General features: G+C 33.6%; 203 protein-coding genes, 2 tRNA genes and 3 pseudogenes (2 of these 208 only partly in view). 116 read left to right on the top strand and 92 right to left on the bottom strand.

From position 1 onward, the window contains the following. From LPB88_RS10005 to LPB88_RS10020, 4 genes are all read left to right on the top strand, one after another. Positions 1 to 1,200, top strand: partial view of a glycoside hydrolase family 3 C-terminal domain-containing protein gene (locus LPB88_RS10005; RefSeq protein WP_230715123.1) — the 3' portion only. It extends 1,050 nt beyond the left edge of the window; 1,200 of the gene's 2,250 nt are visible here — the last part of the coding sequence; the start codon falls outside the window, past its left edge; its stop codon occupies positions 1,198 to 1,200. 151 nt (positions 1,201 to 1,351) lie between these two features. Continuing rightward, positions 1,352 to 2,860 (top strand): cellulase family glycosylhydrolase, encoded by a 1,509-nt coding sequence (locus LPB88_RS10010; protein WP_230715125.1) that lies wholly within the window; start codon positions 1,352 to 1,354, stop codon positions 2,858 to 2,860. Between the two features lie 113 nt (positions 2,861 to 2,973). After that, entirely contained in the window at positions 2,974 to 4,923 is a 1,950-nt protein-coding gene (locus LPB88_RS10015) for a sialate O-acetylesterase (protein ID WP_230715126.1), read from the top strand. A gap of 154 nt (positions 4,924 to 5,077) precedes the next feature. Beyond that, positions 5,078 to 7,483 carry a glycoside hydrolase N-terminal domain-containing protein gene (locus LPB88_RS10020; RefSeq protein ID WP_230715127.1) on the top strand — a complete coding sequence of 802 codons (2,406 nt, stop codon included), beginning with the start codon at positions 5,078 to 5,080 and terminating at the stop codon, positions 7,481 to 7,483. 433 nt (positions 7,484 to 7,916) lie between these two features. On the opposite strand, the gene LPB88_RS10025 is transcribed toward LPB88_RS10020, so the two are convergent. Beyond that, positions 7,917 to 8,474 carry a CvpA family protein gene (locus tag LPB88_RS10025; protein ID WP_230715128.1) on the bottom strand — a complete coding sequence of 186 codons (558 nt, stop codon included), beginning with the start codon at positions 8,472 to 8,474 and terminating at the stop codon, positions 7,917 to 7,919. A gap of 309 nt (positions 8,475 to 8,783) precedes the next feature. Here LPB88_RS10025 and LPB88_RS10030 point away from each other — a divergent pair, with 309 nt between their 5' ends. From LPB88_RS10030 to LPB88_RS10045, 4 genes are all read left to right on the top strand, one after another. Next, a complete protein-coding gene (locus LPB88_RS10030) occupies positions 8,784 to 9,140 on the top strand; it encodes a hypothetical protein (RefSeq protein WP_078006785.1) in 357 nt (118 codons plus the stop codon). A 38-nt stretch (positions 9,141 to 9,178) separates the two neighbouring features. Further along, complete coding sequence (locus tag LPB88_RS10035; protein ID WP_230715129.1) at positions 9,179 to 9,706, top strand: hypothetical protein; 528 nt, start codon at positions 9,179 to 9,181, stop codon at positions 9,704 to 9,706. A gap of 99 nt (positions 9,707 to 9,805) precedes the next feature. Next, positions 9,806 to 10,825: a phenylalanine--tRNA ligase subunit alpha gene (pheS, locus tag LPB88_RS10040; RefSeq protein ID WP_140511485.1), complete on the top strand. Its 1,020-nt coding sequence runs from the start codon at positions 9,806 to 9,808 to the stop codon at positions 10,823 to 10,825. Between the two features lie 77 nt (positions 10,826 to 10,902). Beyond that, positions 10,903 to 11,310, top strand: coding sequence for a hypothetical protein (locus tag LPB88_RS10045; RefSeq protein WP_230715130.1), 408 nt, complete (start codon positions 10,903 to 10,905; stop codon positions 11,308 to 11,310). A 211-nt stretch (positions 11,311 to 11,521) separates the two neighbouring features. Here the strand turns inward: LPB88_RS10045 and LPB88_RS10050 are convergent, their stop codons facing one another. From LPB88_RS10050 to LPB88_RS10060, 3 genes are all read right to left on the bottom strand, one after another. Further along, positions 11,522 to 12,517, bottom strand: a complete 996-nt coding sequence (locus LPB88_RS10050; protein WP_230715131.1) for an NAD(P)H-dependent glycerol-3-phosphate dehydrogenase — start codon at positions 12,515 to 12,517, stop codon at positions 11,522 to 11,524. 409 nt (positions 12,518 to 12,926) lie between these two features. Then, positions 12,927 to 14,084 (bottom strand): iron-containing alcohol dehydrogenase, encoded by a 1,158-nt coding sequence (locus LPB88_RS10055; protein WP_230715132.1) that lies wholly within the window; start codon positions 14,082 to 14,084, stop codon positions 12,927 to 12,929. 226 nt (positions 14,085 to 14,310) lie between these two features. Then, positions 14,311 to 15,072, bottom strand: a complete 762-nt coding sequence (locus LPB88_RS10060; RefSeq protein WP_230715134.1) for a type 1 glutamine amidotransferase domain-containing protein — start codon at positions 15,070 to 15,072, stop codon at positions 14,311 to 14,313. Between the two features lie 85 nt (positions 15,073 to 15,157). On the opposite strand from LPB88_RS10060, the gene LPB88_RS10065 reads away from it, so the two are divergent. The 15 genes and pseudogenes from LPB88_RS10065 (at position 15,158) to LPB88_RS10140 (ending at position 27,840) form a co-directional block, all read left to right on the top strand. Then, positions 15,158 to 16,063: a LysR family transcriptional regulator gene (locus LPB88_RS10065; RefSeq protein ID WP_230715136.1), complete on the top strand. Its 906-nt coding sequence runs from the start codon at positions 15,158 to 15,160 to the stop codon at positions 16,061 to 16,063. A 117-nt stretch (positions 16,064 to 16,180) separates the two neighbouring features. Next, positions 16,181 to 16,873 (top strand): NUDIX domain-containing protein, encoded by a 693-nt coding sequence (locus tag LPB88_RS10070; protein ID WP_230715137.1) that lies wholly within the window; start codon positions 16,181 to 16,183, stop codon positions 16,871 to 16,873. A 74-nt stretch (positions 16,874 to 16,947) separates the two neighbouring features. Further along, positions 16,948 to 17,781 carry a ribose-phosphate diphosphokinase gene (prs, locus tag LPB88_RS10075; RefSeq protein WP_230715139.1) on the top strand — a complete coding sequence of 278 codons (834 nt, stop codon included), beginning with the start codon at positions 16,948 to 16,950 and terminating at the stop codon, positions 17,779 to 17,781. 165 nt (positions 17,782 to 17,946) lie between these two features. Continuing rightward, positions 17,947 to 18,282, top strand: a complete 336-nt coding sequence (locus LPB88_RS10080; RefSeq protein ID WP_230715140.1) for a hypothetical protein — start codon at positions 17,947 to 17,949, stop codon at positions 18,280 to 18,282. A gap of 2 nt (positions 18,283 to 18,284) precedes the next feature. Next, positions 18,285 to 19,154, top strand: coding sequence for a hypothetical protein (locus tag LPB88_RS10085; protein ID WP_230715141.1), 870 nt, complete (start codon positions 18,285 to 18,287; stop codon positions 19,152 to 19,154). Positions 19,155 to 19,321: 167 nt separating this feature from the next. Further along, entirely contained in the window at positions 19,322 to 20,404 is a 1,083-nt protein-coding gene (locus LPB88_RS10090; protein WP_230715142.1) for an adenylosuccinate synthetase, read from the top strand. A gap of 9 nt (positions 20,405 to 20,413) precedes the next feature. Next, the gene (locus tag LPB88_RS10095) at positions 20,414 to 20,941 is read left to right on the top strand and encodes an NADAR family protein (protein ID WP_230715143.1); all 528 of its coding nucleotides are present in this window, start codon (positions 20,414 to 20,416) and stop codon (positions 20,939 to 20,941) included. A 6-nt stretch (positions 20,942 to 20,947) separates the two neighbouring features. Continuing rightward, positions 20,948 to 22,408: an O-acetyl-ADP-ribose deacetylase gene (locus LPB88_RS23855; protein ID WP_370635829.1), complete on the top strand. Its 1,461-nt coding sequence runs from the start codon at positions 20,948 to 20,950 to the stop codon at positions 22,406 to 22,408. Positions 22,409 to 22,560: 152 nt separating this feature from the next. Beyond that, a pseudogene (locus LPB88_RS10110) lies at positions 22,561 to 23,030 on the top strand (macro domain-containing protein). A 58-nt stretch (positions 23,031 to 23,088) separates the two neighbouring features. Next, positions 23,089 to 23,736, top strand: a complete 648-nt coding sequence (locus tag LPB88_RS10115; protein WP_230715145.1) for a DUF4291 domain-containing protein — start codon at positions 23,089 to 23,091, stop codon at positions 23,734 to 23,736. Further along, on the top strand, positions 23,729 to 24,283 hold the full coding sequence (locus LPB88_RS10120; protein ID WP_230715146.1) for an RNA 2'-phosphotransferase: 555 nt from the start codon (positions 23,729 to 23,731) through the stop codon (positions 24,281 to 24,283). The genes LPB88_RS10115 and LPB88_RS10120 overlap by 8 nt, the downstream gene beginning before the upstream one ends. Before the next feature lie 39 nt (positions 24,284 to 24,322). Beyond that, the gene (locus LPB88_RS10125) at positions 24,323 to 25,162 is read left to right on the top strand and encodes an ADP-ribosylglycohydrolase family protein (protein WP_230715147.1); all 840 of its coding nucleotides are present in this window, start codon (positions 24,323 to 24,325) and stop codon (positions 25,160 to 25,162) included. 13 nt (positions 25,163 to 25,175) lie between these two features. Next, complete coding sequence (locus LPB88_RS10130) at positions 25,176 to 25,907, top strand: metallophosphoesterase family protein (protein ID WP_230715148.1); 732 nt, start codon at positions 25,176 to 25,178, stop codon at positions 25,905 to 25,907. Between the two features lie 4 nt (positions 25,908 to 25,911). Beyond that, a pseudogene (locus tag LPB88_RS23805) lies at positions 25,912 to 26,259 on the top strand (nucleoside 2-deoxyribosyltransferase domain-containing protein); the annotation flags it as partial. Positions 26,260 to 26,370: 111 nt separating this feature from the next. Then, positions 26,371 to 27,840, top strand: a complete 1,470-nt coding sequence (locus tag LPB88_RS10140) for a nicotinate phosphoribosyltransferase (protein ID WP_230715546.1) — start codon at positions 26,371 to 26,373, stop codon at positions 27,838 to 27,840. A gap of 272 nt (positions 27,841 to 28,112) precedes the next feature. On the opposite strand, the gene nadD is transcribed toward LPB88_RS10140, so the two are convergent. The 4 genes from nadD to LPB88_RS10160 form a co-directional block, all read right to left on the bottom strand. Beyond that, positions 28,113 to 28,694 (bottom strand): nicotinate (nicotinamide) nucleotide adenylyltransferase, encoded by a 582-nt coding sequence (gene nadD, locus LPB88_RS10145; RefSeq protein WP_230715149.1) that lies wholly within the window; start codon positions 28,692 to 28,694, stop codon positions 28,113 to 28,115. A 109-nt stretch (positions 28,695 to 28,803) separates the two neighbouring features. Then, the gene (gene gmk, locus LPB88_RS10150; RefSeq protein ID WP_230715150.1) at positions 28,804 to 29,376 is read right to left on the bottom strand and encodes a guanylate kinase; all 573 of its coding nucleotides are present in this window, start codon (positions 29,374 to 29,376) and stop codon (positions 28,804 to 28,806) included. A 91-nt stretch (positions 29,377 to 29,467) separates the two neighbouring features. Beyond that, positions 29,468 to 30,328 carry a YicC/YloC family endoribonuclease gene (locus LPB88_RS10155; RefSeq protein WP_089352238.1) on the bottom strand — a complete coding sequence of 287 codons (861 nt, stop codon included), beginning with the start codon at positions 30,326 to 30,328 and terminating at the stop codon, positions 29,468 to 29,470. Positions 30,329 to 30,689: 361 nt separating this feature from the next. After that, the gene (locus tag LPB88_RS10160; protein ID WP_230715151.1) at positions 30,690 to 31,043 is read right to left on the bottom strand and encodes an arsenate reductase family protein; all 354 of its coding nucleotides are present in this window, start codon (positions 31,041 to 31,043) and stop codon (positions 30,690 to 30,692) included. Between the two features lie 77 nt (positions 31,044 to 31,120). On the opposite strand from LPB88_RS10160, the gene LPB88_RS10165 reads away from it, so the two are divergent. Continuing rightward, positions 31,121 to 31,576, top strand: coding sequence for a DinB family protein (locus LPB88_RS10165; protein ID WP_230715152.1), 456 nt, complete (start codon positions 31,121 to 31,123; stop codon positions 31,574 to 31,576). Positions 31,577 to 31,614: 38 nt separating this feature from the next. Here LPB88_RS10165 and LPB88_RS10170 read toward each other — a convergent pair whose 3' ends face one another. From LPB88_RS10170 to LPB88_RS10190, 5 genes are all read right to left on the bottom strand, one after another. After that, a complete protein-coding gene (locus LPB88_RS10170) occupies positions 31,615 to 32,106 on the bottom strand; it encodes a septal ring lytic transglycosylase RlpA family protein (protein WP_230715154.1) in 492 nt (163 codons plus the stop codon). Positions 32,107 to 32,197: 91 nt separating this feature from the next. Then, positions 32,198 to 32,620 carry a hypothetical protein gene (locus tag LPB88_RS10175; protein WP_230715156.1) on the bottom strand — a complete coding sequence of 141 codons (423 nt, stop codon included), beginning with the start codon at positions 32,618 to 32,620 and terminating at the stop codon, positions 32,198 to 32,200. 105 nt (positions 32,621 to 32,725) lie between these two features. Continuing rightward, positions 32,726 to 35,515, bottom strand: a complete 2,790-nt coding sequence (locus LPB88_RS10180; RefSeq protein ID WP_370635830.1) for a TonB-dependent receptor — start codon at positions 35,513 to 35,515, stop codon at positions 32,726 to 32,728. Between the two features lie 333 nt (positions 35,516 to 35,848). Next, positions 35,849 to 37,492, bottom strand: coding sequence for a glucose-6-phosphate isomerase (gene pgi, locus LPB88_RS10185; protein WP_230715160.1), 1,644 nt, complete (start codon positions 37,490 to 37,492; stop codon positions 35,849 to 35,851). Between the two features lie 199 nt (positions 37,493 to 37,691). Continuing rightward, on the bottom strand, positions 37,692 to 38,063 hold the full coding sequence (locus tag LPB88_RS10190; protein WP_230715162.1) for a DoxX family protein: 372 nt from the start codon (positions 38,061 to 38,063) through the stop codon (positions 37,692 to 37,694). 91 nt (positions 38,064 to 38,154) lie between these two features. On the opposite strand from LPB88_RS10190, the gene LPB88_RS10195 reads away from it, so the two are divergent. Further along, positions 38,155 to 38,511, top strand: a complete 357-nt coding sequence (locus tag LPB88_RS10195) for a helix-turn-helix domain-containing protein (protein WP_230715163.1) — start codon at positions 38,155 to 38,157, stop codon at positions 38,509 to 38,511. Positions 38,512 to 38,580: 69 nt separating this feature from the next. On the opposite strand, the gene LPB88_RS10200 is transcribed toward LPB88_RS10195, so the two are convergent. Together LPB88_RS10200 and LPB88_RS10205 are read right to left on the bottom strand one after the other, a co-directional pair. After that, positions 38,581 to 39,084, bottom strand: coding sequence for a lipocalin-like domain-containing protein (locus tag LPB88_RS10200; RefSeq protein ID WP_230715164.1), 504 nt, complete (start codon positions 39,082 to 39,084; stop codon positions 38,581 to 38,583). 13 nt (positions 39,085 to 39,097) lie between these two features. Then, positions 39,098 to 39,658, bottom strand: coding sequence for a short chain dehydrogenase (locus tag LPB88_RS10205; protein WP_230715165.1), 561 nt, complete (start codon positions 39,656 to 39,658; stop codon positions 39,098 to 39,100). 93 nt (positions 39,659 to 39,751) lie between these two features. On the opposite strand from LPB88_RS10205, the gene LPB88_RS10210 reads away from it, so the two are divergent. After that, positions 39,752 to 40,597 carry an AraC family transcriptional regulator gene (locus LPB88_RS10210; protein ID WP_230715166.1) on the top strand — a complete coding sequence of 282 codons (846 nt, stop codon included), beginning with the start codon at positions 39,752 to 39,754 and terminating at the stop codon, positions 40,595 to 40,597. A 14-nt stretch (positions 40,598 to 40,611) separates the two neighbouring features. On the opposite strand, the gene LPB88_RS10215 is transcribed toward LPB88_RS10210, so the two are convergent. The 10 genes from LPB88_RS10215 to uvrC form a co-directional block, all read right to left on the bottom strand. After that, a complete protein-coding gene (locus tag LPB88_RS10215) occupies positions 40,612 to 41,232 on the bottom strand; it encodes a hypothetical protein (RefSeq protein ID WP_230715167.1) in 621 nt (206 codons plus the stop codon). A 46-nt stretch (positions 41,233 to 41,278) separates the two neighbouring features. Continuing rightward, complete coding sequence (locus tag LPB88_RS10220) at positions 41,279 to 41,950, bottom strand: hypothetical protein (RefSeq protein ID WP_230715169.1); 672 nt, start codon at positions 41,948 to 41,950, stop codon at positions 41,279 to 41,281. Between the two features lie 33 nt (positions 41,951 to 41,983). Next, positions 41,984 to 43,204, bottom strand: a complete 1,221-nt coding sequence (locus tag LPB88_RS10225) for a peptidoglycan DD-metalloendopeptidase family protein (RefSeq protein ID WP_230715171.1) — start codon at positions 43,202 to 43,204, stop codon at positions 41,984 to 41,986. 21 nt (positions 43,205 to 43,225) lie between these two features. Then, positions 43,226 to 44,167, bottom strand: coding sequence for a tryptophan 2,3-dioxygenase family protein (locus LPB88_RS10230; protein WP_230715172.1), 942 nt, complete (start codon positions 44,165 to 44,167; stop codon positions 43,226 to 43,228). Next, positions 44,167 to 44,937, bottom strand: coding sequence for a DUF3108 domain-containing protein (locus tag LPB88_RS10235; protein WP_230715173.1), 771 nt, complete (start codon positions 44,935 to 44,937; stop codon positions 44,167 to 44,169). The genes LPB88_RS10230 and LPB88_RS10235 overlap by 1 nt, the downstream gene beginning before the upstream one ends. A 299-nt stretch (positions 44,938 to 45,236) precedes the next feature. Further along, positions 45,237 to 46,397 carry a 4-hydroxyphenylpyruvate dioxygenase gene (hppD, locus tag LPB88_RS10240; protein ID WP_230715548.1) on the bottom strand — a complete coding sequence of 387 codons (1,161 nt, stop codon included), beginning with the start codon at positions 46,395 to 46,397 and terminating at the stop codon, positions 45,237 to 45,239. Positions 46,398 to 46,475: 78 nt separating this feature from the next. After that, positions 46,476 to 46,847, bottom strand: coding sequence for a four helix bundle protein (locus LPB88_RS10245; protein ID WP_230715174.1), 372 nt, complete (start codon positions 46,845 to 46,847; stop codon positions 46,476 to 46,478). Between the two features lie 164 nt (positions 46,848 to 47,011). After that, positions 47,012 to 48,169: a homogentisate 1,2-dioxygenase gene (locus LPB88_RS10250; RefSeq protein ID WP_230715175.1), complete on the bottom strand. Its 1,158-nt coding sequence runs from the start codon at positions 48,167 to 48,169 to the stop codon at positions 47,012 to 47,014. Positions 48,170 to 48,487: 318 nt separating this feature from the next. Continuing rightward, a complete protein-coding gene (locus LPB88_RS10255) occupies positions 48,488 to 50,845 on the bottom strand; it encodes a patatin-like phospholipase family protein (protein ID WP_230715176.1) in 2,358 nt (785 codons plus the stop codon). An 8-nt stretch (positions 50,846 to 50,853) separates the two neighbouring features. Beyond that, positions 50,854 to 52,647: an excinuclease ABC subunit UvrC gene (gene uvrC / locus LPB88_RS10260; RefSeq protein ID WP_230715177.1), complete on the bottom strand. Its 1,794-nt coding sequence runs from the start codon at positions 52,645 to 52,647 to the stop codon at positions 50,854 to 50,856. Positions 52,648 to 52,784: 137 nt separating this feature from the next. Here uvrC and LPB88_RS10265 point away from each other — a divergent pair, with 137 nt between their 5' ends. From LPB88_RS10265 to LPB88_RS10275, 3 genes and pseudogenes are all read left to right on the top strand, one after another. Then, positions 52,785 to 53,765, top strand: a complete 981-nt coding sequence (locus tag LPB88_RS10265) for a succinylglutamate desuccinylase/aspartoacylase family protein (RefSeq protein WP_230715178.1) — start codon at positions 52,785 to 52,787, stop codon at positions 53,763 to 53,765. Then, positions 53,752 to 54,321 (top strand): 5-formyltetrahydrofolate cyclo-ligase, encoded by a 570-nt coding sequence (locus LPB88_RS10270; protein WP_230715179.1) that lies wholly within the window; start codon positions 53,752 to 53,754, stop codon positions 54,319 to 54,321. Before LPB88_RS10265 ends, LPB88_RS10270 begins: the two co-directional genes overlap by 14 nt. A gap of 416 nt (positions 54,322 to 54,737) precedes the next feature. Continuing rightward, positions 54,738 to 56,114 (top strand): annotated as a pseudogene (locus tag LPB88_RS10275) (von Willebrand factor type A domain-containing protein); the annotation flags it as partial. 84 nt (positions 56,115 to 56,198) lie between these two features. Here LPB88_RS10275 and LPB88_RS10280 read toward each other — a convergent pair. The 8 genes from LPB88_RS10280 to LPB88_RS10315 all read right to left on the bottom strand — a co-directional run bounded on the left by LPB88_RS10280 (position 56,199) and on the right by LPB88_RS10315 (position 65,747). Next, complete coding sequence (locus LPB88_RS10280; protein ID WP_230715181.1) at positions 56,199 to 56,945, bottom strand: tetratricopeptide repeat protein; 747 nt, start codon at positions 56,943 to 56,945, stop codon at positions 56,199 to 56,201. 134 nt (positions 56,946 to 57,079) lie between these two features. After that, the gene (locus LPB88_RS10285) at positions 57,080 to 58,834 is read right to left on the bottom strand and encodes a BatD family protein (protein ID WP_230715184.1); all 1,755 of its coding nucleotides are present in this window, start codon (positions 58,832 to 58,834) and stop codon (positions 57,080 to 57,082) included. A gap of 119 nt (positions 58,835 to 58,953) precedes the next feature. Further along, entirely contained in the window at positions 58,954 to 59,724 is a 771-nt protein-coding gene (locus LPB88_RS10290; protein ID WP_230715186.1) for a tetratricopeptide repeat protein, read from the bottom strand. Between the two features lie 134 nt (positions 59,725 to 59,858). Continuing rightward, entirely contained in the window at positions 59,859 to 60,893 is a 1,035-nt protein-coding gene (locus LPB88_RS10295) for a VWA domain-containing protein (RefSeq protein WP_230715189.1), read from the bottom strand. Positions 60,894 to 61,046: 153 nt separating this feature from the next. Next, complete coding sequence (locus LPB88_RS10300; RefSeq protein ID WP_230715191.1) at positions 61,047 to 62,048, bottom strand: VWA domain-containing protein; 1,002 nt, start codon at positions 62,046 to 62,048, stop codon at positions 61,047 to 61,049. Further along, complete coding sequence (locus LPB88_RS10305; protein ID WP_230715193.1) at positions 62,048 to 63,682, bottom strand: hypothetical protein; 1,635 nt, start codon at positions 63,680 to 63,682, stop codon at positions 62,048 to 62,050. Before LPB88_RS10305 ends, LPB88_RS10300 begins: the two co-directional genes overlap by 1 nt. Before the next feature lie 116 nt (positions 63,683 to 63,798). Continuing rightward, the gene (locus tag LPB88_RS10310; RefSeq protein WP_230715195.1) at positions 63,799 to 64,662 is read right to left on the bottom strand and encodes a DUF58 domain-containing protein; all 864 of its coding nucleotides are present in this window, start codon (positions 64,660 to 64,662) and stop codon (positions 63,799 to 63,801) included. Between the two features lie 80 nt (positions 64,663 to 64,742). Then, positions 64,743 to 65,747 carry a MoxR family ATPase gene (locus tag LPB88_RS10315; RefSeq protein ID WP_230715197.1) on the bottom strand — a complete coding sequence of 335 codons (1,005 nt, stop codon included), beginning with the start codon at positions 65,745 to 65,747 and terminating at the stop codon, positions 64,743 to 64,745. A gap of 223 nt (positions 65,748 to 65,970) precedes the next feature. Between LPB88_RS10315 and LPB88_RS10320 the strand changes: the two genes are divergently transcribed. After that, complete coding sequence (locus LPB88_RS10320; protein WP_230715199.1) at positions 65,971 to 66,846, top strand: aldo/keto reductase family oxidoreductase; 876 nt, start codon at positions 65,971 to 65,973, stop codon at positions 66,844 to 66,846. A gap of 81 nt (positions 66,847 to 66,927) precedes the next feature. Here LPB88_RS10320 and LPB88_RS10325 read toward each other — a convergent pair whose 3' ends face one another. Continuing rightward, the gene (locus LPB88_RS10325; RefSeq protein ID WP_230715201.1) at positions 66,928 to 67,734 is read right to left on the bottom strand and encodes a DUF4382 domain-containing protein; all 807 of its coding nucleotides are present in this window, start codon (positions 67,732 to 67,734) and stop codon (positions 66,928 to 66,930) included. Positions 67,735 to 67,874: 140 nt separating this feature from the next. Between LPB88_RS10325 and LPB88_RS10330 the strand changes: the two genes are divergently transcribed. Together LPB88_RS10330 and LPB88_RS10335 are read left to right on the top strand one after the other, a co-directional pair. Continuing rightward, entirely contained in the window at positions 67,875 to 68,630 is a 756-nt protein-coding gene (locus tag LPB88_RS10330; RefSeq protein WP_230715204.1) for an SDR family NAD(P)-dependent oxidoreductase, read from the top strand. A gap of 110 nt (positions 68,631 to 68,740) precedes the next feature. Further along, positions 68,741 to 69,898, top strand: a complete 1,158-nt coding sequence (locus tag LPB88_RS10335) for an ATP-binding protein (RefSeq protein ID WP_230715206.1) — start codon at positions 68,741 to 68,743, stop codon at positions 69,896 to 69,898. 129 nt (positions 69,899 to 70,027) lie between these two features. Here LPB88_RS10335 and LPB88_RS10340 read toward each other — a convergent pair whose 3' ends face one another. Beyond that, a complete protein-coding gene (locus tag LPB88_RS10340; RefSeq protein ID WP_230715208.1) occupies positions 70,028 to 70,771 on the bottom strand; it encodes a DUF3298 and DUF4163 domain-containing protein in 744 nt (247 codons plus the stop codon). Between the two features lie 105 nt (positions 70,772 to 70,876). Between LPB88_RS10340 and LPB88_RS10345 the strand changes: the two genes are divergently transcribed. Beyond that, positions 70,877 to 72,019, top strand: a complete 1,143-nt coding sequence (locus tag LPB88_RS10345) for a cystathionine gamma-synthase (RefSeq protein WP_230715210.1) — start codon at positions 70,877 to 70,879, stop codon at positions 72,017 to 72,019. 84 nt (positions 72,020 to 72,103) lie between these two features. On the opposite strand, the gene LPB88_RS10350 is transcribed toward LPB88_RS10345, so the two are convergent. Further along, entirely contained in the window at positions 72,104 to 72,898 is a 795-nt protein-coding gene (locus LPB88_RS10350) for a glutamate dehydrogenase (protein WP_230715212.1), read from the bottom strand. A gap of 300 nt (positions 72,899 to 73,198) precedes the next feature. Here LPB88_RS10350 and gdhA point away from each other — a divergent pair, with 300 nt between their 5' ends. From gdhA to LPB88_RS10385, 7 genes are all read left to right on the top strand, one after another. Continuing rightward, on the top strand, positions 73,199 to 74,542 hold the full coding sequence (gene gdhA / locus LPB88_RS10355) for an NADP-specific glutamate dehydrogenase (protein ID WP_230715213.1): 1,344 nt from the start codon (positions 73,199 to 73,201) through the stop codon (positions 74,540 to 74,542). 179 nt (positions 74,543 to 74,721) lie between these two features. Further along, positions 74,722 to 77,004, top strand: a complete 2,283-nt coding sequence (locus LPB88_RS10360) for a T9SS type A sorting domain-containing protein (RefSeq protein WP_230715216.1) — start codon at positions 74,722 to 74,724, stop codon at positions 77,002 to 77,004. Between the two features lie 101 nt (positions 77,005 to 77,105). Further along, entirely contained in the window at positions 77,106 to 77,819 is a 714-nt protein-coding gene (gene recO / locus LPB88_RS10365; protein WP_230715218.1) for a DNA repair protein RecO, read from the top strand. Positions 77,820 to 77,937: 118 nt separating this feature from the next. Beyond that, positions 77,938 to 79,830, top strand: coding sequence for a PQQ-binding-like beta-propeller repeat protein (locus tag LPB88_RS10370; RefSeq protein ID WP_230715219.1), 1,893 nt, complete (start codon positions 77,938 to 77,940; stop codon positions 79,828 to 79,830). 55 nt (positions 79,831 to 79,885) lie between these two features. Next, entirely contained in the window at positions 79,886 to 81,805 is a 1,920-nt protein-coding gene (locus LPB88_RS10375; protein ID WP_230715221.1) for an Atg14 domain-containing protein, read from the top strand. Positions 81,806 to 82,008: 203 nt separating this feature from the next. Next, positions 82,009 to 85,410, top strand: coding sequence for an isoleucine--tRNA ligase (gene ileS / locus LPB88_RS10380; RefSeq protein ID WP_230715223.1), 3,402 nt, complete (start codon positions 82,009 to 82,011; stop codon positions 85,408 to 85,410). 10 nt (positions 85,411 to 85,420) lie between these two features. Beyond that, entirely contained in the window at positions 85,421 to 85,801 is a 381-nt protein-coding gene (locus tag LPB88_RS10385) for a TraR/DksA C4-type zinc finger protein (protein ID WP_089352199.1), read from the top strand. A gap of 245 nt (positions 85,802 to 86,046) precedes the next feature. Here LPB88_RS10385 and LPB88_RS10390 read toward each other — a convergent pair whose 3' ends face one another. Further along, complete coding sequence (locus tag LPB88_RS10390; protein ID WP_230715225.1) at positions 86,047 to 86,427, bottom strand: hypothetical protein; 381 nt, start codon at positions 86,425 to 86,427, stop codon at positions 86,047 to 86,049. Between the two features lie 34 nt (positions 86,428 to 86,461). Then, positions 86,462 to 86,818 (bottom strand): roadblock/LC7 domain-containing protein, encoded by a 357-nt coding sequence (locus LPB88_RS10395; protein WP_230715227.1) that lies wholly within the window; start codon positions 86,816 to 86,818, stop codon positions 86,462 to 86,464. Positions 86,819 to 86,999: 181 nt separating this feature from the next. Between LPB88_RS10395 and LPB88_RS10400 the strand changes: the two genes are divergently transcribed. From LPB88_RS10400 to LPB88_RS10430, 7 genes are all read left to right on the top strand, one after another. Beyond that, positions 87,000 to 87,215, top strand: a complete 216-nt coding sequence (locus LPB88_RS10400; protein ID WP_230715229.1) for a hypothetical protein — start codon at positions 87,000 to 87,002, stop codon at positions 87,213 to 87,215. A 120-nt stretch (positions 87,216 to 87,335) separates the two neighbouring features. Next, a complete protein-coding gene (locus tag LPB88_RS10405; RefSeq protein WP_230715231.1) occupies positions 87,336 to 87,935 on the top strand; it encodes a lipoprotein signal peptidase in 600 nt (199 codons plus the stop codon). Positions 87,936 to 88,120: 185 nt separating this feature from the next. After that, the gene (locus LPB88_RS10410; protein ID WP_230715233.1) at positions 88,121 to 91,276 is read left to right on the top strand and encodes an exodeoxyribonuclease V subunit beta; all 3,156 of its coding nucleotides are present in this window, start codon (positions 88,121 to 88,123) and stop codon (positions 91,274 to 91,276) included. An 81-nt stretch (positions 91,277 to 91,357) separates the two neighbouring features. Beyond that, on the top strand, positions 91,358 to 92,551 hold the full coding sequence (kbl, locus tag LPB88_RS10415) for a glycine C-acetyltransferase (RefSeq protein ID WP_230715235.1): 1,194 nt from the start codon (positions 91,358 to 91,360) through the stop codon (positions 92,549 to 92,551). A gap of 113 nt (positions 92,552 to 92,664) precedes the next feature. Further along, positions 92,665 to 94,116 carry an OmpA family protein gene (locus LPB88_RS10420; protein WP_230715237.1) on the top strand — a complete coding sequence of 484 codons (1,452 nt, stop codon included), beginning with the start codon at positions 92,665 to 92,667 and terminating at the stop codon, positions 94,114 to 94,116. Between the two features lie 63 nt (positions 94,117 to 94,179). Then, a complete protein-coding gene (locus LPB88_RS10425; RefSeq protein WP_230715239.1) occupies positions 94,180 to 96,945 on the top strand; it encodes a PD-(D/E)XK nuclease family protein in 2,766 nt (921 codons plus the stop codon). 292 nt (positions 96,946 to 97,237) lie between these two features. Continuing rightward, positions 97,238 to 97,912, top strand: a complete 675-nt coding sequence (locus LPB88_RS10430; protein WP_230715241.1) for an ATP-binding cassette domain-containing protein — start codon at positions 97,238 to 97,240, stop codon at positions 97,910 to 97,912. 415 nt (positions 97,913 to 98,327) lie between these two features. Here LPB88_RS10430 and LPB88_RS10435 read toward each other — a convergent pair whose 3' ends face one another. The 3 genes from LPB88_RS10435 to LPB88_RS10445 form a co-directional block, all read right to left on the bottom strand. After that, positions 98,328 to 99,104 carry an alpha/beta fold hydrolase gene (locus LPB88_RS10435; protein WP_230715243.1) on the bottom strand — a complete coding sequence of 259 codons (777 nt, stop codon included), beginning with the start codon at positions 99,102 to 99,104 and terminating at the stop codon, positions 98,328 to 98,330. A 165-nt stretch (positions 99,105 to 99,269) separates the two neighbouring features. After that, positions 99,270 to 100,169, bottom strand: a complete 900-nt coding sequence (locus tag LPB88_RS10440) for an alpha/beta fold hydrolase (protein WP_230715245.1) — start codon at positions 100,167 to 100,169, stop codon at positions 99,270 to 99,272. Between the two features lie 7 nt (positions 100,170 to 100,176). Beyond that, a complete protein-coding gene (locus LPB88_RS10445; RefSeq protein ID WP_230715247.1) occupies positions 100,177 to 101,469 on the bottom strand; it encodes an aminopeptidase P family protein in 1,293 nt (430 codons plus the stop codon). A 543-nt stretch (positions 101,470 to 102,012) separates the two neighbouring features. Here LPB88_RS10445 and LPB88_RS10450 point away from each other — a divergent pair. From LPB88_RS10450 to LPB88_RS10495, 10 genes are all read left to right on the top strand, one after another. Continuing rightward, a complete protein-coding gene (locus LPB88_RS10450; RefSeq protein WP_230715249.1) occupies positions 102,013 to 103,197 on the top strand; it encodes a DUF5018 domain-containing protein in 1,185 nt (394 codons plus the stop codon). Between the two features lie 174 nt (positions 103,198 to 103,371). Continuing rightward, on the top strand, positions 103,372 to 103,836 hold the full coding sequence (locus LPB88_RS10455) for a GNAT family N-acetyltransferase (protein WP_230715251.1): 465 nt from the start codon (positions 103,372 to 103,374) through the stop codon (positions 103,834 to 103,836). A gap of 33 nt (positions 103,837 to 103,869) precedes the next feature. Then, entirely contained in the window at positions 103,870 to 104,451 is a 582-nt protein-coding gene (locus LPB88_RS10460) for a hypothetical protein (protein WP_230715253.1), read from the top strand. 10 nt (positions 104,452 to 104,461) lie between these two features. Beyond that, the gene (locus LPB88_RS10465) at positions 104,462 to 105,808 is read left to right on the top strand and encodes a polymer-forming cytoskeletal protein (protein ID WP_230715255.1); all 1,347 of its coding nucleotides are present in this window, start codon (positions 104,462 to 104,464) and stop codon (positions 105,806 to 105,808) included. A gap of 8 nt (positions 105,809 to 105,816) precedes the next feature. Next, positions 105,817 to 106,428 carry a hypothetical protein gene (locus LPB88_RS10470; RefSeq protein ID WP_230715257.1) on the top strand — a complete coding sequence of 204 codons (612 nt, stop codon included), beginning with the start codon at positions 105,817 to 105,819 and terminating at the stop codon, positions 106,426 to 106,428. Positions 106,429 to 106,434: 6 nt separating this feature from the next. Continuing rightward, the gene (locus tag LPB88_RS10475) at positions 106,435 to 106,872 is read left to right on the top strand and encodes a GNAT family N-acetyltransferase (protein WP_230715259.1); all 438 of its coding nucleotides are present in this window, start codon (positions 106,435 to 106,437) and stop codon (positions 106,870 to 106,872) included. A 3-nt stretch (positions 106,873 to 106,875) separates the two neighbouring features. Continuing rightward, positions 106,876 to 107,616: a LytTR family DNA-binding domain-containing protein gene (locus tag LPB88_RS10480; RefSeq protein WP_230715261.1), complete on the top strand. Its 741-nt coding sequence runs from the start codon at positions 106,876 to 106,878 to the stop codon at positions 107,614 to 107,616. A gap of 101 nt (positions 107,617 to 107,717) precedes the next feature. Continuing rightward, entirely contained in the window at positions 107,718 to 108,272 is a 555-nt protein-coding gene (locus tag LPB88_RS10485; RefSeq protein ID WP_230715263.1) for a hypothetical protein, read from the top strand. 61 nt (positions 108,273 to 108,333) lie between these two features. Beyond that, positions 108,334 to 109,176: a lipopolysaccharide assembly protein LapB gene (locus LPB88_RS10490; protein ID WP_230715264.1), complete on the top strand. Its 843-nt coding sequence runs from the start codon at positions 108,334 to 108,336 to the stop codon at positions 109,174 to 109,176. Positions 109,177 to 109,189: 13 nt separating this feature from the next. Further along, entirely contained in the window at positions 109,190 to 109,561 is a 372-nt protein-coding gene (locus LPB88_RS10495) for a hypothetical protein (RefSeq protein ID WP_230715266.1), read from the top strand. A gap of 481 nt (positions 109,562 to 110,042) precedes the next feature. On the opposite strand, the gene LPB88_RS10505 is transcribed toward LPB88_RS10495, so the two are convergent. Beyond that, a complete protein-coding gene (locus LPB88_RS10505) occupies positions 110,043 to 111,404 on the bottom strand; it encodes a hydroxymethylglutaryl-CoA synthase family protein (protein ID WP_230715268.1) in 1,362 nt (453 codons plus the stop codon). Positions 111,405 to 111,725: 321 nt separating this feature from the next. On the opposite strand from LPB88_RS10505, the gene LPB88_RS10510 reads away from it, so the two are divergent. Genes LPB88_RS10510 through LPB88_RS10520 form a run of 3 tightly spaced genes read left to right on the top strand, consistent with a single transcriptional unit; the run spans position 111,726 to position 115,197 of the window. After that, entirely contained in the window at positions 111,726 to 112,391 is a 666-nt protein-coding gene (locus LPB88_RS10510; RefSeq protein WP_230715270.1) for a succinate dehydrogenase cytochrome b subunit, read from the top strand. A gap of 11 nt (positions 112,392 to 112,402) precedes the next feature. After that, positions 112,403 to 114,403: a fumarate reductase/succinate dehydrogenase flavoprotein subunit gene (locus LPB88_RS10515; RefSeq protein ID WP_230715272.1), complete on the top strand. Its 2,001-nt coding sequence runs from the start codon at positions 112,403 to 112,405 to the stop codon at positions 114,401 to 114,403. 47 nt (positions 114,404 to 114,450) lie between these two features. Beyond that, positions 114,451 to 115,197, top strand: a complete 747-nt coding sequence (locus tag LPB88_RS10520) for a succinate dehydrogenase/fumarate reductase iron-sulfur subunit (RefSeq protein ID WP_230715274.1) — start codon at positions 114,451 to 114,453, stop codon at positions 115,195 to 115,197. A gap of 69 nt (positions 115,198 to 115,266) precedes the next feature. On the opposite strand, the gene LPB88_RS10525 is transcribed toward LPB88_RS10520, so the two are convergent. Beyond that, positions 115,267 to 117,570: a family 20 glycosylhydrolase gene (locus tag LPB88_RS10525; RefSeq protein ID WP_230715276.1), complete on the bottom strand. Its 2,304-nt coding sequence runs from the start codon at positions 117,568 to 117,570 to the stop codon at positions 115,267 to 115,269. Positions 117,571 to 117,759: 189 nt separating this feature from the next. On the opposite strand from LPB88_RS10525, the gene LPB88_RS10530 reads away from it, so the two are divergent. Continuing rightward, positions 117,760 to 118,539, top strand: a complete 780-nt coding sequence (locus tag LPB88_RS10530) for a DeoR/GlpR family DNA-binding transcription regulator (protein ID WP_230715278.1) — start codon at positions 117,760 to 117,762, stop codon at positions 118,537 to 118,539. Here the strand turns inward: LPB88_RS10530 and LPB88_RS10535 are convergent. The 8 genes from LPB88_RS10535 to LPB88_RS10570 all read right to left on the bottom strand — a co-directional run bounded on the left by LPB88_RS10535 (position 118,536) and on the right by LPB88_RS10570 (position 129,326). After that, positions 118,536 to 119,606 carry a dipeptidase gene (locus tag LPB88_RS10535; RefSeq protein WP_230715280.1) on the bottom strand — a complete coding sequence of 357 codons (1,071 nt, stop codon included), beginning with the start codon at positions 119,604 to 119,606 and terminating at the stop codon, positions 118,536 to 118,538. The two genes, LPB88_RS10530 and LPB88_RS10535, sit on opposite strands and share 4 nt — an antisense overlap. Positions 119,607 to 119,734: 128 nt before the next feature. After that, positions 119,735 to 120,850, bottom strand: a complete 1,116-nt coding sequence (locus LPB88_RS10540; RefSeq protein WP_230715282.1) for a D-TA family PLP-dependent enzyme — start codon at positions 120,848 to 120,850, stop codon at positions 119,735 to 119,737. A 3-nt stretch (positions 120,851 to 120,853) separates the two neighbouring features. Next, on the bottom strand, positions 120,854 to 121,501 hold the full coding sequence (locus tag LPB88_RS10545; RefSeq protein ID WP_230715284.1) for a bifunctional 4-hydroxy-2-oxoglutarate aldolase/2-dehydro-3-deoxy-phosphogluconate aldolase: 648 nt from the start codon (positions 121,499 to 121,501) through the stop codon (positions 120,854 to 120,856). A gap of 9 nt (positions 121,502 to 121,510) precedes the next feature. Then, positions 121,511 to 122,542, bottom strand: a complete 1,032-nt coding sequence (locus LPB88_RS10550; protein WP_230715286.1) for a sugar kinase — start codon at positions 122,540 to 122,542, stop codon at positions 121,511 to 121,513. 179 nt (positions 122,543 to 122,721) lie between these two features. Further along, the gene (locus LPB88_RS10555) at positions 122,722 to 123,189 is read right to left on the bottom strand and encodes a RidA family protein (RefSeq protein ID WP_035653162.1); all 468 of its coding nucleotides are present in this window, start codon (positions 123,187 to 123,189) and stop codon (positions 122,722 to 122,724) included. Positions 123,190 to 123,193: 4 nt separating this feature from the next. Beyond that, complete coding sequence (locus tag LPB88_RS10560; protein WP_230715288.1) at positions 123,194 to 124,513, bottom strand: GntP family permease; 1,320 nt, start codon at positions 124,511 to 124,513, stop codon at positions 123,194 to 123,196. Positions 124,514 to 124,609: 96 nt separating this feature from the next. Next, complete coding sequence (locus LPB88_RS10565; RefSeq protein WP_230715290.1) at positions 124,610 to 126,139, bottom strand: SusD/RagB family nutrient-binding outer membrane lipoprotein; 1,530 nt, start codon at positions 126,137 to 126,139, stop codon at positions 124,610 to 124,612. Positions 126,140 to 126,170: 31 nt separating this feature from the next. Beyond that, the gene (locus tag LPB88_RS10570; protein WP_230715292.1) at positions 126,171 to 129,326 is read right to left on the bottom strand and encodes a SusC/RagA family TonB-linked outer membrane protein; all 3,156 of its coding nucleotides are present in this window, start codon (positions 129,324 to 129,326) and stop codon (positions 126,171 to 126,173) included. 233 nt (positions 129,327 to 129,559) lie between these two features. On the opposite strand from LPB88_RS10570, the gene LPB88_RS10575 reads away from it, so the two are divergent. After that, on the top strand, positions 129,560 to 130,327 hold the full coding sequence (locus tag LPB88_RS10575) for an amidohydrolase (protein ID WP_230715294.1): 768 nt from the start codon (positions 129,560 to 129,562) through the stop codon (positions 130,325 to 130,327). Between the two features lie 19 nt (positions 130,328 to 130,346). On the opposite strand, the gene LPB88_RS10580 is transcribed toward LPB88_RS10575, so the two are convergent. After that, positions 130,347 to 130,784 (bottom strand): cytochrome c oxidase assembly factor Coa1 family protein, encoded by a 438-nt coding sequence (locus LPB88_RS10580; protein ID WP_230715296.1) that lies wholly within the window; start codon positions 130,782 to 130,784, stop codon positions 130,347 to 130,349. 26 nt (positions 130,785 to 130,810) lie between these two features. Next, positions 130,811 to 132,499 carry an Ig-like domain-containing protein gene (locus LPB88_RS10585; RefSeq protein ID WP_230715298.1) on the bottom strand — a complete coding sequence of 563 codons (1,689 nt, stop codon included), beginning with the start codon at positions 132,497 to 132,499 and terminating at the stop codon, positions 130,811 to 130,813. Positions 132,500 to 132,669: 170 nt separating this feature from the next. Between LPB88_RS10585 and LPB88_RS10590 the strand changes: the two genes are divergently transcribed. The 5 genes from LPB88_RS10590 to LPB88_RS10610 all read left to right on the top strand — a co-directional run bounded on the left by LPB88_RS10590 (position 132,670) and on the right by LPB88_RS10610 (position 137,090). Beyond that, positions 132,670 to 133,674: a hypothetical protein gene (locus tag LPB88_RS10590; protein ID WP_230715300.1), complete on the top strand. Its 1,005-nt coding sequence runs from the start codon at positions 132,670 to 132,672 to the stop codon at positions 133,672 to 133,674. Further along, positions 133,634 to 136,009, top strand: a complete 2,376-nt coding sequence (locus LPB88_RS10595; RefSeq protein ID WP_230715303.1) for a hypothetical protein — start codon at positions 133,634 to 133,636, stop codon at positions 136,007 to 136,009. The genes LPB88_RS10590 and LPB88_RS10595 overlap by 41 nt, the downstream gene beginning before the upstream one ends. A gap of 37 nt (positions 136,010 to 136,046) precedes the next feature. Next, entirely contained in the window at positions 136,047 to 136,451 is a 405-nt protein-coding gene (gene mce / locus LPB88_RS10600; protein ID WP_230715305.1) for a methylmalonyl-CoA epimerase, read from the top strand. Positions 136,452 to 136,599: 148 nt separating this feature from the next. Then, positions 136,600 to 136,673, top strand: a tRNA-Ile gene (locus LPB88_RS10605). Positions 136,674 to 136,844: 171 nt separating this feature from the next. Then, positions 136,845 to 137,090: a hypothetical protein gene (locus LPB88_RS10610; RefSeq protein ID WP_230715307.1), complete on the top strand. Its 246-nt coding sequence runs from the start codon at positions 136,845 to 136,847 to the stop codon at positions 137,088 to 137,090. Positions 137,091 to 137,127: 37 nt separating this feature from the next. On the opposite strand, the gene LPB88_RS10615 is transcribed toward LPB88_RS10610, so the two are convergent. Then, a complete protein-coding gene (locus tag LPB88_RS10615; protein WP_230715309.1) occupies positions 137,128 to 137,718 on the bottom strand; it encodes a riboflavin synthase in 591 nt (196 codons plus the stop codon). Positions 137,719 to 137,775: 57 nt separating this feature from the next. Here LPB88_RS10615 and pdxA point away from each other — a divergent pair, with 57 nt between their 5' ends. From pdxA to LPB88_RS10675, 12 genes are all read left to right on the top strand, one after another. Continuing rightward, on the top strand, positions 137,776 to 138,825 hold the full coding sequence (gene pdxA / locus LPB88_RS10620; RefSeq protein WP_230715311.1) for a 4-hydroxythreonine-4-phosphate dehydrogenase PdxA: 1,050 nt from the start codon (positions 137,776 to 137,778) through the stop codon (positions 138,823 to 138,825). Between the two features lie 106 nt (positions 138,826 to 138,931). Continuing rightward, positions 138,932 to 139,474, top strand: coding sequence for a DUF177 domain-containing protein (locus tag LPB88_RS10625; RefSeq protein WP_230715313.1), 543 nt, complete (start codon positions 138,932 to 138,934; stop codon positions 139,472 to 139,474). A gap of 9 nt (positions 139,475 to 139,483) precedes the next feature. After that, a complete protein-coding gene (gene rpmF, locus LPB88_RS10630) occupies positions 139,484 to 139,678 on the top strand; it encodes a 50S ribosomal protein L32 (RefSeq protein ID WP_007137315.1) in 195 nt (64 codons plus the stop codon). Between the two features lie 172 nt (positions 139,679 to 139,850). Next, on the top strand, positions 139,851 to 140,849 hold the full coding sequence (locus tag LPB88_RS10635; protein WP_230715315.1) for a beta-ketoacyl-ACP synthase III: 999 nt from the start codon (positions 139,851 to 139,853) through the stop codon (positions 140,847 to 140,849). Between the two features lie 23 nt (positions 140,850 to 140,872). Beyond that, positions 140,873 to 141,361 carry an acetyl-CoA carboxylase biotin carboxyl carrier protein gene (gene accB / locus LPB88_RS10640; protein ID WP_230715317.1) on the top strand — a complete coding sequence of 163 codons (489 nt, stop codon included), beginning with the start codon at positions 140,873 to 140,875 and terminating at the stop codon, positions 141,359 to 141,361. A gap of 110 nt (positions 141,362 to 141,471) precedes the next feature. Then, on the top strand, positions 141,472 to 142,818 hold the full coding sequence (accC, locus tag LPB88_RS10645) for an acetyl-CoA carboxylase biotin carboxylase subunit (protein ID WP_026983588.1): 1,347 nt from the start codon (positions 141,472 to 141,474) through the stop codon (positions 142,816 to 142,818). A 282-nt stretch (positions 142,819 to 143,100) separates the two neighbouring features. Beyond that, positions 143,101 to 143,397, top strand: a complete 297-nt coding sequence (locus LPB88_RS10650; protein WP_230715319.1) for a hypothetical protein — start codon at positions 143,101 to 143,103, stop codon at positions 143,395 to 143,397. 72 nt (positions 143,398 to 143,469) lie between these two features. Further along, positions 143,470 to 143,766 (top strand): hypothetical protein, encoded by a 297-nt coding sequence (locus LPB88_RS10655; RefSeq protein ID WP_230715321.1) that lies wholly within the window; start codon positions 143,470 to 143,472, stop codon positions 143,764 to 143,766. Positions 143,767 to 143,807: 41 nt separating this feature from the next. Beyond that, positions 143,808 to 144,098: a hypothetical protein gene (locus LPB88_RS10660; RefSeq protein ID WP_230715323.1), complete on the top strand. Its 291-nt coding sequence runs from the start codon at positions 143,808 to 143,810 to the stop codon at positions 144,096 to 144,098. A gap of 28 nt (positions 144,099 to 144,126) precedes the next feature. Continuing rightward, on the top strand, positions 144,127 to 144,423 hold the full coding sequence (locus LPB88_RS10665) for a hypothetical protein (RefSeq protein WP_230715324.1): 297 nt from the start codon (positions 144,127 to 144,129) through the stop codon (positions 144,421 to 144,423). A gap of 15 nt (positions 144,424 to 144,438) precedes the next feature. Further along, complete coding sequence (locus LPB88_RS10670) at positions 144,439 to 144,735, top strand: PepSY-like domain-containing protein (protein ID WP_230715326.1); 297 nt, start codon at positions 144,439 to 144,441, stop codon at positions 144,733 to 144,735. A 128-nt stretch (positions 144,736 to 144,863) separates the two neighbouring features. Continuing rightward, positions 144,864 to 146,210 (top strand): sigma-54 dependent transcriptional regulator, encoded by a 1,347-nt coding sequence (locus LPB88_RS10675; protein WP_230715327.1) that lies wholly within the window; start codon positions 144,864 to 144,866, stop codon positions 146,208 to 146,210. On the opposite strand, the gene LPB88_RS10680 is transcribed toward LPB88_RS10675, so the two are convergent. Continuing rightward, complete coding sequence (locus tag LPB88_RS10680; RefSeq protein ID WP_230715328.1) at positions 146,207 to 148,648, bottom strand: hybrid sensor histidine kinase/response regulator; 2,442 nt, start codon at positions 148,646 to 148,648, stop codon at positions 146,207 to 146,209. The two genes, LPB88_RS10675 and LPB88_RS10680, sit on opposite strands and share 4 nt — an antisense overlap. A gap of 180 nt (positions 148,649 to 148,828) precedes the next feature. Further along, on the bottom strand, positions 148,829 to 150,730 hold the full coding sequence (locus LPB88_RS10685) for a S9 family peptidase (RefSeq protein ID WP_230715329.1): 1,902 nt from the start codon (positions 150,728 to 150,730) through the stop codon (positions 148,829 to 148,831). A 328-nt stretch (positions 150,731 to 151,058) separates the two neighbouring features. On the opposite strand from LPB88_RS10685, the gene LPB88_RS10690 reads away from it, so the two are divergent. From LPB88_RS10690 to LPB88_RS10705, 4 genes are all read left to right on the top strand, one after another. Next, positions 151,059 to 152,171: an FAD-binding oxidoreductase gene (locus tag LPB88_RS10690; RefSeq protein WP_230715330.1), complete on the top strand. Its 1,113-nt coding sequence runs from the start codon at positions 151,059 to 151,061 to the stop codon at positions 152,169 to 152,171. Then, entirely contained in the window at positions 152,171 to 152,944 is a 774-nt protein-coding gene (gene mtgA / locus LPB88_RS10695) for a monofunctional biosynthetic peptidoglycan transglycosylase (protein ID WP_230715331.1), read from the top strand. The genes LPB88_RS10690 and mtgA overlap by 1 nt, the downstream gene beginning before the upstream one ends. Next, positions 152,934 to 153,893, top strand: a complete 960-nt coding sequence (locus tag LPB88_RS10700; RefSeq protein WP_230715332.1) for a lipid A deacylase LpxR family protein — start codon at positions 152,934 to 152,936, stop codon at positions 153,891 to 153,893. The genes mtgA and LPB88_RS10700 overlap by 11 nt, the downstream gene beginning before the upstream one ends. A gap of 268 nt (positions 153,894 to 154,161) precedes the next feature. After that, positions 154,162 to 154,338, top strand: a complete 177-nt coding sequence (locus LPB88_RS10705) for a hypothetical protein (RefSeq protein ID WP_230715334.1) — start codon at positions 154,162 to 154,164, stop codon at positions 154,336 to 154,338. Positions 154,339 to 154,947: 609 nt separating this feature from the next. On the opposite strand, the gene LPB88_RS10710 is transcribed toward LPB88_RS10705, so the two are convergent. From LPB88_RS10710 to LPB88_RS10730, 5 genes are all read right to left on the bottom strand, one after another. Next, on the bottom strand, positions 154,948 to 155,322 hold the full coding sequence (locus LPB88_RS10710; protein WP_230715335.1) for a hypothetical protein: 375 nt from the start codon (positions 155,320 to 155,322) through the stop codon (positions 154,948 to 154,950). A gap of 457 nt (positions 155,323 to 155,779) precedes the next feature. Continuing rightward, the gene (locus tag LPB88_RS10715) at positions 155,780 to 158,050 is read right to left on the bottom strand and encodes a cation:proton antiporter (RefSeq protein ID WP_230715337.1); all 2,271 of its coding nucleotides are present in this window, start codon (positions 158,048 to 158,050) and stop codon (positions 155,780 to 155,782) included. Between the two features lie 114 nt (positions 158,051 to 158,164). Continuing rightward, positions 158,165 to 158,884, bottom strand: a complete 720-nt coding sequence (locus tag LPB88_RS10720) for a LytTR family DNA-binding domain-containing protein (protein WP_230715339.1) — start codon at positions 158,882 to 158,884, stop codon at positions 158,165 to 158,167. Next, complete coding sequence (locus LPB88_RS10725; protein ID WP_230715341.1) at positions 158,847 to 159,608, bottom strand: sensor histidine kinase; 762 nt, start codon at positions 159,606 to 159,608, stop codon at positions 158,847 to 158,849. Before LPB88_RS10725 ends, LPB88_RS10720 begins: the two co-directional genes overlap by 38 nt. A gap of 347 nt (positions 159,609 to 159,955) precedes the next feature. Next, positions 159,956 to 160,285, bottom strand: a complete 330-nt coding sequence (locus LPB88_RS10730; RefSeq protein WP_089353252.1) for a multidrug efflux SMR transporter — start codon at positions 160,283 to 160,285, stop codon at positions 159,956 to 159,958. 178 nt (positions 160,286 to 160,463) lie between these two features. Between LPB88_RS10730 and LPB88_RS10735 the strand changes: the two genes are divergently transcribed. The 3 genes from LPB88_RS10735 to rpoN all read left to right on the top strand — a co-directional run bounded on the left by LPB88_RS10735 (position 160,464) and on the right by rpoN (position 166,197). Next, positions 160,464 to 162,830 (top strand): RND family transporter, encoded by a 2,367-nt coding sequence (locus tag LPB88_RS10735; protein WP_230715342.1) that lies wholly within the window; start codon positions 160,464 to 160,466, stop codon positions 162,828 to 162,830. A gap of 363 nt (positions 162,831 to 163,193) precedes the next feature. Continuing rightward, a complete protein-coding gene (asnS, locus tag LPB88_RS10740) occupies positions 163,194 to 164,639 on the top strand; it encodes an asparagine--tRNA ligase (RefSeq protein WP_230715343.1) in 1,446 nt (481 codons plus the stop codon). Between the two features lie 97 nt (positions 164,640 to 164,736). Then, entirely contained in the window at positions 164,737 to 166,197 is a 1,461-nt protein-coding gene (gene rpoN / locus LPB88_RS10745; protein ID WP_089353249.1) for an RNA polymerase factor sigma-54, read from the top strand. Positions 166,198 to 166,387: 190 nt separating this feature from the next. Here the strand turns inward: rpoN and LPB88_RS10750 are convergent, their stop codons facing one another. Further along, positions 166,388 to 166,816 (bottom strand): hypothetical protein, encoded by a 429-nt coding sequence (locus LPB88_RS10750; RefSeq protein WP_230715344.1) that lies wholly within the window; start codon positions 166,814 to 166,816, stop codon positions 166,388 to 166,390. A gap of 33 nt (positions 166,817 to 166,849) precedes the next feature. Continuing rightward, on the bottom strand, positions 166,850 to 167,440 hold the full coding sequence (locus LPB88_RS10755; protein ID WP_230715550.1) for a thymidine kinase: 591 nt from the start codon (positions 167,438 to 167,440) through the stop codon (positions 166,850 to 166,852). Positions 167,441 to 167,676: 236 nt separating this feature from the next. On the opposite strand from LPB88_RS10755, the gene LPB88_RS10760 reads away from it, so the two are divergent. The 9 genes from LPB88_RS10760 to LPB88_RS10800 all read left to right on the top strand — a co-directional run bounded on the left by LPB88_RS10760 (position 167,677) and on the right by LPB88_RS10800 (position 176,157). Further along, positions 167,677 to 168,720, top strand: coding sequence for a hypothetical protein (locus tag LPB88_RS10760; RefSeq protein WP_230715345.1), 1,044 nt, complete (start codon positions 167,677 to 167,679; stop codon positions 168,718 to 168,720). A gap of 125 nt (positions 168,721 to 168,845) precedes the next feature. Further along, positions 168,846 to 169,565 (top strand): 16S rRNA (cytidine(1402)-2'-O)-methyltransferase, encoded by a 720-nt coding sequence (gene rsmI, locus LPB88_RS10765; protein ID WP_230715346.1) that lies wholly within the window; start codon positions 168,846 to 168,848, stop codon positions 169,563 to 169,565. Positions 169,566 to 169,569: 4 nt separating this feature from the next. Further along, on the top strand, positions 169,570 to 169,971 hold the full coding sequence (locus tag LPB88_RS10770) for a hypothetical protein (protein WP_230715348.1): 402 nt from the start codon (positions 169,570 to 169,572) through the stop codon (positions 169,969 to 169,971). Positions 169,972 to 169,985: 14 nt separating this feature from the next. Beyond that, on the top strand, positions 169,986 to 170,330 hold the full coding sequence (locus tag LPB88_RS10775) for a HopJ type III effector protein (RefSeq protein WP_230715349.1): 345 nt from the start codon (positions 169,986 to 169,988) through the stop codon (positions 170,328 to 170,330). Between the two features lie 118 nt (positions 170,331 to 170,448). After that, positions 170,449 to 172,149 carry a single-stranded-DNA-specific exonuclease RecJ gene (gene recJ, locus LPB88_RS10780; protein WP_230715350.1) on the top strand — a complete coding sequence of 567 codons (1,701 nt, stop codon included), beginning with the start codon at positions 170,449 to 170,451 and terminating at the stop codon, positions 172,147 to 172,149. After that, on the top strand, positions 172,139 to 173,419 hold the full coding sequence (locus LPB88_RS10785; protein WP_230715351.1) for an MFS transporter: 1,281 nt from the start codon (positions 172,139 to 172,141) through the stop codon (positions 173,417 to 173,419). Before recJ ends, LPB88_RS10785 begins: the two co-directional genes overlap by 11 nt. After that, positions 173,419 to 174,339 (top strand): alpha/beta fold hydrolase, encoded by a 921-nt coding sequence (locus tag LPB88_RS10790; protein ID WP_230715352.1) that lies wholly within the window; start codon positions 173,419 to 173,421, stop codon positions 174,337 to 174,339. The genes LPB88_RS10785 and LPB88_RS10790 overlap by 1 nt, the downstream gene beginning before the upstream one ends. 166 nt (positions 174,340 to 174,505) lie before the next feature. Then, a complete protein-coding gene (locus LPB88_RS10795) occupies positions 174,506 to 174,862 on the top strand; it encodes a hypothetical protein (protein ID WP_230715353.1) in 357 nt (118 codons plus the stop codon). A gap of 83 nt (positions 174,863 to 174,945) precedes the next feature. After that, positions 174,946 to 176,157, top strand: coding sequence for a cytochrome c3 family protein (locus LPB88_RS10800; protein WP_230715355.1), 1,212 nt, complete (start codon positions 174,946 to 174,948; stop codon positions 176,155 to 176,157). Here the strand turns inward: LPB88_RS10800 and LPB88_RS10805 are convergent, their stop codons facing one another. The 4 genes from LPB88_RS10805 to LPB88_RS10820 all read right to left on the bottom strand — a co-directional run bounded on the left by LPB88_RS10805 (position 176,158) and on the right by LPB88_RS10820 (position 178,461). Next, entirely contained in the window at positions 176,158 to 176,901 is a 744-nt protein-coding gene (locus LPB88_RS10805) for a UDP-2,3-diacylglucosamine diphosphatase (RefSeq protein WP_230715357.1), read from the bottom strand. Between the two features lie 95 nt (positions 176,902 to 176,996). After that, positions 176,997 to 177,449 carry a 6-carboxytetrahydropterin synthase gene (locus LPB88_RS10810; RefSeq protein WP_230715359.1) on the bottom strand — a complete coding sequence of 151 codons (453 nt, stop codon included), beginning with the start codon at positions 177,447 to 177,449 and terminating at the stop codon, positions 176,997 to 176,999. A 31-nt stretch (positions 177,450 to 177,480) separates the two neighbouring features. Then, complete coding sequence (locus LPB88_RS10815; RefSeq protein WP_230715361.1) at positions 177,481 to 177,657, bottom strand: hypothetical protein; 177 nt, start codon at positions 177,655 to 177,657, stop codon at positions 177,481 to 177,483. Between the two features lie 39 nt (positions 177,658 to 177,696). After that, complete coding sequence (locus tag LPB88_RS10820) at positions 177,697 to 178,461, bottom strand: enoyl-CoA hydratase/isomerase family protein (protein ID WP_230715363.1); 765 nt, start codon at positions 178,459 to 178,461, stop codon at positions 177,697 to 177,699. Between the two features lie 192 nt (positions 178,462 to 178,653). Here LPB88_RS10820 and LPB88_RS10825 point away from each other — a divergent pair. Continuing rightward, positions 178,654 to 178,727 (top strand) — tRNA-Ala (locus tag LPB88_RS10825). Between the two features lie 99 nt (positions 178,728 to 178,826). Here the strand turns inward: LPB88_RS10825 and LPB88_RS10830 are convergent. The 3 genes from LPB88_RS10830 to pyrH all read right to left on the bottom strand — a co-directional run bounded on the left by LPB88_RS10830 (position 178,827) and on the right by pyrH (position 182,867). Beyond that, entirely contained in the window at positions 178,827 to 181,322 is a 2,496-nt protein-coding gene (locus tag LPB88_RS10830) for a DUF5686 family protein (RefSeq protein ID WP_230715365.1), read from the bottom strand. Positions 181,323 to 181,441: 119 nt separating this feature from the next. Next, positions 181,442 to 182,005 carry a ribosome recycling factor gene (gene frr, locus LPB88_RS10835; RefSeq protein WP_230715366.1) on the bottom strand — a complete coding sequence of 188 codons (564 nt, stop codon included), beginning with the start codon at positions 182,003 to 182,005 and terminating at the stop codon, positions 181,442 to 181,444. A 154-nt stretch (positions 182,006 to 182,159) separates the two neighbouring features. Continuing rightward, positions 182,160 to 182,867: a UMP kinase gene (gene pyrH, locus LPB88_RS10840; protein WP_026983543.1), complete on the bottom strand. Its 708-nt coding sequence runs from the start codon at positions 182,865 to 182,867 to the stop codon at positions 182,160 to 182,162. Positions 182,868 to 183,058: 191 nt separating this feature from the next. Here pyrH and LPB88_RS10845 point away from each other — a divergent pair, with 191 nt between their 5' ends. Then, positions 183,059 to 183,676 carry a thioredoxin family protein gene (locus tag LPB88_RS10845; RefSeq protein WP_230715368.1) on the top strand — a complete coding sequence of 206 codons (618 nt, stop codon included), beginning with the start codon at positions 183,059 to 183,061 and terminating at the stop codon, positions 183,674 to 183,676. Positions 183,677 to 184,081: 405 nt separating this feature from the next. Here the strand turns inward: LPB88_RS10845 and LPB88_RS10850 are convergent, their stop codons facing one another. From LPB88_RS10850 to LPB88_RS10880, 7 genes are all read right to left on the bottom strand, one after another. After that, positions 184,082 to 184,612 carry a hypothetical protein gene (locus LPB88_RS10850; protein ID WP_230715370.1) on the bottom strand — a complete coding sequence of 177 codons (531 nt, stop codon included), beginning with the start codon at positions 184,610 to 184,612 and terminating at the stop codon, positions 184,082 to 184,084. A 13-nt stretch (positions 184,613 to 184,625) separates the two neighbouring features. Further along, a complete protein-coding gene (truB, locus tag LPB88_RS10855) occupies positions 184,626 to 185,315 on the bottom strand; it encodes a tRNA pseudouridine(55) synthase TruB (RefSeq protein WP_230715372.1) in 690 nt (229 codons plus the stop codon). After that, positions 185,315 to 186,112: an undecaprenyl-diphosphate phosphatase gene (locus LPB88_RS10860; protein ID WP_230715374.1), complete on the bottom strand. Its 798-nt coding sequence runs from the start codon at positions 186,110 to 186,112 to the stop codon at positions 185,315 to 185,317. The genes truB and LPB88_RS10860 overlap by 1 nt, the downstream gene beginning before the upstream one ends. Positions 186,113 to 186,220: 108 nt before the next feature. Further along, positions 186,221 to 186,472 carry a DUF3098 domain-containing protein gene (locus LPB88_RS10865; RefSeq protein ID WP_230715375.1) on the bottom strand — a complete coding sequence of 84 codons (252 nt, stop codon included), beginning with the start codon at positions 186,470 to 186,472 and terminating at the stop codon, positions 186,221 to 186,223. Between the two features lie 61 nt (positions 186,473 to 186,533). After that, positions 186,534 to 187,409, bottom strand: coding sequence for an ABC transporter permease (locus LPB88_RS10870; RefSeq protein WP_230715377.1), 876 nt, complete (start codon positions 187,407 to 187,409; stop codon positions 186,534 to 186,536). Positions 187,410 to 187,804: 395 nt separating this feature from the next. Continuing rightward, positions 187,805 to 190,360, bottom strand: a complete 2,556-nt coding sequence (locus tag LPB88_RS10875) for a TonB-dependent receptor (RefSeq protein WP_230715379.1) — start codon at positions 190,358 to 190,360, stop codon at positions 187,805 to 187,807. Positions 190,361 to 190,457: 97 nt separating this feature from the next. Then, positions 190,458 to 190,805, bottom strand: coding sequence for a winged helix-turn-helix domain-containing protein (locus LPB88_RS10880; protein WP_230715381.1), 348 nt, complete (start codon positions 190,803 to 190,805; stop codon positions 190,458 to 190,460). A gap of 341 nt (positions 190,806 to 191,146) precedes the next feature. Between LPB88_RS10880 and LPB88_RS10885 the strand changes: the two genes are divergently transcribed. The 4 genes from LPB88_RS10885 to LPB88_RS10900 all read left to right on the top strand — a co-directional run bounded on the left by LPB88_RS10885 (position 191,147) and on the right by LPB88_RS10900 (position 196,542). Beyond that, the gene (locus LPB88_RS10885) at positions 191,147 to 194,242 is read left to right on the top strand and encodes a leucine--tRNA ligase (protein WP_230715383.1); all 3,096 of its coding nucleotides are present in this window, start codon (positions 191,147 to 191,149) and stop codon (positions 194,240 to 194,242) included. Between the two features lie 392 nt (positions 194,243 to 194,634). Then, positions 194,635 to 195,483, top strand: coding sequence for an alpha/beta fold hydrolase (locus tag LPB88_RS10890; RefSeq protein WP_230715385.1), 849 nt, complete (start codon positions 194,635 to 194,637; stop codon positions 195,481 to 195,483). Between the two features lie 2 nt (positions 195,484 to 195,485). Beyond that, the gene (locus LPB88_RS10895) at positions 195,486 to 195,959 is read left to right on the top strand and encodes an RNA polymerase sigma factor (protein WP_110836938.1); all 474 of its coding nucleotides are present in this window, start codon (positions 195,486 to 195,488) and stop codon (positions 195,957 to 195,959) included. Beyond that, positions 195,946 to 196,542: a hypothetical protein gene (locus tag LPB88_RS10900; protein WP_230715387.1), complete on the top strand. Its 597-nt coding sequence runs from the start codon at positions 195,946 to 195,948 to the stop codon at positions 196,540 to 196,542. Before LPB88_RS10895 ends, LPB88_RS10900 begins: the two co-directional genes overlap by 14 nt. A gap of 62 nt (positions 196,543 to 196,604) precedes the next feature. On the opposite strand, the gene LPB88_RS10905 is transcribed toward LPB88_RS10900, so the two are convergent. Beyond that, positions 196,605 to 197,000 (bottom strand): MmpS family transport accessory protein, encoded by a 396-nt coding sequence (locus LPB88_RS10905; RefSeq protein ID WP_230715389.1) that lies wholly within the window; start codon positions 196,998 to 197,000, stop codon positions 196,605 to 196,607. A 165-nt stretch (positions 197,001 to 197,165) separates the two neighbouring features. On the opposite strand from LPB88_RS10905, the gene LPB88_RS10910 reads away from it, so the two are divergent. The 3 genes from LPB88_RS10910 to LPB88_RS10920 all read left to right on the top strand — a co-directional run bounded on the left by LPB88_RS10910 (position 197,166) and on the right by LPB88_RS10920 (position 200,581). Then, the gene (locus tag LPB88_RS10910) at positions 197,166 to 199,160 is read left to right on the top strand and encodes a sensor histidine kinase (RefSeq protein WP_230715391.1); all 1,995 of its coding nucleotides are present in this window, start codon (positions 197,166 to 197,168) and stop codon (positions 199,158 to 199,160) included. A 1-nt stretch (position 199,161) separates the two neighbouring features. Continuing rightward, complete coding sequence (locus tag LPB88_RS10915; protein WP_230715394.1) at positions 199,162 to 199,797, top strand: response regulator transcription factor; 636 nt, start codon at positions 199,162 to 199,164, stop codon at positions 199,795 to 199,797. A 97-nt stretch (positions 199,798 to 199,894) separates the two neighbouring features. Then, on the top strand, positions 199,895 to 200,581 hold the full coding sequence (locus LPB88_RS10920; protein WP_230715396.1) for a zinc metallopeptidase: 687 nt from the start codon (positions 199,895 to 199,897) through the stop codon (positions 200,579 to 200,581). A 153-nt stretch (positions 200,582 to 200,734) separates the two neighbouring features. Here LPB88_RS10920 and LPB88_RS10925 read toward each other — a convergent pair whose 3' ends face one another. From LPB88_RS10925 to LPB88_RS10935, 3 genes are all read right to left on the bottom strand, one after another. Continuing rightward, positions 200,735 to 201,205 (bottom strand): Lrp/AsnC family transcriptional regulator, encoded by a 471-nt coding sequence (locus LPB88_RS10925; protein WP_007811264.1) that lies wholly within the window; start codon positions 201,203 to 201,205, stop codon positions 200,735 to 200,737. A gap of 312 nt (positions 201,206 to 201,517) precedes the next feature. Further along, a complete protein-coding gene (locus LPB88_RS10930) occupies positions 201,518 to 202,267 on the bottom strand; it encodes a uroporphyrinogen-III synthase (protein ID WP_230715397.1) in 750 nt (249 codons plus the stop codon). Between the two features lie 14 nt (positions 202,268 to 202,281). Next, positions 202,282 to 202,974 (bottom strand): DUF4271 domain-containing protein, encoded by a 693-nt coding sequence (locus tag LPB88_RS10935; RefSeq protein WP_230715552.1) that lies wholly within the window; start codon positions 202,972 to 202,974, stop codon positions 202,282 to 202,284. A 106-nt stretch (positions 202,975 to 203,080) separates the two neighbouring features. Between LPB88_RS10935 and LPB88_RS10940 the strand changes: the two genes are divergently transcribed. Genes LPB88_RS10940 through LPB88_RS10950 form a run of 3 tightly spaced genes read left to right on the top strand, consistent with a single transcriptional unit; the run spans position 203,081 to position 205,642 of the window. Continuing rightward, positions 203,081 to 203,806, top strand: a complete 726-nt coding sequence (locus LPB88_RS10940) for a polyprenol monophosphomannose synthase (protein ID WP_230715399.1) — start codon at positions 203,081 to 203,083, stop codon at positions 203,804 to 203,806. Between the two features lie 9 nt (positions 203,807 to 203,815). Beyond that, positions 203,816 to 205,156: a dihydroorotase gene (locus tag LPB88_RS10945; RefSeq protein ID WP_230715402.1), complete on the top strand. Its 1,341-nt coding sequence runs from the start codon at positions 203,816 to 203,818 to the stop codon at positions 205,154 to 205,156. Positions 205,157 to 205,165: 9 nt separating this feature from the next. Next, positions 205,166 to 205,642, top strand: a complete 477-nt coding sequence (locus LPB88_RS10950) for a DUF4296 domain-containing protein (RefSeq protein ID WP_230715404.1) — start codon at positions 205,166 to 205,168, stop codon at positions 205,640 to 205,642. A 2-nt stretch (positions 205,643 to 205,644) separates the two neighbouring features. On the opposite strand, the gene LPB88_RS10955 is transcribed toward LPB88_RS10950, so the two are convergent. Beyond that, on the bottom strand, positions 205,645 to 206,646 hold the full coding sequence (locus tag LPB88_RS10955; protein WP_230715406.1) for an NAD-dependent epimerase/dehydratase family protein: 1,002 nt from the start codon (positions 206,644 to 206,646) through the stop codon (positions 205,645 to 205,647). Positions 206,647 to 206,910: 264 nt separating this feature from the next. Here LPB88_RS10955 and tyrS point away from each other — a divergent pair, with 264 nt between their 5' ends. Together tyrS and LPB88_RS10965 are read left to right on the top strand one after the other, a co-directional pair. After that, entirely contained in the window at positions 206,911 to 208,206 is a 1,296-nt protein-coding gene (gene tyrS, locus LPB88_RS10960; RefSeq protein ID WP_230715408.1) for a tyrosine--tRNA ligase, read from the top strand. 192 nt (positions 208,207 to 208,398) lie between these two features. Continuing rightward, the gene (locus LPB88_RS10965; RefSeq protein ID WP_230715410.1) at positions 208,399 to 208,743 is read left to right on the top strand and encodes a hypothetical protein; all 345 of its coding nucleotides are present in this window, start codon (positions 208,399 to 208,401) and stop codon (positions 208,741 to 208,743) included. A 41-nt stretch (positions 208,744 to 208,784) separates the two neighbouring features. Here the strand turns inward: LPB88_RS10965 and LPB88_RS10970 are convergent, their stop codons facing one another. The 5 genes from LPB88_RS10970 to LPB88_RS10990 all read right to left on the bottom strand — a co-directional run bounded on the left by LPB88_RS10970 (position 208,785) and on the right by LPB88_RS10990 (position 216,558). Then, the gene (locus LPB88_RS10970) at positions 208,785 to 209,765 is read right to left on the bottom strand and encodes an acyl transferase (protein ID WP_230715412.1); all 981 of its coding nucleotides are present in this window, start codon (positions 209,763 to 209,765) and stop codon (positions 208,785 to 208,787) included. Between the two features lie 142 nt (positions 209,766 to 209,907). Further along, complete coding sequence (locus tag LPB88_RS10975) at positions 209,908 to 210,246, bottom strand: T9SS type A sorting domain-containing protein (RefSeq protein WP_230715414.1); 339 nt, start codon at positions 210,244 to 210,246, stop codon at positions 209,908 to 209,910. 117 nt (positions 210,247 to 210,363) lie between these two features. Beyond that, a complete protein-coding gene (locus LPB88_RS10980) occupies positions 210,364 to 211,560 on the bottom strand; it encodes a hypothetical protein (protein ID WP_230715416.1) in 1,197 nt (398 codons plus the stop codon). 198 nt (positions 211,561 to 211,758) lie between these two features. Continuing rightward, positions 211,759 to 213,555 (bottom strand): T9SS type A sorting domain-containing protein, encoded by a 1,797-nt coding sequence (locus tag LPB88_RS10985; RefSeq protein ID WP_230715417.1) that lies wholly within the window; start codon positions 213,553 to 213,555, stop codon positions 211,759 to 211,761. Between the two features lie 189 nt (positions 213,556 to 213,744). Continuing rightward, positions 213,745 to 216,558 carry a TonB-dependent receptor gene (locus tag LPB88_RS10990; protein ID WP_230715419.1) on the bottom strand — a complete coding sequence of 938 codons (2,814 nt, stop codon included), beginning with the start codon at positions 216,556 to 216,558 and terminating at the stop codon, positions 213,745 to 213,747. Between the two features lie 233 nt (positions 216,559 to 216,791). Between LPB88_RS10990 and LPB88_RS10995 the strand changes: the two genes are divergently transcribed. The 3 genes from LPB88_RS10995 to LPB88_RS11005 all read left to right on the top strand — a co-directional run bounded on the left by LPB88_RS10995 (position 216,792) and on the right by LPB88_RS11005 (position 220,255). After that, a complete protein-coding gene (locus tag LPB88_RS10995) occupies positions 216,792 to 217,475 on the top strand; it encodes a response regulator transcription factor (RefSeq protein ID WP_041518469.1) in 684 nt (227 codons plus the stop codon). Positions 217,476 to 217,711: 236 nt separating this feature from the next. Further along, positions 217,712 to 218,791 carry a cell wall metabolism sensor histidine kinase WalK gene (locus tag LPB88_RS11000; protein WP_230715424.1) on the top strand — a complete coding sequence of 360 codons (1,080 nt, stop codon included), beginning with the start codon at positions 217,712 to 217,714 and terminating at the stop codon, positions 218,789 to 218,791. Positions 218,792 to 218,959: 168 nt separating this feature from the next. Then, complete coding sequence (locus LPB88_RS11005) at positions 218,960 to 220,255, top strand: porin (protein WP_230715425.1); 1,296 nt, start codon at positions 218,960 to 218,962, stop codon at positions 220,253 to 220,255. A 134-nt stretch (positions 220,256 to 220,389) separates the two neighbouring features. Here the strand turns inward: LPB88_RS11005 and LPB88_RS11010 are convergent, their stop codons facing one another. The 3 genes from LPB88_RS11010 to LPB88_RS11020 all read right to left on the bottom strand — a co-directional run bounded on the left by LPB88_RS11010 (position 220,390) and on the right by LPB88_RS11020 (position 225,852). After that, positions 220,390 to 221,469, bottom strand: a complete 1,080-nt coding sequence (locus tag LPB88_RS11010) for a glycosyltransferase (protein WP_230715426.1) — start codon at positions 221,467 to 221,469, stop codon at positions 220,390 to 220,392. Positions 221,470 to 221,715: 246 nt separating this feature from the next. Then, positions 221,716 to 222,357 carry a hypothetical protein gene (locus LPB88_RS11015; RefSeq protein WP_230715428.1) on the bottom strand — a complete coding sequence of 214 codons (642 nt, stop codon included), beginning with the start codon at positions 222,355 to 222,357 and terminating at the stop codon, positions 221,716 to 221,718. Between the two features lie 63 nt (positions 222,358 to 222,420). Then, positions 222,421 to 225,852: a hypothetical protein gene (locus LPB88_RS11020; RefSeq protein WP_230715433.1), complete on the bottom strand. Its 3,432-nt coding sequence runs from the start codon at positions 225,850 to 225,852 to the stop codon at positions 222,421 to 222,423. 371 nt (positions 225,853 to 226,223) lie between these two features. Here LPB88_RS11020 and LPB88_RS11025 point away from each other — a divergent pair, with 371 nt between their 5' ends. After that, positions 226,224 to 227,279, top strand: a complete 1,056-nt coding sequence (locus LPB88_RS11025) for an AraC family transcriptional regulator (protein ID WP_230715435.1) — start codon at positions 226,224 to 226,226, stop codon at positions 227,277 to 227,279. 118 nt (positions 227,280 to 227,397) lie between these two features. Continuing rightward, positions 227,398 to 229,575: an outer membrane beta-barrel family protein gene (locus LPB88_RS11030; RefSeq protein WP_230715437.1), complete on the top strand. Its 2,178-nt coding sequence runs from the start codon at positions 227,398 to 227,400 to the stop codon at positions 229,573 to 229,575. A gap of 25 nt (positions 229,576 to 229,600) precedes the next feature. On the opposite strand, the gene LPB88_RS11035 is transcribed toward LPB88_RS11030, so the two are convergent. Both LPB88_RS11035 and LPB88_RS23860 read right to left on the bottom strand, forming a co-directional pair. Beyond that, entirely contained in the window at positions 229,601 to 229,834 is a 234-nt protein-coding gene (locus LPB88_RS11035; protein ID WP_230715438.1) for a DUF2007 domain-containing protein, read from the bottom strand. Further along, positions 229,831 to 230,115 (bottom strand): DUF5808 domain-containing protein, encoded by a 285-nt coding sequence (locus tag LPB88_RS23860; RefSeq protein WP_370635831.1) that lies wholly within the window; start codon positions 230,113 to 230,115, stop codon positions 229,831 to 229,833. The genes LPB88_RS11035 and LPB88_RS23860 overlap by 4 nt, the downstream gene beginning before the upstream one ends. On the opposite strand from LPB88_RS23860, the gene LPB88_RS11045 reads away from it, so the two are divergent. Continuing rightward, on the top strand, positions 230,084 to 230,422 hold the full coding sequence (locus tag LPB88_RS11045; protein WP_230715440.1) for a helix-turn-helix domain-containing protein: 339 nt from the start codon (positions 230,084 to 230,086) through the stop codon (positions 230,420 to 230,422). The genes LPB88_RS23860 and LPB88_RS11045 overlap by 32 nt on opposite strands. A gap of 222 nt (positions 230,423 to 230,644) precedes the next feature. Continuing rightward, positions 230,645 to 230,686, top strand: the start of a protein-coding gene (locus tag LPB88_RS11050; RefSeq protein WP_230715442.1) for a T9SS type A sorting domain-containing protein. The gene runs 2,382 nt beyond the window's last position; 42 of the gene's 2,424 nt are visible here — the first part of the coding sequence; its start codon is at positions 230,645 to 230,647; its stop codon lies off the right edge, out of view.

A 230,686-nucleotide genomic window follows, 5' to 3' on the forward strand; every position in this document is an offset into this window, starting at 1 on the left:
CGTGTAAAAGGAAGTATTTCGACAGAAGCACATTATCAGGACGCTTACAAAATTGCGGCGGAAGATATCGTTTTATTGAAAAATGAAAACAATGCATTGCCATTAAAACTGGACGGAGTAAAATCTATCGCCGTAATTGGAAATAATGCTACGAAGAAAAATGCTCTTGGTGGATTTGGTGCAGGTGTAAAAACAAAAAGAGAAATTACGCCGCTTGAAGGTTTAAAAAACAGATTACCATCATCCATAAAAATCAATTATGCCGAAGGATATTTAGAGCGTTATGATGTAAAAAATAAAGGGAAATTAGGAGATATTACTTTAAATGGTCCTGTAACAATCGATCAATTAGATCCTGCAAAAGTATTGGAAGCAGTAGAAGCAGCTAAAAAATCTGATGTGGCGATTATTTTCGCGGGTTCAAACCGTGATTACGAAACAGAAGCTTCTGATCGTAGAAACTTAAAATTACCATTTGGTCAAGAAGAATTGATTCAGAAAGTACAGGCAGTAAATCCAAGAACAATTGTTGTTATGATTGCCGGAGCGCCTTTTGATATTGATGCAGTTAGCAAAAAAACTTCGGCATTAGTATGGAGTTGGTTTAACGGTTCTGAAGGTGGAAACGCTTTGGCTGATGTAATTTTAGGAAAAGTAAATCCGTCTGGAAAATTACCTTGGACAATGCCTAAAAACATTATGGATTCTCCTGCACATGCAACAAACAGTTTCCCTGGCGGAAAAACAGTAAATTATGCTGAAGGAATTTTAATTGGATACCGTTGGTTTGATACTAAAAATATTGCACCATTATATCCTTTCGGATACGGATTATCATACACGACTTTTGCTTTTGATAATGCTAAAGCTGATAAAACTTCTTATGCGCAAAACGAAACAATCTCAGTTTCTGTAGACGTTAAAAACACAGGAAAAGTTGACGGTAAAGAAGTTGTTCAATTGTACACTTCAAAATCAGATTCAAAAATTACCCGTGCTGCACAAGAACTAAAAGGATTCCAAAAAACATTAGTAAAAGCAGGAAGTTCAAATACAGTAACGATCAAAATTCCGGTAAAAGAATTGGCATATTATGATGTAGTAGCTAAAAAATGGACTGTAGAACCAGGAAAATATACTTTGAAATTAGGAAATTCTTCAAGAGATATCAAAAAAGAAATCTCGATTACCATTAAATAAATTTTTACAGATAAATACCTGTTCCTCTTTAAACAAAATTAAAGAGGAACAGCGTATACAATAATTGTTGTGTTTTTATAATAAGTTGAATAAAGATTGCGGCCATCTGAAAGAAGTAGCCATAATAAATTAATTTTTTAAATTATATAAAATGAAAAAAACAATATACAATTACATAGCAATTCTATTGGTATGTACGGCTTTTTTTGAAGTTTTGGCCTGCACTGCAGACAAAGAAACACCACAGAATCTAACGGTAAAAGAACTTACTACAGATAAAACAGCTATTAACTTTGAAAGTATAGAGAATACTGTAGATCTTACCGTAAAAAGTGAAGCGGTAGCCTGGCTAATGAAAAGTTCAGACGCAAGCTGGATAAAAATTAGTGAAACCAGCGGAACATTAGGAACTAAAATTGTTCAGATAAAAGCATTAGAAAACCCAAGTTCTTCAACAAGAACAGCGACAATAACGTTAAGTTCAAACGAATCTCAATCCGTACAAATTTCTGTTTCTCAGGCAGGTGCAAATCCGCTTAAAATATCATATCCAAATTATAATACAAATCCAATTGCGGCAGATAATTCAGGAATGAGCAGCACTGCAGCACAATTAGCCGCAAAAATAAAACTAGGCTGGAACATTGGAAACACAATGGAAGCAACAGGCGGGGAAACTGCCTGGGGAAATCCAAAAGTTACAAAAGCATTAATTGATGCAGTAAAAGCAAATGGGTTTAATGCTATTAGAATTCCTTGTTCATGGAACCAATATGTAGAAAATTCGGCTACAGCCAAGATTAAAGCTGATTGGTTAAACAGAGTTAAAGAAGTCGTGCAATATTGTGTAGATAACGATATGTATGTTCTGGTAAATATTCACTGGGACGGTGGCTGGTTGGAAAACAACATTACCGAAGCTAAAAAAGCAGAAAACAATGCGAAACAAAAAGCTTTTTGGGAACAAATTGCAACACAATTACGCGGTTTTGATGAACATTTACTTTTTGCAAGTGCAAATGAACCAGCGGTTGAAGATGCGACACAAATGGCAGTTTTAACTTCTTACCATCAAACTTTTATAAATGCAGTTCGTTCTACCGGAGGAAAAAACGCTTATCGTACTTTAGTAGTTCAAGGGCCATCGACAGACATTGAGAAAACAAATAAACTAATGTTGACTTTACCGACAGATTCAGCGACAAGCCGAATGATGGTTGAAGTACATTATTATTCCCCTTGGAATTTTGCCGGTTTAACCAAAGACGAAACCTGGGGAAAAATGTTCTATTATTGGGGAGCAAATTATCACTCAACAACAGATACAGAACGAAATGCAAATTGGGGAGAAGAAGCAGATTTGGAGAAAAACTTCAAATTAATGAAATCTCAATTTGTCGATAAAGGAATTCCGGTTTTGTTAGGAGAATTTGGCGCCATTCGTCGTACAACTTTAACTGGCGATGCCTTAACTTTACATTTGGCATCAAGAGCTTATTATTTGAAAACGGTGGTACAAAAAGCAAAAGCAAATGGTTTATTACCTTTTTATTGGGATGAAGGAAGTCTTGGTGACAAAGGTTTCGGAATCTTTGACAGAAGCAATAATACTGTTTTTGATACTCAGGCATTAACCGCTTTGAAAGAAGGATTACAATAAAAAAACATCTTTTTATTATATAAGTGATATAAGTAAAAATAAGTTAAGAAATGGCAAAAACTTAAGTTTACTTATATCACTTATATGGTTTAAAACAATTTAAAACAGGCAAAATGAAAAAATATATAATATTTATTTTTCTGATATTCAGTATAATGGCAAGTGCAAATGTGCGAATGCCATTGCTGTTTTCTGACGGAATGGTATTGCAGCGCAACAAAGAAATTCCGGTTTGGGGTTGGGCAGATGCCAATGAAAAAGTTGAGGTTCATTTTAACAAACAAACCAAAACCATTCAAGCCGATAAAAACGGAAAGTGGATGATTAAACTGTCTGCTGAAAAAGCCGGTGGACCATTTGAATTAAGCATTACAGGAAAAAATAAAATCATCATAAAAGATGTTTTGGTTGGAGAAGTTTGGATTTGCAGCGGACAATCAAACATGGAATTTCAGGTTTTAAAAACTAAGAACTCCGAAAAAGAAATAGCCGATTCTAATTACCCAATGATTCGTCATTTTGGAGTAGCACAAGATTTAAGCGGCTTGCCAAAAGAAGATTTAAAAGCAGGAAAATGGTTAGTTTCTAACAAAGAAAATGTTGGAAATTTTACCGCTGTGGGTTATTATTTTGCCAAGAAATTATATGCGGAATTAAAAATCCCAATCGGAATTATCAATACATCCTGGGGCGGAACAAATGTAGAAACCTGGACAAGTCGCGAAGCATTCGAAAAAAGCAATGACTTTAAAGACATGATCGCCGATGTTCCTCAAGTTGATATGGATGCCGTTTTTGAAGTTTATAAAAAATCGGTTTTAGATAATATAAAGAAAGTTCAGGGTTTTGATGTTTCGATGGAAAATGAAAACCAATTTGCAGCATTCAGTTTCGATGATAAAAATTGGCCGGAAATAAAAGTACCATCATTATGGGAAAACCAACAAATAGGCAATATTGATGGTGTGGTCTGGATGCGAAAAACAATTACTTTAACTGCTGAACAAGCAAAAAGCGAAGCCGTTTTGCATCTTGCAAAAGTTGACGACGAAGATATTACATACGTAAATGGAGTTGAGGTTGGAACCAATAAAATTTGGGAAGCCTTAAGAGTTTATAAAATTCCCGCAGGAACATTAAAAGAAGGAAAAAATGTAATCTCAGTTCGAATTGCAGATTACTCGGGCGGCGGTGGAATTTACGGCGATCCAGCCGATCTGAAAATTCAGTTTAAAGACAACAATATTCCTCTCGAAGGACTTTGGAAATTTAATGTAGTGCAAGTAAAAATTGCAGTTTCACCAAACAGTTATCCATCGTTATTATACAATGCAATGGTAAATCCGTTGGTTCCGTATGCATTTCAGGGCGTTTTATGGTATCAGGGAGAAGCCAATGTTTGGAGAGCGAAACAATACAAAAAAGCATTTCCGTTAATGATCACAGATTGGCGAACAAAATGGAAACAAGGCGATTTTCCTTTTTACTTCGTGCAATTATCAACTTTCAATGAATTCAGCGGAAACAGTAAAGTAGGAAGCCGTTGGGCGGAACTTCGTGAAGCACAAACCGAAACTTTAAAATTACCAAACACCGGAATGGCAGTAACAACTGATATTGGTAACGCAAAAGACATTCATCCAACAAACAAACAAGACGTTGGATTACGTTTGGCAGCAATTGCATTGAATAATGTTTACGGAAAAAAGCAAGTTTACAGCGGACCAACTTATAAATCTCAGGAAATAAAAGGAAACCAAATCATTCTGACATTCAATAATATCGGTTCCGGATTATCAACTTCGGACAATTCAGGAAACGTAAAAGGATTTGAAATTGCCGGTGCTGACAAAGTTTTTCATTCCGCGAAAGCGATAATAAAAGACAACAAAATAATCGTTACCAGCGATGAAGTAAAAAATCCCGTTGCCATCCATTACGGTTGGGCAGACGACGATACAGAAATTAATCTTTTCAACAAAGAAAAATTTCCTGCGTCACCTTTCAGGACTGACAATTGGGAAATGATTACGGCAAATGAAGTTTATAAGGTTAGTAAATAATTTTAATTTGTAAAAAGTAAAAGGTAAATTGTGAAAAATATTGGGATTACACTAAAAATGTTCCGCTAGGAACAATTGGTTGGTAACTAAGAACTAACACCCGTAATAATGTTCCATAGGAACATCTGAACGTTAAAATTAAAACACACCAAAAATGAATCAAAACCTCATAAGAACATTTTTCATTTTACTCATCACTTCTTTCTGTACAAACATTTCGGCACAATCCAATCATGTTTTGTGGTACAATCAACCTGCCGAATATTTTGAAGAAAGCTTAGTTTTAGGAAACGGAAAAATGGGAGCAACCGTTTTTGGCGGTGCCAATTCAGATAAAATTTATTTGAACGATGCGACGCTTTGGTCAGGGGAACCCGTAAACTCTAAAATGAATCCGGAAGCTTACAAAAACATTCCCACCATTCGTGAAGCACTCAAAAACGAAAACTATAAACTGGCTGAAGAATTAAATAAAAAAATAGAAGGTAAAAACTCCGAATCATTTGCTCCTTTAGGAACGTTAGAAATTAATAATTCCGAAAAAGGGAAAGCGGTAAATTACCATCGCGAACTGGATATTTCGAATGCAATATCAAAAGTAAGTTACGAAATGGCTGGTATAAAATATACCCGTGAATATTTTGTTTCGGCTCCGGATCAAATTATGGTCATCAAATTGACAAGCGATCATAAAGGGGCTTTAAATTTTGATATTAATTTAAGGAGCTTACTAAAATCAAATGTTGAAGTAAGAAATAATATTTTGGGAATGACTGGTTCTGCGCCAATTCATGAAAATCCGGGATATACTGTTTTACCAAAATATCTTGACATAAAAGAAAGAGGAACAAGATTTACCACTTTAGTCCAAATCAAAAAAACGGACGGAAAAATTACAAGTTTCGGACAAACATTAACCTTAAAAGATGCGACAGAAGCTATTATTTATGTTTCTGTTGCAACAAGCTTTAATGGTTTTGACAAAAATCCAGCAACAGAAGGCTTAGACGACGTAGCAATTGCATTGCAAAACCTGAACAAGTCATTTGCAAAACCATTCGATCAATTAAAAGAATCTCATATTGCCGATTATCAAAAATTCTACAATCGTGTTACTTTAGATTTAGGCAAAACAACCGCACCGGATTTACCAACAAATGAACGTTTACTAAGATATGCTGACGGTAAAGAAGATAAAAACTTAGAAATCTTATACTTCAATTTCGGGCGTTATTTGCTGATAAGCAGTTCCAGAACAATGGGCGTTCCGGCAAATTTACAAGGAATTTGGAATCCGTATCTAAATCCGCCATGGAGTAGTAATTACACGATGAATATCAATCTGGAAGAAAACTATTGGCTGGCAGAAAACACCAATCTTTCAGAAATGCATTTGCCGCTTTTATCTTTTATTAAAAATCTTTCAGTAACGGGAAAAGTTACAGCAAAGACTTTTTACGGAGTCAATGAAGGTTGGGCATCAGCACATAATTCTGATATTTGGGCAATGACAAATCCGGTTGGACAATTTGGAAAAGAAGATCCAAGTTGGGCTTGCTGGCCATTATCCGGAGCTTGGTTAAGCACGCATATTTGGGAGCATTATGTTTTTAGCCAAGACAAAAATTATCTGAAAAATGAAGGATATCCAATTATGAAAGGAGCTTCGCAATTCTTTTTAGGATGGATGATTTTAGATAAAAACGGAAATTTAATTACATCGCCATCAACTTCACCAGAGAATAAATATATTGCACCGGACGGTTTTATTGGAGCAACAATGTATGGCGGAACCGCAGATTTGGCAATGATTAGAGAATGTTTTGAGAAGACGATCAAAGCCTCAGAAGTTTTGAATATCGATGCTGATTTCAGAGGAAAACTTCAAGCGGCACTTTCTAAATTTCATCCGTATCAAATAGGTAAAAAAGGAAATTTACAGGAATGGTATTTCGACTGGAATGACGAAGATCCAAAACACCGTCACCAATCGCATTTATTTGGGCTTTTTCCAGGCGATCATATTGCACCATTACAAACGCTGGATTTAGCCGAAGCAGCTAAGAAAACACTCGAAATAAAAGGGGATGAAACAACTGGATGGTCAAAAGGATGGAGAATTAATCTTTGGGCAAGACTTTGGGATGGAAATCGCGCTTATAAAATGTTCCGTGAATTATTAAGATATGTCGATCCTGACGGAAAGAAAACCGAAAAACCAAGAAGAGGTGGAGGAACATATCCGAATTTATTCGACGCACATCCTCCGTTTCAAATCGATGGAAACTTTGGAGGAGCCGCAGCCGTTGCCGAAATGTTGGTACAATCTGACGAAAACGAAATCAGATTATTACCTGCCTTACCAGACGCTTGGGAAACCGGAACTGTAAAAGGAATCTGCGCTCGTGGCGGATTTGAAATCGCAATGAATTGGGAGAATAAAACTTTAAAGAAAGTGACTATTTTTTCAAAACTTGGCGGAAAAACAATCTTGATTAACGGAGATAAAAAACAAAATGTAACCTTGAAAAAAGGCGAAAGTTTAGAAATAAACTGGTAATTCTTTTGAAAACTAATGTCACCCTGAGCGTCCCGACGCTTTGGGCAATGTCATTAAGTTAAGGGAGAGTATATAGTGTTATGGCGAATAAATCTCGCAAAGACGCAAAATCGCAAAGATTTTGTCATTTCGACGAAGGAGAAATCCTCGTAAGTAACTCCGCAACGAAAACCCAATCTTTGTCGAGCTTCTCGCGAGGATTTCTCCTTCGTCGAAATGACAATATTGTGTTTAAGCTTTGCGGTTTTGCGAGATTAAATTTTAGTTTATGAAAGCTTAGCTTAATGACATTGCCCAAAGTGTCGGGATAAAATTTGTCGAATTTATTATTTTTAAGCTCCATAGGAGCGACATATTATATTTTACCTCGCTGGGATTTTATGTTGGTACATTTATAAATTTTCTATAAATATGTTGTCCCGCTGGGACTTAATTATTCGTTTTCTGAAGCTTCTTCCTTTTTAGTTTCCTCTTTAGGTTTATCTGCTTGGCTTTCTTTAAATTCCTCATACCATTTTTCGATTGAAGGATAAATAAAAGCGGCCACTTTTTTGACCGGATTATAGAAAATAGATTTGTCTAAAGTTTCTTTTTTGGCAAAAGTTTCATTGAAGTTTATTTTTTCAAAAAGGGCAATAAAAATACTTAGGATCAGGATTGTTTTTAAGATTCTGAAAAAACCTCCGCCCAGTTTATTCGCCCATCCCAGAAAAGCAAAATCGGCAATTCCGGTAAGGATTTTGGCTAAGAAATAAACACCAATAACCACTAAAATAAAAGTCAGAATAAAAGCCGTAACCTGAATCGTGTTTGGATTCCAGGAAACATGTTTCATGATGATTTCTTTCATGAAAGACGAAAATTTAATGGCAATATAAATTCCCAACAATAAAGAAATAAAAGAAGCCACTTCTACAAAAAGGCCATTTTTAATTCCCTTATATAAACTGTAAGCCAAAAGTGCTCCAAAAAGCATGTCTAAAAAATTCATATTTTCCTTGATTTTATTGAGGCGCAAATATAAAAGAATTATCTGTTTTTTAAGGTTCAGAGATGCAATCCCGAAGTTTCGGGACTAAGGTTTTAATTTCAGATGTTTATTATTGTTCAAAACCAATACATATATAAAAAATAACCAGCGACAATCTGTTAAAACCCGCTTAATCCGTGGGCAATTTCTTCAATATAACAAGGCAAATCTTTAATTTTAGGTCTTTGGATTTGAAGTCCGTATCTTTGCAAACTAAATTTTATGTTTTTTGAACTTATAATTCATAACTCATAATTCACAATTATAAAAATGTCCAGAGATACACAACTAAAAGAGCGATGGGAAAAGCTCGTCGATATACTATCTAATCAATTTTCGCAAGGAGAAGACTTAGATTTAGATGCCATAATTTACCTAATTGGAGTTCAGGAACTCGGAAAAGTACACCGCGAATTCAAGAAAGATGAAAAATTAAACCTGATGCACATCGCTATTTGCCGATTATTGGAACCTTATGGGTTTTATGAATTCGATTTTTTTGATGCTGAAGGATGGCCACATTATAAAGTAAAAGAAGAATTACCGGCACTAAAAGCAGGAGAACAATCGGTTTTAATGAAAGAAGCGATTGTGAATTATTTTTTAGAAAGAGAACTTATTGAGTAAGTATTTTTAGATTTCTAAAAAAATAAAACAGGAAAGAAATGTGTAGATATGCAATGGTCGCTTATAAACCTCATTATGCTTGTTTTAATTGTCGCAAAACATTCAAGAGAAGGTTTATAAATGATATAAAAAGAGGAAGTCAATCCGTTCAGGAAGCAAAATGTCCTGAATGTTCAGAATTGATGGCGAGCATGGGACTTGATTTTGAATCACCAAAAAAGGATGATTTGAAAAAATGGGAACATTTGAAAAGTTTATATTCCGTTGGAATTACTTTTCATTCCTGCGGTTGCAGCGGTCCGGGATATATTCCTAATTCTAAAGAAAAAATGATTCAATATTTCGAGGATTTAAAAACAAACTATCTTAAAAATATTGATTTTTGGAGAACCAGAATAGAACCTGTGACCAAAGTAGAACACGACAAAGACAATCAGAGAAACTGGGGGAAATTAAATGCTATTTCGGCAAACTTTAAAAAAGAGATTGTTAAAAATCAGGATGGAATAGATTTTTGGCTCAAAAAAGTGCAGGAAATAGAAAGCAAAAAAAGTCTGATAAAATAGTTGTGAAGGAATATCACAGCTTGCAAAGGAAACTTTAAATTTTAGACTTTAAACTTGAAACAAATTATGTAAATTTGTATTCTCAATTATTGAAGGAAAATGATAGACAAGATAAAACAGCATATAGAGGAAGCCAAAGCCTTTAATGATAAAAATAAAGAATCCTTAGAGCAATTCCGTATTAAATATTTAGGTAGTAAAGGATTGTTGAAAGATCTTTTTACAGAGTTCAAAAACATTCCAAACGATCAGAAAAAAGACTTTGGACAGGTCATAAATACTTTAAAAGCTGTTGCTGAAGAAAAAGTAAGAGTTATTCAGGAAGAACTGGAAAGTAAAGAAGAAATAAAAGGAGTTTTTGGTGATTTAACTCGTGCGGCAGAACCGGTTATTATTGGTTCTCGTCATCCGATTTCGATAGTTAAAAATCAAATTATAGATATTTTTGCTAATATTGGTTTCAATGTTTCCGAAGGTCCGGAAATCGAAGACGACTGGCATAATTTTACCGCATTGAACTTACCGGAATACCATCCGGCTCGTGATATGCAGGATACATTTTTCATTCAGACCAATCCTGATGTGTTGTTGCGTACGCATACATCATCTGTTCAGGTGCGTTACATGGAAAATCACAAACCGCCAATTCGTACTATTTCTCCGGGACGTGTGTTTCGTAACGAAGCTATTTCGTCACGTTCGCACTGTATTTTCCATCAGGTGGAAGGATTGTACATTGACAAAGACGTTTCGTTTGCCGATTTGAAACAAACATTACTTTATTTTACTAAAGAAATGTTCGGAAAATCGAAGATTCGTTTACGTCCGTCATACTTTCCTTTTACAGAACCAAGTGCCGAAATAGATATTTATTGGGGTTTAAAAACCGAAACCGATTACCGTATCACAAAAGGAACTGGTTGGTTAGAAATTGGAGGTTGCGGAATGGTTGATCCAAATGTTCTTAAAAACTGCGACATCAATCCAGACGAATACAACGGTTTTGCTTTCGGAATGGGAGTAGAGCGTATTGCGATGTTATTGTATCAAATTGGTGATATTCGTATGTTCTACGAAAATGATGTTCGTTTCTTAGAGCAATTTAAAGCAAATATATAATTTAAGTCGAATGTTAAAAGTCGAAAGTCTCAAAGTTTGGGACTTTCGACTTTTCGACTTTATAACTTTTGACACATATGAAAAAAGATATAACAATCCTAGAAGTAGAAAACGTATTTCTTGCCGCTGTTCAGGAATGGAGCGACGATTTTATGGAAAAAGTGTGGTACGCCTATCTTGTAAATGATAGCGACTTTAATCTGGATAGCGTTATGGTAGTTTCAAAAGCATTTGGAACTATTGATGGCGAAATGAAAAAAACATCAGTTTTACGTCATGCCTTTGTTGAAGTTCCGGCAGTTTCAGTAGTGAAAATCGAAATGATCGAAAAAAGTCTTTTGGTTTTGAATAACGAATTCATGGTGACATTCTTCATTGGAAACACTTTATACGACAAGAAATTCATCTTTAAATCAAACCTAATCAACGAAAGCGATACTGAAGAAGTGCCGATTCTTTTTGTTGAGGGCGTAATGGTGAAGTAGTATTTAGATGCAAGATTTTTAGAAGCAAGAAGCAAGATGTTAGATATAAGACTGAATGCTTGAATAAAATATAGAGTTTTGTTTATGATATATAAAAAGAGCCAAGACTAATTGTTGTTAGATCTTGGCTCTTTTTATATTCTCTTATTTATTCTTCTACATCCAGTCTTGCTTCTTGTATCTAACATCTTGCTTCTTGCTCGAAAACAAATTAATCCAATGACTCAGTAAGTTTTTTAAATACAGATTTCGCGTCTTTTCCTTCGTATAAAATCGCGTAAACAGCGTCAATAATTGGCGTTTTGGCACCATAACCCTGATTTAGTTTATAAGCACTTTTAGTAGCATAATAACCTTCGGCAACCATACTCATTTCCATCATCGCACTTTTTACCGTGTACCCTTTTCCAATCATATTTCCGAACATTCTGTTTCTTGAGAATACAGAATATCCTGTAACTAATAAATCGCCCAAATAAGCCGAATCATTGATGTTCCGTTTCATTTTGTGAACCTTTCTAATGAATTTTTTCATCTCGCGGATACCATTACTCATCATAACCGATTGAAAGTTATCTCCATAACCTAAACCGTGAGCAATTCCGGCTGCGATTGCGTAAATGTTTTTAAGCATTGCAGCATATTCAGTACCAATAATATCGTCAGAAATTTTGGCTTTGATATAATTTCCAGAAAGTGTTTTGGCAACAATACGTGCCTTGTCGGGATCACCACATGCAATTGTCAAGTAAGAAAGTCTTTCTAGTGCAACTTCTTCAGCGTGACATGGACCTGTGATAACACCAATATTGTAGTATGGAATATCGTATTGAATGTGAAAATGTTCTCCAACAATTAAACTTGTTTCAGGAACAATACCTTTAATGGCGGAGAAAATGATTTTATCTGCCAATGAAACCGTCATATTTTTTAATTCGGCATCAAGAAAAGCTGATGGAATAGCAAAAATTACATAATCGGCATATTCAATCGCTTCGTTTATATTGTTGGTTAATTTAAGTTTTTTGGTGTCAAATTCAACTGAACTTAAATAGTTTGGATTGTGTTTGTATTTCTGAATGTGCTCGATTGCAGCATCATTACGCATATACCAGGCAATTTCGGATAGATTCACGCATAACATCTTTGCAATTGCCGTAGCCCAGCTTCCTCCTCCAATTACTGCAAATTTTAAATTTTCACTCATTATATTAATAATTTAAAACAAAAGTACTTAATAATGTAGTAATAATACAAAATCTCATTTAAGAAATTTATAAAAGACCTTTAATTACAATGGTTTTCAGGGGTTTTTAAAATAATAAAAAAATATTTTACTATTTACACAATAACGATTGCGTTATTACGTTGTAACTGATTATAAATTAGAATTTTAATGAGTTTAATAAAAATTGAGTTAGTTAGTTTTGTTTTAGTATTTTAAAAAGGCGTTCCTAAAATTTTAAGAACGCCTTTTTTCGTAAATCCCAATTTTTATAAATCCCAAATTCCAATTGCTTGACATTAAGTTTAAATTCCAAAAAAGAAATTCCAAATTCCAATAACACAGTTAAGAGCATTGGAATTTGGAATTTAAAAAATTGGAATTTTATTTATTAGTAGCTTAATTCGACAATCGATTTTACTTTATCTAAAGTTACCAATTGATTTTCGCCTAAACCTTTCCAGCCTCTTTCGTCGAAACGATTCACGATAAAATCAGCGGTTTTGCTGTAATCATCTGTGTATTGCGAAAGTTTAGTATCCATTCCCATAGTATGGAAAAATTCGACCGTTTTGTTGATTGCTTCTTTAGCAACTTCGTCATCAGAACCTTTTAAGTCAAAAATTCTTCTTCCGTATTGTGCCAGTTTTCCTTTTTTAGTTTCAAACATCACATTGTATAAACTTGGTCCTATAATCGCCAAAGTTCTTGCGTGATCAATTCCATACATAGCCGTTAATTCGTGACCAATCATGTGAGTTGCCCAATCAGAAGGAACACCTTTTTGAATTAATCCGTTTAAAGCCATTGTACAACTCCACATAAAATTTGAAGCCAAAGCATAATCTGTTGGATCTTCTACCACTTTTGGACCAACTTCAATTAAGGTTTGTAAAATACCTTCGGCAATTCGGTCTTGTAAATAACCTTCATGCGGATACGTTAAATATTGCTCCATTACGTGTGTGTAAGCATCTACAACACCATTTTGAATTTGTCTTTTTGGCAATGATTGAATAACCGTAGGATCACAAATAGAGAATTTTGGGAATAATGTGCTTCCGCCAAAAGCTAGTTTTTCCTGAGTAGATTTAATCGTAACAACAGAGCCAGAATTCATTTCACTTCCCGTTGCAGGCAAAGTTAAAACAGTTCCAAAAGGCACCGCATTTTCTTTAATCAGGATTCGCTTTTGCAAAATATCAATCGGATTTCCGTTAAAGTTGACAGCTGCCGAAATAAATTTCACACCATCAATAACAGATCCGCCGCCAACAGCCAAAATAAAATCAATTTTTTCAGCTTTAATAACTTCAACAGCTTTCATTAAAGTTTCAAAATGAGGATTTGGTTCAATTCCGCCAAATTCAACAATATCAAAACCTTTTAGATTATTGATTACTTGTTCGTGAACTCCATTTTTAAAAATACTTCCACCACCATAAGCCAATAGAATTTTAGCATCTTTTGGTACTAAAGTCGAAAGTTTTTCAATTTGTCCTTTTCCGAAGATTAAGTTCGTCGGATTGTATAATTCAAAGTTTAGCATTTTTTTTATTTTTAAGGTTCTTAGCCACTAAGGCACTAAGTCGCTAAGTTTTTTTTAAGTTTCTGAGATACTAAGTTGCTAAGGTTCTAAGTTTTTTAATCCTGGCAACTCGATATCTTTTTTATTAATTTTTTTTAAGGTTCTGAGGCGTTAAGGGACTAAGGGTCTAAGTTTTTTTAAAAAGGCGTTAACCTTAGCAACTTAGAACCTTAGCACCTTAGTATCTTTAATTCAATTTTTGCAATAATTTACCTGCTACCAATTTAGACGAAGCTGGGTTTTGTCCTGTAATTAAAAGTCCGTCTTCAACGGCATAAGGTTGCCAGTTTGGACCTTTAGAGAATTTAGCACCATTTTGTATTAAAGTATCTTCCAGTAAAAACGGAACAACTTTAGTTAAACCTACCGCTTCTTCCTCTTCATTTGTAAATCCGGTTACTTTTTTGCCTTTTACTAAAAATTCACCATTAACTTTTACGTTTTTCAAAACTGCCGGAGCATGACAAACAAAAGCTACCGGTTTTTTGTGCGTGTAGAAAGATTCAATTAAAGCTATTGAATTTTTATCTTCGACTAAATCCCAAAGTGGACCGTGACCTCCCGGATAAAAAACTGCGTCATAATCTTTTTGATTAATAGTCGAAAGTTTATGAGTGTTTTTTAATTTTTCCTGTAATGTTTTATCAGCATCAAAACGTTTTGTGTCTTCAGTTGCTGATGCCGGATCATTACTTTTTGGATCAATTGGTGGCTGACCTCCAAGTGGCGATGCAATGGTAATTTCGATTCCCTGATCTAATAGTTCATAATAAGGTGCAGCAAATTCTTCTGACCAAAATCCCGTTTTTTCTCCTGTATTGCCCAGCTTATCGTTACTGGTTACAACAAATAATACTTTTTTCATACCTTTTTTTGTTGATTTTTGAGCTATAGCTGATGTGCTAAAAGCTGAGAATGCTATAATCGTAAGTAATGCTATTTTTTTCATAAGTTTAAATTTTCATCAAATTTACGCCTAAAGTGATATCAGTAAAAATAAAATAAACTATGTTTGTTATAAATATATTTATGTCATGGTAAATCTCGAATGGTACAGAACATTTAAGGCGGTTTATAAAAACAGAAATTTTTCAGTAGCTGCCAAAGAGTTATTTATGAGCCAGCCTGCTGTAAGTCAGCAGATATCAATGCTGGAAGCTCATGTTGGGAATAAATTATTTAATCGAAAGTCAAAAGGCGTAGAACCAACAGAATACGCTAAGTTACTCAATAATTTAATTATTGATGCATTGGATCGACTGGAGAATGTCGAAAGCACTTTTAGGGCAAAGACTCAGGATTCTAATCGTTTAATATCCGTTGGAATTTCAAAAAATCTCTTCGCCAGTGTCGGGAGTGTTTTAATCTCTAAGTTTGATTTTATCGATTTTACTTTTGCAGACAGCGATTCACTTTTTGCTTTGGTCGATGCCAAAAAACTCGATTTTGCGATTGTCACCAAACGATTTGACACGTTTGATACGATCTATGAAATTGTCGGAAAAATTAAATTGGTAATGGTTGCGCCAATGAATTTAGACGCAACAGAATTCCGTCAGAAATTGAAAGCAGATAATTTTGTTGAAGTTGAACAATGGCTAAACGAGCAAAAATGGTATTGTCATGATGCCAGGATTTCGCATAATAAAATATTTTGGCTGCATGCTTTCAATAAAAAGCGACCATCGATGGTGCCTAATTATATTATCCCATCTGAATCTGAAATGCTCGAATTGCTTTCTAAAAATTCCGGAGTTGCTATAACATGGAATTGTAATGCACGAAAATATATTAAAGAGAATAAATTGCAATTATTATGGAACAGTTTTCATGTACCGGAGGAATTTGTATATTTATTAACGGCTAAAAACAACAATCTAAGTTCCTTTTTTGATAGTATTTCTAAAGAGTTGAAGTTGTTTTTAGGGAATAGATTATAATTTTTTTGTTGCGATTTTTTTCGCCATGAATTCCACAAATTTTCACTAATTATACATTTCGCTGAGCAAAAAAATTCGTGCTAATTCGTGAAATTCGTGGCAAACCCTTTTTTTACTATGGAAAATTTTCAAAATATAAGAATCGCTGTTGATGCTATTGTTTTTGGTTATAAAAACAATAGTTTGTACGTGCTTTTAATAGAACAGCAATTTGGCTCAGCCGATAAATATTGGGCTTTGCCGGGCGGTTTAGTGAAAAATGACGAATCTTTAAGCGATGCGGTTATAAGAGAGTTGCACGAAGAAACCAATGTGCAGTTGACTTTTATGGAACAGCTTTACACTTTTGGCGATGATATTTACAGAGATTCAAGAAACCGCGTAATTTCGATTGCGTATTATGCTTTAGTCGACGCTTCAAATTTGGAGATAAAAGCAGATACTGATGCCGAAAGAGTACAATGGTGTAAAATTGATGAAATTCCTTCTTTGGCATTCGATCATAATTTAATCCTTGAAAAAGCAATCTTAAGACTAAAAGCAAAACTCACTTATGAACCTATCGGATTCGATTTGCTTCCGGAAGAATTCTTATTTTCTGATCTCGAAAATCTTTATTGTACCATTTTAGAGAAAGAAATTGACAGACGAAATTTTAGAAAAAAAATTCTCAGTTATGGATTTTTAGAAGAAACTGAAAAATTTTCACCTATAAAAAGTGGACGTCCAGCTAAATTATTTCGATTTAATAAACTGAAATACAGTGAATTAATTGAAAAAGGCTTTCATTTTGAAATAAAGTTTGCGTAATTTTTACACAAAATAAGTTGTTTATTTAAAATTTAATTCTACATTTGCGTATAATTAACGCAAACTATAAAACTATGATACTTAACCTAGACCCAAAATTCGCTCCTTTTCAAAATCAGGAACAAATCAATTTTCAAAGTTTTACTTTCTCTGGCGGAGAACCACACATTAAAATCGATCCAAACTTTGATCACAATGAGAAAGTAACCATCACACACCGTTTAAATTCATTCAATGATTTGGGTTTATTGTGTATCACGGTAGATGCTTTACGCAGAATGGATGTTAAAGTAATCGATCTTTTTATTCCGTATTTCCCGGCAGCAAGACAAGATCGTGTGATGATTAAAGGAGAATCTCTTTCTGTAAAAGTATATGCAGATATCATCAACGGACTTCAATTAAATAAAGTTTTTGTTTTTGATGCACATTCTGAGGTTACTCCGGCTTTAGTTAATAATTGTGAGGTGATTCCGAATCATACTTTTATTCAAGAAGTTTTAAAAGTAATTGGCGAAAACGTAAAATTGATTTCTCCGGATGGTGGTGCTCTTAAAAAAATCTACAAAGTTTCTGAGTTTTTAGGCGGAGTTGAAGTGGTAGAATGCAGCAAAAGCCGCGATGTAAAAACAGGAAGATTATCTGGTTTTAAAGTTTATGAAGAAGATTTAAACGGAATGGATTGTTTAATTGTAGATGACATTTGCGACGGTGGCGGAACTTTTGTCGGTCTAGCCGAAGAATTAAAAAAGAAAAATGCCGGAAAATTATACTTAGCTGTTAGCCACGGAATTTTCAATAAAGGTTTTGAAGTTTTGAACTGTTTCGATAAAATTTTCACAACCAATTCTGTAAAAGATTTTGAAGGCGAAAGCGTTCAAGTAATCAGCTTAGATAAATTAGTTTAAAGTTTCAGGTTTCACGTTGTTACAGAGAACGTGAAACCTGAAACAAAGAAAAACTGAAACAAAAAACAAAAGCTATTAATCTTTTCAAGTTTAAGATTCCAAGTTTCAAGTTCAGTGTGCAACTTGAAACTTGAAACAAAGAAAACCTGAAACAAAAACTAAAAAATGATGAGTGATTTAAAACCAAGATTTATTGAATCTTTAAAAAGAAACAATGATCAGATTAGAGAAGACAGAGCCAAAACAATTGGTGAAGATTCTGAATTAATTTATAGACGTCGAGTTGAAGATATCGAACTTAAAATAAAAAGACTCGAAAGAGAGCAGGAAGGCCTTATCGATATTAGTCCGCTCGACAAAAATAGTTTGACTTTTGCTGACTTTCAACCGGAAGCATTTGTACAAAAAGATATGGAATTATCATTAACAATCAGAAATTTAAATATTCAGTTTGAAGTGACAAAAAAGAGATTCGAATATTTATTTGGTAAAACATTTTAGTTATGGGAGGTACAAGATATGACTTAGGCGCTCGTTTGAGCAGAGCAAAAGAAGCAGGTTACGGATTTAAATCTGCAAGTGAGATTTTCATGCAAAACCAATTAGGAATGGCACATGAATCTATGAATCCAAACGGTATTACATTTCGTGAAGCCAGAGATTCTGAAGTTCACCCAAATACAGTTCCGATTATTTTAGGATTGGATGTTACGGGAAGTATGGGACATATTCCGCATGAATTGATCAAAGACGGATTACCAAAATTAATGGGCGGAATTATTCAAGGTGGTGTTCCCGATCCGGCACTTTTATTTTTAGGAATTGGAGATCACGAATGCGACAGATTTCCACTTCAGGTTGGACAATTTGAATCTGGCGATGAAGAACTGGATATGTGGTTAACCAGAACTTATATTGAAGGCGGAGGCGGAGGAAACGCTGGAGAAAGTTATCTTTTGGCGTGGTATTTTGCCGCTTTTCATACCAAAACCGATGCTTTCGAAAAAAGAGGTCAAAAAGGATTATTGTTTACCGTTGGTGACGAACCTAATTTGCCAACACTTCCGGCATCTGCCATAAAAGAAATTATGGGTTCAGGACAGCAAACGTATACGCATCTTGAATTATTAAAAGAGGCCCAAAAACGTTACGAAGTGTATCATATCAGCGTATTACATTCTGATCAGGCGGTAAGAGCAAATGTGGCCTGGAAAGAATTATTAGGACAAAATTGTTTATCTATCGAAGATCACAGAGAAATCCCGAATGTGATCAAGAAAATCATCTGTGATAAACATAAAAGTTCTGGTTTAGGAACAATACCAGTTTCTGATACAAACGATACAGGTTTAGATAATATACAAATGCTTTAAATTAAACACATAGAAACATAGGTTTTTGTCTGTGAATAAAAGAAAACAAAAAGAAACTAGTTTCTAACACATAGTTACTATGTGAATTTAAAATAGTGAAACGCCTTTTTTAAGCTTCGGAAGTCTATGATTCTATGTGTTTAAAATAATTGCACAACAGTAAAAAAATGAAAACAGCTCAAATAGTTATAGGTTTAGGATTTGGTGATGAAGGAAAAGGAATTACAACAGATTTTCTGGCGAAGCAAAATCCTGAATCTATAGTTATTCGGTTTTCAGGAGGGCAGCAAGCGGCACATACCGTAATGATAGAGGATAAAAAACACATTCATTCGAGTTTTGCCAGCGGAGCACTTCGCGGTTTGCCTTCTTACTTTAGTGAACATTGCGCAATTCATCCCGTTTTTTTATTTAATGAAAAAGAAGAACTGGAAGCAAAAGGCGGAAATGTTGAACTTCATATTCATCCGTTAGCCAAAATAACCACTCCGTTTGATGTTTGGCAAAACCGAAATAATGTTAGAAACCTGGATCACGGAACTTGCGGAAAAGGTGTTGGAGCCACAATGAAACGTAACGAAGGTCAATACAAACTTTACGCCATAGATTTGATCGCACCTAGACAAATGCTCTTGGCAAAACTGGAAAAGATAGCCTATTACTACGGTTTTTTGAATGAAAGTGAAATCGATGCAGAAGTAGATCATTACTTAGAAATCATTGATAAAATAAAATGGAACATCAGCGATTACAGCTTTTTAGAAAAGTATTCGAACCTGATTTTTGAAGGTAGTCAGGGAATTTTACTCGACATGGATCATGGTGTTTTCCCGAATGTAACCTATGCGAATACAACTTCAAAAAATGCGTATGAAATATGTCAGAAATTAAAAATAGAAGATGTAGAAGTCTATTACGTTACCAGAAGTTATTCAACCCGACATGGAAGTGGATGGATGAGTAATGAAAGAGAATTAAAATTAAAAAATAACGAAGAAGAAACCTGTGTTTTCAACGATTTTCAGAAAGAGTTACGAACCGGTGATTTAGATTATGATCTTTTAAATTATAGTTTAAAGTTGGATGCAGCTTACAGTTTAAACGCAAAAAGAAATTTGGTTGTAACCTGCATGGATCAGATCGAAAAAGAGTATGAATTTGAACATTTAACAACAGAATTCAGAGAAGTCTACGGATCATTTTCACCCGATTCGAAAGATTTTAAACAGATAACTTCTTTGTTTCAATAAATAGAAAAAATGAAATATACGATACAAAATATAGCCTCAGAAAGTAAGTTTTTGTTTTTCTGGGGACATCAGCCCAATAAAGACGGAAGCATTTCTAAAACCTGTTTTAGTCAATGGTGGTTAAGCTCTTTTGAAGTTGATAATGTACTTTACAAAACTGCCGAACATTGGATGATGGCGAAAAAAGCCGAATTATTTAAAGATGATGTTGTTTTAGCAAAAATCCTCAAAGCCAATTCTCCCGCCGAAGCCAAAAAGTTAGGAAGAGAAGTAAAGCATTATAATGAAACGCTTTGGTTGGCTGCCAGATTTGACATTGTAAAAGAAGGTAATTATCATAAGTTCAGTCAGAATCCGGAGTTAAAAACTTTTTTACTAAATACAAATGACAGAGTTATAGTAGAAGCAAGTCCTGTAGATGCAATTTGGGGAATAGGAATGGCTGGTGATCATAAAGATGTTTTGAATCCTGCGAAGTGGAAAGGTTTAAATCTTTTGGGTTTTGCTTTGATGGAAGTTAGGGATGAATTGAAGTAATAGGTTATGAAAATAGAAATTCTCAAAGCCGATATAACAGAAATCCAGGTCGATGCGATTGTAAATGCAGCCAATACTTCTTTACTTGGCGGAGGTGGAGTTGATGGCGCTATTCACAGAAAAGGAGGAAAAGCAATTTTAGACGAATGCATCCAGATTCGAAACAAACAAGGTGGATGCAAAGTTGGAGAAGCAGTCATTACAACAGCAGGTAATTTACTTCCTAAATATGTGATTCATACTGTTGGTCCGGTTTGGAATGGAGATAAAGAAGAAAAAAAGAATTTGCTTGCAGCTTGTTATCAGAACAGTTTAGAACTGGCTGTTGAAAATAACATTAAAACGATAGCTTTTCCAGGTATTAGCACAGGAATTTATCATTTCCCAAAAGATAAAGCAGCAGAAATTGCAATTAAATCAGTTCAAAATTTCGATAAAATTTCAGAAATAGAAAAAGTAATATTTGTTTGTTATGATGATGAAAATTTCAAAATTTATAATGATTTAATAGAAAACGTTTTTGAGTATAAAGTTAAATCAGGATTATTTGGCTTGGCTGTTGGAGATGCTTTGGGTGTTCCTGTAGAGTTTGAGTCAAGATCTTATCTCAAGAAAAATCCTGTTTGTGAAATGATTGGCTTTGGAACACATCATCAGTCAGCGGGAACATGGAGCGATGATAGTTCGCTTGCTTTTTGTTTAGCAGAAAGTTTGAGTAATGGTTATGATTTAAAGGATATAGCGAGGAATTTTGTAAAATGGTATAGCACAGAATTATGGACGCCACATGGACAAGTTTTTGATATTGGAATAGCGACGAGACATGCAATTCAAAATATAGCAAAAGGATATGAGCCTCATTTATGTGGTGGTTTTTATGAAGAAGACAACGGAAATGGTTCTTTGATGAGAATTCTGCCTTTAGTTTTTTATCTGCAAGAAGAAAAGGATATCGAAGTTATTTATAAGAAAGTAAAAGAAGTGTCCTCTATTACTCACGCACATTTTAGATCAGTATTTGCTTGTTTTATTTATGTTGTTTATTGCTTAGAAATTTTAAATAACATTGATAAAATTGAGGCATATAAGAATATGCAAAAGATAGTTTCTGATTTTTTAAGTGATAAGGAATTTAATGCTGTTGAAATCCAATTGTTTGATAGAATCCTGAAAAACAATATAGCTGAATATCCTGAAAATGAAATTCACTCATCCGGCTATGTTCTTCATAGTTTAGAAGCCAGTTTATGGTGTTTTTTGAATTGGAATACTTATGAAGCAACTGTTTTAAAAGCCGTGAATTTAGGAGGAGATACTGATACAACTGCAGCAATTACCGGAGGCTTGGCAGGAATGTATTACGGAATTGACAATATTCCGCAAAAGTGGATTAATGCTTTAGCAAGAAAAAATGATATTGATGATTTGTGCGAAAGACTGTCTTTAAAATTAAAAAAAATGAAATAGACAGTTTATAATTTTTAGAAAGAATAGATCGGAAATAAGAAAGTGTAAACACGAGTTTTTGCTGTTCCATAGGAACATCTCATCGGTAGAAAAATAATTGTCGTGTTGTATTTACGTTCCGTAGGAACGTTTGATTAAAATAAATGAAACACATGAAAGATATTCAATATACAAAAGGAGATGCAACATCTCCTCGATCAGAGATAATAAAGTAATTGTGCATATCTGTAATGATATTGGAGGTTGAGGAAAAGGATTTGTTATGGCCATTTCTAAAAGATGGAAAAAACCAGAAAATCAATATAGAGAATGGTTTAAATCAAAGGATGGTTTTGAATTGGGTAAAGTTCAGTTTGTTCAGGTAGAAGAAGATCTTTGGGTAGCAAATTTAATTGGTCAGCATAAAATCAATAAAGATGAAAACGGAAATGCTCCAATACGATATGATGCCATTGAAGATGGCTTGAAAGAAGTGTCTTCATTCGCAAAAGTAAATAATGCCAGCGTTCATATGCCAAGAATTGGCTGTGGTTTAGCTGGCGGAAAGTGGGAGATGATAGAGCCTATTATTCTCAAAACACTTTCTGAAAATAATATAGAAGTAACAGTTTATGATTTTTAGATAAATCAACTGTTTAAAATTAAAAATAACACAATGAAGATATTGTGTACAATACAAAATGAAAATAGAATTAAAAAAATACGATGAGCAAATTGTAGAATGGCCAAAATCTGGCTATCATATAATGGCTCAACATGACGAGGAAGAAATAATAGTGTATCAATCCTACCGAAAAGAAATAGGCGAATTTGCTGCGAAAAATCAATATTTTGGCGGAGCATTTAGCCTGGACAGAATGACGTGGATCAAACCAAATTTTCTGTGGATGATGTACAGAAACGGTTGGGGAACAAAAGAAGGACAGGAAACGGTACTGGCAATTCACCTTAAAATTTCGGCATTCAATAAATATTTACAAAATGCGGTTTATTCCTCTTATAGTTCTTCGCTCGAAATGAGCCACGAAGAATGGCAAACACAAGTTAAAACATCCTCAGTAAGATTACAATGGGATCCAGATCATGATCCGTATGGGAATAAATTAGAACGAAGAGCTATTCAGATTGGTTTAAGAGATGATTTTATAAAGTCTTTTGCAAAAGAAGACATAGTACTAATCGAAGATATTTCAGAATTTGTAAAAGAACAATATGAATTTGTTCAGAATAAACAATTAGAAAAGCTGATGATTCCTGCTGAAAAACCTTTCCTTTTTAAGGATGAAGAATTGAATAAGAAACTTAAAATCTCAGGAAATCATGGATGAAAAAATAGCAAAAAGCGTAAGCAAGTTTCTGAGTTTGGTTCTCAGACATTCGCCGGAAACCATCGGACTAAAATTAGACGAAAACGGTTGGACAGATGTTGATGAATTAATTGAAAAATGCAATAAAAAGGGAAGTCAAAATCAAATGACTGCTGAACTTTTAGATTACGTTGTAGAAAATAATGATAAAAAACGTTTTGCTTTTAATGAAGATAAAACGAAAATTAGAGCAAGTCAAGGACATTCGATTTCAGTTGAATTAGACCTGGACGAAGCAGAACCTTCGGAGTTTTTATATCACGGAACTGTTGGAAAGTTTTTGGATAGCATTAAAAAAGAAGGTTTACAAAAAATGAGCCGTCAGCATGTGCATCTTTCCAAAGATCTGGAAACGGCAATAAAAGTAGGAAGTAGAAGAGGAGCTGCTCAAATTTTAACTGTTAGAAGTGGTGCAATGCATCGAGATGGATTTAAATTTTATTTGTCGGAGAATAATGTTTGGTTGACAGATAATGTTCCGACAAAATACATAGAGTTTAAATCTTAAAAGAATTCCCACCCAAATTAACAACCAAAAACAACAGTTATGATACTAGAAGCAGCAATAGGCGATGCATACGGTGCAGGTTTTGAATTTCGAGATTTAGATTTTATTTCTCAAAATAACGATCTGACTCAATATCATAAACACGGACTTTATACCGAGATTTATAAAAGATATACAGACGATACTCAAATGGCAATTGCGATTTCCGAATTGTTATTAGAAGATGAAAATTGGAATGAAGTTAAAGTTGCCGATAAGTTTGTTGAAGTATTTCACAGAGATAAAAGGCGTGGATATTCAGATAGAGTTTATAATGCTTTAGACGCCAGTAAAAATGGAGCTGATTTTATCAAAATAATCGATAACGGCAGTAACGGAAACGGTTCTGCAATGCGAGCATATTCTATTGGATATTTAAAAAATATAGACCAATTGATGGAGTTTTGCGAAATTCAGGCAAGGACTTCTCATCTTACCATTGAAGGAATTAGTTGTGCGAAACGTATCGCTTTGGCAGTTCATTATTTTAAATATAATTTGGGTGATGGATCAACTTTGATTCCGTTTTTAAATGAAACGCTGAAGGAAAATGAGAATTATAGAATTACTTCTCCAATTGACATGCACGGTTATCCAACGACACAAGCCGTTATAAAAATTGTATCTGAAGCAACATCAATGAAAGATTGTTTGAAAACAAGTATTGATTATGGCGGAGATACAGATACTGTTGCTGCTTTGTGCATGGCGATTTTAAGTCACAAACAAAATTGTGATAAAGCGTTGCCTTCGTTTTTGTATGAAGAGTTAGAAAACGATAAATTTGGGAAAGACTTTTTGACTAAATTAGATTTAGACTTATCGAATAAGTTTCAATAATTAAGCGAATATCATGAAACGAACATTGGTTATTGGAGATATTCACGGCGGTTTAAAAGCTTTAATTCAATTATTGGATCGAGTTGAAATTAACGAAGATAATCGACTTGTTTTTCTTGGAGATTACGTTGACGGCTGGAGTGAATCCCGACAAGTAATTGATTTTCTTATCGAATTATCTCAAAAACAGGAATGTATTTTTATAAGAGGAAATCATGATGTTTGGTGCCATGAATGGTTGAAGAATGATGACATAAATGATATTTGGTTTTTGCACGGAGGAAAATCTACCATAGAGAGTTATCATGATATTGATCTTTTACAAAAAGAGAAACATCTTCAGTTTTTTGAAAACATGCAGGATTACTTTGTAGATGAAGATAATAATTTGTTTATTCACGCTGGTTTTTCGTCAATGCATGGTCCCGAAAAAGAACATTATGCAAGCAATTTTTCCTGGGACAGAACACTTTGGGAAATGGCTTTGACGATGGATAAAAGAATTCAAAAAGATTCTCTTTCATATCCAAAAAGATTATTGCTTTTTAATGAGATTTACATTGGTCATACGCCAACACTTCATTACAATGTTGAAATTCCAATGCAAGGTTGTAATGTCTGGAATATAGATACCGGAGCGGGTTTTTATGGAAAACTAACTTGTATTGATGTTGAAACAAAAGAGTTTTGGCAAAGTGAGGCAGTGCAAAGTTTTTATCCAAATGAAAAAGGAAGAAATAAATAGAAAGATGAAGAAAATTTTTAGAGCTCCAGAAGAAATTCCTTTACAAAGTGATTTAAAAACAATCTTTTTGGCTGGATCTATAGAAATGGATACGGCGATAAATTGGCAAAAACATTGCGAAGAACTATTGAAAGACAATTATATTATCTTTAACCCAAGAAGAGATCAATGGGACAATAGTTGGTCACAAACAATCGAAAATGAAAATTTTAAAGATCAAGTTGATTGGGAGCTTAACGTATTAGAACAAGCAGACATTATAATTATGTATTTTGCAGGAAATACAATGTCACCAATATCTTTGCTTGAGTTTGGGCTTTATGCTCAATCCAAGAAGATGAAAGTTGTTGTCGAAGAAGATTTTTGGCGCAAAGGTAATATCGACATTGTGTGCGACAGATATACAATAGAACAATTTAAAACACTAGAAGAGTTAATCCTAAATTTACTAAAAATAAAAAATATGAACCCATTATTATTAACAGACGGTTACAAAGTTGACCATAGAAGACAATATCCAGATAAAACTACATTAGTGTATTCGAACTGGACACCAAGAAAATCAAGAATTGAAAGTCTTGATGAAGTTGTGTTTTTTGGATTGCAATATTTCATCAAAAAATATATTATTCATGATTTTGATGCCGATTTTTTCAAGCAGCCAAAAGAAGAAGTCGTTAAAAAATACGCACGCCGAATCAATAATTATTTGGGTGAAAACCAAGTTGGGACAAAACATATCGAAGATTTACATGATTTAGGATATATTCCGATGGTTTTTAAAGCCTTGCCAGAAGGAGTAAGTGTGCCTTTGAGAGTTCCAATGTTTACAATGTACAATACACTTCCGGAATTTTTCTGGTTGACGAATTATTTCGAAACATTACTTTCTGCGGTTATTTGGCTTCCTTGTAATTCGGCTACAATAGCAAAAGAGTACAGAAAAGTTTTAGATAAATATGCTGAAGAAACTTCATCTGTTCCTGATTTTGTAAACTGGCAAGGGCACGATTTTTCAATGAGAGGAATGGGCGGAATCGAAGCAGCAATAACTTCTGCAGCCGGACATTTATTGAGTTTTACAGGTTCAGATACGATTCCCGCAATTGATTTCTTCGAAGAATATTATAACGCCAATTCAGATACGGAATTAATCGCAGGTTCAGTTGCCGCAACAGAGCATTCTGTAATGTGTATGGGAACTACAGAAGGTGAATGTGAAACTTTCAAAAGATTAATTACTGAAGTGTATCCAAAAGGAATTGTTTCTATCGTTTCTGATACCTGGGATTTATGGAAAGTTTTAACGGATTATTTACCTCGCTTAAAAGAAGATATTGTTGCTAGAGAAGGTAAAGTAGTAATTCGTCCTGATAGCGGTGATCCGGTTGATATTATCTGCGGAAATCCGAATGGAAAAACACAAGAAGAGAAAAAAGGTGTAATTGAGCTTCTTTGGGATGTTTTTGGAGGTGATGTTAATGCAAAAGGATATAAAGAGCTTATTCTTCAAATTGGAGCTATTTACGGTGATAGTATCACGGTAGCAAGAGCAACTCAAATTGCAGAAAGATTAAAAGAAAAAGGTTTTGCGTCTACAAACGTTGTTTTAGGAATCGGTTCTTTTACATACCAGTACAATACGCGTGATACTTTTGGTTTTGCCATGAAAGCAACATACGGGGAAGTTGACGGAGAAGGAAGAGCTATCTTCAAAGATCCAATTACGGATGACGGAACTAAAAAATCAGCTAAAGGTTTAATGAAAATTGATTTAGTTGATGGAGTATATCATTTAACCGATAATGTTTCTTGGGAAGAAGAAAAACAAGGAGAATTGAAAGAAGTTTTCAGAGACGGAAAACTTTTAATTGATCAATCGCTAAGTGAGATTAGAGTAAGAGTTAAAAGCCAGATAAACGTTGAAGCATAAAAACAAGAAAGCCTGAATTTTTTAATTCAGGCTTTCTTTTGCTCTATTTTTCATTCCGACGAAAGAAGAATTTTTATAAACAACAATATTTTATATTCCGTAGGAATATCTCATCGGTAGAAAAAAATGTATTGTTTTGCGTTGTGTCCTGTAGGGACACCTGTTTTTAGGGGAATAAAATATCTGCACCATTAACCAAACGTTCCTACGGAACGTATAATCATAATTAAAATTTAGTTCTACCGATCAGACATTCCTACGGAATGATTTTTTTATTTCTTATAAAAATTATTGTGATCAATATATTCCCAAACCTTTGGTGGCAAAAGCGGTTGAATGTTTTTGCCTTCTTTAATACTGTTTCGGATAAAAGTCGATGAAATCTCAACAATTGGTGCGTCAATAACATGAACTTTCGGATGTGATTTTAATTCGATATTTTCCTCTTCGTCTGAAATTCTTGGGTAAACATAAATATCATAATGATCTAAAATCACTTCGTAGTTTTTCCATTTATGAAGCGTTTTAAGGTTGTCTTCGCCCATAATTAATGAAAAGTCATGAGTTGGATATTTTTCATGCAAATGAACCAAAGTATTTACCGTGTAATTAGGCTGAGGTAATTTAAACTCAATATCCGAAGGTTTAATTTTCGGGTAATCTTCTGTTGCCAGAAAAACCATTTCCAAACGTTGATGATCATCTAACAAAGTAGCTTTCTTTTTAAGCGGATTGTGTGGCGTAACGACCATCCAAATCTGATCTAAATCGGCAAACTCTGCCATGTGATTGGCAATAATTAAGTGACCAACATGAATTGGATTATATGTTCCGAAATAAAGACCTATTTTCATTTTTGGTTTGTTTCGCAGAGATTCGCTGAGTTTTCGCAAAGATTCTCAAAGTTATTTTAAAACTTTGTGCAACTCTGCGCTTTTACTTTGTGTAACTCTGTGTAATAACTTATTTATTTACAAAATCCTTTACCAATTGATATGCTTCTTCTTTTGCCGTATCTAAATCGTAATTTTTGATGATGGTGTCAAATTGTGGAGCAGTCGCCAGTTCAACAGAAGCTTTTGCAATACGCATGTTTATTTTGTCATCAGTTTCAGTAGAACGTTGCTTTAGTCGGCGTTTTAGTTCGTCAACACTTGGTGGTTTTACAAAAACAGCTAAAGTTTGTTCCGGAAATTTGTGTTTGATACGTAATCCGCCTGCAACATCAATATCAAAAATTACGTTTTTTCCTAAAGCCCAGATTCTTTCGATTTCGGCTTTCAAAGTACCGTAAAAATTGTCACGATAGACTTCTTCCCATTCCAGGAATTCTTCTGCTTTAATGTGTTTTTTGAATTCTTCCAACGAAATAAAATAATAATCTTTTCCGTGTTCTTCTTCTCCGCGTGGGTCGCGTGAAGCCGCTGAGATCGAAAATTCTAAATTTAAATCTTCTTTCCCAAGTAAATGTCTTACTATAGTTGTTTTTCCCGATCCCGAAGGTGCAGAGAAAACAATTAATTTTCCTTTGTTCATTAATTTATGCTTTAGGCTTTAGGCGGTACGCTTTAAGCTCTCTTACTTTATGTTTTTTTTGCTTATAGCCTATAGCTTAAAGCGTATGCGTTTACAACACATTCAAAACCTGTTCCTTAATCTTCTCTAATTCATCTTTCATCATCACCACTAATTTCTGCATTTGGGCGTGATTCGATTTTGAACCCATTGTATTGATCTCACGACCCATTTCCTGAGTAATAAAACCTAATTTACGACCATTAGCTTCGGTACCTTTTATGGTTTCTAAGAAATAGTCTAGATGGTTTGTCAAGCGAACCTTTTCTTCAGTAATATCCAGTTTTTCTAAATAATAAATCAATTCTTGTTCAAAACGATTTTCATCAACATTAACCTGTAATTCCGAAATTGCAGTTTGCAAACGGTCTTTTATAGCCTGAACACGTTCTGGATCAAGTGCCAAAGCATCGTTCATATACTGACGAATATTTCCAATTCTTAAGTTGAATTCTTTCTCAAGAGATTCTCCCTCGTCTTTTCTAAAAGTTAAGATGTTTTGAAGCGCTTCCTCAATGATAACCTGAATTTGTTCCCAATCGTTTTCATCGATTTCCTCACGCTCCGTTTTTAGCGTATCTGGCATACGAACGGCCATTTTCATCAATTCAGTTTCATCGGCATCAGGATAAACTTCTTTAAGCTGAGCGATGTAGTTTTTTACAACAGGTACATTTACTTTAGTCGAAGTTTGTTCAGAAGTACTTTCAATGTAAATCCCGAAATCAATTTTTCCTCTTTCAAGCTTTGTAGAGATCTGAGTTCTTAAACCTAATTCCATTTCGCGATAAAGCGACGGCATTCTTACGTTTAAATCCAAACCTTTACTATTTAAGGATTTTACTTCAACGGTAATTTTTTTTGTAGGCAATTGCAAAGAAGCTTTGCCAAACCCTGTCATAGATTGTATCATATAATTGAGTATAAAGGCGCAAAGATAAATAAAAGTTTGCTGTGTTTAGATGTAAAATGTCTAATCTGTTCAGAGTAAACGGTTTTAAAGTTTTTTGCCACGAATTTCACAAATTTATGCTAATAAGAATATTAATTCGTGAAAATTTGTGCAATTTGTGGCTAACTTTTTTCAGCGCCAGGATTTTAGTTTTTTAGGCGTTTCCTCCGGCCGGGCTATCCGCTTCCAATCTTTTTTTGAGCTGAAAAAGCTCAAAAAAAGGATTTCCGCTTCAAACGTAGTTCACTGAACACTAATAAAAAACAGAATTGTAGTGAAGTAATCCCTAACGCAACCCCGCATTCATTAGAATTTTCAGGTATTACTTTTCCAAAGCTTTCATGACTTGTAAGGTAACAGGTTGGGTATTACCAATGAAAATCTTATTATCAATAATGAAAACCGGACGACTGATAAAAGTATAATGTTCTAAAATATATTTCTTATAATCATCTTCCGTCAACGACTTGTTTTTTAAATCCATAGACTTGTACAATTGCGCTTTTTTGCTGAATAAAGCTTCGTAACTGCCTGCAAGCTGATACATTTCTTCAAGTTCAGCTTCCGTAATGGGATTTTGTTTAATATCGTGAAAAACCAGATTATTGTCTTTTGGCAGACTTTTGATGATTTTTCGACAAGTATCGCAAGAAGCTAAGTAATATATTTTGTTCATAATTTTTAATTTAAGAGACTACAAAGAAAATTCATTTAAAACTTAAAAATGCCTAATTTTAGAAAAAAAATAAAATTATGAATTCAGTTTTTGAAGTACAAAAAACCATTAGAGAAGTTCTTTTGAAGGTTTTAGATAATCATTCATTAGAACAATTGAACAAAATCCCAGAAGGATTTACTAATAATTTAATTTGGAATATTGCACATTGCGTGGCTTCGCACCAAGTTTTAATCTATAAATTGTCAGGTTTGCCAATGATGGTTTCAGAAGATTTTGTAGCTAAATATAAAAAAGGAACCAAACCAGAAGGCAATGTCTCACAGGCCGAAGTTGACGAAATCAGAGTCTTAGTTTCTTCGACTTTAGATCAGGTTCAGAAAGATTTTGCTAATAAGATCTTTGTTACTTATACGGAATATCCAACGAGTTTAGGTTTTATACTCAAAAACATTGACGGAGCTTTGAGCTTTAATAATTACCATGAAGGAATTCATACCGGAATAGTAATGAGCATCAGAAAGTTTGTTTAAAAGAAAATCCCGTCCAGAAACTTCTGGACGGGATTTTTTTATTCTACTATAGTTTCAATTGTCACTTTCATGGCACCACTTCCTTTGCTTTTGGTGATTTCCATAAAGGCTCTTTTCGATAAGTCTAATTCTCTTGTTTTAACAAACGGACCACGATCAGTAATTTTTACAATTACGAATTTTCCGTTAGCTTCATTTGTTACTTTTATTCGTGTTCCAAATGGAAGCTTTTTGTGTGCAGCGGTATAGGCGCTATTGCTAAATCTGCTTCCGTTTGCTGTTTTTTTACCATTAAAACGATCAGCGTAGTAGGAGGCGTGTGCGTTTTTTTTATATGGTTTAAGTTTTAAGCCTTTATCCGTAAAAACCGAATCAGTAGGTATTGCGATTAAATTAGGTCTTATGGTTTTTACTGTATCCTGAGGTGGTTTAGATTCGGTTACTGGTTTTGTCTGACTTATGACATAAGTAAAACAACTTAAAAAGGTTATAGTAAGTGTTGTGAGTATAATGTGTTTTTTATTTCTCATTTTTTATTTTTTTTCAGACTTGGGGAGTTTGTACAAATAATATGCCGAGATAAAAAAAGCCCTAGAATTTTAGGGCTTTAATTGGTTTTTTTTAGAACCATAGGTTCCACGGGATTCTACTTAATATAAGTAATAATCCTAATCCGTAAAAAATAGCAAAAGTTTTAAATTTAGCTTCGCTATTGATTAATTTTTTATGTTTTGACCATCCAATGGTTATCAAAATGATTGCTATAATATTAATAAGTGGGTGCTCTAATGACGTTAATCTTAGTTCTGCATTAGACATTTGTCCAAAAGCTGCTTTTCCTAACGGAGAGACGAAATAAAGGATTAAACCAATTAATAATTGAGTGTGTGTGCCTATTAAAGCAAATAAAGCAATTTTGCGATCTTTAGCTGTGAATTCTTTTTTAGAAGTTAATCCAAGGATAGCATTTACAACTGCAATTAGTAAAAGTAATAAAGCTAAATAAGCCCAACCCGAATGGAATTTTTGTAAAAAATGGTACATAAATTAGATTTTTTGTTAAAACAAATATAGCAAAAAAGGGCATAAAAAAACGGCATTAAACTAAAAGTCAATGCCGTTTTTATTATTTATTTAGATTCTAAATTCTTAGAAATCGTAACGTAAGCTAAAGTTCCAAGTTCTTCCGTAACCGAAGTAAACTTTGTTTGCAGTAGCAACTCCGTTGTAAAGTTGTCCATTAGAAGCATAAGTTCCTTTTGAGCCAGCTGGTTGTCCAGTTGCAACAGGAAGATTATCATCTGCAAAAATATTTGTGAATGATTCGTTGATGAAGATTTTATCAAAAACGTTGTTCACGTTAAGTCTAAAGTTTAATGCACCTAATTTTGGAGCAATATTCCATTTGTAAGATACACCAGCATCTGTAGTTGCAAAACCAGGTAATTCCATAGCACCTTTGTTGTCTACAGCAGCAAATTTAGATACATCGATATTTCCGTATAATTTTTCTGAGTAGTTAAGGTTTGCATCAACATTAAGACCGTTTAAGATTTCGTAAGCTGCTCCAACCGCCATTGTAGTTTGAGCATTGTTTCCAACTTTTACACCATCAAGGTATAAAGGTTGATCTCCGCTAATTGGATTATTACTAACATCAAAACGACTACTTGTAGCATTACCTTTATATGTCCAGTCACCAACAGAGATCATCCCGTTTAATTTTAACTTGTCAATTGGTTTAGCTGTAACATCTAACTCAATACCTTTGTGTATTTCATTAACACCTTGGAAAGTGTAATATCCGCTAGGATTAGTTGCTGCTTGATCAAGTGCAGTTGTAAATCTGTCATCCCAAGTAGTATAATAAGCATTTAAGTTAGCATTGAAGATTCCTGAACGGAAGCCATAACCAAGTTCGATTGCTTTTATTTTTTCGTTTGTAAGATTCGGGTTTACTATTGAAGCATTGTTTGGGTATACTGCATTGAAAAACGGTTGTTTTGAGTAATAACCAGCGTTTACAAATACATTATGGTGGTCATTAATGTTGTAGTTTGCTCCAGCTTTAACATCTCCACCTGTAATGTTTTCAAAGTCAGTATCAGAAAGAGGATCTGAAGCAAGATACTTCATGTGGTCAATTCTTTTGTATTGTTGTTGAGATACAGCTCCTTGTAAGAAAGCAGTCAAGTTACCAATACTGTACTCTAATTGAGTAAAAGCTCCGTAGTAGTTTACTTTACTGTCATTCCAGTAGTTAATTCTGTCTTGGTAATCTGTACTAATAAATGGGTTTCCACTTGGTCTTGCAGCATAAGTTGTGCTGAAATATTCAGGGTTATTGTTTTTGTTAGCAGTGTTTTTGTAAACATCAGCTCCAAATAAATCAATTAAGTTTTGAAAGTGAATACCTTGGTACATTCTTCCTTCAACTCCAAAATCTAAAGTTAAGTTATCAGTAAGTTTTTTATCTAAGTTGATAACAGTTCCGTACCAGTTGTGAGAGTTTACAGAAGCAATTTGAGAAATACCTGCTGTGTTATTGATAACTGTTGCGCCATTAACTCTGTTACTTCCAGTATCAGCACTATTTTCGTACTGACCATTTACAGGAACTCTTGTTCCTAAAGTTGTTGCTTGACCTGTGTTCCAATTTTGAATTAAATCAAAATTAACAAGACCATCAGCTGTTCTTAACTTGTTGTTAGTAGAGTATGGATTGTCACCTCTAATACCACCATTTGATGAAGTTCCTCCTCCACGTCCCCATGAAGCGTAAACTACTGTAGATAATTTCGTAGTCTCGTTGATGTTATAATCCCAGTTAAGAGACATTACAGGTTTATGGTAATAATTTGTTCTTAAATTATATTCCTCACCATTTTTCATTCCCCAATCAGAGTTGTATTTGACATTTGGTGTTTTACCGTCACTTCCGTATTTTAAGAAATCACTTAAAAGAGGAGAAGTAGTTCTTTGATCGTGCCATTGAGGCGCTCCTGTAAATGTAAATTCTAAACTATGTTTGTCATTGATTTTGTATCCAAAAGCCATGAAATAGTTGTATCCTTCAAATTTAGTTCCGTCAACATATCCGTCTCCTTCAGTTCTGCTAAATAATACAGAAGCAGAAAGTCCGTTTTTCATTAATCCAGTACTGTAAGAAGCTTGCGCTTTTAAGTAGTTGTTATTACCAAAACTAGAAGAAATTGAACCACCTTCTTTTACATCAGAAGATTTTGTAACAATGTTGATAGTTCCTCCAACAGAAGAAATAGCCAATTTTGAAGCTCCTAAACCTCTTTGTACTTGCATTGCAGAAGTTACATCAGAGATACCAGCCCAGTTACTCCAGAATACAGCACTGTTTTCCATGTCGTTAATCGGCACACCGTTAACCATAACAGCAATGTTTTTTTGGTCAAATCCACGAATAGCAATTCTTGAATCTCCGTATCCACCACCTGCTTTTGAAGCATACACAGAAGGTGTACTTTTTAAGATCTCTGGAAACTCCTGAGAACCTAATTTTTCTTGAATTTCAGCAGCTTTAATTGTAGAAACTGCAACAGGAGTTTTTCTGTCTTTTGCAATATCCACTACGCTACTTTTAACCACAATTTCACTTAATTCGTTAGAATTAGATACTAAAACTATCTTTCCTAAATTTGTAGTTGCACCTTTTGATGCTGTAAATTTGATAGTTTGATTTTCGTAACCTAAGTAAGAAATAACGATTTCTCCTGTGCTAGTTGTAGCATCGATAGTAAATTTACCATCAAAATCTGTAGAAGTAGCAACCGAGGATCCTTTGATCGCAACGTTTGCTCCCGGTAGTGAAGCCACACCGTCGGTAATAATACCGGAAATTTTTCCTTGAGAAAATGCGGTCGAAACTATCATGAACAACAGTCCAGTAAGTAACCAATTTTTCATTGTCTTCATTTGTTATTTAGTTTATTGTTTTTGGCAAAATTATAACATTAAAATCAGATAATGTTATCAAAATGTTAAGAAAAACTAGTTTTGTCTATTGTGTTGCGTATTAAAATGGTTTCTTCTATTTTAAGTAAAAAAAATAATCTTTTTTTGAATTTTAAGATGTGTTTTTTGTTAAAATCGTAATAATATAACCTGTGTTGTAGGTCTAAACTGGCAATTATGGGTGTTTTAGATAATTGAAATGGTGTATTTATACGAAAAAAACGCCTTAATTTGCGTTAAATTAAGGCGTTTCAGTTTGTTAAGAAAACGTTCTTGCGAAAGTTTTTATTTGTGTTTTAAAAAGTGATTTAGTAAAAATGAAGTCGAACTGTCATGATTCTTAACCGTTTTTGTGTTTATTTCGTCCAGAATAGAGTTTGCAAGTTGTTTTCCTAATTCAACTCCCCATTGATCAAAACTAAAAATGTTCCAAATAACACCCTGAACAAAAATCTTATGTTCGTATAAAGCAATTAGAGAACCTAAACTTTTTGGAGTCAGTTTTTGAATCAAAATTGTGTTTGTTGGCTTGTTTCCTGTAAAAACTTTAAAGGGCAATAAATAAGATGCTTTTTCTGCAGAAAGTCCTTGTTTGTCAAATTCTGCCTGAACTTGTGCCGCAGTTTTTCCATTCATTAAAGCTTCAGTCTGAGCAAAAAAGTTAGACATCAATTTATCATGATGATCTTCGTTTCCGTATAAAGGTTTTACGAATCCAATAAAATCAGTCGGGATTAATTTTGTTCCTTGGTGAATCAATTGAAAAAAGGCATGTTGCGAATTTGTTCCTGGTTCTCCCCAAATAATAGTTCCAGTTTGGTAGTTTACTGGTTTTCCGTCACGACCAACACTTTTTCCGTTACTTTCCATAGTTGCTTGTTGCAAATATGGAGCTAGTTTTTGTAGATATTGTGTGTAAGGGATCAAAGCTTCACTTTCGGCACCAAAGAAATTGTTATACCAAACGCTTAATAAAGCCAGGATTACTGGAATATTTTCATCAAATTCAGCCGATTTGAAATGTTCGTCCATTTCATTTGCACCTTTCAATAATTCATTATAATTATCAAAACCAATAGCTAAACTAATGCTTAATCCAACAGCGCTCCACAAAGAGAATCTTCCTCCAACCCAGTCCCACATTGGGAAAACATTGTCCGGATTAATTCCGAATTCTGTTACTTTCTGGATATTTGTCGAAACCGCCACAAAATGTTTTGCAATATCTTCTTGAGAAGCTGATTTCAAGAACCATTCTTTTATAGTTTCAGAATTTGATAAAGTTTCCTGAGTCGTAAAAGTTTTAGAAACAATCAAGAAAAGAGTCGTTTCAGGATTCAATTTTTTGATTACTTCGTTAACGTGATCACCATCAACATTAGAAACAAAATGTAAGTTTAATTGATTTTTGTAGAATTGCAAAGCTTCAACAGCCATAACAGGTCCAAGATCTGAACCACCAATTCCGATATTTACAACATCAGTAAAAGCTTTTCCGGTGAAACCTTTTCTTTCTCCGGAAATAACTTCACTGCTGAATTTTTTGATTTTGTTTTTTACTTCGTAAACTTCTGGAATTACATTTTCACCATCAACTTTTATAACTGCCGATTCCGGTGCACGCAAAGCCGTGTGTAAAACAGCTCTGTTTTCTGTTTGGTTGATGATTTCTCCACCAAAATATTGCGCTATCGCATCTTTTAATCCAATTGAATTGGCTAATTCTAATAAAAGAGAGATGGTTTCCTGGCTAACATTGTTTTTAGAATAGTCTACTAAAAAGTCATTCCATTGTAAATTGAATTTTTCAACACGAGCATTATCTTGTTGAAACAATTCTTGTATCGTAGTTTCGTGAATTGCGTTATAGTGGTTTTGCAGATTTTTCCACGCTTCAGTCCCGGTTGGGTTTGTTGTGTTTAAAGCCATTTTTTATTTTAATTGAAAATTTGGTTATTAAAACACAAAAATACTGAAATAACTTTTAATAGCTTTAAGCTTCACAATTATATAACAATTAGTTACGAAAACGTTTTTTGTGATTTAGAACTGAATATCTTCATCGACAATTATATAGATTTTGATGATTTGACTTTTTTACTTTGATAAACAAATTGAAGCTGAATTTTTATAGTATTATTCTAAAAGATTTATCTGTTGCTAATACAACGACTGTTAAAATGCACACAATTAAAGAATGGTAAAAATGATTGTATTCCTGATGCGCCATGTGTGTAGTGAATGCTCCAATTGCAAATGGTAGTAGAAATAAGATTCCGGCATTTTTATATTGCGGTTGAAAGATTCCAATTACGATAAGTATAACGCCAAATAATTCTAAAACGCCTATTATAATTGTCCACGTTTTGTTAAATCCTAAAGAAAGCATGCTTTGCATCATAGAATTTTTTTGAAAGACTTTAAAGAGTGAAGCATATCCGAATATGTACAGGTAATATGCATAACTTAACCAATGAATTGCTGTTTTAATTGTTTCCATTTTTCTAATTTTTTATTATAACAAAGATATTTGTTAACTTGCAATAATATAGATACATACATAATTGTATGGTACAAACAAAATAGTAAGTATGGATATTAGAAAGGAAAATTCGACAAATAGTCTAAATGAGATTTATTGGAAAGAAAACTGCGGGATTGCATTTACTTTAGCAATGATTGGTGGAAGATGGAAAATAAATATTCTAACGTTTCTTTTAAATGAAGAGAAGCTTAGATATAGTGAGTTAAAAAACAGACTTGTTGGAGTTTCTGAACGAATGCTTATTGCAAAATTGAAGGAGTTGGAAAAAGATAATTTGGTGAATCGGATAGTGCACCATCAGGTTCCTCCAAAAGTTGAATATGAATTAACAGATCTTGGTCGTTCTCTTAAAGAAATTTTATTTTTGATGGATTCGTGGGGAGAAACGAATGTTGCAAAGTGATTTTGTTTTAAATCTCACCAAATTTTCGATCAAAAAGTACAAAAACCAGTTTTTCAACTGGTTTTGTGATTATAGTTTTTTCCAGACAACTTTTGCCGTAACAGATTTTCCGCCTTGTGTGGTATTAACAACAACATATTCTAATAGATTGTTGATGTACGTATAGGAGCGTTTTTGTTCTGTCTGTTCCCAATTTGGAAATGATGCCGTTTCTATTTTGAAAATAATAGTTTTGTCAATATCATTAATTTCATATTTGCCAAAATGCGAATTACTTCCCTGCACGATCGCTGCATTTTCTTCAGGAGTGCATTTGTTTTTATCTCCCGAAACTATTTTGGCTCTTTCATTCTTATAAATCTGAATGGCATAATTGCCCTTTTCGTCAAAAAATAAAGTACCTCTTGGATTTGTTGCGTATGGAAATGTTTTGGTACCATTTGAATCTGTATTTTCAACAGAAACTAGAGTCCAGGAACCTAAAAATTCTGTTTTCATTGTCTGTTTTGGCTTTTGAGCAATAGCTGAATTAACAACTAAAAGCAAGAATAGAATAGCAGTTGAATTTTTCATTTTTTTTTAAATTTTAATAGTTTACTTTAATAATTTCTCCATTTATTGGTTCATTGATACTTTTTGAATAAGCGTTAATTAAGACTTCAAAAGGAATGTCTGAAACTTTTCCGGGACTAATAGCATTTATTCTAATTCCTCTTTCTAATTCAAGAGAAGCCGAAAGCACAAAACTGTTAATTCCGCCATTTACAATTGCTTTTGCGGTATTATTCTTTACCGGTTTATCTCCCATTTTACCAGAAGTTAGTGTAAATGATCCATTGTCGTTTAAGTATTTTTGCCCAATTAGAACCAGATTTATTTGTCCAAGCAATTTATTTTTAATGCCAATGTTTATTTTTTCTTCGTCAAGCGAAAGTAAATCTCCCGTGTAGCAATCTCCGGCAACACAGATACAAGCGTCAATGTTTTTAATTTCTTTGAATAATTTTTCTATCGAATTTGAATCCGATAAATCGATTCTAAAATCGCCGCTGTTTCTTCCGGCCGAAATAATTTCATGATTTTTTGCCAAATCTGGCTCGAGTATTTTGCCAATTGTTCCGTTTGCACCAATTAATAATATTTTCATTTTGTAATTTTTAGTTGTTATCTGAAACAAAATTAGGAGATTAGCTTTCGCTTAAAATTGTACTAATTGGTACTAAAATTGTATTTTAGCAGTATGACAAATAATAATTTATATCATCCTTTTGAAGTTGATTTTAAGGAATTGGAACAGTTTCCGAAAACAAATCGGAGAAACAATTTCTTTGAATTGATTTATATTGTCGACGGAACCGGAACTCAGATTATAAACAATAATAAATTTCAGTACCGAAAAGGGAATCTGTTTCTGGTAACACCGCAAGATGTTCATTCGTTTGAAATTTCAACGCCAACGAAATTCTTTTTTCTGCGGTTTAACGAATATTATATCAAGGCAAATTCTCAAAACGGACAAAGTGAAACGGTGTTGCGAATGGAATATATTCTTCAAAATGCAAGTCATCGTCCGGGATGTATTCTCAAAAATAGAATTGACAAACCTTTAATTGGATCACTTGTTGAAAGTATTATTAACGAACAAAGCAATCAGCAGATTTACCACCAAAAAATTACGGAGCAAATTGTTAATGCAATTATTACTGTCGTTGCAAGAAATATTGCTTTAAAACTTCCGAAGAATATTAAAGAAACAACCGGAGAGATGGTTCTTGAAATATTGCATTATATTCAGGAGAATATTTATGATCCAAAGCAGTTGAAAGCGAATGTAATAAGTGAACATTTTAATATTTCACTTCATTATTTAGGGAAGTATTTTAAGAAACAAACTGGCGAAACACTTCAGGAATACATTTCAAATTATAAATTAAGATTAATCGAAGCCAGACTTTTAAACAGTGATATGCGTATCAATGAAATTGCAGATGAATTGCATTTTTCAGACGAAAGTCATTTGAATAAAGTATTTAGAAAACATAAAGGAATCAATCCGTCAGAATTTAGGAAGCAGTATTCTAAATGATGATGTTTTAAAAATTACCAAATTTTCCACCAGGGTTTTTTGTTGATTTCGATTTTTTTCTCAGCTTTATTGATTTCAATTCTTTTTGGTTCTTCCGTTTTTATAGTTGAATCATCAAAAAATAGTTCACCAATCTCATTCATTCCAAGTGGAAGCTTTGTTCTTTCTTTCCAATCTTCAGTTTGCAATTCCGGGATTAAGACCGAATCGATTTTATCAATAAATTTTCGTCTGGCTTTTTCTGTGATTTCTTCTTCAAGATTTGAAGTGGAGTTTTTAAAAAGCGGAAGCGAATTTCCGGGTATGTTTAGAAGGAAAATCTGTGTCTTGTTTTTAATTTTCTGAATGTCTAATACTTTAAAAAAGGAATTGTCATCCAAAAGTGAATGTCCATTTTTGACTGAATTAGGATTAAATTTAGATAAATCCCGAGCTTCAGAACTTGCAATTAAATATCTCAAATTTCCAGAAAGACCTCCGCCAATATAACTCATATCAGTAAAGCCTCTTTCTTTAATTATTTGCCCAATTTTGTAATGTGTAATTAAATCTTCAGGAAGATTAGTGTCTCTGTAAAATAGTTTTAAGTCTGAAAAAGTTTCATCAAGAATATCTTTAATGCGCGTGTTTTTCATGTTTTACAGATTGTTTAATTATATTATTTTCTTGTTCTGAAAAGTTTTAGGAGTCTAATATTCCTGTATTAAATAAAAATTTTAATATAAATGTCAATGGAAAAACAATAATACTAATTAAAAATATTCTTAGTCCATTTTTTCTGTCTTCAGCATTATAAGAATAAACTCTTTCTCCATTTGGAAGTGTTTTTTTTGATCTCCATAAAGAATATCCAATGACAATTCCAATTCCGCCGCCTAAAAGTGCAAATGTATATCCGGCAATAATCCAGGGTTTTTGGTTTTCTTCTGGTTTGGCTAAGATTTTTAAGCGTTCCTTTTTTAAAGAAGTCAGCATTTCTGAATCGATAGTTTTTCCTCTATCCGTTAAAAGTTTTTGCGCCAGTTTATAATCAAAAACATTCCATTCGTCAGAATTTAAAAGAATTTCATATAATTCTTCATTTGTGAAACTCAGTAAATAATAATCTCTGTCTATTGTGTCAAGAAGATTTTCAGTATCTTTTTCAAGAATCGCTTGAGCATTTTCAAAATCTAATGGATCAATTTTTATTTCATATTGATTTTGTAAAGTGCTTCCGGAGAAATTTACATCAAGAGGAGGAATATTATCGCCTAAAACGGTTTTAATATTGTTTTTATTTAATAATAATTGAAGCTCTTTGGCCTGATTTAATGTTGGGAAACTTCGGAAAGCAATAAAATTTTCAATCATAGATTTATTATTGATTTTTTGGATAAAATGATTCTATAAATTCCCAATACTATCCAATTCTCTTTTTAAAGGTTCCATTTGTTTTAAGAAACGGGTTCTGTCAGATCCGGTTAAAGATTCTCCAGTTGGTAAGTTAAGTCGAAGCGCATCAACCTGAATGCCATTTTTCCAGAAACGGTAACAAACGTGAGGCCCGGTTGCAAGTCCGGTGCTGCCCACTAATCCAATAGTTTGTCCTTGAGTTACACGTTGTCCGCGGCGAACCAAAATTCTGGACATGTGTAAATATTGAGTAGAGTAGGTTCCGTTGTGTTTTACTTTTACAAAGTTTCCGTTTCCTGCCGTATATCCGGTTGCTTCTACAATTCCTGAAGCAGTTGTTGAAATTGGAGTTCCGGTTGGAGCAGCATAATCAGTTCCTTTGTGTGCTTTCCAGGTATGTTGTACCGGGTGAAATCTGTTTGCTGTAAATCTTGATGTGATTCGGCTGAACTTGATAGGTGTTTTTAAGAAAAAGTTTTTCAGCGTTTTTCCTTCATCATCATAATATTCTATTTTTCCCGAAGTAGTATCTTTTTCAAACGGAAAGGCATAAACGATTTTTCCTTTATATTCAAAAAATGCAGCTTCAAGATCTTCAACACCATCATAAGTTTTGCCGTTGATAAAACGTTCGGTAAAAATTAATCCGTAACGATCTCCTTTTTTAAGTTTAAAGAAGTCAATTGACCAAGAGAATACTTTAGTAATTCGGCTAGCGAGTGCTGTTTCTACATCTTCATCTCCTAATGTTTCGGATAGTGAGGTTTTTAATACGCCACCAATAATTTTGCGCTTTAATGTAACCGGTTTTATTTTTTTGTAAGCTTTTGCAATACTATCTCTAAGGTCAACTACATAATACGATAACGCATCTGGTTGGTAAATAAAAACCTGTATTTTGTTTGTTTTATTTTTAGAACGAAGAATTGTGTAAGGTTTGTTGTATCGAATTGATCTAACATCAAAAGAATCTTTTACCTGCTCAACAATATCATAGACTTTTTTGTCTCCAATATTTTGACCCTGTATGATAGAACCAAAAGAGTCTCCTTTTTTTATAGTATCATTTACAATATTAAAGTCAGCGTAATTAAAGCCAAATTCTACTTTTTTAGTCTTTGGTTTACTAATTTTAGTTTCTACTTTTTCCTCGGTTTTATTGCACGAAAATATGGAGAATATTAAGATTATAAATACGAATGCTTTTTTCAAACTTTTAAATTTTTTGGGAAATTAATCGGTTGTTTCATTTCCCCAATTGGACAATTCTTCTTCGGTCCACAATTTAGGAAAAAAGATGCGTCTTTGGTATTTTGGATGCATATATTTTTGCCAATCGCTGCCACCAGTAGCTTCGCCATTACCTTTTCCGCTTTCTAAGATGTATTTTCTTGCAGTATTAAGGTGTTGCATTACCCAGGTAATGTTTACAGTTTTGTCATAATGACGCATTGCTTCAATTAGTGCAGCATTTTTTTGATCTTCTTGTGGTAATTGAGTAAATTTTTGCCAGATGTTTTTGGTTTTAAAAGTAGTTATTTGTCGTAGGAACTGATCTTTATATTTGTTTTCAAATTCCTTTAGTAAATATGATTTTTCTCCTGTTTGATAGTCTTTTCCGGCAGCCTGCCAGTATAAATGTTCAAAGCTGGTTTCCAGATCCGTATTTTCGTCAAAGTTTGCTTTGTATCTGCGATCTGTTAAGTTGATCACATCTGTCGAAGCAAATTCTATTAATCTATATTGTGCGCTCTGAAAACCACTTGCCGGAGTCAGAGTATTTCTGAATTTCATGTATTGATCTACTTCCATTCCGTTTTCCATAATGCTGAACGAATTGGTAAGCATGTCAAAATAACGAGTGATTCTTGATAATCTTTCGCTGAAAAAATCAACCTGTATGTTTTGTGTATCAGCAATTTGATCAATTTCCCACAAAATCATTTTAAAGATTAATTCATTTACCTGATGATACATGATAAAAACCATTTCGTCAGGAAGTGTAGTGCGTTGTATCTGTAAATTTAAAAGTGCGTCAGTTTGAATGTAATCCCAATACGTAATTGGTTTTGACCAAAGTAAACCTTCTAAGTGAACATCAGTTTTTTGATTTATAGCTTGAAATTTAAGGTCAAGTTCTTTTAAAATTGATTCAGAATTATCTGTGGGATTCATTATTTTTTTACTTTAAATGGATTTTTTAATCCTTTATATTCATCAAGATCTGCTTTAAGTGATCCTACCGCAAGATCTGCCTTGATTCTAATAGGTACTTTGTTGTCGTCGTCAGTTATCCAGAGCGTTACGCTTTCTTTTTCTTTAAAGACTCTTCCGGTTTGTACAAGTGGTTTAAAGATCATCGTAGAAACGGTGCCAAATTTAGTTGTAATATCTTGACGGCCTACATATTTTAACTTAAATTTTGTGATTTCTTCATCAAAAAACATGTCAATTGTAATCGATTCGCCTGATTTCAGTTTGTCAATATTAGGATGATTTCGCAAATAATAAAATGAAGAAATAATATCTTGTACATTATCTGTAAGAAAAATCGTTTTTTCGGTTTTACGTTTGTAATCTTTTACTAAAACTCTTTTTTCGCTTTGATTAAAAAAACCTTCCTGGTTTTTTGTATAACCTCCTTCATCTATTTTTCTAACATAGCGGTAAGGGTTTCCGTTTTCTTTGTCAAAGTAACTTTCGTATAAATCTTCAACTTTAAAAAAGAACTTCGACATTCCGGTTGTGTAACCTTTGCCCACAGCATGAAAAACTTTTTTGTTGTTTATAGTCGCATCTTTTATTTCGAGAGTAGCATATCCGGCGTTAATAATTCCGTAATGAATTCTGAATTTGAAGTATTCGCCCGTGTCAAAAGCATCTTCTTTTTGAGTGTCGAAAGCAAGTGTCGTGAGAACTAATATAAGTAGAACTAGTTTTTTCATAGTACAATTTTTACATTTCATTATAAAGATAAATAAATGCAAATTCTATTCCAAATGTACCAAAACAAAAAAACTCAGTCAAGAAATGACTGAGTTTTTATGCTATTAACTAACCAAAAAACTATAAATTATGAAATTTATATCAATTCAGAAGGAAACCACCCCTTCTTGATTTGCGAGTGCAAAGATATACAGAAAGTTCAATAAAGAAATGGCAAAAGGCAAGTTTAACATAACATTTGCATAAAAACCATCATTTTACAGAGAATTCTTCTGTATAATGTAATTATTTTGCTTTTTTACAATGTTCCTCTCAATTCTTGCTCTCTCTCAATTGACTCAAAAAGGGCTTTAAAGTTCCCTGCACCGAATCCTTTTGCTCCCATTCGTTGAATAATTTCGAAAAATAGTGTTGGTCTGTCCTGAACTGGCTTTGTAAATATCTGTAATAAATATCCATCTTCGTCGGCATCGACCATGATGGCAAGTTTTTCAATTTCGTTTAAATCTTCCTTCATCATATCCATGTGAACACCTAATCTTTCTGGTATTGCTTGGTAATAAGTGTGTGGTGGAGCTGATAAAAATTCGACACCTCTTGCTTTTAATTGAGATACTGTTTTGATAATATCATCAGTTGCAATGGCAATATGCTGAATTCCAGGTCCGCCATAGAAATCTAAATACTCTTCGATTTGTGATTTTTTCTTTCCTTCAGCTGGTTCGTTGATTGGGAATTTAATTCTTCCGTTTCCGTTAGACATTACTTTACTCATCAAAGCCGAATATTCAGTGTTGATTTGTTTGTCGTCGAATGATAGGAAATTCACAAATCCCATAACGTCTTCGTAGAATTTTACCCAAGTATTCATTTCATTCCAACCTACATTTCCAACCATGTGGTCAATATATTTTAATCCGGTTGGTTCTGGATTATAGTCAGATTTCCATTCTTTATACCCTGGTAAGAAAACTCCATTGTAGTTTTTTCTTTCTACAAATATGTGAACCGTTTCTCCGTAAGTATAGATTCCGGAACGAACAACTTCTCCAAATTCATCTGATTCTACGGTTGGTTCCATAAAGGAGCGTGCGCCACGTTTCATGGTCTCTTCATAAGCACTTCTTGCATCTTCAACCCAAAGTGCGGCAACTTTTACACCGTCGCCATGTTTTTGAAGATGTGCATGAATTGGAGAATCCTGCGTTAAAGGAGTTGTCAAAACAATTCTGATTTTGTCTTGTTTCAAAACATAAGATGCTTTATCTCTAACTCCAGTTTCTAATCCGGCGTAAGCCAATGACTGATATCCAAAAGCTGTTTTGTAATAATGTGCTGATTGTTTTGCATTTCCTACGTAGAATTCTACATAATCTGTTCCTAATAATGGAAGGAAATCTTGTGCTCCTTCAAAGATTTTCTCTAATCCGTATTCTACTGATTTTACTTCTTTCATAATGAGATAATTTGAGAATGAGATAATGAGATAATTCCTGAAATGAACTTAATTAGAATAATTTTCTAATTGACACATTTACTAATTATCTAATTTTCCCATTTTTGATGTTGATATTATTTTATTTAATATTTTTAAAATTTCTGATAGATCATTTAATAGACGTTTACAATTTGGATACTCTTTGTGAGCTTCACATAAAAACAACCAATATTCCGTTTCGTCTGCTTCTTTAATTGCTATTTTTAATTTATGTATGAAATCTGCTTTACTTTCTGCATTTTGAGATTCTTTTGAATTTGCTCCAATTGATGTTCCGCTTTTTAATAATTGATTTGCAATTACAAATTTTTTCTGTTCTTGAAGTGCACTTGTATAATCAATTATATTTAGAGCAAAATCGAATGTTTTTATTAAAAGAGCGTTGTCCTTGTATTTTTCGTTGAAAGTCATTTCTTGAATTAGTTAATTAGAAAATTTGATAATGAGATAATTATTATATTGTAGGTTTAAGTTTACAAATTAATAAGTGAAATCTGATTATGAAATGACGTATTTCTAATTTATGCAGCATCAAGAACATTATCTAATTATCAAATTGCCACATTATCTAATTCTTACTCCGTCCAAGATTTGTAATACTGACCGTCATCTAATCCCATAGCTTCTTCAGTTACCATTAATGGTCTGAAAGTATCAACCATAACGGCTAATTCCTGGGTTTCTTTATGACCAATACTGCGTTCCATCGCGCCTGGCGCTGGACCATGCGGAATTCCTTTTGGGTGTAAAGTGATATGACCTTGCTCTATATTGTTACGGCTCATGAAATCACCATCTACATAATATAGTACTTCGTCTGAATCTATATTGCTGTGGTTGTATGGCGCCGGAATTGCTTTCGGGTGATAATCGTAAAGTCTAGGGCAGAATGAACAAACGACAAAAGTAGCCGTTTCGAAAGTTTGATGTACCGGAGGCGGTTGGTGGACACGTCCCGTTATTGGTTCGAAATTATGAATCGAGAATCCGTATGGGAAATTGTAGCCATCCCAACCCACAACGTCAAAAGGATGTGTGGCGTAAACTACCTCGTGAATCATTCCTTCTTTTTTGATTTTAATTAAAAAATCCCCTTTTTCGTCATGTGTTTCCAACTCGTTTGGCAAAATAAAATCACGTTCGCAAAATGGCGAATGTTCTAAATGCTGTCCTGATTGGTTTTTATAACGTTTTGGAGTATAAAAAGGAGAGTAAGATTCAACATAAAAAAGTCGGTTTTCTTCAGTCTCAAATTCTATTTGATAAATAATACCTCTTGGAATAATTAAGTAATCGCCATATTCAAAAGGAATATTTCCTAACATGGTTCTTAATTTCCCTTTTCCTTTATGGATGAAAAGCATTTCATCGGCATCGGCATTTTTGTAGAAATAATTTCTAAGAGATTCTTTTGGTGCTGCCAATCCAATGATGCAGTCTTTGTTGACTAACATTGGTTTGCGGCTATCTAAAAAGTCGTTTTCAGGTTTTAATTCAAAACCTTTAAAAAGTAATGATTTTATGTTTTTTCCGATTGCAATTTTTGGTTCAACCGAATATGATTTTAGTATTTCTTTTACCTGAGTTGGTCTGTGAACATGATAAGACAATGACGAATGCCCGTGAAAACCTTCGGTACCAAATAATTGTTCGTAGTAGAAACCTCCGTTTGGTTTTTCGAATTGGGTGTGTCTTTTTTGAGGGAAATCTCCAAGTTTATGATATAATGGCATGGCTTTTCTATTAGATAATTTGTAAATTAGATAATTCGAAAAATTTGAATTGTGTGAACAGATAATTAGCTCAATATTGTGTAATTGACTAATTATCTCAATTCGGTAGTTTTATTCAGGATTTCTCTTGATAAGGAATTGAAGATACTCTAATAAACCTGTCCATTTTGTTTTCATTATAACAAATGTCGTAATTTTTATCGAGTAAAATTATAAATTATATCATTTATAAACCTAAAATATTTTAATTTTTTTTGATATAAATTTTACACAGTATAAAAATAGTGAGTTTTTATTGCACTATTAGTTAATAGAGTATTAAAATGAAAACCCGATGCTAAACCAGGTAAAGCTTTTTGAAAGTTCCGGAGACCATGATTGTTTTACTTCGATTGGACCAATAATGGTTTCTAATCCGTAACCTACAGCATAACCGGAATATTTAGGCATTGAAACCCAATCTACAGTGGTGAAAATATCATCACCTAAGTTGGCAAAATTGGCTGAAAGATTAATGTGATTCTTTTTGATAATTTCATAATCAAGGGTAATGTCAGTTTTTATGTAGCTGTTTCCTGCTATACTTAAAAAGTCATATCCGTAAAAATAGTTGAAATTATTGATTTTGTTGTAGCCATAACCACCCAGTATAAAATCAAAAAAAGGTACGCTGTCGCTGCCAATATTAAATCCGGCATCTGCTCCAATTTTAACTGTTGCTTTTCTGAATAATGTTTTGGCAAAAGCAACTTCGGCCTTTGCGATTGAGAAAGGTTTAAATTTAGTGGTGTAATCTGATGATGCTAAATAGGTTTGCAAATCTGTAGAGAAATACAATCCCGAATGTGGGTAATTTTTATTGTCAAAAGAATCATATTTTAAATATCCGAAGAGACTTAGATAACTGCTTTTGTCAATAATGTTTTCTGTGTTTGAAAGGGTTGGCGAGTTTATTTTTAAATACTTGTACTCGGCACCACCACCCATTAAAAATTTCTGCACAAATATGGTTTGAAAATATGCCTGATTGGTCAAATCCAGAAAATCAACATTTATTAGATTTATGTTTGGGTTTGCACCAGTTAAGTTACTTATACTGGTGGTGACATTTCGGTTAAATTGATTTAATCTGGATCGGAATCCAAAGCTGATATTAAAACCGTTTTCGACATAATAATTTAAATCGTATCTAAAATTATCTCCTAAAATAATGTCAAGTGAAGTAACGTCGTTTTTAAGGAATGTTTTTTTATGGGTTAGATTCAGTAAAATTCCGCTTTTATAAAGTCCGTCATAATGCAATCCAAGTTTCAAAAAAGTCTGCGTTGGGTTTTCTTTCAGTACAAGATCAAGATCGTCTGCATTGCCGTCCGGCTGCAAACAGTATGAAATTGTACTAAAGTTTTGAGTTGCATTTATATTATTGATTCCGGCTTTTAAATCATCATAAGTTATAGTGCTTCCGGGCTTGAAACGTAATTTACCATTGATATATTCTTTGGTGTAATTGTCTAATTTGGTGCTGTTTATTTTGTTAATTTCAATTGTGTCAGAGCTAATTTTTAGTTTTGGTTTTTTATAGAAGGTTTCTTCATTTGTTAGTGATTTTATCTTTTCGTAAACCGCAAAAGCAGCTTCTTCACCTTTTCTGATGATTTCTTCGCCTTTATCAAATGAAATTACACCATAATCTCTAATATCTGGTTTGATGTAGATATCGGTGTCTTTTATTTTGTTTTTCATTTTATCAATCGACTGTAGATTGGTAATCTGAACCAATATTCTAGTGGCGTTTTTTAGGTTTTTACGATTCATTAAATCGTCCTGAACATCAACCCCAATAATAATGTCAGCGCCAAGATTACGCACTTCTTTTATGGGATAATTGTTGACAACACCTCCGTCTACTAATAAATTTCCGTCAATTTCTACCGGAGTAAATAGGGAAGGAAACGCAGCACTCGCCATCATTGCCTGAACTAGATTTCCTTTATTCAGCAAAACTTCCTCGCCGGTTTCGATATTGGTACCAATACATAAAAAAGGAGTTGGTAGTTTGCTGAAATCACGCACATGACGTACATTTCGAGTTAAACTGCTCAATAAATTATAATTGTACATTCCTTTTGAAAGTGCCTCCGGAATTCCGACTCTGAAATTACTGAACGGTAAAACTATGGCATATAATTCGTCATTTTTTTTACCGTAAAAATTTTTAGACGAACGCGGAATATAATCGTTTATTAAGTCGTCGAAATTGGTTTTCTTGAAAATAGAATCAATTTGTGTGGCGTTGTAGCCAGAAGCATAAAGTCCGCCAATTACAGATCCCATACTGGTTCCGCCAATATAATCGATTTTGATTCCGGCTTCTTCCAGAACTTTTAGAACTCCAATATGAGCAAATCCTTTGGCGCCACCGCCGCTTAAAACCAAACCAATTTTTGGACGTTTGATGCTGTCTTGCTTTTTATCTTGTGAAAATGTTTTTTGTGAACTGAATACTAAAAGTGTCAAAAAAACGGCTGTCACGCCCCAGATGGAAATGGAAAACTGCGAGAGACAAAACGATATTTTTTCCTGCAAAAAAAGAGCGACTTTAGAAGTTCCTTTTTTTGAAGTAGAAAAAAATCGTTTTGACCGAGTGTTTGTAATGGACAGCTGGATTAGGCGCATATAAATAGCTAGTTGGTTTTGTAAAAGTCGACAATTTTTTTGGCTTTTGATACTCCAATCACATCCGAAATTTCTTTTTCTGATGCTAGTTTCAATCTTTTAACACTTTTGAAATGTTGTATTAACGTTAGCATGGTTTTCTCGCCAATACCCGGAATACTTTCTACAGACGAGTTCAATGCAGCTTTGCTACGTTTGTCACGATGAAAAGTGATTCCAAAACGGTGTGCCTCATTTCGCAATTGCTGAATGACTTTTAAAGTTTCTGATTTTTTATCGAGGTATAACGGAATAGAATCTCCGGGATAAAAAAGCTCTTCAAGTCGTTTTGCAATCCCGATAATTGCAATTTTTCCTCTTAAACCCAGTTCATCTATACTTTTTAAGGCGGCAGATAATTGTCCTTTTCCACCGTCAATAATAATTAGTTGCGGCAAAGGTTCTTTTTCGTCTAATAATCTTTTGTAACGGCGATAGACAATCTCAGTCATCGACGCAAAATCGTCAGGACCTTCGACGGTTTTTACATTAAAATGGCGGTAATCTTTTTTACTTGCCTTTCCGTCTTTAAAAACTACGCAGGCCGCAACCGGATTTGTTCCCTGAATGTTCGAGTTATCAAAACATTCGATATGTCGGGGTTCAACCGGTAAGCGTAAATCTTTTTGCATTTGTGCCATGATGCGATTGGTGTGTCGATCCGGATCTACAATTTGCAATTGTTTCAATTGTTCGATTCGGTAAAACTTTGCATTTCGAATCGATAAATCTAATATTTGCTTTTTATCACCAAGCTGCGGAACGGTTGTTTTGATGTTTTCGCCCAAATCAATTTCAAACGGAACAATGATTTCTTTTGATAATAACTGAAAGCGTTCACGAAGTTCAATAATCGCCAATTCTAATAATTCTTCGTCTGTTTCGTCCAGCTTTTTCTTTATTTCTAAAGTATGAGAACGAATAATTGATCCGTGTGATATTTGCAAAAAGTTGACATAAGCCGCACTTTCGTCAGAGACAATTGAGAAAACGTCGATATTGGTAATCTTCGGATTTACAATTGTAGATCGTGATTGATAATTTTCGAGAACTTCGATTTTTTCTTTTATTTTTTGTGCTTCTTCAAAACGTAAATCCTGTGCATATTGCGTCATCAAACGTTTAAAATCTTTCATGCTTTCTTTGAAATTTCCTTTCAGAATTTCGCGAATCGCATCAACTTGTCTTTGATAATCCTCGAGAGGTTCCAAGCCTTCGCATGGACCTTTGCAATTGCCAATATGATATTCCAGGCAAACTTTAAATTTTCCGGAATCGATATTCGATTTGCTTAAATCGAAATTACAGGTTCGCAACGGGTATAATTCTTTGATCAGATCCAGAATTGTGTGTACAGTTTTGAAACTTGTATAGGGACCAAAATATTCCGACCCGTCTTTGACCATTCGTCTGGTCGAAAATATTCTCGAAAAAGGTTCTTTTTTAATACAAATCCAAGGGTAACTTTTGTCGTCACGCAACAGTACATTATAGCGTGGCTGCAGGGTTTTAATCAAATTGTTTTCTAACAAAAGTGCATCGGTTTCTGTGGGAACGACAATGTGTTTTATCGTTACAATTTTTTTGACCAAGACATTCGTTTTGGCAGTATCGTGGATTTTATTGAAATACGAGGAAACTCTTTTTTTAAGATTTTTGGCTTTCCCAACATACAAGATCTTCCCGTCTTTATCGTAATATTGATACACGCCAGGATTGTCCGGCAAGGTTTGGATTTGGAGATCTAAGGACGGTTTTTGCATTCTGTTTTGTTTCTGAAGATAACTGATATGCTTTTTCAAAAACCATTCCGATTTCTATAAAAAAGCTTAACATTGATTTAGTTTCAAATTTACGAAATCAAAAGAATAATTTCTATATTTAGATTTTATAATTCTATATGAAAAATAATACGCCCCTGGTTATTTTTGATGAAGCGGTTTTGCCTGGAGAAAGCAAAACGATAAACGTCGAAATTGCTCGTTTGCATACCACTACAAAACTTAATATTCCGGTTATTGTGCGCCGTTCAAAGATTGAAGGTCCGGTAGTTTTGTTCTCCGCAGGAATTCATGGTGATGAAATTAACGGTGTCGAAATCGTTAGACAGATCATCAGTAAAAAAATTAATCGCCCCGCGAGAGGAACTATTATTTGTATTCCGATTATCAATATGTACGGTTTTGTCAATAAATCTCGTGAGTTTCCTGATGGGAGAGATTTAAATCGTGTTTTCCCCGGAAGCAAAAAAGGCTCTTTGGCAAGTAGATTTGCTTATCATATCGTAGCACAAGTTTTGCCAATTATTGATTATGCGGTCGACTTTCATGCCGGAGGCGCAAGCCGTTTTAATGCTCCGCAAATAAGGGTGACAGAAAATAATCCCGAATTGAAGCTTCTGGCTGATGTTTTTAATGCGCCGTTTACGCTTTATTCTAAAAATATTAGTGGCTCTTTTAGAAATACCTGTGAGAAAGCAAATGTAAAAATGCTTCTTTTTGAAGGTGGAAAATCATTAGATATTAATGATTCGATAGCGAATGAAGGTGTAATGGGAGTGAAGCGTTTACTGGATTATCTAAAAATGCTTGACCCAAAACATATTGTTGAAGAAGCTGAAGATCCTTCAATTTATATCAAAAACTCGGTTTGGCTGCGTGCAAAATGTTCTGGTTTATTGCACGATTATAACAGAATTGGACGTTTTGTGACCAAAGGAACTATTCTGGCAATTATAACAGATCCTTTTGGTAAATTTGAACAAAAAGTAAAAGCGCCTCACGATGGTTTTGTAATCAACGCCAATCATTCGCCAATTGTGTATGAAGGCGACGCAATTTACCACATGTCTAAAAATAGCCCTGATAATGCCGACGAATAAAAAAGAATTACGATTACACTATAAAAGTCTTCGAAAAGAATTTACTGAAGATGATATCGAAGAAAAGAGTTTGGCTATAGCCAATAATTTAATTGGTTTGCCTATTTGGGATAAAACCTATTATCATGTTTTTCTGCCTATCGAAGAACAAAAAGAAGTAAATACCGAATATATTCTACACTTACTTTCAGGAAAAGATAAAGAAATCGTGGTTTCGAAAAGTGATTTTGACACTCGCGGAATGTCTCATTTTTTATTGACGGATAATACCAAAATCAAAAAGAACGAATATAATATTCCAGAACCTGTAAATGGTTTGCCTGTTCCATCAGAAACTATCGATGTGGTTTTTGTGCCGCTTCTGGCTTTTGATGTTTTTGGGAATAGAGTTGGCTACGGAAAAGGTTTTTATGATAAATTTCTATCCGAATGCAAACCTGAAACCATCAAAATAGGTCTCTCTTTTTTTGAAGCCGAAAATCAAATCGAAGATATCTTTGAATCTGATATAAAATTAGATTATTGCGTGACGCCTTTAAAAATCTACACTTTTTAGATTTAAACCATATAAGTGATATAAGTAAATATAAGTTATGCGCGCATTTAAGCTAAAATGAACTTATATCACTTATATGGTAAAAATAGCCCACTGTTAAAATATTATTTTAGTAATAGAATATTTATCAAATTTTTTGGCATCAAATTTGGATTGCCGAAAATCACAGATAATCTTCACTAGTACATCCGGAATGCTGGTCGTTATTTGAGAGTAAATCATTCACTAATTTCTAAAACTTATTTTAAATGAAAAATAAAGCTTTTTATTTGATGGCATTCCTTGTACTTGTTTTGTTTAGCTGTAAAAAAGGGAATGTAGATTATGCTACTGAAGCAATGGATACTGCGGTTGTTTCGACCGATGAACTTCCAGAAGAAAATATTTCAGATCCCAATACTGAAAGTTATGCCGGACTCGAAGAAAATCCTTTCGAGTCTCCACAAAAATCACCTCTTTCTACTTTTTCTATCGATGTTGATAATGCATCTTATACCAATATCAGACGATTTATTAATGAAGGGCAAAAAGTTCCTAAAGACGCTGTTCGTGTTGAAGAAATGATGAATTTCTTTAAATACAATTATCCACAGCCAGAAGGACAGCATCCGTTTTCGATTAATACCGAATTAAGTGATAGTCCGTGGAATAAAAACTGTCAATTGTTGAAAATTGGTCTACAGGGAAAAAATGTTCCGATGACTAATTTACCAGCTTCAAATCTTGTTTTTTTAATTGATGTTTCTGGTTCAATGGATGAAGCTAATAAACTTCCATTATTAAAGGAATCGATGAAGATTTTGGTAAAAGAGCTTCGTCCGCAGGATAAAGTTTCAATTGTGGTTTATGCAGGCTCAGCCGGCGTTGTTTTAGAGCCAACTTCGGGAGATGAAAAAGAAACAATTATGGATGCTTTTGATGATTTAAGTGCGGGCGGAAGTACAGCTGGAGGAGAAGGAATAGAATTGGCTTATAAACTTGCTGAGCAAAACTTTATAAAAGAAGGAAATAATAGGGTTATAATTGCGACAGACGGTGATTTTAATGTAGGTGCTTCATCTGATGATGATGTGGAGAAACTGATCGAAGAGAAAAGAAAATCAGGTGTTTTCTTAACGGTTTTAGGATATGGAATGGGGAATTTCAAGGATAGTAAAATGGAAATCCTGGCCGATAAAGGAAACGGAAATTATGCTTATATCGATAACATTCAGGAAGCCAATCGTTTTTTAGGAAAGGAATTTAAAGGTTCGATGTTTGCTATCGCGAAAGATGTAAAAATTCAAATCGAATTTAATCCAAAGCACGTTCAGGCTTACCGATTAATTGGTTATGAAAACAGAAAATTAAATGCTGAAGATTTTAAAAATGATAAAATTGATGCCGGAGAATTAGGAAGTGGGCACACGGTTACGGCCTTGTATGAAATTATTCCAACTGGTGTCGAAAGTGATTATCTGGCTTCGGATTTAAAATACACAAAAGTAAATAAGAATGATTCTGAAAATAGTGATGAATTGGCGACGATTAAATTTAGATATAAAAAACCTGACGGAGATAAAAGTATCGAAATGGTTAGTACAATCGACAATAAAAAAGTTACTTTAGATCAGAGTTCTTCCGACTTTAAATTCACAACCGCTGTTGCCTGGTTTGGATTAAAATTAAGAGATTCAAAATTTATAACAAGCAGTTCCAGTTCTGATATAAAGAAATTAGCAAAATCTGGTTTATCAAACGACGAAGATGGTTACAAAGCAGAGTTTATTAGATTGGTTGATGCTGTAAACTAGAAGAAAAAACAAAATGAAAAATCCCAAATTCCAATCATTATTAAGTTGGAATTTGGGATTTATTTTATTTTAAATTTAGAAAGTTTATTTCACTTCTTTAATTGTTGTGCCGTCGATCCAACCTTCGGTTCCATCAGTTAGTTCGATTTTTTTCCATTTTCCAAGAGTTTCCATAACGTAAACTTTTGAACCTTCATGCAATAAGAAAATTGCTGCACCGGCTTTTTGTGGTTCGCTTCTAACTTCGCTTAATTCTGAAAAAACAATTGCTGGGCGATCGTTATCAAAATGGCTTTTCTCAGACATTCCGGCGAAAACGCTTAATAATAAAGCAACCAAGAGAACAAACATTCCGATGAAATAGATTCTTTTTGTAAGCGAAAGCTGTGAAAAATAATACCCAATAAAAGTCAATAGAAATACAAAGGCGATTCCAATAGAGATTTTTGCCCAGGTATTGTAACCAAAAATGCCAGTAAAGTTCTGAATCAGTTTTGCAAAACCTACTTTCGGAACTTCTTTAATCTCGTCGATTGTTAGTTTTTTGGCAAATTTTAAATTGTTCAAAGTCTCCGCATCATTAGGTTTTAAAACTAAAGCCTTCTCGTAATTATAAATCGAAGGTGCTACGTTATTTAACTTGTAATAACTATTTGCCAGGTTAAAGTACAATTCTGCAGATTGTTGTTTGTCTTCTTTAATAATACTTTCATAAACATCTACAGCTTGCTGATATTGTGCTTTTTGGTACAATGCATTTCCTTTTTCAAAGCTGCTTTGAGCAAAGAAAACCTGTGTGATTAATAAAAAAAGATATACTATATGTTTCATTTTATTTTCTTTAAACCCAACAGGTTTTTAAAACCTGTTGGATTTGATTCTTTAAACTTTGTGAACTTAAAATCTACACAATCTAAATCACTTTTCTTAGCGCACTTTGCGGTAAAATAAATTGCGGTTAAAATTTAAACTATTTGTTTTTCCAGTTCAGAAATTATCAAAACAGCTTTGTCATAATCCTGCTGAATCGAAGCGCTTGATGCCGGAGCATAACGTGCAAACTCACAGTTTTCGGTCAAATTAATGAAATTTTGAACTGTTTCTGGATTTGAATTTCTTGACAACAACAATTCGCGAATATTGTCTTTGCTCATTTCTGAAGTTTCTAGATGTAATTTTGCTTTTAAGAAATTGTGCATTGCTTTCTCCAAAGCGATATAGAAAGGCTCTTTGTTGCTAAGTTGTTTCTTGGCTTCAGATAAATATTTCTTCGCCAGTTTGTTGTTCATTCTAATACGGTTTCCGGTAACGTCGCCATCAATTGCTTCTTTTCGTTTCTTACCTAAAACAATAATTGGTAAAATTACAAACGGTAAAAACAACAGTATATAATACAAATTAGAACCATAAAAATCATTTTTAGCAATTGCTGTTAATGTTGTTTTTGGTTTGATGTATTTGAATTGTTCTGTTTTTGAAATCACATTTTTAGCAGCTGTTGCATTTGTTTCTGCCTGCATAGGTCCGTCCAGAACATCCACCATGATTTCTGGTGAAGTTATGGTTTTATAAGAACCTGTACTCAAATCAAAATAAGAGAATACCATAGGTTTTATAGCGTACTTCCCTTTGTATTGCGGAATAATAGTGTATTTGTCTGTGATTTTTCCTGACATTCCAGACAGTGAAGTTGTCACTTTTTCATCATGAACCGGATCATACATTTCTAACGCATTAGGTACAACAGGTTTTGGTAAAGTAAACAATTTCATGTTTCCGTTTCCTGACGCACTAACAATTAAATCAAGACTTTCTCCACTTTTTAAAGTCGTTTTAGAAGGAGTAACCGTAAAATTAAATTTACCAACAGCACCGCCAAAACCTTCTGGTTTAGTAGCTTCCGGAAGAGGTCTTACATTGATTGTTTTTGCACCGGCCGAAACAACCTTGTTGCCATCGGTTACAATCATTTGACCAAACATATCACGACGATTCGATGGCAATTGTACACCAATATCTAACGAAAGCGGTTCAATAGTAAGTCTGCCTGATTTTTGAGGATATAGAATAGTTTTCTTTAAGATTACATAATAACATCTTTGACCTTGATAAGTTCCTTGTTCAACGGCCAATTGTTTAATGTCTATATTCTGATTCCAGAAGTCGTTATATTTTGGCTTAGCCAATTCTTTAAAGCCAGTAACATTGATATAATTGAAGTACAGCTTGTAAACCACTGTAATAGGTTCATTCAGATACGGATTTGTTTTTGAAATCTCGGCAACAAGATTCAGCATTTCATCTCCGGTAGAAGATCCTTGAGGTCTGCTGTTGTCATTAGGGTCTCTTTCTTGCGCGACGGCATTTGTAACAACGATTTTTATAGGCGATGTTTTGTAAATCTGACCGTTGTATTCAATCGCAGCCTGTTTAATATAAACCGTTCCTTTTTGGTTGGGTTGTAAGATGTAAGAGTATATTTTTTGAAAAGAACTTCTTCCGTTTACCCAGGATTGACTTATTTGCTGACTTGGACCGCCTACAATTCTAAAACCTTCAAATGCAGGTTGGTCAAAGTTGTCTCCATCAACGTTCATGATAAAGTCAACACGTAATCTTTCGTTCAGTCCGAGCGTGTTTTTGCTTACTCTGGCCTCAAATTGAACTTGAGCCAGAAGCCCTTGAAAAGTGAATAGTAATAGAATTAAATATCTTTTCATTAAATTGTTTTCAGTTTTTGTTTAACTGTTGTATGGTTAATTTGTTTAATCGGTTTTTTTACAGTTTTATTGTTTATTCGAACTAACAGTTAAACGAACAAACGATTAAACTAAAAGTTTTACCAGTCTTTTTCGGTTTTTTTAGGAGATCCTTTTACTTTTTGAGCGTTTACTTTATCCTGAACTTTCTTTTCTTCATTGTTTACGGCATCTAATAAATTCTGAACTCGCTCTTTAGAAATTCCACCAGGCTGTGGCTTTGACTCCCCGTTATTGTCTGATTTATCATCTTTCTTCGGATCGTTTTTACCATCTTTTTTATCCTTGTCTTTATCGCCCTTGTCGTCTTTCTTATCTTTATCCTTGTCTTTGTCCTTATTTTTATCTTTGTCCTTGTCCTTATCTTTGTTTTTATCCTTATCCTTGTCCTTGTTTTTATCTTTATTCTTATCGTTTTTCGGAGGATTTTCTTTTAGTTTTTGTTTTGCATAAGCATAATTGTAACGTGTTTCATCATCCGTTGGATCGTTACGTAAAGCTTCTTTATAAGCCTCAACCGCTTGCGTATAATCTTTCTCTTTCATTAAAACATTTCCTAAATTGTGAAATGCTTTATGTTTCTCAGGTCTTGTTTTGGCATTTTTTATCGCTTTCGCGTAAGCAAATTTAGCTTCCGAAACCTGGTTTTGTTTATAAATAGTATTTCCTAAATTATATGGAGCAGTCGCGCGCTTTGGAAATTTTGATTCTGAAATTCTATAATTAGCTTCAGCATCAACAAATTTATTCTGCTTATATTCTTCATTGGCATCAGGCAATGTTTTATCCTTTTCCTGAGCTGAAACAGCTAAAGAAAACGTTAGTAAAATATAAAGAAGCAAATTTTTCATTCTAATTTTTTATGTTTTTTAGTTTGCCACGAATTACACCAATTATCACTAATTAATTCTTTGTGTTTGAATTTTACGAATAGAGTTTAAATACTTTTATTCGTGATAATTGGTGTAATTTGTGGCTAACTTTATTATTTCTTTTCGTTAAATAAATTCAACTCTTTTATCCAATTTGTTTTTCTTTCTAAAAGGAAAATATCAACAAACAATAATAAGAAAGCAAAGCCAATGAACCATTGAAATTGCGATTGAAAATCGGCCATTTGAGTGGCTTCAAATTCAGTTTTCTGAATGTTGTTTAAGGCGTTTTTGATATATTCTAAAACCTCCTTAGTATTTCCGCCATATACATAACCGCCTTTTGTAGCTTTTGCAATGGTTTTTAAACCTTCCTGATTTAGTTTTGTAATAACAGTTTGTCCGTTTTGATCTTGTTGATAGCTTTTTACTACGCCATTTTCTTTTAACGGAATTGTACCTCCTTTTTCTGTTCCGATACCAATCGTAATGATTTTCATTCCCATTTTATTGGCTTCTTCGGCAGCAGCAGAGGCGCCTTCAGAATGATCTTCTCCATCAGAAATCAGAATCAAAAGTTTACTTGTTTTGCTTTTTTCGTCAAAATAAGTTGATGACATTCTGATCGCTTCATCGAGCGATGTTCCTTGTGATGAAACCATATCCGGAGTCATACTTTGCAGGAACATTTTAGCAACGCTGTAATCAGATGTAATTGGCAAAACCGGGAAAGCACTTCCCGCATACGCTACAATTCCAATACGGTCATTCCCTAAGTTGTTGATGATTTGCGAAACCAGTTGTTTACTTTTCTCTAAACGGCTTGGCGCAACATCTTCGGCAAGCATACTTTTAGAAACGTCAACCGCAAAAACAATATCAATTCCTTCGCGTTTTACCGTTTCCATTTTTGTTCCAATCTTCGGATTCACCAATCCGATAATTAAACAGGCAAGTGCCAAAAGTAATACCGATAATTTTAATACAGGTTTAAAAACAGATCGCTCCGGACTCAGTCTTTTTACCATTTCAAGATCACCAAATTCGCGTTGTTTTTTTCTTTTCCAATACATGTTGAAAAGGAAAATACACACCACAATTGGGAGCAATAATAAAAGATATAAATATTTTTTTTCGTCTAATTCCATATAATTTTTAAAATTCCAATCTCAAACCGTAGAGATAAATTCCAAATTCCAATTCTGTTGCAAATTCCAATCTTTTAAATTCCAAATTCCAATTTGTCATTTGGAATTTTACCCGAGCTATCGGGTTTTTGGAATTTTTTAATTTTGAAAAAATTAAATAAAGCTTCTATAAACCGTATTTCTTAAACCTACTTCCAATAATAATAAAAAGGCTGCTAATAAAACAAAAACTCTGTATTTTTCATCGTAATCATAGAATTTTAATTCCTGGATTTCAGTAGTTTCTAATTTATTAATCGCGTTGTATATTTCGGCTAATCTGTCATTGCTTGTTGCTCTAAAATAAGTTCCATCAGTTTTGCGAGCAATACTTTTCATTAATTGTTCGTCGATTTCAACTTTTTGCATTTTATATAAAAATCCTCCATTTGGTGCATAAGCATAAGGAGATTCTGCCATTCCGTTAGTACCAATTCCAATGGTGTAAACTTTTATTCCGTATTGTTTAGCAATATCAGACGCAGTTTCCGGCTCGATAAATCCGGCATTATTAACACCATCGGTCATTAAAATCACCACTCGGCTTTTTGCTTTACTGTCTTTAAGACGGTTTACAGCAGTTGCCAATCCCATTCCAATTCCGGTTCCGTCTTGTAAAACCGTATCATATTTAATTCCTTTTATCGCTTCTAAGATAATAGCTTTGTCACTTGTAACCGGAGTTTTTGTATAAGCTTCTGAGGCGTATAAAACCAGTCCAACCCTGTCATTAGGTCTCTCTCCAACAAAATCTGCGGCTACTCTTTTTAAAGCTTCCATACGGTTTGGCTTTAAATCTTTTGCCAGCATACTTCCTGAAACGTCAATTGCAAGAACAATATCAATTCCTTTTGTGGTTTTAGTCTGACTGCTAATATCAACTGTTCTTGGTCTAGCCAAAGCAATAATTAACGAACATAAGGCTATAATTCTAAAAACGTATAAACAAGGTTTTAATTTCGTCAACAGCGATTCGCTATTTTTGAAACCTTGCGTCGAACTCATTTTTAAAGTAGGTGACTGTTGATTTCGTTTCCAAAAGAACCAAGCGATCGCAATAGGAATCAATAGAAACAACCAAAAAAATTCTGGGTTTAAAAAAGTTATCTTATCCATTAGTTGCTCGCTTTTTGAAGTTCAACAGAATTTAAAATTCGGTCTGTAATATCATTTGCATAAGTATCACCTTCCTGATGTAAGATCACAATTTGCTGTAATCCCTGATCTTGTTTGAAAAGCAAAATTTCATAATATGCTTTTGAACTTGTTTTGTCAACCGGATTTAAAACTGTCATTGTTCCGTATCCTTTTAATCCCTGAATACCTTGATTGGTTTGAAAATCTTCTTGTTTAACAATAATATTTTGTCCGCCCTGAGCTTCAATTACTTTTAGAGATCCTTCTAAAGCTTTTGCTAAATCAAGTTCCACAGGATTTTTGAATTTACTTGTTGAAACTGCAATATAAAAGTTGTCAATCATACTTCCGTAAACAAAAAGCTGCATTTCTTTAATTAGCGCCATTGTTTCTTTTGGTAAGAATTTTTGAGTATCCATTCGTTTTAAAACTTTGGGAGTTTCAATAAGAACAGCAGGATTTCCGTAAGCACTTTTTACCCATTCTCCTTCTAATAATTCTTTAGACGGATGTCCAATAACGTTGTCTTTTACGTAATTGAAACCTTTGGTAGCAATAAAGAATGTTGTTGTAGCAAATATTAAGAATACAACAGTTCCTATAGCAATTGCAATACGTTTGTTGCGTTTTTTTAGCAGTTGTTGTTTGATTTGTTTTTGTCTCTGAGCTTCGTTTAATAATTGGTCCTCTTCTTCAGTCTCAACTTCAGTTGGAATTGCATTATCAAGCGTCAGAATTACTCTTTGAATTTTATTTCTGTCTTCGGTAATTTCAAATTCTAAAGGTTTAGATTTTGCGAATTTTACCAAATCCGCCTGACGTAAAACACGCTCCAGATTCTCAACCGTTTCAGGAGTCAGCGTCATTTTCTTTTTGGTAGAAGCCGTTCTGATCGCCTGAATCAATTCAGATGTTGTGCTTTCCATTGCCGGAATATGAATTGCTTCTTCAATATAATTACGGGCAATATCAGTCAGTTCACTATAATATTCTTTGATTTCACCTTTTTGAACCAATTCTTTTTGCTCCAGATTGTTTAGCAAACTTGTCGCTTTTTCGATAGGAGTTTTATAAACTTCTTCTTCGATTTTTTTCAATTGACGTTTTTTAACGTACCAATATACAAAAGCTCCAATGGCAAGAATAACGATAAAAATCAAAAGATAAATCCACCAATTTCCCATTCCGCTGTCAGCAGCAGTAATGTCTTTGATATCGTACATCTTTTGTTGTAACGTATCGACTTTTACATTGGCAACTTCAACACGAATAGAATCTGATAAATATGGCTGTTTGTCAATTAAAATCTTAATACTCGGAATGGTATATTTTCCGGAATCAAATTGTGTTAAACCATATTTTTTGATTAATTCGTAAGTGTCGTTTTTCTTCACTGTATCAATTGGATACGACTGAATTACTTCAAGTTGTCCAATAGTTTTTAGTTTAGGAAAAACAACTTTCGACTTTGAACTGACAACCGTTTTAAGCGTTAACTTAAACTCGGCTCCAATTTTATTTTTTGTAGTATCAATACTGGTCTCCACTTGTTTTTGCTGGGCAAAAATAGAGGAGGAGAGTAAAAATAGAAATATGTAAAATTTTAATTTCATTTGATTTTTGATTCAGATTTTAGTCTAAAACGACTGCTTAAAATGGCACGCGGATGACGCGGATTTAAGCAGATTTTATTTTTGGATATTTATTTTAAAATCTAATACTCTAAATATTAACGTGATTTAAAGTAACCTAATAATTTTGTTACGTAATTTTCGTCAACTCTTGTATTTACAACACCTGCACCCGATTTACTAAAAATATCTTTGAAATAATTTACTCTTTCATGATAGTGTTTTTCATAATTCATTCGCACTGTTTTTGAACCTGTATCAACCAATTGAATTTTTCCGGTTTCGGCATCAAGCATGGATACCATTCCTAAATTCGGAATTTTTTCTTCACGAATATCATACACACGAACTCCTGTAATATCATGTTTTTTAGACGCGATTTTTAAAGTATGCTCATAATCTTCAGACATGAAATCGGAAATCATAAAAACGATAGCTTTCTTTTTCTGAGTTCCGGATAAAAACTTCAAGGCTTGTGCAATATCGGTTTTGTGGCTTTTTGGTTCGAATTCGATTAATTCACGAATGATTCTCAAAACATGCGAACGACCTTTTTTGGGCGGAATATACAACTCTACATTGTCAGAGAATAATATTAAACCAATTTTGTCATTATTTTGTGTAGCCGAAAAAGCCATCGTTGCCGCAATTTCGGTGACGATGTCTTTTTTAAATTGACTTTTTGAGCCAAAACCTTCAGAACCAGAAATGTCAACCATTAAAACCATGGTCAACTCTCTTTCTTCTTCAAAAACTTTTACGTGGGCTTCATTGTAGCGTGCAGTTACATTCCAATCGATGTTACGAATGTCGTCGCCATATTGGTATTGACGTACTTCACTAAAAGTCATCCCGCGTCCTTTAAATGAAGAGTGGTATTCTCCCGAAAAGATGTGATTACTCAATCTTTTGGTTTTGATTTCTATTTTCCGTACTTTTTTTAAAAGCTCTTTTGTATCCATTTTATTTGTTTAAAGTTTAAAAGTTTCAAGTTTCAAGTTGGCTTTACAGCAACCTGAAACTTGAAACATTAAACAAATTTTTAAGGTACTTCAATCTCGTTTACGATTTTGTTGATAATGTCTACAGAAGTAATGTTTTCGGCTTCAGCTTCATACGTTATTCCAACTCTGTGACGTAAAACATCATGTACAACTGCGCGAACATCTTCTGGAATTACATATCCACGACGTTTGATAAAAGCGTAACATTTTGCTGCATTAGCTAAATTGATACTTCCACGTGGTGATGCTCCAAAACTAATAAGAGGTTTTAAGTCTGCAAGTTTGTACTTCTCTGGATAACGAGTAGCAAAGATGATATCTAGAATATATTTTTCGATTTTTTCGTCCATGTATACTTCACGGACAGCTTCTTGTGCACGTAAAATTTGTTCTACAGAAACTACTGGATTTACTTTTTCGTAAGATCCTTTTAAGTTTTGGCGAATTACAAAACGCTCTTCGTCAATTTTTGGGTAATCAATTACGGTTTTAAGCATAAAACGGTCAACTTGCGCTTCCGGAAGTTGGTATGTTCCTTCTTGCTCAACAGGGTTTTGAGTTGCAAGTACTAAAAACGGACGATCAAGTTTGAAAGTCGTGTCGCCAATAGTTACTTGTTTTTCCTGCATCGCCTCCAAAAGTGCTGACTGAACCTTTGCCGGAGCACGGTTAATCTCATCGGCAAGGACGAAATTAGCGAAGATTGGCCCTTTTTTAATTGAGAACTCGTTTGCTTTGATGTTATAAATCATCGTTCCAATAACATCGGCAGGTAATAAGTCGGGAGTAAACTGAATACGACTGAATGAACCCTGAATCGCTTGTGACAAAGTATTTATTGCTAAAGTTTTTGCCAATCCGGGAACACCTTCAAGCAAAATATGCCCTTGTCCTAAAAGTCCAATTAGTAAACGTTCGACCATATGTTTCTGGCCCACAATAACTTTGTTCATCTCCATTGTAAGAAGGTCTATAAAAGCACTTTCTCTTTCAATTTTCTCATTTATCGCTCTAATGTCTAAAGTCGTTGTATTTTCTTCCATATAAATATTTTTAAAACCTTTTTAAAACGTTGATTTTTATGCCTTACTTTTGAGAGTGCAAATTGAATATTTTTTGAGAAGTAAGATGTTAAAGAATGGTTAAAACTTCGACCAAAGACCTAATTTTAAGGACGAATTGGGAATCTATTTTTATATTTTTAAGAACTTTGATGATTATGCTTTAGAAAAGCATATTTATTACCAAAAATAACGCAATAAAACCATGAGTAAAACAGCATTATCGCCTATAATTTCGGGCACTATGAATTGGGGTGTTTGGGATAAAAACCTTACACTTAAGGAAATGGAAAACATGATACAAATTTGTATCGAAAACAAAATTACAACTTTTGATCACGCCGACATTTACGGAGCTTATACCACCGAAGCTGATTTTGGAAAAGCATTTCATGCCAGCAAAATTGCGCGCGAAAAATTACAATTAATTACCAAATGCGGTATTCAGATGATTGCTGAAAATCGCTCGGAGAACAAAATCAAACATTACGATTATTCTAAAGAATATATTATTTGGTCTGTTGAAGAATCTTTAAAGAAGCTGAAAACAGATTATGTTGATGTTTTTTTATTGCACAGACCTAGTCCGTTGATGCAGGCAGATGAAATTGCAGAAGCAGTTGAGAAATTAAAATCTGAAGGGAAAATTATTGACTTTGGACTTTCAAATTTCACCAGTTCTCAAACCGAATTGATTCGTCAGAAAACAGAAGTTAGTTATAATCAGGTGCAATTTTCAGCTACTCATTTTGAAGCGATGACCGATGGAAGTTTAGATTATATGCAAACGCACGGAATTCGCCCGTTGTCATGGAATCCGCTTGGAACAGTTTTTAGAGAAGACACTAAGAAAACACGTCGTTTGAAAAAACTATTTGCCGAATTGGTTCAAAAATATGGTTTTGGGTCTGATACCCTTTTGTTGGCCTGGATTTTAAAACATCCGGCAGGAGTAATTCCGATTGCGGGAACTGTAAATATTGCCAGAATTCAGTCGCTGATGAAAGCCGTTGAGTTAGAAATGGAGAAAGAAGACTGGTTCGCCATCTGGACAGAAAGTATGGGCGATGATGTACCTTAATCTATAAAGTTATATTGATAAAAAAACAGCTATACTTAATATTTAGGTATAGCTGTTTTTTTTTATATCTGAATAAATTATTTATTGTAAAGTCAGAGTATTCATGTTTGTAATTTGCCCGTTGACAACCACTACATTTGGAACTACTAAAGGCGGTAATGCCGAGCTCACGTCTGGTGTGATGGTTACCGTATAAGTTCCTGCTGGAATTCCGTTTAGCTGAAAAGCACCCAATTCATTTGTATAAGCTGATACTGTTGCATCGCCAACCTGAACTGATACTAAAGACTGAACAGCAATTGGGTTTACAATTCCTTTGATTGCGCCAGATGTAGCTGTCGTAGAAACTCTGATTACGGGATGTAAGTTGTAATTGCCAGAGCCGCCAGCCTGAACGACAACAGAATGTTCTACATCAAAATCTAATAAAAAATCATAAGTTGCACCTGATACAAGTGTTTGATTAACTTGTAGTTTTAAACCTGATTGTTGAGCACTTGGAGTTTTTAAAGGATAAGTTGTACCATCTTTAACAACCGTATTATGCTCGCCAAGAACCAATCTTATTTGACCTAAAAATCCTGAAGGAACTTGATTATCTGCTAAAAGAACATTTACACCGCCTGTTAAATCAAGCAAATTGTAGATACCTGGGGTTATATTTCCGATGCTAACCCATCCGTCCTCATCGGTTTCTGCATTGCTTTTAATTTTAACATCTAATACTTCAACGTTTACTTCGTCGTAATCGCCTGGAGCATCACTCATTCTTACGCTAACTTTTGAAGTTTGAGCGTTGTTGTCATCATTACTGTTACAACTTGTAAGAAATAAGCAAAGCAACAATGTCAGGAGAAGTATTTCTAAATTAAGTTTTACTTTTTTCATGACTTTCTTTTTTTTAAATTAGTAAATTAATAACGCAGAATAAAATTCATTTAGTGTATTTATGCTGTAGTTTTGTAGATATTTTAATCGAATTTTAAGGAAAAAGTTTGATTATCTCTTAAAAGTAGGAAATTTAAACCATGAAAAAAACTGTATTAATAACTGGAGCCACAAGCGGAATTGGAAAAGCAACTGCACAAATATTGGCTAAGAATAACTATAAAATTGTCCTTTGCGGAAGACGTATCGATCGTTTAACGGAATTAGAAAAAGAACTTTCGGCTTTTACAGAAGTGCATTCTTTGTCTTTTGATGTTCGTGATAAAAATGCGGCTTTTGATAGTATTAATAATTTACCTGAGGAGTTTTCTTCAATTGATGTTTTAATTAATAATGCTGGAAATGCGCACGGTTTAGACCCAATCCAGAACGGAGATGTTGACGATTGGGATGCTATGATTGATATTAATGTAAAAGGTCTTTTGTATGTTTCGAAAGCGGTAATGCCAAAAATGATCGAAAAAAAATCGGGTCATATTATCAATATTGGATCAACGGCTGCAAAAGAAGTTTATCCAAACGGAAATGTATATTGTGCCTCAAAACATGCAGTTGATGCCATTACACAAGGAATGCGAATTGACTTGAATCCGTACGGAATTAGAGTTGGAGGAATTCATCCCGGAATGGTTGCTACCGAATTTAGTGAAGTCCGTTTTAAAGGTGATGTCGAAAGAGCTTCAAATGTGTACAAAGGATTTGATCCGCTACAGGCAGAAGATATTGCCGATATTATTCATTTTGTAATTTCAAGACCGTATCACGTAAATATTGCCGATTTGGTTGTGATGAGTACAGCGCAAGCGTCTTCGACGATTGTTAAAAAGAATATTTAAAATTAGATTGTTAGACTTCTTAGAAAGTTAGATCTTTAGATTAATTTAGAATCTGAAAATCAAATAGTCCAACAATCTAAGAAGTCTAAAAATCTAAGAAGTCTAAAAAGATGATCAACAAGCGCCTTTTAATAAAAAATCTCCTGGCTCATAATGATGAGAGCAGTTTTTATGACAAAAAAAGGCAGTTGAATTTACATTCGCGTGAAGGAAAAGGGAAATTTCTGAAACACATTTGTGCGTTGTCAAATTCAAATCCAACCAATAATTCTTATATCGTTGTTGGGGTAGAAGATCAGGATAACGAAATTGTAGGCGACGATTTCTTCGACGATAGCAGAATTCAGAATCTTGTCAACGCTTTTCTGGAAAATCCGCCTAAGATTCAATATGAAAATGTGCCGTTCCCGAATCTTCCGAAAGATAAAGTTGTGGGATTGGTTACAATTAAACCCAAAAGCAAAATATCGTATTTCAAAAAAGGAATTCATACAACTCCGGCCAATAGTATTTTTATTAGACGAGGAAGTAATTCGATTCCTTTAGAAATTACTGAAGAAGTTGAAAAAAATTATCAAAATACAGAAACGGTAATCGATATCGAAAATAGTTCGCGAAATAGTATCCAATATACACTTGACGGCGTTATCGATTTTATGAATTTCAGACACAAAGACATGTCGCCTAAATATCATGTTTTTAAAGAATTGTTTGTGATTTGCTGGGCGGGAGTTCCTAAAAAATCCCGAGATAAAACATTCTTGTCCCGAGTTGATATTGAGCTGATAAACGAACAAATTAAACTTTTTTACTCGGCTCAGGATGTTGTTACGATAGTTTTTGACGACGATAGTTTTACCATTACAGAATATGTTCCGCTAGGTTTGAATGACAAAACGAGTTATTATCCTTTAGAGAAACAAACGATTCATTTTTTCGACAACGGATATTATAAAATTGATCGCGAAATGCTTTTTCAACCTCCGGAATTCAATCGGAAAATGCTGTACCATATTTATAATTCGAATATGTCATTGCTTCAAAAACTCCAAAAAGGAATTCCTTTATCAGAACGTGAATTAAAAGATCTGGAAAATCTTCCGTCAACTTTTATGATTTGTTATTTGAACGGTTTTGATGATGCGAAACAAAAACTGATCGACGCAAAATTACTTCTGAAACCTTTTGGGAATATCTATTTGTCTTTTAAAGAAGCATTGAGGATTTTGAGAAAGATGAAGTATGATTTTCAGGAAGGTTCAAAGTAGCAGAGGTTCAGAGGGGCAAAGGTTTTCTGTAGAGACGCACAGCAGTATGTCTAACTCAAAGTTTTTTTTTGAATAGTTTATAATTAGCCAATGTAAATCGGCTTTAGCCAAATTATTTTTCAAACAAAACTATTGATATTTCAAAAACTTATTCACTTTCTCATAAGGAAATAAAAGTTCTTTCGGACCATCGGCATACGAAGCTGCTTCATAAGAGTTATAATATAAAAGCAAACCTTCATCGGTATAAAAAATATTTTGTGGCAATTGAAATTTGTCGTTTTCGAACATTAAGCCAGTTGCATTAATGTTGGCTTTGGTTGGGATATTGTATTTGGCTCTGAATTCCTTTTCGGCGAAAGTCTTAAATTCTTTTTCATTTTTAAACAATTGATTGGTAAAAATTGCTTTTCCGGTTTTGGGATTAAACAGCAAAGAGCGGAAACCCTGATAGCCATGAGCGCCACCGGTAAACGTATAATGGTCAATTTTTATATTTAAAATCTGATCTGAATTAAATTCGATATCACCTTTTATTTTTCCTTCCCAGCCAAAAGTTTCGCTTGGAAATTTTTTATGCATTTCTTCATAAGAAGCAATAAAAGATTCGGCCAATGTTGTGTAATCATTCACTTTTAATGGAGCTTCTCCAAAATAAACAATTTCTTTTATTACAGCAAAAACCTTTTTATTGATGCTGTCTTTTACTATCGGGATGTTTTTTGCGACAGGAATATCTATAGTGATTTTTGGGCAATCGTTTTTGCAAGGAATGGCAGATTCTTTTTCAAATGTTTCATTTTCAAATGAAAGCCCTTTGCTGCAACTTGTCAAGATTAAAAACAAAAAGACTAAAATAGTTAAGTGTTTCATATCAAAAAGTGTTAATTATATACAAAGGTAAGAAGTTGTATCAGGATTAAAATAAATTAAACGGTAAATTTGTACCACAATTAAGCATTAAAAATTTATAACTATATGAAATTCAATACTAAAGTAATACATGGCGGTCAGCATCATGACCCAAGTACAGGGGCCGTTATGCCTCCGGTGTATCAAACTTCAACATTTATTCAGACAAGTCCGGGAAAACCTTTGGCGGATTATGAATACAGCAGAGCGTCGAATCCAACTCGTACAGCTTTAGAAAATGCTTTGGCAAGTATTGAGAATGGTACGCGCGGATTGGCTTTTTCATCTGGTTTGGCAGCAACAGATTGTATTCTAAGATCGTTTAAAGCGGGTGATGAAATCATTGCTATGGATGATTTATATGGTGGAACTTATAGAATGTTCTCTAGAATTTATAAAGATTCAGGGATTAAATTTCATTTTGTTGATATGACTGATATCGCAAAATTGAAATCTTTAATTAATGAAAACACAAAATTGGTTTGGGTAGAAACACCAACAAACCCGTTAATGAAATTGGCAGATATCGAAGAAGTGGCAAAAATCACTAAAGCGAATAATATTTTGTTTGCTGTAGACAATACTTTTGCAACACCATATTTGCAAAAACCTCTTGATTTAGGAGCGGATATCGTTATGCACTCTGCTACAAAATATCTTGGCGGACATTCTGATGTTATTGCCGGAGCTTTAATTGTAAAAGATGAGGCTTTAGGAGATCAATTGCATTTTCAGCAATTTGCAACCGGAGCGACACTTGGACCAATGGATAGTTTCTTGGTTTTAAGAGGAATCAAAACACTTTCATTAAGAGTACAAAGACATTGTGAAAACGGAGAAAAAGTGGTGGAATATTTGACTAAACATCCAAAAATAAATACGGTTTATTATCCGGGTTTAAAAAGTCATCCATTTCATGAAATTGCTAAAAAGCAAATGAAAGCTTTTGGCGGAATGGTTTCGTTTACTTTTAAATCAGGAAAGAAAGAAGATTCAATTGCATTTTTAGAGAAACTAAAAGTTTTTACTTTGGCAGAATCTCTTGGAGGAGTTGAGTCATTGGCAAATCATCCTGCTTTAATGACGCACGCTTCTATTCCGGCTGATAAAAGAGCAGAAGTTGGTATTACTGACGATTTGGTTCGATTGAGCGTTGGTATTGAAGATGCCGAAGATTTAATCGCAGATTTAGAACAAGCTTTAGCTTAAAAATTAAATCTCACAATAAAAAAATCCCAAATTCCAATCTTAATGATTTTGGAATTTGGGATTTTTTTTATTTTTGGAATTTCTTTAATATTCTAGGTACATAATGTATCCTACGTTAAACCAAACTTGGGAATCGTTTGATTTGTTTTCTTTATAAAGATCTTTATTAGGATTTAAACCATCAACCCAATCAGAACTAAATCCTTGATAACGGGCTTCGAACATCAGATCACTCATTGTGGTCAGTTTGTAATGAATTCCGACACCTGCTGTTACTGATGCTACTATTCCCGATTCACTGGAAAATCCATATGGACGACCGTCTGAAGGAGTTAAGTATTTGTAGAAAGTAGTTTGTGGAAGTCCTAAAGTACCTATTCTTGAATCAATTTTGGTAGAGTAATAACTAACCTGAAAACCTAAACTCACGTAAGGGCTAACGCCGCCAATTGTGTTTTCGAAAGCATGAATTTTCATAAACGGAGAATATTCTAATTGAGCTCCAAGATTGACTAAAGTAGAAGTGCCGTGCATCGCTCTAAGATGTTGCACAAGGTTCTTGACTTTTTCTCTTTCTACCCATTCTCCAAAATGTTCTAATTTGGTTGTGTTGAAAGACAACTCAGATCTTACTTTGAAATGTTCTGTAAAAAAATTTTCTCTGTTGTTATTGGCTGAAAAATTTAAAAAGTGTACAACTCCAACGCCAAATCCGACGTTTCCGACATTTGTGTCAAAGTCGTTTCTTTGACCGTAATCAGATTGAAAAACTACAGGTCCTAATATTATTCCTACTTCTTGTGCTAAATCGGACTGTGCAGATACAATAGTAGATATGCCAAATATGGCAAATAGAGTGGTAATTACTGGTTTAAGCATAGTTTTGGGCTTTCTAATCTAGGCAAATATATAAAAAACATGGTCGATTCAAAATATTAAATTATGCTATTAGAAAATAAGTAATAAAATACTTAATTTACTAACTTTAACTATGTTAATTTGATGTAAACTTAGAAGTGTAAATGTTATTTTAATCAATGTTTGAAAAATAAACAAATCTACTGCCTAGATGTGAAAAAATAACAATTTACTGTATCTTTGTGTGTTATTACGAAAACGTTTTCTCTAAACGTTATCGTATATATAGTTGAGCAGAAAAATAAAATAATTTATTTCAAAATGGAACAAAAAATAAATGAGTTTATGGCTCTTGTAGAGTCAAAGAATCCAAACGAGCCTGAGTTTCTTCAAGCCGTAAGAGAGTTTGCAGAAACGGTAATTCCATTTATTGCAGAAAGAAAAAAATACGACGGTAAGAATTTGCTTCTTAGAATAGCTGAACCAGAACGTTCTATAATATTTAGAGTTCCGTGGGTGGACGACCAAGGAGAGATAATTGTAAACAGAGGTTTTAGAATTCAGATGAATTCTGCAATTGGACCGTACAAAGGTGGAATTAGATTTCATCATTCGGTAAATCTATCAGTTTTAAAATTTTTAGCTTTCGAACAAGTTTTTAAGAATAGTCTTACAACACTTCCTATGGGTGGTGGAAAAGGAGGTTCTGATTTTGATCCGGAAGGAAAATCTGATGGAGAAATAATGCGTTTTTGTCAATCGTTTATGACTGAGTTATGTCGTCATATCGGGCCTGACTTAGATGTTCCTGCTGGAGATATTGGTGTTGGAGCCAGAGAGATCGGATATTTATTTGGTCAATACAAAAGAATCAGAAACGAATTTACAGGTGTTTTAACCGGTAAAGGAATTGCTTACGGAGGATCGTTAATACGTCCTGAGGCTACAGGATACGGAGTTGTTTATTTTACTGATCAAATGTTGCGTACTATCGGACATGAAATTAAAGGTAAGAGAGTGGCAATTTCAGGATTTGGAAATGTGGCTTGGGGTGTTGCTTTAAAAATAAATGAACTAGGAGGAAAAGTAGTTACTATTTCTGGACCTGATGGTTATATTTATGATGAAGAAGGTATCTCTGGAGAGAAAATCGAACACATGGTAGAAATGAGAGCAACTGGTGATAACAGAGCTGAAGTTTATACTCATAAATATCCAAACGCTATTTTCCATAAAGGAAAAAGCCCATGGGAAGTAAAAGTTGATATTGCTATTCCATGTGCAACTCAAAATGAGTTAACAGGAGAGGATGCAAAAAAACTTATTGATAATGGTGTTTTGTGTGTAACTGAAGCTGCAAATATGCCATCTACTCTTGATGCAATTAAATTATTCCTGGACAATAAAGTATTATTTGCTCCTGGAAAAGCTGCAAACGCAGGTGGAGTTGCTGCATCTGGATTAGAAATGACTCAAAACTCAATTCGTCTAAACTGGACAAGTGAAGAAGTTGATTTAAGATTAAAAGATATCATGGTTGGAATTCACAACCAATGTAAAAAATACGGTGCTGGTGAAGATGGTTATGTTAACTACGTTAAAGGAGCTAACATTGCCGGATTTGTTAAAGTTGCCGATGCTATGCTTGCACAAGGTGTAGTATAATAATAAATCAAAATTTAAGAAGCCTTCATCTATCGGAAACGAAAGATGAGGGCTTTTTTGTTTTTCGCCACGAATTCCTGGCGAATCTATATAGAAAGAAAATGATTTTTATTTTAAAGAAGAACAAAAATCAAATACTTTCGTTTGTAGTATATTTGTCTATCCGAATACATTAAATAATGAAGAGAAGCTTTCTGTATATTTTATTTTTATTGTTGTTTCAATTTAGTTTTGCGCAAAGTAAATTGTCTTGGCAAGGTTATTTTTCGTTTAACGAAATAAAAGATATTTCAGAATCTTCGACCACGGTTTTTGCTGCTTCAGAGAATGCTTTATTCACTAAAAATGCAGCTACAAATGTTGTTAAAACAACTACTACAGTCGACGGACTTTCTGGTCAGACTATTTCGGCAGTTTATTATAGTGAAGCATTCAAAAAAACTATTGTAGGTTACGAAAACGGTTTGATTATCGTTGTCAATGAAACCGATGGGAGTATGCTAAAAGTAGTTGATATCATTAATAAACAACTACCTGCAAATCTTAAAAAAGTGAATCATTTTATGGAGCACAATGGTTTGCTTTATGTTTCTTGCGATTTCGGAATCGTGCAATTTAATTTGACGACTTCGAAATTTGGAGATACTTATTTTATTGGAGACAATGGCGCGGAAATCAGCGTAAAACAAACCACTTTTTTTAACGGATTTATTTACGCCGCAACTTCAAGCGGTATTAGAAAAGCCGATAGTACAAATGCAAATCTGATTGATTATAAACAATGGACTATTGTAAATCCGGGAGATTGGTCAAGTGTCGAAACTTTAGATACAGAACTTATAGCTATAAATTCAAGCGGTTATATTCATCGTTTTAACTCCAGTACATTTATTGGGTTTTTACAGCTTCCACAGCCTTCTACAGATATGAGAGCCAAAAATCATAATTTGTTTATTACCATACCAAATTCGGTTTACGTCTATAACAATCAAATGGTTTTGAGTCGTCAAATTACAAATACGCAGGTTTTGAGCAATAATTTAAATTTTACCTGTACAACGGCTGTTGGCGATTTAATTTATATTGGAACAAAAGAAAAAGGATTATTCTCCTCGACGCTTGCAGGAATTTCGGCTTTTACAGAAAATACACCAACGGGGCCAATCCGAAATAATGTTTTCTCATTAGATGTTACTCCAAATGCGCTTTGGGCAGTTTATGGAGATTATGATACCTATTATAATCCATATCCATTAGACAGTTATGGCGTTAGTAAATACAATACATCAGGTTGGTTGAATATTCCGTATTCAGAAGTTTATGATGCACAGTCGATAACCCGGGTTATTGTGAATCCTGCCAATGAAAAACAAGTTTATGCCAGTTCTTTTTTTTCAGGACTATTAAAAATAGAAGATGATGTTCCGAATTTTTTATACAATCAAAAAAATAGCGGATTAGAGTCTATAGCCTACGAAGGGCCAAATTATATAGATGTTCGTATTAACGGAACTGCTTTTGATAAATCTGGTAATTTATGGGTAACCAATAGCCGAATTAAGAACGGTTTGAAGGTTTTAAAAGCAAATGGTCAATGGGGAAGTTATGCCACAAGTTTAATTCTTAATAATGCAGAAACGACGAGTTATGCCAATATTGTTATTGATAAAAATAACACAAAATGGATTTCAACGAGCAATGATGGAGTAATTGGTTTTAATGAAAGTACAAATACATTCAAAAAAATGACTTTTGGTGCAGATTTAGGGAATTTACCAATTGCCGATGTGAGATCTGTGGCGCTTGATACTAAAAATCAGCTTTGGATAGGAACAACAAAAGGATTAAGAGTTTTATCTAATGTTGGAAGTTTTCAAACAGAAAGCCAGTTAAAAGCAAATCCTATTATTATAATGGAAGATAATTTGCCTCAGGAATTATTGTACGAGCAGTTTATTACTTCAATCGCAGTCGACGGATCAAACAACAAATGGATTGGTACGGCTGATTCCGGAATTTTTATGGTATCGCCAAACGGTCAGGAAACAAAATATCATTTTACGATAAGCAATTCTCCGTTGCCAAGTAATGCCATAAACGATGTTAAAATTAATAGTGCAACGGGCGAAGTTTTTATTGCAACAACAAAAGGAATGATTTCTTTTAAAGGAATTGCAACAGGCGCCAACGAAGATTTGAATAACGTATATATTTATCCAAATCCCGTTCGTCCAAACTTTTCGGGAACAGTAAAAGTGGCCGGATTAATTGATAAAGCCAATGTAAAAATCACAGATATCGAAGGTAATTTAGTTTACGAAACCACTTCGACAGGAGGAACGATAGAATGGGATACAACTGCTTTTGGCAGATATAAAGTAGCTTCGGGAGTTTATATGGTTTTTATCTCTGCCGAAGATGGCAGCGAAACCAAAGTTAAAAAAGTAATGATAATTAGGTAATTAGATAATGTGGCAATTGAGATAATTAGATAATTGTTGTAGTCTGAATAATCTAAGTGAATTTATATAGTCAAAAGTCTAACAATCTAATAATCTAAATAGTGCTTGTCAAAACCAAAGCAATAGTAATTTCGTCATTAAAATTTCAGGAAAAAAGTCTGATCGTTAAGTGTTTTACGCTTTCAAATGGCTTGAAATCTTATTTTGTGCGCGATGCTTTTTCGAGTCGAAAGGCAAGTCAGAAAATTGCTTACTTCCAACCCTTGTCTATTCTTGAAATTGAAGCGGTTCATAAAAATAAAGGCACTCTGGAAAACTTTAAAGAAATTAAAGTTGCTGTTCCTTTTCAGAGTATTCATACTGATCTGGTCAAAAGTACGATGGTAATGTTTCTGTCCGAAATGTTGCATTATTCCATTCAGGAAGAAGAAAAAAACGAATCCCTTTTTGTTTTTCTAGAAACCGCTTTGACATGGCTTGACCATCATGATGAAATTTCTAATTTTCATTTAATATTACTTTTAGAAGCTACCAAATATTTAGGATTTTATCCGGACGATTCAGAGATTAATTTGCCTTATTTTGAAATGATAGAAGGTATTTTTACACCTTTTCACGGCTTAAGTGCACTTACAGAACACGAAACAAACCTGTTTAAAAAGTTAATAGATTTGAAATTCGACAACGCTCATAAAGTCTTTAATGTGGTCGAAAGACAGGCTTTATTAAAGATTCTGATTGATTATTACAGCTTCCATTTAGACGGTTTCAAAAAGCCAAAATCCTTAGACGTTTTGAGGGAAATATTTTCTTAAAATCGAATCCTATTTTTATATATTTGTGCAGTGAATTTTTATTAAATTATTTTTTAATAAGTTAATTCCATAAAAAGATCCCCAGCCTAATTATTAAAATTTTAAAGAAAAAACTACCATGAAGAAAATTACGTTTTCGATTATTTTACTTTTATTAGTCAGCGTTTCGGCTATTTCCCAAAGGAAATATGACGAAATAGTTAAGACAGAGAATGCTGTACAAGATATGGTACAAAATGGAATTACAGGAATTGTTGTTTTTAATGAAGGAGGAACGATTAAAGGTTTAGATCCTGAAACTAAAAAAGTTGTATGGACTTTGACCAAAGATGATTTTGGAGGTAAATCAGCATTGACTATCATAGGCGATACTGATCTTACAAAGCTTTTTGATGATAAAAGTGCTTTAACTAGCGTTGCCGGAAGCCCTTATGTTGAAGCTTACATTAATAATAAGTACATTATCATTAATACTGATACTGGTAAAGTGGTTTATAACTCATCAAAAGAATCTTTTTGGGTAACGCAATCAGATTTTATTCCTGAGACAAATGAGTATTTGCTTACTTTGAAAAAAGATGGCGACATGGCAATTGCATTATTGGATATGACGACTGGCGAATTAAAATGGAATACTACTGTAGATAAAGCGAAGTCATTATTTAGCTTCTCTTTTAGAGAGTCAGTAAATACAAACGTTGCTACAGTACACGGATCTGTAATTTACTATTTATTGTACGGAAAATTATATTCGTTTGATAGAGCTACCGGAAAGTTAAACTGGAAAGGAGAAGAAGATTATTCAAAATTCTTTTTAACTCAAAATGATAAAAATATTGTTGTAGTGAATAACACTGGAACTTTTTCGAATAAACAATATTTGAATGTTTTGAATACAGAAACAGGAAAAAGTATCTGGAAAGAATCAATCAAAACAAAAAGAGTTGTTTATCTTGAAGATTGGGGAACAAAAATATTAGTAGCTCATTATAGTGGGTTTAACTTTTTTGACCTAAAAACAGGTGAAAAAATCTGGAAAAAAGATGCACGTGGAGATGGTTTGAAAAGAGTAATTCCAATCGATCAGGATTTCTTATATGTTGCTGAAAACGAAATGATGTTGATCAACAAAGACGGAGAGAAACTTTGGAAAAAATTCATCGAAATTTCTGATGATAAAGAAGATCCAATTTACTACTTAGGAAAAGTTGGTGAAAAAGTAATGTACCTTACAGGAACTTACGGAAACATGGTTGACTACAAAACTGGAGCTAAACTTTGGAAACGTAATATTCAATTTGATAAAGACCGTCCGGTTTTACCAACTTATGACGAAGCTACAAATTCTTACTTAGTATATAATGACGAGAAATTATACAAATTTGATCCAAGCATTAGTGATAAGCCAGAGCCATTTGCTAAAGTAAATATCAAAAAAGAAAAAGAATTAAACAGTATCGAATTATTCCCTTGGGGAGTTGTGCTTTCAGGACCACTTGAAGTAATGGGAGTTAATATGGATGGAACAATCAAATATCACCTTACTTATACACAACCTGGAGAAGGAACAAGACGTCTTATAAAAAGTGCTGCCATTGTTGGAAGTATCGGTTTAGGAGTTGCTTCAGGAGTAAGCGACGTTAAAGGTTCAGAAGTAACAATGACTTACCGTGATTCTGATGGAAATATGAGAACTTCAGTTTTGAAGAAAGAAGATCAAACGAATAAAGATCAGGCAAACGCTTATGCAGCCGGATCTGTAGCTCTTGGTATTGTCGCAGCTAAATTTAATTCTCGTTTTAATGCAATGAAGCAAAACAGAGATTACTCTTATATTTTTGCAAAAGCAGAGACTGGAGAAAAAATTCTTGTAAAAGTGAGTAAAGTAGACGGAGTTGAGGTTGATAAAATTATTTTTACAAACAATAAACCGGTTTATGAAGTAGATCCTGCAACACAAAACATTTTTTATGTTTCGGATAAATCTATTCAGATCTTTAATAAAAAATAAGAACAATAAAACCCCAAAGCCATCAGGATTTATTTCTGATGGCTTTTTTTTGCCTATGAAAAAAATACTACTCTTAATTGCTTTGCTTGTAATTGGTTCGATTCAGGCACAAGAAAAAATAAATTCAAAAACAAAGAAATTTAAAATTCCGGTAATTAGATATTCAGAGTTTCCAGCACTTGATAACGTATTAACGCAAACGGCTTTTTACCAAATGGATAAATCGCTGCAGGAAGAAGAAACTAATTTAAAGAAGGATTTTTTTAATATTGATGGATTTATAAAAGATCCGGTAAACGGAAAGCTTAAGCTTTATTTGACCTTTGCTATGCCCAGATATACAGACACTCAAATTGATAGTGTGTATGATAAGGATAAAAATCGTTGGACTTATAATGCGCATTCTAACTATATAAATAATGTAAAACTGGATGTTAAGTATGGCGATAAAATTATATTGACTAAGGATTTTGGAGGTTCAGATTCCTATTCAGTAAGTGTGGGAAATAGTTTGGGCGCTTTGAAAATTGCAGCCTCAGAGCATGACAAAAAAGTAAAGGCAGCGGTTAAGGACTCAGATTACAGTGATGTGGGACTTGGGTTTGATAATGTTGTCTACAAAGCAGCAATAAGAATCCAGGATTTTTTAAATTATAAATTTGGGTATTCAACTGATGTAGTAAAGGAAAAATTTGAGTTTGTAACTTCAAAAGGACATTCAGAATACAAACAAATGCTTGCCTTTGAGACTGAAATTACAGCTCAGATGGAGAAAGTAACTCTTGAGAAAGGTTTAGACGAGAAATTACTAACACCACATTTGCAGTATTTAGAAAGCTTGTTGGTTAAATACCCGCTTTCTCCGGCAAATGAAGATATTCGTTTTATAGTTACCAACAATTTGGCTGAAATTTATTTTTTACTTGAAAACAAAGAAAAAGCTTTGCAGTATGCCAATTTATTAATTGAAAATGACAAACAAGATTCGAGAGGATCTACAATTATCGAAAGAGTTAATCAAGGCTTTTTTGCAGATAAAAAAATAAGAAGCCATACACCTCGTTTTGCAGAGCTTAAAAAATTAGGTTTAAAAATTGCCGAAGAAAAAGAAGAATTAAGATTAGCTTTTTTTGAGAAAATTGACCGTCAGGAAGCTGATTGGAATCTTGAAAAAGAAAATAGAGCTGCAGCCTTAGAAAAAAGTAAAATTCAAAGAGAGAATATGCTTGACTCTATTGCCTATCAATCTAATCCGGATTTGTTAGCGAAAATCATTGCCAATTTAGGAGGAAGTGATGTTTTGAAAAAAGTAGAGAAAACGCATTTGATCTCTAAGCTTACTTTAGAAGATAGCAATATACCTCACACAGAAGAAAGATGGGCAACGACATCAAATTATCTTTTGAAGAAGAAAATGCCGGAAACCTATTATGAAATCGTAAATGGGCCAGAAGCATGGAGTCATAGTGATCGCGAAAGCGGAGTGGAAGCCAAATGGGCAAAATTGCCAACATACACGTACAGTAATCTTTCGGCAAATTTGGATCCGGTCAATTTTTTAACTGCTTTTAGACTTGATTTATGGAATAAGCTAGAGCTGTTGCAAGACGAAATGGTTGACGGAAAATTGTGTTATCATTTTAATTATTTCGAAAAAACCTTAAACACAAGCAATAGAACCATTCCTAAAACAGATTATCATCTTTTTGTTGATAAAGAGGATTTCTCGATTGTTGCAACAGAAAGAACAGAATTTGATGACGGGAATAAAAGTTTTTTTGAGCGAAAGCTTTTCAAAGATTATCGCCCTGTAGCAACTTTAAATTCAGGAAAAATTCCGCATAAAATTAATTATGAAATAGAAGATTTTTACGGAGATACTTCCTATCAGGAAAATCGTGAAAAAGTCGAAGTAAATGCTGTTTTTGGAAATAGAATTTTCATGAAAGAAGTTTATTTCGGAAGTTTTAAATAGTCTTTTACATTCTAAAAAAAGAATAACAAGAATTGATTGGTTTTTGGATTATTAACTCAAAATTTTGAGATTAGTACCAGAAACTAATCAATTCTTTTGTTTTTGTATCTATTATCTCAACAAAAGTTTGTGAAATTTCAATAAATTGATGGTCAATAATCCAAAATTCCTTACTTTCGCACCTCGTTTAAGAAAAGGATAAAATGAGCACAAAATTTACTGAATACAAAGGACTTGACTTGCCAACAGTAGCGTCAGAAGTACTTGATTTTTGGAAGAAAGAAAATATATTTGAAAAGAGTGTAACTACTCGCGAAGGAGCAGAGCCTTTCGTATTTTTTGAAGGTCCGCCTTCAGCAAACGGATTACCGGGAATTCACCACGTGATGGCACGTGCGATTAAAGATATTTTTTGCAGATATAAAACTCAAAAAGGTTTTCAGGTAAAAAGAAAAGCGGGTTGGGATACTCACGGATTGCCTGTAGAATTGGGTACCGAAAAAGAACTTGGAATTACAAAAGAAGATATTGGTAAAACAATTTCGATCGAAGAATATAACGAAGCGTGTAAAAAAACCGTAATGCGTTATACTGACGTATGGAATGATTTGACCGAAAAAATGGGATATTGGGTAGATATGGAAGATCCGTATGTAACTTATAAACCAAAATATATGGAGTCTGTTTGGTGGCTTTTGAAACAAATCTATGATAAAGGTTTGTTATACAAAGGATACACGATTCAACCATATTCTCCAAAAGCAGGAACAGGATTGTCTTCTCACGAAGTAAATCAGCCAGGAGCTTATAGAGATGTTACGGATACTACGATTGTAGCACAATTTAAAACTTTGCCGGTAACATTGCCAAGCTTTTTACAAGGTTTTGGTGATATTCATATCTTGGCTTGGACGACAACTCCTTGGACATTGCCGTCAAATACAGCTTTGACAGTTGGACCTAGAATCGATTACGTTTTAGTAAAAACTTTCAATCAATATACTTTTGAGCCAATCAATGTTGTTTTAGCTAAAAATTTAGTTGGAAAACAATTCGGAAAAGGATTTTTTGCAAGTGAAGATGATGCTGATTTTGACAAAGTAAAAAATGGCGACAAACAACTTCCGTATAAAATTTTAGCGGAAGCGAAAGGAATTGATTTAGTAGAAATTCGTTACGAACAATTATTGCCATACGTATTACCTTATCAAAATCCGGAAAATGCATTTAGAGTAATTGCCGGAGATTTCGTTACGACAGAAGACGGAACAGGAGTTGTGCATACCGCTCCAACTTTTGGTGCAGATGATGCTAAAGTAGCAAAAGAAGCTAAGCCGGAAGTGCCGCCAATGTTGGTTTTGGACGAAAGTGGAACACCAGTTCCTTTAGTAGATTTACAAGGAAGATTTACTTCACATATGGGTGATCTTGCCGGAAAATATGTGAAAAATGAATATTATGATGCAGGTCAGGCGCCAGAGCGTTCTGTAGATGTTGAAATTGCTATTCGATTAAAAGAAGAAAATAAAGCCTTTAAGGTAGAAAAATACGTACATAGTTATCCACACAGCTGGAGAACTGATGAGCCGTTATTATATTATCCACTAGACTCTTGGTTCATTAAAGTAACCGATGTAAAAGATAGAATGTTCGACCTGAACGAAACTATCAATTGGAAACCTAAGTCTACTGGTGAAGGACGTTTTGGAAATTGGTTGAAAAATGCCAACGACTGGAATTTATCTCGTTCTAGATATTGGGGTATTCCGTTGCCAATTTGGAGAACAGAAGATAAAAAAGAAGAAGTTCTTATTGGTTCTGTTGAAGAATTGTACAATGCGATCGAAAAATCTATCGAAGCAGGTTTTCAAAAAGAAAATCCGTTTAAAGGTTTTGAAATCGGAAATATGTCTGAATCTAATTATGATTTAATCGATTTGCATAAAAATGTAGTCGATCAAATAACTTTAGTTTCGGCTTCAGGCCAACCAATGAAGCGCGAAAGTGATTTAATTGATGTTTGGTTTGATTCAGGAGCAATGCCTTACGCCCAATGGCATTATCCTTTTGAGAATAAAGATAAAATTGACGAGAATAAAGATTTCCCTGCAAATTTCATTGCAGAAGGTGTCGATCAGACTCGTGGATGGTTTTATACGTTACACGCAATCGGAACTTTGGTTTTTGATAAAGTAGCTTATAAGAATGTAGTTTCGAATGGTTTAGTTTTAGATAAAGACGGAATAAAAATGTCTAAGAGTAAAGGGAATACTATAGACCCTTTTAAAACTATTGAACAATATGGTCCTGATGCCACACGTTGGTATATGATTATGAACGCAAATCCTTGGGACAATTTAAAATTTGATCTTGAAGGAATTGCTGAGGTTCGTCGTAAATTCTTCGGAACACTATATAATACTTATTCATTCTTCTCGTTATATGCCAATATTGACGGTTTTAAATACGCTGAAGCGGAAATTCCGTTAAACGAAAGACCGGAGATTGATCAATGGATCATGTCTGAATTACATACATTAATAAAATTTGTTGATGAATGTTATCAGGATTATGAGCCTACGAAAGCAGCAAGGGCTATTTCTGACTTTGTTCAGGAGAATTTGAGTAACTGGTACGTTCGTTTATGTCGTCGTCGCTTCTGGAAAGGAGAATATGCACACGATAAAATTGCAGCTTATCAAACGCTTTATACTTGTTTATTGACAATAAGTAAATTAAGCGCGCCGATCGCTCCTTTTTTCATGGATAAACTGTACCGCGATTTAACGATTTCGACACAAACCGAGCAATACACCAGTGTTCACTTGGCTGAGTTCCCAAAATTTGTCGAAAACTTTGTTAATAAAACGTTAGAAAGCAAAATGCAGAAAGCGCAAACCATCTCGTCTTTGGTTTTATCGCTTCGTAAGAAAGAAATGATTAAAGTACGTCAACCGTTGCAAAAGGTAATGATTCCGGTACTTGACGAAAATCAGAGAGCTGAAATTGAAGCTATTTCTGAGCTTGTAAAAGCAGAAGTAAACGTTAAAGAAATCATACTTTTAGATGACGATTCTGGTATCTTGGTAAAACAAATTAAGCCTAATTTCAAGGCATTAGGACCACGTTTTGGAAAAGATATGGGTCTGATTTCCAAAGAAATACAGTCTTTTTCGGCGGATCAGATTAACCAGTTAGACAAGCAAGGCACGCTAGATATTGTTATTGCTGGAAATAATGTAACTTTATCATTAGAAGATGTCGAAATAACATCTCAGGATATTGAAGGTTGGTTGGTTGCAAACTCAAACGGAATAACAGTTGCGCTTGATATTACAATCTCTGAAGAATTGAAAAACGAAGGTATCGCAAGAGAATTAGTAAACAGGATTCAAAATATCCGTAAAGATTCTGGATTTGAAGTTACTGATAAAATAAAAATTCAAATAAAAAGAAGCGGTATCTTAGAAGAAGCAATTCTGAAAAATGAAGACTATATTAAGTCTGAGACATTAACAGAAGATTTGGTTTTTGTTGACGCTTTAGAAAACGGCACAGAAATTGAATTTGATGATATTAAAACATTGATATTAATTTCAAAATAATATAAATACCATGATAGATGAAATTACAAGATACTCTGATGCTGATTTAGCAGAGTTCAAAGAAATAATTCAAGTTAAAATACAAAAAGCACAAGCCGATCTGGATTTAATAAAAAGTGCTTACATGAACGATTTGAATAACGGAACAGATGATACTTCTCCAACTTTTAAGGCATTTGAAGAAGGAAGCGAAACAATGTCTAAAGAAGCTAACTCACAGTTAGCAATCAGACAAGAGAAGTTTATACGCGACCTAAAAAACGCCTTATTCCGTGTTGAAAACAAAACGTATGGTATTTGCAAAGTAACAGGTAAATTAATTGGCAAAGAAAGGCTTAAAATCGTTCCTCATGCTACAATGAGTATCGAAGCTAAAAATTTGCAACGATAATATATCTTTAAATTAAAATAAGCGCTCCTTTTAGGGGCGTTTTTTTTGTTTAATCTTTTGCGAGGCTGTTTAAAGATTGAGCTTTTTATTTTTGAGAGAAATTGTTTATAATTATTCAAAATAAGCGAAATTATCAGGTGCTTTTTTTGTAAGAAGAGTAAAAAACAGGAGAATTGAAGTTTGAATGTTATATTTTAATTAGAACTGTCCATAATCTGAACAGTTCTAATTAATGAAAACAGAGATTAAGCTAAGTTTTTCTCTAGTTCTAATTTGTGTTTTCTTAAAATAGCTCTTGTCATTCCTAAATTTGCTTTAGTAGAGTCTGCCGCAAGATAAATCATGAATTTTTTGTTTGGCGAAATGTCGATAATGTGAATTTGATTAGAAAGTGTAATCAAAATATCTTCAATTTCCTGGTTTAAATTTAACGCTTTAACGGCGCTTAATTTTGCCTTTACAACTTCTAGATTGTAAGCTGCTGCAAGTTCAGGGTCAAAACCAGGTTCTACTGTTAAGTTACCAAAGCTTAATCCTGATTCAATTTCGGTTACAGCTACTGCTATAAAACCGTTTACGTTAGTTTTCATCTCATTTAAAAACACGTTTAAGAAGTCGTTGCTCATAATTTAGTGGGTTTGTTGGGTTAATAGATTTATGTTATTTTAATAGGGAATTCTTACTTAATTCGGTTGCTACTTCATCGGTTGATCGCATTAATAAACCAAGATTGCTTCCGTCTTTAGAAAAAGCAATTATAAAATTTGTACCACTTATTTTATTTCCAATAACAACACCTTCAGAGGTTCTTAAAAAAAGTTGTTTTAACGCGCCTTTGTCTAAATCGATTAAAAATTTTTCGCTCATAGATAAAATTGCTGCACTCATTGCTGCAATGCTGTCTCCGTAATCGAGATGAAGAGATGTGATTAGTTTTCCTTTTCCATTTAGAATTAATGCAGCGCTAGCTTTTGTGTTAACTAAAAAAGCGTTTAAGGTAGTAGTGATTTCATTCATATATTTTGTAGGATTTAGGAGAGTTGTTGAAAATAATTCATTATCGTGTCTTATGAGTGATAAATATAGCTTTTTTAGCTAAACAAGTGTTAATTTTTATTAACAAATATAAATTAAATTATGTATCATTGTAATACCAAAACATTAATAATTTTATTATTTACTATAAACAACTTGTACTATGGCTAAAGTATTGAAATTTAAAGAGGTTAGTTCTGATGTTGAGCATAGAATGAAAGAATTTGAAAAGATTCGTATTAAATTCAAGGCTGATGTAAAAAAGGCTGAGGCCAAAAAAGCTGTCGCAGGAAAAGAGGGTAAAGGATTGCTTAAGTCGATATCAGATTTCTTTGCTGATAGCCCAAAAACACCAGCTAAACCAGTTGTAAAGAAATAGGCTTATCGGGAATTAAAACTAAGCTAAACCCAGTTTGATTTTATTACAAAAGAATTAACGCTCTACTAGGGGCGTTTTTTTTGATTAAATTGTTATTTTTGCGCATCAAAAATTCATGAAATGTCATTACGAAAAGCGTATTTCCTTATATTCTTAGTTTTAATTGTTGATCAACTTTCGAAAATCTATGTAAAAACAAACTTTGTTTTAGGTGAAGAAGTTGTAATTGCAGATTGGTTTAGAATTCATTTTATTGAAAATGAAGGAATGGCTTGGGGAACTAAGATTCCGGGAGAGTACGGGAAATTGATTTTGACTGTTTTTAGAATCTTTGCTGTTTTCGGAATTGGATATTGGTTATCTGATACTATAAAAAAGCGTCAGTCTACTTATTTAATTGTTGCTATTGCATTGATTTTTGCCGGTGCTGCCGGAAATATTATTGATTCGGTGTTTTACGGAGTAATTTTCGATGACAGTACGCATAACCTGGCAACATTTTTTTCGCCAACTCCATACGGGTCATGGTTTCATGGTTTAGTTGTAGATATGTTTTATTTCCCTATTTGGGAAGGAAACCTTCCAACTTGGTTACCATTTTTTGGAGGTAAACATTTTGCATTCTTTAATGCTATTTTTAATGTAGCCGATATGGCGATTTCCACAGGAGTTGGAATCTTACTGATTTTCAATAAAAGAGCGTTCCCAAAAACGACATAAATTAAAAAACTCCAATAATATAAAATTCCAAATTCCAATATCTGCAGCAATAAACGCTTCAAATATTGGAATTTGGAATTTTATATTATTGGGGATTTGTATTTACTGCACGCAGATATTGGAATTTTTCATTATTGGGATTTAACATTTATTATGTTATTTTTACCGTACGAAAAACCAAACCTATGCAAAGTCCGTCTTTCTCTATATATGATGCATCGGCAGGCTCAGGAAAAACCTATACTTTGGTTAAAGAATATCTTAAAATTATTCTTTCTTCTCCAAAAAACGATGCTTATCGAAATATTCTGGCAATAACTTTTACCAATAAAGCGGTTCACGAAATGAAAAGCCGTATTGTTGGGAGTTTGTCTGAATTTGCAAAAGACGAACCTTCTGTAAAAGCGGTCGATTTAATGGAGGATTTGTCTCGTGATACGGGGCTTTCGATAATTAAAATCAAAACAAAATCTCAAAGTATCATCAAGCATCTAATTCATAATTATGCTGCTTTTGATATTTCTACAATCGATAAATTTACGCACAAAGTAATTCGTGCTTTTGCGCACGACTTAAATTTGCCAATGACTTTTGAAGTTACATTGGATACTGAAAATTTATTGATTGAGGCTGTTGATGCAATTATCGCTCAAGCGGGGCAAGATGAAACTTTGACAAAATTGCTAATTGATTTCACGATGGAGAAAACCGACGACGATAAAAGTTGGGACGTTTCGCGTGAAATTCTGGAAACCGGCAGATTGGTTTTGAATGAAAATAATCGAAATGAGATTTTGCATTTTCAGGACAAATCGATTGAAGAGTTTGTTGAGATAAAAAAGAAAATGCTGGTTTTGTGTAAGGATCTGGAATCTGAAAATGAAAATTTTGCCACAGAAGCACTTTCTTTAATTGATAAAAATGGCATTGATTTAAAATCATTTTCAAGGGGAACTTTTCCGAATCACTTAGAAAGTATTCGTGATGGGAAGTTTAATCCTAGAAATAAAACATTTCATGAATTTGATGATATTGCCATTAATAAAACGGCCAAAGACAGGGCTTTAATTGAAAATATAATTCCGGAGCTTCTTCAGACTTTGGAAAAAATCTATAAAAAATTCGAAAAGAGAGATTTTTACAAAGCCTTTCTAAAAAATATAACGCCACTTTCGCTCCTTAATACAGTAAGTAATGAGTTGGCTAAGATTCAATCTGAACAAAACATTTTATCAATATCTGAATTTAATGTGATCATTCATCGTGAAATCCAGAATCAGCCTGCGCCTTTTATTTATGAGCGTTTGGGTGAACGTTACCGTCATTTTTTTATAGATGAATTTCAGGATACTTCAGAGATGCAATGGCAGAACTTGATTCCGTTAATTGATAATTCGCTTTCCGGATTAGATGATTACGGAAATAAAGGAACTTTAATGATTGTTGGGGATCCTAAACAATCTATTTATCGTTGGCGCGGAGGGAAAGCAGAACAATTTATCGAGTTAAGTAAAGATGTAAATCCGTTCAATAATCCCGATAAAGAAATTAGGCATTTAGATACAAATTATAGAAGTTATAGCGAAGTTATTGATTTTAATAATGCTTTTTTTAAACTGCTTTCAACTGAATTTACAAATGAAGATTATAAAGATTTGTATGAAAATCATAGTTTTCAGAACTCAAATTCAAAAAAAGGCGGTTATGTAAATATTTCTTTTCTTCCGATAATTGAGAAAAGTGATGCCGATGAAGAAGAAGTTGTCGAGAAGTCAGATCTTTATGTTGTGGCAACTCTCAATACAATTCAAAAAGTAATTCGTGAAGGTTTTGAATATAAAGACATTGTAATTTTGACTCGAAAACGAGATCAGGGAATTGCGATTGCAAATTATTTGACACAACAGAATATTCCGCTTTTGTCTTCAGAAACCTTGATGATTCAAAATGCGACAGAAGTTCGATTGATTGTTTATTTGCTGAAGTACCTAAATAATAGTGCCGATTTAGAATCGAAAGCTAATTTTTTGCATTTCCTGGCAACTCATAAAGAAACAAATATGCCAATCCATGATTTTATTGCAATGGGAATGGCAAAAAGACTTGAAACTGATTTTGAAAAATGGCTTTTAACTTTTGATGTTTCGCTTTCTTTTGAAAATGTTCGTAAAAAGTCATTGTACGAAGCGGTTGAAATTATCATTTCGAAGTTTGTGCTTCCGGAAGAAGGGAATGGATATATTCAGTTTTTCCTTGATATTGTTTTAGAAAGAGATATTAGGAATCAAGCCGGAATCGCTGATTTTCTATATTTTTGGGATAAAAACGGTGAACGATTTAGTATTCCGTCTCCGGAAGGAAACAATGCAGTGAGAATTATGACTATTCATAAGTCAAAAGGTTTGGAGTTTCCAGTGGTTATTATGCCTTTTGCAGAAGAAGATTATAATCGAAAGCCAAAAGATAAATTATGGCTCGATACAGAAGATGTTGATTTAGATGTTCCGAAGGCTTTAATTGATAATAGTAGTGCGGTTGAAGGTTTTGGAGAAAATGCTTCGGTTGTTTTTAATTTGAAAAAGCAGGAAGAGCTACTTGATAATATAAATGTTCTGTATGTGGCGTTAACTCGTGCAGAAGAACAGTTGTATGTCATTTCTCAATCGTTAAAAGAACGAAAAGATGGGGAGTTTCCAAATAATATGGCTTCTTTTTTTATTAAATATTTAATTAGTCAGGGGATTTATGATCCTGAAAAACTAGAATATGATTTTGGGAATAAAACAAGGCTTTCGATTTCGGGTAAATCTGTTGATTTGGTAAAACCGATTCCTGTAGTTTCAGAGGTTTTGAATCCAAAAAATATAAAAATTGCTCAGCGAGAAGCTTTAATGTGGGGAACACATCAGCAAGAAGCAATATCTTATGGTAATGTTGTACATGAGATTTTAGCTTTTGTTAAAGATAAATCAGATGTTGATTTGGCAGTTATAAAAGCTCTTGAGAATGGTTTGATTAAAGTTGATCAGGTTGATCAGGTTTTAAAGACATTAAAAGAAATTGTAAATCATTCTGAATTGAGTTTTTGCTTTGATGGAAATTATTCAATTTTAAACGAGCAAACAATTGTTCAAAAAGAAGGAAAGATTTTGAAACCGGACCGAATTGTGATCTCTAAAAATAATGAGGCTTACCTTTTGGATTATAAAACTGGAGCGGCTAATTCTAAATACACACAGCAGCTTCAGGAATATCAGGATGCTATTGAAGATTTAGGTTATAAAGTGTTAAAAAAAGCTCTCGTCTATATAGGAACAGAAATCGATGTAGTAAATTTGTGAAAAAATTAATCAGATGTTAAAGGATTAACGTAGCTTAAGTTTTGCTAAGTAGTTAATTTTTAACGTTTTAAATATGTAAAAATGTACGGTAAAATTAAAGAACATTTGCAAAGTGAGTTGCAAACGATTGAAGAAAATGGAATTTTTAAAAAAGAACGTATCATAACATCTGCGCAAGATGCTGAGATAACGATTTCTACAGGAGAAAAGGTTTTGAACTTTTGTGCAAACAATTATTTAGGACTTTCTTCTCATCCGGAAGTGATTCAGGCTGCGAAAGATGCTATGGATACACATGGTTTCGGAATGTCATCAGTTCGTTTTATTTGCGGAACACAAGATATTCATAAAACTCTGGAGAAAAAGATTGCTGATTTTTATGGTACAGAAGATACTATTCTTTATGCAGCGGCCTTTGATGCAAATGGTGGAGTTTTCGAACCTTTATTAGGAGAGAATGATGCTATAATTTCAGACAGTTTAAATCATGCTTCTATTATAGATGGTGTTCGTTTGTGTAAAGCGGCTCGTTATCGTTATGAAAACAGCAACATGGAAGACTTGGAACAACAATTAATAAAAGCTAATGAAGCTGGAGCACGTTTTAAATTAATTGTTACAGATGGGGTTTTCTCTATGGATGGTCTTGTGGCGCCTTTAGACAAAATTTGTGATTTGGCTGATAAATATGATGCAATGGTTATGGTTGACGAATGTCATGCTGCTGGATTTATTGGAGCTACTGGTAAAGGTACACTTGAAGCAAAAGGTGTGATGGGAAGAGTTGATATTATAACAGGAACATTGGGTAAAGCCTTAGGAGGTGCAATGGGAGGTTATACAACAGCAAAAAAAGAGATTGTTGAGTTGTTGCGTCAACGTTCAAGACCATATTTGTTTTCGAACTCACTTGCACCAGCAATTGTAGGTGCTTCTATTAAGGTATTTGAGCTTTTAGAGAAAGATACTACATTAAGAGATAAGCTAGAGTGGAATACAAACTACTTTAAGGAAGGAATGAAAAAAGCCGGATTTGACATTATTGATGGTGACTCGGCAATTGTTCCGGTTATGTTATATGATGCAAAATTGTCGCAAACGATGGCAAATGAACTTTTGAAGCAAGGAATTTATGTTATTGGATTCTTTTTTCCGGTTGTTCCAAAAGAAAAGGCAAGAATTAGAGTTCAATTGTCAGCGGCGCACACAAAAGAGCATTTAGACAAGGCTATAAATGCCTTTATATCAGTGGGACAAATGTTAAAAGTTATATAATTCCCACTTTGGTGAAATTTTTGTAGGTTTTTTTTAACATTTCATTTTGTATTTAAAAAATTTGGTGTTACTTTTGCTTGTAATTAACTAAATTGTAATTAAAAAAATTAAGTATGAAACATCTTAACAAACTTTTAGTTGCTGTGATGATGGTGATGGGTTTAAGTTCTCACGCACAAGACAGTAACAATCCATGGGCTATCTCATTTGGAGTTAATGCAGTTGATACAAGAACCAGTTCCAATGCAGGAAGCGGTTTCTTTGATCAACACTTTTCTCAGCCATTCGCTGTAAAAGACAACTGGAACATCCTTCCTTCATTATCTTACATTGGTGTAAATAGATATGTTGGACATGGTTTTTCTGTTGGTTTACAAGGGTCTGTAAACAAAATTGATAAATTGGTTACTTTTGCTCCAACTGCTCCAGGGCATGATGGAAGAGGTAATGTTGTAACTAATCCTGGAGATTTGATGTATTATGGAATTGATGCTACAGTAAAATATAGCTTCCAAGAATTAATCAAATCTAAAATCATTGATCCTTCGTTATCTGTAGGTGGAGGTTATACTTTCTTCGGAGATAACAGTTTTGGAACTGTTAACCCAGGTGCTGGTATTACTTTCTGGTTTACAGATGCTATTGGTCTTGAACTTGCTACAAAATACAAATGGGCTGTAGCTGCTAATGATGATAAACCTCTTGACAGATCTGTTTTCCAACACACTGCAGGTTTAGTTTTCAAATTCGGAGGTAAAGATACTGATGGAGACGGAATCTACGATAAAGATGATGCTTGTCCAGATGTTGCTGGTTTAAAACAATTCAACGGATGTCCTGATACTGACGGAGACGGAATCGTTGACGCTAGTGATGCTTGTCCAGATGTATTTGGTTTAGCTGCATTAAACGGATGTCCTGATACTGACGGAGACGGAATTGCTGATAAAGATGATGCTTGTCCAGATGTTGCTGGTTTAGCTGCTTTAAAAGGTTGTCCTGATACTGACGGTGATGGTATCGCTGATAAAGATGACAAATGTCCTACAGTTGCTGGTCCTAAAGAAAATGGTGGTTGTCCTTTCTTAGACGCTGACAAAGACGGTGTTGCTGATAAAGATGATGATTGTCCTACAGTTTACGGTCCTGCTTCTAACAGAGGTTGTCCTGAAGTAACTACTGAAGCTTTAGAAGATCTTAAAGTTCAAGCTAGAGCGGTTTACTTTAACTCAGGTAAAGCTACTTTCAAAACAGGAGACAAAGAAACTCCAGCTAGATTAGATGCAATTAAAGAAATCCTTAAAAACTATCCAAACGCGAAATTCTCTGTTGAAGGACACACTGATAGTACAGGTTCTGCTAAATTGAATCAAAAACTTTCTGAAGACAGAGCTGCTGCTGTAATGAATGCATTAATTGAAAGAGGAGTTAATCCAGAGAACTTAGTTTCTAAAGGATTTGGTTCTTCTCAACCAATTGGAAGCAACAAAACTGCTGCTGGTAAAGCACAAAACAGAAGAACAGAAATTAGACACATTGGTTCTAAATACCAAGGTAAAATCTAATTTACTTTCTAAATAAATACTAAAAGCCATTCTTAATTGAATGGCTTTTTTTATTTTTATCAAATGATAAATACTTCTTTTCTAGAAAAAATTGCTGCTGTCGTAATTCAGGATTATTCGGCTAAACTTGCTGATACAACTATTATTTTACCGAATAAAAGAGCTAAAGTTTTTTTGATAGAAGCATTGAAAAATGAAACTAAAAAAACGATTCTTGCTCCTGAGATTGTTAGTATTGAGGATTTTGTGCAAGATGTAGCATCAATTAGATCAGTAGATTCGATTGAACTTTTGTTTGAGTTCTACGAAGTTTACTTATCTGTTACCGAAAAACAGCATCAACAATCATTTGAATTGTTTGCAAATTGGGCCAAAACCCTTCTGCAGGATTTTAATGAAATTGATCGTTATCTTTTAGAACCTTCACATGTTTTGTCTTATTTGAAAGATATAGAAGATATTAAAAAGTGGGGTATTGAAGTCGAAGATAAAACCAAGCTTTTGGAAAATTATATAGACTTCTGGAAACTTTTGCCTTTGTATTACGATTCGTTATATAACCATTTGCTAAATAAAGCAATTGGATATCAAGGATTGATTTATAGAGAAGCTGTAAATAATTTGAATCACTTTTCGAATACCATTTCAAACAGAACTTTTGTTTTTGCAGGATTTAATGCTTTAAATGCTGCTGAAGAAAGAATTGTACAACATCTTTTGGCATTGGACCAGGCAAAGATTTACTGGGATGTTGATCAAACCTTTCTAAACGATCCCTATCATGATGCGGGGCTTTTTGTTCGTCGTTTTAAAGAAAGTTGGAAACATTATAAATCGAATCCTTTTGAGTGGATTGTGGATGATTTTTCGCAGTCTAAAAACATTCAGGTTATAGGAACTCCAAAAACCATTGGTCAGGCAAAATTAGCCGGAAGTATTATTGAAAATATAATCAATAATAATCCATCAACATCGCTGGATAAAGTGGCTATTGTACTTGGAGAAGAAAATTTATTGATGCCAATTTTGTATTCATTACCGGCTTCGGTTGGAGCATTGAATATAACAATGGGATATTCAGGAAAAAATAATCCTTCGCAAATATTGATTGCAAAATTATTTAAGATGCATACTAATGCGCTTTCTCGAAAAGGCGATAGCTATGTTTTTTATTATAAAGATGTTTTAGATATTTTGACACATCCTTTGGTAGAGCCTTACGCAAATGCAGGCAATTTGGTAAAGATTATCAAAGAGAACAACTATACATTTATTACTCATAATAGAATTCTTGAACTTAATTCGGGGTCTTCGACTTTATTTGGTTTATTATTCCTGAAATGGGAGAATGGATCTATGGCGGTTTTAGAAAATATTTCTGCGATTTTACTTTTGATAAAAGAAAACTTCAGCAATGATAATGAAGAAGAGAAAATTGCAAAAGCTTTTGTTTTTTCTGTTTTTAAAGTTATTAATAAACTGATTAATTATTATTCGCAGCATCATTATATTGATAATATTGATACATTGCATGCTATTTACAAACAGATTGTCGATGTAGCCGAAGTCTCGTTTGAAGGTGAACCTTTGCATGGATTACAGATTATGGGAGTTCTGGAAAGTCGTGTTCTTGACTTTGATACTGTTATTGTTACTTCTATGAATGAAGGGAAATTTCCGGCCGGAAAATCTCAAAATTCATTTATTCCTTATGATGTAAAACGCGAATTAGGTTTGCCAACTTTCAAAGAAAAAGATGCTATTTATACCTATCACTTTTATCATTTATTACAAAGAGCTAAGAATATTTATCTGATTTATAATACCGAAAATGATGGATTAGATGCGGGTGAACGAAGTCGTTTTATCACGCAACTTGAAGTCGAAAAGCAAAAAAAGCATAATCTTACTTTTGATATTTACAATCCGGTTTTGCCAACAACGGCATATCAACCCATGATAGTCCCAAAGTCAGAAGCGGTGATGGAACGGTTGAAAGAAATTGCTGTTGCTGGTTTTTCACCTTCGGCATTGACAAGTTATATTAGGAATCCGATTGATTTTTATTTTCAAAAAATACTTCGAATTCGAGAAGTAGAAGAGGTTGAAGAAAATATTGCGCTAAACACTTTGGGGACTATAATTCACGAAACTTTAAAAGCTTTGTATGATCCTTTTGTTGGTAAGTTTATTTCTGAAACAGACATTTCCAATTGTTTTAAATTGTTAGATGATGAAGTTCTGAAGCAGTTTAAATTGGTTTATAAAGAAGGTGAAATCAAGAAAGGGAGGAATCTTTTGGCTTTTGAAGTAGCAAAACGTAATGTTTCTAATTTCTTAAAAATGGAATTGGAGGAAATTAAGAATGGAGATGCAATTCAAATTATTGCTTTAGAAAAAACTTTCGAAAGGGAACTAAAACATCCAAATTTGCCATTCCCTGTTCTTATAAAAGGAAATGTCGATAGAATCGAGTTACGTAACGGAAAAATAAGAATCATCGATTATAAGACCGGTAAAGTAGAAAAGACGAATGTAATATTGAAATCTTGGAACGGATTAACTCAGGAAATTAAAAACGATAAAATAATTCAGGTCCTGGCGTATGCTTTTATGTTTGAAAAAGAAGCGGGTGATGTTCCCGTAGAAGTTGGAATTATTTCGTTTAAAAACCTAAAGTCCGGATTTTTGCCTTTTGGATTTAAAGAAGAAAAAGAGCTTGACTTGATAGTTGGAAAAGAAATCCTGAACAATTATTTGGAAGAAATCGTTGTATTGTTAAAGGAGATTTTTGATGTGAATATTCCTTTTGAAGAAAAAATAGACTGATGATCAGAAAAGTAAATAACATATTTGAGTTTTTTAAATCCACATTAGTAATTAATTTGGTCGTTTGTAGTATTGTTGTTTTGCTGAGTGGTTTTGATTATTTTTTTATACTATTTCTAAGTTTTGGCTTTTTGGTAAGTATTGGATTCAAAGAATTGTATCGAAAAAATGAGTACTTATTTTATTCAAACAATGGTATAGCAAAGATTCCTCTTTTGCTGCTTAGTTATTTTTTGACCTTTTGTACGGCAGTTTTCTTGGGACTTGTTGTGTTTTTAATAAAGAAATTATTTTGAAAAAACATATTCTTGAAGTTGACGGAATCCAGAAAAGATTTGGTGAAAAAGTAGTGCTTTCTGATGTTTATTTGAAATGTGAAACTTCGGATATTATTGGTTTGTTTGGTCGAAACGGTTCTGGAAAATCAACATTATTGAAGATTATTTTTGGAATTGTTTCAGCCCCTGGAAAATGTATAAGAATTGATGGTGTTTCAAAAAACAATTCAAATAATTTATTAAATGAAATTAGTTATTTGCATCAGGAACAGTATATTCCGAATCACTTATTGGTAAAAAGAGCGATTGCGTTATCTATCGATAAACAAAATAGAGATAGGTTTTGTGAAGATAAATTTATTCAACCTCTTTTAGATAAAAAAATCAGTCATTTATCAAGTGGGGAACTCCGTTATCTGGAAATTAAAGTTGTACTTTTTAATCCTGCAAAATTCATTTTACTTGACGAACCGTACAATGGATTGTCTCCTGTAATGGTCGATGTGGTAAATGAAATGATAAAGGTAAATTCGCTTAGAAAAGGAATTATTATTACAGATCATAATTATCAAAGCGTAATCAAAATTGCGACACAACTAGTCTTGATTAAAGATGGCAAGACTTTTATTTTGAAGGAAAAAACCGATCTTATCAATAAAGGCTATCTTACAAGCTCCTCTTTTTTGTAAAATGCGAAGAAAATAATTTAATTATCTGAATTAGATTGTTATTTTTTTTGGATAAATCTTCTTTTTTGTTAAGATTTATTGTGTTATTTATTTTAAATACAAGGAAATATTAGGGTGTAAATAAAAGTAACTCAAGTGGTTAGGTTTGGCCTTTTTTTTAACAAGTATTTATTGGACAATTATAGTATTTAAAAATACCTTTGTCGCTCTCAAAAAATAAATATAGAAAACAATGATATCTTAATTATATTAGCACAGATCAAATGTATGTTTTCGACGTTTTTGAAGATGTAAACTGTTTATTTGGCTAAATTAAAAAAAAGATACTAACGATAAATTTTGCCCCCACAAATGAGAAAAAGGCTGTTTCAAAATTATTTTGAAATGGCCTTTTTTGATTTCAATATTTTTTGTTTTACTGAAAAAAGTCCAGTAAAACAGTTTTTAATTCTTCTTTGTTTTCAATGTGACTCATGTGTCCATCTTCAAAAGAAACAAGTTCGGCAGTTGTATCTTCGATTTGAGAGACGCTTTCGTCATAATTTAAAACAGGATCTTTTTTTCCTAAAATTAATAAAACAGGAAATAGATTTTTATGTAAAAGCGCTTCTCTGTCTTTTCTGATTTTCATTCCTTCAAGCGAAGCAACGATTCCTTGCAGAGGAGTTTTTAAAGCCTGAATTTTTACTTTTTCGATTTCGTCTGCCAGTCGGGTTCTGTTGTTTTCGCTGAACAAATTGCCAATTGCTAAGCTTACAAAGTTTATATAGTTTTGTTTAACGGCTTTAATGGCGCGAGTTCGGTTTAATTTCTTTTCGGCGCTGTCTTCTTTAGATGTAGAATTCAATAAAACTAATTTCTGAATGTTGTTTGGGAATAATTCGGCGAAAGCCAAACCAACATATCCGCCCATAGAATGTCCAAGAATAGTTGCTTTTTCAATTTTTAGATGCTCCAGAACTTCATGAACTACATTTGCATTATCTTCCATTGCATGCACATATCCCAAACAATCAGATTCGCCGTGACCCAATAAATCAATTGTAATTACACGATGTTTTTCTGAAAATAAGGTAACGTAGTCCTGCCACATTTTTTTGTTTTCCAGAAAGCCATGAAGCAGTACAATTGCAGTTCCTGAACCTGAATCAGTATAAGAGATTTTTGTGTTTTTATATAGAAGTGTTTTCAAAATGGTGTTTTAATTTATAAAATGCAAAGATAAGAAAGCATAAACCATATAAGAAAGACTGTAGGGTTTTAAGCATTTCTTTAACGATTTTAAGACTTAAAGAGCTTACATTATAGGTTTTATAATGAAAAACGGCCTCCATTTCTGAAAGCCGTTTTGTTTTTGTTATGATTTTAAAAAGGAATTAACATCTGCAAAGTACTTTTCTTTCGCATCAAGCCATCCATAATGCCTACAATTTTCAAGCAAAATTAGTTTTGAATTAGGAAATGTTTTATTTGCCAATTCTCCAATTTGATTGCTAATAACATCTTCTTTTCCCTGAATAATCAGAACAGGATTTTTAAAGGTTTTCAGTTTTTCTTTGCAATCAAAATTGATTTTTTGCATATCGCCCCAAAGCAATCCGTTTATTTTCGAATCCCCCTGTGTTAATCGTTCCGCAATAATCGGGACATATTTTTTATCGTAAACATAAGCCGGTGCCATCGCCCTTCCTCGTGCTAAACGTGCGGAGTGAGTTGTGTCGCCTTTTTCGATTTTATCATTCCAGTAATTCATTGAATCTTTCTCGACTTTAGTCAAGTTTCTTTCAATAAGATTTTCGGTTTTCAGTAAAGTCAAATCAATTCCGCCAGACGACGACAGAACTAATTTATTGATGCTGTTTGGATAAACCGTAGCATAATACGAAGCCAACATTCCTCCAAAAGAATGCCCCAGAATATTCCATTTTTTAATTTTCAGATGTTTTCTTAGAGACTCAATATCATCGGCCATTACTTTCATCGAAATGGTTTCTGAATTCAGCTCCTTCAATTTAGATTTTCCGGTTCCGCGTTGATCATAAATAATAGTTTCCTGACTTTCGGCCAATGTTTTAGCGATGCTTTCAAAGCCATTACTATTCATTCCCGGGCCACCATTAATAATCAAAAGCGGTTCGCCTTTACCAAATGTTTTATAATAGGTTTTGCTCGAATCATTGTTGGTCGAAAAACCTTCTGTTTGAGCAAAAGCGTTTCCTAAAACCATCAGAAAAACAAATAGAAAAATCTTTTTCATTATGGAATTATGAGTTCATTAAACTTTCGATTTCATCCACTTCAATCGGAATGTTACGCATCAGGTTAAAAGGTTCTCCTTTTTCCTGAACCACAACGTTATCTTCCAAACGAATCCCGAAACCTTCAGCAGGGATATAAATTCCAGGTTCAACCGTAAAAACCATATTAGCTTTCATAGGCTCATGAAGTAATCCATAATCGTGCGTATTTAATCCCAAATGATGAGAAGTTCCGTGCATGAAATATTTTTTGTATGCTGGCCATTCCGGATTTTCGTTCTGAACATCGGCTTTGTCAATTAAACCTAAACCAAGTAATTCCGAAGTCATAACTTTACCAACTTCAATATGATATTGTTTCCAAAGTGTTCCCGGAGTCAACATTTTGGTAGCTTCATTTTTTACTTTCAAAACCGCATTGTAAACCGCTTTTTGTCTTTCAGAGAATTTTCCCGAAACCGGAATTGTTCTCGTCATATCGCTCGAATAATTAGCATATTCAGCCGCAACATCCAATAAAATCAGATCTCCGGCTTTACATTGCTGATTGTTTTCGATATAATGTAAAACATTTGCATTGTTTCCCGAAGCAATAATTGGCGTGTAAGCGAAACCTTTAGAGCGATTACGGATAAATTCGTGAATCAATTCGGCTTCGATTTCATATTCCGTAACATTTGGTTTTACAAACGGCAATAATCTGCGGAAACCTTTCTCAGTAATATCACAAGCGTGTTGAAGCAAATCGATTTCTTCGCTTTCTTTTATAGAACGAATGCGTTGCAAAATTGGGTTGCTTTTTGCCACATTGTGTGCAGGATAGTTTTCTTTCCACCATTTTACAAAACGAGCTTCACGAGTTTCAGTCTCAACGACTGCACGGTAATGTTCGTTAGTGTTAATATACATTGTGTCTGCATAAGTCATCATTTCGTTCAAGACTTTATGAAAATCCTGTAACCAATAAACAGTTCTAATTCCCGAAACCTGAAAAGCACGTTCCTTAGTCAGTTTTTCACCTTCCCAAATCGCAATGTGTTCGCTGGTTTCTTTCAGAAAAAGAATTTCTTTTTGGCTCTCATAAGGTGCATCAGGATACAAAAGCAAAATACTTTCTTCCTGATCAACTCCACTTAGATAAAAAATATCCCGGTGTTGTTCAAACGGCAAAGTACTGTCGGCACTAATTGGATAAATGTCATTTGAGTTAAAAACGGCAACACTGTTAGGTTTCATTTCTGCCGTGAATTTTCTGCGATTCTTTACAAAAAGAGCGCTGTTTATTTGATGATATTTCATAATAATGTGAGTTTTGAACTTCGAATTTCAAAATTAGTGATTTTTGAAGACGTAGAACAAAATAGGATTATTAAAGTTTTCTTATTTGTTTGATGTTTTTTTGCGTAATCAGTGTCATTTCTACAGAAGATAAATCTTAGAAACTTAGCAACTCAGAACCTTAGAATCTTAATAATGGCGTGCCCCTCCGGGTCGGGCTTTCGGCTATATCTTTTATTCCGTCCCGATAGCTATCGGGACAAATAAAGGGATACCGCCTTAATCCCTCACGCAAACTCGGTTTTATAAGAAGTTTATTGTTCATATAAAAGATAGTTTGTTTGATTTTTATTTTATCTAGAAAATAATTTTTGGATGAATACGGTTTCCCGTAAAGAAATTAATTCATAAATGCCAATATTTGTATTAAATTAATTATCATTTTGTTATATCAAATTTAATTAGAAAAACCATTGATTGACTCGGATTTTTTTAATCACAAATTGAGAAAACTTATATTAATCCGTTTTTAGTCTATAATAATTTACAACCCAAAACCTAACTATGAAAACAAAAATTTATCGATTTGCAACTTTTCTAATCGCTTCTTTACTCATGATTTCTTGTGTCTCTGAAGAAATTAAAGTGCCAGCAAGTAAAAAAAATGAGATTTTATCATTCGTTATAAAAAAAGGAGATATTTCTAAACCGCTTGATATTTTAGAAAACACAATAAGTGGTACAGTAGACAGTAGTTTCGATTTGAATGATATAACTTTAGAAGTTTTAATATCTGACGGAGCGACGATTAGCCCTGATCCTGCTTCAATCAAGTCTATCAATGGTCCGTTAACTTTTGTAGTTACAGCTGTAAATGGTAAAGAGAGAACATATAATGTGTTGGTAAGTAAAACTCAAAGCTCAGATAATAGTATTTTAGAGTTTAATATTACTACACCCTATTTTTTGACAAGTGCTAAAATTGATCAACAAACCGGATCAATAACCAAAAGACTTCCTTCGTTTGTTGATTTGGCAAATTTAAGTGTTGATTTAAAATATGCGGATAATGCGACTATTTCTCCAGATCCGAAAACAATTACTGATTATTCATCTCCCGTAGATTTTATAGTTAAGTCTGAATCTGGGATAGAAAAAACGTATCAGGTTAAATTAGAACATATGAATATAAATATGTCTGAATCATGTACTGATTCAAATGCTAATAAATGGTTTGGAGGAGATAACAGAACGGATGCGCCCGATATTTTACCGTTTGACAGAAATATTGGGACAGGTCAAACAGTTTTGTTGAGTAAAGATTTGACTCCTTCGGTTTTTAGCATTCATCTTCTAGAAGGTTTTGCTTACGCTCAAACGTATGATCCGTATAGGGGAGATGTAATATTAAAATTAATTATTAGAGATGAAAAACAAAAAATTATAGCATCTACAGAAACTACCGTCCCGGGAAATTTTAATGGAGGTTTTGTTCCTTTTGATTTGCAAAATCTGCATCTTTTCTTAGAAGCAGGAAAAGAATATGTTTTCTATTGGTACTTGGTGGATGGTGCAGCTTTAGGAATTATGTCAGGTAGTTCCGCAAACAAAAGTAGTGGCTCTGGATTTTGTTTTCAAACCGGTTATTCAGGTTCTTCTAAAGTTAGCACTGGGACTACTCTGGAAGATTTAAGTGTTTGGTACAAACATACATGGCATTTCAATATGCAGCTAGAAGGAAAAGAATAAAAATAAATTATGTAAGTTATAAGTAAAAACCGAAGCAGTCACGCTTCGGTTTTTCTATAAATATATATCTTTTGAATAAATTATTTCTTGCTTAATAATTTTTCATACTATTGTTGATTTCGAATGTAGAATTGTATAATTTTAAAATAGTATGCTTATAAAGCAATATAAATTATGACCATACAAAAAGCAAATCCAAACGACCACGAAATCTTAACCCAAATAACCAAAAAGTCAAAAGCATATTGGGGATATTCTGATGAGCAAATTGAAAATTGGTCGCAATTCTTAACCGTTTCAAAAGAATATATCGAAACCAATTCAGCCTACAATTTAATTGTTGAGGGTCAAATTATTGGATATTATTCCTTCTTCCACGAAAGTGAAAATAGTATTAAACTGGATAATTTGTTTGTCTTGCCTGATTTTATTGGCAAAGGATTCGGGAAAGTATTAATGAATGATTTTCTGATTCGTTTAAAAGATATTACTGTTCAAAAATTAGTTCTCAATTCAGAACCAAACGCTGAGGATTTTTATTCAAAATTCGGATTTGTAAAAGTAGGGCAAATAGAAACGTCTATCAAAGATCGATATATGCCAATAATGGAGCTATTAATAGAAAAGAATAACCGATAAAAGATTTTAGAATAAATTTTATAGTTATTAAAGATGAAACTAAATACAGAAGTTAAGTATTTAACCCATAAACAAAGTGCCATTTTTTTGTTGATTTCGCTATCTCTTATCTGGGTTTGGATGTTTATTACATCCATAATCGACAGAGGAAACGATCGCGGATTGATGACTAGTTTTGGTACCGTAATAATTTTGACTTTTATATTGGTACAATTCTTTGCAAAAGTAAAATCAGGAGAATATTTGGCAACATTCTTTTATCTTATTTTTGGGAGTTTTCTAAGTTTTATTATAACGATGACAATCGGGCTCCTTATTTCGGCAGTTATCAAATCGGGTTGGGCATGGAGTATAGTTCCGTTAATGACAATCGGGTTTTTGTTATTTTTTATTCTTAGACGTTTGTTTTCTTTTCCAGATAATTTTGTTGCATTTTGGGTATTGTTTTCATTACCAATCCTGACATTCATAACATTGGAAGTGTTGCCTTTTATTGTAAATATTGATAAGCACGGATTAGGAATAGGGTTTCCAATTGCGATTTATTTAAGTTTTGTTTTTGTCGCAATTGCAATGCTTTGCAGAGAGAGCCAAAAAGAAATAATAGAAGAATAAAAAAAATAAAATGCAGAATTCAGTTTTTAAATTAATTACGATCAAAGACATTAAATCGCAATATCCATTTCTTTTGGATCATGAAGGATTTGATTATTTTGAAGAATGGAACGATCAGGATTTCTTTTTGGTGGCAAATGAAGATGTTTCTTTTGAAGGTAATTTCTATTTAGATCTTTATGAGGATAAAGAGAAAAAATGGCTTTCGAATCTATTAAATGTGTCATTAAAAGAAATCGAGAAAATAAGAATCGAAGGCGTTTTAATAAACGGAAATCTCTCCACAAACGGAACTATCATAAATGCCGAAGGAGATTATGGTCCGTATGTTTTTATAAACGGAAATGTTACTTGCCAAAGTATGTTATTGGGAGGTTCGTATATTGAAATAAACGGGAATGCCAACGCTAAAGAAGTTGTGATGACATCGTATAATCATGGTAATTTTAAATGTTCGGGTACTATTGAAGCACCGGTTTTTATAGTCGAAGATCATTACACCACTTTTGCAGCGCGAAAAAATGATTTGTTCTATTACAATGATCGCGGAAATGATTTTGACGCTAAAAATAGTTGCGAGTCTGATGATGAAAGCGAAGAAGAAATTATCTCAAATGAATTACGGAAACATCTTGATAATCCGTTAATCGAAACTTTTGAAGAATTAAAACGTGAATTAGAAAACGGCGAACTAGTTTTAAAACAAAATAATCCTCCGACCAAAACATATCAATATTGGCAAAATAGAATAAAGTTAAATTATAGAGATTTAAAATTGGTTCCGCCTCAGCATAAAACCAAAGAATTGTGTGAGTTGGCTTTGAATATTTCATTTCATGTGCTGCCATTTGTCAATCCGGAATTTATTACGCCCGAACTCTGCGAAAAATTAGTCGAAAAAGATGGTTTTGCGATTCAGAAAATTCCAAGTCAGTTTATTACGAAAGAACTTTGTTTGAAAGCGGCTCAAAGCGGAACATTAATTTCGCTTATTCCACATGAATTTTATTCGGAAGAATTGATTTTGACTACTTTTAAAAATGGTAAACATGAACCGAATATTACTGATGTTCCTTCTGAATTTATTACGGATTATTTGCTTGAAGAATATGTGAAAATTGGCAAGGGATTATGGCTTGATAAAGTTTGCAAAGAAAATGGAAAAGATAAATTAACAATTTTAAAACAAGTAATAGATTCGGGGGTACAATATCTGGAAACTATTTTTGCAAATCATTTTAGTAAAGAAACGGTCGAGTATGCTTTTTCTGTTTATAAAAATCAAGAAGATTTGAATAAGTATATTCAGAAATATAAAGTGAAATTTGAACGTATTGGGTTGAGTGAATATTTGTAATTTGAAAAATGGATAATGAAAAAATAAAAATATTAAGGAATAAGTTTTCGATTCCTTTAGATGCAGCTATTAGACTTCTTAAAAAGAATAATGGCGATGTATTATTATGTGAAAAAGAATTTCATGACAATAATATTGAGCAAATTTGTAAAAAGACAGAAAGTGATTATGAAGCGGCAAAAGAGAATTATGAAATTTGTAACTATGATATAAGAAAGGCCATTGAAAGAATTAACCAAAAGCAGGTTATAATTACAACGGGAAATAATCCTAATACAAAAATTGGCTTTATTTTATGGCCAGAAAATGCTGCTGGGGAGTTCTATAAAACAGATAAACGTAATGATGTTTTTATTTCGGCAGAAGACTTTGATGTTGTTTTGAAAGACTTTAAATCTGTTTTTTCTCTGTTGGATGTTTCTAATGATTTTGAACAGGAAAGTTTTGATGTTTTAGGGAATAACTTTTTTGATAACAAAACATGCAGGCAGATCGTAGAGCAAATAAGTCAAATAGAAAGTAATGATAAGCAAGTTCAAAATTTTTTGACAGAATTAATTAATTGGTTAAATGATAAATTGACTTATGCTGATTATATTGTAGTTTATGGTAATTTATAATTAAATATGAAGATAAAAATTCAAATCAGAAAAATAGAACCGCAAGATCTGGATTTTGTGTACAAAGCAATTTGCGAACTTGAAAATGAAGAATTAGATTTTGAAGTATTTGCGGCAATATTCCATGAAAACATTTCGAATAAAAATAATCTGTACTTATTGGCAGAAAATGAAAATGAAGGCTTAGGGTTTATTAGTTTTCACACACAAAACCTTTTGCATCATTGCGGATTAGTTGGCGAGATTCAGGAATTTTTCATTCATCAAAATCATCGCGGAAAAGGAATTGGAAGACAATTGATAAATGAGATTATGCAATATGCAGATCAAAATAACCTGAAAAGTATTGAAGTCACAACAAATCGCCGAAGAGTTGAGAACGTGTTGATTTATGAAAATCTCGGTTTTAATCTATCGCATAATAAGTTTACGATTTATAAATAATTAATGAAAAAGCTAAATACATCCATAAAACACAATCTAATAGTAGGTTTGCTTATTGCATTATGGTTATTTGTTTTTGCTTTCATCATAAAACCTTTTGATGACGGAACTATAAATTTAAAAGCCTGGTTTTTAATAAGTTTTGGCTTTAGTTTTACGGCATTTTTGTGTTATGGTATTCTTGCCGTTCTTCAAAAAAAGGTTTTCGAAAAAATATCAAAATGGAATCTCTGTTTAGAAACTGAATTTCTTACCTTCTTTTATATTATCTATTTAATTGGAATTTATGCCTATTATAAAAGTCCGATTTTAAATGGAGGTTATAGTTTTACTGAGTTTTTCTCTACGATTTTTGTCAAAGTTGCCTTGATTTTAACTCCGGTAATTATTTTGGCGAGGAGATATTTAATTAAGCTGATTCCGCAAAAAGATGATTTTTTAATTATTAGAGGCGAGAATAAGTTAGATGTTCTAAAAATCAAAAAAGCCGATTTGGTTTGTATTTCAAATGCTCAGAATTATGTAGAGATTTTTTATCTTGAAAACGCAAAACTTCATTCCAAGATAATTCGGTCTTCACTCAAAAAAGTTCAGGAAGAATTTTCTTTTTTAGTTCAAATTCATCGATCGCATTTAATAAATCCATCTCATTTTAAGTCCTGGAGAAATCAAAATACCGTTATTCTGACTCAAATAGAACTTCCGGTTTCTAAAAATTATAAAGAAACTTTATTGGCATTATAATTTCGTACCTAAAACAATAGGTTTTGTACCAAAGCCAATAAAATCAGAGTTTGCGAGAGATTCTCTTATTAGTTTTGTCTCATCAATTTAAAACATTAATTATGACAACAAGACAACTTTGCCTTCTCGGATTATTATTTTTTCTGATCAGTTATTTATTATTTTCTAAAGTTTTACCCAGCTTTCAAAAACCAATCGATTTTGCGCATTGGTTTAATTTAATTGGCGCTTGTTTACTATTATCATTTAATAATGTCTTCCCTAAAAACAGATTAAATTCTGTTGCTTCTGTTGTCACAACTTTAGGAATTATTGCTCATATTGGTCTCTGTACGATTGATTTAATTATGTCTAGTTTTGGCAATGATGATCTTGCCAGAGCAGAATTAAGCATTCAAATTAGTAATACGCCCGCGATTTTGTATCCTTTTGTAATTGTTGGTCCGTCATTGCTTTTTATTGGACTTTCATTGCATGCTTTAAATTTTATCAAAATAAAAACAATAAGTGCTTTAATGGTTATTGTTGCTTCATTTGCAATTGGTTTTTCTTTTTTTATATTGAAAAACGGAGTTTATATGTTGTTGAGTTGTGTAATTTTTACTTTGGGATTGGGATTGCTTCTTTGTAAGAATGATAGTAGAGAAGTCCGTTGAAATCTATATATTTGAATTTGAAAAGGGCTGTTTCGTTAGTTGCCAATCGATAATTTTAAATATGAATAAAATTTTTACTCTGCTTGTTTTAGTTGTTTCGTTAAATATTTGTGCTCAAAATAGTCTTCAGTTTGATAAGAGATTTGTGCAAAGTGAAGATAAGTGGGTAGCGTTTCCTGCAGATAGTACGGGGGCTTATCCTTACGGATTTATATACATAGATGCTCAGGCAGGATTAACGCTTGATTATGAAGGAACATTTAAACTTGATGGAGCGGGGAAATTTATTCCTAAGAAAAGAGAAGTCGTGGGGCAAGTGAAATATCGATTACAACCTAATAATAATGTGATAGCATTTCTTCCTGAATCTAAATTTGCAGAGCTGAATATTGAAAAAATTCCGGATTGGCTTAAAAATTATAAAACAGACGAAGGTTCAGTAGCACGACTTTATCAGTGGGGTTTTATGTATAATGGTTGGGATGAGTGCGAAAAGGCGCTGGAATATCTTGAGAAAGCTCAAAAATTAGACGCTGAATATAAAGGACTTCGAACAGAACTGGCTTTTTCTTATAATTGTTTAAAGGAATATCAAAAAGCCGTTGATATTTTGAAGTTGGCTTTAAAAAAAGATCCGCTTAACGCTTATACAAATAAGGAGTTGATTTATGCAGAAACCAAAAATGGTAATTTAGAAGATGCCGAAAATATTTGCCGTAAAGTGTTTAAGGAAGTCGCAGATAAGACTTATAATGCTGAAAATGCGTATAATGTTTTGCAAGCCTATTACATTAAAAAAGATATTAAAAACTTTAATAGATGGTTCGCAGAAGCTAATTCCTATTTGATGAGTGATCAGAAAATTAAATCTTTGGCAGAACAAATGAAGGCAGAACTAAAATAGTAAAAATTGCAAATTGAATAAACATCTAAAATATCTAATCTCACTCTTTCTGGCTTTTGTCGTGATTGTGAGTGATGGTACTTTAGTTTCTCAATCAAAATCTGCCGATTATTATCAATCTTCTTATGTAATTCTAAAGACAGAATTAGATTTTAAAAAGGCCCGTTTATATACCTTTAAGCGTTTTGTTTCTCAAGCTAAGATCTCATTTTTAGTTCCTGTAAAATTTCTTCAATTTGCAGCGATTTTTACTCTTCAAATTCGAGTTTTTCTGAAAATGCAAATACTTCTTCATCAAAAAATAAATTCATTTTTACAGGAATCAGTTTTTGTAAATGAAATAATCACTTCAAGCAATTATTATAAAAGTTTATACAGTGCTTAGTTTTTTCTAAGCTTTTATGCGCTTCGACGCATACGATGATAAAATAATGTCTAATCATTTATCATTTTCAAAATGTATAAACACAAAAATAAAACACGCTTAGAGTAATCTAAGCGACCACTTCTGTATTGGATAAAAAGAAAATTAATTTTAATAATGACCGCTTTTATGCTCGGAATGTCAAACGGAATGAATGTACATGATCAAGCTCTTAAAGGAAATCAGAATTACACAGAACAGCATAAAAAGGATTGATTTTTTTTTATTTAACCACGCTTTTTGTCATTTCGACGAAGGAGAAATCCTCACAAGTAACTCCGCAACTATAAATCCAATCTTTGTCGAGCTTTTCGCGAGGATTTCTCCTTCGTCGAAATGACAAACTCCGCGCTAATAAACGCAAAAACCGAAGCAAAAAGGCTTCGGTTTTTTTATTGGAATTTAATCCCGAAGTCTCGGGATTAAAAAAATTGAAATTTAATTATTCAATCCATTTATAATATCTCGCTCCAATTAAATTAGGGATTTCTTTCTCGATTCGATCTAAAACCCATTCGTTTTTAGGAGTTCTAATGCTTTGTTTTTGTTCTTTTTTGTGAAGACTTTCATAAGTTTCAAAACCAATTTCGATACTTTCTTCTAAGTTTTCAAAAAGTTTGACTTTGGCTAAAGCCGATTGCCATTCCGGTTGAATAGTTCCTCCAAAAACTTTCGATTTTGATCCGCTTCCGTAAGCCAGGAATCCGAATTTAGTTCCGGCAACTTCATGCTTTGTGTCGTAATAATGCGCCAAAGTAGATAATAATCCCATGAAAATGGAACCTGTATAAAGATTTCCAATTAAAGACGAAGCCAATTCTGCAGGTTGTAATTTCTCAGTTACAAACTTTTTGTATTCATCAGATTTTGCAACTTCCTTAATTTTATTCTGATAGTCTGCAGGTTCGATATTTTCTGAAATGATTTTATCGGCACTATCTAAAGCATAAATTTCAGATAGCATTCTTCTGCCTTGAAAAGAATAGGGAAGGTGCATGATAATACTGTTCCAGGAATTGTATAAAGTTTCAGTCGTGTTTTTTAGTTTCTTGAATGAGAAGTAAGCATTTCGCGTACGATCCATATAACATTGATTCGAATATTGTCCGTCAAAAACTGGTTGGTCTTTGTGAACTTCGATTTCAGCTTCTAAATTGTCAAGCCACGGATCGTTACTTTCGTTTTGGGTAATCGCCTCTTTTGAGATAGTTCTGTAAGGTTTGAAAAAATCAAAAACACCTTTTGTACTTGTTGCCCAATTTTCATCAAAAGCAATAATTTTTGGGTTCGAAGTCACTAGCATTGCAAGTGCTCCGGCGCCTTGTGTATATTCTCCGGTAGAATTTAAATCATATTTAGCAAAATCGGTAGTAACGACAATTGCTTTTTTGGTTGGATTTAGTTTTACAAAATCAATACAGTTTTGCAAAGCGTCAACTCCTCCGATACAGGCAAAAGTAAAATCAACAACATCACATTCGGCAAGAGAATCTTCTCCGAATTTTTGTTCCATTAAACTAATTAAAAAAGAACTTATTGGTTTCGAGCTGTCTATTGCGCTTTCGGTTCCAACGTAAATCCGGCTGATTTCACTTAGGTTTATTTCGTTTTCAAGAATAAGTTTGGTCAAAGCATTGGCTCCAAAAACTACTGCATCCTGATGAACGTCAGGCAAAGTCATTTTAATTAATCCAAGACCTTTCTCTAATTTTTCTGGTTCTATATTTCTGGCAATTGCCAAAGTTTTTATTGGTAAATGTATGTTGGCAACATCAAAAGATATAGCGTCGATTCCTGTTTTCATTCTGATTTTTTTTGAAGCCGATAAAGGTAAAATTATGCTATTAAAATCCACTTGTTTTGGCTCAATAAAATTGATGATGACTTTATTTTTGAGGAAAATAAGTCAAAACGGGGAGAAAAGTAGCAATTTGGTAATTATATAAAAAGCAGGATTTAGTTAAAATGACTTGCAAAAGATTTCTATTTTATTGTTTTTAAATAATTTGCAATAAAATTAACGAAAGCTCTTTAAAATCATTATAAATAACAACGAAATGGTTGTAGTTCATGTCTAATTGCTTTATTTTTGTCTAATTTTTTAAAACAAACTACTTAAACACTTATGGCACAATCTGCACTATTGAATGCTTCCATCTTAAAGAAAGTGGCTATGGCTCTTTCGGGAATATTCTTAATCACGTTTTTAGCGCTGCATGTTTCCTTAAATTTCATTTCTATTATTAGTGAAGATGTTTTTAACGAAGCTTCTCACTTTATGGGATACAATCCGCTGATTCAATATGTAATGCAACCTGTTTTAGCAATCGGAGTAATTTTCCATTTCGTAATGGGATTTGTATTGACTGCTCAAAATAGCGCTGCTAGACCAATTGCTTATGCAAAATACAATGGAGCGGCTAATGCTTCTTGGAGCTCAAGAAATATGATTATTTCTGGGTTGGTTATTTTGGCTTTCTTAGGATTGCATTTCTATGATTTTTGGTTTCCTGAAGTTACCTATAAATATATTGCAGGTACTGCACCAGATGCTACAAGGTATTATGGAGAGTTAGTTCATAAGTTTCACGATCCAATTCGTACAGGATTATATTGTGTGGCTTTTGTGTTATTAGGATTTCACCTTTGGCACGGATTCGGTTCTTCTCTTCAATCAGTAGGGATGAACAATAAATATTCTCGTTTTTTAAATAAAATCGGTTATGGTTTTGCGGTTCTTGTACCTGCACTTTTCATCATAATTGCATTATTTCATCATTTCAATAATTAATATAAATTATAATGGCATTAGATTCAAAAATTCCACACGGCCCAATATCGGACAAATGGACAGATTATAAAGATCATATTAATTTAGTAAACCCTGCAAACAAACGTAATTTAGATATTATCATTGTTGGTACAGGTTTGGCTGGAGGTTCGGCTGCGGCTACTTTGGCTGAGCAGGGATATAACGTAAAAGCATTTTGTTTTCAGGATTCACCTCGTCGTGCGCACTCTATTGCAGCACAAGGAGGTATCAATGCTGCAAAAAATTATAAAGGTGACGGTGACTCCGTTTACAGATTATTCTATGATACTGTAAAAGGTGGTGACTACCGTGCACGTGAGGCAAACGTTCACCGTTTGGCTGAAGTTTCTGCTAATATTATTGACCAATGTGTGGCTCAAGGAGTGCCATTGGCTCGTGAATATGGTGGGTTATTAGATAACCGTTCTTTTGGAGGAACTTTGGTTTCTCGTACTTTTTACGCACAAGGACAAACAGGACAACAATTATTGTTAGGAGCATATTCTGCAATGAACCGTCAGATTGGTCGTGGAAAAGTAAAAATGTACAACCGTCACGAAATGCTTGACATTGTTATCGTGAACGGAAAAGCAAGAGGTATTATCGCTCGTAACTTGGTTACAGGAGAAATAGAAAGACATTCTGCTCACGCAGTAGTAGTTGGTTCTGGAGGATACGGAAACGTATTTTTCCTTTCAACAAATGCTATGGGAAGTAACGCAACAGCAGCTTGGAAAATTCATAAAAAAGGAGCGTTTTTCGCAAATCCTTGTTACACACAAATTCACCCAACATGTATTCCGGTTTCAGGAGATCACCAGTCTAAACTGACTTTGATGTCTGAATCATTACGTAATGACGGTCGTATTTGGGTTCCTGCAAAACAAGAAGATGCAAAAGCAATCCGTGAAGGAAAGAAAAAAGCAACTGATTTATCTGAAGCTGAGAGAGATTATTTCTTAGAAAGAAGATATCCTGCTTTTGGTAACTTAGTACCTCGTGATGTAGCGTCTCGTGCTGCAAAAGAAAGATGTGATGCTGGTTTTGGTGTTAACAAAACTGGAGAAGCTGTTTACTTAGATTTCGCAGCAGCGATCAAACGTTACGGAACTGAAGAAGCTTTTGTAAAAGGTTTGGATGCTAATGATGCTGCTTTGGTAACTAAATTAGGAGCTGAAATCGTGAAAAGTAAATACGGAAACTTGTTCCAAATGTATTACAAAATTGTTGACGAAGATCCTTATACAACACCAATGATGATTTACCCTGCGGTTCACTACACAATGGGTGGAACTTGGGTTGATTATAACTTAATGACTACAATTCCGGGATGTTTCTCAATTGGAGAATCTAACTTCTCTGATCACGGAGCAAACAGACTTGGAGCTTCTGCTTTGATGCAAGGTTTAGCTGATGGATATTTCGTGTTACCTTATACTATTGGAGATTATTTAGCTCCGGATATTAAAATGGGACCAATTTCTACAGATTTACCAGAATTCGTAGCAGCAGAAAAAGAAGTAAAAGATCAAATCGACAGATTTATCAATAATAAAGGAACTCATTCTGTAGATTATTTCCACAAGAAATTAGGAAAAATCATGTGGGATAAAGTTGGTATGGCTCGTAATGCTAAAGGTTTGGCTGAAGCTATCGAAGAAATTGCCGCTTTACGTGAAGAGTTTTATAAAGATGTAAAAGTTCCTGGAAGCGCAAACGAATTTAATCAGGAATTAGAGAAAGCGACTCGTGTTGCCGATTTCTTAGAGTTAGGAGAATTGTTCGCGAAAGATGCATTACACCGTAATGAGTCTTGTGGAGGTCACTTCCGTGAAGAATACCAAACAGAAGAAGGAGAAGCACTTCGTGATGATGAAAACTTTGCATACGTTGCAGCTTGGGAATACAAAGGAAAACCAAGTGATGCTGTATTACACAAAGAACCTCTGGTTTACGAAAACATTAAATTAGTTCAAAGAAGCTACAAATAGTATTTAAGAAAGTTCAGATACTTTTTGATACTTAAAACTTATACAAAATGAAACTTACATTAAAAATATGGCGTCAGAAAAACGCTCAAGATAAAGGGGGAATCGTTGATTATCCAATTGACGGAATCGAACCAGATATGTCTTTCCTTGAAATGCTTGATGTTCTTAACGAACAATTAATCAATAAAGGAGAAGAGCCTGTAGCATTTGACCACGATTGTCGTGAAGGAATTTGCGGAATGTGTTCTTTATTCATCAACGGAGAAGCGCACGGACCAGACAGAGGAGTAACTACTTGTCAGTTACACATGCGTATGTTTAAAGATGGTGATACGATTTTTATCGAGCCATTTAGAGCAAAAGCTTTCCCGGTAATTAAAGATTTAGTGGTTGACAGAAGTTCTTTTGAAAGAATTCAACATGCAGGAGGGTTTATCTCTGTAAATACTTCAGGAAATACAATTGATGCAAATACAATTCCGATAAACAAACATGATGCAGATAAATCATTTGATGCTGCTGCTTGTATTGGTTGTGGAGCTTGTGTTGCAACTTGTAAAAACTCATCTGCAATGTTATTCGTTGCTGCAAAAGTATCTCAATACGCTTTATTGCCGCAAGGACAAGTTGAAGCTGTTGATCGTGTTTTAAACATGGTACACCAAATGGATCACGAAGGTTTTGGTAACTGTACCAATACTGGAGCTTGTGAAGTAGAATGTCCTAAAGGAATTTCTCTTGAAAATATTGCACGTATGAACCGTGAATATTTATCAGCAAGCTTAAAAGGATAATCTAAAAACACTTTTAGTTTTAAATAATAAAAAACGCATCAGCCGCGGCTGATGCGTTTTTTTATGCTCTTATTCGTAATACAATTGTGAAGCACTAATTTCTTGTTTTTCTTTTCCTTCCTGCTGAATAAAACACGTTAAAGTAGTTCCTCCAATTTGGTCAAAATAACTGATGTTGATTTTGTGAAAACCTTTTTCAAGTTTTGTAACTCCGTATGTTTCGTTTAGCCAATGAATACCGTCATTATTAACTACTAATTCATTGTCAATAAAAAGGTTCGATCCGTCGTCTGAAAGCGTCGAAATGGTATAATTTGCTGTTTCTGCAATATAGATGTATCCATAGAATTTTAAGCCAATATAGCGCTCTGTTTTAGTTTTCCATTTTTCACTGCTTATTGCACCTTCAAAAATACCTGAATTAACTGGTTTTGCTAATTCTAAATCTTGGACTTGCTGAAATAATGTTCCGGTGAAATAATCAAACTTCAAACCTTTTTTGGTTGGTTTTATGGCTAATGCCGATTTTAACTCTGGATTTCGAACCAGTATTTTATTGATAGAACTTTTTCTTCCGATTGGACTAATCTGAACTGTTTTTATGATTCTAAATTCTCCTTTTGGGATATTTATAGTTACAGGTTTTTCATAAAGTTCTGCTGTTTCATCCGGATTATAACCGTCAATGGTATAGAAAATCTGTCCGTTTTTGATGGTTGGTTTCAGATCTAAAACATATTTTGATGTAATTAAGGCTGTTTCATTTGCGCCAAAAGGCGTTGGAACTTTATATAATCTTTTTTGCGCTTCCAGTTTTTCTAAATGATGCGGTATTCTGTCTAAAACAAAATTGTTATAGTTTTTGTTTTGAGGTTCTGTCCAAGCAATTTCTGCCAAAGCAAACATTCGAGGATAAAGCTGATAATTTAATTTCGCAGGACTTGTCAAATATTCTGACCAAAGATTCGACTGAACGCCCATAATATATTTTTGTTCATCAACCGTTAAACTATCAACCGGAGTGGGGTTGTAATTGTAGATTTTGTCAACCGTAACTAATCTTCCAACTGTTAAAGGTTCATTTGGCGAATATCCCTGATTGTAATCTAAATACAAAACCTGTTCAGGATTCATGATTACAAAATGTTTCTGTTTGGCAGCGCTAATTCCGCCGGATTCTCCACGCCATGACATTACCGCTGCGTTTGGAGCAAGTCCGCCTTCAAGCATTTCGTCCCAACCAAGAATTTGTCTTCCGTTTGCATTTAGGAATTTCTCAATTCTTGTTGTCAGATAACTTTGTAATTCATGTTCGTTTTTCAATCCTAACTCCTTGATTTTTTTCTGGCAATTCGGACATTCTTTCCATCTTGCTTTTGGACATTCGTCTCCGCCAATATGAATATATTTACTTGGGAACAAATCCATAACTTCTGTCAAAACATCTTCAAGAAAAGTGTAGGTTTCTTCTTTTCCTGCGCAGAAAATATCTTCAAAAACGCCCCATGATTCTATTACTTTATACGGACGATCGGGAAAACAAGATAAATTTGGATAAGCAGTTACAGCCGCAGTTGCATGACCCGGCATTTCGATTTCCGGAATAATGTTTACATAATGTTCTTCGGCAAATTTTACGATGTCTTTGATTTCTTCCTGAGTATAAAATCCGCCGTATGGATTTCCGTCAAAAAAATAAGGGAATCTTTCGAATTTATTCCCCACTAAAGTCTGTGCTCTTTTTGAACCAACTTCGGTTAGTTTTGGATACTTTTTGATCTCAATTCTCCATCCCTGATCGTCTGTTAGATGCCAATGGAAGTTGTTTAGCTTATAACTAGCCATTTGTGCTATAAAATCTTTTATAACATCGACAGAGAAAAAATGACGGCAAACATCCAGGTGAAGCCCACGGTAGCTGTATCTGGGCTCATCTTCGATAGTAACACAAGGCAATTTTATATCCTGATTTTTAAATTTGTTCGGCAAAAGCTGTATCAAACTCTGAACTCCATAAAATAATCCTTCTTCACTTCCGGTAACGGTTATCTTTTTTGCCGTAATATTAATTTTATAGGCTTCTTTTTTTAATGAAGTTGATGGGTTTTTGGTAATAAACAAAACTTCAATATTGCTTTTTTTATTTGAGGTATTTGAGTTTATAGCTGACTCAAAAATGTTGGCAGTTTTTTGTTCTTTGGCGCTGAATTTATTCTTTTCAAAAACAACTTTTATTTGTCCGTCTAAACGAATGCTGTCTCCGGTTGCTTTGTACGAATTTGGTTGTGGAATAATCGAATTATTTGTGATGGAAGTTTGAGCATTTCCAAAAGAATAACAGAATATCAAAAGGAGGATTATACTTTTTTGCATGGTTGCTTTCTTGGTTCGTTAAACAAATTTAGGTTTTGTAATTGAGTTTGCATTTTTTTTGCAAAACTTATTTTGGTATAAAAGTCTTTAAAATAGCCGAGTTAACTTTTTAATTACACTGTGTTATAATTTGTTTCGCAATAATATTGCATTTATTGATTACATTTGTCTTACTAAAAATGAATTTGCATGAATAATGATAATGAAGTGGTTAATTACACCAAGGAAGAACGTAAAAATCTTATTTTAAAAGAGATTAACTTACATACTCGTGTGAGTTTTGAAACGCTTTCGGCTAAATTATTTGTTTCAGAAGATACAGTGAGACGTGATATTAATGAACTTGAATCTGAATCTTTATTGATTAAAGTTAAGGGTGGTGCGATGACAAAAGCCTATCACCATTCATCAACTAATAATCAAACTTATGCAGGCGAATCTAAACAAATTATTGCACAGAAAACTTTAGGTTTACTTCATGATGGTATGGTTTTGTTAATTGGCGGCGGAACTACAATTCGTGAATTTATCCGATTGATTCCTGATGATTTGAATCTGACTATTTTTACGGTTACCGTTTTATCAGCGGTGGAACTTCTGGATAAACCCAATGTTAAAATTATCATGATTGGCGGCAGCATTTCGTCTTACAGCCAAATGTGTGTGAGCGGCGATGTCTATAACCAATTGGCAAATATTAAAGTCGATTTATTAATATTAGGAACCAATGCTCTTGATATCGAAGGTGGTTTCTCAGATTCTGATTGGGAAACTGTTCAGGTTAAAAAAGCAATGATTCAGGCTTCTGAAAAAACAGCAATTTTGACTATTTCTGAAAAACTCGATACGGTTCTGAAAATGAAAATTGCCAACTTATCCGAGGTTGATTATGTTGTGACAGAAGTTGATCCCAGCGACGAAAAATTACAGTCGTATAAGAAGGCAGTTCCCAGTTTAGTTTTTATTTAATCCCAATTTTTTATTAAGAAATTGATCCAGTTCTTGTGAAAGATTTTGTCCAAATCTTCATCAGAATATCCATTGTTTTTAAAGATTAAAACCAATTTTTGCAAATCGGCAATCGTGTCTAAATCATACGGACCTTGTTCTGTGCCAAAAGCACCGTCAAGATCTGAACCTATGCCAATATGATTAGCATTTCCGGCCAATTGGCAAATGTGATCCATGTGTTTGAAAACAGTTTCAAGATTGCAACTTGTGCCTTGCGGAGTCGAAACGCCTCTTTCCCAATTTGGAACTAACATCCACGCGTCTAAAGCGCCACCAATAACTGCTCCTCTTGAAATTAAAGCTTTAATCATTTCGTCGCTATATTGACGATTGTGATCCACCAGACTTCTGCAATTATTATGACTTGCCCAAACTGGTCCGTGATAATGATCTAAAGCTTGCCAGAAAGCATCATCGCACAAATGGGTTGCGTCCAGAATAATATTCAAACGTTCCATTTCTTTTAATAAATCCAGACCGTTTTGATTCATTTTTCCCGTAGCGTCTGTTCCGTTTGCGTAACGTCCGGGACCGTAATGTGCAGGACCAATCGCGCGTAATCCGTAATTGTATGCTTTTTCTAAATATGAAACATCAATAATAGAATCGGCACCTTCAAGACTCAAAATATAACCAATTGGTTTTTTATCGTTTGGCGTTCCGTCATTCCATAAATCAATTTGTTTTAGCAATGATTTTTTATCTGTGATTGCTGTAATTTCACCGGCTTCTTCCATTGCTTTGTACCAAGTCAATTGTCCTTGAGTTTGCGCCCAGGCTTGTTCAGGAGAATTCCAACCCGGAATAATACTGTCCGGTTTTACAAATCTTGCAATTTGAGTGGCAACAACAATTCCGATATTGCCGCGTCGCAAATCAGGAAAAGATACCGTTGCGCGTTCGCGATCTGGTTTGTCTGTCATTCCTTTTTCGAGATGGCGCAAAGTGGGTACATCATTTCTTAAATCTCTGTTCCATTCCATCGCATTCATACTCAGGTCTAAATGGGCGTCTATTATAAACATAGTATTTTTTTTAAGGCACAAAGGTCCAAAGGCTCAGAGGTTATCTAGACAAGTGTTATTATGAGGTCTATTCTCTTTGTTCTTCGCTCTATTTTCTATTTTTTTTCTTTATTCTCCTTTTTCTGCTGCTAGATATTAATTTTTCTGCTGCGGGCAACAACTTGCCATTGATCGCAAATCTGATGTTCATTATTTACAACCTGAACCGAATCGTAAAGTGCACAAGTTGGGCAAACATGATAAGGCTGGGCATAAATCGTGTCGCCAATAGCATACTCGTTTTTTCCTTGGTTTTCTATAATTAAATGTTCTTCTGAATGTGCGATCGGAATTAGATTTTCGTCATTTAAGATCACCAATCTTTTATCAATCGGATTTTCAGAAGCTACGGCTTTATATCCTATATCAATACAAAAAGTAGAAGGCGTTGGTTTTGAAATTATGGTTCCAACAATAACCAAAGCGGGTTCGAAATTTTGTTCCGGTAAATGAATTTGATAATTGGAATCCCAGAAAACAAAAGTTCCCGGGCTGCATTCTACATTTTTTTGAGTCGCATAAAACGGAAATGTATTCGATCCTCCTGCGACAATTTTTAATTCGTAGCCCAGTTTTTTCTGAATGTTTCCAATTTCTTCATTTATGCTAAAAAATAAATTTGATGCAATTGCAGTTCTGTGTTCGACATCGCCTTTTAAATGACCGTCGTAAATATGAATCCCCGCAAAATGAAGGTTTTTTAGCTTAACAATTTCATCAATTAAGGCAATCCAATTTTTGTGAATCGAAATTCCGGTTCTGTTCATTCCCGTATTCAAATCCGGATAAACCGTAAGTTTCAAATTGCTTTTTTTGGCACTTTCATCTAAGGCTTTCGCCGATTTAAGATCGTCAACAATTGTCGAAAAAGCAACATTCGGATATTTCTGAATTAAGGAAATCCATCTTTCTTTTTTTACCCCAACAGGTTGATAGGCGAGAAGTATGTCTGGAATTTCGTGTATGGCAGCAAGTTCAGCTTCGGCAATCGTAGCACATTTTACCTTATTGATGTTGTAGGTTTTAAATAAATCGAGAATCTCACCAATTTTATGCGTCTTTATGTGTGGTCTCAATTTTTGAGTATCACCATTTACAGCTTCAATCAGACGCTCGATGTTCAGCTGAATACGATCTTCGTAAACGGCTAAAAATGGTGTGTCAATGCGGATTTCGGAATTAATTTTCCACCAATTGTTTTGCATAACTTACTTTCTTGTTTTTTCTACCACTTCAATTAAATTTTGAAAAGCTTGCAGAGATTCTTCATAACTTAAATTCAAAAACATTTCTTTCGAAAATAAATTAGAACCAATTCCCACGCAAACAACTCCGGATTTAAACCAGGATTTCAAGTTGTTTTCTTCTAAAGTCACGCCTCCGGTTGGCATAATTTTCAAATTTGGAAACGGGGCTCTAATTGCTTTTACATATCCGGGACCACCAATTTTGTCGGCTGGAAAAAGCTTTACAATTTCGGCACCTAATTTATTGGCTTGAAGAATTTCGTTTAATGTAGCCGCTCCTGGAATCCAGTAAATGTTGTTTTTAAAACAGTAATTTCCAATTTCCAAATCGGTGTGAGGGCAAACAATACAATCTGCACCCAAAAGATGAAACGCTTCCGCATCATCGACACTTAGAATCGATCCAACAGCTATTTTAACATTCAGATTATTCGCTTTTTTGAAGGCAATCATTTGACTAAAAACTTCTTTAGCATCATCTGCACGAGCAGCAAACTCGATAATTTTTATGCCAGCATCAGCCGCTGATTGCAAGACTATTTGGGCTGTTTCAATGTTGATTTGTGTTACTAACGGAAGTACACCTTGCGTTTTTAATATGCTGTACATTTTCTTATTTTATCTATTAATTCTATTACTTGAGCCGTTTTTAATAAAATGACTTATTTCGTCGAGAGTGCTTATCGCAAAATCTCCGTGGATACTTTGTTTGATTACACCACAGGCAGTTGCCCATTCGATACATTCCTGTCCGGATAATTTATTCGATAATCCGTATAATAATCCTGCGTTGAAAGCATCTCCGGAACCAATTTGGTCTGTTACAACGTGTATTTTGTGTTCCTGTGTTTGATAAAAATTACCTTCGTGAAGCAGCAATCCTTTGTATAAATGTGCTGGTCCGTCTGATTTTCTAAAACTCATCGCTAAGGTTTTTAGAAAAGGCATTTTTACTTTTAATAATTCGAATGTTTTCTGAAAACGATTTTCATCAGATTCTTTTAGATCTGTTTTTATTCCGAAATAAATTTCAATGGCATCTAAATCTGCAACTGTGATTGTGCTGTATTGAAGTAAATCGGGCATAATTTCGGAAGGATGTTTTCCGTATTGCCATAATTTTGATCGAAAGTTAAAATCAGAAGAAATCGGTAAACCTTTTTGATGTGCAGTCAGGATTGCTTCTTTGCAAGCCAAACCTGCTTCAAGTGAAACTCCCGGACTTATTCCCGACCAATGAAAATGGGTAACATCGGCGAAAGCCAAATCCCAATTAATCTGATCTTTCTGAATTGTTGCAAACGAAGAATTACTTCGGTCATAAATAACCTGCGATTGTCGGATTTGATTTCCGGCTTCGACAAAATACAATCCTAAACGTTCGCCGCCATAAACACATTTTGAAGTATTGACTTTGTATTTCTGAAGTTCGTTTAGAGCCAATTGCGCCAAATCATTTTTTGGTAATCGGGTAATATAATCGGTTTGAATTCCGAGTTGAGAAAGTAAAACACAAACATTTGCTTCGGCACCGCCAACGTGTATTTTTATTTCATTGGCTTGCGTAAATCGGTTTCCGTCAGCAACATTCATCCGAAGTAATAATTCTCCGAAAGTTGCAATTCTAGTTTGTGGTGTATTTGTATTCATGGTTGTTGTTTTTTTGCCACAGATTACGCGGATTAAAATGATTTATTAACGTTGTGGTTAAATTTTTTCAGCCACGAATTCACGAATTTTTAATTTATTCCCGTAGAGATGAAATTCGTGAATTCGTGGCGAAAAAAAATCCGTTTAATCTGTAAAACCCGTGGGCTAAATTCTTTAATCTAATATAATTCGAAAACAGCTTCAACTTCAACTGGAATATTATCTGGTAAAGATCCCATTCCTACGGCACTTCTTACGCCAATTCCGTTTTCTTGTCCCCAAACTTCTGCGAACAATTCACTGCAGCCGTTTATTACGTACGGATGTCTTAGGAATTCTCCATTGCAATTCACCATTCCAAGTACTTTTATAACACGTTTTACTTTGTTCAGGCTTCCAAAATTGGTTACAATTGTAGAAAGCATTGTTAGTCCGACTTGTCTTGCTGCTAATTTTCCTTCTTCAATATCCATATCATCGCCAATACGTCCAATGATTAAGGATTTGTCGTCTCTAACAGGCCCGTGACCTGAAAGGTATAAATATTTACCATCAACTAAATAGGGTTTGTATATACCAAGCGGCTGTGGTGCCGGCGGTAAGGATAAACCTAATGTTTCAAATTTTTCTTGTGGTAATAAATTCATGATATTAATGTATTATAGAGTTTAAAATAAAAACGAAAATGATTCCTAAAACAGATACTAAAGATTCCATGACGGTCCATGATTTGAAAGTGTCTTTCAGGCTGATATTAAAATATTCTTTGAACATCCAAAAGCTTGGATCGTTTACGTGTGAGCACATTAAACTTCCGGCTCCAACAGATAAAACTAAAAGGTTAGGATCAAGTCCGGTAGTTTGTAACAAAGGTAGTAAAACGCTGGCAGTCATTAATCCTGCCGCTGTTGCTGAACCTACACAAACGCGTATGATTGCCGCCATTGTCCATGCCAATAAATATGGATGAATGTTTGTTTGTGTTAATGAGGCTACAATAGTTTCGTTTACACCGCTTACGATCATAACTTCTTTTAATCCTCCGGCGCCACCAACAATCAGGACAATAAGTGCAACATCTTTTATCGCAGTGGCATAATCGTCCATTACTGATGTGATGCTTCTGTTCATTCTGATTCCTAAAGTGTAGGTGCAAATCAATAAAGAAATTAGCATAATCATGCTTGGTTCTCCAACGGTTTTGCAAATGCTTATTAAAGTTTCATTCTTAGAAATCATTGGTAATATCGAAGTCAGCGTTAATCCGAAAACGGGAAATAAGGCAGAGAATAAACTCAGTGCAAAACTGGGTTGTTTTCCTTCGTTTATAACTTCTTCGACATTTAGAATTTCATGATCTGATTCGGTTTTGATGTTTTTTAATAAATTCGAAAACAATAATCCCGCAATAAAAATAGTCGGAATAGCGATTATAATTCCATAAACTAAAACGAGTCCAATATCAGCTTTTAAAATACTGCTTAAAGCCATTGGAGACGGATGTGGAGGCAAAAAACCGTGTGCTACTGAAAGCGATGCCAGCATTGGAATACCGAGATATACTTTTGAAAGCTTAAATTGATGGGCTACTGAAAAGATTAATGGAACTAACAAAACAAATCCTACGCTATAAAATAGAGGTATCCCAACAATAAATCCGGTAATCATTAAGCCAAGGCGAACGTATTTTTTGCCCGTCCATCCCATAACTGTTTTGGCAATGACATTGGCGGCGCCTGATGAAACGGTAAGTTTACCAATACAGGTTCCGAAAACAATAATCAAAGTGATAGATCCTAACATTTCGCCCAAACCTTTTTGAACAGTTTGTGACAAAGTATCTATTGGCAGGCCTAAAAATAGACCTGCTAATAAAGCTGTTATGATAAAGGCTAAAAACGGATTGATTTTAAACCAAGCTATCTGTAGGATTAAAAACGCAATACATGCCGTAAGAATTAAAATACTCATTTATTCTTTATAATTAAAAATTGAGAATTAAAAATTAAAAATCTTTGAAACTATGTCTCTATGTGTTTAAATTAATTATGCGAACGGTTATTATTTTTATTTATCCCACCAGATTTTTGTTGTGAAAGTGTCTTCGCCCTGGCGTTTAATCGCTTCAGCTAAGTTAGTTGAATTCACTGAATATTCACTGGTTGAGTATTTCAAACGTCTTGGAATTGTGCCGTTTGTAACGTTACCAGGAAAGTTTACAGGTACTAAAGCAGGATATCCTGTTCTTCTCCAGTTGGCATAAATTTCTTGTTCGTCTACAAACAAAGCAACATAAACCTGAGTATGAATTTGGTTCATTTTTGCTTCTGTTGAACCTGCTGCATTGTATGGATTTAGTGTTAAATATGGCGTTGCATCTACAATTGCATACGGAGCACCGTAAATTCCCATGTTTAAGAAAGATGCTTTAACTCCTTTTTCATATAAATCTTTATCGGTTTCGCCCGTATACCATCCTCTTACTGCAGCTTCGGCTAAATATAAATTAGTTTCGGCATTGCTTAAAAGTACCAATGGCGCATCATATTTAAAAATCGTATTTTGGTTAGGTTCCGAATAAGTTGCCTGTTCAACCGGTGTTGGAGCAGTTTTGATTCCGTTAGGGAAACCTTTTTGAGCTGCAAGAGTGGTGTTTTGAACAGTTCCCTGCCAAACTCCTGCGTAAACACTAATTCTTGGATCGGAAGTATTTTTTAATAAATCGATGAATGTTTTGGCTAATTTTCCACCTTCAACATTTTTCTGACCGTAAGAACCTGCTGTAAAATCTTGTCTTCTGGCGTCAAAACCAACCGGGTTTCTATTGAAATCATTTGGTCCATCTGTGTATTTCATGATTGCATTATCAATTCCGTTAAGGATAACTCCGCCCGCAATAGCTTTGGTTACCCATGTTTTTGATAAAGCCGGATCAACTTTACTTAATCTTAATCCTAAGCGGAGCATTAAAGAATAAGAGAATTTTTTCCATTTTACAACATCACCATCGTAGATAAAATCGGCTTTGCCAAAACTTGGTTTAGCTGGATCTAATGCTGTTGCTGCTTCGTCTAATTCTTTTAATAAATCTTTGTATATGAATTCCTGAGTATCATATTTTGGAAGAAATATTTGTGTGCTATTTGCTTTTGCTGCTTCAGAATACGGAATGTCTCCGTATAAATCTGTAATTCTATGATACAAATATGCTTTCCAGATTCTGGCAATATTGAGTTTATTACTATCGTTTGCATTGTCTTTTACGGCATCGATTACAATTTCTGTTTCATTTAATGCAGTTGGATATACTTGATTAAAATAAGCAGAATAATATACTTCGTTGTTTAAATATTTATCTCCTACACCAGATGCTTCTTTGTATGTAGCATAATGTTGCAACATTCCTCCGCATTCCAGAATATTGGTAAAAAAGTAATTATTGTTTAAACCATCTAATTGTGCTCTGCTGAAAAGAAAATTAGGATTTGGTTTTTCAACAACATTAGGGTTTGTATTGATTTCTTCGAAATCTTTTGTACAGGCTGTCATACTTCCTAACAGTATGCCTGATATGTATAATAAGGTTATCTTTTTCATGTCTTTTAATTTAAAAATTAATTAAGTGAGTTTAAAATTTTACATTTAAACTTAAACCGAAACTTCTGGTTTTTGGCACTCCAAATTGTTCTACACCTTGTGCATTTCCTGCACTAAATACAGATTCCGGATCTACGTTTGGTGTTTTCTTATAAAGAATGAATAAGTTTCTTGCAACAAATGAAATAGAAGCTCCCTGAAGTCTGGATAAACCTTTTATTTTTTCAAGTGGTAATTGGTAGCCAAGAATTACTTGTCTTAATTTTATGAAACTTGCATCGTAAACAAAAGTTGATGAAATGTTTCTTAAACCGTCATAATACGTTCTAAGGTTTTCCGGAGCAATAACCATATCAACCGGATTTCCGTTGGTGTCAACACCTTTAATTGGTAAGCCAGATTCACGGCCATCAAGAGTTAATTTTGTTAAACCCATACGAGTTCCGTACAAATCAGTACCAGAGTATAAACTACCTCCAAATTTACCATCGATCAAAAAGCTGAATGAGATATTTTTGTATTTGAATTCATTGCTGATACCCGCAGCCCAAGGATGAACTCCCTGACCTAATTCTTCAAGCGGACCTCTTGCAATAGTTGCTGAACCTCCACTTACGTTGTAAACGGTATTTCCGTTAGCATCTTTAAGCGGTTTGTATCCTTTTATGATACTGTAAGGACGACCAACATCACTAGTAATTGTAACATATCCGTTTACAGAAGTTGCCATAGTAATTGAGCTTAACTGATCTGTAAGTGCTTCAACAGTATTTTTGTTATAAGATCCGTTGAAACTTGCATCCCAAGAGAAATTTTCTGAAGTAATGATTTTTCCGCTAAGTAAAACTTCGACTCCTTCGTTTCTCATTTTACCAAGGTTTAATAAAGCAGTGTTTGCTCCTGAAGCATTTGAAATTGTAGTTTCGACAATATCATTTGTAGTAGCACGATTGTACCATGCAAAATCAAGATTTAAGCGATTGTTGAAAAATCCTAAATCAGTACCAACTTCAAATGTTGTTGAAGTTAGCGGGCTTAAAGTTGAATTAGGAACTCTTGTACCGGTTGGAGTTTGTAATTGTTGACCATTATGCCCGCCCTGAACCATTGAATAGGATTGGTTTAATGCATAAGGATCTGGCGTTGCACCACCAACTTGTGCCCAAGAAGATCTAAGCTTAGCAAATGAAACGAATTCCGGCATTTTTATAATATCCGAAACTATTACACTTGTTCCAACAGACGGATAAAATACAGTATTGTTGTCTTTTGAAAGCGTCGAAAACCAATCCTGACGTCCTGTGAAGTTTAAAAATACGATGTTTTTATAGTCTAAATCTACAGCTCCATAAACTGAATTTGTTTTTGTTTTTCCGTAAGGATAGCTATAAGTTAGCGTAGATAAATTGCTCAAAGCATAAAAATCATCCAATACAAAACCTGAACCTTCTACTCTTGTTTCATCTCTTAAAGTAGTACGAGAGTTTACACCAAGTAAAGCGTTTAAAGAGAAATCTCCGTAGATATTTTTCTTAGTATAATTAAGAATTGCCTCAGAGTTCAGGTTAGATAATTTAACTCTTGAACCTTGCGCATACCCAATCGGGTTGTTTAAAGTTGTTTTTGGGATGTATCCAAAGAAATCATAATCTGTAAAATCTTGTCCAATTCTACCCTGAAGGAATAAATTAGGAGTAAAGTTCAATTTTACGTTCAACATTCCGATAAAACGGTTTTTAGTATCGCTGTTTTTAATTTTATTTACTACAAAATAAGGGTTTGTAGCCACCGCAACCGGGTTCCAAGCTTCCTCAACTCCGTTTGCATCATAACCTGGGGCAAGATTTCTAATGTCAACAGTGTTGGCAATCATGTAAGTTCCCCAGTTTGGGTTTGCCTCAGCATCTGAAACGGTAACTCTATTATTTGATTTTTCTAAATTATATTGTGCGACAACATCAAATTTTAACCAATCAGTTAAGTTTACATTACTGGCAATGTTTACACTTTTACGATTAAAATCATTATTTGGCACAACACCTTGATTGTCTGTATTCGAGAATGAAAGACGTCCTGTGGCTTTTTCAGTTCCGCCAGACAAAGCGATAGAGTTTATAAATGTTGTTCCGGTTTCGTAGAAATTCTTGATATTATTTTTTTGCGCAACATAAGGTCTTGCAACACCGTCAAACTGAATTACATCTGTTCCGTCCATTTTTGCTCCCCAAGACCAGCGTCCATCAGCGACAGCTTCGGCCTGAGTAGTTGGCTTTTTACCGTTTGCTCCAGAACCATATTCATACTGCCAATCTGGTATGATCGATGGCGTTTCAAAAGTAAATGAAGTATTGTATTCAACTCCAATTCCTTTTTGAGCAGTTCCTCTTTTTGTTTGAATTAAAATTACACCATTTGCAGCGTTAGCACCATAAAGCGCGGCAGCAGTTCCTCCTTTTAAAACGGTGATGGTTTTAATATCATCAGGATTTATAACTGATGTTCCGTCACCACGGTCAACGTTGATTCTTGTTGATCCCGGACCGTTTCCAATACCCGGTAGGTTAAGCTGAGTATTGTCAATTGGTAAATCATTTACAACATACATTGGCTGGTTGTTTCCGTTTAGGGAACCATTACCACGAATTACAACTCTGGTAGAACCGTTTGGTCCTGTTGCGGTACTGCTTACATTAACACCGGCAATTTTTCCAACTAATGCATTGGCGATATTGGTTTCTTTCGCCTTTGTAAACTCAGTTCCTTTAAGTTCAGTTACAGCGTATGCAATTGATTTGCTGCTTTTTTTAACTCCAAGTGCCGTTACCACCACCTGATCCAGAACATTTTCTGCCGGTTTTAATCTAATGGTCAAACTTGTGGTTTTAATTAAAGCAAATGATAAGGTTTCGTAACCCATGTATGATACAATAACGTGAACTTCGTTTTCGGGAACATTTAGTTTAAATTTTCCGTTTTCATCAGATATTGTTGCTATTTTATTATCGCTTTCTGCATAAATAGTAGCTCCGGCAATTGGCATTCCGTCATCCTGGCCTAATATCTGGCCTGAAATTTCAACTTGACTGCTTCTTTGTTCAAAAAGGTGCTTTTTAATCGCAACCTCTTTTGCGTTTGCTGAGAGAATCATTCCCCCAATGAACACTAATGAAATAAGCTTTGTTTTCATAATACTTTGGTTTTCATGTTTTTTTTGGTTTTTATTGGCGATCAAATATATATATTTATTTCAAACGTCTGCATATTTTTTGCATAAAATGCATATTTTTTGCAATATTTTTTCCTGAAGCATTTTTATAATCTAAAAGAGATGCCGTTTCTAAGGGTGTTTTGAGAATTTTTTGCAGAATATGCTTTTTAATTGTAAAATAAAATTTGGCTGAAAATTCGTATTTTTGAAAGATGAAAATCGCACTTATTCAATCAGATCTTTATTGGGAAGACGCTTCCAAAAACAAAAAAAGCTTCGAATCGATTATAAATGAAATCGATTCAAGCATAAATTTGATTGTTCTTCCTGAAATGTTTTCAACCGGATTTACCATGAACGCTTCAGAAGTTGCCGAAACCATGGAGGGAGAAACAGTTCGCTGGATGCAGTCATTAGCAAAACAGAAAAACTGTGCCATAACAGGAAGCTTGATCATTACTGAAAACGGAAATTATTACAACCGAATGTTATTTGTTTTTCCGTCAGGTGAAATGCAGCATTATGACAAACGTCATTTGTTTTCACTCGCGGGTGAAGATAAATTTTATACAGGCGGAACTCAAAAAGTAATTGTTGATTATCTGGGTTGGAAGATTTGTCTACAGATTTGTTACGATTTAAGATTTCCGGTTTTTGCCAGAAATGTCGAAAATTACGATCTGCTTTTATATGTTGCCAATTGGCCAAAAGTGCGAACAAATGCCTGGGATTCTTTACTAAAAGCCCGCGCAATCGAAAACTTAAGTTATGTAGTTGGAGTAAATAGAATAGGTTTGGATACCAATAATTACGAACATATTGGACATTCGCAAGTAGTTGATTTTTTAGGAAATTACATTCTTGAGCCACAAGAAACCGAAAATGTTTTTGTGGTTGAATTAGATAAAAATGTAATGTTGGAAACCCGAAAAAAACTTGATTTTTTAAGTGATAAAGATTTGTTTAGAATTGACTTTTAATAACGGTTTGATAGATTTTTTAAAGTTTTTCTGAGATCACAATTTCGTTATTGGGGTTTTTAGTGCGTATGGAAATTTTTTGGTATTCCCATTCAGCTCCTTTTCTTGTGGCGAAAATGTCTAGTTTCCCTTTCTTTTTCGTTCCGTTGATTCTTATGGATGCGTTAACGGTATTATGATTGTTTGAGTAAACAATGTTTCCTTCTAAAATTGCTAATTTATCGATTGGCTCAATTTTTCCGATATCTTCTAGCGTTTTAGAATCTTCATTCGCTTTTTTAATTGCTTCTTCAAAAAGTAAATTATCTGCATAAGCTTGCGTAAAATCGATTATACTCTCTTTAGAAGTTGAGGTAAGTAAAAGTGCAATTAGAAGTATAGAAAATAGAGTAGAAGGTAAAAACCATTTCCAATTTCTTGTAAGCCAGTTTTCTTTTTCAATCAGACTATTTTCCATATTTCTTTGTTATATAAGATTAAGGTTTAGAAAGCTTTTCGCTTTTTCTCTTCCTCTTTTTTCTTTTTAGCATCATGTTTTTTCTCGACTTCAGGGTTGTATTGAATGTTTAAGTCAACGGTTTCTTCACGATCCCAATTTGCACGAACATCAAATTCTGCCTGATAATAGAATACTTCCTCGGCATACACTTTCTTTAAAAAGTTTCCGGCATCGTAAACTTTGTTTTTATTATCGTCATAAACAACACGAACCGTAAACGAATTTGGTTCAACAAGATCAAATGCAAGTCTGGTTTCGCCTTCAGAATATTGACTTGCAAGAACCACGTCGCCTTTTTTGTTTGTTAGCTCAACAATTATAGGGAAGCGTTTTATATTTTTTAAATTCAAAACGATATTTCCGTAATCTTCATGTTCTTTAGTTACTAACTTATACGATAAAGTATCATTTGACTTGTCGTAAAAATCCGTTAAAGCGCCTGGTAAAAACTGAAAATGATATTTCTCCAAAGGTTCTTTCTTGAAATCTACATATAGTTTTTGATCGAACTCATCATATTCTGTAGTAAAATCAACAGCCACAGAATCTTTATTGATCAATTTGATTTTTGATTTGTCAAATTTCACTAACGGAGTAGCGGTCTCTAATGTAAATCGGTCTCTAAAATGAATCGTTCCGTTTTGTAATGCCGTAATATTTAATGTGTCTTTTTTCTGATCCTTAATTTTAAAAGAAAACTTCTTATTATAATTTGGTGCAGTAACTTCCAGATTTAGAGAGTCAACTTTAATAGGTTTATACCAAACCTGCAAAGAGTCTTTTTTTGGAAATTGCGTTACAATAGATTCGAGAACCTCATTGTTGTTTCTTAAAATAATTTTAGGTTTTATTAATTTGAAATTCTGTTTTCCTTCATAAGGAAGATAAAGTCTGTTGCCTGAAGCCTGTATTGGTTTTAGTGTTTTTAACGGAAGTGTTTCCTTGAATAATTCTAATTCAAAAACAGTGTCGTTTGGCACTGTAATAAAGTGTTTAATAAAACCTATTTTGTCATCTTTAGGATTAAATTTATTGTTCCCGCCTTTATCTTTCATGGCAACCAATAGATATTTTCCGGCCTTTAAATTTTCTAATTTAAAAAGGCGTGTACTATCCAAAGTGTTTGTAATGTATCTTGGAAGTTCCTTGTATACTACAGAATCCTTGTATTTGTCATTTGCTTCATAAAGCATTACTGATACAAAATTGTCTACATCTTTATTGTAAGCATCTTTGATTTTTCCGCTAAGCGAAAGAGAATCAATATAAGGACCCGTTGAGAAAACATACTTAAATTGATTTAATGGATTCCCCTCGTTATTGTCCGCAATACTTTGACCAAAGTTAAAACTGTAAGTAGTATTTGGCTGTAAAGTATCTTTGATTTTTACGGTTATAATTTTACTTACAGAGGTTGGCGTAATAAGCGGCTCTTGTTTCATTGGAGGTGAAATGATTAGCTGTTTGTTTACGTTTTTAAGTTTTACAAATTCATCAAATGTCAAAACAAATTGGTCGCCTTTAAAGTCCGTGGTGTAGTTTTTAGGCATGCTGGCTCTTAGAACAGGTGGTAAAGTATCTTTTAATCCACCAGTGATACTGCCTCTTTTGGCGCAGCTTATCATTAAAAATAGCAATAAAAATGGGATATATTTAAAGTTGTTTTTCAACATAATTGTTTTGAATTTGATTGCACAAAATAACGATTATATTTGCTTTAATTGAAACTTTTTATCCATTTATTAGGATATTTAGCTGTTGAGTTTAGCTGTTTTTTTGAATTTGAAATCGTCAGGATGATATAATTTCTTACTTTTGAGCTTAAATTTAATTTCTCTTAGTTTTGATAAAAAGGTTTTTGTGGTCTTTATTGGTTTTTTTACTGATAAGTTGCGGTAAAAGTGAAAAACCAGTAGTCGCCTTTTATTATTGGAAAACCATCTTTAAATTATCTCAAAAAGAAACAGAAGCTTTAAAGGATAATGATGTCAGTAAACTTTATGTTCGCTATTTTGACATTGGCTTACATCCCGAGAATCAGCAGCCTATTCCTGTAAGTCCGATACGTTTTCAGCAAAGCGTGAATAATTTTACTATTGTTCCGGTTGTCTTTATACAAAATAAAGTCATGTTGTTGCCTGATTTGGATATTGATGATCTGGCTCAAAAGACATTTTCTTTTATTGAAGAAATAAATGCTAAGAATAAAATTCAGTGCAATGAAATTCAAATTGATTGTGACTGGACTTTAAAAAGCAAAGAAAACTATCTGAAATTTATTGAACGATTTAAAAAATTTTCGCACAAGAAACTTTCAGCAACAATTCGATTACATCAGGTAAAATATTTCAAAAAGACAAAAATTCCAAATGTTGATTCCGGAGTTTTGATGTATTACAATATGGGAACAATTGCTACGGATTCTTTGAATTCTATATACAATCAAAAAATTGCAGAACGTTATCTCAAAAGTTTAAAAAAATATCCGTTGCATCTGGATTTGGCATTGCCAATATATTCTTGGGGAGTTCACATCAGGAATCAAAAGGTAATTGGTTTACGTTCGAAGATAAACGTAAGTGAACTTAAAAAAAATCAAAATTTCGAGCAGGTAAACGCTCTGTTTTTCAAAGTAAAGCAATCTAATTATAAAAATGGTGTTTTTTATGAAGAGAATGATTTACTGAAAATAGAAGCAATTTCTTCTGAAGATCTGTTGGAAATGGCAGATGAATTAGACGATAATTTAGCTCAAAAACCAAAAGAAATTATATTTTACGATTTAGACGAATTCAATTTAAACAACTATGAAAAGAATATTTTTAAGCAAGTTATTTCTTGTTTCTAGCTTTACGTTACTTTCTATTTACGGAATAATCTATGCTTGCGCCGATGGTGACGATTGGGATTATTTTGGGTATAATTCGAATTTTACACCAGAAACATTTGCTGATAAATCGTATTCACCACTTTTTTTGTCAGGCGCTATTTTTTACGGAATTGGTTTTGATAGAGAGCATAATTCCAGATTTAATGAAGATATAAAATCGGATTGGGAAAATTACCTGAAAGGGAAAGTCGATGCGACAACGGTAAGTCATTTCTTGATTGGAGACGAACCGACAAACCCTTATGCTGAAAAAGACAAAGTTTCGGCAAACAAAACCGAAATCACGCAGCTTCATGTTTATTACAAAAACAAAAAAGAGAATCAGACTTCTCTAAAATGGGGAAAGAAAATAAGTTTGAAAGATGCTAAAGTGAAAAGTTTTATAGAGTTTTTGTATTTGGCTCAAAAGATAGAAACAGTTTCGATAGGCGATGAGTATTGGAGTTATGATCCCGTTGTGGCAAAAACTTTCAAAGATTTAAAAATGATTCAGTCTATTGAGAATGTTTACAATACAACCTCAGATTCATTCCTGAAAAACAGATATTGGTTTCTAACTATGAAAGCTTATTTTTATAGTAGTAATAAACCTAAAGCAATTTTGTTTTTTAATAAAACAGAAGCTTCTGTTGCTAAAAACACTTTATATTATCGTGCATTGGCGTATGTAGCAGGAATTAATTATCAGCAAAAAAAATATGCAACGTCTAATTATTTGTATGCTTTGGTTTTTGATAAATGTCCGGAAATGAGAATTGTTACAGCATATAGTTTTCATCCAAAAAACGAAGCCGATTGGACTAAGTCTTTAGCAATGGCAAAAAACAATAAAGAGAAAGCCGCACTTTGGGCAATTCATGGATATTATAAAGATGAAAGACAAGCGATTGAAAAAATCTACGAATTAGATCCTAAAAGTGAACATCTGAATTATTTGCTGACAAGGCTGATCAATAAGCAAGAGCAAAATATAAATAATTCATTTGCGGTGAAAACAAATCCGGATGATTATAGCGCGCCTTCGGTAGCACAAACAGTTGCCGAGAACAAAGCTGAAAATCAAGCTAAATTTGATAAAAAAGCATTTGATTTAGTTTCGAAAATTGCAGCTGCCGGAAATACAGAAAAGCCATATTTATGGGATATTTCATTAGGATATCTTCAAACTTTAAAAGGAGATTTCGCCAACGCAGATATTAATTTGAATAAAGCCGAGAAAACTTTGCCTAAAACAGAATTGGCAGGATATCAATTAAGATTGCTTCGTTTTGTAAATAATATGAGCAAAATTGATAAACTGACAGATAAAAACGAGAAAACAATTCTTGCAGATTTAAATTGGCTGTATTACGAACTTCCAAAAACATATAAAGACCAGGAGTTTCGTTATCAAAATGCCGTTTCGTGGAGCAAGAATTATTTGGCAGCGCTCTATAAAGCAAAAGGAAATCCAGTTATGGTGGAATTGTTTGGCGGAGATTCGCATTCAAATCCATATTATTGGAGTGGAGGAAATTCGTTTTATGACAATGAAAAGGATTTACTGGATATGAAAACTTTTTTGGCTAAGCCAAATAAAACCGAAATAGAGAAAATCGCTTTCGGAATTTACAGTTTAAAATTGAAAGATATTAATAATTTCCAAGCAGTTCAGGCAACTTTCAAAAACAAGATTCCTGAAGCAATTGCTTTTATTCAACAAACAGATTCTGTTCAGGATTATCAGTTTTTAGGAAATCCGTTTAACGGAAATATTAAAGATTGTCATGATTGCGAACATGCAGCTTATCAAAAGAAGAAATATTCTCAGCTTGAGTTTTTAAATACAATAAAAACGATGCAGGATAAATTGGCTCAAAAAGAAGATGTTTATACTAATAGTTTATTGTTGGGAAACGCTTTCTATAATATAAGTCATTTCGGAAACGGCAGAACTTTTTATGAAATAAGTATTGTGGGTTACGGTTCGAGCCCATATTCGTTTAGAGATTCTATGAAAAAAATGATTACCAATTGTGATCTTCCTAAAATGTATTATCAAAAAGCATTTGAAGCGGCAACAACAAAGGAGCAAAAAGCAAAATGTGTTTACTTATTGTCAAAATGTGAACGAAATGAATTTTATAACAATAAATATAATAACATAACCAATTGGTGGAGTGTTGAAGATGATAAAATTAATTTCACGGCATGGAATGGTTTTAAAGCGTTGAAAAAAGAATATTCAGATACAAAGTATTATCAGGATGTAATTGCAGAGTGTGGTTATTTTAATACTTATATCAATCAATAATTTGTAATTGTATCTTTGTCTTAATATAATTAATGAGATGGTAAATAAAATTGAACACATAGGAATCGCAGTAAAAAACATGAACGACGCAAATGTATTGTTCGAAAAACTGCTGGGAGTTCCGTCCTATAAAGAGGAGAGAGTGGAAAGTGAAGGTGTTTTGACTTCTTTTTTTCAAACTGGTACAAATAAGATTGAACTTTTGATGGCAACCAATCCGGAAAGTCCAATTGCTAAATTTTTAGAAAAAAAAGGAGAAGGGATTCATCATATTGCTTTTGATGTAGAAGATATATATGCAGAAATTGAACGTTTAAAGAATGAAGGTTTTGTGCTGATTAATGAAGTGCCTAAAAAAGGTGCGGATAATAAATTAGTGGTTTTTTTGCATCCAAAAAACACAAATGGCGTCTTGGTTGAGCTTTGTCAGGAAATTCGCTAAAGAAATAACTCGTTTTTTATTTTAAATAAGGTGTTGAAAATCAATTACGTTCTTGTTAAGACTAGATATTATTTGAAATTAATTAGAAATGTTGTCTTAAAATATTTGGAGTGAATTAAAAATAGTAGTAATATTGCATCCTCAAACCGGTCCTATAGCTCAGCTGGTTAGAGCACCTGACTCATAATCAGGTGGTCCCTGGTTCGAGCCCAGGTGGGACCACAAAAAGCCTCATAATTTTATGAGGCTTTTTTTTGTTTAAAACATTGCATTTGTGTAAAAAACTTATACATTTGTCAAGGAATGTCGCTGTGAATCATGGTTTTGTGCGAAATTTCAACAAAGACCCCAAGTCTAACTAATATTGTGCTTGTTTGATAGCATGTTAAAATTATGAAAGTAATAAGAATTATTTTTTTAGTATTTTTTTTGGTTTTTGCCAATGTGTTTATTGCTAAGGCTGATTCGACTCATCCTGGTCCACCAGATTCAGCAGTGGAAGCTACAGCAGAAGGGGACCCGGGAAATCCTGGAGATAATGTGCCAATCGATCAAAATCTTGTTTTTTTAATGATAGCAGGATTTGCTTTGGGCGGTGTATTTATATATAAAAATAAAATAAAACAGGCTTCAATATAAATTGAAGTCTGTTTTTATGGAATAATTTTAGCGAGATTTATTTGTTTATCGAGTAAAGTCTTGATATATATTTTCCAACTACGTCAAATTCTAAGTTTATTTTAGTTCCAATTTTGAAATCCTTAAAATTAGTGTGTTCATGCGTGTAAGGAATAATTGAAACACTAAATTCATTTGTTTTAGAGTTTACAACCGTAAGACTTACTCCATTAACAGTTATAGAGCCTTTTTCTATAGTGATGTTGCTGAGGTTTTTGTCATATTCAAAGGTGTAGTTCCAGCTTCCGTTTGCTTCTTCGATTTTAATGCAGGTTCCGGTTTGGTCTACGTGGCCTTGAACAATATGACCGTCAAGACGATCTCCAAGTTTCATTCCTCTTTCTAGATTTACAATATCGCCAGTTTTCCAGTCTCCAATATTTGTTTTTAAAATAGTTTCATCAATAGCAGTTACGGTATAAAATGAATCTTTTATGGCTACGACTGTTAGGCATATTCCGTTGTGCGAAACGCTTTGGTCAATTTTTAATTCATTTGTAATAGAAGAATCAACAGTTATGTGAAGATTACTTTGATCTTTTTGTATTTCGTGAATCCTTCCGAGGGTTTCTATAATTCCTGTAAACATTGTTGTTTTATTTTACTAAATTTGCACATCAAAATTAGTAATAAATAAGCTGAGCTCATGAATAAAAAAGCAGAAAATATAATTGTTGGAATTTCAATTGGAGATTTAAACGGTATTGGAAGCGAGGTTATATTGAAAACATTCGAGGATTCCCGCATGTTAGAAATGTGTACGCCAGTTATTTTTGCAAACGCCAAAATACTTTCTTTCGTTAAAAAAAGTTTTACTTCAACAGTTCAATTTCATGGAGTTGATAAATTAGATCAGGTTTTGCCGGGAAAATTAAATGTCTTTAATCTTTGGAAAGAAGGGGTTGATATTAATCTGGGGAAAAATGATGAAAAAATTGGCGAATATGCAGTGAAGTCTTTTGTGGCAGCAACCAAAGCTTTAAAAGATGGAGCAATTGATGTTTTAGTTACGGCTCCAATAAATAAATACAATATTCAGTCAGAAGGATTTAAATTTCCCGGACATACAGATTATTTGGATCAGGAATTAGAAGGTAATGCTTTAATGATGATGGTTCAGGACAATCTAAGAGTTGGTTTATTGACAGATCATGTTCCTTTAAGTGAAGTTTCTTCGCATTTGACGGAAGAATTAATCACAAGAAAAATTGAAACAATAAGAAAATCATTAATTCAGGATTTTAGTATCGTAAAACCAAAAATTGCTGTTTTAGGATTAAATCCACATGCAGGTGATGGTGGTGTAATAGGGAAAGAAGATGATTTGATCTTGAAGCCGACTTTAAAGAAAATATTTGATGCCGGAACAATGGTTTTTGGACCTTTTCCTGCTGATGGCTTTTTTGGGAACAGTCAATATGAGAAATATGATGCTATTGTAGCAACATACCACGATCAGGGATTAATTCCTTTTAAGACATTGTCTTTTGGGAAAGGCGTTAATTATACAGCAGGTTTAAATAAGATTAGAACCTCGCCGGATCATGGTACAGCATACGATATTGCTGGAAAAGACGTGGCAGATTTTAATTCATTTAAAGAGGCGATTTATCTTGCGATTGATATTTTTAACTCGCGTAATCAGTATGAGGAGATTAGTCAAAAACCTCTTAAAATAAAAGAAAAACAGTTATAAACAAAAAAAGGTGAATAAGATTATTAGTTTTATAATAATTTTATATCTTTGCACCCCAATTCAGATATCTGAGTTTTAGATACGAATTGGTCAAATTGATGTTGAAATGAGCAAAACAAAAGAATTTTTAATTCCTTTCATAGGATTAAAGCTAGGAAAACACCATTTTGAGTATCAAATAAGTAACACGTTCTTTGAGAACTTTGATTACGACGAATTTCAAAGCTCGGATATCAAAGTGAGTTTAGTTTTAGATAAGAAAAGCAACATGTTAGAGTTGGAATTCAAACACAAAGGAACCGTAAATGTACCTTGTGATCTAACAGGCGAAGATTTTGATCTTCCTATAAAAGGGAAAATGAAATTAATTGTTCGCTTTGGAGATGAATTCAATAATGATAACGAAGAGTTGTTGATCTTACCACATGGAGAGCATGAAATAGATGTAGAACAATACATTTATGAAATGATTGCACTTTCGGTACCGCTAAAACGAGTTCATCCAGGAGTGAAAGATGGTACTTTACAAAGTGAAGCTTTAGCAAAACTGAATGAATTAAAAGTCAAAGAAGAAAAAGAAGAGAGTAAACAAGAAGAAGATATTGACCCGCGTTGGGACAAATTAAAGAAACTATTAACGGATAAATAATATAGTAAAATGGCACATCCTAAGAGAAAAATCTCGAAAACAAGAAGAGATAAGAGAAGAACACATTATAAAGCTACTGTAGCTCAAATCGCTACATGTCCTATTACTGGAGAAGCACATTTATACCACAGAGCTTACTGGCATGAAGGTAAAATGTATTACAGAGGGCAAGTTGTTATCGATAAATCTGTAGCGGTTGCTTAATACGTTTTTGTAAATGATACTAGAACTCTCACATAGTGAGAGTTTTTTTTGTTGGTTATAATTTTCTTTTTTTAAGAAAATATATACAAATTCATTTCGTTTTTTTTTGTAATTTTCAAGTCTTTTAAAAATTTTTCAAATAGCGATATTTGAAACGAAATAATAGAATATAATGAATACAATCACAGCCGCAATTACCGCTGTTGGAGCTTATGTTCCTGACTTTGTACTTTCGAACAAAGTATTAGAAACAATGGTCGATACCAATGACGAATGGATTACTACTCGTACCGGAATTAAAGAAAGAAGGATTCTTAAAGATGCTGATAAAGGAACATCGTTTCTTGCTATAAAAGCAGCGCAGGATTTAATAGCAAAAGCCAATATTGATCCGTTAGAGATTGATATGATTATAATGGCAACAGCTACTGCAGATATGCCAGTAGCCTCTACAGGAGTTTATGTTGCAACAGAAATTGGAGCCACTAATGCATTTGCTTATGATTTGCAAGCGGCGTGTTCAAGTTTCTTATACGGAATGTCAACTGCTGCAGCTTATGTGCAGTCAGGGCGATACAAAAAAGTATTATTAATTGGTGCCGATAAAATGTCATCAATTGTAGATTATACAGACAGAGCAACTTGTATTATTTTTGGTGATGGAGCAGGAGCTGTTTTATTCGAACCAAATTATGAAGGCTTAGGTTTACAAGACGAATACTTGCGAAGCGACGGGGTAGGACGTGATTTTCTTAAAATTTCTGCCGGAGGTTCTCTAATACCAACTACTGAAGAGACCGTAAAAAACAAACAACATAACATTGTTCAAGACGGAAAAACCGTTTTTAAATATGCTGTAACTAATATGGCAGATGCAAGCGAATTGATTTTGAAAAGAAACAATTTGACAAATGAAGATGTTAACTGGTTAGTGCCACATCAGGCTAACAGACGTATTATCGATGCTACTGCCAGCAGAATGGAACTTGAAGAATCAAAAGTATTAATGAATATTGAAAGATATGGTAATACAACTTCGGCTACTTTGCCTTTAGTGTTAAGCGACTTTGAACACTTATTAAAAAAAGGAGATAATATTATTTTTGCTGCTTTTGGTGGTGGATTCACTTGGGGATCTATTTACCTAAAATGGGCTTACGATAAGAAATAAATTAAAACTAAAAACAAATCATTATGGATTTAAAAGAAATTCAAAACCTAATCAAATTTGTAGCAAATTCGGGAGTTGCAGAGGTAAAGTTAGAAATGGATGATGTGAAAATCACTATCAGAACAACTTTAGAAGGAAATGTAACTGAAACTACTTATGTACAACAATTACCAGCTCAGGCTGCGTTGCCACAAGCAGTTGCTCCACAACAAACTGCTCCGGTTGTTGTAAATGTAAATACTGAAGCATCAGCTCCAGCTGAAGACTCTAAATACATTACTATAAAATCTCCAATCATTGGAACTTTTTACAGAAAACCATCTCCAGACAAACCGGTTTTCACTGAAGTAGGAAGTACTATTGCAAAAGGTGATGTTCTTTGTGTAATTGAAGCAATGAAATTATTCAACGAAATTGAATCAGAAGTTTCAGGTAAAATTGTAAAAATTCTTGTTGACGATATGTCTCCTGTAGAATTTGACCAACCTTTATTCTTAGTTGATCCATCATAAATAAATTTAGATTTTAGATTTTAGTTTTTAGATTGGTTCACAATAGAAATTTTGTTAATCATCTAAAATTATCTAATTATCAAATTGTCTAATTATCTAATTAAAATAAGATGTTTAAAAAAATATTAATTGCGAATAGAGGAGAAATTGCACTTCGTGTAATTCGTACATGTAAGGAAATGGGAATCAAAACTGTAGCAGTTTACTCTACAGCCGATGCAGAAAGTTTACATGTTAAGTTTGCTGATGAAGCGGTTTGTATTGGTCCCCCTCCAAGTAACTTATCGTATTTGAAAATGTCAAATATAATTGCTGCTGCAGAAATTACAAATGCAGACGCAATACATCCAGGTTATGGATTTCTTTCTGAGAATGCTAAATTCTCAAAAATTTGTCAGGAACACGGAATCAAATTTATTGGTGCCGCTCCTGAAATGATTGATAAAATGGGAGATAAAGCTTCTGCAAAAGCTACAATGAAAGCTGCGGGAGTTCCATGTGTACCAGGTTCTGACGGATTATTAGAATCTTTCGAACAAACACAAAAGTTAGCTAAAGAATTTGGTTACCCGGTTATGCTTAAAGCTACCGCTGGTGGTGGTGGAAAAGGAATGCGTGCTGTATGGAAAGAAGATGAATTATTGAAAGCATGGGAAAGTGCACGTCAGGAAGCTGCCGCTGCATTTGGAAATGACGGAATGTACATGGAGAAACTTATCGAAGAACCACGTCATATCGAAATTCAGGTTGTTGGAGATTCATACGGAAAAGCATGTCACCTTTCTGAAAGAGATTGCTCTGTACAACGTCGTCACCAAAAATTGACTGAAGAAACACCTTCACCTTTCATGACTGACGAATTGCGTGCTGCAATGGGAGAAGCTGCTGTAAAAGCTGCTGAATTCATTAAATACGAAGGAGCTGGAACTGTAGAATTTCTTGTGGATAAACACAGAAACTTCTATTTCATGGAAATGAATACACGTATTCAGGTAGAGCACCCAATCACAGAACAAGTTATTGATTATGATTTGATTCGTGAGCAAATTATGGTTGCAGCCGGAATTCCAATTTCAGGAAAAAACTATTTGCCACAATTACACGCAATCGAATGTCGTATTAATGCCGAAGATCCTTATAATGATTTTCGTCCTTCACCAGGAAAAATTACTACACTTCATATGCCAGGTGGACACGGAGTTCGTTTAGATACTCATGTTTATTCAGGATATAGTATTCCGCCAAATTACGATTCAATGATCGCTAAGTTAATTACTACAGCACAATCTCGAGAAGAGGCTATTAGTAAAATGCGTAGAGCTCTTGATGAATTTGTGATCGAAGGTGTGAAAACTACAATACCTTTCCATAGACAATTAATGGATGATCCAAGATATATTGCAGGAGATTATACAACTGCATTTATGGATACTTTTAAAATGAATCCAATAGAATAATTATAAAAGGCTGTCAATTTTTTGACAGCCTTTTTTATTTCACGCCATATTTTAATTCTACAGGTTTACAATTTTCTTTCAGGTAAACACTTTTATTGTATATTTTTTACACACTTTTCTAAAGGATTATACACTTTTTTACAATTTTAAATTTTAGCATATTTTAGTTAAGGCCTTTAAAAATAAGGGTTTATTAGGTTTAAGAGTTCTTGTTTAGGTAACGGCATAATAATTTCATTATCTAAAGCGTAAACAACTATTAAATAATTAAAATATACTATTATGAAAAATTTATTTTTATCAGCCGCAATTGTTTTAGGAGGTTTAACTTCATTTGCTTCAACTTCTCCAATAACAAACAATATTGTAAAAACTGTAACAGTTTCAGATGAATACACTGAAATTAAATTGGAAGAAATACCAGCTCCAATTACTGAAGCTTTGAAAAAAGCATATCCAACTGCTGTTGTAACAAAGGCATACAAAAACGAAAAATCAGAATATAAATTAGATGTTACAGTTGGTGACAAAGTAGGAAATCTTTTTGCTAACGCAGATGGGACTTGGATTAAAAAATAATCCCGTCGATTCTCGTGAAGATTCAAATTAGCAATATTAGACTCAAATTAAGAATACTAAAATACAACTATCATGAAAAATTTATTTTTATCAGCCGCAATCGTTTTGGGAGGTTTAACATCATTTGCATCAACTTCTCCAATTTCAAATACAATCGTAAAAACAATTTCAATTCAGGACGAGTACACTGAAATTAAATTAGAAGAAGTTCCAACTGCAGTAACAGATGCTCTTAAAAAAGCATATCCTGACGCAGTTCTTTCTAAAGCATTCAAGAATGCTAAATCAGAGTATAAGTTAAGTGTAACAGTAGGAGACAAAGTAGGTTCTCTTTATGCTAACGCTGATGGGTCTTGGGTTAAAAAATAATAAGACTAAATAATAAGGACTAACCCTTAAAAACTATTATTATGAAAAAGTTAATCTTATCGGCAGCTATCGTTTTAGGAAGTTTGTCAATGCAGGCAGCAAATACTATTGTAACCAACTCAGTGTTGCAATCAGTAAATGCTCAGGATGAATATAAAGAAGTAGATGCTGTTCCGGCAGCGATCAAAACAGCTCTTGACAATGCTTATCCAGGTGTAAAATTGGAGAAAGCTTATGTAAACGAAAAGAAAGAGTATAAAATTGAAATCGTAGTTCGAGGCGAAAAATCTACTGTTTATACAGACGCTTCGGGGAATATTCTTAAGAAATAATTTAAACTAACTATAAAAACTATTTATTATGAAAAAAGTAATCTTATCAGCAGCAATCATTTTGGGAGGTTTATCAGTTCAGGCTACTACTCCGGCAGTAAAAACTTCAATGACTCAGTCAGTAATCGTTCAGGACGAGTATAAAGAAATTGGTGCAGATGCTGTTCCTGCAGCTGTAAAATCGACTATCGAAAAATCTTTTCCAAACACAAAACTTGAAAAAGCGTATAAAAACGATAAAGATCAATACAAACTTGAAATTTCAAGTGGAGACAAAAAGTATACTGTATTTACAGATGCTTCAGGAACCATCATTAAAAAATAATTAAAAAAGAGCACTATGAAAAAGTTAATCTTATCAGCAGCGATCGCTCTGGGAAGTTTGTCAATTTACGCAAGTACGCCGGCAACTCCTGAGCAAGCAAAAATGACTGTTTCTATTCAAGCCGAATATACCGAAGTTAGTGCAGATGCTGTACCCGCTGCTGTAAAAACCGCTTTACAAACTGCTTATCCCGGTGCAAAACTGGACAAAGCGTTTGTTAACGAAAAGAAAGAATACAAATTAGAAATATCGGTTGGTGACCAGAAGGCTACTGTATATTCAGATGTCAATGGCAACTGGTTGAAGATATAATTAGGTGAAATTAGATTTATGTTTTTGGTAAAAAAGAGGTTGCTTATAGCAATCTCTTTTTTTTTGCATAATTTTGTGAAAAGACAATTTTATTAGTATTATTTTAGCAAAAAAGTCCCTAAAAACAAATGTCAAAGATATTACTGATAGAAGATGATATTTCGTTTTGTAAATTATTAGAAAAATTTCTAGTAAAAAAAGCATACGAAGTAACTATTGCTTTCTCAGCTACAGAAGCCAAAATAGCAATCAAAAACGAATCGTTTGATTTGATTTTGACAGATCTTCGTTTGCCTGATTCTGATGGTATTGGACTTATGTCTGAATTTAAAATTTCTCACCCTCATATTCCTGTTATCCTTATGACAGGTTATTCAGATGTTAATACAGCCGTAAAAGCGATCAAGAATGGCGCTGCTGATTATATTTCGAAACCCTTCAATCCAGATGAGGTTCTATTGGTAATTACCAATGCTTTGAAAAATTCAGAAGCAGAAGAAGAGATTCCGGTAAAAGAAAAGAAATCCAATAAAAAACCAGTTGCTACGGAAAATGAATTTGTAAAAGGAATTTCTGTTGCTTCTAAAAAACTTTTAGATCATATTCATTTGGTAAGTCCAACGGATATGTCGGTTTTGATTATTGGAGAAAGCGGAACCGGAAAAGAAATTATTGCCAAAAGCATTCACCAGCAAAGTACCAGAAAAAACAATAATTTTATTGCAGTCGATTGTGGAGCGATTCCCAAGGAATTAGCAGCAAGTGAATTCTTCGGACATTTAAAAGGATCTTTTACAGGTGCAATAAGTGATAAAATGGGTTATTTTGAAGCTGCAAATGGCGGAACTATTTTTCTGGATGAAATAGGAAACCTTTCGTATGAAAACCAAATTCAATTATTGAGAGCGCTTCAGGAACGAAAAATAAAACCCGTTGGAAGTAATAAAGAGATTAACGTCGATATAAGGATCATTACCGCTACAAACGAAGATTTACGTGAAGCAGTAAAAAATGGCGATTTTAGAGAAGATTTATACCATAGAATCAATGAATTCTCAATCCTTTCACCGTCATTAAAAGATCGTGACGAAGATTTAATGGTTTTTGCCGATTATTTTCTGGAAAAAGCCAATCAGCAATTAAATAAAGAGATTATTGGATTTTCACCGGAAGTAGTTACAATTTTTCAAAACTACAATTGGCCTGGAAACCTGCGTGAACTGCAAAATTGTGTCAAACGCTCTACACTTTTGACTCAAGGGAATTACATCGAAAGTGATGTTTTGCCAGCGGAATTTTTTCAGATTCAAAAACAACAAAATAACAACGGCAGTTTTTCATTATCAGAAAACGAAAAAGAAGCGATTATTCATGCCTTATCAAAAGCAAAGAATAACAAATCTGAAGCTGCAAAATTGTTGAAGATTACCAGAAAGACACTTTATAACAAGCTAAAGCAATATAATATAGATTAAGCTATTTCCTGTTTTAAGGCTTCGAAAAGCAAGTTAGTTTTTGCTTTTAAATCTTTAAAAACACTTTTCATTTCAGAAATTTCAAAATCGTTTTGCTCTAGTTTTTTAAGAATATTGCCAATTTCTTGTGCCTCAATTTGTTTGAACATTGGAGCAATTCTATGAGCAATAGATTTAATCTCGTCTCTGTTTTTTTCTTTAATAGCATTTTCAAGAAAAGTCAAATTTTCGGTACTGCTTTCCAGAAACGATTTTAAAACTTCTTTTAATGCGGTATTATCGTTGCCTAAAAATTCATTCAGGGTTTTTAAGGAGAACAATTGCAAGGAAGTATTCTCGTCATTTTCTATAATTTCGGTATTCGGTAATTCGTCGTTTTCAAAAATGTGTCCAATTGTTTCCAATAATACTTTTGGCGAATAAGGTTTCTTCATTACCGTTGTAAAACCGGCTTCAGTATAAACCGAAAATTCCAAATCAGTTCTTCCTGTTAAAGCAATTACGGGTTGATTTTTATAAGTTGTATTTTCGGAACTTTTTAATTTTTCAAGAAATGTAAAACCATCCATTTCCGGCATTTGAATGTCAGTAATTACAAAGTCAAAAGAAGTAGTTTTAATCGCTTCTAAAGCTTTATTCGCACTATTAAACGATAATACATGATGACCTTCTTGTTTTAAAACACCGCTTGTTAAATTCAAAAGATTGGTATCATCGTCAAGAACAATAAAAGTTTGTTTTTTAATTTCTCGCGAAATCGGTTTTTTAATTTCTGAAATTAAATTCTGGCTGGTATCAAACAATAAGGGAAGCTGAATCTTAAAAGTACTTCCTTTCCCAAAAATACTTTCAAGTTGTAAATTTCCACCTAAAATAGAAATTATTTTCTGGCAGATTGATAATCCTAAACCGGTTCCTCCGTATTTCTTTTCGATGTTTTCATTCGCCTGAGCAAATTCTTCAAAAACTAATTTCTGATTTACTTTTTCAATTCCAATTCCTGAATCTTCAATTGTAATTGTGAAAAACTGATTGTCTTCAGAGATAAAAGCGCTGATTCTTATAAAGCCTTCTTCTGTAAACTTATAAGCATTTCCAATAATGTTGCTTAGAATTTGTTTCAATCGAAACGGATCACCAACTATTCTCGAATTCAGTTTTTCATCGACATTAATAATAAGGTCGATGTTCTTTTGTTTGTAAACCGTTTGAATACTTTTGGCAACTTCTTCAATAATTTCTGGCAAAAGAAAAGGAACTTTTTCAATAGAAATTTTTCCCGCCTCAATTTGAGAAAAGTCTAGTAAATCCTGGACTAATTGTGTAATATATTCGGAAGAATTTTTGATGTTTTTAATAAAATAAGATTGTTTAGTATTCACATCAGAATTGCCTAAAAGTTCGGAATAACCAACAATTGTACTCAACGGCGTTTTTAAATCATGACTTACGGTCGAGATCAGTTGTTCGCGGCTTTTAAGCAGGTTTTTAGTTTTGAAATTGGCAATTTCAAGCTGTTTTTTATACAATTGCGATTTAGAATAATCACTCACAATTAAAATAGAGAAAAACAAAGTCAGCACTAAACCAATAATAGCCGAAGCTGTCACAATTTCGTTGACTTTTTTAAGAGATTTTTCTTTTAAGGAATTGTTCTTTATCGAGTTAATGATAATTTCTCTCTCAATAATCCGAAGTACCTTTCGGAGTTGTTCAGAGATTGCAATTTCATTTTTTAATAATTTGTTTTCCTGGAAATTTAATGACTCTTTTTTCTTTTCGGCACGCATTTTTACAGAGCTCAAAAGTTTTTTAGAATTTGCCAAAATAGAATCAGAAGCTTGTTTACTTAATGTATTGGTGCTGTCGTCAGGAATATTTTGATTGAGATAATCAACATATTTCTGAAGGACATTTTTTTGATAACTACCTAATTGGTTTGGGTTTTTAGTGAAATCCTGAAGTTCTAATTTACGGAGTTTAAACTCCATTTTGGTAATTTCATCAATAGCAGTATTTACTGAAACTTCGTCGTCAGCTTTATTCTTTATGGTTTTTAATTGCTGAATATTTTTGGTTTTTTCAGACAAATAATAGGTAACACTATCTAATAATGTTTTTTGATATTGGGTCGTAACAATTTGTTTTAAAGTATCGATTCTGGATTTTAAGGAATCTGTTTCGGTAAGATAACTTTTAAAGTCGCTTTCTGAGTTTGTCTGAATTGTTTTTCGGGCCAGACTCTCTGTTTTGTAAACATTAGAGAATAATTTACTGACTCTTAAAATTTTGGTTTTTTCGAATGCAATTTTATCTTCTAACTTATTGTAAACTACATTTTCAGAATATAAAAACCATCCCACCGTAACAACCAAAGCCAGTAATGCAACATAGCTGAAGAGGACTTTTAGTGCTGTATAACTTTTTTTGCTCTCCATAGATTGTGGTAGTAGAATTTTGGAAGTTTTTTTAATGAGGAATTCACTGCAATTTATTCAAAAAAAACCGTTTTTAAAAGAGAAAACACGGTTAATCTGTTACATAATTCGAAGGCCTAAAAAGCAAAATAGCCGCAGATTATATAAAATCTACGGCTATTTTTATCTTAATTTATTGGATTAAAGCGTTTCTTCTAACCATTTAAAAAATTCACCTTGCCAAACCTGAGCGTTTTGTGGTTTTAAAACCCAGTGATTTTCATCTGGGAAATAAACCAAACGGCTCTTGATTCCTCTTAATTGCGCAGCCTGAAAAGCCTCTTGTCCTTGTCCAATTGGCACACGGAAATCTTTCCCGCCCTGAACAATTAGAATTGGTTTATTCCAGTTTTGAACTAAAATTGCAGGATTAAAAGTAGTGTAAGCTTTTTGAGCTACTGCATTGTCTTTTTCCCAGTAAGCACCACCAAAATCCCAGTTGTTAAAGAAAACTTCTTCAGTAGTTCCCAACATACTAACGGTATTGAAAACACCATCGTGAGCGATAAAAGTTTTGAAACGGTTTTTGTGAATTCCAGCTAAATAAAATACAGAATATCCTCCGTAGCTTGCACCAACGCAACCTAAACGAGATTTGTCAACATAACTTTCTTTAGATACATCGTCAATCGCAGAAAGGTAATCGTCCATAACCTGTCCGCCCCAATCTTTACTAATTTGTTCGTTCCATTCAACACCATGACCTGGCATTCCACGACGGTTTGGCGCAACCACCACATAACCTTTAGCAGCCATTAACGAAAAATTCCAACGGAAAGAATACGATTGTGTCAACGCAGATTGTGGCCCGCCTTGACAGAATAATAACGTTGGGTATTTTTTAGAAGCATCAAAATTTGGAGGTAAAATTACCCAAACCAACATTTTTTTGCCGTCAGTAGTTGTAACATAACGTTTCTCAGTTTTGCTAAGCGCTAGAGTTTTGTACGTTTCTGTATTTACGTTTGAGATTTGTTTCCAGGTGTTTTTCTTCAAATTATAAGAAAAAATCTCCGCAGCGTGATTCATATCATTTCGGGTAACAATAATATCGTCGCCAACAAAACCAACTAAATCATTAACATCAAAATCACCATTTGTCAATTGACGAACCTGAATTGCGATTCTTGTTAATCCTGGAAAGTTCACCGTAAAAAGTTGTTTTGTTCCATCAACCGGAGCCACAAAAAATACATTTTTACCATCTTTACTCCAGATAAAATTATCTACAGTACCATCCCAGTTTGCAGTTAGGTTCGTTTTGATACCTTTAAAATCAACAATAATATCGTTTTTATCAGCTTCATAACCATCACGTTTCATTTGCAGCCAAGTTAGGTTTCCTGTTGGAGAAAATTGTGGTGCAGTATCGTAACCTAAATTACCTTCGGTTCTGTTTGTAGTTTTTTGAGTTTCTAAGTTGTACTCATAAATATCTGTGTTCGTAGAAATCGCATATTGCGTTCCTGCTTTTTTCTTGCAAACATACAAGATGCTTTTTCCGTCAGGAGACCAGATATAATCTTCGTCACCACCAAAAGGTTTTTGAGGAGAATCAAAATTTTCACCTTTTAAGATGTCAATTCCAGTTGAACCGTCTTTATTTTCTTTGTAAAAAACGTGATTGAATTTACCTTCATTCCAGGTATCCCAATGACGGTAATCTAAACCATCATAAATTTGAACTTCTGATTTGTCTAACTTCGGATAATAATCTTTACCCAAAACTTTGTCAACTTTTACTTCTTCATTGTACACTAAAAATTTTCCGTCAGGCGAAACATTTTTGTCAGCCAAAACTTCTTTTGTGTCTTTGATTTCAGTTGCATTTCCACCGTTTACAGGTATAGTGTAAAATTTAGAATGCGATTTGTTTTCTTCTACAGAAGGAGTAGAAACCTTGAAAACAACATTTTTCGCATCTTTTGAAAGTCCAAGCGCGCTGACTCTTCCTAATTTCCATAACAATTCTGGCGACATTACATTCTGTCCAATGGCGTTTAAACTCATCATTATTAAGGTTGTAAATAATACTTTTTTCATAATAAAATTCTATAATTCGTGAGGCTAAAAATACAACTTTTAAATTCCAATCTTTAAATTCCAAATCCCAATTATTGTTAAAAGTTACCCTCTTTTATAAATCATTTTGTTATCCGAAGCGTGAGGGCGCTCAGTTTGACATTGAGATAAAATTTTAAGTTCTATTTTTTTAGGCAAAGAACCGCCACGAATTCACGAATTAACTTGAAAATTCGTGAATTCGTGGCAAATAAAAATACGTTTAAAACTAAGTTTTGGAATTTGGAATTTTAAAATTGAAATTTATTTTTTGGTACAAAAAATCAGTATTTTTATAAAAAATTGACAAATGGAATTGAGTTACTGGGAACTTAAAAATTGGTTTACAAATGTTGACTATACGATTGTAGGAAGTGGCATTGTAGGATTGCACGCTGCATTACGCTTGCGCGAAAGATTTCCGGCTGCAAAAATTCTAGTATTAGAAAAAGGAATGTTGCCACAAGGCGCAAGTACCAAAAATGCCGGTTTTGCCTGTTTTGGAAGTCTTTCTGAAATTATGGACGATCTAAAAACACATTCAGAAGAAGATGTCGTTAACTTGATTGAGAAACGTTGGAAAGGTTTGCAATTACTCCGAAAAAGATTGGGAGATTCGGCCATTGATTTTAAACCTCATGGCGGATATGAATTGTTTTTGAAAGAAGATGAACTTGGTTTTGGAGAATGTATTTCGAAATTGTCCTTTATAAACGAAATTTTAAAACCACTTTTTAAAGCCGATGTTTTTACTAAAGAAACAGACCGATTCGGGTTTGGAAATATTCAGGATTATTTAATTTTTAACCCGTTTGAAGCGCAGATTGATACCGGAAATATGATGCAGGAATTGTTACGACAAGCCGTTTCTGAAAATATTTTAATTCTCAATCAACAAACGGTAACGGCATTTTCTGATTTGGGGGATGAAGTCGAAATCGTTTTGAATGATTTTAGTTTTAAATCCAATAAAATGCTTTTTGCTACAAATGGTTTTGCGAGTACTTTGACAAAAGGAGCCGTTCAGCCAGCAAGAGCACAGGTTTTAATTACGGAGCCAATCCCAAATTTAGATATTAAAGGCACTTTTCATTTAGATAGAGGTTATTATTATTTCAGAAATATAGGGGATAGAATTTTGCTTGGTGGCGGACGAAATCTTGATTTTGAAACTGAAAACACAACCGAATTTGGTCAGACGAAAATTGTGCAAAATAAATTGGAGGATTTACTTAAAAATGTAATTTTACCAAATCAGGATTTCCAGATTGCACACCGTTGGAGTGGCATTATGGGAGTTGGAAATAGTAAAAGCCCTGTTGTTGCACAACTGTCTGAAAACGTGTTTTGTGGAGTGCGTTTAGGCGGAATGGGTGTGGCAATTGGCAGTTTAGTAGGAACAGAATTAGCAGATTTAATATAATGGCAGCAACCAAAAAACCAGCACCAAAAAAAACTACAACCGCAAGTAAATCAAAACCAGCTTCGAAAAAGGGCAATCGCTCTTTTGGCGAAAAAGTAAAATGGTTTTTTATAAAAGCATGTTTATGGTTTTTTGGAGTTTCGATCGCATCTGTAGTGTTTTTTAAATATGTTCCAGTACCGTTTACGCCTTTAATGATTATTCGTGCAATCGAAAATAAAATGGCAGGGAAAGAAGTTTATTTTGATCACGACTGGGAACCAATCGATAAGATTTCGATGAATCTTCAAAAAGCGGTAATTGCAAGTGAAGACGGAACTTTTTTATCACATAATGGTTTTGATTTTAAAGCATTGCAAAAAGCGTATAAAAGCAACGAACGCGGCCGCCGAATTCGTGGCGGAAGTACCATCTCGCAACAAACCGCCAAAAATGTTTTTTTATGGCAGGGGAAAAGCTATTTGCGAAAAGGATTAGAAGCTTATTTTACCGTTTTGATTGAGATTATCTGGGGTAAAGAACGCATCATGGAAGTTTACCTGAATAGTATCGAAATGGGCGATGGTGTTTACGGTGCATACGCTGCGACCGAACATTGGTACCGTCGTGACGCTTCGAGTTTAACACCAATGCAAGCTGCAGGAATTGCTGCAATATTGCCAAATCCAAGAAAATTTAAAGCAACTGGATCTTCAAGTTATATTAACAGACGTAAAGAAAGAATCGTTCGTGAGATGCGCGCTGTTGGAAAAATAAATTATAATGCGAAGTAAAAAAGCTTTTTTTGCGTTCCTGATATTGTCATCAACTTTGATTTTTGGACAAGCAAAAACTAAAGAAATTGGTCTTATTACCGATAATGACTTATACACTTCATCTAAAAATGATATGTATTATACCAATGGCTTGGAATTTTTCTATCGCTTTCTGTCCAAGAATAACAACGAAAAGATTAATAAAAAAATCACCGAATTTCGTATCGGACAATATATTTATAATCCGAGATTTATTAATGAAGAATCGGTCTACGAAAATGATCGCCCGTTTACGGCTTATCTTTTTGCCGAGGCCGGACGAAGTTTTTTCTATAAAAGTGAATCGGTTTTAAAGACTGATTTTCAATTGGGTTTTATGGGGCCAAATGCTCTGGGCAGAGAAACTCAGGAAAGTTTTCATCATCTTATTGGTTATAAAAATGTTTACGGCTGGGAAAATCAGTTGCATAATGCGTTTGGAGTTCAGGCGCATGTTTTATATTCAAAGAAATTATTCCCGAATAAACACAATGATTTTGTAGATCTTCATTTTCAGTCAGAAGGTAATCTGGGAACTATTTTTACGGGAGTTTCTACTGGACTTTTAGCCCGAGTTGGTTTCAAGAGATTATTGCCAATATATGACTCGAATTTACACGATGCTTCTGTAAGCTCAGCACCGCAATACAATATCAGAGAGTTTTATTTCTATGCAATTCCAAGTGTTAATTACCAATTTTATGACGCTACAATTCAGGGAAGTTTATTTAATAAGACAAGTCCGTTAACTTTTGATATAACTCCGTGGCGCTTTAATGCCGAATTTGGTTTAAAATACCGCCATAATAATTGGAATTTATCCTATTCTTTTATCTACCGAGGCCGAGAAGTGGAACCTAATGATATTACAGATACTAATACGGGTTATTTTTATGGTTCTATTCGATTGGGGTATTTGTTGAAGTAAAGTGTTTCAATACATAAGTTATAGTAAATATTAATATTGCAATTACAATGAATTTCTTTAAGAATGAAAGTATTTTGGTTTTTGAAGTTTTGTAAATATTCTCTTTTTAAGATTTTTGATATATAAAAAAGTAATGATACCGTTTAAAGAGATATTTTTCAAAAGTTATAGCTCTATCAGGATAATTTTTGCTTAAAATGTAATACTTAACTTTTTGATAATACAGAGTTTATTTATAGTTTCTTAACTTTAAGTAAAAATTTAAGCTATGGGAATTAATTGGTTTGTAATAGCGATTGTGGCAGTACTAGTAATTATTCTAATTGTACTGACAATCAGAAAAAATAAGAAAGAGAAAAAGAAATTGACAGATTTATTGAATAATGATTTCAAAAAAACTGTAAAAGATAGAATAGACCCTGATGACTCGGCAAATGAGAAGTAAGAATCATTTAAATAAAAAAGTAAAACCCTTGTAAATTTAGTTTTACAAGGGTTTTATTTTTGTGGAGAATACCGGATCCGAAAGGGGGAGACTTCGTTGCACCCTCGCTCTGTAAAGTCTCCCGACTTCGTAGCGACAACGATAAGCAAATATAGTTTTAACAACATAGCAGTTGAATTATTAAATCAAAAAAAAGCCACTCGTTTGCGCAAGCGTCCCGCTTGTGCCCGTAACGATTATGACAAGATTGTACAAAAACTAAAACTTCTCATGATATTCTCCGTTAGGAGAAAAATGTTGGTAGAAAAAAATACCATAAAATAAAAATTTGTCCCGTAGGGACTATATATTTATATAATAAAACACTCCATTTTAGGTGTAGTCCCTACAGGACTTAATTGTGGGTGGATGGCTGATTCTTTCTACCAACCTATAATCTCTCCGAGATATTTTTTTATCTGCTTCGCAAAGTCTTCGGAATTCGTAGCGACAACTACAAGCAAAAAAAGTTTTAACGCACGGGATTGAAGATGATAGGTGACGTATTAGAACGGTATAAAGTCGGGAGACTTCACACAGCTTTTGAGTATTTGTCGAAGTAGTTTTTACTTATTGTTTTGTAAAATTTCCGGGTAAGTTTCCTCTTGATTCCATTTTGGTATTTGATGTTTTTGCAAAATTAAATCGAATAGGCATACTTTCTTTAATTGGGATACAATCAAAAATGTAATAATCTGAAGTTTCCGAAATTACTTGAATGCTGCTACTGGCGAGTTTATAATATTGCTTATTAAATGAAACTGTCTTGTCATTCGAAGTATATGTTATATCGTGCTTTGTAAAAGTTAGAATGTCGCCAGAGGTGTTTTCTTTCCATGTTCCCTGTACCCACGAAGGCGGATAAAAAGCACCAGGTTCGTCACTAGAAGAACACGAAGCTAAAGCAATTAATAATAGTCCAAAAATTATCTTTCTTATTTTCATTTTATTTAATATTAATTTGCCAAATGTAAGTAAAAACTACTATTTAAATATTTTTCGACTAGCAAATATGTAAGATTTAACTTTAAATTGTGTTATAATGTTGTGAGTTTTACATAAAATTAAGAATAAGTAAAATGGGAAAATGGGTTTTAGTAATAAGGATGGACTAAATGGTTTTTTTATTATTAAGAGTTTGTTCTAAGGTTTATTATGCTATGATTTGTGGGGAGTAACTGCGAAAAAGAGTTCTTATAAAAACTAAAACTTCTAATCTAGCCCCGATTGAAACGGTATCCTTTTTCTTCCGCCGCGGCGGACAGAAAAAGATATAGTGGAAAGCGGGACAAGTGGTCTTCTGAAAACTATATTTTCTGCTCCTGAATAAAAAATAAAAATCCCAAATGCCAATCGAAACAGATTTGGAATTTGGGATTTTAAAATGATTGGATTTTAAAACTTAAGGTTTCAAAATCAAAACAGATGGCGTATTGTTTAGCCATGTACTTTGAGATTCTATTAGTTTTTTCCAGCTGTCAAGACTTATGATCATTAAGTTCTGACTTTCTAAGAATTCTTTTTTAAGAGTTCTGTCGTGCATAATCATGATGTGGTTTGGTGCAATTTGTTCTATTGAGCGAATTGTTTCCTGAATATCACGAGTATTTTTTACTTCGCCACTTGCGTCGAGAACTGTAATTTGTGAGCCGTTATTATTGATTAACTTTTTGGCATATTCTATTAAAAAAGCATCTTCTTTACTGAAAATCGGCATGAAAACCTGATTTACTTCTTCTAGTTCTTTGTCAATAAAAATTCCGACAGGCATTCTGCTTTTTGCAATGATATGACGTGTTCTTTCGTCAAAAGGAGAATTTTCGAATAAACCTTCTTTTCCGGTAAACTTATCGATCAAACGATCCGGATTCACGATTCGGGTTGTAAAGCCAAGGATTTTCCCCAGTAAAGTTCCGTCAAAAATAGATTGACCTAAGCCAACTAATAATAAATCGTATTCGCCTTGGTTTGCCGTGTCAATAATATCAGTATCAATATCATTTGTGACTTTAAAAACGCTTACCATATTTTGGTTCAAACGCTCTGACTCTTCAATAACCGGAACCAGCATTTTTCGTTCGTGATCTTTGATGTCAAACGAATGTATTTCGGTACTTAAAGAAAGATGCATTGCAGTTACAATCGAATTATCACCTTGTTTTTTGACTAAACTATTAGCAATTTGAAGTAATTTTTTTCCTTTTTCAGGCGTTGCGAAAGAAAGTAGAATCTTGTATTTGCTTTTATTGCCAATTTCCTGCGGAATTGCGGTTATTTTATCTTTAAAAATAAATCCGATAAAGTCCAGTGCAGGGCCTGTCATAAAAGTGGTTACCAGAGCCATAATAACCATCATAGTGAAAATTTCGGTAGACAAAACACCTAAATCATAACCAATGTTTAGAACTACTAATTCCATTAAACCACGTGTATTCATTAAGGCTCCAATGGCTAAACTGTCTTTCCAGCTTTGTCCGACAAATTTTGCAGCAAAAGCACTTCCAAAGAATTTTCCAACTACGGCAACGGCAATAATTACTGCTGTAACTTTCCATAAATAAGGATCGTTCAATAAACCAATTTGTGTACGTAAACCTGTAAATACAAAGAATAAAGGCAATAAAACAATGATGGCAACGTCTTCGACTTTTTCTATAAAAATATTTCGGAACTTGTTGTTTTCCGGCATAATTACTCCAGCCAAGAAAGCGCCAAATAAAGCATGAATTCCGATTAATTCAGAAGCATACGCTGAGAATAAAAGCGTGATGAAAAAGATTGCTACGACTGGTTTGTTTAAACTTTCGCGAGTTGAATTTAAATCTCCAACACGTTTGAGGAACGGACGAACTATTTTTAGCATTACAATTACATACAAAATAGCCAAACCTATAACATATAAAGCACTTGTAAATGAACCCGCTTTTACAATCGCGATTACAACTGCAAGAATACACCAAGCTGTAATATCATCTGCAGCAGCACAAGTGATGGCGATGGTTCCTAGCCTTGTTTTTTGCAAACCTCGTTCCTGTACAATTCGGGCAAGAACCGGAAACGCTGTAATACTCATGGCGATTCCCATAAATAATCCGAAGGAAGCAAATTCAACTCCAACCGGCGCAAAAGTATGATAGATAAAATAAGCTAAAGTTAATCCCAAAGCAAAAGGAATTACGATACTCGCATGACTAATTACTACAGCATCATGTGCTTTGTTTTTTAATACTTTCAAATCCAATTCCATTCCAATCACGAACATGAAAAGAATCAAACCAATTTGGCTTAAAAACTGTAAGTTTCCTAAAGATTCTTTTGGGAATAAAGTGTGTGAGAATTCAGGAAAATACATTCCGACCAATGATGGTCCTAAAACAATACCTGCAATCATTTCGCCAATTACAGATGGTTGTCCAATTTTTCTAAAAAACCATCCGAATAAACGTGCCACTAAAATAATAGTAACGATCTGAGCCAGTAAAATTGCTAGAGGATGTTGCAGATTTTCGACCATGGAATGAATGAAGTCATTCCAATGATTGCTTTCGATTTTTTTCTTTATAATTCCACGTCCCACTTCAAGTGCAGCACCTTTTGAAATTACCCAATATATTAAAGCGGTGAAACCACCAATAACAGTAATGTAAAATAAGGAGTTTTTAATGTTATTCATAACTCGTTTTTTAGATTTTAATGCTACAAATATCAGCACTGAGATTTAAGTGAAAAAGGAATTTTAAACCTAATTTTCAATGTATGTAACAAGTCCGAAAAACTTTGTAATAAGTTATAATTTTACCTTTTTCAAAAAGTCAGAACGATACGTTTCGCTTAAAATTAGCGTACTATTTTTATCATTTTTTTCTAAATGATGCAATACAATTTCGTTATGATTAAAAAACTTAATTGCTTTTACGGCGACAATTTCTTTTTTGTTTATTCGGCAGAAATCAGCATCAGGTAATTCGCTTAAGAGGGTGTCAAATTTTACGTTTTTCAGGTTTAGAAAACTCCCGTCAACCAAAAGAACTGTTTTGTCGCGGCTATCACTAACGGCTGTTTTGATATACTGAATCTGATTAAAATACAATAAGGTTTTACCTTTATCGGTATTTAATTGTGTGAATTTTTTGGACGCATCGGGTTTTTCAAAACGTTCAAGAGTTTTTGAGATTGCTTTTTGCAAACGTTCCAGTTTTACCGGTTTTGTGATATAATCTACTGCGTCGATGTTAAAAGCATCGGCGGCGTATTCTTTATAAGCCGTGCAGAAAATAACTAATTTATTATCCAGCATTTCTGCCAGATGCAAACCATCAATTCCCGGCATTTCGATATCTGATATTAGTAAATCAAAATCGAGATTCGGGATTTCGGCAAGGAGTTTTTCAGGATTATTAAAGGTCTTTACGATTTCGACTTCTGGAATTTGTTCGCAAAGCATTTTTAGGTACATTAATCCTGGTAACTCATCGTCCAGTAGCAAGCATTTCAGTTTTGTATTCAAGTAAATCTATTTTAAGATGGGCGATATAAATGTCGTTTTCTACGAATTTATCAAGTTTGAAATTGTTTTTATATATAATACGCAATCTGTGTTCTAAAGTGGTGTGGCCAAAACCGCTGCGTTCTTTTTTTAATACTTTTTTATCGGATATTTTGTTCGAAACAGTCATAAAAAAAGCATTGTCTTTAAATTCAAAAACTACTGATATAAAAGCATCGGCACTTTGCAAATCAGCGTGTTTAAAGGCATTTTCGATTAAATCGATCGAAATTAAAGGTGCCAATAAAGGTTGTTCGTATAATTTGTCGTCCTTATTGATATTGGTTTTGATCTTTAATTCAAAAAGCGGACTGATTTTGATTTTGTTGATTTCGATTAAATTCAGGGCAAAATCAATTTCTTCTTTGGCGGTAACAAATTTCTTTTTGCTTTCGTATAAAATATAATCCAAAACATTCGCCAGTTTATCCAAAGCAAAATAAGTCTGATAAGCATGTGACTGAATCGAATTCAGGATATTCTTAAACAAATGCGGATTCAGTTTTGATTCTAAAGTTTCTAACTGCAAATCATTCACCTTCATTTCGAGTGCATAAAAACTCTTCTCGGCATCATCTTTTGCTTTTTTGAATTGCAATAGTTGATACATTAAAAAACAGATAATGACAATTAGCAATAAAAGAATTGCCAGAAAAATAAAAGTGATAGTGTTGTTTTCTTGCATTGTTATGTAAAGTTTTTTGCCACGAATTTCACGAAAAAGCACGAATTAAAATTATTATAAATCTGCTTAAATCTGTGTAAATCTGCGTGCTATTTTTTTGCCCACGGATTTTGCGGATTAAACGGATTTACGCTGTTTGTGTTTGTTATTTTTGATCGTAAAAAGAAATCCTATAAATCTGTTATCTGCAAAATCTGCGTATTGTTTTTTTGCCACGAATTCACGAATTTAAAATTTAAATAATCTGCTTAATCTGCAAAATCTGCGAGAACATTTTTTTATTTAATTTAAAATAAATTAAGTCGGTGTAAATCCGTTTAATCCGTAAAATCCGCGGGCAATATTTCTTAATGACTAGAAACAAACTTCAACCCAATAATTGAAGCAATTAAAGTCGAAAGAAAAAATATTCTCCAGAAAGTTGCCGGTTCTTTAAAAATTAATATTCCAACCAAAACAGTTCCAACGGCGCCAATTCCTGTCCAAACGGCATAAGCGGTTCCAATTGGCAAAACCTGCGTGGCTTTGTATAATAAAAACATGCTAATCGAAAGACAAACAAAAAAGCCAATCATCCAGTAAGTAGATTGTATTCCTGTTGTTTCTTTGGCTTTGCCTAAACAGGAAGCAAATGCAACTTCAAAAAGTCCTGCAATTATTAATAAAATCCAGTTCATTTTCGTTTCATTTTTAAATTTAAGTACAAATATGAGAAAAGCTAACGTAGGATTGTATAAAAGATCTAATTTTTCCTAAAAATCAGAATATCAATTGTGTTAACAAACAGTAAAAACGAGCCGAATATTTATGATTTCGAGCACTTTTCACTACATTTGCATCCATTTTAAAGAATTTATGAAAAACGCTGTACAAGTTGGATTTTGGGAAAAATTAGCCAGAATCATACTTAAAAATAGAATTGCGATACTCGTTGGGGTTTCAGCTCTGACAATTTTCCTTGGTTACCAATGGAAAAACCTTGCTATGACCTATACTGAAGCGAATTTGCTTCCTAAAAATCATATCGCGAATAAAGACTATCAAAAATTCCTTGACAAATTTGGTGAAGAAGGGAATCTTGTTGTAATTGGTTTTCAGGATCCTAAGTTTTTTACTCCAAAAAATTATGCAGCCTGGAATGAATTAATGACGGGTTTAAAAAAGTCTAAAGAAGTTGATCTAGTAGTTTCTTTAAATGATTTGAAAAAACTGGAAAAAGATACCGTTAACGAAAAATTTGTTCTGGCTCCGTTTATAGATCAGAGTAAAGCGGTTGATCCTGAATATTTAAAAAAGGTACAATACGATTTATTTCATAATCTGCCTTTTTACGAAGGATTATTGTATAATAAAGAAAGCGGTAGTATTCGTTCAGCGGTTTACATTAATAAAGCGCTTGTAAATACGGCCGAAAGAAAAACTTTTATCCTTGAAAATTTGGTTCCGAAGATCGATAAATTTGAGAAAACTACCGGAATCGATTTGAAAGTTTCGGGAATGCCATACATCAGAACAATTAATGCTGATAATATGAAAGGCGAAATAGGCCTCTTTATTGGCGCGGCTTTATTCACCGTTTCGTTGATTTTCTTTTTCTTTTTCCGTTCGTATAGAGCAACATTTTTATCCATTTGTATTTTACTTGTTGGTGTAATCTGGTCTTTTGGGACACTTGGATTATTTCATTATAAAATAACGATTTTAACGGCTATTATTCCGCCATTAATTATTGTAATTGGTATTACGAATTGTATTTTCCTGATCAATAAATACCAGCAGGAAATAAAATTGCACAACAATCAGGCAAAGGCTTTACAACGTATTATTTCAAAAATTGGAGTTTCGACTTTAATGACGAATTTGACAACGGCGATAGGTTTTGCGACGTTTATGATTACAGGAAACGATCTTCTTTTTGAGTTTGGTTTAGTGACTTCGATCAACGTGATTTCGGTTTATTTATTGACGCTTTTAATTGTGCCAATTGTGTACAGTTTTATGGAAGTTCCGGGAGAAAAACATTTGTACCATTTGACTAAAACCTACATTTCGACTTTGTTGGATTTTGTAGAGAATGTGGTGAAATACAAACGAAAAGTAATCTATACTATTTATGGATTGTTATTGGTTTTTAGTATAATTGGAGTTTTGCAAATGAAAGTTTCAGGAAGTTTAATTGGTGAAATGCCAAAAAGCGCTTCTTTCTATAAAGACATTCTGTTTTATGAAAAAGAATTTAACGGTGTAATGCCACTCGAAATAATGATTAACACCAAACATAAAAAAGGTGTTATGAAATTATCGACAATGCGAAAAATGGATGAGTTGCAAAACACAATTGCAAGTCTTCCGGAATTGTCAAAACCGGTTTCTGTGGTGAATTTGGTTAAATATTCGAAACAGGCTTATTATAACGGAAATCCTGAATATTACCAATTGCCAACTGCGCAGGAACAAGCTTTTATTTTGACGTATGCTAAGAATGCAACAAAAAATAGTAAAGACAATCTAATGAAAGCGTATGTAGATTCGACTGGACAATATGCCCGAATCACAACTTTCATGAAAGATATTGGGACGCATGAAATGGCGAAAGTCGAGAAAAAATTACACAATAAAATTGATGAGATCTTTCCTAAAGATCGTTATGAGGTTACCGTTACCGGAAAAGCATTGGTTTTCCAGAAAGGAACATCTTATTTGGTTGACAACTTAATCGAATCGCTGATTTTTGCGATTTTGGTAATTGCGATTTTGATGCTTTATTTATTCAGATCATTCAAAATGGTTTTTGCATCGGTAATTACGAATGTTTTGCCGCTTTGTATTACGTCTGGATTGATGGGTTATTTCGGGATTCCGTTAAAGCCGTCTACAATTTTAGTATTTAGTATAGCGTTTGGAATCTCGGTCGATAATGCGATTCAGTTTATGGCAAAGTACAAACATGATTTAATACAAAGTAACGGGAAGGTGAAAAAATCTGTTTTCAGTGCTTTGAGAGAAACCGGAATTAGTACTTTTTATACTTCGGTAGTTTTAATTTTAGGATTTGCTACTTTCACGCTTTCTAGTTTTAGCGGAACGATTGCTCTTGGAGGATTAATTTCTTGTACATTGGCGTTTGCAATGTTTGCTAATTTATTGGTTTTACCGGCTTTGGTTCTGACTTTTGAGAAAAAGAAAGCGAAGAAAGAGGATTTAGAAGGGCTGGAAGATTAGTTTTTTTTCGCCACGAATTCACGAATTAAACATATAATCTTTGTCAAAGTTTGAACGCAAACTTGTCATTTCGATGAAGGAGAAATCTCCGCGAGAAGCTCTACAAAGATTGGCTTTTAGTCGCGGAATTACTTGCGGAAATCCCTCGTTCCTCGGAATGACAAAAATGAAAATAATCGGTTCTTTTTGGAAACTAGCGCCGAGCCCTGATAGTCCCGAAACTTAGGGAGTACCCTTTTTCTTACTTCTTTAGAAAGAAAAAGATATAGCGGATAGCGGGAAACAGCTTCTAATTTTAATTATTATCGTTTATATTTGCAGTTATTACACAACAAATAATTTAATTTCAATATTATATATAAAATGAAACACACAAAAGTTAAAGACTTATTAAACAGTACGACGACGCTTCAGGAGGTTAATGCAAAAGGATGGGTGAGAACATTTAGAAATAATCAGTTCATCGCGCTTAATGACGGTTCTACCATTAATAATATACAATGTGTTGTTGATTTTGAAAATACACCGGATGAAACTTTAAAAAGAATTACTACCGGAGCTGCTATTTCTGTGATTGGTACTTTGATCGAAAGTAAAGGTGCGGGTCAGAAATATGAAATTCAGGTGAATAAATTGGAGATCTTAGGAGATTCTGATGCGGAGAAATTCCCAATGCAGCCTAAAAAACACTCTTTAGAATTCTTAAGAGAAAATGCACATTTACGTGTTCGTACAAATGCTTTTGGAGCAATTATGCGCGTGCGTTCGGTATTGTCGTTTGCGGTTCACAACTATTTTCAACAAAAAGGATTTGTGTATGTAAATACGCCAATTATTACCGGATCTGATGCTGAAGGTGCTGGAGAAATGTTTAAAGTTACGGCTTTGCCTTTCGACAATACGCCAAGAACTGAGGACGGAAAAGTAAACTATAAAGAAGATTTCTTTGGAAAAGAAACGAACTTAACGGTTTCGGGACAATTAGAAGGAGAAACTTTTGCAATGGCTTTGGGTCAGATTTATACTTTTGGACCAACTTTTAGAGCTGAGAATTCAAATACTTCTCGTCACCTTGCAGAATTCTGGATGATTGAGCCAGAAGTTGCTTTCAACGACCTTGATGACAACATGGATTTGGCTGAAGATTTTATTCAGTATGTTATAAAATATGCTTTAGACAATTGTAAAGATGATTTGGCATTCTTGGAAGGAAGACTTATTGAAGAAGAAAAATCAAAACCTCAAGCGGACAGAAGCGAAATGCCTTTGTTGGAGAAATTAAATTTCGTTTTGGAGAACAACTTCAAACGTGTTTCTTATACTGAAGCAATTGATATTTTGAGAGATTCAACTCCAAATAAAAAGAAAAAATTCAACTATATCATCAACGAATGGGGAGCTGATTTACAATCAGAACATGAACGTTTCTTGGTTGAGAAGCACTTTAAATGTCCGGTAATTTTATACGATTACCCGGCAAACATTAAAGCTTTTTACATGCGTTTGAATGATAATACAGAGCCTGGAAGAGAAACAGTTCGTGCAATGGATATCCTTTTCCCTGGAATTGGAGAAATCGTTGGTGGTTCTGAAAGAGAAGAGCGTTACGATGTTTTGATCGAAAAAATGAAAGCTCTTGAAATCGACGAAGAAGAATTATCATGGTATTTAGACACCAGAAGATTTGGATCAGCGACTCACGCAGGTTTCGGATTAGGATTTGAGCGTTTGGTATTGTTTGTAACTGGAATGACAAACATTAGAGATGTAATTCCTTTCCCGAGAACTCCGGGTAACGCAGAATTTTAATAAAAAAAGTTATAAAATTTGTTTCAGGTTTCAAGTTTCAGGTTGTTGAACGTTCAGCAACCTGAAACTTGAAACTTGAAACTTTTAACAAAAATAAATGCTAAAGCAATTTTTAAATTTAAAATTATCCCAAAAATTATCTCCACAGCAAATTCAGCTGATGAAGTTAATTCAATTGCCTACGCAAGCTTTTGAGCAACGTTTATTAGAAGAAATGAACGAAAATCCGGCTCTGGAAGCTGGAAAAGAAGAAGAATACGAAGCTGATGAATTCGCAAATGAAGACTACGACGATTATGACGATGCTGAATCGGACAGAATCGAAGCGGACGATATTAACATTGATGAATATTTAAGCGACGACGATACTCCGGATTACAAAACTCAGGTGAACAATTATAGTGAAGACGAAGAACGTGAAACACCTTTTGCTTCGCCAATTAGTTTTCATCAGGATTTAATCAATCAGCTGAATACTTTTATTTTGAATGATGAAGAACGCGAAATCGCCGAATTCCTTGTTGGAAGTATTGATGATATGGGTTACATCCGCAGAAGCGTTCCGGATATTGTAGATGATATGGCATTTACTCAGGGTATTTATACCGATGAGAAAATGGTCGAAAAAATGCTTCAGGTGATTCATGAACTAGAACCATCAGGAGTTGGAGCGCGTGATTTGCAAGAATGTTTATTGCTGCAATTAAAGCATAAAACGCCAACGGAATATGTTGATTTAGCGATTGATATTATCGAAAATCAGTTTGATGCTTTTACTAAAAAACATTACGATAAACTACTTCAAAAATACGGTGTTTCGAATGAACAGCTTAAAAAAGCGATTCATGAAATTGAAAGACTAAACCCGAAACCAGGAGGATCTTACACCGGAAACAATAAAGTAACCGAAAATGTAGTTCCGGATTTTGCGATCAGAATTGTTGACGGCGAACTTGAACTGACCTTAAACGGAAGAAATGCTCCGTCTTTGCATGTTTCTAAGGATTATCAGGAAATGATGCAGACGTACAAAGATTCCCGTGATAAATCATCGGCACAAAAAGATGCGGTTCAGTTTATTAAACAAAAACTGGATTCGGCAAAATGGTTCATTGACGCGATTAGACAACGTCAGGAAACACTTTTTGTAACCATGAATGCGATTATGCATTATCAGGAAGAATATTTCTTAGACGGTGACGAAACCAAACTAAAACCAATGATCTTAAAAGACATTGCAGATATGGTTGGTTTGGATATTTCGACGATTTCACGTGTTGCAAACAGTAAATATGTTGAAACGCCATACGGAACAAAACTTATTAAAGAGTTTTTCTCTGAAGCGATGAAAAACGATCAGGGTGAAGATGTTTCGACTTTGGAAATCAAAAAAATTCTTCAGAATACAATTGAAGAAGAAGATAAAAAGAAACCTTTGCCGGATGATCAATTGGCAGAAATATTAAAAGAAAAAGGATACCCGATTGCTCGTAGAACGATTGCAAAATATCGTGAACAACTTGATATTCCGGTAGCAAGAATGCGTAAGAAGATTTAATATAAACCGGACTGAAGTCCGGCCTTACAATATTGTTCGAGCCGAAGGCTCTTTTACAGTTTCAAAGGAACCTATTATATTGTAGAGCTGGACTTCAGTCCAGTTTAGACAAAGGAATATCATTTTATACAAATAGAAAACCCGACAAATTCAAAATCTGTCGGGTTTTGTTTTATAATAGAATTTCTAATTATTTATACTGTTCGGGCGTTATTGTAACCTCAAACATATAGTTTTCTTTTTTGTCATCATAATTATAAATTAAAGTAAAATCGTTATCCCGAAATGCCTGAAGTCCCGGATTTGCTTTAACGGTACTAAGAAGACTTTCTTCAATGTTTTCTTTGATTATTTTAATATCAGCAGTTTCTTTTTCAACATTTAATAAAGTCAAATTGTACTGAACAACTTTGTCTTTTGGCAAAGTAACATTGTCCAGACGAATTCCTTCCTGAATGACTAAAGGGCAATTTTGATTGTACTTTTCAACCAATTCAACCATTTCCGTGTCAGTCACAGGTTCTTTAAAAGAATAATATAAGACTAAAACTAACGATAATGCTACAATTGCACTTATTACTAAAATAGTTAAATTCTTTTTTGTTGTAGGTTTCTGCATTTGTAGTTTTTTTGTTGTGAAGAAAAAGAATATTTACTTATCCTGACTTTTTTTCATCGCATTATAATAAGCCGCACGGCTTAGCGGTTCGTATTCTTCAGTTTCACCTAGCATAACTAATTTGTCGTTATCTGTTTTACGGAAACTATAGTTAGCAAGATTTCCCGTTCTGGTACAAACGGCGTGAACTTTTGTTACATATTCGGCTGTAGCCATAAGTGCAGGCATTGGTCCGAAAGGATTTCCTTTAAAATCCATATCAAGTCCGGCAACTATCACACGAATTCCCTGATTAGCAAGATCATTACAAACCGTAACGATTTCATCATCAAAAAACTGAGCTTCGTCAATACCAATAACGTCGCAGCCTTGTGCTAAGATAGCAATATTGGCGGCGGCGGGAACCGGAGTTGAACGAATTTCGTTGGCATCATGAGAAACGACCATTTCGTCATGATAGCGGGTATCAATAGCGGGTTTAAAAATTTCGACTCTTTGTTTGGCAAATTGGGCGCGTTTTAATCTGCGGATTAACTCCTCGGTTTTACCCGAAAACATTGATCCACAAATAACTTCAATCCAACCAAATTGTTCTTTGTGATTTACTGTATTTTCGAGAAACATTTTGTATTTTTCTACCTTTAAAAATGAATAGTTTTTATTACTTTGTACTGGTAATAAATTGACGTAAAATTTTGATGTTTTACGTTTTTTCAAAAGTAGAAAATTTTTATCAAATCGGAGATTCGCGAACACTTATTAACAGAAATAAAAAATTGTTCTGCGAATTTTCCACAAGAATAAAAGCATTAGATTACAAAATATACTAAAATACCCTATTCACTATAATTTCAACAGTTATGAAAAAAAAATTGGAAGCCGATTTAATCAGCATTGCACATCGAATTTTAAAGCTTAAAAACAAATCCGATATCAATCAATTGTATCTTGAAACGCAGAAATTATATGAGAAATTAGCGGTCTTGAAGTTTGTAGACGAAAACTTTGATACTGTAAAACCAACAATAAGTCACAGTGAAATCAGTTCTGAGGTTGAAAGGATCTTCGAAAAAGAAGCAGAAGTTTCGGCTGAGGTCGTAATCGAACCAGCAATTGTTGCCGAAGAAATTGTAGTAGAAGAAACTCCGGAACCAGTAATTGTTGAAGAAGTAGTTGCCGAAACTACTGAAGAAATAACATCTGAACCGATTGAAGAAGTAGTTGCTGAAACTCCTGACGAAATAACTCCTGAAGAAGATGAAGAAATTATTGAAGAACCTGTAATTGAAAAAGAGGAGGAGCTTGAAGCGATTAAAGATACTGAACCTGTAGAAGAAACTAAAGCACTTTTTGAAGAAATTTCATTTACAACAATCAGTGATTCAAAACCAATTCCTAGTTTTATTCCAGCTTTTGAATTGGATAGAGAAGAAGAAAAAATTGAAGATAAAGTAGAAGAGAAGATAGAAACTTCGACAAAACCAGAACCTGTTTCGATTTTGTTTGAAGATTTTGGAATCAATTATGCAGATGCTGAGTTTGTAAAAGTAGATAGCTTTGAAGCCGTTTCTCCAGTTCCATCAATCAGTGAATTTAAAGAGGAGAAAATTGTTGAAACAGCGGTTTTAGAAACTCCTGCAGAACCAAAAGCAGTTACTTTGAATGAAAAACTGGCAAAAGGCTTTCATGTTGATTTGAATGACCGAATTGCTTTTACTAAAAATCTTTTCGGAAATAGCTCTGAAGATTATAGCCGTGTTCTAAATCAATTATTGACTTTTAATTCGTACGGAGAAGCGAAAGAGTTTATCGATAATATGGTAAAACCGGACTATAATAATTGGGAAGGAAAAGACGATTATGCAGAACGTTTTCTGGGAATTATCGAGAAGAAATTCGCATAAACACGAATTTCACGGATTTACACGAATTAAAAATAATTTTAGTAATTATTAGTTTGTGCAATTTTTAAACAAACAGAATTCGTGCTAATTAGTGAAATCTGTGTTATCTTAATTTAAATTTAATTATGTCTAAATTATATATCGTTCCAACGCCAATTGGCAATCTTGAAGATATGACTTTTCGTGCCATTCGGATTCTGAAAGAAGTCGATTTGATCCTGGCTGAAGATACCAGAACGAGTGGGAAATTGTTGAAGCATTTTGAAATTGGCACACACATGCACAGCCATCACATGCACAACGAACACAAAACAACTGAGAATTTAATTGCACGTTTGAAAGCCGGTGAGAATATCGCTTTAATTTCGGATGCAGGAACTCCGGCGATTTCAGATCCCGGTTTTTTATTGACGCGCGCTTGTGTCGAAAATAAAATTGAAGTAGAGTGTTTACCTGGAGCGACCGCTTTTGTGCCCGCTTTAGTAAACAGCGGATTACCAAATGATAAATTTGTTTTTGAAGGTTTTCTGCCTGATAAAAAAGGACGTCAAACTCGATTTTTGGCTTTAGCCGAAGAAACCAGAACGATGATTTTATACGTTTCTCCGCATAAACTCGTTAAGACTTTAGCAGAGTTTATACAGTATTTTGGAGAAGACAGACAAGTTTGCGTTTCAAGAGAATTATCAAAACTGCACGAAGAAAATGTTCGCGGAACCGCAAGAGAAGTATTGACTCATTTTGAAAAAACAGCACCACGCGGCGAAATAGTCGTAGTTGTTGCCGGAAAAACAATAATAAAAGAACCTAAGAAAAGTAAGTTTTCGAAGGACGATGAAGAGTGATTATATGAGAAAAGAATCTTTTAACAGAATAACACTTTTACTTATAATCTCTTTACTAGCATTTTCTTGTAAATCAAATCTTGACAAACAATTTTCATTAGAAAATGATCAATTAATAAAAGAATGGAAATCCGAAAATGAAAAGTTTATCAAGGAAAATTCTGGAAAACTAACTGACTCAGTAATGTTAAAGTCGTTGGACAGTATAGTAATTGAATATACAATCAATAAAAATAAAAAATTAGCTGTTAAATTTATCAAATCAGAACGTGGTGTAAAAAGATTGAACTTTTTAAAGAAAAATTTCAACAAAGAAGAGATAAAAATTCTTCTAAAAAAAGTTCCAGAATCAATAAAAACAGACACAAATTACAGTGCTTTAAAAAAATATATAAGTTCAGAATAAAAAAGATTAAAATCATGAGCATTCAAGCCTTTTTAGAAAAAGTAAAACAAACTCCAACCCAAATAGCATTTCCTGAAACTATTGCAGTAATTGAGGAAAATTACAACTTTACTCCAACTGCTTTCCAAAACGGAACACAGCATAATGCAGCAGGAGAAAACTCAGGTTCTTGCAAATTATTTTCTTTCGCAAAATTGCAAAACTTGAGCAAAGACGAAACTTTAGCCTGTTTTGGAGCTTTTTATTTTGAAGAAGTTTTAGGAGATCCAAACGGAACAAACCATCAAAACATTAGAAACTTCATCAACTTAGGTTGGGATGGAATTCAGTTTGAAGGAAGTGCTTTGGAATTAAAATAAATTATTTAAGATTTTAGATTAACGATTTTTGATTTCAGATCTGAAAAATCAAATGATTTAAGATCATCTATAGCAAATCAAAAATCAGTAATCAACAATCAAAAATCTAAAATCACCAATGCGTTGGACATTAAAAACAAAACCTTCTGAAGATAAAATCAAACATTTGGCGCAAGCCTTAAATGTAGAAGATTTTGTAGCAACACTTTTGATTCAGCGTGGCATTGAAACTTTTGAAGATGCCAAGAATTTTTTTCGTCCTTCGTTAGAACATCTTCATGATCCGTTCTTGATGAAAGATATGGATAAAGCCGTTGCGAGAATCGAATTGGCAATTGAAAATCAGGAAAACATCTTGGTTTTTGGTGATTATGACGTCGACGGAACTACAGCCGTTTCATTGGTTTCGGCCTATTTAAAATCACATTATCCTAATATTGCGACCTATATTCCGGATCGTTATGCCGAAGGTTACGGAATTTCTTTTAAAGGAATTGACTTTGCTGATGATAATGGTTTTTCATTAATCATAGCGCTCGATTGTGGTATTAAATCTATTGATCATATCGCTTATGCGAAAGAAAAAAACATCGACTTTATCATTTGCGATCACCACAGGCCAGGAGAATTTCTTCCGGATGCAGTTGCGATTTTAGACCCAAAAAGAGAAGATTGTTCGTATCCTTATGATGAATTGTGCGGTTGCGGTGTTGGTTTTAAATTAATTCAGGCTTTAGGAACAAACAGAAACGAAACGATTGAAGATTTAATTCCGTATCTGGATTTAGTTGCAACGGCAATTGCGGCAGATATTGTGCCAATAACGGGCGAAAACAGAGTTTTGGCGTATTACGGATTACAAGTGATTAATTCAGATCCCAGACCGGGAATTAAAGCTTTGGTACATCAGGTAAAAAAGAAAACATTAGATATTACCGATGTTGTTTTTATCATTTCACCCCGAATAAATGCTGCCGGAAGAATTAAACATGGTAATCATGCCGTTGAATTATTGACGGAATTTAATTTTGAGCAAGCACAGCAATTCGCTTCAGAAATTGAACAATACAACTCAGATCGTAAAGATTTAGACAAACAAATTACCAAAGAGGCTTTTCAGCAAATTATCAAAAATAACGAAGAAGACCGATTTTCGACGGTTGTTTTTCAGGAAGATTGGCACAAAGGAGTAATCGGAATTGTGGCTTCAAGACTTATCGAAACTTATTATCGACCAACTTTAGTCTTTACCAAAAGTGGCGACAAATATGCTGCTTCTGCAAGATCTGTAAAAGGATTTGATGTTTATAATGCACTCGATGCTTGTTCTGAACATTTGGAACAATTTGGAGGACATATGTATGCAGCAGGAATGACATTGAAAGCCGAAAACTATGAAACGTTTAAAGACGCTTTTGAAAAACAAGTGCAGGAAACTATTTTACCCGAAATGCGAACTCCTGAAATTGAGGTCGATGCCGAAATAGACTTTACTGATATTACCCCAAAACTTATTCGGATTTTAAAACAATTCGAACCTTTTGGGCCTTTGAATATGACGCCTGTTTTTATGACCAAAAATGTAAAAGACACAGGTTACGCCAAAACTTTAGGAGCCGATGAAGAGCATTTAAGACTTTTCGTAAAGCAATATAATTCAGATGGAATTGCAGCTATAGGTTTTGGACTCGGAAAAAAGTTAGACATCACAAAAAATCAAAACCCTTTTCAGTTAGTTTATTCACTGGCTGAAAATGAGTGGAACGGAACGGTTTCGACTCAACTTATGTTAAAAGATATTAGAACAAATGAAAAATAAAACAAAGAAGCAAGATCCATATCAGGCGTTGCGTTATAGAGAATTTAATGTTTTTTTATTATTGCGTTTTGCTATGGTTTTTGCCTGGTCAATGCAATTTATCATAATCGAATGGGAAGTTTACAGTATAACCAAAAATCCGCTTTCGTTAGGAATTATTGGACTAATGGAAGTAATTCCTGCCGTTTCGATGGCTTTATTTGCCGGCCATATTGTCGATCAAAAGGAGAAAAAAGGATTATTGGTAAAATGTATTCTTGGATTTTCAGTAATCAGTTTCGGATTGTTTTTATTGACTTGGCCAAAAGTTGTTGGAGGCTGGTCTACTAATGCTATTTTGTATTCTATTTACTTTTTGGTTTTCCTTGGCGGATTGGTTCGTGCTTTTCTTGGGCCAACGATCTTCTCTCTTTTGTCTTTAATTGTTCCTAAAAAAGTATATCCAAACGCTGCGACATGGAGTAGCTCAGTTTGGCAAATTGGTGCAGTTTTAGGGCCTGCTGTTGCAGGTTTTTCAATCAATTTTATTGGAGTTCATTGGTCAATGTGTCTGGTTGTCGGGTTTTCTGTTTTTTCATTAATAGCATTATCGCAAATCGAGAAAAAACCAATATTGAATCCGAAAATTGGCGAACCGGTAATGGAGAGTTTAAAAGAAGGAATCAAATTTGTCTTTAATAATAAAACCATTTTAGGAGTACTTTCTCTGGATATGGTTGCGGTACTTTTTGGTGGTGCAGTCGCTTTATTGCCTGTTTTTGCACAAGATATTCTAAAAGTTGGTCCCGAAGGTTTCGGAGTTCTAAGAGCTGCGCCCGCAATTGGGGCTTTTATTACTATGTTAGTTTCGGCTTATGTTCCATTGTATGAAAAAGCGGGAATGAAACTTTTAGTTGCCATTTTCATCTTCGGATTATGTATCATATTGTTTGGAGTTTCGACTATTTTCTGGCTGTCTGTTGTTGCTTTATTTTTAAGCGGAGTTGCCGATGGAATTTCTGTAGTAATTCGCCAAACTATTCTACAACTTAAAACACCAGATCACATGCGTGGCCGTGTTGCAGCTGTAAATTCAATGTTCGTAGGTTCATCAAATGAATTAGGGGCTTTTGAAAGTGGCTTAACGGCTAAATTAATGGGAACTGTAACTTCAGTAGTTTTTGGAGGAAGTATGACACTTTTGACTGTTTTAGGTTTCGGAATCAAATCGCCTACATTTAGAAATTTAGATCTTCGAAAAGATATGGAAGATCATCAAAACATGGAGTAATGAGACAGTCGTTATTGTTTTTCTTTTTGTTGGTGTCTTTCATTACGAAAGGGCAAAATCTATACATTAAAACATACGGAAACGAAAAGGATAAAGCAGTGATTTTTATTCACGGTGGTCCAAGTGGAAATTCGACTTTGTTTGAAAGTACAACGGCTCAAAAACTGGCTAATCTTGGGTTTTATGTCCTTGTTTATGATAGGAGAGGTGAAGGAAGATCTGCAGATCCGGAGGCTAAGTTTACTTATGAAGAAGCTTTTCAGGATTTAAATGCGATTTACAAAGAATATCATTTAAGTAAAGCGATACTTTTAAGTCATAGTTTTGGAGGTTTGGTTGCAACTCTTTATACCGAAAAATATCCGCAGAATGTAAGTGCACTTGTTTTGGCAGGCGCTTTATTTTCGCAACAGGAAACCTATGATCATATTTTAAATTCTCTGACTAAAAAATATACTGAGAATCTAAATTCTGATGAACTTAAGAAAATAAGTTCTGTTGAAAAAATGGATAAAAAGTCAGCTGAATATAGAAAAGCCTGTTTTGATTTGGCTGGTGAAAATGGTTACTTCAAAATGCCAAACCCAACCGAGACATCAAAAAAGCTTTATGCCGATTATGAAGCGAGTAGCTTTTATAGAACCAATATTAGAAATAAAAATGCTCCGTTGCTTTTCTATAAAAATGAAAAGCAAAACAATATTGACAGCAGACCTGCTTTAAAGAAAATAAAAGCCAAAGGAGTTCCCGTTTTTGCTATTTACGGTAAAGAAGATGGAGTTTTTTCGACTGCACAAATTAATTCTATTAAAAGTTTAGTTGGTAAAAACCATTTTGCTTTATTAGACAATTGCTCACATTATTTGTTTGTAGATCAACAAAATGAATTTCTTTCTAATATGAAGAAATGGCTAAATTAAATGGATTCACCATATAAGTGATGTCAGTTCAATTAAGTTTTTTAGATCTTGCTAAAATGAACTTATATAAATTAAATGATAAATTATTTTTTGCAATACTTTATGAGTTTTTTATTTAGAATTAATATAAATAATATTTATATTTGTTGGAATAAAATGATTTACGATGAGAGAAATAGAGCAAATATATCATAACAACTTCGGAATAGCCTTTTACTGGAAAAAAGAAAATACAACTATATTAGACAAAGTACAGCTGGTATTTAAAGAAACTGGCTTTTATTTTACAGTGCAGGAATTAAATCATTTTTGCGATTTAATCGAAGATAGTATGATCGAAAATGCTTGTTGCGAAGCTTGTGAACTAAAATATTCTTGTCATAAATTCTTATTGAAAACCCCTTGCGCTTCTATAGATTTAGCCGTTTCAATGACCGAATTAAAATCGATTAAAGATTTGGTTGAAGGTTCTTTATTCCGAATTGATTTAGATGAATATATTTATGGAGTTGGCTTAAATTAATAAGCATTCTAAATGTTTTAACAATAATTTTTCATTATTGAAATGTATTTTGATTTTATTCAAAAAAAAGTATATTTACAGCAATGAAAAAATCACGTATTCTTTTTGCCATTGTTGTTCTGGCGGTTTTCTTAACAAACTGCACCAACAAATCTGACGATTATATTGATCCTCGCGGAACTGATTATGCGGGTTCAGAAAGTTGCATTCAATGTCATCAAGCCCAATTTGATTTAGCTTCACACAGTTCTCATTTTAAAGCAACTGCGCCTGCAAGTTTAGAAAATGTTCTGGGAAGTTTTAGTAAAGGAAATCACGTTTTTACCTATGACAAAAACACCAAACTGGTCATGGAAAAACGAAATGATAGTTTGTATCAGGTTTTGTACAAAGATGGAAAAGAAGTTGAAGCTCATCCTTATGATATTGTTTTTGGAGTAAAGCATGCGCAAACTGGTGCTTTCTGGAAGAATTATTATACGTATGAATTGCCAATATCTTATTATCATTCACTTAATAGCTGGGGAACCAGTCCTGGATATCCTACCGATAAACCCTTTTTTAACAGAGAAATAGCTAAAGAATGTTATGCTTGTCATAGTTCTAATATTGGAAGTAGATATATTACTACGACTTCGGATAAAGTAAATACAATGGCAATGGAAGCGGAAAGTTTCATGGATAAAAATACTTTGATCTACGGAATTGATTGTGAACGTTGCCACGGACCGGCAAAAGAACATGTAAAGACTCACTTGAAATTTCCTGATTTAAAAACAGCAAAAAATATAGTTTCGATTAAAGGACTCAGCAGACAACAAAGATTAGATGCATGCGCAATTTGTCATTCAGGAAATGATAAAATAAAGCTTAAATCCCGTTTTCAATTTAAACCCGGTGAAAGTCTTAATGATTATTTTAGAGCTACACCATCATCAAATGACAGTCTTCATTTTGATGTTCATGGTAACCAATTTGGTTTATTGGCGCAAAGTAAGTGTTTCCAGAAAAGCGAAGTTATGGATTGTATGACGTGCCATAATCCGCATGAAAATTCGCCGTCAAATTTAGCGACATATTCAAAAATATGTATGAGTTGTCATCAGGATTTAAAACACAATGAAACAACCTTAAAAACAATGTCAGGAAGTTTATTGGCTAATAATTGTGTAGAATGTCACATGCCGAAAAAGACCTCAAATGCTATTAGTTTTAAACTTTCGAACAATAAACAATTGTCGAATTATATTTTGAGAACGCACAAGATTGGAATTTATCCAACTAACAAAAAGTAATTATTGTTCGAATTTTTGAAGTTCAAAAGTTTCACCGTCAAAAACACCGTAAGTAAAATACCCAATCCAGTCGCCTAGATTTACGTATTTTGATTCTTCTCCTACAGGAATAATCATTGGTAAATGACGATGTCCGAAAATGAAATAATTGTAATGTTTGGTTTCGAGTTTACGTTTGGCATACAAAACAAGCCATTCGTTTTCTTCCCCTAAAAATTTCACATCTTCATCACCAGAAATCAGTTTGTTTTTGACAGATAAATATTGTGCTAAACTCACGCCGATATCAGGATGTAACCAACGGAAAAGCCATTTTGAAAACGGATTTGTAAATACCTTTTTCATTCGTTTATAGCCTTTATCTCCAGGACCTTTGCCATCTCCATGACCAATTAAGAAAGTTTTTCCGTTAAAGGTAAATTCTTTGTTATCATGATAAACCGGAATATTTAATTCAGTTTGAAAATAGTCATTCATCCAAAGATCATGATTCCCAACGAAAAAGTAAACCGGGATTCCGCTATCGCGAAGTTCTGCTAATTTACCCAGTACACGTACAAAACCTTTAGGTACAACGGTTTTGTATTCGAACCAAAAATCAAATAAGTCACCTAACAAAAAAATAGCTTCTGCATCTTCTTTTACGACATCTAGCCAAGCCACGAATTTTTGTTCACGAGGCAAACTCAATTCAGGAGTTGGAGCTCCAAAATGCTGATCAGAAGCGAAATATACTTTTTTCATTTAGATTATTAGATTGTTAGACTACTTAGAATTTTAGACTTTAACCGTATTGTCATCCTGAGCGAAGTCGAAGGATTGGAATTTGGAATTTTCTTTTAGTTATTATCAGAAGCATGCCATTCGGCAAACGAAGATTCTGTTTCTTGAAGTTTTAGTGAAAAAAGAGAGATTTCAGAAGGTAAACGTGCAATGATTCGGCTCGCGAAATCTACAACCATGTTTTCGCTTGTTGGTTGATAATCAACTAAAATTACGTGATGACCACGATTTTTTAATTCATTTGCCAATTCGACATGCGGAGTTGTTTCATTAAAAACCGTTGCGTGGTCAAACTGATCAACGATTTCTTCTTTTACAATTTTCTTTAGATCCGAAAAATCAATTACCATTCCGAATTTTACATTTGATCGGTCTGTAATTGGCGAACCAATAACCGTTACCGACAATTTATAACTGTGGCCGTGAACGTTTTTGCACTTCCCGTCATAGCCATATAAAGCATGACCGGTTTCGAAACTAAATTGTTTTGTAATTCTGATATTACTCATCGATTTGAATTTTAGGTTGCAAATTTACGAATTAATAACCGTTTTTATCTCTTTTTTTGGCACGGTTATACATCCAGTACGCAATTCCTACTAAAACGACAAATGGAAGAAAGGAACCTATCAAAACACCAATTTGATAACCACTGTCTGGAGCAGTCTTAAGTTTCTCGGCAACATCGACTTTTTGAAGTAATGAAATGATATACATGTTTACTATAAATAATAAAATATTGGAGTTTCTTTTTGTTTATTTTTTAAATTGTGTCAAAGCATTTCTGCTGAAATCAGATAAAACTAATTTTCCTGTAATTGCTGCACGTTCAAGAAGTAGTGTTTTCCAATGTGCTGTTCCTTCCCAGATAATTTTCTTCATTTCGAATAAAGCTTCCGGATTGTATGAACTTAGTTTTTTGGCAAATTTTTCGACTTCAATATCCAGTTGATCAACGTCGTGAAGTGATGCATAAAGTCCGTTTTGAAGTGCCCAGTTTGCTGATTTCCATTCATGCGCTGCAAGTGTCATTTCGGTCATTGCTGTTTTGCCAATTTTTCGGGTAACAGCGGGTTCGATTACAAAAGGCCCAATTCCGATAGCTAGTTCTGATAATTTTATAGCGCTTTCTGGTGTAGCCAAAACATAATCGCAAGCCGAAATAATACCAACGCCACCACCAACGGCTTTACCCTGTACGCGACCAATTATAATCTTAGAACAAATGCGCATTGCGTTTAGTAAATGCGCAAATCCTGAGAAAAATTCTTTTCCTTGTTCTTCATTTTCGACCGCCAAAAGTTCATCAAATGAGGCGCCTGAGCAAAAAGTTTTTGAGCCTTCACTTTGCAAAATAATAACTGAAATCGTTTCGTTTTTGCTTAATAAATTAATTTCGGCAGTTAAACGATCCAATAATTCGCGTGGAAAAGAATTGCTTGCCGGATGACCAAATTGTACTGTTGCAACAGCATTATCTAAAATGGTATATAAAGAACCGTTTTGATTTTCTGAACTCATAAAAAAAGATTTGATCGTAAAGTTACGATTTTGGTAACTATTTTTGATCGCAGGGATTTGAAAATTTGTTTTTTGAAAATTAATTGACTTTATTTGCTAACGCTTTGGGGGATTAGCTCATTTGGCTAGAGTATCCTGCTTGAAGCGGGAGGATGACCGTCTGGTTTTCATGAAGTGAATAAGAATATAAAAGGGGGATTAGCTCATTTGGCTAGAGTACTTGCCTGGCAGGCAAGGGGTGACCGGTTCGAATCCGGTATTCTCCACAAAAAAACCGTATTACTTAATTGTAATACGGTTTTTTTATTTTTGAAATTGCTTTTTAAACAATTGTTGATTTTACGCTTTAGCGAAAGATATAGTGTTTACAACCCTAAATCAAGGACATAAGAAATCTTAACTGCAATATTATTTTCAAATTTTAGCAACTGATTTGGGCCATAACGATAGAATCCGCCTAGTCCGAAACCTTTAAAGATTTTGTTTAATTCAATTCCGGATTCAAAGAAACCTTTGTCTAACGTTTTGTAAGTTGGGCCAACATGTTGTTCTGGATTTTCCATATTTCCCCATGCCATTCGGGTTACTAAAACCAATGATGGACGGACTTTTTTGAATATTGTAATTCGGTCAAAACCGTGTTTGATCTGGAAGAATATGTATTGACTGGAGAAAAATTCATTAAAAAACATGGTTTCAAAACTGTTTCGACCTGCAAAAGTAATACGCTGAACAATAGTTTCTTTTGTTAGGTTGTTAGGCATTGTGTTGTATAGGTGGGTAATTGGAACATCGCCAATTGCGTAACCTCCCTGCAGTAGTAAACTGGTTTTTTGACCGTTTAAGTATTTTTTTTCATATTCGGTTTTGAAATCGATTTTGCCAAAAGTAAAGTCGTTTTCTAAAACGTTGGGCAAAGATTGTGTGTACTGAAAGGTAAATCTAGGAAATCTTTTTTCAGATTCGTTTCTTCCCGTAGGTGTTTGCATGAAATCGCTAAAAGGCGCCCAAACAATCGAAACCATTGCCGTAGTCATGATGTAACTCGAATATAATTGTCCGTTGTAATTAAAAAGATAATCGAATTTTGGTTCAACATACGTTCGGGCTAATTCAAAAACAGCTTCGGTTTTGGGAATAATTTTAGTCTGGACATTGGCTTTCCAACTAATGTATTTATAGAAAGTACTAATGTTAATTGGCCGCGGATCGTAAATTTTAAAAACGCGTTTGTCAACCGCAAAAACGGTACTTGCAATCTCGCGAACATCATCTGTATAGGAACCGTTTAGCCAGGTATTGGTACTTTTGTCTAGCAAAACTCCAGATCCTAAACTATATTTAACTTCTCCATCTTTGGTTCCGTAAGCAGAGTATCCTTCGATTCTGAAGTTTTTAGAAAAACGATCATTCGTGATTCCGCCCAAACCAAGACGAAAACCTTCGTAATTATTGTAACTAATTATTTTTTTCAGATCTAAATCAACAGGGCCAATTGGGAAATAACCGTTGATGATTTTTCGTCCAAGACCTAAACGCTTTTCGATTCGTTTCTTTACAGAAAGACTGTCTAGTAATAAGTACGTTTTTTGGCTTTTCAGGTCTAAACTTTCTTTTCTGTAGGTATTCCAGAATTCTTCTGGTTTTTTACTTGCATCGTCCTTAATTTCGATATAAAGAGACGGGTTTTTTATTGGGCTGGTTGTGTTGTAATGAATATCGAAGTTGTTGCTTTCTGAAAGTAAATACGTAAAATCTGAAGCCGATTTTTTTCTCGGTTCAAAATTATCTTCAACATCTCCGTCAAACTGAATGGTTCCGCCTAAAATCTTAATATCATCGTCATTTTTCCCTTTTACGATTTTGAAAGTGGTATTGCTTTGAAACCAGATTTTTTCACTCGGGACATATTCAAATTCATGGATTCCGCTAATATCCAAAACGCCTTTTATTCGCATTACTGCTTTGGCGACAGCAAAATTTTCCTGATCAATATATAAAACACCTTCTAAACCAGATGATTTCCTTTTTTGTTTATTTTTAAAGTAAATCATGTAAGTTTCGCGTCCTTTTATGTTTACCGTGTCAAGTAATTTATAATTGTAAGTTGAAGTCGCGGTGTTTGAAATTGGGTTTTCATATTTGGATTCGAACAATTCATATTTTGAATCATAAATCGAAATTGATTGCAAATTGAAGGCAATAATTTCATAAATAGGCTGCTTGAAACCTGCAATTTTGGTTCCCAGAACAGTTTCTTTGAGTTTGTGATCTCCAAATTGATACTGAGAAACTTTCTCGGTTTGAAACAAATGCTGTTTGCTTATAATTTCTTTGAACTTATAATCTGAGGAATCAATGTTGATCTCTTTTTTATTGAAATCTTTATAAGCTGCAGAAGAATCAATTCGGCCATCGATAGAATCAGGATTGGCAGTTACAATCAGTTTATTGTATGTTTTATATTCAAAACTGTTGAGTCTTTTTTGAGGATTGTTTTTGTTTTTATTGGCAATAACCTTTTTTATAATGGTCAAAGCCGGATTCTCGTTAGAAACAACAACCTCTTTTAAATCATCTGTTTTTTGAGTAAGAGAAATCGAATAGAATTTTTTATTTGCGGTAACGGTAATAATTTTAGTTTGAAAACCAATGTATGAAACGGCAAAAGCGGTTGTTTTTTCGGCTATCTTAAAATCAAACTTTCCATCAACATCTGTAATTGTATTGTTGCTGTCTGAAGTTGTTATCGTAGCAAAAGGGAGCGGTTTGTTGTTTGAATCCGTTACAATTCCGTTTATTTGAAATTGCGCTTGAATACTAAGCGTAAAAAACAAAGTCAATAAACAGAATAGCTTCATAAAGAGAGTTATAGATTCAAAAACGTAAACAACATATTTTTGGTATGCAAAAATAAGAATAAAAAAATCCGTCTGGTACAATTTTAACCAAACGGATTCTTAATTTATTGTTTCAAAAATTAAACTTTCATTATTTCAGCTTCTTTTGCTGCTAATAATTCGTCAATTTTTCTGATATAGGTATTTGTTAGATTTTGAACTTGTTCTTCTGCAGATTTACAGATATCTTCTGAAGTTCCGTCTTTTTCTAATTTTTTGATATCAGTATTTGCATCTTTACGTACGTTACGAACACCAATTTTTGCATCTTCGGCTTCAGATTTTGCTTGTTTTGCCAAATCCTTACGACGTTCTTCTGTCAAAGGCGGAACGCTGATAATGATTACATCACCATTATTCATTGGATTAAAACCAATGTTTGCCACCATAATTGCTTTTTCGATAACCTGCAGCATGTTTTTTTCAAAAGGCTGTAATGTAATTGTTCTGGCGTCAGGAACACTAATTTTTGACACTTGCGAAAGCGGTGTTGCAGAACCGTAATAATCTACAAAAACGCTTCCTAGCATTGCCGGTGAAGCTTTTCCTGCACGAATGTTAAGAAATTCTTTCTCTAAATGCGCAATCGAACCGTTCATTGATTCTTCTGTACTATCTAATATAAATTCTATTTCTTCAGTCATTTTTTTTAGATTTTTAGATTTTTAGAAGATAGATTTTTAAAAATGCATTCCTCTAATTTACTAACTAATATAATTTTTGTTTTTGAATATTGTTTTTAAGCGATTGTAAATTTATAGAAATCTAATGATCTAAAAATCCAACAATCTAAGTACTTTAAATATTTACTACTGTTCCTATGTTTTCGCCTTCGCAGATTTTCAAAAGGTTACCAATTTTGTTCATATCAAAAACAACGATTGGCAATTTGTTTTCCTGACTAAGTGTAAAAGCAGTTGTATCCATCACGTTAAGTCCTTTTTTAAGAACATCATCAAACGAAATAAAATCGAATTTTACCGCCGAAGCATTTTTTTCAGGATCACAGTCGTAAACTCCATCAACACGTGTTCCTTTCAGGATCACATCAGCATTGATTTCGATTCCTCTTAAAACCGCTGCAGTATCAGTTGTGAAATATGGATTTCCGGTTCCGGCACCAAAGATTACAATTCTTCCTTTTTCAAGGTGACGATCTGCTCTTCTTTTAATATATGGTTCTGCAATAGATTCCATTTTTAAAGCAGTCTGTAAGCGCGTTTTCATTCCTTTGTCTTCAAGTGCGCCTTGTAAAGCCATTCCGTTAATTACGGTTGCAAGCATTCCCATATAATCGCCTTGTACTCTATCCATACCAGCACTTGCACCGGCAACGCCTCTAAAAATATTTCCTCCTCCAATAACAATAGCAATTTCTACTCCTTTACTGTGAATTTGCTTAATTTCTTCAGCATATTCGGCTAATCTTTTAGGGTCAATTCCGTATTGTAAATCACCCATTAAGGCTTCGCCGCTAAGTTTTAGAAGAATTCTTTTATATTTCATGTTTGTGTTGCGTTAATTTGTGCAAATATAGACATATTCTGATTTTTAAAAATAATGTTTACAAAAAATTAATTGCTCTTTTCTTTTTAAGGAAATAAAGCATTTATAATTTATTTCTGTTGAATCTGATAAATGTCATTCTCGCGTTTACTTTTAATTTGTAATTTTATCATACTCAAAACGAAACATGTATGAAAAGTATTGTAGCCAAGGCATTATTCCATAGTTATTCTTATACTGAATATCGAAAATTAGTTACCGATTTATTGTCAGAAGGAAAATCAACAGGAGATGAACAGTCTGAAGATTTAACTCGTTACACTAGTCTTAATGAAGCCAGAATGAATCGATTAGAGAAAACTATCAAGATTTCTGAAGCGGTAACAACAAAGCTGCAAAACTTAGACAATCATTATATTTGGCTGGTAATATCTGAAGGATGGTGCGGCGATGCGGCTCAGATACTTCCTATTATTGATAAAATGGCACATGAATCGAATAAAAAGATTGATCTTAGAATTGTATTGCGTGACCAAAATGATGATTTGATGAATAATTACTTAACGAATGGCGGAAGAGCGATCCCAAAAGTTATCGTGATTTGTAAAGAAGCAGGAATTGTTCGTGCCGATTGGGGGCCTCGACCAAAAGGAGCTACAGAATTAATGACAAACTATAAAAAGGAATTTGGTGTTATTGATGAGAAAATCAAAACCGATTTGCAATTATGGTATTTGGCTGATAAAGGTGTTTCTGTTCAGGAAGAATTAGTCGATATTATGGAAAATATTAAGTATAACCGGTTGTAGTTTTATATGATGAAAAAATCGGTAAAATGCTATATTTTTCGGGCAATTGACTGAAAATAAGAATTTTGACAGTAAAAAATGTATTAAAATATTTTTTTGTAGCCTAAATATTTTGTATCTTGCTCATGTAATCCCACTTCTATTATTTATTTCTGATTTACTCTTTTTATTGGTGTTTATTTAATGTTTAACAATTAAAAAATACACTATCATGAAAAAGTTATTCGACAAGTTTTACGATTTTATCTCAGGTTTATTGTTTGGTGGCAAAAATATACCTCATTATTAATTCCAAAAGGGATAAGTTATGGAATAAAACTACTTTGATTTAGAAGTTGGCACATTACTATTGTTTTATTTGTAATGTGCTTTTGTTTTTAGGTTAAGGCTGAGTTTATACTCGATTTAGAAACTGATTACAGTTACTCCAAGACTAATATTACCAACGTTTTTTTCGTCATGGAGCGGGAAATCATATTGTGCGGTTTCTATAAAAATAATAAAATCGTCAGATCCAATTCCGAGTCTTAATTTTCGGTATTCTCCGCTTAAGTCTCCTCGACCTAAAGCAAAACCCTTTCCGTATCCGGCTTGAATCATAATACGGGTTTCTGCACCTACTTTTGGATTCAATCCAAAATTGAGATATACAGGAACAGCAACAAGTTTATCGTACCATTTATAGTCAATTCCGCTATGGATTCCGAGAGTAATCCATTTTTTGTATTGAATTCCATAACCAATTTTTGCACCCAATCCGTCAGGAACAATCCATGCTCGATCCTCGTCAGGATAATTGGTGGTTTCATTCGTATCCGGATTTCCTGTTATAGAAGCAGAAATATCACATTGAAGATAAGTGAATTTTTTATTTTGTGACTGAACAGATGAATTTATAAAAAAGAGAAATGTAGAGACAAATAAAAAAAGCTTCATATTAAGGATTGATTTATTGCAGGCTTTCTTCGAACAATGTAATATCAATCGCATTTTTTACGTCATAATCTCCAATCTTAGTTCGGCGTAAAGCGGTTAAGTGAGATCCTGAATTCATCGCTTTTCCAAAATCAAAAGCAAGAGAGCGAATATAAGTTCCTTTACTGCAAACTACTCTAAAATCAATTTCAGGTAATGCAATTCGGGTAATTTCAAATTCGTGAATCGTTGTTTTTCTGCTTGCAATTTCTACCGTTTCTCCAGCACGTGCATGTTCGTACAAACGAACTCCGTCTTTTTTGATGGCCGAAAAAATAGGTGGTTTTTGATCGATTTCGCCTAAAAATTGTTTCACTGTTTCGTGAATCAAAGCTTCATCAATATGAGAAGTTGGAAAAGTCTCATCGATCTCCGTTTCTAAATCATACGATGGAGTAGTGGCGCCAATATAAAAAGTTCCGGTATATTCTTTTGCCTGACCTTGAAGCTCAGAAATTCTTTTGGTGAATTTTCCTGTACAAATTAATAATAAACCAGTCGCCAAAGGATCTAAAGTTCCGGCGTGACCAATTTTGAACTTTTTTGGAAGCCCAACTTTATTAATCAAAAGGTATTTTAATTTATTGACAGCTTGAAACGAACTCCATTTTAAAGGTTTGTCTATCAATAAAACTTGTCCGTCTAAATATTCTTCAGGTGTCATTATATAATCGTAAGGGGATGAATGAAAAAGTGAATCAATAATAAAATGATTCCTGCAATTATTCGGTAATAACCAAAAACTTTAAAACCATTTTTAGTCAGGAAACCTATAAAGCTTTTAATTGCTAAAAGTGCTACAATAAATGCCACGACGTTTCCGATAACTAATAAGTTAATTTGGTCGTGAGACAATTCAAATCCTGCCTTGTAATAGTCATAGCATTTTTTTACTGTTGCGCCCAACATTGTTGGAACAGCAAGAAAAAACGAAAATTCGGCAGCTGTTGTTCTTGATAATTTTTGAGACATACCACCAACAATACTTGCGCCACTTCGCGAAACTCCCGGAATCATTGCCAAACATTGAAATAATCCAATTTTAAAAGCCTGTAAGTAAGTGATTTCCTGAGTTGTTTCTGCTGTGTTTGGATTATTAAACCATTCGTCAACTTTTAATAAAATCAATCCTCCTATTAAAAGAGAAATTGCAACTGTAACCGGATTTTCTAATAAGCCATCGATAAAATCACTTAATAATAATCCAAAAACCACGGCCGGAATAAACGCAACCAAAAGTTTAAAGTAGAAATCAAGTGTTTGAAAAAAACGTTTAAAATATAAAACGACTACTGAAAGTATCGCACCAAGCTGAATAACAATTGTAAAAAGTTTGGTGAAATCGTCGTGTGCAATTCCGAAGAAAGAAGAGGCAATAATCATGTGTCCAGTTGAAGAAATAGGTAGAAATTCTGTAATTCCTTCAATTATGGCAAGAATGATAGCTTGTAATGTATTCATGTATTAGATTGTTAGATTTTTAGACTTTCTTAGACTTCTTAGATTTTCAGTAAAGATTAATCTAATAATCTAAAGATCTAAGAGGTCTAAGAAGTCTGAAAAAAAAGTCTATTTAGATTTTTTGAAAATAGAATAAATCGTGATTCCAAAACCAATTAAAACAGTTGTTGGAGCTAAACGAATACGTCTAAAGCTAAAAACATCTTCATTAAATACATTCGGATTATCACTTCCTCCACCAGACATTAGGATAAATCCTAAAGCGATAACACCAATTCCGATTAATAGAATTTTGTAATTTATACCATCAAAAAGAAATTCTTGTTTTTGTGGTTGTTCTGTATTGTTGTTGTCTTTCATTTTGTCATTGCGAGGAACGAAGCAATCTCACCCTCTTTTATAAGTTTATTTTAATCTTTAATTAATAAAGATCGTCAGTTCTTAAATTCAGGAAACGTTGTGTTGCAAAGTGTGTACTTACCCAAGTGATTAAAACACCTAAACCAAAAACGGCTAATAATACTAACCCAATTAAGGCCTTGTCTTCTAAAATTCCTAATCCAGGGAAATTAGTTTCTACATAAAGTAAAAGGGCAATTAAAGCAATAATTGCTAATCCTGCACCTAACATTCCTAGTTTTACACTACGCATTACAAAAGGCTTACGAATAAACGATTTTGTAGCACCTACCATTTGCATGGTTTTAATGATAAAACGATTGGAGTGAATAGATAAACGTAATGAACTGTTGATTAACAAAACTGCAATTACCGCAAGGAAACCGCTGATAATCAAAATCCACATACTTACTTTTTTGATGTTGTCATTTACCAGATTTACCAATTGTTTGTCATAAACAATATCTTCAATCATAGTATTTTGACGTAAAGTGCTTTCGATTTTAGAGATACTGTCTCTCTCAACATAATCAGCTTTTAGGTGAATATCGTATGAATTCAATAATGGATTTTCTCCCAAAAAGGTTAAGAAATCTTCTCCAATAATATCCGTATGTTCTTTTGCTGCTTTTTCTTTAGAAACATAAGCATAAGATCTTGCGAAAGGCGCCCTTTTCAATTCGGTGTTGAATGCTTTTATTACACTATCGTTGGCTTCATTTTTAAAGAAAACCGTCATTGCGATTTTTTCTTTAAAATCATTGGCCAGTTTTTTAGAATTGATAATGAATAATCCCAGTACTCCCAAAAGGAATAATACCAGGAAAACACTTAATACAACCGAAAAATAAGAGGAAATTAACCTGCGTTTTTGAAATTTATCAAAGTTAGAACTCATAGTTTGCTTAAATTATGTGGTAAAAATAATAAAGTATTTCTTTATTTAAAGTTAATAACGATCAAACTTTTAACTTTCGTGTAATAAATATACGATTAGATAATTAATTGGAAAGCTTATTTAACCGCAAAGTACGCCAAGTTTTGCGCAAAGTACGCAAGGTTGTTTTTATTTAATCTCGCAATCCCGAAGTTTCGGGAGCGAAGTTGCAAAGTTTATTTCTCTTTGTGTGATTTGATCGTGTGCATACTCCAGCGGTTGAAACCGCTAGCTGTGCTTCACTATCGCTTTTTTACTTGTTTTTTCATTATTGCCCGAGGTTTTAACTTTGTGATGCGCATTTATGACTGTCAGATTAAAAAGTTAGCAACTTAGAATCTTAGTTTCTCAGAACCTTAAAAAGTTTCCCAAACCAACGATAGATAATATAATCCGCCAATTGATGGCCCGCCAAGAATTGAAGTATAGGGTTTATTGAGAATGTTGGTTCCTCCTAATTTAGTTGTCAAACCTGTTTTTTTGAAATTATAATTCACTTGTGCGTCCATTGACCAGTAAGCTGGAACAGTTCCTGAGACTAAGAAAGAAACATAATCAAAGTTGTTTTGATATCTCGCCGTTGCGCTTGCGCCAAGATTTCGCCAGATATTTTGTACCATTAAAGTTCCGTTTACATTAAATTCGGGAGTGTTGAAGCCATCTTCGAGACCATCTTTATCGTCAGTTCGATCGAGTTTGGTATAGGTAAGATTGGTCAGAGCAGTAAAAGTTTTATCGATTCGATATTTTAAACCTAAACTTCCACCATAATTATAGATTTTACTTTTAGAATTGGTCCAAAGACGATATCTATTTTGAGTGTTTTTTGAATACAATGCCGTCGGAATCTTTGCAGGATCAGTTGTATTTGGAATACTTGCTTCAACCTGAGCGATGAAATTTTTATATGAGTTGTAATAAAAATCAACATCAATAAAAAGATTTCTGTTTAAGGCCATTCCTCTAAAACCAAACTCAAAGGATTTTACAAATTCGGGCTCTAAATAGGTGTACGGGTTTTTCTGAATTGTGTTTTTATTCTTTTCAATAGCTTGTGCCTGAGTTAAACCATTTGTATTTACGTCAGTATTAACTTGGGCTTGAAATTTATCAATTGAAGCTTTGGTAAATGAATTTTCGAAAATCCCGTCTGACATGATTCGCAATCCGCCAACACGTTTTACACCTCCGGAATTTACATTCGAAAAACCTTCGAAAATACTCGGAAAACGATAACCGGTTTGATACGATGCTCTAAAATTAATGGTTTCTTTTGGAGAATAAACGGCTGTAAACTGTGGAGTGGATTTAGTGTCAAAATAATCGGCTTTGTCCATTCTTATGGTGGCACCCAATCGCAGTTTTTCTTTGAAGAAATCTTTCGTTAACTGCGTAAAAGCGCCATGTTTTTGATAGGTTAAGTTTTCAGTAGCATTTACCGGATTGATAAAATAGTTTCCGTCAGGAACAATAATGTAGTTTCTGTAATCAAAACCGCTTAATAATTTGGTTTCAATTTTTTCAAAGAAACTCGAAAAAGCTTTATCCCAATTAATCAAGCCTTCGCCATGAACCAAAGTCGATTTTACGCGTAAAGCGGCGCCAATGTCCCAATTGTTGATATTGACTAATTCATTTTTCTTTTCTTCATAAGCTGCTGTTCCTGGTTCAAAACGTCCTTGATCAGATGAAGTTCTGGCTATTCTATGTGCATCGGCAACAGAAGCTCCGTTTGTTATTGCGTTTTTGTAAGCCGTCGAATAATCTGCAAACCATTTGTCATCAGATTTATAAGCCCGATCCATGTTTTCGGCAAGGGAACGCATATTGTATGAATCTCCAGTGTTCTCGGTAGTTGCGTAAGCTTTCACTTGAAAAATAGGCATGTGATAATCAACTGAAAATTGATTTAAAGTATAATTGTCTAATCTAAATCGGTTCGAACGTTGATAAATTGTATTGATTAATGCTGTTTTATAGGTTACGGCTAGTTCATTTCCTTGTTTTGGACGGAAATAAAAACCAACATCAGCTTTGTAGTTTTTAATGTCATAATCAGAAATGTCCGTTTCGCGATATCCCGTTCTGGCAACGACATAATTTTTACCATTAAGATTTAAAGTTTTTCTATTTGCCGATTCGTTTCCGTAACCGTTAACTTCGTCATAAGCGGGATTATCGGCACCGAATAAATTTGTCGAAGCATTTGCATTTGGAGCTAAATCAGTTCTATCGTCAGCAACCCAATCTGTTCCTCCGGTTGTAGAAGCATTTATTTTGAAAGCCAGTTTCTCATTGAAAGCTTTTGCAATACGCAAATTAAATTGCGAATACAATTTCGGCGAAAAGCGATCATTATTTCCAATGTGATTTACGCCGGTCAATTGCTGAATACTGATGCCCTGATATTCAAAAGGATTTTTAGTCTGAATATTTGCCAGACCATTAATAGCGTTCATTCCGTATAAAGCTGCGGCAGTTCCCGGAATAATTTCGATTTTATCGATGTCGAGATCATTCGCGCCAAGCGCATTTGCAATTGGAGCACCAAGATGTGGCGCCTGATTATCGATTCCGTCTACTAATTGTGCAAATCTAACATTGGTCGAATTGGCAAAACCTCTTGTGTTAATAACCTTAAAACCCAAACTTGGTGTTATAATCTGAACACCTTTTACATTTTCAAGGGCTTCATAAATACTTGGCGAACCCATTTTTTTGGCTTCCGCCGATTTCAATTGTTCAATACTAATCGGAGATTGCATAATGTTTTCGGAACGGCGAGAAGCTGTAACTACAATTTCGTTTAGTTCCTCGCCTTTGATACTATCTTGAGTTGTTTTGGATTTTTGGATTTGAGAAAAGCTTTTCAGGCTGATAAAAAATAGAAATAAGTATAGATTTAATTTCATAATCTGGATTTGGTTTTCAGTATGTTTTAAAATGAATACTGACGGTTAAAAAAAATGGTTTTGGTTGTTTGGTTTTTTAATCAATGATAAAATGGTTTTAAAATTTTAAATTTTGGGTTTCTTTCAAAGCAAAATCTTTAATGCGTTTTTCGACTTCATAAAAAACAATGATAGCTTTTTCTCCGGCTTCAGTTAGTCTTGCGCCACCGCCGCCTTTTCCTCCAAGAAGTTTTTCAACTAAAGGAGATTCAGCGCGCTGATTCATTTCTTCAACTAACTGCCAGGCTTGACGATATGCCATTTTCATTTCTTTAGCAGCGTTTGTTATAGATCCCGTTTTTCGAATATTTTCCAATAGCCAGATTTTTCCAATTCCAAGAAAAGGACCTTCAGTTTCTTCAATCCAAAGACGAACTTCAATAGAATATTTTTTGTTATTATCCATTTGATTCTTTTAATGATCTTGTAAAAAAAGGTATTGTAATGTAATATTTATTCTTTCTTTGTGCTGGACTGAAGTCCAGCTCTACAATATTGATTGTTCCTTTGGAACTTTTATATGGATGATACATTCGGTTTAAAATTTTTCAAACGAAATATTATTTTCTAAGTATATCGACGCGAATATAAGTATTTTTACTTAATTAAAAATACGTACTTTGTTATTTTATTTGTTTGTCAACGAAATAGCTTTGGTACAAACGACAATAAATGTAAATTTGCGGCTTATAATTATTGAGGCAGAACCTTTGAACCTCTGTCACTTTGAACCTTTGAACCTTAGAAATGAAATACAATCCAAACGAAATCGAAGCGAAATGGCAAAAATATTGGGCTGAAAACCAAACTTTTGCTGCAAGTAATAATTCTGAAAAACCTAAACATTATGTGTTAGACATGTTTCCTTATCCATCGGGAGCAGGACTGCACGTTGGGCATCCGCTGGGTTATATTGCTTCAGATGTTTATACTCGTTTCAAAAGACATCAGGGTTTCAATGTTTTGCACCCAATGGGATACGACAGTTTTGGATTGCCGGCAGAACAATATGCGATACAAACAGGGCAGCGTCCTGAGGATACAACTCGTGTAAATATTGATGGTGGAGTTGATAAAGAAGGAAAACAAATTGCAGGATATAGAAAACAATTAGATAAAATTGGATTTTCATTTGATTGGAGCCGCGAAGTACGTACTTCAAATCCTGATTATTACAAACATACACAATGGATTTTTATCCAATTGTTCAATTCATGGTACAATAAGAACTCTGATAAAGCCGAAGATATTTCGACTTTAGTTTCGATTTTCGAAAAAGAAGGAAATGCAAATGTACATGCAGTTTATGATGATAATATTGCAGGTTTTACGTCAGGCGAATGGAATTCTTTTTCGTCAGATGAGCAACAAAAAATCTTATTGCAATACAGATTAACTTATTTGGCAGAAACAGAAGTAAACTGGTGTCCTGGTTTAGGAACTGTTTTGGCAAATGACGAAATTGTAAACGGAGTTTCTGAGCGTGGTGGATATCCGGTTATTCGTAAAAAAATGACACAATGGAGCATGCGAATTTCTGCTTATGCAGAGCGCTTGTTGCAAGGGTTAAACGATATTGACTGGAGTGAATCTATAAAAGAATCACAAAGAAACTGGATTGGAAAATCTGTTGGTGCTTTGGTAAAGTTTCAAGTTTCAAGTTTCAAGTCTCACAACGATGCGCAAACTGAGGCAACTTTAAACGTGAAACCTGAAACAAATTTTATTGAAGTATTTACAACCAGACCTGATACCATCTTTGGAGTGACTTTTATGACTTTGGCGCCAGAACATGATTTGGTTGCTAAAATTGTAACACCAGAACAAAAAGCTGCTGTTGAAGCATATATCGAAAAAACAGCAAAACGTTCAGAGCGTGAGCGTATGGCCGATGTAAAAACTATTTCGGGAGTATTTACAGGAGCTTATGCTGAACATCCTTTTACAAAAGAAGCAATTCCGGTTTGGATAGGAGATTACGTTTTGGCAGGATACGGAACTGGTGCTGTAATGGCGGTTCCTTGTGGAGACGAAAGAGATTATGCTTTTGCTAATTTCTTTAAAGGAGAGCAAGGGATGCAGGAAATCAAAAATATTTTTGCAAATGTTGATATTTCAGAAGCGGCTTACGGTTCTAAAGACAATGTTGAAATTGCAAATTCTGATTTCTTAAACGGATTAAATTATAAAGATGCAACTCAAAAAGTAATTGCTGAGTTAGAAAAACTTGGTCAGGGAACCGGAAAAACAAATTACCGTTTGCGTGATGCTGTTTTTTCGCGTCAGCGTTATTGGGGAGAGCCATTCCCGGTATATTATATCAATGGTTTGCCAAAGATGATCGATGCGCAACATTTGCCAATTATCTTGCCTGAAGTAGAAAAATATTTACCAACCGAAGATGGTTTGCCTCCGTTAGGAAATGCTGCTGTTTGGGCTTGGGATACAAAAAATAATAAAGTTGTCAATACAGATTTAGTAGATCACGCAACGATTTTCCCTCTTGAATTGAACACAATGCCAGGTTGGGCAGGAAGTTCATGGTATTGGATGCGTTATATGGATGCACATAACGAAACTGAATTTGCAAGCAAAGAAGCTTTGGCTTATTGGGAAAGTGTTGATTTATATATTGGAGGAAGCGAACACGCAACCGGACACTTATTATATTCTCGTTTCTGGAATAAATTCTTAAAAGACAAAGGTTTTGCTCCAACCGAAGAACCATTCAAAAAACTGATTAATCAGGGAATGATTTTAGGACAAAGTGCTTTTGTATATAGAATAGCTTTCGCTTATGGAGTTGTATCCGAAGACAATACTGAGACAACTGAAATCTTAAATAAGATTCCAACAGTTTTTATTTCTTATGAAGTTTTAAAGAAAAATGATCAAGTTTTAAATGGATTGTTGGGGACAATTGCATTAAAGGATGAGGTTATTAGCGTTATTAAAGAGAGAACGCAATTATCAGACGAATTTTTGAAAAATTTAGTTCCTTTCATAAGTGGTATTCACGTTGACTTAGCCGTAATTAATGATTCTACAAATGAGTTGGATATTCAGGCATTTAAAAAACATCCATTATATTCTGATTATAAAGATGCAGAATTCATCAAAGAAGAAAACGGAAAATACATTGTAGGCCGTGAAGTCGAAAAAATGTCAAAATCAAAATACAATGTAGTTACTCCAGATGATATTTGTAATGAATATGGAGCAGATACATTACGTTTGTACGAAATGTTTTTAGGTCCGTTAGAACAAGCTAAACCTTGGAATACTGCAGGAATTTCTGGAGTATTTGGTTTCTTGAAAAAATTATGGAGATTGTATTTTGATGAAAACAACGGTTTAATAGTAAACAACGACGAACCAACAAAAGACAACTTAAAATCATTACACAAAACAATTAAAAAAGTAGCAGAAGATATCGAGAGTTTCTCTTTCAACACTTCGGTTTCACAATTTATGATTTGTGTAAATGAATTGTCAACTCAAAATTGTCATTCAAGAGCAATCTTAGAACCATTAGCGATTTTGGTTTCGCCTTATGCACCACATATTGCTGAGGAATTATGGTCACAATTAGGAAATTCAACTTCTATTTCTGAAGTGACTTTCCCTGTTTTTGATGCAAAACACTTAGTGGAGACTAATAAAGAATATCCAGTTTCTTTCAACGGAAAAATGCGTTTCACAATCGAATTGCCTTTGGATTTAACCGCTGCGCAAATCGAAGAAATCATCATGAAAGACGAAAGAACATTACGTCAGTTAGATGGTAGAACACCAAATAAAGTGATTATTGTTCCTGGAAAGATTATCAATTTGGTTGGATAACCAAATAAATTCCAATATTTAAAATTCCAAATTCCAATTTTACGATTGGGGTTTGGGATTTTTTTTTGCGCATAGTTTTTTTGCCACGAATTACACCAATTTTCACGAATTTAATTCTTCAATCTTTGTAGAGTCGCTTACGGAGATTCCCTGTTCCTCCTTTGGATTTCGGAGTTTTTAGGTTTTTTTTGCGCCACGAATTACACGAATTGACACAAATTAAATTCGTGAAAATTGGTGTAATTCGTGGCAAAATTTGATCGTGCTCGAATTGGAATTTGGAATTTTAAAAAATTGAATTTTATTTTTTTTTTCAAAAAATCTGTAACATTTTAAATCTGCTCGTATCCAAAAGGCGAATTAAATCATTTAACAACTTAAATCTATTAAAAATGAAAAAGTATATCATCTTAGTTATCGCCTTATTATTTTCAGCATTATGTTTAAATGTATTTGCACAAACAAAACAATATCCGTTTGAGGTTCTTAAAACCGGAAAAGGAAAACAAGCTATCGTATTTATTCCCGGATTTGCTTCTTCTGGAGATGTCTGGAAAGAAACCAAAACCAATTTCGAAAAAGAATATACCTGTTACACACTTACAATGGCTGGTTTTGCCGGAGTAAAACCTCAGGAAAACGCCAGCTTTAAAAACTGGGAAAACGAAATTGCCAATTATATAAAAGACAATAAAATCGTGAAACCAATCGTAATTGGTCACAGTATGGGCGGCGGATTAGCATTGGCAATTGCAGCAGATTATCCTGATCTGGTAAGTAAAATTATTGTAGTTGATGCGCTTCCTTGTCTGGCTGCTTTGTCTGATCCTGCTTTTAAAGCAAAAGAAAACAATGATTGTTCGCCAATGGTAACTCAAATGACAGCAATGAGCGATACTCAATTTTCTGATATGCAGAAAAAAATGATTCCAAGACTTTTAGCAGATACTTCAAAAGCTGATATGTTGGTAGATTGGAGTGTAAAATCAGATCGAAAAACTTTTGGAGAAATGTTCTGTGATTTTTCTAATACAGATTTGAGAGAGAAAATTACCACAATAAAATGTCCATCATTAATATTATTAGAATCTTATTTTATAAATTTAAAACCTGCTATCGAAGGGCAATATAAAAATCTAAAAACCGGAAAGTTTCAATATGCAAATAAAGGATTACACTTTATTATGTACGATGATACAGAATGGTATTTAGGACAGTTGAATAATTTTATTAAATCTTAAGAATGGAATTTGAAGAGATCTATAAAACGTATTGGGATAGAATATTCAGGCTTTGTATGGGTTTTGTAAACGATTATGCAATTGCACAGGATCTGGCTCAGGAAACCTTTGTTATTGTTTGGCAAAAGCTGGACACTTTTAGAAATGAATCGAGTATTGGAACCTGGATTTTTAGAATCGCGTCTAATAATTGTTTACGGCAAATTGAAAAAGAAAAGCGTTTTCTTAAATCAGATTTGCCAATTAATCTCACCGAAGAAAAGCAACAATCGCTGGAACCACAAATTCAGTTTTTGTATAAATGTATTGCCGAATTACCGGAAACGGAACGTATTATTATTTCGCTGGAACTTGAAGACATTAAACAAGCAGAAATTGCTAAAATCGTCGGACTTTCTGAAGCAAATACACGAGTGAAGATTCACAGGATAAAGGAAAAATTGACTCAAAAATTTAAAGAAAATGGACCACAATAACAATATAGACTTTAAAGATTTATGGAAAAAACAAACCATAAGTCAGCCCAATATCGAAGATTTATTGGCGAGATTAAAGCAATTTAAAAAAGCAGGTTTACGCAATTTATGGATCACCAATATTTTGCTTTTTGCAACCTGCGCCTTCATTGTTTCTGTCTGGTTTTATTATCAGCCAGAGTTTATTTCGACAAAAATCGGAATTGTTTTAGCAATCCTGGCAATGGTTATTTATTTGGGTTTTTATAATAGATTAGCATCGACTTATAAAAACATTGATGCGACACAAACAAATCAGGAGTATTTGCAAAAGCTGATTTTAATTAAAAGAAAACAACAGTTTATGCAATCGACATTGTTGAGTTTGTATTTTATTTTACTCGGAGTCGGAATCTGTTTCTATCTCTATGAATATACTTTGAAAATGACGATTTTAGGGGCAGTTTTTTCTTATGGAGCAACTTTGCTTTGGATGGGGTTTAATTGGTTTTATGTTCGTCCAAAACAAATTAAAAAGCAACAATCAAAAATCGATGAACTGATTGCTAAATTTGAAGATGTCAACAATCAATTACAATCATAAAAGAAAAAGCTTTGTATTATCTACAAAGCTTTTTCTTTTTTAACCTTCACCTTTATAAATTATCATGGAAAAAGATAAGGAGCAAGAGTTAGAACAATGATTCCGTCATTATTTGTTTTTGCAGTAGTTTCTTTTACCACTTGTCCACCAATATAAATTTTAGCGGTTAATGTTTGGTCTTTTACACCACCATGACCACCTGCGCTCATTGTTATACCCTGAACACTTGCATCGACTGTAACTTCTTTAGTCCAAGGTAGTTTGGTAACATCTTCATTTAGCGGATTCCCGCCTTTATCAAAAAAAGTTGCGCTAAGTTCTCCAGTATAATTTCCTGTTATCTCATATTTTACATCTCTTGATGATCCTGGATTGTTGTTATCATCGTCACTGCTGCAGGATACTGCTGTAAAAGCAAGAATTAATACGATAGCAAGAGTTTTTAAAATTGATTTCATAATATTTTTTTATTAATTAATATTCGTTTGAAACAAAATTAGATGCTTACAAAAGAGATGGCAATACCTGATAAAGTGTATTTTTAATTACCTGATATCAGGTAAATAGCACAATTTTTTTTTGAAACGTCTTTAATTTTAATAAATTTGAAAAAACCACAGTCCATGAAGAAAACTTACCTATTTCTGCTATTTCTACTTTTTTCGACTCTTTCTTATTCGCAGGTTATCCTTTCATTAGACGATGATAGAGTTTATATAGACAGCATTGCCGGAATTACTAAAAATACACATTCAGATAGTATAAAAAGCCTTTACAGTTTTAGATTGTCTAAGTTGTATTTGATGATTCAGGACGTTAATAAATCAAAAGAATATCTAAAAGAAGCCAACAGGTTAAAAACTAAATTCCCTTTTTTAAGAGATGCATCGATTTATTACAATTCGTATAGTTTTTTAGAAAAAGGTGATGCCGATGGTTTCGAAAAAGCATTATCAGAAGCTAATACTAAACTTAAAAAGTACAATAATACAGAGGCATTCAGGCTGCGTGCGATTATATTACAGAATTATGGTATTATGCAGCAGCGAAAGAATAATGAAAAAGGCTATATGAAATTATTGGTAAATGAAGCTATTCCAATTGCCAAGAGAAGCCAGGATTATGAACTTGCAAGTGCTTTATACAAAGCGGTTGCAATTATTTTAATGAATAATAACGAGCGCCAGAAAGCAAGTGAATATTTGAAGGAAGCGCAGGATTATATCGAAAAAGCAACCAAAAGATCGCCTACACTTGTAGAATCTAAAATGGAAACCTATATTATTAATGCCGAAAATCTGGTGGAACTGAAGCAGTATTATGATGCAAAAAAAGTATTGGATAAAGCATTTTCGAAATTGCAAAAATTCCCGGAATCGAATTTAAATGACTCTTATTTTTATTCGGAAGGAATATATTATGCAAAGCAAAATAAGTTTCCTGAAGCTTTAGTAAGTTTTGAGAAAGGAATTAAATCTGCAGAAAGTAATCAAAACCAGATTGCATTAAACAGATTGAAATTTGCAGAATATGAAGTTTTTTTCAAATTAAAAAAATACGATAGAGCCAAAGCTAATCTGGAATATCTTTTAGAAAAAACACCATTTGTTGTAGACAAGAAGAATTATTATAATGAATTGTCAAAAGTCTACAGTGTGACTAAAAATTATGATAAAGCATATTTTTATTCTAATAAATATAATGTGATTAATGATAGTTTGAATGATACTAAATTTAAAAGTGAAATTGTAGAACTTGAAGCAAAATATAAAAAAGCCGAAAATGAGAAGATGATCACAGTGCTTCAATCGGAAAATGAAAAAGCAGCATTATTGGTTAATAATAATCGTCTGAATTCACTTTTACTTGCGGTTTTGTCGATTCTTTTGTTTCTGACGGTTTTATTTCTGTGGATATTGAATAAGAATCAGAAGAAGCTGAGTGTTCAAAAAGAGATCAATCATCAGCAAGAATTAACAGCGCTTGAAAATCAACAAAAATTATCGGTTTCAAATGCTTTAGTCGAAGGAGAAGAAGTAGAAAGAAAAAGAATTGCGAGAGACTTACACGACGGACTTGGCAGTATGCTCTCAGGTTTGAAAATTCATTTGAAACTGGCCGGAAATGAAAATGCTTTAAGCACTAAAGAAGTAGGTGTTTTATTGGATGATTCGATTAAGGAACTGAGAAATATTTCACAGAATTTAATGCCCGAAAGTTTGCTTAAACTGAGTTTAGAATATGCTTTGCGTGATTTATGCATGGCAAATTCAAATGTAAAAACCAATGTCGAGTTTCAGTATTTAATTGAAGAATCTAATTTGCCTAAAAACTACGAGATAGTGATCTACAGAATTATTCAGGAGCTGTTGAGTAATGCTTTGAAATATGCAATTGCATCGCAAATCTTGGTTTCGTGTTCTCAGAATAAAGAAACTTTTTTTATTACGGTTGAAGATAACGGAATTGGTTTTAATGTATCGGAAAAGAGAAGCGGAATGGGATTGAAAAACATTAAAAACCGTGTTGAGTTTTTGAATGGGAAATTAGAAATAGAAAGTGCCGAAAATAAAGGAACATCTGTTTATATTGAATTAAGAGTAAAAAACGAGATTTGAAATGAGTAAAACATATAAAACCGTAATTGTAGACGATCATCCCATTGTGATTTCCGGAATTTCCGGATTATTGTCTGATTTTGATGCCGTTGAAATAGTGGTAAAATTAGAATCGGGAGTTACACTTTTAGATTATATCGAAACAAATAAAGTCGATTTGATTTTGATGGATATTTTTCTGCCTGTTATAAATGGAGTGGATCTTTGTAAAACAATTAAACAAAAATATCCTAAAATGATCATTATCGGGATGAGTAGCCAATCTGAGAGAAGCTTGGTAATGCAGTTTATTCAGAATGGCGGTAACGGTTATATTCTTAAAAGCGCTTCGTTTGAAGAATTTAAAAGGTGTATTGATAAAGCGATTGATGGTGAAATTGTTTTTAGCGATGAGGTCAAAACGATTATCAGCCAGCCATTATCTGATGATTTAGACCGTATTCCGAGCTTGAGCCGCAGAGAAAAAGATATTACATTGCTGCTTTCAAAAGGCAAATCGACTCAGGAAATAGCCGACGAATTGTTTTTAAGTTTTCTAACAGTACAAACTCATCGACGTAATATTCTGCAAAAGTATAAAACCAAAAATGTAGCCGAATTAATTACTTTTCTGCTGAAAAACAACCTTTTAAATTAACAAAATCTTCTGAATGCCAAAATGACATTTTTTGAAATTGGTTCGTAAATTGCTGTTTGTTTTGTAACTTTAAAGTTCAATCAAAAAATCATATAAAATGGGAAGTGGATATTTAATTATTGCTGGAGCAATTATGTTATTCAGCTGGTTGGTGAGTTCAAAATTAAAAAGTAAGTTCGAATTATATTCTAAACTGCAACTTCGAAACGGAATGAGCGGTGCTGAAATTGCCGAGAAAATGTTAGCAGATAACGGAATCACAGATGTTCGTGTTATCTCAACTCCGGGTCAGTTAACAGATCATTATAATCCGTCAGATAAAACCGTTAATCTAAGTGAAGCAGTTTATAATCATCGTAACGCAGCAGCAGCAGCAGTTGCAGCGCACGAATGCGGTCATGCTGTGCAACATTCGATAGGTTATGAATGGTTGACTATGCGTTCTAAATTAGTGCCAATTGTAAGTGTTGCCTCAAATTATGTACAATGGATTTTGTTGGCAGGGATATTAATGATTAGAACTTTTCCGCAGTTATTGTTAATCGGAATAATCATTTTTGCGGCTACAACATTATTTACAATCATTACTTTACCGGTAGAATACGATGCGAGCAACAGAGCGTTGGCCTGGTTAGAAAATAAACACATGCTAACACAAGAAGAACAGGCAGGAGCAAAAGATGCCTTAAAATGGGCTGCAAGAACTTATGTCGTAGCTGTAATTGGCTCAATCGCAACGTTGTTGTACTATATCTCGATTTATTCTGGAAATAGGAGGAATTAATGTGCTAATTAGAAAATTAGTCAATTAGATAATTTATAGCAAACCCGATTGGTTTTTGAAACCCTTCGGGTTTTGTTGTTTTAAGATTGTAGACAATTGTTTATCTATAGGTTGCAACGAATTATCAAATTATCTAATTGCCACATTATCTCATTATAATTGAATTTGTCTATCAATCTGCTGATCTAATGAAATAAACGTCTCAGTTCTTGAAACACCCTCTATTGCTTGAATTTTGGTATTTAAAAGCTGCATCAAATGTTCGTTGTCGCGACAAATGATTTTAATCAAAACAGACCAGTTTCCTGTGGTATAATGGCATTCTAAAACTTCGGGGATTTTCTTTAAATCTTTTACGGCTTCTGAGTTTCGGGAAGCTTTATCCAGATAAACTCCAATAAAAGCCATTGTATTATAACCAAGGACTTTTGGGTTTACGGTGAATTTTGACCCTGAAATTACGCCGGATTGTTCCAGTTTTTTTAAACGCTGATGAATTGCTGCTCCTGAAATTCCTATTTTGTTGGCAATTTGCAAAATTGGCTTCCGGGCATCATCCATTAAATAGCGAAGAATTTCTTTGTCGATACCGTCGATTTCGATTAAAAGCGAGTTGATTTTCATAACAGTTGTAATTTGAAACTAATTTTAGTTTTTTGGTTTGAGTTAGAAATCAAATTTAAGGATAAAACTTTAAAATATATGAAAAAATGAAGATTCGAATGAATTGTTTTGGCGTAGTTTTTTTGCCATTAAGATATTAAGTAAAGTTAAACTTTGTCTTGTAATTGATATTCAAAGAGAATATTAAGCATTGCTTCTTAATTTTTCTTAATCTCTTAATGGTGAAATCTCAAAACACTGTAAAAAGAAAAATTCCAAATCCCAACATGAAAGTTGGAATTTGGAATTTTTAATATTGTGATCTATAAAGAATTATTTTCCTTTATTTGCTTCGCTAATGTATTTTTCAAGAGCCATTGTCATAGAAGGAGTTTCAGGAGTTGGAGCAAGAATGTCGATTCTTAAACCATAGTCTAAAGCTTCTTTTTGAGTTGTGCTTCCAAAAACAGCAATTCTGGTTTCGTTTTGTTTAAAATCTGGGAAGTTTTTAAACAACGATTTTATTCCAGTTGGGCTAAAAAATGCTAAAACATCATAATAAACATCTGCTAAATCAGATAAATCGCTCATTACAGTTTTATAAAATACAGCTTGAGTCCAGTCTACCTTTAAGTTATTTAAGGTAATGGGCGCGTCTGCATTTAATTGATCAGATGCCGGAAGAAGGAATTTTTCGTCTTTGTATTTTTTTATCAATGGAGATAAATCGGCAAAGTCTTTTGCTCCCACGTAAATTTTACGCTTTCTGTACACCACATATTTCTGCAAGTAAAACGCAACTGCTTCTGATTGACAGAAATACTTTAATCCTTCTGGAACTTTATAACGCATCTCTTCTGCTACTCTGAAAAAATGATCCACCGCATTTCGGCTTGTCAAAATGATCGCAGTATAATGATTAAGATCGATTTTTTGCAATCTGATCTCTTTTGCGTTAACCCCTTCCACATGAATAAAAGATCTGAAATCAATTTTTATTTTGTGTTTCTGTTGGAGCTCAAAGTAAGGGGAATTTTCCACTTTAGGTTCAGGCTGTGACACCAAAATTGTTTTCACTTTCATATTATAAACGTTTTCTAAGCACTCCCTTTTGTAATCCAATAATACATAAAATAATAAGGGGCTATTTCAAGAGCGCAAAGATATAAAATAAAATAAAATAACTTACCGATTATTACGTTTTGATACGTTTTTATTGAAATAAAATATGAGTATAGGCTAATACACAGCGAAATACCAATGATAACTAGGGGTATAGTTTTTGAGATATTGTCATAATAGAACAAAACTGCATTAATAGGAAGGATTAAAATGCCAATATATGTTCGATAAGTGACTTTTTGTAAGTTAAAAAGCTCCATAAATTCGTCGATATTGAACGAAGCAGCGACAATTTTCTCTATTAAATACTTTGCCAGAATAAAATAAAGTAAAAATGTGGCAATCTGAACAAACAAAATCCAATCGGTTTTTAATATCGCATAAGCTCCTGTTTTTGGATTTTGCGAAAATATATGCAACGTAAGCAGAATGAAAAAAGCGTACGAAATAATTTGCACAAAAAACAAACCAACTGTAAAGCTGCTTTTTAAATGGTTATTGTCGCGATAAATTTTTGCATATTTATCTGAAAAAATAAGCTTGCTAAATTCACTAAATCTAGTTTCGTAAGCTGATTTAGTCATTGCAACAACAGCAAAAGTCAACACAAATAAAAGTGTTGCCCAGTCTTTGTTCTCGAGAATTCGGGGGTGAAGTTGATCAATCATAACGATCACAAAATTAGTAATTTTTTGTATCAATACTTTTATTATATATTTATTATGAATCAAATGCCATAAAAAGTTTACTTTTGCGGTGAAATTACCCAAGAAAATGAATGATAGTATTGTCATAATTCCCACTTATAACGAAATTGAAAATATTGAAAGTATAGTTAGAGCTGTACTGTCACAACATAAGTCTTTTCATCTTTTGATAATAGATGATAATTCGCCTGATCATACTGCTAGTAAGGTGATTGCTTTGCAGGAAGAATTTCCTGAAAGATTATTTTTAGAAAAAAGAGCCAAAAAATCTGGTTTAGGAACCGCTTATGTTCATGGTTTTAAATGGGCATTAGAACGCAAATATGATTTTATTTTCGAGATGGATGCTGATTTTTCACACAACCCAAACGATCTTGAAAAGTTATATGACGCCTGTCATTTTGGAGGCGCAGATTTAGCTATTGGATCACGTTATGTTACAGGTGTAAATGTGGTAAACTGGCCTTTAAGCCGAGTTTTAATGTCATATTTTGCATCAGTTTATGTGAAATTTATAACAGGAATGAAAATTCATGATGCCACAGCCGGTTTTGTTTGTTATAAAAGAGAAGTATTGGAAAAGATTAATTTAAACAAAATTAAATTTGTTGGATATGCTTTTCAGATCGAAATGAAATACAGGACTTATTGCGGAGGCTTTGAAATTAAAGAGGTTCCTATTATCTTTACAGATAGAACTAAAGGAGTTTCAAAAATGAGTAACGCCATTATTAAGGAAGCAATTCTCGGTGTGATTTCACTTAGATTGAAAAAATTAGTCAACTCATTATAAACCCAGGAGATGAATAGGATTTTAATAAAAAATGCCAAAATTGTAAACGAAGGATCTATTTTTGAAGGTGATGTCTTGATCGAAAACGACTTAATTGTTGAAGTTGCAGATAGCATTAGTTTAAAAACATCAGATTGTATCGTTATTGATGCCGAAGGAAATTATTTAATGCCTGGTGCAATTGATGATCAGGTGCATTTTAGAGAGCCTGGATTAACCCATAAAGGCGATATCGAATCTGAATCGAGAGCTGCTGTTGCAGGCGGAATCACTTCGTTTATCGAACAGCCAAATACGGTTCCGAATGCGGTAACTCAGGAAATTCTTGAAGATAAATATCAAATTGCAGCCGTAAAATCATTTGCGAATTATTCGTTTATGATGGGCGCAACAAATGATAATCTTGAAGAAGTTTTAAAAACAAACCCAAAGAATGTTGCAGGAATAAAAATATTTTTAGGTTCTTCGACAGGAAATATGCTTGTAGATAACGAAGCAACTTTAGAAAGAATATTTTCGAGTACGCCAATGTTAATCGCGGTTCATTGTGAAGATGAAACTACGATTCAAAATAACCTTGCTATATTTAAAGAGCAATACGGAGATGATATTCCGGTAACGGCGCATCATTTAATTCGTAGTGCTGAGGCTTGTTATATTTCGTCTTCAAAAGCGGTGGCTTTAGCAAAAAAGACAGGAGCACGTTTACATATCTTCCATCTTTCTACTGCGAAAGAAATGGAGTTGTTCACGAACAAAATTCCATTAGAAGATAAAAAAATTACTGCTGAGGTTTGTGTGCACCACCTTTGGTTTACAGATGAAGATTATAAAACAAAAGGAAACTTCATTAAATGGAATCCTGCTGTTAAAACGGCTGATGACAGAGCTGAACTTTGGAAAGCTTTGAATGACGGTCGTATTGATGTAATTGCTACAGATCATGCACCACATACGAAAGAAGAAAAAATGCAATCGTATTTAAAAGCTCCTTCAGGAGGTCCGCTTGTACAGCATGCTGTTGTAGCAATGTTTGAAGCGCATCATCAGGGGAAAATTAGCGTGGAAAAAATCGTGGAAAAAATGTGCCATAATCCTGCTAAGATCTTTAAAATCGAAAAAAGAGGATTTATTAAAGAAGGTTATTTTGCCGACTTAGTTATCGTAAATCCAAGCTTACCTTGGAGCGTTAAACCAGAAAATATTCTGGCAAAATGCGGTTGGTCTCCATTCGAAAACTATACTTTTAAATCTAGAATTACGCATACTTTTGTAAATGGAGAATTGGTTTACAATAACTTCAAAATTAAAGATGTTCGCGCCGGAAAACGATTATTGTTTGATAGATAAAAAGCTGAAATGAAAAATTGTATTGTAATAGTATTGGTTTTGTTTCTTTCTGTAAGTTGTAAAAAAGAGTTGGTCAAACAACCTGCAAAACTTATCGAGAAAGGAAAGATGATTGATATTATGTATGATTTGTCTCTTCTGGAAGCTATTAAATATCAGAATCCAACGTCAGTAGATTCAAATGAAACGAATCCGACTAAGTTTATTTTACAAAAATATAAAGTGGATAGTTTGCAGTTTGCTCAAAACAATATGTATTATGCTGCCGACTATGACAGTTATAAAGAAATGTTTGATGAAATTAGCAAACGTTTGGCAAAGAATCAAAGAGCGACAGATTCTCTAGTTAAAATTGATGAAAAGAAAGCGCCTAAAGCAAAGAAAAAAGAGGTAAAAGAAACTCTTAAAGACTCTGTGAAAAAGCCATCAAATAAAGTAAATCTTGATTCTATAAGAAGAATGATAAATTTGAATAAAAGAAAATAATTCTACAATTTTGAAACTTCTTTTATGTATTGATGTACATCTGAAAAAACCGTTCCCAGAGCGGTTTTTATTTTTTCATTAGAATACAGATTCTTCGAGTAAGAAGCTTTTGCAGTTGCTTTTGTAAGGCTTCTTTTTTGAAAGAATAAAGTCGAAAATACTCCGTCAGCAATCCAAAGGAAATTCATGAAAATTGGTTTTGCATGAATAGTTGGCTTCTTGACTTTCAAAGCCTCTGCAGTTGTGTTAAGAATATCTCTGAAAACGATGTTATCTGCTATCAGTGTAAAACGTTCGTTTTTGATATCGCTTTTCATTAATTGATGAGCCGTCTTTACAACGTCATCTACAGTTATAAAACCGGTACTTCCTAAAGTATAAAAAGAAAGTCCGTTGGCTACTTTTGAGTAAAGTTCAGCGCTTCCTTGTTCTTGGCTTTTTGTTTTTGGAATTGGGCCTAAAATCACTCCCGGATTTATAATTATAATGTCTAAACCTTCCTGAACACCACGCCAAACTTCCATTTCGGCACCATATTTAGAAATGGCATAATCGCTATGAGGTTTCTCCGGATTCCAGTCGGTTTCTTCTGTAATATAAGTTTCATGTGAAGTCAAATCTCCCAAAGCAGCAATAGAACTTACAAAGCAAAATTTCTTTATTCCTTTTGCAAGGGAAAAATTGACCATATTGGCTGTTCCTTCAATATTGGTCTTTCGTAGCGCGTCTTCGTCTTTTGGATCAAATGAAATTAAAGCGGCGCAATGGTAAACATATTCGATATCGATAAAAGCAATTTCCAAAGAAGGAACATCGAGGATATCGGCTTCAAACCAATTGATTTTTTCGAATAAATCAGCTTTTTTATACAACTCAAAAACCGATTTTGTCTTTTGGATATTATGCTGATTTCGGTAAATAGCCCGAACGTTTTCTCCATTTTCAATTAAATGAAGCAATAAATGCGCGCCAACTAAACCTGTACCTCCAGTTACTAATACCATTTTGTAAATATACTATTTTGGTGTAAAGGTGCAAAGGTGCAAAGGGACAAAGTTGCAAAGGTTTTTTTTGGAAGGTTCAAAGGTTCAAAGGTTCAGAGCGGCAAAGGAGCAAAGTTTTTCCGTGTTGATATTGCAATTGTTTTTGCAATTGATATTGCAATTGATATTGCCATTGTCATTGAAATTGGTTTTTGGTATTGAAATTGGCATTGCTTTTTGAAATTGATATTGACATTGATTACATTTGCACAAATTATTTTAAAAATGAAGAATCTAGTTGAAGAATTAAAGTGGCGCGGGTTATATCATGACAGCATGCCAGGAACGGAAGAACAATTGCTGAAAGAAGTAACGACGGCTTATATTGGTTTTGATCCAACGGCAGATTCACTACATATTGGTAGTATGGTTCAGATTATTTTATTGGTTCACCTAAATAGAACTGGCCATAAAGCGATTGCTTTGGTTGGTGGTGCAACTGGAATGATTGGTGATCCATCTGGAAAATCTGATGAGAGAAATCTGTTGAATGAAGAAACTTTAGCTAAAAACGTTGCCGGAATCAAAAGTGTTTTGTCACGTTTCTTAGACTTTAATTCAAACGAAGCAAATGCTCCGGTTATGGTAAATAACTATGACTGGATGAAAGAGTTTTCGTTTATTGATTTTGCACGTGAAGTTGGAAAACGTATCACAGTGAATTATATGATGGCGAAAGACTCTGTAAAAAAGAGATTGAGTGGAGAAGGTGAAGGAATGTCTTTTACTGAATTTACATACCAATTAATTCAAGGTTACGATTTTTATCATTTATATAAAAACAATAACTGCCTTTTGCAAATGGGAGGTTCTGATCAATGGGGTAATATTACCACGGGTACGGAATTAGTTCGCAGAATGGGTGGAGAAAATGCTAAAGCTTTTGCTTTAACGACGCCTTTGATTACAAAAGCAGACGGATCTAAATTTGGAAAGTCTGAAGGTGGAAACGTTTGGTTGGATGCTGATAAAACTTCAGTGTATAAATTTTACCAGTTTTGGGTAAATGCAACTGATGTTGATGCTGAGAAATATATCAAAATCTTTACTTTCTTAGATAAAGAAACTATTGATGCTTTAATCGAAGAGCACAAAGCGGCTCCGCATTTAAGAGTTTTGCAAAAGAAATTAGCAGAAGAAATTACGATTTTTGTTCACAGTAAAGAAGAATTGGAAAAAGCAATTCAGGCTTCGAATATTTTGTTTGGAAATTCTACTGCAGAAGATTTGAAACAATTGGATGAAGCAACTTTTTTAGAAGTTTTTGACGGTGTTCCACAAGCCGAAATCGCAAAAGCTGATTTAGAAAACGGATTGGATATTGTTACTGTTTTAAACGAAAAAACGGGTTTCTTTAAATCAAACGGGGAGGCTAGGAGAGCTTTAACAGCAAATTCAATTTCTGTAAACAGAGAAAAAATCAAAGAAGATTTTGTTTTAACAGTAAATGATTTAATCAATAATCAGTTTGTGTTATTGCAAAGTGGAAGAAGAAATTATTTTGTGATTAGAACTGTTTAATTGTTTAACTGTGAAGTTGTTTAATCGAAAATCCGATTAAACAATTAAACGAAATAACGATTAATCTTTAAAATAAAACGTCCCAATAGCTCGAAAGAGTCGTTGGGATTTTTTTTTGCAGAGAAATTATTCTGCTGAAAATCAAATAGTAATTTTATTTTAGTAAGTTTATTATCTAAAAACTAAAAAACTATGATTGGAATTTTATTTATTTACTGGATCTGGAAAGCATTCACGAATTTGGCTCTTGAATACGGTAAAAATAAGTGGACATATTTCTTTTTCGGAATAGTTGCTTATTATGGTGGTACTATTTTGGGAGGATTTCTTGTTGGTATTGTACTGGGACTTACAAATGGTTTTGAGTCTGTTGCTAATGAGAGTTTTGACAACGCCGGATGGAGTATTCTATATATTATTTTAGGAGGTTTGGCCTGTTATGGTACTCATAAGCTTCTCGAAAACAAACTGGAGAAAGAAAGAGAATTAAATGAGAAAGATGGAATAGATGATATTGGTGTTGCCGAAGAAAATTAATTTTTTGTTTAATCGTTTCAACAAATAAACGATTAACCTTTTTACAAAACCATTAGGTTGCAACCGCGAATATCCGAATTATCAAAACGTCCCAATACCTCGAATGAGTTGTTGGGATTTTTTTTGCCTAAATCCTGTGTAGCGATAAATGAACATGAATTGATATTAGCTAAATCAATAACGTTGATTCCTCCAGTTTTTCCGTCTTTCACGTAAGTGAGAGCATCTTCAGGATCACGAACCAGAATATGCATCCATGACGTACATTCGAATACACCTTCGCCTAAGGAATAGGCTTGCGCTAAAAGTTCGGTCATTCCATATTCAGAGTGGATTGCAGTAACGCCAAAGCCTTTGCAAAGCTGTTCGTGTAATTCTTCACGAATCATTTCTTTACGTTTGCCTTTCATTCCGCCAGTTTCCATAATAATGGTATTCTGCAGATTGAATTGATGCTTTTCGATCAAATCTAATAAAGCATAAGTAACGCCAATTAGAATCACATTTTGCCCGGATTCGTCTAAAGCGGTTAATTTTTTAATTAAGTCGTCGTGATTGTGTAAATAAAACCCACTTTCAGGCTGATTGGATAGTTTTATTAAGTCTTCGACCATGTAAATAAGCGAAGATCCATCGCGTTCGAGATAAGACGGCAAAAGAGCTAAAACAACGTAATCTTCGATGTTGCCGTAGAATTGGGAAAATCCATTGCGGTAACTTTCCTCATATAGGGAAACATTGGTCACTAAATGTCGGCTTGTGATCATGCCAGTAGTTCCGCTGCTGGTAAAAGTAACCTGAGCAGGATCATTGTTAGAAACCACATTATGACTCTTGAAAAACTGAATTGGTAAAAATGGAATTTGTTCCAGTGATTTTACCTGTTGGGGATTGACTTTTAAGAAATCACAGAAATCGCGATATACCGGATTATTCTCGTGCTGAAAACGAAACACTTTTAGTGCTATTTTTTCAAATTGTTTATGACTCGAAATGGTGAATATATCGTTGGCTGTGATCAAAACTTTTTTTGTGTAAAGATATTATAATTGTGGGATTATTTAAATAGTTTTCAGTCTCAGTTTTTTAGTAATCAAGTGAAAACTGAGGCTACGACTGGATATAAAAAAAAGCCCCAATAAAATTGGGGCTTTTTTTTATGTTTTATCGAATGATTAGTTTTCGGGTTGCAGAAGCATTTTCTTCGCTTATTTTGATGATATAAACACCGGGAACTAAGTCAGCCACGTTTAATTCTCTTGAGCTTAAATGTGTTTGAAGTACTTTTTTGCCCAGAATATCAAAAATGATAATCTCTTTTTCTAAATCATTTTTAGACGAAATGTTTACTTTTCCGTTTAAGACTGGGTTAGGGTACAAGCTTAGACCCTCAATGGTAGTAGACTCTTGAGGTTTTGGTAATTGCTTACTGTCTTGTGCCGAAACACTTACAGTAAAGAAAAATGCCAATAAGAATGTAATATAAAAGTAGTTTTTTGCCATCGCATTATTTTGATTACAGTAAATATACAAAAAAAAATACAAAAACTACGCCAAAAAAAAACATCCTAAGAATTTAGGATGTTTTTAACAATTTATGTTTGAAATATGATTTTCAAATTATTTGATCAAGTTTACACCATCAACTGTTGCCCAAGCTCCAGGAGTTAATGTAGCTCCAGTAGTAGTAGTACTAGTTGACCAGTTTGTTGCAGGAAGAAAGCTAGCAGCAGATAATGTAAAAGTAGCCTGTCCTGAAATGAAGATAATAGGAGAGTTAGTAATTTTTACATTGTTTAATTTGATTTTTCCACCAGCAACTTGGTGATCGTAAGTAATTTTATCTAGTACTTGTAATACACCACCATTAAATGCTGTAGGCGTAGTTTGACTAACATAACCATCGATTACGATGTTACTGTAGTCTCCATTTCCTTCTTTTTTAAATTGAATAGCATCCAATTGAATTTCTTTTTGTTCTTCTGTAACCGTACCTGCAGCTCTTTTTAGAGTGATATTAGTTACTTTTGGAAAAAACGCATTGTCATTTGAAGAAGCTTCAATTTCCATACCATAGTTTCCTTTATCAACTTGGTAAGCATACCAGTTTGTATTTGCTTGACCTTGCCATCCATCTTGCCAGTCAAATGAATCATCATAGTTACCATAAGAAATAGCATTAGTCATACTTACAGTTCCTCCGAAGAATTCGAATCCGTCATCAGCACCTTTGTAAGATACTAAGTGATCTAAAGTTGTTCCTGAACCTACTGAATAAAAAGTAAAACCATTGTTTTCTTTTTGACCATCAGCTAATTTTGAACCTGCGTATTCCACTCTTGTATACACTAATGATCCACCATTGTGAGTAGGATTTGTACCTCCGTAAGAGGTGTTATTTCCGTCTTCAGATGTTGAAGTTGATCCTCCACCAGCTACTTTTACAGGAGCATCACCATACATAATGATTCCTCCCCAAGATCCTGGAACTTTTGATTTTTCTGTAAATACTACTGGTTTGTCAGCAGTACCTTGAGTGATTAGTTTTCCACCTTTTAAAACAACTAATGCGTTGTCTCCAGTAGCTTTATCGATAGTAATTGTTGATCCTGCTTCAAAAGTTACAGTTACACCCTCGTTGATTTTTACAATACCTTTTAAAGTGTAGTTACCAAAAGCGTAAGTTTTGTTTGCAGTGATTGGACCAGTGATTTCGCCTGTTGCAGGTGTCGGTGCAGGAGTTGGATCATCACTACTTGAGCAAGAATTTAAAAATAATCCTGTAGCAAGTGCTAAAGCAAAAAGTTTAGTTTTCATAGTTGTGTTATTATGTGTTTTTATTTTTGTCAAAAGTAGAACGGAAATCTTTTTAGGGTGTTATCTCAATATTACATTACGGTTACCAAAAACAAACCAAAATGTGAAGAGAATGTTAAGAGATTTTTTACAATAGTTTATAAATGAAAAAAAGCTCCAAATAACATTCGGAGCTTTGATTTTAAATGGGTTATAATTTTATTGATATAAAATTTTTCCAGATTTAACTTCTTTATTGCCAGATATAACTTTATAGTAGTATATCCCTTTTGAATAATTTGATGGGATATTCCATTTTATAATTTGATTGGGAGTAATAGTACCTTTAAAAACGGATTGAGCATTTCTTAATCCTTCAGAATAAACAATGATTTCCATTTCTTGATTATTAGAAGAACTCGTTGTGAAATTTACAGCGTCTGATGTGGGATTTGGATAAATAGTTGCTGTGTTCTCTTTCTTCAAAGATGTAGTTGTAACACTATTAAGCGGCAACCTATTACTTGTTGAAGTTTTTACGGCTTTTACTAGTCTTACCAATTTTGCTGAGTTGTCTATTTGTAATATATTATTAATAAGGGAAAGATGAGGAGTTAAATCCAGGTTTTTGGTAGTTTCATCAAAATCTATAGCATCTCCAGTGTAATATATTGCCCAAGAATAGTTGTAGTCGCCTAGTCCTCCAGTTGGAGTACTTCCTGTTACATTCTTGCCACTAATTGAAATAATGTTGTTTTGTATTTCAGACATATGTGGTATCGCAATATTGTTACTAGGCGAATATTGATTTCCCGAAGTTACCATCCTTTTTATTGTCGAATTATTAGACGAATTGAGATATCTGGCGAAACTAGATGTGGTTAGGTCTAAACTTTGTGATGTATCAGGTAATTCACTGGAGTCACCATCTTCAAAAATTACATACCAAGAATATTGATAAGTATTGGTGCCTAAACCTCCTGTAGGGATGCTGCCCTCAGCCTTTGAGCCATTCAAAGTAATTGTATTGTTTCCTACAGGGGAATTATGTGGTATTAGAATACCATTACTAGCTGAATATTGATTTCCTGACCTTATCATTCTTTTTAATATAAAATTATTAGGTGAGTTGAAATATCTATTAAAAGTAGCTGGAGTTAGTATTAAATTTTGTGATGTATCAGGCAATTCGCTACCATCTCCATCTTGATCAATTACATACCAAGAATATTGAGAATAATCGACTCCTAAACCTCCTGTAGGGATACTGCCCTCAACTTTTAAGCCATTTAAGGTAATTGTATTGTTTTGAAGAGGTTGTATAATGGACAATATAATAGTATTACTTTGTAAAAAACCAGATGAAAAATATGCGGTTCTAAAATAACTAGCAGAAATGCTAGAAGTAGGCAAATAATCTTTACCTGTTGCTCCTGAAATTTCAGTCCACGCTCCACCCGGAACAATAGACATAGACCACCTATATGTTGCATTCACTCCCATATCACTTCCTATAAACCATTTATATGATTCCCCTACATCAACTATATAATTACTAGTGCTATTATTGTACCTAATTGTATTTAGATTTATTGGATCAGTTGGTGTAGTTGGCGCAGTAGTATTTTTGTAATTTACAGTAATTTTGATCATTTCAGACTCATTCTGAAAACAACTTCCATTAGTAGTAAACTTATAAATTTTTTGAGTGTCTGAAGTTACTGTTTTTTTAAATTTAAATTTTAATGTTGTTGTTTGTCCTGGAGTTAATGATAATCCATTTGAAGCTAGATTAGAAACAAAACCATCAGGATCTCCACATAAAAAGTGCTGATTAAGTATTACCGGGTTGCTACTATTTCCATAACAACTAATTGTAATATCCAGAGATCCTTCAATACCGGAATTTGTTGTTACTGTACCAGTTTTAGAAGAGTAAGTCACATAATTTTGAGAAAATCCAATCTCTGCCAAAAAAAGCAAAGACATCATAAATAGTAATTTTACATTTTTCATAAGTTGTTTTTTAAAATTCCAGATAAAATTAGCAGGATAATTTTTACAACATGTTATGTAGGTATTACATTATAGTTATCTAAAAACATTTAAATGTCAGAAAAACGCCATGAGTTTTTTCAAGGATGTATAAATAAAAAAAGCTCCAGATATGTGGAGCTTTCATTTTTATATTTATTTGAATGGGTACTAAAAAGTATATCCTAGTTTTAAAGAGAAACCAACTCCTTTTTTATAGCTGTTTGCTAGTAAAGAGGATTCATCTACTTTTATAGTTCCTTCGTTTCCAAATTCACGTTTTCTCCATGAATTTAAAATGTTATCGGCAGTGAATTTTACATCAAAGTGCTCAGAAAGTTTGCTTCCCCATACAAAATCCAATTGCTGTACAGGCAACTCATAGATATTGTCTTGTCCATTGGTTCCTACAGCATATATTCTTTTTCCAAAAACACCATAAACAAGAGACATAGTATTTGGCATGTCTTTTCCTAAATTAAATTCATATTTTAAATCTGAATTTACTAACCAGTTTGATGCTCCCTGCAGTGATCTTGATTGATGTGTTTCAATAGAAGGTTTTACGGTAATTATCCCGTCTTCATCGATAGATTCAAAAGTTGGGCTTACAGTAACTTTTGATGACATCAAAGTTGCATTTAATCCCCATGAAAAATTATCTAAGTTTTCGCTGATTCTTTCTAAACCAACAAGTAATTCAGCTTCTATTCCATATATGTTAGCACTTTCAGAATTTAGAAAAGTAGTAACTGTTCCTGTTGTTGCGTTTGAGATGAAAGTTTTTTCAATTGGATTGATAAGGTGTTTTCCAAATATTCCAACAGCAATCATTTCTTTAGATGTTGGGAACAGCTCATATTTTAAGTCAGCATTGTAATTGTCGCTGTTTTTCAAAATTGAATTTCCTTGAGTTGAAGTTCCGTCAGCATTGATGAAAGATATTGGGAAAGCCTCCATGATAACTGGTTTGGTGTATGTTTTGCTTGCTGCAAAACGAATGTTAGCGTTGTCAGTCAGCAAATACTTAAGATTTACTGATGGTAAAAAATAGGCATTATCATATTTTAATACTCTGAATGGAGAATCAAAAGAACCTAATGTTCTGTAATGAGTTTCCTTAAGAGTGCTTTCAAAACGAACTCCTGCGTTTACTTCAAGTTTCTCTCCAAATTTTAAAAACAAATTAGCATAACCTGCATTAGCCATTTCGTCAAGTTTAACTTTGTAAGTAGCATTAGAGTTTTCGCTAAAAGTCATTTTATTAGCTGAAATGTCGTTGGTTATTTGAGTATCTATATTATTTATGCTTGAAGAAAAACCATCATTACCGGTACTTGAAACAAAACGGTATGAGGATTCCATCTTGGATCCGCTGCCATTATATCCAATGGTTAATTTGTTTTGTTTGTCATTTTTCCCGAATTTCAAATTATACTCTACTAATGCTGAATAAAAAGAATTACCATCGACAGTCAAATATTGGCGCAGGAAATTATTTGCTCCATAAGAAGCGCTTATCATATCATCGCCTGTTTTAAGACCAGAGAAAAACTTTCTATCTGGCTGCTCATATTTTGTAGTAGCAAATGAGGCTCCAGCTTTAATAGTCTGGTTTTTGTCTTTGGTTATTGCGTATTCACCCAATAATTGGGCATTCAAATAATCACTTTTGTCTAATTGATTGGTACGGATAAATCCATTTTCGGCAGCTGTCCCTCCTGATGGTCCGTACTGATCTTTTATAGAGTTTAAGTTAGTTCTGATGTATAATGTGTTGAACGATAACTTAAGCCTGTCATTGCTGTAGTTTAAACCGACTAATGCTGAGTTTGTGGTTTTGAAACGATAATCAGTAGTGATAAAATTGTTTACATATTTAGATCCGGAAGACTGTAAATCGATAGTTCTATCAACCCCTTGTCTTATTGAAAAATTATTGTCGTAATTTATAGAAAGCAGGTACGAGAAAACTTGATTATTATTCAAATTGAATTTCTCCGCATGCAAAAGGTTGATACTTGTGTTTAAAGGACTTTTAGATTCACTTACATTAAAACCTTTATCGTTACTTACTGAGTTTAAAGCCTGGTCAGTTGTGTAAGTTTGTCTCGTTGCCTGATCTCCAAGAAAACTTGGTAATTGTCTGTCTTTACCATTAAATCCCAAAAAGCCTGTTGCTGTATCTGCATCATTTGATAATAAGAAATCTTTAAAGCTGTTTCCGGTTGTATAACCTGCTCCAACACTTATTTTCGTAATGCTTTTTGTTGGCTTTGAAGTTTGAATATTGAAAGTACCTCCGGCAAAATCACCATATATATTTGGATTAAATGTTTTGTACACATCAATTACTCCAACAATATTCGTTGGAAACAAATCCAAAGCAATAATTTTAGTGAATGGGCTGTTTGTTGGTGCAGCCAAATCATTAATTAATAAATTATTATATCGGTCTTCCAGTCCACGTACAAATATTCCACGGGAATCTACTTTTGTGATTCCAGTTATTTTTGTTAAACCTTCCTCAACATCACTAACACCTTTTCTAGACATTTCCTGTGCACCAATACTTTGTTTGATAACAACGGCATTTTTTTGGTCTAGTAATAAGGCGGTTTCTTTTTCTTTATTAGCTGTCGATTTTACAACGACATCTTTAAGAGTATAACCTCCTGATGAAAGTACTTGATTAATAGTAATAGTTTCGTTTGCTTTAACCGTTACAGGTTTTTCAACAGATTCATATCCTACGAAACTAAAAATAATGATATGATTTCCTGGATTAACACTCAACGAATATTTTCCGTCTATGTCAGTGTTTGCGCTAATGTTTGTACCTTTTATTAATACATTTGCGAAAGGCAACGCTTGATTGTTCATTTCTTTGTCAGTTAATAAACCAGAAATCGTACCTTTGTTTTGTGCGATCGAAATCGTACAGATAAATAATGCAATAAATAGAAATTTTAAATTGAATTTCATTTCAGTGTTGTGTTTAATTTATTTTTGTGCAAAGAAAGAAACGCAGTGTAAAGTTCGTGTTAGCTACTTGTTATGTTTCTGTGTCTTGTAGATTATCAAATTGTTACGAGATTAAATTACGGTTAACTGCAATTTATGACCGCTGTTTTATTAGTATATTTACCATCTCAAATGAAAATCATCGAATGTATAATAAAGAAAATTTGATGTAAGGATCTCAATTTTTGCTATTTATGAAAAAAACACAAACCAAGATTTTATTAGTTGACGATGAACCAGATATCTTAGAAATCGTTGGCTATAACCTTGCTCAGGAAGGCTACCAGATTGTAACAGCTTCTAACGGAAAAGAGGCCATTGCAAAGGCTCAGAAAGAATTGCCGGACTTAATTATTATGGATGTAATGATGGCAGAAATGGACGGAATGGAAGCTTGCGAACACATTAGAAAAATTCCTGAATTAAATAATGTTATCATAACATTTCTTACAGCGAGAAGCGAAGATTATTCACAAGTTGCTGGTTTTGATGCAGGTGCAGATGACTACATCACCAAACCAATAAAACCAAAATTATTGGTTAGCAAAGTAAAGGCTTTGTTAAGAAGGTTAAAAGAACAAGAAGTAGTTAGCGACACTTTAAACGTTGGCGGAATCGAAATTAACCGAGAAGAATACAAGATCATCAAAGGCAATGTTGAGATTGCTTTACCAAGAAAAGAGTTCGAATTATTTTACTTATTAGCTTCTAAACCAGGGAAAGTTTTCAAAAGAGACGAAATTCTGGATAAAGTTTGGGGTAACGAAGTTGTAGTTGGAGGAAGAACAATTGATGTTCATATTAGAAAACTACGCGAAAAAATTGGAGAAGATCTTTTTAAAACAATAAAAGGAGTGGGTTATAAATTTGAAGTTTAATTCTTTAAGATACTAAGTTGCTAAGGGACTAAGATTCTAAGCGATTTTTTAGATTTAAACCGATTCGAATTACATAAAAAATAAACCATATAAGGAGTTAGAGATCATATGATCTTTAATTTCTTATATGGTTTTTGAGTTAACTTTGTTTGAGTTCAAATGTTAATTTAGGAGAATTTCATTAACTCAAAGAGAAACTTAATTTTTCTTAATCTCTTAATGGTTCAATACTATCAATGAAAATTAATTTTAAAAAAACATACAAATTTGCTGTCAAATCGGCATTATATATAAGTCTTTTTGCAACAGGATTTGTATTGATGTTAATGTCTTTATTTTATAAAAATCAACTAAAACATCAGGTTGCATTCGGAATAATTTTTATTATCTCAATTTATGTATTTGCTTTTCTGGTTTTACAATATCGTGTAGAACGTTTTATTTACAGAAGAGTTAAGAAAATATACGATGAGGTTTCGTTGCTGGAATCAACAACACTTATCAATCAGCCCATAACTACGGATATGGAAACGCTTTCGCGTGAAGTGAAGAAGTTTGCGACAGATAAAAAACTCGAGATCGAGATGCTGGAAATTCGTGAACAATACCGCAGAGAGTTTTTAGGAAACGTTTCGCACGAACTAAAAACGCCTTTGTTTACCGTTCAGGGTTATGTATCAACTTTGCTTGACGGAGCAATGGACGACAAGAACATTAGAAAGAAATATTTAAAACGTGCAGAAAAAGGAGTAGAGCGTCTTATTTATATAGTCGAAGATCTTGACATGATTACCAAATTAGAATCGGGAGATTTAGATTTGAATTTTACTGATTTTAATATTGTTGAGCTGATTCAGAATGTTTTTGATTTATTAGAAATGAAAGCTGATAAAAAGAAAATCAAATTGGCCTTTGAAAGCAAGAACGTTCAATCCGTAATCGTTCGTGGTGATCAGGATAGAATTCAGCAAGTGCTTGAAAACCTGATAGTGAATTCTATTAAATATGGTAAAGACGGCGGTTTAACCGAAGTTGGCGTTGTTAATTTAACCAAGAAAAAAGTCTTAATTCGTATTAGTGATAATGGAGAAGGAGTTGAAAAACAAAATATTCCAAGACTTTTTGAGCGTTTCTACAGAGTTGATAAAAGCGGAACCCGTTCTGAAGGAGGTTCTGGTTTAGGGTTGGCAATCGTAAAACATATTATCGAAGCTCATAAAGAGAAAGTATATGTAGAAAGTGAGTTTGGGATAGGTTCTGAATTCTCTTTTACGCTCGAAAAAGCAAATAAAATAATAAAAGCTGAGGTTAAATAATTGTAAGCTATTTTCTGACGAAGTGCCAAAATACGGGTGTTTTAACTTTAACGAAACACTTGCTGTCACTGCGTAACAATAAATTTTTATTATAATAACATCTTGTTAATGATTTCTTAACATAGGTGACACATCTTTGCACCTTGAATTTAAGCGCATTAGAGCAAAATGATAAAAAAGAAAATAATTGCAATTTTATTGCTAATTACTTGCGGAGCAAATGCGCAAGAACTAAGTAAACAAGATGTGAAAAAAGAAGTCGTTCGTCTTCTTGATTCCATAAACAAAGCAAAACTTCCAGATACACAATCTGGGGCAGGTACCGCTGAACATTGGTACGATAGAATCTCACTTAGAGGTTATGCGCAAATAAGATACAATGGTTTGTTTTCTACAAATGATAAAGTTTCTTGTGAGCAGTGTGATAGATCCTGGGGAACAACTTCTACGGCTCCGGATGCAAAAGCAAACAACGGACTTTTTATTAGACGTGCTCGTCTGGTATTCTCAGGACAGGTTCATCCAAATGTATTTTTCTATTTTCAGCCTGATTTTGCAAGTTCACCGGTTACGGGAATTCAAAATTTTGTTCAGATTCGAGATTTGTATTTTGATCTTTCTTTCGATAAAAAGAAAGAATATCGCGTTCGTATAGGGCAAAGTAAAATTCCGTATGGTTTCGAAAACATGCAATCAAGCTCACAGCGTTTGGCTCTGGACAGAAATGATGCAATGAATAGTGCGATATTAAACGAACGTGATTTAGGAATGTTCTTTTATTGGGCACCAGCCAAAATTAGAGAACGTTTTGAGATGTTGGTAAAAGACGGTTTCAAAGGTTCTGGAGATTATGGTGTTTTTGCTTTTGGAGTTTATAACGGACAAATTGCTAATAAACTGGACGGAAACAGAGATCTTAATGTGGTTGCCAGAGTAACATATCCTTTTGTAATTGGCAGTCAGATTATCGAACCTGGAATTCAGGCTTATACTGGAAAATGGGCTTTTACCGGAGAAATTTCACCAGGAGTTATCGTAAATGATCCACAATACGTAAAAGATCAAAGAGTAGGAGCGACATTTGTTTTGTATCCAAGACCTTTCGGAATTCAAACGGAATATAATATCGGGACAGGACCACGATATAATACACTTACCAACACTGTTGATGAAACAGATTTAAATGGTGGTTACATATTATTTAATTATAAATTAGACGTCAAAAAGCAACACATATACCCTTTTGCAAAGTTTCAATATTATGATGGAGGGAAAAAATATGAAAAAGATGCCAGAAGTTATGTCGTTAGAGACTACGAAGTTGGTATAGAATGGCAGCCAATCAAAGCCTTCGAACTTACAGCAGAATATGTGATTGCCGACCGTACTTTCGAAGACAGCGCATTACCAATCAATAGACAACAAGGAAATTTATTGAGATTGCAAGCTCAGTTTAATTTCTAAATTAAATGATTTTTAAAATCTGTGTCGGTTCGCCACGAATTTCACGAATTCGCACGAATTAATTAGTGTTAATTAGTGAAATTCGTGGCAAAAAATCAGTAAAATCATTTAATCTGTGGCAAAAACAAGTATTGTTATACGTCTTTGTCTTCGAATATAGAAAATAACTTATCCCAATCGATGTCTTCATTAAATTGGGTTAAACCTTTAAACGACTTTACTTTTGAAAGATCTTCAATGGTAAAGTCGTCTTGCATTGCATACGGTACCAAATTCTCTTCCTGAAGTTTTATCGCCAGATATTCTTGTTCATATTGTCCGGGAGTTGGAATAAAAAAGGCTTTTTTACCCAGTTTAGCTAAATCCATTACGGTTGTGTAACCCGAACGGCATAAAACAAATTCACTTTCGTTAAACGTTTGTTCCAGTTGTTTTGAGTTCATGAAATTGTAATAAGTAACATTTCCAGCTTGCCATTTGTTTTGGGTTTTCTCTACAATACCTTGTACAAATACTACTTTACCTTTGTAATTTACAATCTCTTTTTGCAGTTTTTCATCCAAAAAAGTACGCTGAGGTTCCGGTCCTGATAAAATGACCATCAAATCATAGACTTTCGGAATATCCTTTTTACGCATTCTGCTCAACGGGCCAATATACTTTAAATTAAGATCATTTGTTTTAAGATGGCCTAATTCACCAGTCAAATTCACTTTGTCATTAGTGTCAGGAACCCAGCATTCGGAGTATTTTTTTATAACATGTTGATGGCATTTACTCGTAAACCAGGTTGTATTTCCCGTCATCACATTTAGTTGATGCGTCATAAATACAGAAGGCACTTTTTTGCTAAAAACGCCTAATCGATTGTCCGAAATAATACCATCAATTCCGTGTTTTTTTATCCAGCCGTTTACCATTTTTTTCTCATCAAGAATAGCGACGATCATTTTAGGTAAATTTTTAATCAGCTTCCATTTAAAGTTTTTCCCGTTTTTAGCATATTCAATATGATAAGATGGCAATTCTAACGTTTGTACGTAAGGAAATTCTTTACGTAGCAAAGCCAATGCAACTCCATCAGAAGCGATTATTGGAATATAATTGTTTTCTTGAAGCGCTTTAATAATTGGGATGCATCTTGCCGCATGGCCTAATCCCCAGTTTAGTGGAGCAACTAAAATTGTTTTGTTCGCAGAATAGTCAATGCTCATAGTTTAACGCTTTTTAAAAACGAAGATAAAGAAATATGTTTTCTATGATATTTCAGGCGTATTACTAAATTATTAACTCTAGATACTGGTTTAGAAGGCATTTTGAGATAAAAAGTTTAAAAACAGTAAAATTTATAGTGTAAGGTTATTTGTATGTTAACGACCAGTTTGCTGTAAGGAAGGTTTTCTGCAAAAAAAAAGGAACTACCTTTTAGATAGTTCCTTCATGTATAGTTGTGAAATATATTATTTATCCTGAATATAAGTTTTGTTCCCGTTAGAGTTAATGTAGTATCTACCCCCTTTTGGTCCCGTGTAAACTTTTTTTCCATTGTATTCCCCAGTAACTTTATCAGCTACTTTTGGAGCTTTTTCATTGGTTTCTTTTACTGTTTTAGAAGCAGTATTTTTAGCCGAAGCAGCATTTTTTGTTGCTGTTTTGCTGGCTGCATCTGCTTTTGCCGCTGTTTTAGTTACATCGCTTTTTGTACTTTCAGATTTTGCAGTTGCTTTTTTTGTTGCTTTGTCAGCATCGCTTTTAGTTTTAGCGGTTTCTTTTTTTGCTTTCGCAGAAACGTCAGTGGCATCGGCACTAGCTTTTTTCGCTTTAGTTGATTCTTTTTTTGCTTTCGCAGAAGCATCACTGGCAGCATCACTAGTTGCTTTTTTTGATTTAGCAGTTTCCTTTTTTGCTGATGTAGTAGCATCGTCGGCTGCTTTTTTAGATTTTGCAGTTGTTTTTTTTGCATCCGAAGTTGCTTTATCTGCACTTGCTTTTGCTTTTTTAGAAGAAGCTTCCGTTTTGCTCTTAGTAGTTTTAGCAGTTTCCTGAGCATAGAAATTAGAAGAGAAAACAACTAGAAAACAGAGTAATAATAATTTTTTCATAAGGCTAAAAGTTAAAATTTCAATTAAAATTAATCAATTTATTGTAATCTTTTTCGTTGAGCATTAAAAATATGCGCGTAGCTGAATGTTTCCGGTATGAACAGTTGAACCAGTTTCGCTTTTTCGACCCTGATAGTTTACGTTAACATCCAGGAATTGTGTTATATTCTTCTGCAATAGAAGCTTCCATACTAAATTTTGCCCTGCCTGAAGACCTTCTAGCATCTGAAATCCTACAGACGAAAATTCATTTCCATTAAATTTATTTTGATAAAAAGAAAACTCCCCATTTAAGGTTACCTTCTTTTCACCAGCAAATGAAAAAGAAGTTCCGAGTCGGTTTTGAACAAGTGTTTCAAAATTCCCCATTTTGTTTTCTTTATTCTGAAATTCATAAAAGAAATCTAAACTCGTGTTTTTCGAAAACAAATAACTGATTTTTGGAGCCAGTTGATAGCCTTTTAAATCATAGTTTTTTTCGACAAAATCTTCAGAGACTAAATTAGTTTTAATCGTTTTGGTAAAGAAATTAAACAGCCAGCTTTTTTGATACAAATGGGTGTATTGTAATTGATGCGAACTGTTTTTGACATTCTGAGAACCAACCGAAAGTAAATTTTTCCCCTTATTAATAAGGTAAGTATATGTAACCGAGTTTTTTTGTTTTCCACGATTGTAATATAAACTGTTTCTGAAACTTGAATTTAATCCCAGAATATTTTCCTCAGATGAATCAAACGGATTCAATTCTAAACGTTCGCCCTGACTTTTTACTTTTCGATCCATAATAAATGAGGTCTGATTGTAAAAATAAGAGATTAACTTCTTGAAGCCTTTTTCGTTTTGCCATTGCAATGGATTCAAAGCCACAGATTGTGAAAACTTATTTTGATTGGTTTTAATATAAATCTGATTCGGTAAAAAGATCCTTATATATCTCGCCTGATCCGGGAAAGCTGCAATTTCAAATTCTTCCAATTGCTGAATTCCGTCGCCATTATAATCGTTCCAGGTATAAACTCCTTGTCCGGTTGGAACCTCGATATACGTAAATTCTTGTTGCGCAATAGTTCCTGAACTGGTTTCGTAAGCCGTACTAATTTGCATCAATTGATTAAAAAAGCGATCGTTGTAAAGTATTCTCGAATTTAAAGAAGGCTCATTTTTTCGGGCAGAATCGGTAAAATCTAAATTTCGATAACTTGCATAAACCGCTAAATCTGTTTTTTTATTCTGAATCAGTTTTGATTTTAAATAATAGGTTTGCGAATTGTTCACGTGTTGCAATAAACCATTCTGTAAACTATCATTTCGACGTTGTAAATAACCTATTTCAACAAAAACCTTAGTACTATCGCCACGGCCAACAAAAGCGCCATATTCTGAAAACCTTTGGCTCAAGGCCGAAAATTGATTCGTCACTTTATCCCTTTGCTGATTGTCTTCGATTTGCATACTTGCACCAACCCAGTTTTTTCCAAAATGATATTTAGTTCTAGTTTGATTTCTGATGAATTTTGAAGTCGAAGCCGTAGCATCCGAATTTAAAAAACTTCCCTGATTTTCAATCGTCCATCGATTTAGTTTAAAAAGTGCCGTTGTAGTATGTCTCGCTCCCGAATAACTTTCTGAATAATCTAACTTCTCAAATTGATAGGTAAACAAACCAATATTCGATGTTTTTTGTTTGGCAAATAAATCAAAATTCAAACCCGTAACCAGTAAACTTTGATTTCCGAAAAGAGTAGCGTTCAAATTCCAGTCACGGCTAAACTCAATATTATACAAACGTTCGACAGATCTAAAATCTTCCTGAACAAATTGATAATTGGCAAAAGCATCTAAGGTCCAGTTTCTGGTAAAAAGACGTTTTTTGATATTCGTTTTCAGAGCAACCCCGCTATTATCCCCATCATCAATCTTCGAAAATAAGTTTTTATCATTATTGCTTATCGCAACCTCAAAGTCAACCAATGTTTTTTCGTCAGGATTGTATTTTCCTAAAAAAGTGGCGACTTGCAGTTTTATAGGTGCAACCAATTGTACAATAGGTTCATAATTCCCTTGGAGAACTCCATTAACAGGCGCAACATATTCATAAATACGTTCGACCGAATTGTTGTTTTGAATGATATAATTTCCGGCATTATTGCCAACGAGACTAAATTTCACATTGTATAAAACAGTACTCGGATCGTTCGAATACTCATAAGCTTCAATCGAATTTACGATGATTTTTTTGTACAAAATTTTATTATCGGCATAAGTATCTTCATAAGCAGACGGTGCTTTCATTAAATTTGGATCATCGCCCGCCTGACTTAAAATCTGAACCTGCTCTGTAGAAAGATTTTGTTGCAAAGGCTGATTTTTCATATCGCTCTCGGAATATAAATAACCGCCAAAACTCCAGTTTTTATTTTCATGTGTAGCACCGGCATAGGTCACGATTCGGTTGTAATTTCGATCTGAATATTGATATTCAACATTGATACGCATTTCAGACGTAATGGTAAAAAGCGACGTAAAAGTAATTTCACCAGCATTATAATCTATTACATAATCATTGTTTTCGCCACGTTTTAGCAAAACACCATTTACATAAACACGTTCAGAACCTGAGATCACCAAAACGTACAATTCTCCATTTTGACCTTTTAATTTGTAAGGTCCCTGATTGCTTTCCTGTCCGGTAAAAGTACTTTTGGCATATTGTCCTTTTGCAAATGCAACCGATGCAAAAACATTAGTTTTACTTTCTTCTGTACCAAAATTGAAACTTGCAGAAATCCCTTGTGCTTTTTTATTGAAACTTAAAAACTGGGTTTTTCGATTTTCTAGGAAAACGTCACCCGCACGGATGTTCCAGTCATCGCTAAAAAGTTCCATGAAAATATTATCAAACTGATCCAGCTTTTGCGAATAACCGCCATCCTGCAACGGAATATTACTGTCCTGAAGCGAAGCTCTCAAACTAACTTTATCAGATATTTTTCCGGTGATTTGTAAATCAAGATTAGAGTTCAAAACTGTATTTTGATTGTTTCCAACAGTCACGCCACGAGTGATACTTCCGGAAGTATTTAAACCATCAAACGGAGTTACTTTTTTAGCACTGCTATTGTCTATTTTGTATAGTTTTTCAGAGCCAATATCATTGGTAACAATTTGATTTGATTTATAAAGACTGTATTCTTTGGTAATAAAATCAGGATATTTTAAGTAATTGACAATTAAAGTATCTGAAGTCGAAGTCAGTTTTTCGTTGAAAAGTAAAGTTCCTTTTTGGAAATCTATTTTATAAAAAGTCGAATCAAGAGGTTCATTTTTAGTATTAAGAATCTGAAAAAAACTCGAATTGATACTAAATTCTTCCAGATGAATAGTGTCTCGGGTTGCAATTACTTTTTTGGTTTTGTACGATGATTCCGTTTCCTGAGCCTGAAGACCAGAAAACCAAATAAGCAACGTTAAAAATAGTAATTTTTTAAGCATAAAGACTTTAACTCTAAAAAGCCAAAAGTAGTATTTATAATTGGGAAATAATGAAGCCTTTTGCGGGTTGATAATAGTATCAATTAACCTGTTGGGAGTAATTACTAAAATTTTATTTAACACATAGAAACATAGATTTTGGATCTGTAAAAAGAGTGTAGAAAGAAACATGTTTCTTATACATAGCTGAGCTCTGTGCCTTTAAAGAAGTAAAACGCCTTTTTTTAGCGTGCTGAATCTATGTTTCTATGTGTTAAAATTAATTACACCCAACGGGTTCAATTAGAATATTAGTTTGTTATTTTGAAATACTATTCGCATGATAAGTCAATCTTTTTTTTAGCTTTGTTGGGATATAACCAACTTAAATTATGGATACTAGTAAGGAACTTTTATTCTTTTTTAGTGCTTTAGGAGTTTTCAACGGAATTATTCTTGGGGTCTATTTCTTTTTCTTCACCAAGAAAAAATACCTTACCAATTATTTTTTGGGCGCACTCTTATTTGCTTTAAGCATACGAATAGGAAAATCTGTTTTTGTATATTTTGATTCGGCATTGCCAAAAATGTACTTACAGATTGGACTTACAGCTTGTTTTTTTATAGGACCTTGTTTGTATTATTTTCTTAAATCGGCAGTAGAGGAAATCAATATAATGCCGAAATCCTGGAAAGTGACATTACTATTTTTAGGAATCGTGATTGTTACCGTTGGGATTTTATTTCCGTATGAAGATTATCCGGAATTGTGGAGACACTATTTTATAAGAGTTATTTATCTTCAATGGTTTGTTTGTATTGTATTATCCGGTTTTACGATTAAAACAGTTTTGAAAAAAATCGTAGACAAAAATCATAAATCAACTCCATCTGAAGTGTGGTTTAGCACCTTGTTTTTGGGTAATTTTTTATTGTTTCTTTTTTATTTTCTTGCGTTAATCGGAGCGCCTTCGGCAACTTATATAAGTGGAGCTATTGTTTTTTCATTTATCCTGTATTTAATAATTTCAATTCTTTTATACCGAAAAAAAACCGACGATCTGTTTTTATTGAACGGACAGAAATCTTCGGTAAAAAAGATAGATTCAGAGGAAGCAGTAATTTTATCGGAAAAACTGGAAAATGTAATGATAGAAAAAGAACTGTATAAAAACTCTAATTTAACTTTACAGGATTTGGCGCAGGAAGTAAACATTTCGAGTCATCAATTATCTCAGTTTTTAAATAATAATGTGGGGAAGAATTTTACGAGTTTTATCAATGAATTTAGAATAAACGAAGCTTGCAAAATTATAAAATCAAGTGATAAATTTACTTTAGAATCCATAGGTTATGATGTAGGTTTTAATTCTAAATCAACCTTTTTTGCTGCCTTTAAAAAACATACCGGAAAAACGCCACTAAACTATCAATTGCAGGTTTTATAGGTATTAAACAGTCTTGATTTATAAATTCGTACTCCTGATTTCTATTTCGGGGACTTCATTTAGCGATTTTCGATTGACTTTTGTCTCATAAAAGTCAAATTTATAATCGCCAAAATTTATGAAATTTCCAGTTTCAGTTCTCCTCTCTATTTACAGTCTGCTTTTTTATTCGACAGGAACAAATGCACAAACGGCGCAAAAGATTTCGGATAAGGTTCTCAACAAGAATAATGAGTTAAATGAGGTTGTTATTAAAAAACAAACGTCATTAGTAAAGTATTCTTCAAACGGAAACATCGATGTAAATGTCGCCAATACATTGCTTTCGACAAGTAGCTCTGTAAATGAATTATTAAGCAGAGTCCCGAACGTGATTGTTGCTGAAGGGCAAATTAGTGTACTAGGAAAAGGAGAAGCGATAATTTACCTTAACGGAATATTGATAAATTATGAAAGGTTTGCAGCGATTCCGGTTTCGCAAATTTCAAAAATTGAAGTAATTTCAAATCCTTCGGCAAAATATGATGCCGAGGGAAAAGCGGTTATAAATATCATTACCAAAAAAAATATCGAAAACGGAATTATGGGAACAGCAACGCAGCAAGTAACCGTTTCTAAATTTGCTGGGACAAGTACCAATACTTTACTCGATTTTAATTACACAAAAGGAAGATTTTCATTTATTACAAATTATGGTTTGCAATTAGGAAAAGGGAGAGAGCTTTTGTACACAACCAGAACACGGCCAAATCCGGAGGAATTTATGAGGTCAGAATTAACTACAGATTGGAAACGTCAGTTTAATAATTATTCTAATTTCGGTTTTGGATTGCAATATACTTTTTCTGAAAAGAATTATATCTCACTTGCTTATAGTGGCAATATTGAAGATTTAGGTGGAGTTGTCGAAAGCCGAAACTCGATAACTAATAATTCAGGAAATAGTTTTTACGCTACTGATATTGATAAAAATGATGTTTTGCTAAATCAGTTTATGAATTTAAATTATAATGCCATAACAGATAAACAAGGCTCGTCATTATTTATAGGCTCGCAATATTCTAATTATAACGGAACTGTAAAAGATTTTATTGATGAAAATGGTTTAGTCGATGACATTAATACGCAAAAGTATCTCAAGAATAATGTTGGTAATACCATAAATATAATTGCCACTCAGGTTGATTATTCTAAAAAAATTAAAGAAAATACCAGACTAGAAACAGGAGCTAAATATAGTTTTACGACTATAAAATCAGCTACAGATTTTTTGATTGCAGATGCAGATGATATGAATTTTGAATTTGATGATGAACTCTCAAGTGATTTTAAATATCAGGAACGTATTGGTGCAGCGTATTTTAATTATGGAGGTTCAATTGTCCAGAAATTCGATTTTTCTGTAGGCGCAAGGGGCGAATGGACGAAATATAATTTGTACACGAATGCCAACGGAATTCAGAAATTCGAAAAAAGTTATGGGAATCTCTTTCCTAATTTACTTTTAAACATGAATTTTTCTGAAAACTGGAAAGCTCATTTATCGTATGTATCAAGAATTACAAGACCAAGATATCAGGCGCTAAATCCGTTTGTTATATATCAGGATCCGTTTACGACTATCGAGGGAAATCCTAATTTACTTCCAGAGAAAGTTCATGCGTTTGAAATAGGTGCTATGTATAGAAAATTTGATTTTAAATTAGGATTTACCTATAAAATTGATCCTATTTCTGGAGCAGCTTTGAGAGGTGATACGCCCAATAGTTATATTTTAAGATCTTTGAATAGAGAAAAAGAACAGATCTATTTTGCTTCAGCTTCAAAATCATTTACAGCCAAATGGTGGACTTCTACCAATACGGTAAGTATGAATTTAAGCAAATCTTTTGACAATGTATATTCGTATGCTTTAAGACCTGTAAAGCCTCAGATATATTTGTATTCGAATAATACCTTTACAATTCCGAATCTTTTCAAAGTTCAGTTACTTGCGTGGTATTTGGGAGATAGAAGTTATGGTTTAGGAAGCGATAATAGCAGATCGACAGTAACCTTAGGAATTGAACGAAATTTTCTTAAAGATGCCTTGAAACTGAATTTCACTGCAAATGATATTTTTCATGACTTCATGGTTTCGGGAGATTATAACGTTGGGCAAACTCTAATATATTATCATAGAACCTATACAACGAACTACTTTAGGTTTATTGCAACCTATAGTTTCGGGAATTCGAAGAAAACAAATTATAAGAAATCTGAACTGGAGCAGACGGAGAATAATAGGGTGAGATAGAATTTTATACTTATTTTAATCAAAATTACAGATCTAAAACATATTCTCCCTTATTATATTCATCTATTATTTTCTTACCATTCTCTAAGTCTTTTTCTTGTACTTTTAGAATTGCAGAACCATTACCTCCCGCAGAAACAGACCAAGGCTGAATGCTTGACATATACTCATTAGCAGTAAAAACTGGAATATCGTTGTTTTCTAATAAATTTTTAATATTCATTGCTTCAATATAGGATCCTCTAAAAATTTCTATCATGATTGTATATGTGTTGATATAATGTATAAAATAAGTATAAATATTACTGTAAAGAAAACAGAATTGGGATTAGCAAAGTTAATTGTGAATCCCATTTGTTTTATTCTTTTTGGAGGGAAGAGTCTTTTATCTTCAGGATTGTAATAAAAAATTCCCCAAATCCAATTGTTTGGATCGTTATGCCATTTATTTTTGGTTTCTTCTGAGGGTTCGTTGTTTCTTATGTTTACTTTTATTAAAATGTTAATTATGAATAGAATTATAGGAAATAAGCTAAAAATACTGCGACGAGCTAAAAACTTGTCTCAGGAAGAAGTTGCAGATTTTTTAGAAATATCTCAATCTTCGTATGCGCGAATGGAACGAGGGGAAAGTACTTCGTGGGCAAATCATTTTAATAAAATTTGTGAGGTTTTTGAAATAACTCCAGAAGACTTAGTAAAAAAAGAAACTGAAGCTTTGATAGACGAAGAATCCTTAGATGAAATAGGAATGTTTAATGTATACAGAAGAACAATAAAACAATATGAGTTGCAAATCGAAGACCTAAAGACAATTATTAGACATTTAAATACAGGTAAAAACTAAAAAAGGCTTCACAAATCTGTGAAGCCTTTTTAGGAATGCAAAAAGCACTTAATGATTATATTTTTTAATTGTTACGTTTTTGAATGTTCTTTTTATTTAAAAAATAAAAATGTATACTTGTTGTCAATTTAACCACAAGTTAAGATGGAATATTTTCGACAGTCAATTGAGAATATTTTTGATCTAAGAATTTACTAAACCATAATTTAAATGATTACTAAAATGAAGAAAAACTATTTTTTACTTTTTTTATTGCTTCTGGCT

The sequence above is a fragment of the Flavobacterium sp. JAS genome (assembly GCF_020991455.1).
GTDB lineage: Bacteria > Bacteroidota > Bacteroidia > Flavobacteriales > Flavobacteriaceae > Flavobacterium.

What these genes read in the sequence shown, in the direction of transcription:
- LPB88_RS23855 (WP_370635829.1), top strand. Translation starts at nt 20,948, where the DNA reads ATGAAAATAGAAATTCTCAAAGCCGATATAACAGAAATCCAGGTCGAT.
- LPB88_RS10545 (WP_230715284.1), bottom strand. Translation starts at nt 121,501, where the DNA reads ATGTACAGCATATTAAAAACGCAAGGTGTACTTCCGTTAGTAACACAA.
- LPB88_RS10565 (WP_230715290.1), bottom strand. Translation starts at nt 126,139, where the DNA reads ATGAAAAAGATAACCTTATTATACATATCAGGCATACTGTTAGGAAGT.
- LPB88_RS10440 (WP_230715245.1), bottom strand. Translation starts at nt 100,169, where the DNA reads ATGAAAAAGATTTTTCTATTTGTTTTTCTGATGGTTTTAGGAAACGCT.
- LPB88_RS10535 (WP_230715280.1), bottom strand. Translation starts at nt 119,606, where the DNA reads ATGTTTATAATAGACGCCCATTTAGACCTGAGTATGAATGCGATGGAA.
- LPB88_RS10930 (WP_230715397.1), bottom strand. Translation starts at nt 202,267, where the DNA reads ATGAAAGTGAAAACAATTTTGGTGTCACAGCCTGAACCTAAAGTGGAA.
- LPB88_RS10655 (WP_230715321.1), top strand. Translation starts at nt 143,470, where the DNA reads ATGAAAAATTTATTTTTATCAGCCGCAATCGTTTTGGGAGGTTTAACA.
- mce (WP_230715305.1), top strand. Translation starts at nt 136,047, where the DNA reads ATGGTAAATAAAATTGAACACATAGGAATCGCAGTAAAAAACATGAAC.
- LPB88_RS10420 (WP_230715237.1), top strand. Translation starts at nt 92,665, where the DNA reads ATGAAACATCTTAACAAACTTTTAGTTGCTGTGATGATGGTGATGGGT.
- LPB88_RS10890 (WP_230715385.1), top strand. Translation starts at nt 194,635, where the DNA reads ATGAAAAAGTATATCATCTTAGTTATCGCCTTATTATTTTCAGCATTA.
- LPB88_RS10900 (WP_230715387.1), top strand. Translation starts at nt 195,946, where the DNA reads ATGGACCACAATAACAATATAGACTTTAAAGATTTATGGAAAAAACAA.
- LPB88_RS10845 (WP_230715368.1), top strand. Translation starts at nt 183,059, where the DNA reads ATGAAAAGTATTGTAGCCAAGGCATTATTCCATAGTTATTCTTATACT.
- LPB88_RS10390 (WP_230715225.1), bottom strand. Translation starts at nt 86,427, where the DNA reads ATGAGCAACGACTTCTTAAACGTGTTTTTAAATGAGATGAAAACTAAC.
- LPB88_RS10945 (WP_230715402.1), top strand. Translation starts at nt 203,816, where the DNA reads ATGAATAGGATTTTAATAAAAAATGCCAAAATTGTAAACGAAGGATCT.
- LPB88_RS10830 (WP_230715365.1), bottom strand. Translation starts at nt 181,322, where the DNA reads ATGAAGCTATTCTGTTTATTGACTTTGTTTTTTACGCTTAGTATTCAA.
- LPB88_RS10465 (WP_230715255.1), top strand. Translation starts at nt 104,462, where the DNA reads ATGCAGAATTCAGTTTTTAAATTAATTACGATCAAAGACATTAAATCG.
- LPB88_RS10705 (WP_230715334.1), top strand. Translation starts at nt 154,162, where the DNA reads ATGGGAATTAATTGGTTTGTAATAGCGATTGTGGCAGTACTAGTAATT.
- pyrH (WP_026983543.1), bottom strand. Translation starts at nt 182,867, where the DNA reads ATGAAATATAAAAGAATTCTTCTAAAACTTAGCGGCGAAGCCTTAATG.
- LPB88_RS10675 (WP_230715327.1), top strand. Translation starts at nt 144,864, where the DNA reads ATGTCAAAGATATTACTGATAGAAGATGATATTTCGTTTTGTAAATTA.
- LPB88_RS10270 (WP_230715179.1), top strand. Translation starts at nt 53,752, where the DNA reads ATGCCGACGAATAAAAAAGAATTACGATTACACTATAAAAGTCTTCGA.
- LPB88_RS10510 (WP_230715270.1), top strand. Translation starts at nt 111,726, where the DNA reads ATGGCACAATCTGCACTATTGAATGCTTCCATCTTAAAGAAAGTGGCT.
- LPB88_RS10975 (WP_230715414.1), bottom strand. Translation starts at nt 210,246, where the DNA reads ATGGCAAAAAACTACTTTTATATTACATTCTTATTGGCATTTTTCTTT.
- LPB88_RS10810 (WP_230715359.1), bottom strand. Translation starts at nt 177,449, where the DNA reads ATGAGTAATATCAGAATTACAAAACAATTTAGTTTCGAAACCGGTCAT.
- LPB88_RS10310 (WP_230715195.1), bottom strand. Translation starts at nt 64,662, where the DNA reads ATGGATACAAAAGAGCTTTTAAAAAAAGTACGGAAAATAGAAATCAAA.
- LPB88_RS10375 (WP_230715221.1), top strand. Translation starts at nt 79,886, where the DNA reads ATGAAAAAAATACTACTCTTAATTGCTTTGCTTGTAATTGGTTCGATT.
- LPB88_RS10020 (WP_230715127.1), top strand. Translation starts at nt 5,078, where the DNA reads ATGAATCAAAACCTCATAAGAACATTTTTCATTTTACTCATCACTTCT.
- LPB88_RS10130 (WP_230715148.1), top strand. Translation starts at nt 25,176, where the DNA reads ATGAAACGAACATTGGTTATTGGAGATATTCACGGCGGTTTAAAAGCT.
- LPB88_RS10010 (WP_230715125.1), top strand. Translation starts at nt 1,352, where the DNA reads ATGAAAAAAACAATATACAATTACATAGCAATTCTATTGGTATGTACG.
- LPB88_RS10475 (WP_230715259.1), top strand. Translation starts at nt 106,435, where the DNA reads ATGAAGATAAAAATTCAAATCAGAAAAATAGAACCGCAAGATCTGGAT.
- LPB88_RS10065 (WP_230715136.1), top strand. Translation starts at nt 15,158, where the DNA reads ATGGTAAATCTCGAATGGTACAGAACATTTAAGGCGGTTTATAAAAAC.
- LPB88_RS10320 (WP_230715199.1), top strand. Translation starts at nt 65,971, where the DNA reads ATGAGTAAAACAGCATTATCGCCTATAATTTCGGGCACTATGAATTGG.
- LPB88_RS10335 (WP_230715206.1), top strand. Translation starts at nt 68,741, where the DNA reads ATGATCAACAAGCGCCTTTTAATAAAAAATCTCCTGGCTCATAATGAT.
- LPB88_RS10425 (WP_230715239.1), top strand. Translation starts at nt 94,180, where the DNA reads ATGATAAATACTTCTTTTCTAGAAAAAATTGCTGCTGTCGTAATTCAG.
- LPB88_RS10325 (WP_230715201.1), bottom strand. Translation starts at nt 67,734, where the DNA reads ATGAAAAAAGTAAAACTTAATTTAGAAATACTTCTCCTGACATTGTTG.
- LPB88_RS10140 (WP_230715546.1), top strand. Translation starts at nt 26,371, where the DNA reads ATGAACCCATTATTATTAACAGACGGTTACAAAGTTGACCATAGAAGA.
- uvrC (WP_230715177.1), bottom strand. Translation starts at nt 52,647, where the DNA reads ATGCAAAAACCGTCCTTAGATCTCCAAATCCAAACCTTGCCGGACAAT.
- LPB88_RS10610 (WP_230715307.1), top strand. Translation starts at nt 136,845, where the DNA reads ATGAAAGTAATAAGAATTATTTTTTTAGTATTTTTTTTGGTTTTTGCC.
- LPB88_RS10680 (WP_230715328.1), bottom strand. Translation starts at nt 148,648, where the DNA reads ATGGAGAGCAAAAAAAGTTATACAGCACTAAAAGTCCTCTTCAGCTAT.
- LPB88_RS10230 (WP_230715172.1), bottom strand. Translation starts at nt 44,167, where the DNA reads ATGAATCCCACAGATAATTCTGAATCAATTTTAAAAGAACTTGACCTT.
- LPB88_RS10280 (WP_230715181.1), bottom strand. Translation starts at nt 56,945, where the DNA reads ATGAAACATATAGTATATCTTTTTTTATTAATCACACAGGTTTTCTTT.
- LPB88_RS10905 (WP_230715389.1), bottom strand. Translation starts at nt 197,000, where the DNA reads ATGAAATCAATTTTAAAAACTCTTGCTATCGTATTAATTCTTGCTTTT.
- LPB88_RS10290 (WP_230715186.1), bottom strand. Translation starts at nt 59,724, where the DNA reads ATGAAAAATTTGCTTCTTTATATTTTACTAACGTTTTCTTTAGCTGTT.
- LPB88_RS10285 (WP_230715184.1), bottom strand. Translation starts at nt 58,834, where the DNA reads ATGAAAAGATATTTAATTCTATTACTATTCACTTTTCAAGGGCTTCTG.
- LPB88_RS10175 (WP_230715156.1), bottom strand. Translation starts at nt 32,620, where the DNA reads ATGTACCATTTTTTACAAAAATTCCATTCGGGTTGGGCTTATTTAGCT.
- LPB88_RS10245 (WP_230715174.1), bottom strand. Translation starts at nt 46,847, where the DNA reads ATGACTTTCAACGAAAAATACAAGGACAACGCTCTTTTAATAAAAACA.
- LPB88_RS10880 (WP_230715381.1), bottom strand. Translation starts at nt 190,805, where the DNA reads ATGGATAATAACAAAAAATATTCTATTGAAGTTCGTCTTTGGATTGAA.
- LPB88_RS10980 (WP_230715416.1), bottom strand. Translation starts at nt 211,560, where the DNA reads ATGAAAACTAAACTTTTTGCTTTAGCACTTGCTACAGGATTATTTTTA.
- LPB88_RS10815 (WP_230715361.1), bottom strand. Translation starts at nt 177,657, where the DNA reads ATGTATATCATTTCATTACTTCAAAAAGTCGATGTTGCCGAGAAACTT.
- LPB88_RS10160 (WP_230715151.1), bottom strand. Translation starts at nt 31,043, where the DNA reads ATGAACAAAATATATTACTTAGCTTCTTGCGATACTTGTCGAAAAATC.
- LPB88_RS10965 (WP_230715410.1), top strand. Translation starts at nt 208,399, where the DNA reads ATGATTGGAATTTTATTTATTTACTGGATCTGGAAAGCATTCACGAAT.
- LPB88_RS10470 (WP_230715257.1), top strand. Translation starts at nt 105,817, where the DNA reads ATGGATAATGAAAAAATAAAAATATTAAGGAATAAGTTTTCGATTCCT.
- LPB88_RS10410 (WP_230715233.1), top strand. Translation starts at nt 88,121, where the DNA reads ATGCAAAGTCCGTCTTTCTCTATATATGATGCATCGGCAGGCTCAGGA.
- LPB88_RS10990 (WP_230715419.1), bottom strand. Translation starts at nt 216,558, where the DNA reads ATGAAATTCAATTTAAAATTTCTATTTATTGCATTATTTATCTGTACG.
- LPB88_RS10555 (WP_035653162.1), bottom strand. Translation starts at nt 123,189, where the DNA reads ATGAATTTATTACCACAAGAAAAATTTGAAACATTAGGTTTATCCTTA.
- LPB88_RS10460 (WP_230715253.1), top strand. Translation starts at nt 103,870, where the DNA reads ATGAAACTAAATACAGAAGTTAAGTATTTAACCCATAAACAAAGTGCC.
- LPB88_RS10775 (WP_230715349.1), top strand. Translation starts at nt 169,986, where the DNA reads ATGAGCATTCAAGCCTTTTTAGAAAAAGTAAAACAAACTCCAACCCAA.
- LPB88_RS10210 (WP_230715166.1), top strand. Translation starts at nt 39,752, where the DNA reads ATGACAAATAATAATTTATATCATCCTTTTGAAGTTGATTTTAAGGAA.
- LPB88_RS10635 (WP_230715315.1), top strand. Translation starts at nt 139,851, where the DNA reads ATGAATACAATCACAGCCGCAATTACCGCTGTTGGAGCTTATGTTCCT.
- LPB88_RS10165 (WP_230715152.1), top strand. Translation starts at nt 31,121, where the DNA reads ATGAATTCAGTTTTTGAAGTACAAAAAACCATTAGAGAAGTTCTTTTG.
- LPB88_RS10770 (WP_230715348.1), top strand. Translation starts at nt 169,570, where the DNA reads ATGAGAAAAGAATCTTTTAACAGAATAACACTTTTACTTATAATCTCT.
- LPB88_RS10715 (WP_230715337.1), bottom strand. Translation starts at nt 158,050, where the DNA reads ATGAATAACATTAAAAACTCCTTATTTTACATTACTGTTATTGGTGGT.
- LPB88_RS10360 (WP_230715216.1), top strand. Translation starts at nt 74,722, where the DNA reads ATGAAGAGAAGCTTTCTGTATATTTTATTTTTATTGTTGTTTCAATTT.
- LPB88_RS10670 (WP_230715326.1), top strand. Translation starts at nt 144,439, where the DNA reads ATGAAAAAGTTAATCTTATCAGCAGCGATCGCTCTGGGAAGTTTGTCA.
- LPB88_RS10750 (WP_230715344.1), bottom strand. Translation starts at nt 166,816, where the DNA reads ATGCAGAAACCTACAACAAAAAAGAATTTAACTATTTTAGTAATAAGT.
- LPB88_RS10665 (WP_230715324.1), top strand. Translation starts at nt 144,127, where the DNA reads ATGAAAAAAGTAATCTTATCAGCAGCAATCATTTTGGGAGGTTTATCA.
- LPB88_RS10805 (WP_230715357.1), bottom strand. Translation starts at nt 176,901, where the DNA reads ATGAAAAAAGTATATTTCGCTTCTGATCAGCATTTTGGAGCTCCAACT.
- LPB88_RS10520 (WP_230715274.1), top strand. Translation starts at nt 114,451, where the DNA reads ATGAAACTTACATTAAAAATATGGCGTCAGAAAAACGCTCAAGATAAA.
- LPB88_RS10070 (WP_230715137.1), top strand. Translation starts at nt 16,181, where the DNA reads ATGGAAAATTTTCAAAATATAAGAATCGCTGTTGATGCTATTGTTTTT.
- LPB88_RS10370 (WP_230715219.1), top strand. Translation starts at nt 77,938, where the DNA reads ATGAAGAAAATTACGTTTTCGATTATTTTACTTTTATTAGTCAGCGTT.
- accC (WP_026983588.1), top strand. Translation starts at nt 141,472, where the DNA reads ATGTTTAAAAAAATATTAATTGCGAATAGAGGAGAAATTGCACTTCGT.
- LPB88_RS11020 (WP_230715433.1), bottom strand. Translation starts at nt 225,852, where the DNA reads ATGCTTAAAAAATTACTATTTTTAACGTTGCTTATTTGGTTTTCTGGT.
- LPB88_RS10235 (WP_230715173.1), bottom strand. Translation starts at nt 44,937, where the DNA reads ATGAAAAAACTAGTTCTACTTATATTAGTTCTCACGACACTTGCTTTC.
- LPB88_RS11010 (WP_230715426.1), bottom strand. Translation starts at nt 221,469, where the DNA reads ATGAGCATTGACTATTCTGCGAACAAAACAATTTTAGTTGCTCCACTA.
- LPB88_RS11030 (WP_230715437.1), top strand. Translation starts at nt 227,398, where the DNA reads ATGAAATTTCCAGTTTCAGTTCTCCTCTCTATTTACAGTCTGCTTTTT.
- LPB88_RS10095 (WP_230715143.1), top strand. Translation starts at nt 20,414, where the DNA reads ATGAAATATACGATACAAAATATAGCCTCAGAAAGTAAGTTTTTGTTT.
- LPB88_RS11025 (WP_230715435.1), top strand. Translation starts at nt 226,224, where the DNA reads ATGGATACTAGTAAGGAACTTTTATTCTTTTTTAGTGCTTTAGGAGTT.
- LPB88_RS10155 (WP_089352238.1), bottom strand. Translation starts at nt 30,328, where the DNA reads ATGATACAATCTATGACAGGGTTTGGCAAAGCTTCTTTGCAATTGCCT.
- LPB88_RS10995 (WP_041518469.1), top strand. Translation starts at nt 216,792, where the DNA reads ATGAAAAAAACACAAACCAAGATTTTATTAGTTGACGATGAACCAGAT.
- LPB88_RS10505 (WP_230715268.1), bottom strand. Translation starts at nt 111,404, where the DNA reads ATGAAAACAGGAATCGACGCTATATCTTTTGATGTTGCCAACATACAT.
- LPB88_RS10685 (WP_230715329.1), bottom strand. Translation starts at nt 150,730, where the DNA reads ATGAAAAAAGTATTATTTACAACCTTAATAATGATGAGTTTAAACGCC.
- tyrS (WP_230715408.1), top strand. Translation starts at nt 206,911, where the DNA reads ATGAAGAATCTAGTTGAAGAATTAAAGTGGCGCGGGTTATATCATGAC.
- LPB88_RS11045 (WP_230715440.1), top strand. Translation starts at nt 230,084, where the DNA reads ATGAATAGAATTATAGGAAATAAGCTAAAAATACTGCGACGAGCTAAA.
- LPB88_RS10660 (WP_230715323.1), top strand. Translation starts at nt 143,808, where the DNA reads ATGAAAAAGTTAATCTTATCGGCAGCTATCGTTTTAGGAAGTTTGTCA.
- LPB88_RS10530 (WP_230715278.1), top strand. Translation starts at nt 117,760, where the DNA reads ATGAATAATGATAATGAAGTGGTTAATTACACCAAGGAAGAACGTAAA.
- truB (WP_230715372.1), bottom strand. Translation starts at nt 185,315, where the DNA reads ATGACACCTGAAGAATATTTAGACGGACAAGTTTTATTGATAGACAAA.
- LPB88_RS10925 (WP_007811264.1), bottom strand. Translation starts at nt 201,205, where the DNA reads ATGAAAATCAACTCGCTTTTAATCGAAATCGACGGTATCGACAAAGAA.
- LPB88_RS10575 (WP_230715294.1), top strand. Translation starts at nt 129,560, where the DNA reads ATGAAAATCGCACTTATTCAATCAGATCTTTATTGGGAAGACGCTTCC.
- pdxA (WP_230715311.1), top strand. Translation starts at nt 137,776, where the DNA reads ATGAATAAAAAAGCAGAAAATATAATTGTTGGAATTTCAATTGGAGAT.
- LPB88_RS10300 (WP_230715191.1), bottom strand. Translation starts at nt 62,048, where the DNA reads ATGGATAAGATAACTTTTTTAAACCCAGAATTTTTTTGGTTGTTTCTA.
- LPB88_RS10850 (WP_230715370.1), bottom strand. Translation starts at nt 184,612, where the DNA reads ATGAAGCTTTTTTTATTTGTCTCTACATTTCTCTTTTTTATAAATTCA.
- LPB88_RS10385 (WP_089352199.1), top strand. Translation starts at nt 85,421, where the DNA reads ATGATAGATGAAATTACAAGATACTCTGATGCTGATTTAGCAGAGTTC.
- LPB88_RS10220 (WP_230715169.1), bottom strand. Translation starts at nt 41,950, where the DNA reads ATGATTGAAAATTTTATTGCTTTCCGAAGTTTCCCAACATTAAATCAG.
- LPB88_RS10035 (WP_230715129.1), top strand. Translation starts at nt 9,179, where the DNA reads ATGTGTAGATATGCAATGGTCGCTTATAAACCTCATTATGCTTGTTTT.
- LPB88_RS10870 (WP_230715377.1), bottom strand. Translation starts at nt 187,409, where the DNA reads ATGAGTTCTAACTTTGATAAATTTCAAAAACGCAGGTTAATTTCCTCT.
- LPB88_RS10330 (WP_230715204.1), top strand. Translation starts at nt 67,875, where the DNA reads ATGAAAAAAACTGTATTAATAACTGGAGCCACAAGCGGAATTGGAAAA.
- LPB88_RS11015 (WP_230715428.1), bottom strand. Translation starts at nt 222,357, where the DNA reads ATGAAAAAATTATTATTACTCTGTTTTCTAGTTGTTTTCTCTTCTAAT.
- LPB88_RS10700 (WP_230715332.1), top strand. Translation starts at nt 152,934, where the DNA reads ATGCGAAGTAAAAAAGCTTTTTTTGCGTTCCTGATATTGTCATCAACT.
- LPB88_RS10690 (WP_230715330.1), top strand. Translation starts at nt 151,059, where the DNA reads ATGGAATTGAGTTACTGGGAACTTAAAAATTGGTTTACAAATGTTGAC.
- LPB88_RS10085 (WP_230715141.1), top strand. Translation starts at nt 18,285, where the DNA reads ATGGGAGGTACAAGATATGACTTAGGCGCTCGTTTGAGCAGAGCAAAA.
- pgi (WP_230715160.1), bottom strand. Translation starts at nt 37,492, where the DNA reads ATGGCTTTAAACACAACAAACCCAACCGGGACTGAAGCGTGGAAAAAT.
- LPB88_RS10875 (WP_230715379.1), bottom strand. Translation starts at nt 190,360, where the DNA reads ATGAAATTAAATCTATACTTATTTCTATTTTTTATCAGCCTGAAAAGC.
- LPB88_RS10820 (WP_230715363.1), bottom strand. Translation starts at nt 178,461, where the DNA reads ATGAGTTCAGAAAATCAAAACGGTTCTTTATATACCATTTTAGATAAT.
- rsmI (WP_230715346.1), top strand. Translation starts at nt 168,846, where the DNA reads ATGTCTAAATTATATATCGTTCCAACGCCAATTGGCAATCTTGAAGAT.
- recJ (WP_230715350.1), top strand. Translation starts at nt 170,449, where the DNA reads ATGCGTTGGACATTAAAAACAAAACCTTCTGAAGATAAAATCAAACAT.
- LPB88_RS10050 (WP_230715131.1), bottom strand. Translation starts at nt 12,517, where the DNA reads ATGAGTGAAAATTTAAAATTTGCAGTAATTGGAGGAGGAAGCTGGGCT.
- asnS (WP_230715343.1), top strand. Translation starts at nt 163,194, where the DNA reads ATGAAACACACAAAAGTTAAAGACTTATTAAACAGTACGACGACGCTT.
- LPB88_RS10920 (WP_230715396.1), top strand. Translation starts at nt 199,895, where the DNA reads ATGGGAAGTGGATATTTAATTATTGCTGGAGCAATTATGTTATTCAGC.
- ileS (WP_230715223.1), top strand. Translation starts at nt 82,009, where the DNA reads ATGAGCACAAAATTTACTGAATACAAAGGACTTGACTTGCCAACAGTA.
- LPB88_RS10395 (WP_230715227.1), bottom strand. Translation starts at nt 86,818, where the DNA reads ATGAATGAAATCACTACTACCTTAAACGCTTTTTTAGTTAACACAAAA.
- gdhA (WP_230715213.1), top strand. Translation starts at nt 73,199, where the DNA reads ATGGAACAAAAAATAAATGAGTTTATGGCTCTTGTAGAGTCAAAGAAT.
- LPB88_RS10760 (WP_230715345.1), top strand. Translation starts at nt 167,677, where the DNA reads ATGAAAAAAAAATTGGAAGCCGATTTAATCAGCATTGCACATCGAATT.
- LPB88_RS10120 (WP_230715146.1), top strand. Translation starts at nt 23,729, where the DNA reads ATGGATGAAAAAATAGCAAAAAGCGTAAGCAAGTTTCTGAGTTTGGTT.
- frr (WP_230715366.1), bottom strand. Translation starts at nt 182,005, where the DNA reads ATGACTGAAGAAATAGAATTTATATTAGATAGTACAGAAGAATCAATG.
- LPB88_RS10200 (WP_230715164.1), bottom strand. Translation starts at nt 39,084, where the DNA reads ATGAAAAATTCAACTGCTATTCTATTCTTGCTTTTAGTTGTTAATTCA.
- LPB88_RS10985 (WP_230715417.1), bottom strand. Translation starts at nt 213,555, where the DNA reads ATGAAAAATGTAAAATTACTATTTATGATGTCTTTGCTTTTTTTGGCA.
- gmk (WP_230715150.1), bottom strand. Translation starts at nt 29,376, where the DNA reads ATGAACAAAGGAAAATTAATTGTTTTCTCTGCACCTTCGGGATCGGGA.
- LPB88_RS10580 (WP_230715296.1), bottom strand. Translation starts at nt 130,784, where the DNA reads ATGGAAAATAGTCTGATTGAAAAAGAAAACTGGCTTACAAGAAATTGG.
- prs (WP_230715139.1), top strand. Translation starts at nt 16,948, where the DNA reads ATGATACTTAACCTAGACCCAAAATTCGCTCCTTTTCAAAATCAGGAA.
- LPB88_RS10180 (WP_370635830.1), bottom strand. Translation starts at nt 35,515, where the DNA reads ATGAAAAATTGGTTACTTACTGGACTGTTGTTCATGATAGTTTCGACC.
- LPB88_RS10490 (WP_230715264.1), top strand. Translation starts at nt 108,334, where the DNA reads ATGAATAAAATTTTTACTCTGCTTGTTTTAGTTGTTTCGTTAAATATT.
- LPB88_RS10730 (WP_089353252.1), bottom strand. Translation starts at nt 160,285, where the DNA reads ATGAACTGGATTTTATTAATAATTGCAGGACTTTTTGAAGTTGCATTT.
- LPB88_RS10030 (WP_078006785.1), top strand. Translation starts at nt 8,784, where the DNA reads ATGTCCAGAGATACACAACTAAAAGAGCGATGGGAAAAGCTCGTCGAT.
- LPB88_RS10710 (WP_230715335.1), bottom strand. Translation starts at nt 155,322, where the DNA reads ATGAAAATAAGAAAGATAATTTTTGGACTATTATTAATTGCTTTAGCT.
- LPB88_RS10935 (WP_230715552.1), bottom strand. Translation starts at nt 202,974, where the DNA reads ATGATTGATCAACTTCACCCCCGAATTCTCGAGAACAAAGACTGGGCA.
- LPB88_RS10060 (WP_230715134.1), bottom strand. Translation starts at nt 15,072, where the DNA reads ATGAAAAAAATAGCATTACTTACGATTATAGCATTCTCAGCTTTTAGC.
- LPB88_RS10550 (WP_230715286.1), bottom strand. Translation starts at nt 122,542, where the DNA reads ATGAATACAAATACACCACAAACTAGAATTGCAACTTTCGGAGAATTA.
- LPB88_RS10725 (WP_230715341.1), bottom strand. Translation starts at nt 159,608, where the DNA reads ATGCAAGAAAACAACACTATCACTTTTATTTTTCTGGCAATTCTTTTA.
- LPB88_RS10090 (WP_230715142.1), top strand. Translation starts at nt 19,322, where the DNA reads ATGAAAACAGCTCAAATAGTTATAGGTTTAGGATTTGGTGATGAAGGA.
- LPB88_RS10950 (WP_230715404.1), top strand. Translation starts at nt 205,166, where the DNA reads ATGAAAAATTGTATTGTAATAGTATTGGTTTTGTTTCTTTCTGTAAGT.
- LPB88_RS10595 (WP_230715303.1), top strand. Translation starts at nt 133,634, where the DNA reads ATGAAAAGAATATTTTTAAGCAAGTTATTTCTTGTTTCTAGCTTTACG.
- LPB88_RS10340 (WP_230715208.1), bottom strand. Translation starts at nt 70,771, where the DNA reads ATGAAACACTTAACTATTTTAGTCTTTTTGTTTTTAATCTTGACAAGT.
- LPB88_RS10940 (WP_230715399.1), top strand. Translation starts at nt 203,081, where the DNA reads ATGAATGATAGTATTGTCATAATTCCCACTTATAACGAAATTGAAAAT.
- LPB88_RS10215 (WP_230715167.1), bottom strand. Translation starts at nt 41,232, where the DNA reads ATGAAAAACACGCGCATTAAAGATATTCTTGATGAAACTTTTTCAGAC.
- LPB88_RS10480 (WP_230715261.1), top strand. Translation starts at nt 106,876, where the DNA reads ATGAAAAAGCTAAATACATCCATAAAACACAATCTAATAGTAGGTTTG.
- LPB88_RS10560 (WP_230715288.1), bottom strand. Translation starts at nt 124,513, where the DNA reads ATGAGTATTTTAATTCTTACGGCATGTATTGCGTTTTTAATCCTACAG.
- LPB88_RS10350 (WP_230715212.1), bottom strand. Translation starts at nt 72,898, where the DNA reads ATGCTTAAACCAGTAATTACCACTCTATTTGCCATATTTGGCATATCT.
- LPB88_RS10915 (WP_230715394.1), top strand. Translation starts at nt 199,162, where the DNA reads ATGAGTAAAACATATAAAACCGTAATTGTAGACGATCATCCCATTGTG.
- LPB88_RS10860 (WP_230715374.1), bottom strand. Translation starts at nt 186,112, where the DNA reads ATGAATACATTACAAGCTATCATTCTTGCCATAATTGAAGGAATTACA.
- LPB88_RS10080 (WP_230715140.1), top strand. Translation starts at nt 17,947, where the DNA reads ATGATGAGTGATTTAAAACCAAGATTTATTGAATCTTTAAAAAGAAAC.
- LPB88_RS10910 (WP_230715391.1), top strand. Translation starts at nt 197,166, where the DNA reads ATGAAGAAAACTTACCTATTTCTGCTATTTCTACTTTTTTCGACTCTT.
- LPB88_RS10540 (WP_230715282.1), bottom strand. Translation starts at nt 120,850, where the DNA reads ATGCAAAACAATTGGTGGAAAATTAATTCCGAAATCCGCATTGACACA.
- LPB88_RS11035 (WP_230715438.1), bottom strand. Translation starts at nt 229,834, where the DNA reads ATGATAGAAATTTTTAGAGGATCCTATATTGAAGCAATGAATATTAAA.
- LPB88_RS10515 (WP_230715272.1), top strand. Translation starts at nt 112,403, where the DNA reads ATGGCATTAGATTCAAAAATTCCACACGGCCCAATATCGGACAAATGG.
- mtgA (WP_230715331.1), top strand. Translation starts at nt 152,171, where the DNA reads ATGGCAGCAACCAAAAAACCAGCACCAAAAAAAACTACAACCGCAAGT.
- LPB88_RS10190 (WP_230715162.1), bottom strand. Translation starts at nt 38,063, where the DNA reads ATGGAAACAATTAAAACAGCAATTCATTGGTTAAGTTATGCATATTAC.
- LPB88_RS10755 (WP_230715550.1), bottom strand. Translation starts at nt 167,440, where the DNA reads ATGTTTCTCGAAAATACAGTAAATCACAAAGAACAATTTGGTTGGATT.
- LPB88_RS10790 (WP_230715352.1), top strand. Translation starts at nt 173,419, where the DNA reads ATGAGACAGTCGTTATTGTTTTTCTTTTTGTTGGTGTCTTTCATTACG.
- LPB88_RS10025 (WP_230715128.1), bottom strand. Translation starts at nt 8,474, where the DNA reads ATGAATTTTTTAGACATGCTTTTTGGAGCACTTTTGGCTTACAGTTTA.
- LPB88_RS10265 (WP_230715178.1), top strand. Translation starts at nt 52,785, where the DNA reads ATGAAAAATAATACGCCCCTGGTTATTTTTGATGAAGCGGTTTTGCCT.
- LPB88_RS10800 (WP_230715355.1), top strand. Translation starts at nt 174,946, where the DNA reads ATGAAAAAATCACGTATTCTTTTTGCCATTGTTGTTCTGGCGGTTTTC.
- LPB88_RS10250 (WP_230715175.1), bottom strand. Translation starts at nt 48,169, where the DNA reads ATGCCATTATATCATAAACTTGGAGATTTCCCTCAAAAAAGACACACC.
- LPB88_RS10650 (WP_230715319.1), top strand. Translation starts at nt 143,101, where the DNA reads ATGAAAAATTTATTTTTATCAGCCGCAATTGTTTTAGGAGGTTTAACT.
- LPB88_RS10205 (WP_230715165.1), bottom strand. Translation starts at nt 39,658, where the DNA reads ATGAAAATATTATTAATTGGTGCAAACGGAACAATTGGCAAAATACTC.
- LPB88_RS10255 (WP_230715176.1), bottom strand. Translation starts at nt 50,845, where the DNA reads ATGCGCCTAATCCAGCTGTCCATTACAAACACTCGGTCAAAACGATTT.
- LPB88_RS11005 (WP_230715425.1), top strand. Translation starts at nt 218,960, where the DNA reads ATGATAAAAAAGAAAATAATTGCAATTTTATTGCTAATTACTTGCGGA.
- kbl (WP_230715235.1), top strand. Translation starts at nt 91,358, where the DNA reads ATGTACGGTAAAATTAAAGAACATTTGCAAAGTGAGTTGCAAACGATT.
- LPB88_RS10055 (WP_230715132.1), bottom strand. Translation starts at nt 14,084, where the DNA reads ATGCTAAACTTTGAATTATACAATCCGACGAACTTAATCTTCGGAAAA.
- LPB88_RS10295 (WP_230715189.1), bottom strand. Translation starts at nt 60,893, where the DNA reads ATGGAATTAGACGAAAAAAAATATTTATATCTTTTATTATTGCTCCCA.
- LPB88_RS10795 (WP_230715353.1), top strand. Translation starts at nt 174,506, where the DNA reads ATGAGAGAAATAGAGCAAATATATCATAACAACTTCGGAATAGCCTTT.
- LPB88_RS10305 (WP_230715193.1), bottom strand. Translation starts at nt 63,682, where the DNA reads ATGAAATTAAAATTTTACATATTTCTATTTTTACTCTCCTCCTCTATT.
- LPB88_RS10735 (WP_230715342.1), top strand. Translation starts at nt 160,464, where the DNA reads ATGAAAAACGCTGTACAAGTTGGATTTTGGGAAAAATTAGCCAGAATC.
- rpmF (WP_007137315.1), top strand. Translation starts at nt 139,484, where the DNA reads ATGGCACATCCTAAGAGAAAAATCTCGAAAACAAGAAGAGATAAGAGA.
- LPB88_RS10170 (WP_230715154.1), bottom strand. Translation starts at nt 32,106, where the DNA reads ATGAGAAATAAAAAACACATTATACTCACAACACTTACTATAACCTTT.
- LPB88_RS10045 (WP_230715130.1), top strand. Translation starts at nt 10,903, where the DNA reads ATGAAAAAAGATATAACAATCCTAGAAGTAGAAAACGTATTTCTTGCC.
- LPB88_RS10895 (WP_110836938.1), top strand. Translation starts at nt 195,486, where the DNA reads ATGGAATTTGAAGAGATCTATAAAACGTATTGGGATAGAATATTCAGG.
- LPB88_RS10195 (WP_230715163.1), top strand. Translation starts at nt 38,155, where the DNA reads ATGGATATTAGAAAGGAAAATTCGACAAATAGTCTAAATGAGATTTAT.
- LPB88_RS10125 (WP_230715147.1), top strand. Translation starts at nt 24,323, where the DNA reads ATGATACTAGAAGCAGCAATAGGCGATGCATACGGTGCAGGTTTTGAA.
- LPB88_RS10405 (WP_230715231.1), top strand. Translation starts at nt 87,336, where the DNA reads ATGTCATTACGAAAAGCGTATTTCCTTATATTCTTAGTTTTAATTGTT.
- LPB88_RS10015 (WP_230715126.1), top strand. Translation starts at nt 2,974, where the DNA reads ATGAAAAAATATATAATATTTATTTTTCTGATATTCAGTATAATGGCA.
- accB (WP_230715317.1), top strand. Translation starts at nt 140,873, where the DNA reads ATGGATTTAAAAGAAATTCAAAACCTAATCAAATTTGTAGCAAATTCG.
- LPB88_RS10885 (WP_230715383.1), top strand. Translation starts at nt 191,147, where the DNA reads ATGAAATACAATCCAAACGAAATCGAAGCGAAATGGCAAAAATATTGG.
- nadD (WP_230715149.1), bottom strand. Translation starts at nt 28,694, where the DNA reads ATGAAAATAGGTCTTTATTTCGGAACATATAATCCAATTCATGTTGGT.
- LPB88_RS10400 (WP_230715229.1), top strand. Translation starts at nt 87,000, where the DNA reads ATGGCTAAAGTATTGAAATTTAAAGAGGTTAGTTCTGATGTTGAGCAT.
- LPB88_RS10450 (WP_230715249.1), top strand. Translation starts at nt 102,013, where the DNA reads ATGAAAACAAAAATTTATCGATTTGCAACTTTTCTAATCGCTTCTTTA.
- LPB88_RS10785 (WP_230715351.1), top strand. Translation starts at nt 172,139, where the DNA reads ATGAAAAATAAAACAAAGAAGCAAGATCCATATCAGGCGTTGCGTTAT.
- LPB88_RS10955 (WP_230715406.1), bottom strand. Translation starts at nt 206,646, where the DNA reads ATGGTATTAGTAACTGGAGGTACAGGTTTAGTTGGCGCGCATTTATTG.
- LPB88_RS10615 (WP_230715309.1), bottom strand. Translation starts at nt 137,718, where the DNA reads ATGTTTACAGGAATTATAGAAACCCTCGGAAGGATTCACGAAATACAA.
- LPB88_RS11000 (WP_230715424.1), top strand. Translation starts at nt 217,712, where the DNA reads ATGAAAATTAATTTTAAAAAAACATACAAATTTGCTGTCAAATCGGCA.
- LPB88_RS10345 (WP_230715210.1), top strand. Translation starts at nt 70,877, where the DNA reads ATGAAATTCAATACTAAAGTAATACATGGCGGTCAGCATCATGACCCA.
- rpoN (WP_089353249.1), top strand. Translation starts at nt 164,737, where the DNA reads ATGCTAAAGCAATTTTTAAATTTAAAATTATCCCAAAAATTATCTCCA.
- LPB88_RS10315 (WP_230715197.1), bottom strand. Translation starts at nt 65,747, where the DNA reads ATGGAAGAAAATACAACGACTTTAGACATTAGAGCGATAAATGAGAAA.
- LPB88_RS10455 (WP_230715251.1), top strand. Translation starts at nt 103,372, where the DNA reads ATGACCATACAAAAAGCAAATCCAAACGACCACGAAATCTTAACCCAA.
- LPB88_RS10865 (WP_230715375.1), bottom strand. Translation starts at nt 186,472, where the DNA reads ATGAAAGACAACAACAATACAGAACAACCACAAAAACAAGAATTTCTT.
- LPB88_RS10485 (WP_230715263.1), top strand. Translation starts at nt 107,718, where the DNA reads ATGACAACAAGACAACTTTGCCTTCTCGGATTATTATTTTTTCTGATC.
- LPB88_RS10445 (WP_230715247.1), bottom strand. Translation starts at nt 101,469, where the DNA reads ATGAAATATCATCAAATAAACAGCGCTCTTTTTGTAAAGAATCGCAGA.
- LPB88_RS10625 (WP_230715313.1), top strand. Translation starts at nt 138,932, where the DNA reads ATGAGCAAAACAAAAGAATTTTTAATTCCTTTCATAGGATTAAAGCTA.
- LPB88_RS10525 (WP_230715276.1), bottom strand. Translation starts at nt 117,570, where the DNA reads ATGCAAAAAAGTATAATCCTCCTTTTGATATTCTGTTATTCTTTTGGA.
- pheS (WP_140511485.1), top strand. Translation starts at nt 9,806, where the DNA reads ATGATAGACAAGATAAAACAGCATATAGAGGAAGCCAAAGCCTTTAAT.
- LPB88_RS10115 (WP_230715145.1), top strand. Translation starts at nt 23,089, where the DNA reads ATGAAAATAGAATTAAAAAAATACGATGAGCAAATTGTAGAATGGCCA.
- LPB88_RS10570 (WP_230715292.1), bottom strand. Translation starts at nt 129,326, where the DNA reads ATGAAAACAAAGCTTATTTCATTAGTGTTCATTGGGGGAATGATTCTC.
- LPB88_RS10585 (WP_230715298.1), bottom strand. Translation starts at nt 132,499, where the DNA reads ATGTTGAAAAACAACTTTAAATATATCCCATTTTTATTGCTATTTTTA.